The following is a 230686-nucleotide window of genomic DNA, read 5'->3' on the forward strand; positions in this document are numbered from 1 at the left end:
ATGGATAATTTCTGGCAGGCCTGTTCCGCGCAGTTGGAACTGGAGCTGACACCGCAACAATTCAGTGCGTGGATCAAACCGCTTATCCCTCTCGATTACGAAGAGGGCAAGCTGCGCATTGCTGCGCCCAATCGCTTCAAGCTCGATTGGGTCAAGACCCAGTTCGCCAGCCGCATCACTGCCCTGGCCATTCAGTACTTCGAAGCGCCGACGGAAGTGCAGTTCGTGCTCGACCCGCGCCTGGCCCTGCCGAAGAAACCCGTCACCGCCAGCACCCCGGCCAGCGATCCGAATGGCGGCGCGCCCAGCGCGCGCGCTGCGGAGCCGCAGCCCAGCGTGCCGGAACTGAGCATCGGCGCGGCGCCGCGCCGCGAGCAGAGCCGCATCAACACCGACCTGACCTTCGACAGCTTCGTGACCGGTAAGGCCAACCAATTGGCGCGCGCCGCCGCCATCCAGGTGGCGAACAATCCGGGCGTGTCATATAACCCACTGTTCTTCTACGGCGGCGTCGGCCTCGGTAAAACCCACTTGATCCACGCCATCGGCAATCAGGTGATGGCCGACAATCCGGGTGCAAAAAATTCGCTACATCCACGCAGAACAGTACGTTCGCGACGTAGTGACCGCTTACCAGCGCAAGGGTTTCGACGACTTCAAGCACTACTATCACTCGCTCGACATGCTGCTGATCGATGATATCCAGTTCTTTGGCGGCAAAAGCCGCACGCAGGAAGAATTTTTCTATGCGTTCGAGGCATTGATTGCCGCGAAGAAACAGATCATCATCACCTCGGATACCTATCCGAAGGAAATCACGGGCATGGACGACCGCCTGATATCGCGTTTCGACTCGGGCCTGACGGTGGCCATCGAACCGCCGGAGCTGGAAATGCGCGTGGCAATTTTGCTGAAAAAAGCCAAGCAGGAAGGCGTGACCTTCTCCGACGACGTGGCTTTCTTTGTCGCCAAGCATTTGCGCTCGAACGTGCGCGAGCTCGAAGGCGCGCTGCGCAAGATCCTCGCGTACTCGCGTTTCCATGGCAAAGACATCACCATCGATATCGTCAAGGAAGCCCTGAAGGACTTGCTGTCGGTGCAGAACCGCCAGATTTCCGTGGAAAACATCCAGAAAACCGTGGCCGACTTCTTCAATATCAAGGTTGCCGACATGTATTCGAAGCGCCGCCCCGCGAATATCGCCCGGCCGCGCCAGATCGCCATGTACCTGGCCAAGGAATTGACACAGAAGAGCCTGCCGGAGATCGGCGAGCTGTTCGGCGGCCGCGACCACACCACGGTGCTGCATGCCGTGCGCAAGATCGCGCTGGACCGCACCAAGAACCCGGAATGCAACCATGAATTGCATGTGCTGGAGCAAACACTAAAAGGCTAAGGCCGCTTGGGCAAGACTGGCTCAAAACGTGCTTTACCCTTATCATCTGGGAGGGCGCCGCAGCCGGTCTGTCGGGGCTCCCCATGGCAACAATTGTTAAATTAATACGTTAAACGTCGTACTGTTCAACCTATACATTGAGGATAAATATGCAATTGGTCAAAACCACCCGAGATACCCTTCTCCGGCCACTGCAGATCGTGAGCGGTATTGTCGAGCGTCGGCACACTATGCCGATTCTGGCCAATATCCTCATCCGCAAAGACGGTGAAAATGTCTCCTTCCTGTCGACCGACACCGAAGTGCAGATCACCACGCACGCGGAAATCGGTTCCGGCGCGGACGTCACCGGCACCACCGTGGCCGCGCGCAAGCTGCTGGACATCCTGCGCGCCCTGCCCGAATCGGGCGACGTCACGATGACCCTGCTGAACAAGCGGCTGACCGTGCAAACGGGCAAGTCGCGTTTCGCCCTGCAAACCCTGGCGGCGGAAGAGTTTCCGACCGTGCAACAGGCGGAAAGCTACAACGCGTCCGTCACCCTGCCGCAAAAAACGCTGAAACACCTGTTCAACATGGTGCATTTCTCGATGGCGCAGCAAGACATCCGCTACTACCTGAACGGCTTGCTGCTGGTTCTGGATGGCAATAATGCCATCGCCGTGGCCACCGACGGCCACCGCCTGGCGTTTTGCCAGGTGGCCACCGAGCAGACCTTCGCGCGCCAGGAAGTCATCATTCCGCGCAAGACCATCATCGAACTGCAGCGTCTGCTGGAAGAGAACGATGAGCCGGTGCAACTGGACATCGCCGCCAACCAGGTGAAACTGACCTTTGCCGACATCGAGCTGATCTCGAAGCTGGTGGAAGGCAAGTTCCCCGACTACACGCGCGTGATTCCAAAAGGCTACAAAAACGACTTCACCATCGGCCGCGATGAACTGCTGCGCTCGCTGCAACGTGCCGCCATCATGACCAGCGACAAGTTCAAGGGCGTGCGCTGCATCATCACCCCGGGCAGCATGAAGATCAGCTCGACCAATGCGGACCAGGAAGAAGCCGTCGAAGAGCTGGAAATCGACTACGGCGGCGACTCCGTCGACATCGGCTTCAACGTGACGTATCTGCTGGACGTGCTGAACAACCTGAAATGCGAATACGTCAACATCGCGCTCGGTGATTCGAACTCGTCCGCCCTGATCTCCATCCCGGACAATGCCGACTTCAAGTATGTCGTCATGCCGATGCGGATTTAAAGACCACAGCAGTGATGTAGGTCGGATTAGCGCAGCGTAATCCGACATGCTGAATCGCCGTCTGTCGGGTTACGCCGTTCCGGCTAACCCGACCTACGGTCATCAGCCAGCAGCCCCGAATCAATCAGCAATCGTTATTTGAGAAAGCAGTCCATGTCCGAGAATCCACAAGACACCCCGATCCAGGCCAAAACGGAAGAATACGGCGCCTCCTCCATCCAGATCCTGGAAGGCCTGGAAGCCGTACGCAAACGCCCGGGCATGTACATTGGCGACACCTCGGACGGCACCGGCTTGCACCATCTGGTATTCGAAGTGCTGGACAACTCGATCGATGAATCGCTGGCCGGCCACTGCACGGACATCAACGTCACCATCCACAGCGACAATTCGATCTCGATCACCGACAATGGCCGCGGCGTGCCGACCGGCCTGAAAATGGACGACAAGCACGATCCGAAGCGTTCGGCGGCGGAAATCGTCATGACCGAGCTGCACGCGGGCGGCAAGTTCGACCAGAACTCCTATAAAGTATCGGGCGGTTTGCACGGCGTGGGCGTATCTTGCGTCAATGGCCTGTCGAAATTGCTGAAACTGACCATCCGCCGCGATGGCAAAGTGCATCACATGGAATTCGTGCGCGGCGTGCCGCAAGACCGCCAGATCGTCATGGTGGGCGACATCGCCACCTCGCCGATCAAGGTCATCGGCGAGACGGACAAGCGCGGCACCGACGTGCATTTCTGGGCCGACGAAGAAATTTTCACGCATGTAGAATTCCACTACGAAATCCTGGCCAAGCGCATCCGCGAACTGTCTTTCCTGAACAATGGCGTCAAGATCAAATTGTCCGACCAGCGCACTGGCAAGGAAGAAATCTTCGCCTTCGAAGGCGGCACGCGCGGCTTCGTCGAGTACATCAACAAGGCCAAATCGGTCTTGCACCCGACCATTTTCCAGGCCACGGGCGAGCGCCTGTCGGACCAGGGAACGAACATCTCGGTCGACGTGTCGATGCAGTGGAACGATGCCTACAATGAACAAGTACTGTGCTTCACGAATAACATCCCGCAACGCGATGGCGGCACCCACCTGACGGGTCTGCGCGCAGCGATGACGCGCGTCATCAACAAATACATCGATGAACACGAGTTCGCCAAGAAGGCGAAAGTGGAAATCAGCGGCGACGACATGCGCGAAGGCTTGACCTGCGTCTTGTCGGTAAAAGTGCCGGAACCGAAATTCTCGTCGCAGACGAAAGACAAGCTGGTGTCGTCGGAAGTGCGCGGCCCGGTGGAAGAGATCGTCGCCAAGACCTTGGCAGATTACCTGCAAGAAAAACCGAACGACGCCAAGATCATTTGCGGCAAGATCGTCGAAGCGGCGCGCGCCCGTGAAGCGGCCCGCAAGGCCCGCGACTTGACGCGCCGCAAAGGCATCATGGACGGCCTGGGCCTGTCGGCCAAGCTGGCCGACTGCCAGGAAAAAGATCCCGCCTTGTGCGAACTGTACATCGTCGAGGGTGACTCGGCAGGTGGCTCGGCAAAACAAGGGCGCGACCGCAAGTTCCAGGCGATTTTGCCGCTGCGCGGTAAAGTCTTGAACGTGGAAAAAGCCCGTTTCGAAAAAATGCTGTCGTCGGAGCAGATCACCACCCTGATCGCCACGCTCGGCACCTCGATCGGACCGGACGAATTCAACGTCGAGAAACTGCGCTACCACCGCATCATCATCATGACCGATGCGGACGTCGACGGCGCCCACATCCGTACCCTGCTGCTGACCCTGTTCTACCGTCAGATGCCGCAACTGGTCGAGCGCGGCCACATCTACATCGCGCAACCGCCGCTGTACAAAGTCAAAGCCGGCCGCGACGAGCGCTATCTGAAAGATGACGCCGAAGAAGCGAGCTACATGATGACGGTGGCGCTGAACACGGCCGTGCTGGTGCCGCGCACCGGCGCGGAAGGCATTTCCGGCGAAACATTGACGGAACTGGTGCGCAAGTTCAACCTGTCGAACACCATCATGACGCGCCTGACGCGCGTCATCGACCGCGCCGCCCTGACGGCCATCATGACGGGCGTGCAGCTGGACCTGTCGACCCTGGACCTGGCGGAAACCTCCGCCCTGGCTCTGCAGACGGCCATCAACGACAGCGCCGTAAAAGTGCACGTGCGTTCCGACGACCTGTCGGAAAAACACATGCTGCGCATCGAGCGCATGCACCACGGCAACATCAAAGTCAGCGCCATCGACGCCGACTTCGTGCAAGGCCCGGACTACGCCGTGCTGAGCAGCGGCGCCGCCACCTTCGAAGGCCTGATCGGCGAAGGCGCGTTCGTGCGCCGCGGCGAAGGCGAGCGCATCAAGGAAATCGCCGTCGTCGACTTCCACCAGGCCATGCAATGGCTGCGCGACGAAGCCGAACGCACCGTCTCGAAACAGCGCTACAAAGGTCTGGGCGAAATGAACCCGGATCAACTGTGGGAAACGACGATGGACCCAACCGTGCGCCGCTTGTTGAAGGTACAGATCGAAGACGCCATTGCGGCGGACCAGATATTCACGACGCTGATGGGCGATGACGTGGAACCGCGCAGGGCGTTTATTGAGAATAATGCGCTGCGGGCGGGGAATATTGACGTGTAAGTACGCCATCGGACACCAATTTGCAACGGCCTCATCTGAGGCCGTTTTCGTTTGTAAACCGATAGGAGAATCAGGAACATACTCAAAATCCCCACATGCCACATCAAAAAATATCACTCAGATCTAATACCGTTTCTGAAGTCATTGGTAAAATTAAATATAGTTGTTAATTTTAAAATTTTAATATATTGTAAGCAATAGCAACTGCAGTTCAGTCATCATAAGGTTCCACCGTAAGTTAATGGCCAACGGCTCTTCAGGCCCAATGCATCATTCCAAGAAAGAGTGACATGAAGCAATATATGAATTTGGGTAGAGATTCCGGTGTGGCGGCATACGAAACGGGCGCAGGATCGATAACTGTGCAGTTTAAAACCGGGAAAACTTATCTATATACCAATAATAGTGCTGGCGCCGTCCATGTCACTACTATGCAGAAATTGGCAGAAAATGGCCGAGGACTCAACAGCTTCATCAGCCGTAACGTTCGATCAGGGTATGAGCGTAGCTGGTAGCAATACTTCTAAATTCGCTTTTTCGGCGTATTTTTTTGCATTTTTGATAATTTCTTAAGATGCAAAGTGGCTTTTTTGAACATATGTCATTTAAGCCACTTGCTTTACTTCGCTTCAAATCCTTGTGGGTACCCACGGCAGCACTGGTTTAACATACAGTATAATGTTAACCGCAGATTTCCTTGCATCATAGCTATCGTTGTACATAGCTATGAGCTGACAAGAAAATCCTAACGCCGCGCGCATATCCCAGAGAAGAGAAAACATGATTCCCATTAGTGATGAGCTTACCCTGCTGGAGCAGGTACTTGAAAGCTATGACCTAAAATACATCGCTGAACACCTAAATCAGGTATCCCCGGGCAGGTGGACACGTGAATTATTGAAGCGGTGGGTTGGTGCGAAAGAAGAACTTCGACTAAGTGAGGCAGAGTTCAATCATCTGCAAACACTCATTCCTGAAGCTCCGCATCGTAAAAATCACGACTTCGACTTCATCGACCTCTTCGCTGGAATCGGTGGCATCCGCAAAGGCTTTGAAGAAGCGGGAGGTCGATGTGTTTTTACCAGCGAATGGAATCCTTACGCCGTTCGAACCTACAAAGCCAACCATTACAGTGACCCTCTAAATCATAAGTTCAACTCGGATATCCGTGAAGTGACGTTGAGCGCTAAACCAGATGTCACAGAGGCTGAAGCGTATCGATTTATCGAGGCTAACGTACCTGATCACGACGTACTACTGGCTGGCTTTCCATGTCAGCCATTCTCGATTGCTGGTGTATCCAAGAAAAATTCGCTAGGCCGCAAACATGGCTTCGAATGTGACACGCAAGGCACCCTCTTCTTCGATGTGGCGAGGATAATTGCAGCAAAGCGACCAGTCGCATTTGTACTTGAAAACGTAAAAAATCTGAAGAGCCATGACAAGGGCAATACCTTCCGTGTAATTATGAAGGCACTTGACGAACTCGGCTATTGGGTTGCGGACGCTGATAGCAGCAGCAATGAGGACTATAAAATCATCGATGGCAGACACTTCGTTCCCCAACATCGCGAACGGATTGTGCTCGTAGGCTTCCGCAAAGACCTCAATGTACATGAGGGTTTTAGCCTCAAGGACGTAGCAAACCTGTATCCAAAAGTTAAGCCTACCTTGGGCGATATCCTTGAGAAGGAAGTTCAACCGAACTACATACTAACGCCAAAGCTGTGGCAGTATTTGTTCAACTACTCCATCAAGCACAAGGCCAAAGGTAATGGCTTCGGTTACGGACTTGTAAAGGCCCACGAAGTCACGCGTACATTGTCTGCTCGCTACTACAAAGATGGCTCTGAGATTCTTATTGATCGCGGCTTTGATCCTAAACTTGATCTCGAACACAAAAAGAATCTTGAGAATCGTCCTCGCCGTCTAACACCTCGTGAGTGTGCTCGCCTCATGGGGTACGATGCTCCTGGAGAGTATGGTTTTCGCATTCCCGTATCTGACACTCAAGCCTATAAACAGTTCGGCAATTCCGTTGTCGTTCCTGTATTTGCGGCGGTTGCAAAACTAATGAAAGATCGAATCATTAGTGCAAAGATATTGGCAGCACAACAACCTCGTGATCGCAACAGGTTCGTAGCGTAAGCATGACTGACGTTCACAGCCTGGAGAGTCGCAGTAAGAACATGCGGGCGATCCGGGCGAAGAACACTAGCCCAGAGCTCACTCTTCGCAAAATACTCTTCGCCCGCGGCTTGCGTTTTCGCCTTCACGTGAATGCACTTCCGGGCAAACCAGATATCGTTCTACCCAAATACCGTGTAGCCATATTTGTCCATGGCTGCTTTTGGCATGGGCACAACTGTTATCTATTCAAACTTCCGAGAACCAGGCGAGAGTTCTGGGAAGCCAAAATCTCAAAAAATAAACAACGTGACATCCGCGATAACGAGGCTCTAGTGCGAGCGGGCTGGAGTGTGCTAAGTGTATGGGAGTGTGCCCTGAAAGGCAGACTTAAATGGGATACAAACGAACTAGCTGATCGCATAACGACATGGATTTACGCCAACTCTGGCAGAGAGAGCAAGACTGAAATAAAGCACCAATAGCAAGGATACGATACTTCCCGGCAACAATACACGACCCGGCATTGACCAGTAAACTCCTAGTAAAAAATACGTAACACATTGAATATTAAGAGAAATATTTTCCTTCAGATGCAATTCGTAATATTTTCAACAAAATAAATCTTCCTATCATCATTTCCTTGTGGTATCTTTTGATCTTACACAGGAGAAACGATGAACATCCAGCTACCACCTTCAGCATCAGAATTCGAACATAACCCCAGTTCGATGCATGAACTAAGTGCCCTACTAGGCAACATTGGTGCGGATGTCGCCTTTCTGAAAGTTTTGCCGAAAAATGCAAATGATAAGAATCAGATCTACATAGCTTCCGACTTCGGGGTGATTTTTGACTTGTTCGATGTAACGCTGTCTGAACGCGGTGAAAGCACCAGCGAAACAAAAGATCGTTCGGCCCCCGGCAAACGAATTCCTGAGGCAGTCTTCAACGATTTTGCATGGCTGCGACGCGACCGTACAGAAGTCAAGGCCCGCCGTGTAAAGGCTATCATTTACACACAGTATCCTGAAGCAAGGTTATCCGGACTGCAAACGATAGACGGATCGATGCCGCCGTCGCTCTCTGTCAACTTCACAAAACTGAATCCAGATGCCAAACGACTTTTGGTACTAGCAAGACTTGCTCGCGGTAAGTGTGTGGGTCTTGTATGCGTCGACATGAGCCCTGGCTTTGAAGCAGAAATCAAAGAGCTACCTGGATTTGAACGTGCTCCAGCGTGCAAGCGCCTGACAATTGAACAGAATCGCAGCGCTGAACTTGAAGCACGCCTTGCTTCAGTTGTAGGGAAACAACTCCGTGGCTGCCGACTTGATGCCTTTGGACAAACGCTACCGTTCTCTGGAACTCAGGTCTGCGGTTATACCCTAGAGCACGCACTCGGCATTGTTCCAAATTCAAACAAAGATGGCGACTTATTCGGTATCGAGCTCAAAACTCATACGAAACCGAAAGTCACACTATTTACCCCAGAGCCAGACGGAGGAGTTTATGCTAAAGACTTCACTACGTTCATGAAAACGTATGGATATCTTGATGCCGACGGCGACTACCGAGTAACCGGCTTGCACCGCGCAAATGAAGTGTGCTCAAAATCAGGCCTCACTTTGCAGGTGCGCGAATGTCGCCAAGATTCTGACGGTGCGGTTTGCGCATATCCCTATAATCCCAAAACGCCGCTTACACCAAAACTCGACAGCATTGATGTCGCGCTAGTCGGCCCAAAAGGCGAAGTTGCTGCCTCTTGGAGCCTAGAGAGGTTGATGAACTGCTGGGGTGCAAAGCATAACGAGGTTGTATATTTAACTGCATCAAAAAACACAAATCCAAATGTAAATGAACATGCTCAAGGATATGAGCACCTCGTCACATTTGGCGAAAAAGTTATGTGGTGCAGAGACACTACTGCGGAAAAGTTACTCAATGCGATCAATAGCGGAGTTATCTATCTTGATCCCGCACCTAAACTACATGCAACTGACCCTGCAAAGAACAAACGCCGTGCGCAATGGCGTGTCAACGATATCACCAAGGCAGCGCATGCGTTGTATCAACACGTTGAGTTCCGACAGATCATAACGACGGAAAATATGATCCAATTCAGAACACAACCTGATATGCAAAAAACAGCTCCTACACAAAGCATACTATTCCCTGATGTAGAAGTAGAGATGGAAGAAGTAAACGTAAAAATCTAACCTATGTGATAGAGGAAAATGATGAAACTCGGCTGTTTGATTGCATCGAATGATTGGGAAGCGCCATTTTTCAAGGTGCTTGCGAAGAATGATACTGGTGAAGGGAAGGGCCATCAGGCAGGAGTTCTGATACCAAAATCTCTCCGCCAATATTTTCCTCAGCTAAGCGGGGTGACCTCGTCCAGACAACCAACCATCGATCAGAGAGTCAATGCAGAACTATACATTGGAGAACAGTTCCTAAGCATTGTGGATACACGATATCAATATCAGTCATGGAGTGACACGCGATCACACGAGGCCCGTCTGACAGATCAACTTGGACCGATACATCGTATTGCTCAAAGAGGTGATGTTCTCGTTATGCAGCGCAGTACTCTCACCGAAAATCTCTTCAGACTAACACTGGTGAAGAAGTCGGGCCAATATTTTGAGTTAGTACGACCAGCAATTGGCCGCCGCCGCTGGGGGCCCCTTTAAATAACTAGTCGCCGCGATATCAACTTTACTGATTCGTGGCGGTTCTTAAGGTGAAAAATGAAATAATGAAATCCTTATTTTATGTTGACGCTATCAAGCCGCCTTCGGCAGCAGCACTTCCCCAAAGGTTTACAACACTTGTTCCAACTTGCCGCCCAACATCGCGTCAAGACGCCGACGATGCTGGCGGTGATATCCTGATTGGTCTTACAGCACCAGGTGGTTTGCAGCATGGCTTCGGTATAGCTGTACTGATCGAGCAATAAGCGCCCTTCCTTCACACTGTGGCGGCAGCAGGACAGTGCCCACCGTTTTCCTCGCCCCATCTCCCCACTGCCGCCAAGAAACCAGTACACTAGTTCCTGAGCGCAACTATTTTCTGCGCGCGCCATGCCGCCTGCCGTTCCGGGAGGCGTCCCTGCCGCAAGGCGTGTTGTCTGCCTGGACAAATGCAATGTTCACTTCGCGCAGCCTGTCTCCTGCCTTTTATTACCTGTTCTTTTCAGGAGAACGGGAGCAGCAGCAGCGCTTTTTCAAGGAACTGCATTTCATTTCGATAGCCATCCTGACGTTTGGCCTGGCTTGCTGGCTGGTCACGTTCAGCCTGACCTTGCCGCGCGCCTCGCTCGATCATGCGCAGGCGGCGCTGGGCGTGACGGGCATGGTGCTCGGGCTGGTGTTGACCAAGTATGCGAAGTCCTTGCAGGCCATCATCGTCAGCGGCACCATCAGCGTGCTGTTCATCGCTTTCAGTTTTCGCGTGCTGATGCTGGGCACGGACGATCCCGCTTTCTGGGTGTTGCCGCTGGGCGTGATGATCACCCTGACGACGGCGCCCATCTTCAGCGGCATCGCGTATTACCTGGGCGTGTCGCTGTGCGTGTGGGCCATTCTGGGGCTGGGACAGTTTCCCGTGCATGCGGGCCAGGCAGACCAGCATTGGCCCGTGCTGGCCGTCACCATCAGCGTGATCATCGGCCTGGCGCTGAATATCTATTTTCTTGTCTTGCGCATCCATAACTACCGCGCCCAGCGCGACCTGGCGACGATGGCTTACAAGGATGGCTTGACCGGGCTTAACAACCGCCGCATGTTTACGCAAGGCGCCCGCGCCCTGCAGCGCACGGCGCGCACGCCCGCGTATTTCCTGATGATCGACATCGACGACTTCAAGCAAATCAACGACGTGTACGGCCATGACGTGGGTGACGAGGTGCTGAAAAAGATCGCCGACGTGATATCTGAACTGTCGGGCGAGCACCTGTGCGGCCGGCTGGGCGGCGAGGAGTTTGCCGTGATTTACCTGGGCGAAAAGAACGCGGCCTGCGCCTTTGCCGCGCAACTGGTCGACAGCGTCGAGGCGGCCTTTGTGCCGGAACGCAAGGTGTCCGTCAGCATCGGCATGGCGGAACTGATCAAGGAAGCGGACTTGTCGCACAGCTACAGGCGCGCCGATGAGTCCTTGTACCAGGCCAAGAAAAGCGGCAAGAACCGCTACGTGCTCAACGCCGCCTAGGCATTGCCGCCGGGTTTGGCATCTAGCAGCGCCAGCAAAGCTTGCGGCGCCATCTTCCACGGGTCGCGCTGCTCGGGGTCCACCTCGTCCCAGCTGTCCAGGGCGCCGATCTTGAGGATGGAAATGGTGATCTTGGCCATGGCAATGGGGACAGTGATTCAATAGCCAAGCTTGGCAGAAAGGGATTTATTCCTGAAATGCTAAGATCGCGGCCCGCGCATGCCGGCAACCGGTCCGGCATGGCGTCTCGACAAGGATGGCCATTGAACACCCCAGGAAAAACCACTCTGCGCATGCTGTCGCTGTGCGCCGCCCTGTGCCTGCCGCTTTCCAGCATGGCACAAGGCATTTCTGCCGAAGATGCCGCCTTCGTGGCTGCCACCGTGCCCATGCCGTCGCCGCCGCTGCGCCTGAGTGCGCACCCGGAGATCCGCGCCGACGTCTTCAAGCTGCTCGGCTATGCGCGCGGCAGCTATACACAAGGCAACACCCTGATCGCGCGCCAAGTGCTCGACAGCATGCATTCACTCGATGACATCACGCGCACCATGCTGCCCGACGGACGTTCGGTGCTGGCCTCCATCGATGCCGGCACGCACGGTGCATGGCGCGCCGCCATGCTGTTCGATCCGCAGCGCAAGCTGTTGGCACTGGGCCTCGTCAACGGCCATTGCCAGGCCACTGGCGACGCCGCCCCCGCCTGCCTGCCGTCCACGCACGCCGTGCTGACCCTGTTCCTGCCGCCAGGCGCGGAGGACGAGACGGCCGCGCCGCTGCTGGTCTGGGCGCGACAAGTGCCGGCCATGCTGGCACAGGCTGCGCCGGCACAGCGGCAAAGCATTGCAGCAGTGGAATACATCACCACCCGCCCCGGCCAGCCCGGCTGGGAGCCGCGCGACGTGCCGCCCGACTTTCCCGCCAGCTTGCTGCACCTGCTGCTGCCGAATGCGGAGTTGAACAGCAGCTCCAGCGGCGGCAAGATCGTCACACCGGCGGGCCTGGCCGGTTTGCCCATGCGCACGCCCACGGAAGCGGCCGAGGCGGGCGACGAGTCCATGCCCGATGCCGACATCACCTTGCGCAGCTATGCCGATTTCCACTGGGTGCTCAACACCTACGCGAAACTGGCCAAGGGCGCGCAAGTGAAGGGCCATGACGACAAGGTGGTGTTCACCGGTAGCGATGCCAGCGGCCGCTACACGGTGACCTTGCGCGAACCCAACAAGGACGATGGCGTCTTCATCACCGTGGCCAGCTGGCGGGAAAAATAAGCGCAAGAGCAGGGAAAGCATTGCCATTACGCACAGGAGCATGGCATTTTGGCATTTTGCGGTATGATTTCCGGCCGTGCGGCGCGGCCCTGTCCCTGCCTTGCCCACCCTGCCCTTCAAGCCAGTCACGCTTGCGTCGCCTCCTGCCCTAAGGAATTCATATGTTCGGTTTTAACTTGCGCGTTGCCAAGATGGTGTGGACGGCGTTCCTCATCGCCTTCCTGCTATTTCTCACCTACAAGGTTTCGTCGACCCTGATCGTCGTGGTCTTTGCGATTTTCTTCAGCTACCTCGTGTATCCACTGATCGGCCTGCTGGAACGTCATGGCCCGAAACGCTTGCCGCGCACGGCTGCCATCGGCATCGTCTTTCTCGTGGTGATCTTGCTGGTGGCGATACTGGGCTCCATCTTTGGCGCGCGCATCGAGGAAGAGGCGATCAAGCTCAGCGATCAGTTGCCGACCTTGCTCAAGGGGAATAATTTTGCCGAGCGCATCCCGTTGCCAGAATTCATGGAACCGTTGCGCGCGCGCCTGCTGTCGTTCATGCAGTCGCAGCTGAGCAGCGGCACAGGACAAGCCATGCCGCTGGCGAAAGAACTGGGCTTGACCGTCATGCATGCGGCCAGCAACCTGATCTATCTGGTGCTGGTGCCCGTGCTGAGCTTTTTGCTGATCAAGGAAGGGCCGGACATGCGCGACGGCTTGCTGTCCCTGCTGAACCGCCCGAACAAGAAGCTCTGGGGCGCCATCATCGATGACCTCGACATCTTGCTGTCGCGCTATGTGCGCGCCCTGCTGCTGTTGTCGATCGCCACGTTTGTGTCCTACAGCATCGCCTTTTCCCTGATGGGCGTGCCATACAGCCTGCTGCTGGCCGGCGCGGCCGCCTTGCTGGAATTCATCCCGTTTGCCGGCCCGCTGGCAGCCGCCGTGATCGCCGTGGTCGTGGCCGGTTTCAGCGGCTTTGAGCACGTATTCTGGCTGATCGGCTTTATCGCCGCCTACCGTTTGTTCCAGGATTACGTGGTCAATCCGTACTTGATGAGCGAAGGCGTGGAAGTGAGCCCGCTGATGGTGATCGTCGGTCTGCTGGCCGGCGACCAGTTGGGGGGAGTGGTGGGCATCTTTCTGTCCGTGCCCGTGATGGCGGCCATCAAGATCGTCTTCGTGCGCGCGCGGGCGGCATTGCAGGCGCGCCATGATGCGCTGGAGAAAGCGGAACAGGCAGCGGAAGAAGCGCGCGCCCAGGCCCTTGCCGAGGCGGCGCACTTGCAGGAACAGGGCAGCAAGGCCACCCTGCCGGCGCAGTAACTTAGAACTCTTCCCACTCGCCGCTGTTGTCGGCGGCCGGCTTGGCTGGACGCGGTTTTGCAGCCGCAACAGGTGCTGCCGTAGCGCGGGCCGGCGCCAGGCGCAGTGCCGGGCGTTTCAAGGCCGTGCTGGCGGAGGCCGTGGCAGGCTTGCGCAAGGCGGGCTTGGCGGCCGGGCCGCTATGGTTGGCATCGAGTTTGAAGATGCTGACCATCTCGGCCAGTGCCGCCGCCTGCTCCTGCATGGATTCCGAGGCGGCTGCCGCTTCTTCCACCAGCGCCGCATTCTGTTGCGTCACGGTATCCATTTCCGCCACGGCTTGATTGATCTGGCCGATGCCCAGTTCCTGTTCGCGGCCGGCGGCGCTGATTTCGCCCATGATGTCCGTCACGCGGCGGATGCTGGCCACGATCTCGTCCATCGTCGTGCCCGTCTGGCTGACCAGTTCGCTGCCGGCGCCCACGTTCTGCACCGACGCTTCGATCAGCATCTTGATGTCCTTGGCGGCGCTGGCCGAGCGGTGCGCCAGGTTGCGCACTTCCGTGGCGACGACGGCAAAGCCGCGGCCTTGCTCGCCGGCACGCGCCGCTTCCACAGCCGCGTTCAGGGCCAAAATATTCGTCTGGAAGGCGATGCCATCGATCACGCCGATGATGTCGGCAATCTTTTTCGACGATTCGCTGATGGTGCCCATGGTATCGACCACTTGCGCCACCAGTGCGCCACCTTTCACCGCCACGTCCGAGGCCGACACGGCCAGCTGGTTGGCCTGGCGCGCATTGTCGGAATTCTGCTTGACGGTCGAGGTCAGCTCTTCCAGCGAGGACGCCGTTTCTTCCAGGCTCGACGCTTGCTGCTCCGTGCGGCTGGACAAGTCCAGATTGCCCGAGGCGATTTCATTGCTGGCCGTGGCGATGGCGCCGCTGCCGTCGCGCACGCCGCGCACGGTGGTCGACAGGCGTTCCTGCATTTTCAGCAAGCCCGTCAGCAAGGCGCCCATTTCGTCGTTGCGCGTGATGACGATGTCGTTGGCCAGGTTGCCGTCGGAAATGGCACCGAAATGGCGCAGGGCCTGGTCCAGCGGGTTAAAGATGGCGCGCAGCAGCAAAAAGCTGGAAATAATGGTCAGCAAGGCGCCGACGATCATGCCGCCGATGGCCATGGCCACCTGGCTGCGGAAGCTGGACTGGCTGGCCGCATACATCGCGGCGGCCGATGTGGCCTGGTATTGCGTCAATGTTTCGGCGGCCTGGTCCAGGGTACGGTACAGCGGCGTCAGCCCCGACATCATCAAACCGTCCGCTTGTGCAACGTTGCCTTCACGCAAAGCCTTGCTCATGACCAGCAAGCCGTTGCTCATGTAGTCGCTGCGCTTCTTGTCCATGTCGTCGGACAGGCGCTTTTCGTCCGTGCTTTGCGGCAAGGCCAGGTACACCTTCCAGGACTTGTTGGACGCTTCCATGAATTGTTCCGCACGGGCCAGGGTATCCTTGGCGTCGGCCGCATCGGGATGCACCATCACGCGGTCCATCGTGAACCGCGCGCGGCCCAGCAGAATCTGCGATTCGCCAATCGCTTGCGTCGATGCCAGCTGATTGCTGTAGACCTCGTTGAGGCTGTTGTTGGCCGATTTCAGGCTGATGATACTCATGACGCCCAGCAAGGCGATCAGCAGGCCCAGCACACTCATGGTGGCGATCAGGCGCATTTTTATTGTTATATTCGACAGCATGCAGTTTCCTTGGTAGGGGCGCAACCATGCCTGCGTTCACCAAACGGGATAGCAGCAAGCGCCAGATGGGCGGGTCACGTGAATTGTTCAGGACAGGTCGATACGGCGTGTGCGGCGGCAGGGGGGAAGGCGGCCCGCGCATATCGTCAGGAGTGAAAGACAGATCAACAGGGTTGAGGTTTTCTGTATTTTTATTTCCTGACTGCAAGATACAGGGAAAGATTACTAGTAGCAACATCCAGCATGGATTTTCACGCTTTGTAACAAGCGGATGATGTTTTTTGCGCAGAACTGGCATTCCGCAATCGTGCGCGCTCGCGCCGGAATGCCATTTATGTTAGCCAATTAGTTAATACATGGTTTCTTCGATGAGCTGGCCATCGTCGCGGAAGTACTGGAAGCGGCCCGTTTTCTTGCCCATGGTATAGGCGCCGATCTGCTTCGGTTTTCCGTTCTGGAAATTTTCGATGTTGACGCCATGCAGCACGCCCTTGTGCCAGTTGCGGTGAAATTGCGGCACTTCGCCATCGGGATAAAACAGGGTTTCCGCCCCGTCGCGCTTGCCGCCGGCAAAGCTGCCCTGGTAACGCCGCTTGCCGTCCGGATAAAAACTCTCCATCGGGCCCTCAAGCTCGCCCAGGCGATAATGTTCGGCCAGTTCCAGCTGGCCGCTGGCCGCGTATTGCTCCAGCTTGCCGTCAGGCTTGCCGTCAACCATCGTCAACACTTGCCAGCCGCCATCGGGCGCCGCTTTCTTCCACGGCCCCTGTTTCACATCATTGACGTAGTTGCCGCCACCGCCAGGCTCCACCCACTGGCCCTGCTTCTTGCCATTGACATAGTTGCCCTGCCAGTGCACCACGCCTTCGACGCGGCGCTCACTGGGTCCATCCAGCCTGTCCTTGAGGTAGGTATCGAAGCCCTGGTAGTTACCCTTGCCCTCGTCGCGCCATTCCTCGACGCCCGGACTCACTTCCCAGCGGCCCGTGCGCTGGCCACGCTGCATCATGCCCGTCGTCGTTTCTTCGCCGCTTACATACGTCCATGCTCCTTCAGCCTTGTCGTCGACAAAGGCGCCAAATGAGCGGATGGTGAGCGGCTCTTCATAGTGCCACTGCCCCGTGCGCTTGCCCTGCGCATACAGGCCGCGGGCAAACACGCTGCCCACGCAGCAATTCACGTCGTATTCGATAAATAGCCCATCCTGGCTGGCGGCAAAGCGCTGCGGCTGCGTTTCCCAGGTGATCCACTTGACGTGATAACTGGGCGCGCGGCCCCCTTCCCAGCCCTTGCCCAGCAGATAGGTCACCGTGAGGAAATGGCCATCCTTTTCCCCGAAGGTTTTTTTATAGGCAAACGCGGGCGCATCGGCCGGCTTGCCGGGCAACAAGTCACCATCGATATTGAAATAGCCGACCAGGGTACCGTGGCCATGCTCGATGGCGTCGAACTCGGCCACGCCCGTCGGTGCATACGCTATGCTGTAGTCGATCAGCTGCAAGCGGGCCAGCGCGGCGCGCACCCGCGCCTCGTCCATGGTTTTCGCGCCGCGCACGATGGCGTCCAGGGTCGGCTGCAAGGTGGCGACCTTGAACATCCTGCCGCCGCTGCGCTCGTAGCGGTAGGCATGCAAGCCGTACTGACCGCCGTTGCGGCTGAGCACGAACGTCGTTTCGCCCTCGCTGTCGAGGTCAAGCTGGAACACGGCCGCGATGCTGGCCTGGCCGTACTTGTCCAGGTTCATGCGTTTTTCACTGCTCCCGTTGCACTGGCAGTAGTAGCCGTTGACTTCGCCATTTTCCCGCAGGAAGGCCAGCACCACGCCGCCATCGCGGCGCTCGACGGCATTGGCGTAGGCCATGGACTGGCCTTCATAAAAACGCGCCGCCGCCTGTGCTGGCGCCAGCTTACCCAGCGCCAGCAGCGCCGCCATCGTGCTCATCCAGAATATTTGCCGCATGCCAACTCCACTGCCGAAAAACCGCCATTATGCATGGCCGTTCAGGCAAGACCGCTCACGCCAGGACGCCGGCCAAACAGCGGCCGCTGCACCGTCTGCGCCAGCAGCACGCCCAGCAGCGAGATGCCGCCGCCGACCAGGTGGTACACATGCATGCTTTCGTGCAACCAGACGATGGCCAGCAGGGCCGTCAGCAGGGGCAGCAGGTTGACGTAGATGCTGCAGCGGTTCGGTCCCAGCAGTTTGACGCCTTCGATCCACAGGTAGGACAGTACGATGGACGAACCGATGCCCGCGTAGCCGATCAGCGGCAAGGTGGTGCCGTCCAGCCTGGCACTGCCGGGCGGCAGCAGCAGGAAAAACGGCAGCATGCACGCCAGCGCCGCCAAGGCCTGGCAATAAATAGCTTGCCAGGCGGGAATGGACAGACGCCAGCGGCGCAGCAGCACGCCGTACAGGGCAAAGCTCAGGCACGCGAGCAGCATCAGCGCGTCGCCCGCATGCACACCTTGATGCAGCAGCGCCAGCACGTCGCCACGCCCGACCAGGTACAGCAAGCCGCCAAACGACAGCACGCCGCCGGCCGCCATGCCGACCGTCAGGCGCTCGCCCAGCAGCAGCACGCTGAGCAGGGCCGTCATCAGGGGCGCCAGTGCCGTGACGATGGCCATATTCGTTGCCGTGGTGCTTTCCGCGGCGCGGTAGGACAAACTCTGGAACAGCGCCATCGACATCAGGCCGCACAGGGCCAGCTGCCACCACTGGCGGCGGATAGCGGCGCGGTTGCGCCACAAGGGACGGGCGATGAATGGCGTCATCACCAGCAAGACCAGCACCAGACGGTAAAAGGTGATGGCCGTTGGGGCGATGCTGGACGCGGCCAGCTTCGAGACGACGACGTTGCCGGCCCACAGCAACATGGCCAGGAACGGATACAGATAAGCGCGCACAGGCATGCGTAACTCCATAAATCATTGCGGGGAACCATCATGCCGCAGGCACATTGTGCTTTCTCGCGCTAAGATGTCCATACCTGTCGCAAAACTGACCTTATTTGATGGATTGTTCCTCCCACGCCTTTCAGGAATTGCTGCCCGTCACGGCGCGCGCCATGGCGCTGGCCGTCGACTATGCGCACGGCCACGTGATTTCCGCGCACCGCCACACGCATGCGCAGTTGCTGTACGCCATCGAGGGCGTGATGACCATTGAAGCGCAGGGCGGGCGCTGGGTGGTGCCGCCCACGCGCGGCGTGTGGCTGCAGCCCGGCATCGCGCACCGGGTGCGCATGAGCGGCGCGGTGAAAATGCGCACGGTGTTCGTCAACTGTGCCAATTCTCCATTGCTGCCTAGCCACAGCTGCGTGCTCGACATCAGTCCCCTGCTGCGGCAATTGATCGTGGCGGCCGTCGACATCGCGCCCGATTTCACGGAAGGCAGCCGCGACTGGCATCTGCTGCAGCTGCTGTTGCACGAGCTCGACAGCCTGCCCGTGCTGCCCCTGTATCTGCCATTACCTACCGATGCGCGCCTGCGCGGCATTTGCGCGCGGCTGATGGAACAGCCGGGCGAACAGCAGACGGTGGCGCACTGGGCGCAGGAGCTGGCGATCACCGAGCGCAGCCTGCACCGATTGTTCCAGAAACAGACGGGCATGCGCTTTGGCCAGTGGCGCCAGCAGGCGCGGCTGCTGCGGGCGCTGGAACAATTGGCGCATGGCAGCAAGGTCATCGACGTGGCCATGGACAACGGCTACACGAGCCAAAGCGCGTTCACGGCCATGTTCAAAAAGCATTTCGGCACCACGCCGACCGCGTTTTACCAGGCTAAAGTCATCGCCGCATAAAAAAAATGCTGCTATGCATCAATAATCATGGGCGATAGCCGCCGCTCTTGTTATCATCGCAAGCCTTATCGCACCGCGCCCATCCTGGCAGCGGTGTTGACCTCATTCATACCACCATGACACAGAATTTCTTCCAGACATTTATCCTGCTCTTGCTCGTCACCGATCCGTTCGGCAACGTTTCCCTGTTCGTCAATGCCCTGAAACGGGTGCCCGTCGAGCGGCGCTGGAAAGTCGTCGTGCGCGAGTGCCTGATCGCCTTCGGCATCTTGCTGTTGTTTATGTTCTTCGGCCGTCATTTCCTGAACGCCTTGCAATTGTCGGAAGTGGCCTTGCGCATCGGCGGCGGCGTAATTTTGTTCCTGATCGCCATGCGCATGGTGTTTCCACAGCCAAACGCGGGTAATAGCGACCACGAGATGGGCGGCGAGCCGTTCATCGTGCCGCTGGCCATCCCCGCGCTGGCCGGCCCGTCGGCGCTGGCCACCGTGCTGCTGTTTTCCTCGCATGAAATGAACGAAGTCATCGCCCACGTGGCGGGGCTGACGGCCGTGGCCGTCGTCTGGCTGGCCGTCTTCCTGTGCGCCGAACGCTTGCAGCGGGCCTTGGGTCCAAGGGTCATGACGGCGTTCGAGCGCCTGATGGGCTTGATCCTGACGGCGATGGCCATAGAAATGTTGCTGGCCGGCATACGCGCGTTCCTGAAATCCGTTTAATATTGTCATTCATCCACTGAGGGAGTCCAGCATGAGCCGTTGCGCCCACATTTGCCTGATGGCCGATTACAACCAGTGGATGAATGCCAAGGTCTACGCAGCGGCGGCCAGCCTGCCGCAGGAAGAACTACAGCGCGAGCGGGGCGCCTTTTTCGGCTCCCTGCTGGCCACCCTGAACCACGTGATGGTGGGCGACACGCTGTGGATACAGCGCTATGCGAAACACCCGGCCGGCTTCCCCCTGCTCGACCCCATCCGCGCCATCACGCCGCCCGCCTCGCTCACGCACCCGCTGTTCGCGGCCGAGGATTTTGCCGCCATGCACGCGCACCGGCAATGGCTGGATGAGCTCATCGTAGCCTGGGCCGCCTCCATCCGCGAAGAAGACCTGGACCACCTGCTCGATTACCGCAACAGCAAGGGGCCGAACCGGCGCGAGTTTTTCAGCCTGCTCATGCATTTCTTTAACCACCAGACCCACCACCGGGGCCAGGCCAGCACCCTGCTGTCGCAAGCGGGCGTGGACATCGGCGACACGGATTTACTGTTTCGCATCCCCAACCATATCGAAGACTGACGACGGGCGGTACAGCCACGCCTTGAGCAAGATCAAGGCCAGCGCCAGACCGCCCAGCAGCGCGCCGCAAGCCAAGGCCCCCGGCATGCCGTGAGACTCAATGGCCATGCCGCCCGCCAATGCACCGACCGTCACGCCCAGGTTGATGGCGGCGATATACACGCCGATGGCGAACGCGGGCGCCTCGCGCGCTTCGCTGCTGAGCCACACTTGCGTGACGATCAGCCCGCTCGTATGCGCCGCGCCCCAGAACAGCAACAGCACCGCCAGCGCCGCCCAGCCGATACCGCTGCCCGCATAGCGGTACAGCAGCCAGTACGCCAGTCCCAGCAGCACGGGTTGCAGCAGGACCGTGCGCAGCACCTGCGTGCCCAGCTGGCGCCCCGCGAACAGATTGCCGGCCACGCCACCGACACCAAACACCACCAGCGCCAGCCCCGTCTGTCGCGCCGACAAGCCCGCTTCCTGCTGCAGGTACGCGGCCGCATACGCATACACGGCAAACATGGCGGCAAACACCAGCACGGCGGCGGCAATGGTCAGCCACAGGGCCGGTTTGCGCAGCACGGCCAGCTGGCGGCCATACGCCAGCGGCGCCTCGCGCGGCGTGTCCGGCAAGAACAGGTATAAGCCCAGCGCCGCCAGGGCATTGACGAGGGCGCAGGCAAGGAACGATGCCTCATAGCCATACTGCGCGGCGATCCACGTCGTGAGCGGAATGCCCAGCACCATGCCCATGCTGGTGCCCGTAAATGCATGTGCGCCGGCCCGCGCCGATTGCTGCGGCGGGTACAGGGCGGCGGCCGCCACCATGGCCAGCGAGAAATACACGGGGTGGAACAGGGCCGGCACCATGCGCAGCGCCAGCAGCAGCCCGAAGCGCGGCGCATATGCCGACACCACACTGGCCAGCGCGAATACCAGCAGGGACGCGATCAGCACGGGTTTGCGGCGCCAGCGCGTGGCCAGCAGCACGAGAAAGGGACCGCCCACGGCAATCACCACGGCGAACAGGCTCACCAATGAACCCGCCTGCGCGGCCGTCACGCCGTAGCGCTGCATGATCATCGGCAAGATGCCGACCACGCCAAACTCGATGCAGTACACGCCGAACAGGCCCAGCGCAAGGAAGACGATCGGGTGCGGGCGGGTCATGGCATTTCCTTTGCACCATACACAGCCTGGCACAGTTCCGCCACGAATGGCCCCGCCATGCCTTCCAATGCCGTATTCGTGAACGCCACCACGGACAATTCCTGCGCAGGATCGACAAACCACGCATGGCCATACGTGCCCCCCATGCGCCATGTACCCGCCGACTCCGGCGTGGCTGCCAGTTGCGGATCGCTCAAGACCGTAAAACCTAGGCCGAAGCCTCGACCGGGCCAGAACGGCAAGCCGAAGCCGTCCGTCTGGTTTTCTCCCATCTGGCGCGCCAGCGCCGGCGGCAGCAGCGGCGCGCCGCCCAGGCGCAAGGTTTCCAGCAAGCACATGAAGTCAGGCGCCGAGCCGACCATGCCGGCGCCGCCGGACGGGTAGGCGTGCGCATCGCGGGCGCGCGCCGCAGATAAGGCAAACCCTGCCATGCCATCGAGAAACGGCAGATGGTCTTCGCCCTCGTCGAGCAAGCGGCGCGGCCGGGATTCTCCCGCTGCGCGGTCCGCATACGCGACGGCCAGGCGCGCCGGGTCGCTCGCCACGAAACCCGTGTCGCGCATGGCCAGTGGCACCGTCACCAGATATTCCACGGCATGCGCCAGCGGCATGCCGGCCGCCTGTTCGATGACGGCGCCCAGCACATCGGTGGCGATCGAATACGCCCAGCGCTCGCCCGGTGCATACGCGAGCGGCACGGTGGCCAGGCGGCGCAGGTTGTCCTCCAGGGAAATGCGGGACGCATCCATGCCGTCCGACACCCCTGCCCGCGCATACGCGCCGCCCGGCGGTTGGAAAAAGCCATAGTCGAGGCCGGCCGTGTGCGTGAGCAAATGCCGCACGGTCATCGCCGCCACGGCACCGTCCGGCTGACGCGGCGAAAAATACGGCAGCCAGCGCGTCACCAGGTCGTCCAGGCCCAGCCGGCCTTGCCCCACCAGCGCCAGCGCGGCCGTCGAGATGATGGGTTTGCTGACGGATGCCAGGCGAAAGACGGCGTCCTCAACCATGGGCGTGCCCGCCTCGCGGTCCAGGTAGCCGGCCGCGCGGCGGTAAATGTCCTGGCCACGCTGGCGCACCAGCACGACGGCGCCCACCAGGCGCTGCTGGCGCAAAACACAGTCCAGCAAGGGATCGATGCGGGCGGACAGGGCCGCAGGAGAGAAGTTGTACATCATGGCTCAGCCTTTCAAATGATCAGGCTGCCAAGGTAAGCCAGGCGCGATCAAAGAAAAACAGGCTATAGTTTCTGTCTGTGCGGACATTGACATCCGCAATCAAAGAGGAACCACATGGATAACCTGGCGGGATTCACGGCCTTCGTGCAGGCGGCCGAAACGCGCAGTTTCGTGGCGGCAGGCCGCGTGCTCGGCATTTCCGCCTCGGCCGTGGGCAAGAGCATCGCGCGGCTGGAAGAGCGCCTCGGCGTGCGCCTGTTTCAGCGCAGCACGCGCAGCATCGCGCTCACCAGCGAGGGTACGGTGTTTCTCGAACGCTGCCGGCGCATCCTGGGCGAGATCGAAGCGGCCGAGCTGGAGTTATCCAATGGCAAGAGCGCACCGCAAGGCCGGCTGCGCGTCAGCCTGCCGCAGGTGGGCAGCTTGCTCAATCCCGTGCTGGCCGCGTTCGCGCGCGCCTATCCGCTGGTGGAGCTCGACCTCGATTTCAGCGACCGCCGGGTCGACGTGATCGAGGAAGGCTACGACGCCGTCGTGCGCGCGGGCGAAAGCGCCGACAGCCGTTTGATGAGCCGCCAGCTGGGCCAGTTCCAGCTGCAACTGGTGGCCGCGCCCGCCTATCTGGCGCAACATGGCACGCCGCGGCTTCCCGCCGACCTGGCGCAGCACACATGTTTGCTGTACAAATTTCCCAGCAGCGGCAAGGTCGAGGCCTGGCCCTTGCCCGAATGGCCTGCCCTGCACGCGGCCGGCTTGCCGGCCCTGCTCCACTGCAACAATGTCGACACCCTGCTGCACTTTGCCGAAAGCGGCCTGGGCATCGCCGCCCTGCCCGACTTCGCCGTGCGCGCCGCGCTCGCCGCAGGCCGCTTGCAGCCGGTGCTGGACGCGCACCGCCAGCACGATGGCGCCTTCCGCATCCTGTGGCCCAGCAGCCGCCACCTGACGCCGAAACTGCGCGCCTTCATCGATTTCCTCGCCACCCACGTGTTTCCGAAAAACTGAGTCCGCATCCAGCGCCGCGCTCGTTGTTTCCACACGACAACTTAGTTAAGTTGCTACCAGTTTTTCAGCTTTTCGCGGACTTGATACAAGTTTTTGTATTGCAGTGCAGAATTTTGAGGAACAATTACAGACTGGCCGTGGCTACGTATAAACCCGTAGCCGTGGCCTGTCGCCGTTTTCCCTCACTTCCGCAACACGAAAGCAATCATGTCACTCACACAATTCAAAATCGGCACCCGGCTCGGGATCGGGTTTGCTGTCGTCCTCGGCCTGCTGGTAGCCGTCTTGCTCGTCGGCCTGTATTCCATGGGGCAACTGAGCGCGCGCACGCACGACATCGTGGCCGACAAGAACGTCAAGATGGCGGCCGCCAACACCATGAGCGACAACGTGCGCAACATTACCCTGGCGATCACGAGCATTGTGGTGGCGCCGACGGAAGCGCTGGTGCAGGCGGAACTGGCGAAAATTGGCGAAGCGCGCAAGAAATACGGCGCCGCCAAGGAAACCTTGCAAAAGAAAATCTCGACGGACAAGGAAACGGCGCTGATGGCCGAACTCGATGCCGCCCTGAAATCGGGCGCGCCGCTGAACAACAAGGTCATCGAGCTGCGCAATGCGGGGCAGACGGAAGAGGCGATCGCCTTTTTGACGCAGCAAGCGGCACCGAGCCTGAAGATCGTGCTGGGCGCGCTTGACAGCCTGGTCGCGTATGAAGCGCAGCAGGCGGCGCAGGCGGCAACGGACGCCGAAACGCTGAGCGCCAGCGCGCGCGCCTCCATGATTGCCCTGGGCAGCGTGGCCGTGCTGCTGGGTGCTTTTGTTGCGTGGGTCATCACGCGCTCGATCACCCAGCCCATCAATGCAGCCGTCAGCGTGGCCGAAACCGTGGCTTCGGGCGACTTGTCGTCGCACATCGTCGTCAATTCCAGCGATGAAACGGGCCGCCTGCTGGGCGCCCTGAAAGCCATGAACACCAGCCTCTTGGGCGTGGTGGCGCAAGTGCGCCACGGCACGGATGCGATCTCCACGGCATCGAGCGAAATTGCCGCTGGCAACCTCGACCTGTCGTCCCGCACGGAAGAGCAAGCCAGTTCGCTGGAAGAAACGGCATCGGCCATGGAAGAGCTGACCTCGACCGTGAAGCAGAACGCGGACAACGCGCGCCAGGCCAACCAGCTGGCGAAAAGCGCGTCCGAAGTGGCCGTGCGCGGCGGCAGCATCGTCTCGCAAGTGGTCGACACCATGGGCACCATCAACGCCTCGTCGCGCAAGATCGTCGACATCATCGGCGTCATCGACGGCATCGCCTTCCAGACGAATATCCTGGCCTTGAACGCGGCCGTGGAAGCGGCGCGCGCCGGTGAGCAGGGACGCGGCTTTGCCGTCGTGGCCAGCGAGGTGCGCAATCTGGCCCAACGCTCGGCTGGCGCAGCGAAGGAAATCAAGGAATTGATCGCCGCCTCGGTCGCCAACGTGGACACGGGTTCGCGCCTCGTCAATGAAGCGGGCCAGACCATGGGTGACATCGTCGACAGCATCGTGCGCGTGACCGACATCATGGGCGAAATCACCTCCGCCACGCACGAGCAAACCATCGGCATCGAGCAGATCAACATGGCCATCGCCCAGATGGATGAAGTGACGCAGCAAAACGCGGCCCTGGTGGAGGAAGCGGCGGCCGCATCGCAAAGCATGCAGGAACAGGCGGGTGAACTGGCGCACGTGGTGGGTTTCTTTAAAACCGGCAACCATGTCGCCAGCGCAGCCAAGCTGACGCCAGTGCGCGCAGCACCGGCAGCAGCGGCAGCGCCCGCCATCGCACGCCCCGCGGCCAAGCCCGCACCCGCGCGCAAGGCCGTCGCGGCCGCGCCCGCACGCCGCAGCAATGCGAGCGCCGAGAGCGAATGGGAAGAGTTTTAAGGAATAGCAACACCCTCCCCGCAAGAAAGCCAGGCAAGAAGTTGCTGCCTGGCTTTTTTTCGTCCGCAATCGCCACTTTTTTTGCGGCAAAGCCCGCGCAATAGGCGAAAGTGCAAAACGTGCACCGCGCATACGCTTTACAATCCTCGCTCGCTTTACAAAATATTGGTCATCATGAATCAGGCAGAACAGCAGCGCCTCCTGGCTATCCTGGAGTATTGGCACAAGATCGAATTCTTTATCCCGTTTGACCTGAATCAAATCACGGACGTTGAAGACCAGTCCACCGTGCGTCTCCTGCACCGCGAACAGCTGGCGCAATTGCCGCTGCAGTTCGCCACGCAATGGCAAGTGCCATCCGACCGCGAGATCGACGGCTACTCATTGTTCCTTGGCGTGTTCGACAAGGCCGAAGTCAACAAGGCTTGTCCGTCGGCCAACGGCCCGGAAAACATGGCCGAAACAGAAAAAACAGAACTGCTGGGACGCTCGTGCTTTGCCCGCCTGAACCTCAATGCGCTGGGCGAGCCGCAGTTCGACCCCGTGTCCGTGTCAACCTTGCCGTGGGCCCTTGGCCGCGCCCGTACGCCGGACTGGTCGGGCCTGAGCCTGGACGCCTTCAGCGATAGCCAGCTGGCGCTGCAAGACAGCCTGCGCAACTTCGCGGCCAGCCGCACGCCACAGCAGGTGACGGACGAAGCCGGCAATGTCTCGTCGCCCCTGTCCGGCATGGAAATCGCGGCCCTGGCCGACCTGCTGCGCGACTGGGCCGGCTTCCACCCGGCCGCCGGCCAACCGCTGGCCGTGCTGCAAGTGCGCACGCGCAAGAAACGTACCGCCGTGACGGATGCCGATACGCTTGAGTCCAGCCAGAACCGTACGCTGGATTTTGGCGACGCGGTGGAACCAAGCGTCGACATTCTCAACAGTTTTTACCTCGATGACCTGGAACAGATCATCCGCGCCTTGCGTGGCGGCAAGCTGCCCGCGACGGTCGCCGCCTATCTGACGCCGCTGGCGCAGGATGAGCGCATCGACCTGTACAGCCCGGCCGGACGCCAGGCGCTGGCCGCCATGCTCAATCCGGCGAACATGAACCGGGGACACTGGCTGGAAGACGCCAGCTACGCCATGAGCCTGATGCAGCAGTTCGCCATCCATGGCGCGCGCACGGGCTTGAGCGAGCGCGGCATCTTTTCCGTCAACGGTCCGCCGGGCACGGGCAAGACGACCTTGCTGCGCGAATTGTTCGCCGACAACATCGTGCGCCGCGCCAGCGTGCTGTCCTGCCTGGACCGCGCAGGCGACGCCTTCATCGGCAAGGTGGCCGTGGCCTTCGAAGGCGTGCGCGACCCGATCACCATCGCCCGCTTGCGCCCGGAACTGACGGGCTTTGAAATGGTCGTCGCCTCGTCGAACAATGCGGCGGTGGAAAACATTTCCGGCGACCTGCCAAAACCGAAACAGCTGGGCAAGGAATGGGCGCGCACGCGCTATTTTGAAAGCGTGGCGCGCCGGATCGTGGCCGACGGCAATGGCGCCAACCGCGCCCTGGGCGAGCAGGAAGCGCCATGGGGCTTGATGTCCTGTGCGCTGGGCAATAGCGCCAACCGCCGCCGCTTCGTCAGCAATTTTTATGACGACGACTGGGACAAGACCACGGCGCGCAAGACGCCGAACGCGCAAAATATCCGCCAGTGGCTGGCCAGCTACCAGGGCGTCAGCTTCGCCCAGGCGGCGCGCGAATTCCGCGAGACGGAACACGTGGTGGAAAAGGCGCTGGCCGAGCACGCCCAGTACGCGGCCCTGTGGCAAGCCGTGGGTACCTGCACGGAAGCCGACTTCATCGAGGCCAGCCAGCAAGCGCTGATCGCCGCTGAGCAAGAGATGGATGCGGCGAATGGCGCCCTGACCGACGCGCTGGCGCAGCAGGACACCCTGCTCGCCAGCAAGAAGGAATTGCTCGAAGAGGAACGCCTGGTGGCGCTGACGCAGCCCGGTTTCTTTGCCCGCTTGTTCCGCACGGCACCGGCGCGCGCCTACAAGGAAGCGGTCGTCGCCAATGCCGAAGCGCAACGCCAGGCTGCGCGCGACGTGTCCGCCATCAAACTGCTGCTCAAGGGCGAGCTGGAGCCGCGCTGCGAGCGCGCCCGCAATACCCTGCACATCGCCCTGCGCACGGCGCAATCGCGCCAGCGCGAATGGGATGACAGCACGGAACTGCTGCGCCGCGCGCGCATGCGCTTTCCCACCATCATCGCGCCAGCGACCCTGGACGAGCTGGACGGCGACGCCCTGCAAATTGGCGGCCTGTGGCATGAACCAGCCCTGGCGCGCCTGCGCTCGCGCCTGTTCGCCAAGGCCCTGGCCCTGCATGAAGCGTGGCTGGCGGAAGTGGCAAAGAAAGGCGGCCCCGGCTTTGGCGGCAACTTGCTGGCCGTGTCGAAATTACTGAAAAACAAGCGCGCCTATGACCAGTCGCACATCGCCATGGTCTGGCACAGCCTGTTCATGGTGGTGCCCGTCGTGTCGACCACGTTTGCCTCGTTCGCGCGCCAGTTCCAGGGCATGGGTCCCGAATCGCTGGGCTGGCTGTTCATCGATGAGGCTGGCCAGGCACCGCCACAGGCCGCGCTGGGCAGCCTGTGGCGCGCCAAACGCGCCGTCGTCGTGGGCGATCCGCTGCAGATCGAACCCGTATTCACGGTGCCGGGCCGCCTCGTGCAAACCTTGTCCGCCCTGTCGCCGCACACGCAGGATGGCAGTTACGCGCCAACCTCCGTTTCCGTGCAGACACTGGCCGACAAGGCCAACCGCTATGGCGCGCAGGTCGGCGCCGGCAGCGCGCAGCCGCTGTGGATCGGCAGCCCCTTGCGCGTGCATCGCCGCTGCGTGGAACCGATGTTCTCGCTGGCCAACAGCATCGCCTACGAAGACAAGATGGTCTATGGGCTGGCTGAGCGCACGCCGCCGGCCGGCGCGCGGGGTCTCACGCGTGGCCCCAGCCGCTGGATCGACGCCGCCGGCCCCGTCAGCTACAAGCAGGTCGTGCCCGTGCAGCTTGATTTCGTGCTGGAAGTACTGCTGAAACTGTATCGCCGCGACGGCAAGCTGCCCGACATGTATGTGATTACGCCGTTCAAGGCCGTGCGCAACGAATTGCGTTCGCGCATCGTCGACATGGACTGGGACCGCCGCCTCGGCTACGGCAAGGCGCCGACGGCGCGCGAATTGCGCCAGTGGAGCAGCCAGATGGTGGGCACCGTGCATACCTTCCAGGGCAAGGAGCAAAGCGTGGTGATGCTGGTGCTCGGCGCCGACGACAGCACGGTGGGCGCCGCGCAATGGGCTGCCGCCACACCGAACCTGCTCAACGTGGCCCTGACGCGCGCGCAGCACTATGTGTACGTCGTCGGCAACCCCTTGCTGTGGGGACAGTTGCCGCACTTTGCGCCAGCGTGCGCGCAGTTGCCGCATACGGGGATGCATGAGTTTTTGGTGGAGATGGGTTGACGGCCCCATGACCATGCTTTACGGCGTAGGTCGGATTAGGTGGGGCCGCCGAGGTCCGCAGGACCGTAATCCGACAATATGGTTGGCGCGTGATGTCGGATTACGCGCTTGCGCGCTAATCCGACCTACGGTCCTCGAGCGGAAACACTAAAGTGAACGTCGTGGCGGCCGCATCCGACGCCACGCTCGCGCTGCCGCCATGCAACTGCATGATGGCCGTGACGATGGCCAGGCCCAGGCCGGTAGAGGCGGCCGAATCGCTACGGGCCGGGTCGGCGCGATAGAAACGCTCGAACAGGTGCGGCAAGTGGCGCGCGGGGATGGCGGGGCCGAGGTTACTCACGCTCAGTTCCACGCCCTCGTTCGTCGCGTGCGAACGCAGCAAAATCGTGCTGCCTGGCGCCGCGTGGCGAATGGCGTTCGACAGCAAATTGCCCAGCGCGCGGCGCAGCAGTTGCGGCTCGGCCGTCACATTGCCGCTGCCGTGGCAAGCCAGCGCCAGCTCGCGCTCCTCGGCCAGGCCTTCAAAGAAATCGGCCAGACGCAAAAACTCGTCCTGTACAGGCAAGACTTGCTTGACGAGCACCATTTCATCCTGCTGCGCGCGCGCCAGAAACAGCATGCTGTCGATCATGCGCGACAGCCGTTCCAGCTCCTCCACATTCGATGACACCAGCTGTTCATACTCGTGCGCGCTGCGCGGGCGGGCCAGCATCACCTGGCTTTGGCCCAGCAGATTGGTGACGGGCGTGCGGAATTCATGCGCCAGATCGGCGGAAAACTGCGACAGCCGTGCATAGCCTTCCTGCAGCCGCGCCAGCATGGCATTCAAGGCCTGGATCAGCGGCAGCAGTTCCGTGGGCGCACCGCGTGCATCGAGCTGCTGCTCCAGCTTGCCCGGCCGCACGAGGGCCGCATGGGCCGCGATATTGCGCAGCGGCCGCAATCCCCGCAGCAGCATCAAGCTCGCCAGCAGTGCCGCCACCAGCGCACTGACGGCCACCGAGACGACGATCTGCCAGCGGTAAGCGGCAAACATGGCCGTGCGGTCGCCGTAGACCCGGGAGATGGAGATGTCGGCCATCTGCGCCGGCTCGCCGATACGCGCGCTGGCAGCAACGACCCTGGCCGGATAACCGTCGCGGCTGGTCCAGCTGACGATGGCGCCGTCGGTGACGGGCACATCGACGGCGACAGGAACAGCATGCGCCACCGTCTCGCCGTTCGGATTGACATCGATCAAACGCGTGCCATCGGCGCGCACGATGCGCACCAGGGAGTTCTCTTGCCCGCTCATGGTGTCGCGAAAATACTGGGGCCGCTCGCGGATGATGTCGAGGGTGCCTGCATTACCGAGCAATTGCTGAATCTGCCGCAGTTTTCCCAGCAACAAAATGTCGTCGCGGCGCTCGATTTCCGCCACAAACGAGCGGTACAAATGCATGCCAAGCCCGGCCGACACGAGCGCCACGATCAGCACGAAGACGAGCGTGACGCGCAGGGTCAGCGAGCGGCGAAGTTGCGCCAGTTTCATGCGGGCGCGCCGCTGTCAGCCACCGTGGGCGCGCGCAATTCGCAGACATAGCCCATGCCCCGCAAGGTGTGGATCAGCTTGGGTTCGAACGGGTCGTCGAGCTTGCTGCGCAGGCGGCGGATGGCCGCGTCGATGACGTTGGTGTCGCTCTCGAAATTGATGTCCCACACTTGCGAAGCGATGATGGAGCGCGACAAGACTTCGCCCTGGCGGCGCGCCAGCAGATGCAGCAAGCCGAATTCCTTCGCCGTCAGGGTGATGCGCTGGCCTTGGCGGCTGACCTTGCGTTTCATCACGTCGATTTCCATGTCGCCGATGCGGATGACGTCGTCTTCGCGCGGCGGCCCGCGCCGCAGCAAAGTGCGGATGCGCGCCACCAGTTCCGCAAACGCGAACGGTTTCACCAGATAGTCATCGGCGCCCAGCTCCAGCCCCTTGACCCGGTCCTGCACTTCGTCGCGCGCCGTGAGGAAAATCACGGGCACGTCCGCGCCGCCTTCCTGCAGCCGCAGCGCGCGCAAGACTTGCCAGCCGTCCATGATGGGCAGCATGACGTCGAGCACGATGAGATCGGGGGACTCCGTACTTGCCATGTGCAAGCCGTCACGGCCATTGCGCGCCAGGCTCACCGTAAAGCCGGACTCGGCCAGGCCGCGCAGCAGATAGTCGCCCGTCTTCGGTTCGTCTTCGATTACCAGGATGCGCATGGCCACTTTCTAAAGAGAATATAAAACCATTTTACGCCGCGCACAGACGGCCGCGGATGATAAAAATGTCATGCGGCGATCATCTTCTCGTAGGGTAACACTGGCCATACTGGCGTCACTTTACTCAACGGACAGCCACATGAAAACCCTGTTACTCGGCAGTACCCTGCTGTGCCTGCTGGCCGGTCCAGCCCACGCCCAGCTGCGCAAGGTCGATGACCTTTCTCTGACGGCGGCCAACAAGCTGGCCAACGCGGCCATGGCCGCTTGCCAGGCACAAGGACGGCATATCGTCGTTACCGTGCTGGACCGTGGCGGCAATATTGTCGCTGTGCAGCGCGCCGATGGCGTCGGACCGCACAACACGGATGCCAGCCGGCGCAAGGCCTACACGGCCCTGTCGACGAAAAACGATACCCAGGCGCTGGCCGTGGCCGCGCGCGACAACCCCGACATGGCCAATTTGACGACACTGCCGGAACTGTTGCTGCTGGGCGGCGGCCTGCCCTTGCGAACCAAGGGCGAAGTAGTGGGCGCCATCGGCGTGGCCGGTGGCGGCGGCGCCCTGCAAGACCGTGCCTGCGCCCATGCCGCCCTGGCCGCCATTCCTGAACTCGATTCCCCCACCCTTTGAAAGACGCAACGATGACCTATTTGAAAAAAATCACTGCCGCCCTGGCCTTCGCCAGCCTGTCCGGCATGGCCCTGGCCGCCGCCAATCCCTTGAGCGTGCACATTCTCGACTTGCAGAGCGGACAGCCGACGGCGGGCGTGACGGTGACCCTGGAGCAAAAGCAGGGCGACGGCTGGCAACAACTGGGCAGCGCCGTGACGAATGCGCAGGGGCGCATTGCGGCCATGTATCCGGTGGATGCGCCCATGCAGGCGGGCGACTACCGTATCGTGTTCAAGACAGGCGAGCACTATGCGCGCCTGAAGCAGGAAACTTTTTTCCCGGAAATTCCCGTGCAATTCCACGTGGAAAAGACCGAGCAGCACTATCACATTCCTTTGCTGCTCAGCCCTTTCGGTTTTTCCACGTACCGGGGAAATTAAGCTTAGCCGAGCGTCTTCGCCGTCTGCCCGAACAGCACGCTTTTCGCGTCGCCGCTGACGGTCGGCTGCACATTGATTTCCGCCGCCCGCGCATATGCGCGCACGGTGGCGGGACGGGCGGCGATGGCCGCGAACCAGCGCGCCAGGTGCGGGAAATCTTCCAGTTTCTGGCGCTGGCGCTCGTGCGGCACGATCCACGGGTAGATCGCCATGTCCGCGATGGAATAGCTGTCGCCGGCCACGAATGCGCGGTCCGCCAGGCGCTTGTTCAGCACGCCATATAGCCGGTTCGTTTCGTTGACGTAGCGCGTGATCGCATAGTCGATCGGTTCGGGCGCGTATTGCACGAAATGGTGGTTTTGCCCTGCCATGGGGCCGAGGCCGCCCATTTGCCAGAACAGCCATTGCATGACTTCGGCACGTCCCCGCACATCGTCCGGCAGAAATTGTCCGCTTTTCTCGGCCAGGTATTGCAAAATCGCGCCCGACTCGAACAGGGACAGCGGCGCGCCGCCATCTTCCGGCGCCTGGTCGACGATGGCGGGGATGCGGTTGTTGGGCGCGATGGCAAGAAACTCGGGCTTGAATTGCTCGCCCTTGCCGATATGCACGGGAATGAGCTTGTAGGGGATGCCCGCTTCTTCCAGGAACATCGTCACTTTGTGCCCGTTGGGCGTGGTCCAGTAATACAGGTCGATCATCGTGGTCTTTCCAGGTAGATAAGTGGGGCAGGCGCACTTGGCATAACTATTGTCGCGCCGCAACTGATATGCATGGATATAATGCCACGTAAGCGGAAAACAAGACGGCGCAAGCACCCACTAGCGCCGTCACGCAGGCATCCCGACATTCCCGAGCACCAACCAAGAAAGCCGACCATGCGCAAACTCCTGATCGTCACGCTGTCCGTCCTGCTGTCAGGCTGTGTCCAGGACTTCGCCATCTACATGTTCGATGGGCAAGACCATTCCCTGACCGTGCGCCGTCAGCAACGTTATTTTTGGCAAGATACCGTGGAAGTGCAGCTGATGGCGACCAATTTGCCGCAATGCCAGCGCCTGCATACCCTGTCGACGGATGCACCGGCCGACATCACCGTCGAGCTGTTTGCGGCTGGCGATGGCTTGTGGAATATCCGCATGGGCAAGCAGCTGTGGCAGGCTGAAACGAATACCTGCAATGAACTGACGGAAATGGAAAACGACCCGAAAGCCGACCTGGGCCAGCCGGTCGGGCAATACGTGGTCGTCGATGACAAGCTGGAATTCGAACCGGCGCCGCCAGCGGCAGCGCCAGCCCAGTAAAACCTTAGCGCGCCGCCAGGCTGCGCAGCGGCTTTTTCGCCACGGCGCGCGGTGCGCCAGCCGAAGTGGCCGCCAGGCGCGGCGATGTTCCCGGCTCCTGCGCCGACAGTTTGAAGCGCGCCACCAGTTGCGCCAGCACGGCCGCCTGGTCCTGCATGCTCGACGCCGCCGCCGCCGCCTCTTCCACCAGTGCCGCATTTTGCTGCGTCACGCTATCCATTTCCGTGATTGCCTGGTTGACGTGGCCGATGCCCGTGCTTTGCTCGTGCGAGGCGGCCGTGATGTCGGCCATGATGTCGGTCACGCGCGAGACGGAAGCGACCACCTGATCCATGGTCGTGCCCGCCTGTGCGACCAAGGTGCTGCCAGCCGCGATGCTGTCGACGGAAGCGCCGATCAGCTCCTTGATTTCCTTCGCCGCACCCGCCGAGCGCTGCGCCAGATTGCGCACCTCGCTGGCCACGACGGCAAAGCCGCGGCCCTGTTCGCCTGCGCGCGCCGCTTCCACGGCCGCGTTCAAGGCCAGGATATTCGTCTGGAAGGCGATGCCATCGATGACGCCGATGATGTCGACGATCTTGCGCGACGAGGCGTTGATGGTGTCCATGGTGCCGATCACTTGCGCCACCACGGCGCCGCCCTGACGGGCTACGGCGGAAGCGGACTGCGCCAGTTCATTCGCCTGCACGGCATTGCCCGCATTTTGCGTCACGGTCGAGGTCAATTCCTCCATCGAGGCGGCCGTTTCTTCCAGCGAACTGGCTTGCATTTCCGTGCGCGCCGACAAGTCCATATTGCCGCTGGCAATCTCGCTCGATGCCGTGGCAATCGTCTCGGCGCTGTGGCGGATTTCGCTGATCGCATCGACCAGGTTGGTTTGCATGGTTTTCATCGCGTACAGCACGCTGTGGCGGTCATTCGCATGCGTGCGCACGACGCCGCTCAAATCGTTATTCGCGATCTTTTCCGCCACATCGGCCGCATACTCGGGATCGCCGCCCAGCGCATGGCGCAAGCTGCGGTTGATCACCACGACGACGCCCGCCAGCAGGCCGCACACCAGCACCAGCACGCCCAGCGAGGTCAGCAGCGACTGGCGGAAGGCCGCGTCGATATCGTCCATATACACACCGACGACGATGGTCCAGCTCCATGGCTTGTAGGCCACCACGCGGCTCATCTTCGGTTCAGGGGTCTTCTGGCCGGGACGGGGGAAATAATAGTGGACGAAGCCCTTGCCCGCATCGCTCTTGCCGACGGCCACGATATCGCGGTACAGATAGGTGCCGTTGGCATCTTTAAAGTCCGACATGTTCTTGCCATCCGTTTGCGGCGCGGCGGGATTCATCACGACGACGGCGTCGAGGTTGATGATGGACAAATAACCGGTCTCGCCGAAACGCATGCTCTTGATGACGGCCGTGGCCTGCTTCTGCGCTTCTTCCTTCGTCAGGGCGCCGCTGGCGGCCAGGTCGCCGAACATCTTGACGGCGCCCAGGCCCAGGTCGGCGGCATTGCTCAGGTCGGCGCTGCGCTCTTCGATGCGGATCTTGCGCACTTCCAGAGCGTTATAGACAAAAATAACGGTGATGCACAACAGGCTGCAAATCAGGGGAATCCATAACTTCTGCTGGAACGTCAATTTCTTCATGCTGTGTCTCCAACTCTCTATTGTGCGGCGAAGGGGTGTGGCCCGCTTCCTGCCCGGCTGGCCAGGAATGCGGCGGCGACGGTGCTCTGGCGGCACCGTTCAGACGACTCCAGCATACGCTCGAACGACCGATATTTACAATGCCGGGAAGCAATGATTTTTGCCCGGTGTTGTTAATGCGTTGCGACAATTGATGAGAATTGATGCTGCATTGCAGTAAAAAAGCCTGCAGATAGGGGCGGCAAGGCAGGCGGGGGGGACGTGCCTGTGTCAAAATGCACGCCATATACTTGATGAATCACGAAAGCACAGCATGACCAAGAATGAAGCCATGAAACGCATCAACGACCGCCTGGGCAAACCCACCCTGACGGACAAGAACACGCATTTTGCCAGCGTCGCCAGCTATGGCACGGACGAAGGCTGGTGGCTGAAGATCCCCTTCCTGACCTTCAAGCAGGAATTGCATTTCATTCTCAACAATGAGAAAACAAAAAGCTTCCAGCACCTGAAAATCGGCGCCAACCAGATCCTCAGCCCCGGCATGAAGTTCCGCAGCACGGGCGGCGCGGCCGACGCCTTCATGTCGGCCTCGGCACCGAAACGCCTGGTCGACTTGCTCGACGGCGGCAGCAAGTACAACTTTACAAAACACTTCGTCAACGATTATCGCTACTGATGCGCGGCCGTGCCGCCGTCGGCTGGCGGCAGCCACGCCTTGATCAGGTGTTGCGCGATGTCGAGCGCGTCGTCGCGGCTGGTGCCGAAATGCAGGGGATAACCCCAGAACTTGCCGAACATCACGGCAAAAGCCTTGCCAGCCAGGCGCTTGGCGGCGCTCGGTTCAACCAGCACCATGCCCTGGATATACGCGCGGATGGCCGCCTTGTTCCGCTTCATCCAGAGTGACGCCCGCTTGCGCTCTTCCTGCGGGTGTTCATGCCCGTCCTCGTCAAAACCTTCCTCGCTGAGAATGACAAACGCCTGGCGGCGCGCCAGCAGCGCGTCAAACTGGGCAAACAGAATATCGGGCTGGACAGGCGCTGCCTCGCGGCGCATCCAGACGAGGGGAAAAGTGGATAGATCAAGCTGCATGATGATGACTCCTTCAAGGGGTTGCCGTTCCTCCTTACCTTCATCAGAACACTGGCGGCGGCGGTTGCCGTTGAAGCGGGGCTGCGGATCAGCACACGATACCGATGGCGCGGCCGGACGTCATTGCATAAAATAGCCACAATATTATTCAATCCAGCCAAAGCGTCCCCATGCCCCATCTATTGCAGCCCAGCATGCTCACCACCGAGCTGGGCCTGGACGCCACCGCGTCACTCATGGATTTCGACATCGATGGCGTGTTGCGTCCGCTGCTGGCCGTGGGCCTGGCCAGCGTGCCCGAGGAGGCGGAGCAGGCGCCGCACCAGCACCGCAAGGGGCAGTTGCTGTATGCCACGCGCGGCGTGATGCATTGCAAGGTGGAAAGCGGTGTGTGGATCGTGCCGCCCCAGTGCGCCGTGTGGATACCGGGCGGCCTGATGCATTCGGCGCAGGGCGTGGGCGAAGCGGAGTGCTATTGCCTGTTTGTCGAGCCAGCCATGGCGCCGGCCTTGCCCGCCGTTTGCTGCACCGTGGCCGTTTCGCCGTTGCTGCGCGAACTGATCGCCAAGGCGGCCGGCTTTCCCACCCTGGCCGCGCTGCAGGGCGCGCAGGAACGCCTGGTGCTTACCCTGCTCGATGAATTGGCGGCCGCGCCCGTGGAAGACTTGCATTTGCCGATGCCGCGCGATGCGCGTTTGCGCCGCCTGGCCGCGCTGCTGCTGGCGCAGCCCGCCGATAAAAGCACCCTGGCCGAATGGGCCAGCCGCATCGGCATGAGCGAGCGCAGCATGACCCGCCAGTCACTGGAGGAAATGGGCATGAGCGTGGGCCGCTGGCGCCGGCAATTGCACGTCATCCTGGCCTTGCAACGGCTGGCGCAAGGGCGCAGCGTGAAAGCGGTGGCGCTGGAACTCGGTTATGAAAACACCAGTGGTTTTGTCACCATGTTCCGCAAGGCCGTGGGCAAGCCGCCGGCGCGCTATCTGGCGGAGCGGGAGTCCGGAAGAATATAAAAAAAGGCGGCATATGCCGCCTTCGTCCCGCATCGTCGCCGAAGATCAGACTTCGCGCGCCAGTGCCAGAAATTCCGTGCGCAGCGCCAGGTTCGGCTGCATCTCGCCCAGCATGGCCGAGGTGATGGTTTCTTCGCCCGGCGTGCGGATGCCGCGGCTTTCCATGCACAGGTGGCGGCAGCGTACGACCACGCCCACCGATTTCGGTTCCAGCACTTCCATCAGGGCATTGGCGATCTGCATCGTCATGCGTTCCTGCACTTGCAGACGCTTGGAGAAGCAATCGACGAGGCGCGTCAGTTTCGACAGGCCGACGATCTTGCCGTTGGGCACATAGCCGATGGTGGCCTTGCCGAAGAACGGCGCCAGATGGTGTTCGCAATGGCTGTAGACGGGGATGCCGCGCACGACGATCAGCTCGTTGTACTGTTCCGCGCCATCTTCGAAGGCTTTCAGCAAGTCCACCGGGTCCTGGCCATAGCCGGACGTCCAGTGCTTCCACGCCTTGGCCACGCGCGCCGGCGTTTCCAGCAAGCCAGGACGCTGCGGGTCTTCGCCAAAGCTGCTGATCAGCCGGCGCCAGTCGTTTTCGGAGAATTCTTCTTGAGACATGCTACACCACCCTAAAATTTTCAATTGCCGCCAGTATATAGAAAATGCGGCAAGCTGCCCGAGCAGCTCCTGCTTTACGGCACTGCCGGCGGCCGGTGCGCGCCCACCAGCAGCGCGGAAATCGACACGCTCGAACTCGCTTCCGGCCACACATCGCCAGGGCCGAACCAGCGCGCCTCGGCGATCTCGTTTTCATCGAGACGAATCTCGCCATCGAGGTAATCGGCCGTAAACGCGATCATCAGCGAATGGGGAAACGGCCAGGACTGGCTCATGAAGTACTGCAAGTTATGCACGCGCAAACCCACCTCTTCCATCACTTCGCGGTGCACGGCTTCCTCGATCGATTCGCCCGCTTCCAGGAAACCGGCGAGCGGGCTGAAACGCTGCGACGGCGAGTGCTTGTGCATGGCCAGCAGCACCTGGTCGCCCTTGCGGATGAGCACCATCATGGCGGGCGAAATGCGCGGATACGCGAGCATGCCGCAGGCGGCGCAGGTGAAGCAGCGTTCGCCGCGCGTGCGCTGCATGGGCGTGGCGCACACGCCGCAATGGCGGTGCGTGCGCGCCCACTCGGCCAGCTGCACGGCGCGGCTGGCCAGGCCCAGGAACGCGTCGTCGACGGCATTGAACAACGAACGCATGCCGTGCCAGGCCAGGCCGGCGCCCGGCGGCAACTCTTCGTCGGTCCAGACCGTCTGGCAATAGCGGCCCTGCCACAGGCCCACAGGCTGTGTGCGGCTCAGGTCGATATCGAGCGCGGCCGCCTCGGCGGCGGTGGGCAGGGTCAATTCGGGCGTGCGCAGCAATAAACGTCCGCGGTGAAAGACAAACGTCAGCGTCTGCTCGGCGGACGGGGCCGGTTCGGGCGCATCGATCAGGGGGACAAAGGCATCGGGAGTCTGCAGCATGCTTGGCGGAATTTGTAAAGGTTGCTCATCATACTCCCGCTGGCGGAGCCTTGCGCGCATAGCAGCGGCCGGGACGCAAAGCAAGCATTCATGCACCATGACAGTGTTTTTTTTGCGGCACACCCAATCCGTTGCGTAAACGATACTGATAACGATTCTCATTTACGAAATAACGCCCATTTATTACAATACGGCCTTCCGTCTCCATCGCCAGCCACTTGCCCGCGTGCCCAAGCACAGCGGCGCAGAGCCAGCCAGGAACCACTACCCTGACCTTATCGAGAGAGCAAGATGGCAATCAAGAGCCGCAAACACGCCCCAACCCGTTTCAACCAGCACATCGGCGCCGCCCTGGCCGTGATGCTGCTGCCCGTCGCCGCCCAGGCGGCCGACCCGGCCGGTCAAAGTGCCCCGGCATCGCAGCAAATGCTGAACGAAGTCAAGGTCGTGGGTTCCAAGGAAAACGACTTCAAGGCCGAAAAAGCCTCGTCGCCGAAATACACGGAAGAGCTGGTCAATACGCCGCAAACCATCGTCGTGATCAAGAAGGAATTGATCGAGCAGCAAGGCGCGCTGACCCTGACGGAAGCGCTGCGCAACACGCCAGGCGTCGGTACCTTCTTCCTCGGTGAAAACGGCAACACGAACACGGGCGACGCCGTCTACATGCGCGGTTTCGATTCGTCCGGCAGCATCTATGTCGATGGCGTGCGCGACGTGGGCTCCATCTCGCGCGACGTCTTCAACATCGAACAGATCGACGTATTGAAGGGCCCGGCGGGCACCGACAGCGGCCGCGGTTCGCCGACCGGCTCGATCAATCTGGTCAGCAAGACGGCCACCATGGAAAACAAATTCAATTCGCTGCTGACGGCGGGCAGCGGCAAGCAGAAACGCGCCACGGCCGACTGGAACCGCGTCCTCGACAGCGATACCGGCACGGCTTTGCGCCTGAACCTGATGACGCAGGACAGCGGCAACGCGGCGCGCGATGAAGTCAAGAACAAGCGCTGGGCCTTCGCGCCCACCGTCACCTTCGGCATCGGCAAGCCAACGCGCATCACGGCCAGCTACCTGCACGTGGATCAAAACAACGTGCCCGACGGCGGCGTGCCGACCATCGGCTTGCCAGGCTACTCGACGCCGGACGTCGCCACGAAGGATAAGCCGATCATCCGCAGCTACCTGAACAGCGCCGCCAGGGTCGATCCGAAGAATTTCTACGGTTCCACCTCGGACTACGACAAGATCAAGGCCGACATGGGCACCTTGCGCATCGACCATGATTTCTCGTCCAACATCCAGCTCCAGAACACCACGCGCTACGGCAAGACCCAGCAGGACTATCTGCTGACGGCCTTCATGGGCAGCGCCGGCAACCTGAATACGGAGACGAACGGGGTGATGCGAGACCCTTCGACCTGGACCCTGGCGCGCTCGCTGCGCACCGTGAAGGACCAGGAAAACACGATCCTGACCAACCAGACCGTGGTCAGCGCACAATTCGACACGGGCGTGCTGAAGCACTCCCTGGTGGCCGGCGCCGAGTTCACCAGCGAAAAACAGACCAACTACAGCTATGTGCCCGCCAGCCTGGGCACCTTGCCGGATGCCAATCTGTACAATCCGAATCCGCGCGACACCGTCACCGGCCACAATCCCGTGCGCAGCGGCGCCTTCACGGAAGGCGAAGTCAACACGCAAAGCCTGTATGTGTTCGACACCATCAAGTTCGGCGACAAGTGGATCTTCAACGGCGGCGTGCGCTTCGACCATTTCAACACCACGTATGACGCCGTCGCCCTGCAAACGGCCGTGGGCAAGGACCAGGTACAAAAACTGCCGGTCGGCACGCCGATTCCTACCCATTTGACCCTGAGCGACACCCTGGCCAACGGCAAGATCTCGGCCATGTACAAGCCGACGCCGGACAGCAGCGTGTACGCCTTGCTGGCCACGTCGAAAGCGCCGCCAGGCACCAATTTTGCCCTGAGCACCGCCGCCAACAGCGCGCAAAACCTGAACTATGACCCGCAGGAAACCATCACCAAGGAAATCGGCACCAAGTGGGACTTCCTGAAGCAAAAACTGTCGCTGTCGGCCGCCGTCTACCAGACCACCGTCAAGAATGAAGTGGAACAAGATCCGGTGATCTCGACCATTTATTACCAGACCGGCAAGAAGCGCGTGCAAGGCCTGGAACTGGGCGTGGTGGGCGAGATCATGCCGAACTGGCTGGTCAGCGCCGGCTATACGCGTATGAATACCAAGGTCGAGTCGAACAAGGTCTTCACGGCCAGCGGCGACAAGAACCTCACCTACACGCCAAAGCAGGCGTTCACCAGCTGGACTTCGTACACCCTGCCATTCGGCCTGAAGATCGGCGGCGGCGCGCGTTACGTGGGTGAAATGCTGCGCGGCACCGATGGCGCCGTCGGCACGCCGGCCCGCGTGGATGCCTACTGGGTCTTCGACGCCATGGCAACCTATACCGTCAACAAGAACCTCGACTTGCAGCTGAATGCCTACAACCTGGCCGACAAGACCTATGTGGCGGCCATCAACAAATCCGGCTACCGCTACACCCCAAGCCAGCCGCGTTCGTTCAGCCTGACGGCGAATATCAAGTTCTGAAATCAATAGCATAGAAACTGCGCCACATCGGGCCCCTCTTCGGAGGGGCTTTTTTATTGTCCTGATAATCTTGCCTTGTTGGGCCTACCGCCACCCCGCCGCGACTAGCGTATGAAAAGTCATACAGCGATGCGCTTGCGCGTCCAATATTTCGCGCAAGCGTGCAAAGTTGCAACATCCTAGCAACAAAAAATCGACCTTAAATCAACAACTTAAGAAGTTATGTAGCAAATTCCAATTTCAGGCATATCCTTTGCTATGTACAGGTTTTGCTGCAAATAATCGCTGGCACGCAAGGGCTTGTTTTTGAGAAATATTGACTCCAAGCTTGAGTTGCTCGCTATCAATAATCCGCTCACAGCGGCGTTTCACCGGAGGAGTCAAAATGAAAAAGAAACGGCCATTAACCCTGTACATCCTGATTGCCATGATCCTCGGCATTGCCGTGGGCTATGGATGCAACACCGCCTTCCCTGATGCCAAGCTCAGCGCTCAAATCGCTGGCAATATTTCCATCGTCACCGACGTCTTCCTGCGCCTGATCAAGATGATCATTGCGCTGCTGGTGTTCTCCACCCTGACGGTCGGCATCGCCCACATGGGCGACGGCAAGACGGCTGGCCGCATCGGCCTGAAAGCCATGTGCTGGTTCGTCGTCGCCTCGCTCGTTTCGCTGGCGCTGGGCATGGTGCTGTCGAATCTGATGCAACTGGGCACCAATCTGGGCTTGCCATTGCCGGACGTCCACGCGTCGACGAATCTGAAAACGGCCGCCTTCACCTTGAAAGATTTCTTCACACACCTGGTGCCGAAGTCGCCGATCGAGGCCATGGCCAACAATGAAATCCTGCAAGTGCTGGTGTTCTCGATCTTCTTCGGCGGCGCACTGGCCGGCCTGGGCGAATCGGGCAAGACCCTGACGGCCGTCGTCGACCAGCTGGCACAAGTCATGCTGCGCATCACCGGCACCATCATGAACCTGGCCCCGCTGGCCGTGTTCGCCGCGATGGCTTCCGTCATCACCACCCACGGCCTGGGCGTGCTGGTCACGTTTGCCAAGTTCATGGGCGGCTTCTACGTGGGCCTGCTGTGCCTGTGGGCCCTGCTGATCGGCGCCGGCTTCGTCGTCATCGGCCCGCGCATCTTCAAACTCGTCGGCCTGATCCGCGAACCATTCCTGCTGGCATTCTCGACGGCCAGCTCGGAAGCGGCGTATCCAAAACTGCTGACGGCGCTCGATCAGTTCGGCGTGGACCGCAAGATTTCCAGCTTCGTGTTGCCAATGGGCTACTCCTTCAACCTCGATGGTTCGATGATGTACTGCACCTTCGCCGTGCTGTTCATCGCGCAAGCCTACGGCATCGACCTGTCGATCGGCACGCAGATCACCATGCTGCTGCTGCTGATGCTGACCTCGAAAGGCATGGCCGGCGTGCCGCGCGCCTCGCTGGTGGTGATTGCCGCTACCCTGAACCAGTTCAATATTCCGGAAGCGGGCTTGCTTCTGCTGATGGGCGTCGACCAATTCCTCGACATGGGCCGTTCGGCCACCAACGCGGTCGGCAATGCCGTCGCCACGGCCGTCGTCGCCAAGTGGGAAGGTGGCCTGGCCACCGAGGAAGAAGCCGCGGCGGCCAACGCGGCCAGCCAGAACACGGAAAGCCATTGGGGCGAAGCGGATCACGCTAGCAAAGCCTGATAGCGCCATGGCCCGCCACAAGCGGGCCATTTATTTGTTGTCGATGTTGAGTAACAAGCAGTCAGGTAGTGCGATCAGTAGTCATTCCAACTTATTAGAGAGATTTTCATGAAAAAAGTCCTGTTTACCCTGCTGACCCTCGGCGCAGCCTCCACTGGCGCCATGGCCCAATCGAGCGTGACCATGTATGGCGTGGCTGACGCCGGCCTGGTGTTCGACAAGGATGCGGCTGGAGACCGCCTGAACCGCGTCGCCTCCGGCGTCGCCTCGGGCTCGCGCATCGGCTTCAAAGGCAAGGAAGACCTCGGTGCTGGCCTGGCCGCCATTTTCGTGCTGGAAAGCGGTTTCAATATCGATACCGGCACCTCGGGCCAGGGCGGCCGGCTGTTCGGCCGCCAGGCGTACGTGGGCCTGACCGGCAGCGCCGGCGCCGTCACGCTGGGCCGCCAATATACGCCGTACTACCTGGCCCTGCGCGACGTGGCCGATCCGTTTGTCATCGGCCTGGCCGGCACGGCGTCGAATATTATGGCGACGAATTACCGCATCGACAACATGGTGCAATACAGCACGCCGACCTGGAGCAAGCTGTCGGCCGACCTGGCGTATGGCTTTGGCGAAGTGGCCGGCGACAATGCGAAAAACCGCAGCATGGGCGGCGCCGTGCATTACATCGACGGTCCGCTGAACGTGACCCTGACGCACCACCGCCAGGAAAATGCGCTGGCGACCCAGCAAACGCGCAACACCCTGCTGGCCACGCGCTACGACTTTGGCGTGCTGCAAGGTAACTTCGGCTACGCCGACAACCGCGCCCTCGACGACAGCAAGAGCAATGACATCCTCGTCGGCTTCAGCGCCCCGTTCGGCGCCACCAAGCTGGTCGCGTCGTACATCCGCCACAACGACAAGAGCAATGCCAACCGTGACGCCCAGCAGTGGGCCATCGGCGCCTTCTATGCGCTGTCCAAGCGCAGCGACCTGTACACAGGTTACGGCCACATCAGCAACAAGAACGGCGCTACCTACAAGGTTGGCAATGCCACCGACGATGGCACCGGCAACAGCGGCTTTAACCTGGGCATGCGCCATACGTTCTAAGGACTTTGAACTGTCCGTGACATAAAAGCGTGAGCCGCCGGATGCATGTCCGGCGGCTTTTTCTTTTTACGCAATATTTAAATGCGATACTGTGGGTTCTTGCAAGTTGGCAGCTGATTTTATGAATAGCAGTAGTAAACCCTCCCTTTCCTGGCGCCAGCGCCTGTCGCAACGTTCGGGCCGCGAAACGCTGGCCTGGGGCGTGGTGCTGGCCGCCTGTCTGGCCACCGTCTGGCTCGTGTATTTCTGGACGGAGCGCATCGCCATCGGCAAGCTGCAGGCCAGCGGCGCGCAACGCCTCGAGGTGTATGTCAGCAGCCTGGAAAATGCGCTGGAAAAATACGACTTCCTGCCCAAGACCCTGGAGCTGAACCGCGACGTGATCCGTTTGCTGCAGCACCCGGAAGACCCGGTGCTGGTCGATACGGTCAACCATTACCTCGAGCAGATGAATGCCCAGGCGAAATCCTCGACCATTTTCATCAGCAACCTCGACGGCAACACGCGGGCCGCCAGCAACTGGCAGCAGCCCGACAGCTTTATTGGCGACAATATCTCGTTCCGCCCCTACGCCCAGGACGCGCTGCGCGGCACGCCGGGCCGCTTCTATGGCGTGGGCACGACACGGCTCGAACCCGGTTACTTCTTTGCCCACGGTATCTACCAGAATGGCCACATGCTGGGCCTGGCAACGGTGAAGGTGAACCTGGAAACCCTGGAAAAACGCTGGGTGCAGGGCGCCGACAAAGTCATGCTGGCCGACGAGCACGGCGTGATTTTTCTCAGCTCCATGGCGGACTGGAAATACAAGACCCTGGCGCCGCTGTCGCCGGCGATCGTCGAGGAACTCAACCGCACGCGCCAGTACTATTCGAAGCAGCTGGCCGCCATCCCCTTCGTTTCCGACCGCCAGCTGGGCAATGGCGCCCGCGTGATCAGCGTGCGCGAGCAGGAACATGCCGACGCGCCACCGAAGATCAGTTCCAGCGTCATGACGCAGATCAAGCTGAAATCGCCGCAAGGCTGGACTTTCATTTATTTGTCCGACCTGGCGCAGGCCAAGGCCAGCGCGCGCGCGGCGGCCGCCTTCTCTTGCGTGCTGCTGGGCTTTTTCATGCTGCTGTTCTTTTACCTGCGCCAGCGCCGCGCGGCCGTGGCGCAAAAATTGCGCGCCCGCGAAGACTTGCAACACGCCTACGACAACCTGGAAGCCATGGTCGAGGAACGCACCTCGGAACTCAATGCCATGACGCAAAGCCTGAGCCAGGAAATCGAGGTGCGCAGCAAGGCCGAGCAGAAACTCCACATCACGCAAAACGAACTGTTTCAAGCCGGCAAGATGGCCGTGCTGGGACAAATGTCGGCCAGCATCACGCATGAGCTGAACCAGCCGCTGACGGCGCTGCGCACCATGTCCGACAATGCCGTCATCCTGCTGGAACGGGGCCGGCTCGACGACGCGCGGCGCAACCTGGCGAAGATCTCGCAAATTGCGGCCAGGATGGGGACCATTACGGGTCAATTGAAGATTTTTGCGCGCAAATCGACGACCAGCCTGACCTCCGTCTCGATCCCCACGGCGATCAGCAATGCGCTGTTCCTCGTCGAGCGCCGGCTGCAGGTGGAAAGTGTGCGTTTTACTTTGCAACTGCCGCCCGAAGACATCTTCGCCATGTGCGAAAGCAACCGCCTCGAGCAGGTGCTGGTGAACCTGTACGCGAACGCGCTCGACGCCATGAACGGCAGCGACGTGCGCAGCCTGCGTGTGGCCGTCGAATGCACGCCCGAGCACGTGCTGATCCACGTGGCCGACACGGGGCCGGGCCTGTCGACGGAGGTGTATGAACACCTGTTCGAACCGTTCTTCACGACCAAGCCGCAGGGTCTGGGCCTGGGCCTGGGACTGGCCATTTCCGAACAGATCACGCGCCAGTTCGGCGGCGTGCTGCGCGCCGAGAACGCCCCTGGCGGCGGCGCCATCTTCACCATCGAACTACAGATTGCAACGCAGGAGGAAAAACATGTTTGACGGCTTGAAGGTCTTGCTGGTCGAGGACGACCCCACCGTACGCGAAGGCAGCGAGCAGGCACTGCAGCTGGCCGGCCTGGACGTGCTGGCGTTTCACTCGGCCGAGCTGGCCTATAAACTGCTGACGCCGGATTTTCCCGGCATCGTCGTCAGCGACGTGCGCCTGCCCGGCATGAGCGGCCTGGAATTGCTGCAAGCGGTCAAGACGCTCGATGCCAACCTGCCCGTGATCCTCGTCACGGGCCACGGCGACATCACGATGGCCGTGCACGCCATGCGCACGGGCGCCTATGACTTCATCGAAAAGCCGTATTCTTCCGAGCAACTGGTCGACGTCATCCTGCGCGCGCTGGAAACGCGGCGCCTGACCCTGGAAGTGCACAGCCTGCGCCGCCAGCTCGAAGACGGCGGCGGCATCGAATCGCGCCTGCTGGGCAATTCCGTGGCGATGCGCGACATACGGCGTTTGATACTCGACGTTGCCGACGAACCGGCCGACGTGCTGATCTACGGCGACACGGGCACGGGCAAGGAAATGGTGGCGCGCTGCCTGCACGACTTCAGCCACCGCCGCAAGCACAACTTCGTCGCCGTCAACTGCGGCGCGATTCCCGAAAGCATATTCGAAAGCGAAGTCTTCGGCCACGAACCGGGGGCGTTTACGGGCGCTGCCAAGCGGCAGGTGGGCAAGATCGAGCACGCGGATCAGGGCACTTTTTTCCTCGACGAAATCGAATCGCTGCCCCTGTCCTTGCAAGTCAAATTGCTGCGCGTGCTGCAGGAACGCTATATCGAGCGCCTGGGCTCGAACGTGCCCACGCCCGTCGACGTGCGCGTCATCGCGGCGGCCAAGCTGGACCTGGAAGACTTGTCGCAGCAACAGAAATTCCGCAGCGACCTGTACTACCGCCTGAACCTGATCGTGCTGCATTTGCCGCCGCTGCGCGAACGGCGCGAGGATATTCCCATTCTGTTCGAACACTTCGTGCTGGCCGCCGCCGCCCGCTACAACCGTGCCGCGCCCGTGGTCTCCAGCGCGCAGATGCGCAACCTGATGGCCCATTCCTGGCCCGGCAATGTGCGCGAATTGCGCAACATCGCCGACCGCTTCGTGCTGGGCATCGCCGGCGGCGCCTCGAGCCTGCTGGCGGCCGGACTGGCCAGCCCCCTGTCGCTGGCGGAACAGGTCAATGGCTTCGAACGCGCGCTGATCGAGCAGGAACTGCGTGCATATTCCGGCAACGTCAGCGAAGTGAGCGCGGTGCTCGGTTTGCCGAAACAGACCTTGTATCACAAGATGCAGAAGTACAACCTGGTGGCCGAAGAGTTCCGCTAATCAACCAACCCGGCCCGTGCGCAAGGGCGTGACCCAGTCGGGCCGCCCGTTCGCCAGCGCCAGCCGGGCCGCTTTTTCCCAGTCATATTCCACGGCGTGCAGCTGCGCCGTCCAGGCGCCATCGCTTCCCTGTTCGGCGATGGCATAGCGCGCATGCGGCGTGCCGTTTTCCATCAGGTGCGGATAACCATGGTCGTCGTCGTAGGCCTGCAAGCCCACGCTGCCCGGATTGACGATCAACCGCCCATCGGCCAGACGCACCTGGCGCGGCATGTGCGTGTGGCCGCACAGGATCAGCGCGGCGTCCGTCTCGCCGGCCCGTTCGGCCACCTCTTGCGGCGTGGCGGCACGGCTGCCTTGCGGCGTGACGCTGTCGAGAAAATACACGAGGTCGCTGCTGGGCGTGCCATGCACGAGCAGCACGTCATGCCGCAGGCGCAAGGTGGCGGGCAGCGCCGCGATCCAGGCTAGTTGCTCCGGCAGCAGTTGCGCGCGCGCATAGGCATCCGAGACGCCCATGCGGGCCGGGTCGCCCAGCAGTTGGCGCTCGTGGTTGCCGCGGATGGTGGGCAGGCCGAGCGCCATCAGGCGCGTTGCCGTGGCGCGCGGTTGCAGATGGCCCGAGACGATATCGCCGAGGTTGACGGTCAGGTCCACGCCACGCCGGGCGATGTCGGCCAGCACGGCGTCCAGCGCGTCCAGGTTGCCGTGGATATCGGATATGGCGGCGATTCTCATGCGGTGTCTCCTCCTCTTGCGCACCATTTTGCCCGCGTTCCCCATCGCAGGCAATGTCGGCATGTACCAGCCGTTACACGCGGTAGGACAAATCCGACGGTAATTTGCGCCGTGCGGCTACGTGATTGAAATGTAACAGTTGCTACCATTTCCTCATCGCACTGTTGCCCAGCGAGGGCCGCCCAAGCGTCGCGACAGTTTTCACTTTATCTTGAGGAGTTACCCATGTCTGCCATGTCCGTGTCCACCCGCCTGTCCCCACCACGCCCGCACCACCTCGCCTTGCGCGGCGCCATGATGCTGGGTGTGCTGGGTATTGCCACGGCGGCCGCCACGGCGCGGGCCGAGCCATCGCCGGCACTGGACCGTGTCAGTCTGTCGGTGGGGGCGTTTTCCGCCGATCCGCGCATCAATATCGGCGCCGACACGCAGTTTGGCCGCATCGATGCGCCCGAATCGAATCCCAAACATACGACCATTCCGCGCATCAAGGCCGAATTGCTGATCGGCGACCGCCACGGCCTGGCGTTCGACTACTACCGCTATGACAAATCCTATACCCCCACGCTCAGCGGCCAGACCACCATCAATGGCCAGCCCGTGACGGGCACGGCCAGCGCAGATGCCGATCTGAAACTGGACCTGGCCAAGATGTCGTACCGTTGGTGGCTGGGCAGCGGCAACGACACTTTCGGCATCGGCCTGGGCGCGGCCTATTACAATGCAAACCTGAACGGCACGGCTACCGGCATCGTCAATGGCGAGACGGCCACGGCGCGCGATTCCATCGGCGAGCACGCGTTCGCGCCACTGCTGGAAGTGGGCTGGCGCCATGCCTTCACGCCGGACTTGCGCATGTATGCGGAAGCATCGGGCATCAAGAAAAATGGCGGGCGCATCAACGGCCACATCTACGGCGGCAATATCGGCGTGGAATGGTTTCCGTTCAAAAATATCGGTTTCGTGGCCGATTACGGCATCTCGAAAATCAAGCTGCACCGCGACAGCGAACGCGATGCGGACTTGAACGTGCGCCTGACGGGACCTTCTGCGTATGTGAAAGTGCGCTTCTAAACGCGCTCAGGCCGCCGGTTTCAGCAAGGTCAGCTGGAACTGCGGCAAGGCCGGATCGTCGTACGCCTCGACACTGGCAAACGGCAGGCGCGCAAACGCCTGCCGCCAGAACGCGCAGGCAGCGGCATCGTCGCGAAACGTCGCCACCAGCCACGTCTGCGCGCTACCGAGCAGCACACGCCGCAGCACTTCCAGCGCCACGCCCCTGCGCCGGTATTTCTTCAGGATGAAAAAGTCGCTGAATTCCTGCACCGGCAACCCACCCGCCATGCCAGGCTCCGTCAGGAAAAAACCGGCCAGCTCGCCATCGACCTCGATCCAGCTGGCCGTGTGGCCGGTGGCATGCAGATACGACGCCAGCCCCGCATCGCACACGTCGTAGCGGCCATCGGCCAGCACGCTTTCTGCGCTCCAGGCGGAATTGTCATAACAGTACAGTTGAAACAGCTGCGCCAATGCCGCCTCTTCGCCCGATGCAATGGCGCGCAAAGTCATGTTTACTGGCATTGCAGGCATATCCCCATCCTTTCCGCACCATGGCGTCACTGAAGCGGGCGAGTGTAGCACTGCGTCACTCATCCCCGCCCTCCGGCATTTCATGCCTGCCTTTCCTCACTTGGTCGCAAAAAAATTAATTTTCTCCCAATTGGCTATATATTATTGTTTTTAAGTAACATCCGCCATCGCGGCTGCAAAACAAGGGCGATCCCCTTCCACAGACCGGCAGACATGCATCTGCCGGCTTTCATACCCAAGCTCTGGAGAGTGCTGCACATGCTATCGATCAAACAGCTGAACAAAACGTATGCCAATGGCGTCAAGGCCATCAACAATGTCAGCCTGGAGATTCCCAACGGGATGTTCGGCCTGCTGGGGCCAAATGGCGCGGGCAAGTCCTCGCTGATGCGCACCATTGCGACATTGCAAGATCCCGATAGCGGCAGCATCCATTTCGATGGCGTCGATGTACTCACTGACAAGGCCGGCCTGCGCCGCCAGCTCGGCTATCTGCCGCAGGATTTCGGCGTGTATCCGAAAGTCAGCGCGGAAAACCTGCTCAACCACTTTGCCGTGCTCAAAGGCTTGACGGAGAAGGGGCCGCGCAAGGAAGCCGTGGAAGCGTTGTTGCAGCAAACCAATCTGTGGGAAGCGCGCAAGCGCAACCTGGGCACGTACTCGGGCGGCATGCGCCAGCGCTTCGGCATCGCCCAGGCGCTGCTGGGTGCGCCGCGCCTGGTGATCGTCGATGAACCGACGGCGGGCCTGGACCCGGACGAGCGCAACCGTTTCCTGAATCTGCTGGCGAAGATCGGCGAGCAGGTGGTGGTCATCCTGTCGACCCACATCGTCGACGACGTGACGGACCTGTGCCCGCGCATGGCCATGATCGTCAAGGGTCAAGTACTGGTGCAGGGCGAGCCGCAGGCGGCCATCGATACGCTGCTGGGCAAGGTGTGGCGCCGCAGCGTCACGACGGAGGAGCTGGCGCAATATCAGCAAAGCCTGAATGTGCTGTCGACACGCCTGGTGGGCGGCAAGCCGCAAATCAATGTGTATGCCGACAGCCAGCCCGACAGCGGCTTCGCGCAGATCGCCCCGGACCTGGAAGACGTGTACTTCCTGCACGTGCGCAACGCTGCCCGCGACGGCGCCGCCGCGCCAGCCGCAGCCCCAGCCGCCGTTCTGGCCTGAGGAGCGCGTCATGTGGAAGGAATTTTTCAAGTTTGACCTCGGCTATCAGCTGAAACAGCCGCTGCTGTGGGTATTTGCCGCCATCATGGCCTTGCTGGCCTTTGGCGCCAGCAGCAGCGATTCGATCCAGATCGGCGGTGCCATCGGCAACATCAACCGCAATGCACCCACCGTGGTGGCGCAGATGCTGGGCATTTTCAGCCTGCTGTCGATGTTCCTCGTCACCGTCTTCATCGCCGGCGCCGTGCTGCGCGATAGCGAAGTGGGCATGGCCGACATGCTGTTCGCCACACCCATGCGCAAGTGGGACTACCTGTTCGGCCGTTTCGCCGCCGGCTTTGTCGCCTGCCTGGTGATCTTCGCCGCCATCGCCCTGGCCACCATGCTCGGCCCCCTCATGCCCTGGGTCGATGCACAGCGCGTGGGCGCGTTTTCGCTGCACACGTATGTGTGGAGCTTTGCCGTCATCGTCATTCCGAACCTGCTCTTCATCGGCGCCCTGCTGATGCTGCTGGCCGCCACCACGCGCTCGATGATGCTCGTCTACGTGGGCGTGCTGGGCTTTTTCGTGCTGTGGGCCATGGCCGGCGTCTTTACGCGCGACATCAACAATGAATGGATTGCCGTCCTGCTCGACCCGTTCGGCTTGCGCGCCTTTGGCCGCATGACGCGCTACTTCACGTCCGCCGAATCGAATGCCAGCCTGCCGCCCCTGTCCGGCTTCCTGCTGGCCAACCGCCTGCTGTGGATCGGCATCACGGCCGTGCTGTTCCTCGCCACGGTGGCGCTGTTCAAGCCGCAGCGCACGGGTACGGGCAAGCGTTTGTTCGGCAAGCACAAGGTGCAGACGGCCACCCCCGCCATCTCGGCGCCGCTGCACCTGCCGCGCACGCTGCCCCGCTTCACCGCGGCGACAGCCTGGCGCCAGTGGTGGCAAATCCTGCGCTTCGACGCGGCCGGCGTCTTCAAGAGCGTGCCCTTCCTCGTCATGCTGCTGTTCGCCGTGATCAACCTGATCGCCGGCGCGAATGTCGGCAAGAACATGTACGGTACGGCCGTGTATCCGATGACGCATTTGATGCTGCAAAATATCAGCAACAGCTTCAGCTTCATGCTGATCATCATCGTCACCTTTTATGCGGGTGAACTGATCTTCAAGGAACGTCACGTCAGGATCGCCGACGTCAGCGACGCCATGCCCGTGCCCAACTGGGTCCCCCTGCTGGCCAAGTGCACGGCGCTGATCGGCGTCATCGCCGGCTACCTGCTGGCGGGCATCATCACCGCCATCGGTTTCCAGCTGGTCAAGGGCGGCGCGCCCGTGGAACTGGGCCTGTACCTGAAAGGCACCCTGCTGGGCGCCCTCTTCTTCGTGCTGATGGGCTTGTGCGCCCTCACCCTGCAAGTGCTGTCGAATAACAAGTTCATCGGCTACCTGCTGGTGATCCTGCTGATGGTGGCGCAAGCCGTGCTGGGCATGCTGCACTTCGAGCACAACCTGTACAACTTCGCCGCCACGCCGGCCATCAAGTATTCGGACATGAATGGCTATGGCCACTTCCTGACCGGCTGGGCCTGGTTTGCGCTGTACTGGAGCCTGTTTACCGTGGCGCTGGTCATGCTGGCGCGGGCCTTCTGGGTGCGCGGCCTGTCCGCCGACTGGCGCGCGCGCGTGCGTCTGGCGCGCCAGCGTCTGCACGGCCGCGCCGGCGCCGCGCTGGCCGTGGTGCTGCTGTGCTGGGCCGGCACGGGCGGCTGGATCTTCTACAACACGAATGTGCTGAACCAGTACGAATCGTCCGACGTCAGCATGGACAAGCAGGCCCGCTATGAGAAATTGTACAAGCAGTACAAGGACTTGCCGCAGCCGAAGATCACCGACATCCAGGCCAACGTGGATATCTATCCGGAACAGCGCAAAGTCTTGATCAAGGGCCACTACGTGCTGCAAAACAAGACGCAGCAAGCGCTCGACACCTTGCGCATCCAGCGCAACCCAGACCTGGAAACGCACTGGTTGAACTTGCCTGAGCACAAGGTGACGTTGAACGACGAGGAACTCGGCTTCAGCATCCTCAAGCTGGCGCAGCCGCTGGCGCCCGGCGCCACCCTGCCGCTCGACTTCACGGTGGCCGTCACGCATGAAGGCTTTACCAACAGCGGCACGCCGGACCAGGTCAACCTGAACGGCAGCTTCTTCAACAACCAGGCGTATTTTCCGCACTTCGGCTATGCCAAGGAAATGGAGTTGACGGACCGCAACGAGCGCCGCAAGCGGGGCCTGGGCGAGCCGCAGCGCATGGCCAAGCTGGAAGACAAGTCAGCGTATGGCGACACGGTGCTGGGTGGCGATGCCGACTGGATCCATTTCGACACGACGGTGTCCACCAGCGGCGAGCAGATCGCCCTGGCGCCCGGCTACCTGCAAGGCAGCTGGGAAAAGGATGGCCGCCGCTATTACCGCTACAAGATGGACCAGCCGATGCTGCCATTCTTCGCCTACCTGTCGGCGCGCTGGGACGTGAAGAAGGGCGACTGGCACGGCGTGCCGATCGAGGTCTATTTCGACAAGAAACACGGCTACAACACGGACCGCATGATCACGTCCGTGCAAAAGTCGCTCGACTATTTCAGCACCGAGTTCACGCCCTACCAGCACAAGCAGGTGCGTATTCTGGAATTCCCGGGCTACCAGAGCTTTGCGCAGTCGTTCGCCAATACGATCCCGTATTCGGAAGGCATCGGCTTCATCGCCGACCTGCGCGACAAGGAGGACATCGACTATGTGTTCTACGTCACGGCGCATGAAATGGCGCACCAGTGGTGGGGCCATCAGGTGATCGGCGCCAACGTGCAGGGCGCCACCATGCTGATGGAGTCCCTGGCGCAATACTCGGCCCTGATGGTGATGGAAAAGGAATACGGCCGCGACAAGATGCGCCGCTTCCTGCGCTATGAACTGGACCGCTACCTGAGCGGACGCGGCGGCGAAGCCATCGAGGAATTGCCGCTGGCGCGCGTGGAGGGACAGCAATACATCCACTACAACAAGGGCAGCCTGGTGTTCTACCGCCTGCGCGATGAAATCGGCGAGCAAGCGCTGAACCGTGCCCTGAAACGCTATCTGCAGGACAAGGGTTACCAGCAGGCGCCGTTCACCACGTCGTCGGAATTGCTGGCCTACATCCGCGCCGAAACGCCGCAGGACAAGCAGGCCCTGATCACCGACCTGTTCGAGAAGATCGTCTTCTACGATAACCGCGTGACCCAAGCGAAAGCCGTGCAGCGCAAGGATGGCCAGTGGGACGTCACCCTGCAACTGCACCTGGCCAAGCTGGAGTCGGACGGCAAGGGCAAGGAAAGCCCGCGCGCCTACGACGAACCGGTAGAGATCGCCATCTTCGCGCGCGCGCCGGGCGGCAAGGAGAAGGATGAAAAGGTCCTGTTCACGGACAAGCGCATGCTGTCGGGCAGCGACCCCGTGATCACCATCACGGTGAAGGAAAAACCGTTTGAGGTGGGTGTCGATCCGTACAACAAGATGATCGACCGGGTGGCGCGCGATAACCGCAAGGAAGTCAGTTTCAATTAGGCTTGCGTCAACGCAATTGATGCAACACAAACCGGCCGCGCCTTCGACCAGTGCGCGGCCGGTTTTTGTGCCTGGCGTAAGATGGCAAGCATCGCCAGCAACCGCGCTGGTGTCCACTTCAAGGGGAAAACCGCATGCCACATCGCCCACTGCCCATCCGCGCCAGCCTGCTGCTGGCGGCACTCGTCTTTGCCACGCCCGCCTGGAGCGCCGATCCCATCCACAAGGAAAACGTGACATTGACGGCGAACCAGGCCACGCATACGGTCAAGGGCAAGATCAAGGGCTATGCCACGGCCGAATATACGGTGTCAGGCAAGGCGGGACAGACTCTCAGCGTCAAGCTGAAAACCAATCAGCCATCGAACTACTTCAACATCCGCCAGCCAGGCCAGGATGAAGCCCTGTTCATCGGCTCGACCAGCGGCAACACTTACCAGGCGGCACTGCCGGCCGATGGCGAGTACACGGTGCAGGTGTATTTGATGCGCAATGCGGCGCGCCGGAATGCGGTGGCGAATTACAGCCTGGAAATGAGCATCAAAGAAGCCGCGGCGCATTGATCCACGTCACGCCGGCTTGCTGCCCGCCGCGTATTTGCTGGCGGCGAGCGCCAGGCAGGCGGCCAGCAAGAGGATGGCGGCCAGGACAAATGCCGCACCGCTGTCGTGACTGGCAGGATCGACGGCGACCAGCATGGCGAACAGGGCCGGTGTCGCCAGTCCCGCCAGGCTGCCGGCACTCTTGACGGCGCCCTGCAGCCAGCCCTGCTGCCGCGCCGACACGGCACTGGTCAGCAGACCCTGCAGCGCCGGGTTGGCCATTTCTCCCACGCCAAGCAAAAAAATGGCCAGATACGCCCCCGCCGACTGGCGCGACAGGGCAAGACACAAGAAGCCGGCACAGCAGCCGGCATAGGCCAGCATGGCCGTACGCCGCGGGCCGTATCGCGCCATCAGAAACGGGGCGCATTTCAGCTGCGCCACGCCGCCCCAGCCTGCCAGCACGGCAAGCATCAAGCCGACCTGGGTGGAGTCCCAGCCATAGCGCTGCTGCGTGTAAAACACGAACGCCACGGCAATCGACCAGTGCGCGCTGGCCACCAGCAGATACGCCAGGGTCAGGAAACGCAGTTCGGGACGCCTGGCCAGCTCGAACAAGGCGCCGAATGGATTGCTCATGCGCCAGCTGACGGGAACGCGCTTGTCCGGCGGCAAAGATTCAGGCAAGACCAGTACGCCGTACACGAGATTGCCGAGCGACAGCCAGCCGGCAAGGTAGAAGGGCAGGCGCACATCGATATTGCCCAGCCAACCGCCCAGGGCCGGCCCGGCCACCAGTCCCATGCTGTAGGCCGCGCCCATCGAGGCAAACGCGCGGGTGCGCGCGGCGCCCTCGGAACAGTCGGCAATAAACGCATAGGCGATGCCAAAGCTGGAGGCGGTGATGCCGCACAAGATACGCCCCAGCACCAATTGGGCCAGCGTTTCCGTATCGGCCAGACAGAAAAAATACACGGCCACGCCCAGGTTCGACAGCAGTAGCAACGGGCGCCGGCCAAAACGGTCCGACAGCGCCCCCAGCAGTGGCAAGGCAAACATTTGCGACAGCGAAAACAGCATCCCCAGGTAACCGAGCCATAACACGGGCTGGGCGGGACTGTCCCTCAATTGCAGCAGCAGACGCGGCAAGACGGGGGCCACCAGTCCCGCGCACAGGACGTCGATCAGGACGGTCATGAAGACCAGCGGAAAACCGAATAGCTGTACCGGCCGCCCCTGCACCGTGCGCATCAACACGGTGCCAGCCGCCTCAGGCGGCAAGCGCTGGCGTGTCACTCTTCCATTCCGCCGGCGCATGCAGGGCAAACCCGTCGAGCAAGGGGCCGCCATACGGCTGCAGGGCGCGCGCGACCAGGTCGCCAAACGCCTGCTTGCCGGCCGGCGGGTCGAGCAGGAGCGCGCGCATGGCGGCATGCAGGTCGTCCGCGATCACCGGGCTGTAGGCCCTGAGCCGGCGCGCCAGATGCTTGCCGACGCCGCTCCACGCGCCCCCGGCCCGCAGCACGAAATTGGCCAGCACGTCATACAGCTTGGTGGCGATCGCCAGTGTTTCCTCGGCAACCGTGCTGTCGACCAGGTCTTCCAGCAAGGTCGTGATTTCATAGCGCCGGCTGGCCAGGGCATCGCCCGTCAGCGCCGGCGGGCCTTCGTCATACATGGCTTGCGCCAGCCGGTACAGGGCGGCGGATGTGTTCGTCTGCGGCAAGAGATTCCTGCCTTCGATCACCATCATCGCCATCGGTATGCGGCCGCCGGGACGATCCATCTTGCGGCAAAAGTAATCGAAGGAGCGCAGGTCATGGCCATACAATTCCACCGTCTGCTGGCCCAGCTTGAGCGTCTCGCGCCAGGCATGCGGCACGTTCTCGAACAACACGAGCAGATCGATATCCGAGGTGGCCGTTCCCTGGCCGCGCGCGATGGAGCCGCCGATGATCGCCGCTACGGCATGCGGATAGGCGGGCAGGATGTGTTGTTCCACCAACTGGCGGGCTGCGTCGAAATTCATTCCATCATCCCCTGCAGGTCAGGTAACTCCACCGCTTGCGAACGGTCACGCTGGCGTTCAATTTCCGTGGCGCTGAAACCGACATACTGGCGCGCGGCGGCATTGAAAAACCGTCCGCCAACCACGCTCACCTTGGACGATTCTTCCAGCGTGCGCAGGCGCTGCACGGCCTGCGCGCCCAGCAGCGTGTGAAAACTGGCCAGGCCATTCTTCACGTGGTTGACCTCGTCGATATAAATGCATTCATGCAACATGGAAATATCAGCGCGGCCGATGGCACGGTACAGCTCTGCGTAGTACAGGTCGGCGCCCAGCGAAAAGCCTTCGCCGATGACTTGCTCGAGGCCGATGCAATCGGCCGCATTCTGCGCCGCGCGGCAGCTTTTCCAGATGCCCAGGGACACCGGCGTTTCGCCGATGCCGCCCCCTTCGTTCGCCAATGCGCCCAGCAGCAGCTGCGCGTGCCGGAATTCTTCCACGCACTGCAAGGTCAGCGATTCGGCCACGTCGCCCGGCAACTCCGGGAATCGCAGCACCAGCATGGCGCACACTTCACCGGCGCACACTTCCACATTAAAAATTTGCTGGTGCAATTTTCTGCGCGGATAATCGCGGTCCAGCTCATAGCGCACGTAGTCGACGATTTCCAGCTGCTCGGGGCGCCCGGGCAACTCCGGACAATCCCACTGCGCCGGCAGCACCTGGCCTTCGAGGCGCTGGCAGCCGCTGTGCATGGCAGGCAGGAGCCACAGGACTTTCTGTGCCGCCAGTTCGCTCTTGGCCCACAAGCCAAGCGAGGCGAGCGCCTGCATGCTGTGCCGGAGGGTGGCGAAATGCGCGTCGATGTGCACGCCCGCGTCCGCGCCATGCGGATTGGCGGCTGCCGCGCCCAGGGCAAAACTCTGGCAGCAATCCTGTACCGCCGACAGTGCCTGCTGCGCCGCATGCAAGGTCATGGACCACGCGATCTTGCCAGCCACCTCGCGCTCCGTGATCAGCGCGTGCGCCGAGGCGTTCCGGATGGCCGTGAGGGCGTGTGCGGCGGCGGCCAGGTGTGCCGTGTGTTCTGTGATGACGGACATAGCATTCCCAACGGTAGATAATCGAGTATCAATAACGGCCGAACAACCGTGGCGCGCGGCGATGCGAAGCTTGCCCTGGGCAAGGCGCGCCAGCGGTTGTCCGGCAGCCTAGGCGGTGGTGCGCAACATCCTGAGGAAGCGTTCCCGCAGCGCCCAGTTCACGGGCTCGAGCGTCTCATAGCCCAGCACCTCATCCACAGGGAACACCGTCTCCCCGGCGGAGCCTTCCTTTGCCGCCCAGCGCAACATTTTTTCGGGCAGGCCGGGAAACGCCGACGCCATCCAGTACGCCATCGAATAGTACGCGTTGCGTCCCTCCGCATAGCCAGGATAACGGTCTGCGTAATTCGAAAACGAATACTTGGGGAAGCAGCCGTCGATAATTTTCTTGGGCGTCATCCACAGCGGATAGACGAGGGTGACATCGCCGATCGGGCGGGCCGGCAGCGGTAATAAACGCCGTTCGGTTGCCATGATGGCGAACATCTCGCCCAGCAAATCTTCGAAATTGAGGCCGGTGGCGATAAATTTCGCGTCCAGCGATTTGGCCACGCTCGTCAGTACGCGCCGGATGATCAGGGTGCCGAGGAATTCGAAGTCATCGTCGGGAAATTCCCGGGCAAACCGGTCGGTGATGCCCAGGCCGCCAGCGCTGGCGCCGAGTATCGCCTTCGATTCTTCTTCCGATACCACGGTCAGCGGCAGATTGTAGGCCTGCGCCAGTTCGCGCGCGCGCGGCACGCCGGAATTCCACTCGCCCGGTCCTTCGATGATGACCGGATGGATGTCAATCGGGAACTCGTCAAATTGCGACAAGGCATACAGCAAGGCATTGCTGTCGCCCCCGCCACTCACGCCGACCACCAGCTTGTCGCCAGGCGACAGGGTGTCGCGCAGCGTTTGTGCCACGGCATCGCGCACGGCCAGCTTGCACTCGTTCGACGAGAGGCGTTTCAGGATATTCGGGCCGCCCTTTGCCGCGCCGTTGGCGTAGATATATTCAGCCACGGCTTCTTCATTGTTGGCCGGCGGCGACACCTGCAAGGTGTTGTTGGTATGTAGGAAAGGATCAATATTTCTTTGAAAAAATGCATAGACTTGCCGGTCCGGCGGGATCGCGCTGCCAGTTTCACTCAAGCAAGGAAAAAGGCTATAGGCGCCGGAGGGATCGCGCAGGTAGGTGGCCACCGCCGTCCAGGGCACATGATTGCGCGCCAGGGCATCGAGCACGCGCTCATCCTCGCCGATGTCAAAACTGGATGTTCCATGGGTCGTTACTACAATTAATTCTCGATTCATTGAGCCTCCCTCGGAGAAAGCCCAAGGTGGGCTAGGGGCTAGCACCACCTTGGGCACAGTCAGTGATTACATCGACGACAGCACGGTGCTCGGGCCGACGATGCACTCGAGGTTATTGCGCGAGCATTTCGGCGCGGCGCCGTGCATGCGGCTGTTTTCCAGCGCGGCAATATCCAGTGCGGCCACGGCGACATTGCTGGCAGCAGCGATGTCGCGGCTGGCGCGTTTCAGGGAATAGCCAGAGGTGTTGAAAGACCCGGTACCATGAACCACTTGGGTGTTACTAATCATAAGTTTCTCCTTGAGTGATGGACCTGCGCTCGGAACCGCAAAAAAAGCACGCTTCCGGCCACCGGCAAACGGTGGCGTAGATTATTTTATAAGCTTTCATCTACGACATTCTCTCGTTTTGTCACGACTGGACAGTAAAGCGGCAAGTCACGGTTTTTTGTTACCCCTGGAATATATTGTGCGCAGGACGCGCCCGCCTGCTGGCGTGGCAACCCATCCTGTCCGCCGCAAAAAAAAGCCCCGCACATCAAGGATGTGCAGGGCTTTGCTTAGTGATCGGGGTAATCCGATCAGAACGGTTATGCCTACTAACAAGTATTGGCATAAAAAGTTGTGTCAATGAACGAAGCCAACCTAACGAGCCAGTCTGTCAGGATCAATGTTTTCCAATTGAACTTGTATGGCAGATGAGACCCTGTCCCATTGTGCTTCCGAGACCACATAGGGCTGCTTAAGCGGGAACAGCGAATTTATTATTGCTTGCACAAGTCCCTGCTCGGTCGGGCGCCGGACGATGGTTCCGAACGACACTTCCTGCCACTGAGGCTCAGAGGGTTTCTCCGATGGGCAGAATGTGAACACGCGCAATTGCGTGGCGTCAGTGGCACGTAGCGGCCCAGCAAGCAAACCAGAGGTAATTTCTTCCATCATGTTCATGATAGCGGTCTTCGAATGTGCGGTCTGCTTGACGACCAACACCTCCCGGCCATTGATAAAACCAGTCGCATACTCACAGAAACAAGCTGCACGATTTTGGTTGATGTATTCCCATTTCAGCATGTGACGAAATCCTTGATATCGCGGCTACCGGCCGCTGCGGTCCACATAATGTGTGGATACAATTTTCAGAACTTGATTATTCAACTGACTATCGGCCGGAGGTAGCAATGTAAGGAAAACGTGACGCTTGCGTTTGAACATCCACCGGCCGGCGCGGTTTGTCATCGCTCTTCCTGCGTAGACCCATGCGCCCGATGTGGATGACATTGGACCTTCCTGCGTCTTTCTTCATTTCTTCAAGGTCTACGACTCGATACTGGACTGCCGACGCCAATCGGCTTAGCTCCGGCTGGCGCAGACGAAGTGAGTCGTGTTGGCCACTCGCCCCTTCCTTCGGTATCTATCAAGGTATAGAAACCTGCGTTGATAGCGTGGTAAAAACGAAGAGTGACCGAAGGGGGCCGGGAGACTGAACGAGTAGAACGTCTTGAAATTCCCGAGGCGTAATTGCGCTATGCCGATGCGCGCGGGCGCCAGGGGTAATACCTGAGAAGATGGGGGATAGGGATAATAAAATATGAAGAGCATGAACACCCCTTGGCGAGTTGCCAAAGAGCGCTCCGGGACAGCGGTGCCAGTGCGCGATTCGCGACCGAATAGTCGCCAGCCTCAATCAGCTGTAAAATTTTGAGGGACTAAGTTGTACAGTCTATTCTCTCTAAGCCCGCAATTACGGAACTTGCTGCGGAAGGGAACCACCCCTCATCCCGTTTTAATTCTAGCATAGCTTCGTCGTGTATCAATTGTCGTTTTTCAATGTCCCATATCGGTGACTTCATCATCCCCAAGCGCCTGCACAACTTGGACTGCAGGTCGTTAGCTTGACGAATCCTCCATCAAGCGGCCCTAAAAGCAACCCATGTTACATAAGGCACAAACATGGGGTATCAAACCCACAAAGTCTTTCAACTAGTAGTTCAGTTAAATAGGTAGCAAGCCACAAAATATTGTGTGGGTAAAGAAAAAGCCCGCTCTCACTAAGAGAAACGGGCCTGCATCAACAAAACTGCGATTTAGTACGAATTAGAACGGGATATCGTCGTCCATGTCCGAGAAGTTCGGTGCTGGCTTCGGTGCCGGGCGTGGCGCCGGCGCCGGGGCTGGACGCGGGGCTGGCGCCTGGCGCGGGGCCGGGGCTTCGTAGCCGCCGCCACCGCCGTAGCTGTCATCGCCACCGCCGGCGTCGCCGCCCATGCCGGAACGGCCGCCCAGCATTTGCATCTGTTCCGCGATGATGTCGGTTGCGTACTTCTCGACGCCGTCCTTGTCCGTGTATTTACGGGTTTGCAGACGGCCTTCGACGTAGACGGACGAACCTTTTTTCAGGTATTGGCCGACGATTTCCGCCAGGCGGCCGAAGAACGAGATACGGTGCCACTCTGTCAATTCTTTTTGTTCGCCCGTGTTGCGGTCCTTCGATTTGTACGAAGTGGCCACGGCGATGTTGGCGATCGCGTCGCCGCTAGGCATGTAGCGGATTTCCGGGTCACGGCCCAGATTGCCGACGATGATGACTTTGTTGACTGATGCCATGAATAACTCCTGATGAACTGCAGCGGGAGCCGGTGTCCCGCGCGTTAGTTTAGTGTACTAAACGAGGATTATAAGCGACCACGCGGCGCAAAGCATCCGCTTTCTGGCGGACGCCCTCTCCTGCGCGACAGCACGTTTTTTTCACGGCAGGTGAAAACAAGAAACTTGAATACTGGTATTATATACAGTGTTTAAACGTCTGCACGCATCTGTATCAAACTTTGTCGGGGCACGTTCGCCTGGCGGCGCAATCCGCCCGTGACTGCCTCAGGCATGCAGAGCAAAACCCGGCTATAGTTACAGGTTGACCCGTTGTGGCTCCTCATCCGCACCCAGGCACAATGCGCCGGCCGCACCACTCACTGAAAGCAAGGCAATCACATGGAACAGATCCGCATTCGCGGCGCTCGCACGCATAACCTCAAGAATATCAATCTCGATTTGCCGCGCAATAAGCTGATCGTGATTACCGGCTTGTCCGGCTCCGGCAAGTCCTCACTGGCCTTCGACACCCTGTACGCGGAAGGCCAGCGCCGCTACGTCGAATCGCTGTCGGCGTATGCGCGCCAGTTCCTGCAGTTGATGGAAAAGCCCGACGTCGACCTGATCGAAGGCTTATCGCCCGCCATCTCCATCGAACAGAAGGCAACGTCCCACAACCCGCGCTCGACGGTCGGCACCGTGACGGAAATCCACGATTATCTGCGCCTGCTGTATGCGCGCGTGGGCACGCCGTACTGCCCCGACCATCCGGAAAACGCGCTGGCGGCCCAGTCCGTGTCGCAAATGGTCGACGCCGTGCTGGCCATGCCGGAAGACACCAAGCTGATGATCCTGGCGCCCGTCGTCGCCAACCGCAAGGGCGAACACGTCGATCTGTTCGAGCAGATGCAGGCGCAGGGCTTCGTGCGCTTTCGCGTGCAGAGCGGCACGCATGCGGCCAAAATCTATGAAGTCGATGACCTCCCGAAATTAAAGAAGACGGAAAAACACACGATCGACGTCGTCATCGACCGGGTCAAGGTGAACCAGGAGATCAAACAGCGCCTGGCGGAAAGTTTTGAGACGGCCCTGCGCCTGGCCGACGGCCGCGCCATTGCCTACGAGATGGATACGGCCCAGGAGCACGTGTATTCGAATAAATTCGCCTGCAATGTGTGTGGCTATTCCCTGCAGGAACTGGAACCGCGTCTGTTCTCGTTCAACAACCCCATGGGCGCCTGCCCTGAATGCGACGGCCTGGGACACATTGAATTCTTTGACCCGAAACGCATCGTCGCGTTCCCGAACCTGTCGCTCGCTTCCGGTGCCGTCAAGGGCTGGGATCGCCGCAACCAGTTTTACTTCCAGATGCTGTCGAACCTGGCCGCCTTTTACGAGTTCGACCTGGACATGCCGTTCGAGCAGCTGGACCTCAATTCTCAACAAGCCGTGCTGTACGGTTCCGGCAAGCAAGTAATTCCGTTCAGCTATGTGAACGAACGGGGCCGCACCGTCATCAAGGAACACACGTTCGAAGGCGTGGTCAACAATCTGCAGCGCCGCTACCGCGAGACGGATTCGATGGCCGTCAAGGAAGAGCTGGCCAAGTTCATCAATGAAAAATGCTGTCCCTCATGCGACGGCGCGCGCCTGCGCGTGGAAGCGCGCTTCGTCAAGGTCGGCACGGGCAAGCAGCAACGGGCCATCTATGAAGTGGCCGAAAAACCGCTGCGCGAGACCTTGGAATTCTTTGAAAAGCTGAAACTGACGGGCGCCAAGAAAGAAATCGCGGACCGTGTCGTCAAGGAAATCATTTCGCGCCTGAAATTCCTCAACAATGTGGGCCTCGACTACCTGTCGCTGGACCGCAGCGCCGACACGCTTTCCGGCGGCGAAGCACAGCGCATCCGCCTGGCATCGCAGATCGGCTCCGGTTTGACGGGCGTCATGTATGTGCTCGATGAACCGTCGATCGGCTTGCACCAGCGCGATAATGACCGCCTGATCGAAACCTTGAAACACTTGCGCGACATCGGCAACAGCGTGCTGGTGGTCGAGCATGACGAAGACGCCATCCGCACGGCCGACTACATCGTCGACATGGGCATTGGCGCGGGCGTGCACGGCGGCGAAATCATCGCCGAAGGCACGCTGCCCGAGATCTTGAAGAACAAGAAATCGCTGACGGCGCAGTACCTGAACGGCAAGCTGAAAATCGCCGTGCCGGCCAAGCGCCACGCCAGCAATCCGGAAAAGCAGCTGGTCATCACTGGCGCGACGGGCAACAACCTGAAAAAGGTGTCGCTGAGTTTGCCGGTGGGCTTGATGACGTGCGTGACGGGCGTGTCCGGCTCGGGCAAATCGTCGCTCGTCAACGATACGTTATATCCGGCCCTGTCGCGCCATCTGTACGGTTCGCAGACGGAGCCGGCGCCGCACGACTCGATCAGCGGCCTGGAACACTTCGACAAAGTCATCTCCGTCGACCAGGCGCCGATCGGCCGCACGCCGCGCTCGAACCCGGCCACTTATACGGGCTTGTTTACGCCGATCCGCGACCTGTTCTCCACCGTGCCGACGGCCAAGGAACGCGGTTACAGCGCGGGCCGCTTCTCGTTCAACGTCAAGGGTGGACGCTGCGAAGCGTGCCAGGGCGATGGCGTGATCAAGGTCGAGATGCACTTCTTGCCCGACGTCTACGTGCCGTGCGACGTGTGCCACGGCAAGCGCTACAACCGCGAAACCCTGGAAGTGCAGTACAAGGGCAAGAACATCACGGAAGTGCTGGGCATGACGGTGGAAGAGGCGCATGAATTCTTCAAGCCCGTGCCCCTGATCGCGCGCAAGCTGCAAACCCTGCTCGACGTGGGCCTCGGCTACATCAAGCTGGGCCAGAGCGCCACCACCCTCTCGGGCGGCGAGGCGCAGCGCGTGAAACTGTCGCTGGAACTATCCAAGCGCGACACGGGCCGCACCCTGTACATCCTCGATGAACCGACGACCGGCTTGCACTTCCACGACATCGATTTGCTGTTAAAAGTCATCCACCGCCTGCGCGACCAGGGCAACACCCTCGTCATCATCGAGCACAACCTCGACGTCATCAAGACGGCCGACTGGATCGTCGACCTGGGTCCTGAAGGGGGCGCAGGCGGCGGGCAGATCATCGCCTCGGGCACACCGGAAGACGTGGCGCTGAACCCGGCCAGCGTGACGGGCAAGTATCTGGGACCGCTGCTCAAGCAATAAGAGTGGCAGCACAATAAAAAACGGCGCGGATTGCTCATGCAATCCGCGCCGTTTCTCTTTTTGATAGCACCCCAGTCATTGCCGGCGTGTCATTTATCGCACGCCAGTCTTTGCCAGCGTGTTTCTCCCCCACTACAACTCTCAACACCTGACAAGCTACTGCGCTGGTCAGGTGCCGCTTTACGCTAACTTAGTTATGCACTCAGCCGCTTTTCCAGCGCAGCCTTGTGATCTGCCAATTCCTGCGGCAGATGATACGCGAGTTTTTCAAACAACTCCGTATGCAATTTCAACTCTTCCACCCACGCGGCCTTGTCGATCGAGGTGATGGTGTCGAACTGTTGCTGCGTGAATGGCAAGCCATCCCAGTTCAGGTCGCCATACTGCGGCGTCGTGCCGAACAGGTTTTCCACGCCGCCCGCCTTGCCTTCGATACGCTCGAGCATCCACTTGAGCACGCGCATATTGTCGCCGAAGCCAGGCCAGACGAATTTGCCAGCCTCGTCCGTACGGAACCAGTTGACGCAGTAGATCTTCGGCAGGGCGGCCGGGTTGACCTTGCCCACCTTGACGCCCATGTCCAGCCAGTGCTGGAAGTAATCGCTCATGTTATAGCCGATAAATGGCAACATGGCAAATGGATCGCGGCGCACGACGCCCATCTGGCCCACGGCCGCGGCCGTCGTTTCCGAGCCCATGGTGGCGGCCATGTAGACGCCTTCGACCCAGTTGCGCGCTTCGGTGACCAGCGGCACGGTGGTCGAGCGGCGGCCGCCGAAGATGAAGGCCGAGATCGGCACGCCGGCCGGATCGTCCCAGGCAGCATCGATCACCGGGTTTTGCGTTGCCGCCACCGTGAAGCGCGCGTTCGGGTGCGCCGCCTTGGTGCCGGACGCCGGCGTCCAGTCCTTGCCCTGCCAGTCGATCAGGTGGCTAGGCGCTTCTTTCGTCAAACCTTCCCACCACACGTCGCCGTCGTCCGTCAGCGCCACGTTGGTGAAGATCGTGTTGTCGCGCATCGAGGCCATGCAGTTGTAATTGGTTTTTTCGTTGGTGCCCGGCGCCACGCCAAAATAACCGGCTTCCGGGTTGATGGCGTACAAACGGCCATCGGCACCTGGCTTGATCCAGGCGATATCGTCGCCGATGGTGGTCACTTTCCAGCCGTTAAAACTTGCCGGCGGGATCAGCATGGCGAAGTTGGTCTTGCCGCAAGCCGACGGGAACGCCGCCGCCACATAATGCTTCTTGCCTTCCGGCGATTCCACGCCGAGGATCAGCATGTGTTCGGCCAGCCAGCCCGGATTGTTGTCCGATGCTTGCGCTTCCTGGTAGCCCATGTTCGAGGCGATGCGCAGGGCGAAACATTTCTTGCCCAGCAAGGCGTTGCCGCCGTAGCCGGAACCGAAGGACCAGATTTCGCGCGTTTCAGGGAAATGCACGATGTACTTGGTGCTGTTGCACGGCCATTTCACGTCGGCCTGGCCAGCGGCCAGCGGTGCGCCCACGCTGTGCACGCACGGCACGAACTCGCCATCCGTGCCCAGCACGTCGTACACGGCACGGCCCATGCGGGTCATGATCTTCATGTTGACGGCGACATACGGCGAATCGGACAGTTCCACGCCGATGTGCGCGATCGGCGAGCCCAGCGGGCCCATCGAGAATGGCACGACGTACATGGTGCGGCCACGCATGCAGCCGTCGAACAGGCCGTTCAAGGTGTGGCGCATTTCGCCAGGTTCGGTCCAGTTGTTCGTCGGGCCAGCCGCTTCTTTCGTTGCCGAGCAGATATACGTGCGGTCTTCGACGCGGGCCACGTCGCTCGGATCGGAGCAGGCCAGGTAGGAATTCGGGCGCTTTTCGGCATTCAGTTTTTTCATGGTGCCGCTGGCAACCATTTCAGCGCACAGGCGCTCGTACTCTTCTTGCGAGCCATCGCACCAGTAAATACGCTCTGGCTTGGTCAGCGCGGCAATGTCGGCCACCCAGTTGATCAGTTTCTGTTGTTTAATATAAGCTGGGACGTTGAGTGCGGCGACGCCACCCATGACGGGCTGATTCATATTACCTCCAATACCAATAAAAGAAATTCTGGTCGTTCCGGCAAGACAGGCAGCATCGTTGAGAAGTGGCTGCGGCTCACTGCGGGCGGTGTGTTCACGCGGGCAGGGCTCTGGTGTCGTGTACCTGGATCATGCACCCAGGCTGCAGGAACAGTTTGCGCTATAACTATAATTAGGAAGCTTCAAAAGTGCCGGCGATTGTACACCCGCGTAACAGCTATTCTCGCAAAAATGTAGGAGAATAGCCTGACTAATGTAGTAGGCTATTCAGCATTTTCCGTATCCTGTTATTTCCCTACCAAATCCTCACTAAAATCGGCCATCCACCATGAAAATTGCCATACTTGATGATTACCAGGATGCCGTGCGCGGCCTCGATTGCTTCCAGTTGCTCGATGGCCACGAGGTCAAAGTGTTCAGCAATACGGCGCGGGGCCTGGGCCAGCTGGCGATCCGCCTGGCGCCGTTCGACGCCCTGGTGCTGATCCGCGAACGCAGCAGTTTCAACCGCGCCTTGCTGTCGAAGTTACCGAACCTGAAACTTATTTCGCAAACGGGCAAGGTCAGTGGACACATCGACGTGCCGGCCGCCACCGAGCTGGGCATCGCCATCGCGGAAGGCATCGGCTCGCCCACGGCGCCGGCCGAACTGACGTGGGCGCTGATCATGGCGGCGCAGCGCAAGATCGTGCCCTACGCGCAACATTTACAGGAAGGGCTGTGGCAGACGTCGTCGCTGGAGCCAACGCGCAACACGCTCGGCACGGTATTGAAGGGGCGCACTCTGGCGATCTGGGGCTACGGCAAGATCGGTCAATTGATCGCCGGCTATGGCCGCGCTTTCGGCATGACCATCCTCGTGTGGGGCAGCGAAGCGAGCCGAGCGGCGGCCGTGGCGGCCGGCGATACGGCGGCAACATCGCGCGAGGCCTTCTTTGAACAGGCAGACGTATTGACCTTGCACCTGCGCCTGTCCGACGCCACGCGCGGGCTGGTAACAAGCGAGGACCTGGCGCGCATGAAGCCCACTTCCCTGTTCGTCAACACGAGCCGCGCCGAGCTGGTCGCCGATGGCGCGCTGGAAGCGGCGTTGCCGCAGGGGCGCCCGGGCGCCGCCGCGCTGGACGTGTTTACGGACGAGCCGCTGCCACCAGGCTCGCCATTGCTGCTGCTGCCGAACGTGCTGGCCACGCCACACCTGGGCTACGTCGAGCGTGACAGCTATGAGCTGTATTTCCGCTACGCCTTGCAAAACATCGTTGATTTTACGCAGGATCAATGCACGCGCCTGCTCAATCCCGAAGCATTGCAGCATGCGCGGCAAGCCCCTCAGGAACGCTGAAACCCCTTAAGCAAGTCCGGCTCGCCCGTGATGCGGATGGCTGGCGCGGGCAGCACGTGGCGGCCACGCCACAGGCCGGCCCAGCCGGGCGGCCAGGCGATGTCCGGCCCACGGTACGGCGCCACGCCGGCGCGCACGGCGACGACCGGCACGGGCGGCACGTCGGGCAAGGGTTCGCCTGGCGTGCGCTGCATGTCCAGGCTGTACATGTAATTGGGTAATAAAGCGTCGCAGACACGGCCAAACCACGCGCTATGGTCGTCGTCGCGTCCCAGCGCCTGCGCCAGGCCTTGCGGGTCGAAACGGGCCAGGGCGTCGATCAGCTCGCCAGTGGTGGCGCCGGGCGTATCGCCCCAGCCCATCACGGGGTTGACGTTGTAATCGGCGCCCGAACCGTACCAGCCTTCGCGCCAGGGCCGCTGCATCCAGTCGCGCGGCCCCGTAAACAAATGCCAGCGCCAGTGCAGGCCCGACGGTTTCGGCCACGAATACAGATACAGTTTTTGATAACCGGCCTGGTGCAGCTCGCGCACCATGGCCATCAGGCGCGCGTGCGGCATGCGGTCCGGTGGCGCGCGCCTAAACAGGATCGCTTCGCCATCGGCAAATTGCACGTCGTCGGTCGACAGGTTCAGATCCAGGGTGCGCGCTTCGCTGCCGAAACGGGCGGCGATCCAGCCCGTCAGCAAATTGACGGACGTGATCACCCCGTAACCGCGGTGGCGGTGAAAAATGACGGTGCCGGGAGCGAGCGCTTTCATACGGAGTCGGGGTGGCAGGCAAACAAAGAAACCAGTGTACTCACAGATGGCCAAATTTTCCAGATGCGATCCGCAACGGCCCGACGCGGCCCGCCATTCACGCAAGGCACACAATCCACGCTATCATGCGCGTCATTCTCCACTGACATCGTGACCACATCATGACTTTGCGCATACTCGCCACTGGCGGCACTTTCGACAAACACTACAACGAATTGAACGGTACCCTGGGCTTTTCCGACAGTCATTTGCCGGCAGCGATTGCCCGCGCGCGCATGACGGCGCCCGTGGCGCTGGAGCAATTGCCCCTGCTCGATTCACTCGACATGCAAGATGCGGACCGTCAGCGCGTGCTGGCCTCGTGCCGCGCGGCGCAGGAGAAAGCCATCGTCATCATCCACGGCACCGACACCATGCGCGAAACGGCGCAAGTGCTGGGCGCGGCGAACCTGCAGCAAACGGTGATATTGACGGGCGCCATGATTCCCTACGAAATCGACAATTCCGACGCCCTGTTCAACCTCGGCTTTGCCTGCGGCGTGGCGCAAACCTTGCCAGCCGGCGTGTACGTGGCCATGAATGGCCAGATCTTCGCCTGGGACAATGTGCAAAAGAACCGCGCCGCCGGCGTATTCCAGCCTTTGTAAGCCGATGCCGGACAGGACGCGGCAGTCAGACCGGCACACGGTCTGACTGAGACGCTGTCACAATTGGACCAGCCCGTTTTCAACGGGCTTTTTTACGTTTTTCTGCCTTTCAAAAATTCTGCAATGTGACAGATTTCGTCGAATTATTGCAGGTAAAACATCGAATTGCCAATACAATAATTTTATGTTGTAAAAAAACGCCATTCATCATTTTTAAAAACACCGATATTATTAAATATAAAACTGCAATTTAACAATTAACTTAAATATTCTTCTGTATCCGTAATTTATTGCCAAATCCGACACGGTTGATATGCATTTTTTCTTGCTGAGACGACATAATGTTCGCCTCGACAAGTCAAAAGTGCATTTATAACAATATTGCGCTAAGTAGTCTTCCACCTCCCACCGACGTGGTTCCGCCTACCGTACACGAGCACCGCTGGTCATCTATCCGATGGCTTATACGTGCTCGTGTACTGCTTGTCGTTATTAAAACTACTACGGAGTAATTGTTACAATGGCATTTAAAGAAAAAATTGGCGTACGCAGCGTACGCCTGGCCCTGACCGTTCTGGCAGGTAGCGTCTTGTTCTCTGGCCAATCCATGGCGGACGAAGCAATTCAAAAAGTTGAAATTACCGGTTCGAGCATCAAGCGTATCGCTGTCGAAGGCGCCTTGCCTGTGCAGCGTCTGTCGCAAGAAGCAATCGCCAAATCGGGCGCCACTTCGGTAGCCGACCTGATCCAGGCTCTGCCAGCCATGCAAGGCTTCACCATCGGCGCAGTTGCTGCCGGTTCTGATTCGGGCGGCAATACCAGTGCATCGCTGCACGGTATCGGCGAGTCCTACACCCTGGTGCTGTTGAACGGCCGCCGCATCGCGCCACAAGGTTCCGGCACCACGGTCAACCTGAACGCCATCCCGATGAGCGCCGTTGAGCGCGTCGAAATCCTGACCGACGGCGCTTCGGCCCTGTACGGCTCGGACGCCATTGCCGGTGTACTGAACTTCATTCTGAAGAAAAACCAGCAAGGCGCCACCCTGGAAGCCACTTACAGCGCTCCGGAAGCCAAGGGCGGTAACGCCTGGAACACCAGCGTCACCTACGGTTTCGGCGACCTGGAAGAAGACCGCTTCAACGTGCTGTTGTCGTACCGCCACGACGAGCAGTCGAAACTGATCGCGACCGACCGCAAATTCGCCGATACCTCGTTCCTGAAATTCAACCGCGGCGGCAAGAACTATATCTGGGACCGCACCAGCCCCTCGGCTTCGGCAGCAGGTGCCACTGTTGCCTACAATGATAATACTTCGACCTCGTTCACCCCATATCTGAAGCAAAACAACGGAAATTGCCCTGACAATTCCTACGTCACGCCCAAAAATCGCAACAGTTGCGGCTTCGACACGGGTTCCACCGTGGAAATCGTGCCGCAATCGAAACGCGACAGCCTGTTCTCCAAAGCAACCTACAAGCTCAATGACAGCCTGAACGCGTTCGCCGAACTGGCCTACTCGCGCTACGACCTGACGGCCCGTATCGCCGCCAACCCGATCCCCATCTCGATCGCGCAAACGGTAAAAAACCCTGTCACCAACGTTGACGAGCTGGTGTTCAACAATCCAGCTGCCTACGCGAAATACGTGCAACCTTACCTGTCGCCAGCGCAACAGGGAAACATCAAATCGGTCACGGCCAACTACCGCAGCAGCGACTTCGGTTTGCGTGCAAGCCAGACCGTTACCCAAACCAAGCACATGGTGGTTGGCGTGGAAGGCGAACTGGGTGCATGGAACTTCGAAAGCGGCCTGACCTGGTCGCAAAACTCGATCGACGAGCGTTACACAGGCGGCTACGCGACAAATCAGGGCTTCAATGACATCCTGGCCAATCCGGATTTCGATGCGTTCGCGTTGAACAAAAAGCCATCCGTGCAAGCGCAAGTCGCCGGCGCGCAGTTCGTCGGCTCCGTGCGTACCGCATCGACCACCATGCGCGGCATCGACACGCACGGTTCGCGTGAATTGTTCTCCTTGCCAGGCGGCAAGGCCAGCCTCGGTATCGGCGGCGACTACCGCACCTACCGCTATGAGCAGTCGCCAGGCGCCACCAGTGACGACATCTACAGCTTCAACACCAAGGCTACCTACGACATGAGCCGCGACACCTACGGCGCGTTTGTCGAGTTGCTGGCACCGTTGACCAAGTCGTTCGAAATGACCGTTGGCGGCCGTTACGATGCTGTCAAGGCGATCGATGACAAGCGGAACAGCAAAACTGTCGGTAAAAAAGACAGCGCCAATACCTACAAGGTATCGGCACGCTGGCAGCCGGTACAAACCGTGCTGATCCGCGGCTCCTACGGCACGGGCTTCAAGGCGCCAAGCATGCTGGACATCGCTCAGCCACTGGTCAACGCCGGCTTTACTGCCAAGGCATTTGACTGCCCACACCCGGGTAACGCACTGTGCCGCGGCGAACCAATTCAATACAACGCCGTATCGGAAGGCAATCCAGAACTGCAATCGGAAAAGTCGAAACAGTTCACCCTGGGTTTCCGTGTCGAACCTAGCTCGGCCTTCTCGTTCGGCGCCGACCTGTGGGATGTGAAACTGCGCAATGCCGTCTCGGAAATCACCGAAGAGCAGGCATTTGCCGATCCGGACAAGTACGCTGCAAGCTTCTCGACCTACAAGGAGCCTACGACCGGCAACGTCTACTACGCGTTCAAGAAGCGCTCGGTCAACATCGGCAAGAAGGAATACCGTGGTATCGACTGGGATCTGTCGGCCAACCACAAGTTCTCCTTCGGCAAGCTGACCGCCCAATTGAGCGGTACGCACATGTTGCACGCCAACTACACCAAAGCAGGCAGTGACAGCGTCTACACCAGCAACATGGACTTCTTCGGCGATACCAACGAAGTCACGTTCCGCAACCTGATGAAGCTGACGACGACCCTGGATACGGGCCGCCTGAGCAACACGGTAACGGTCAACTACCGTAACGGTTACACCGATGCGGCAGCAACCGTGTACAACGAGGACACCAAAGCCAAAGTAGAGGACTTCCGCCTGCAAGTACCGTCGTACACGACGTTCGACTGGCAAGCACGTTTCGCCTTTGACAAGCAAACCACGATCCGCGCAGGCATCAAAAACCTGTTCGACCGTGCACCGCCGCTGTCGCTGCGCGCTTCGTCGGGCCACCAGGTTGGTTTCGACCCACGCTACGCCGATCCGATGCTGCGTTCGTTCTACATCACCGGCAACTACAAGTTCTAATTTGACGTTGTGAATTAGCTTGTCCGAAAAGCGCCTTGCACCTCACCGTGCAAGGCGCTTTTTTTATGCACCCGCATATTGCATAGGCGAAAAAAAAGGAGCCGCAGCTCCTTTTCCGTACCGGCATGACTACACTTATGCAGTCGCTTCGCCACCGAGGGCTTCGACCACGTCGGCCATCAGCTTGGCGAGCTCGCCCGTCATCAGCATCACGTCGCCGTCGAAACGCTCTTCGTCGTTCTTCGTGCTCGATTCCGTTTCCTTGATCACGTCCAGCGGCTTGACGCTCTTGATAGCCAGGGACTCCGTCAGCACGAACGAGATCTTGTCGTTCCACGTCATGGCCAGGCGCGTGCACTGCTTGCCGGCCGCGATGTGGCGGCGCACGTCGTCCGCTTCCAGCGTGTGGCGCACGTAGCGCACGGTGGCCTTGCTTTCGCCCGTGGCGCGCAATTCCGTGTCCATGTCGACCGTGAAGCCGGCCGGCGCATCGTCCGCTTGCAGCCATTCCGTCATCACCGCCACGGGCGAGCGCTGCACGCGCAGGCTTTCCAGCGGCAGTTTGTCGACGGCTTTGAGCAGCAGCTTGATGACTTCATCGGCCTTTGCCGGGCTGGCGGCATCGACCACCAGCCAGCCATTGACGGGATCGATCCACGTCCAGACGTTGCTGCGGATGCTGAAGGCGCGCGGCAGCAGCTCGTCGGCCACGCGTTCCTTCAATTCCTTCATGGCCTTTTTACCAGGCGCAAACCCTTGCGCTTCTTCCATCTCGGCAGCGCGGGCCTTGGCCACCTGGTTGATGACGGTCGCTGGCAAGAGTTTCTTTTCCGTGCCCAGCAGGATCAGCATCTGCTTGTTGACCACATGGACCAGGCCGCCGTTCGGGCGTGGCGTATCCCAGCCCTGGCGCATCAGATCCATGCTGGTCGCCGGCGTAAATTTGTTCGAGGACAAGGCCTCTTCCAGTTGTTCTGGCGTATAGGCCCATGGTGCGGGCAGGCGGTAAATCTGAAGATTCTTGAACCACATAGTTTTTGTCTTCCGTTTGTTTCAGTAGTGCCAGGGGAACGCCATTCTACACTTTCGACACGGGAATGCCGTCAAAAGCGCGGACTGGCGCGGTGTTGTTGATGCGTGGGGAATGCCGCTACAGGGCGGGAAACAGCTCCGCCTGGGCTGGGGCCTGCCGCGTCACGATGGCCGGATCGGACAAGGTCGAAATGCGCACGCCCAGCAGGCGGATTTTCTTTTCAAATGGCACGCGCCGCAAGCAATCGCGGCTGGCGCGCAGGATGGCGGCGGCGTCCGCCGTGGCGCTGGGCAAGGTGATGTCGCGCGTGACGGTGCTGAAGTCCTCGAAGCGCAGCTTGATGCCCACCGTGCGCCCCGCCAGCGACTGTTTGTCGAGGTCGCCCGCCACGCGCGTGCACAGGCTTTCCAGCTTTTCCGACAGGGTGGCGCGGTCGCGCACCACCTGCAAGTCGCGCTCGAACGTCGTTTCGCGGCTGACGGACTTGGTTTCCCGGCTCGTCTGCACGGGCCGCTCATCGATGCCCAGCGCCGCCTGGCGCAGCCAGCCCGTGTACAGGTCGCCAAACTGCGTGCGCAGCATGGCCATGTCGGCCTGCGCAAGCTCGCCGATGGTGACAATGCCCAGCGCTTCCAGCTTGGCCGTCGCCTTGGGGCCGATGCCGTTGATTTTTTTCGCCGGCAAGGGCCACACGCGCGTGGCGATATCTTCGGGCGACAAAATGGTCAGCCCGTCGGGTTTTTCCAGGTCGGAACAGATTTTGGCCAGCAATTTGTTCGGCGCCAGGCCGATCGAGCACGACAGACCCGTCGCCTCGGACACGGCCGCCTTCAGGCGCGCCGCCATGGCCGGCGCCTGCTCGCCGTATTCGGTCAGGTCGACATAGATTTCATCGATGCCCACGTTCTGGATGATGGGGCACAACTGGGCCACGGCCTGCTTGAAGCGGGCCGAATAGTCGCGGTAAGCCTCGAAATCGGCCGGCAGCAGGATGCTGTCGGGCGCCAGCTTGGCCGCCTTCATGATGCCCATGGCGGAAAACACGCCAAACGCGCGCGCCGCATAGGTCGAGGTGGTGACGACGCCGCGCCCCACATAGTCGCGCATGCGCGCAAACTGCCGCGTGCCATCTTCCTGCAGCACGGGCTGCTGCAGGCGCCCGCCGCCGATGACGACGGCTTCGCCGCGCAGTTCCGGATATTTCAACAGTTCCACGGAGGCGAAAAAGGCGTCCATGTCCAGGTGGGCTATCCAGCGGCGGGATTCAGGCAATGTAGGGGCAGATGCGGTCAAGGACACCTCGCGGCGGGATGCTGTCGGATACTGTAATTATATACAGTATCGCTGCAAATGCCAGTGGACGCAAGCGCCAGGACGGTATTGATTGAAATCATGATTGGCTTTTCTATTTAGCAAGAATAGAATCGCTGCACAACAACGAAACCTAGGGAGTTGCCTTGTCCACAGTACCTCACGTCTTACGCCGACTGGCCGTCTGCTCATCCATCGTGCCGGCCCTGCTGCTGTCCACCTTGGCGCCATCCGCGCTGGCCGACACCACCACCATAGCCGCCAGCGCACCTGTCGCCGCCAAAACGGCCTGGCAGGAAACGCGCCACGGCACGGTCGTCACGGATGACTACCGCTGGCTGCAAAAGAAAACCGATCCTGCCGTCATCGACTACCTGAATGCGGAAAACGCCTACACGGCCGCCGTCACGGCGCCGATCCAGCCGCTGGCCGACAAGGTGACTGCGGAAATCAAGGGCCGCATGCAGGAAGTGGACTTGTCCGTGCCCGCGCGCCAGGGCAATTTCTACTATTACACGCGCGTGGAAGCGGGCAAGCAATACCCGATCCATTGCCGCCGCCCCGTCGGCGCCAGCGGCGCCTACGATGCGCAGGCGGCTGAAGAAATCCTGCTGGACCAGAATCAATTGGCCGAAGGCCACAAATTCTTTGCCGTGCGCGCCTTCAGCGTCAGCCCGAACGAACAGTTGCTGGCCTACACCACCGACACGACGGGTTTCCGCCAGTACGAGCTGCATGTCAAGGATCTGAAAACGGGCAAATTGCTGGGCGACAGCATGCCGCGCGTGACATCGCTGGCGTGGGCGGCCGACAACGCCACCCTGATACTGACGCAGGAAGACGCCACCACCAAGCGCGCGGACCGATTGTTCCGCCTGCCGCTGGGCGGCACCTTGCAGCAGGTCTACCACGAGCCGGTGGAACAGTTCGCCATCGGCGTGAGCCGCACGCGCGACCATCGCTACTTTGTGCTCACCGCGCGCAGCACGGATACCAGCGAAGTGCTGTTGCTGCCAACTAGCACGCCGCAAGGCAGTTTCCAGAGCGTGCTGAAACGCGAAAAAGGCCACCGCTACGGCATCGAGCACCGCGACGGCCAGTTGTATATTCTGACCAACAAGGAGGCGAAGAATTTCCGTGTCGTCAGCGCGCCGGTGGCTGCCCCGCAGCCGAAGAACTGGAAGAGCGTCGTGCCGCACAACAAGGATGCCGTGATCCAGTCCATCGACGTCTTCCAGGGCTACCTGGTGGTGATGGAAAAGGCGCGCGCCCTGAACCGCGCCCGCATCCTTGATTTTGCGCAAAAGAATTGGAAAACGGTGCAGTTCGACGACCCCGTCTACCTGGCCACGGCGGCCGGCACGCCCGAGTTTTCCGCCACACAATTTCGCATGTCTTACCAGTCTCCCGTCACGCCGCCCACCGTCATCGACGTCAGCATGCAAGATGGTAAGCGCACGGTGCTCAAGCAGCAGGAAATCGTCGGCGGCTTTGACGGCAGCCGCTACACGACGCAGCGCCTGTGGGTCAAGGCGCGCGATGGCGTGCAAGTGCCGCTGTGGATCGTCTACAAGAAGGGCGTGAAACTCGACGGTTCCGCGCCGCTGCTGCTGTACTCGTATGGCTCGTATGGCATCTCGACGGAAGCCAGTTTTTCCATCAGCCGCATCAGCCTGCTGGAGCGGGGCGTCATCTATGCGCAGGCGCATATCCGCGGCGGCACGGACATGGGCGAAGCGTGGCATGAAGACGGCATGCTGATGAAGAAGAAAAACACCTTCAATGACTTCATCGACAGCGCCGACTATCTGGTGCGCGAAAAATGGACCAGCCCGAACCGCCTCATCATCCAGGGTGGCAGCGCGGGCGGCTTGCTGATGGGCGCCGTCGTCAACATGCGCCCCGACCTGTTCCACGCCGTGCACGCGGCCGTGCCGTTCGTCGACGTGATGAACACCATGATGGACGCCAGCCTGCCGCTGACCACGGGAGAATATCTGGAATGGGGCGACCCGAACCAGAAGGCCGCCTACGACTACATGCTCAGCTACTCGCCTTACGACAACATTGCGCGCAAGAATTATCCCGCCATGCTGGTGACGACGGGCCTGAACGACAGCCAGGTCATGTACTGGGAGCCGGCAAAATACGTGGCCAAGCTGCGCGCGTATAAAACGGACGGCAATCCCCTGCTGTTGAAAACGAATATGGGTGCAGGCCACGGCGGTGCCTCGGGCCGCTATAACGCCATCGCCGAGAACGCATTCAATATGGCGTGGATGCTGTCGCAGTGGAATATCACGGAATAATGTGAAAAAAGCGCTTGCAGAAGGATTTTAGCCGTCCTATAATAGCGCCTCTTCCAGACGTGGTGACAAACGTCGGGATGGTTTTCTGAGACAAGCAACGGGTGCTTAGCTCAGTTGGTAGAGCGGCGCCCTTACAAGGCGTAGGTCGGGAGTTCGAGCCTCTCAGCACCCACCAAATCAGAAAACTGTCCAGTGCTTCATGGATCAGCAACACAGATCATACGAGCTTGGAGTGGTAGTTCAGTTGGTTAGAATACCGGCCTGTCACGTCGGGGGTCGCGGGTTCGAGTCCCGTCCGCTCCGCCAATAAAAGAAAAGCCCTTTGGTTCTCTGAACCGAAGGGCTTTTCCCATTTCAGAAGCCAAAAACACGCCAATCCCCCCTCGCCCGAACATTTTTGCGTTTTTCAGCAAAAAAATGCTTTTATCCCATAAGAATAGTTGCACAACGGGGAAAGCGCCCCCTATAATAGTGCCTCTTCCAGACGTGGTGACAAACGTCGGGATAGTTTTCTGGGTATGCGGGTGCTTAGCTCAGTTGGTAGAGCGGCGCCCTTACAAGGCGTAGGTCGGGAGTTCGAGCCTCTCAGCACCCACCACCAATACAGAAAATTATCCAGTGCTTCATGGATCAGCAATACAGATCATACGAGCTTGGAGTGGTAGTTCAGTTGGTTAGAATACCGGCCTGTCACGTCGGGGGTCGCGGGTTCGAGTCCCGTCCGCTCCGCCAATAAAAGAAAAGCCCTTTGGTTCTCTGAACCGAAGGGCTTTTCCCATTGTGGGGCCGCAAATGCTCTAGAATCAGCGCTACCCTGACTCCACTCCTGCCTGATGCGCCTGCCCCGCAGCTTTTCCCCCTATCTTGCCCTGCGCTTGCGCCTGGCCCATCATGCTTTGCTGCAATTCGCCGCCAGCCTGACGAGTTCCATGGAGATCTTCTTTTTCCTGGCCGCTCCCGTCTTGCTGGGCCTGCTCAGCGTCATCGCCCTGCCCGGTTTTCTCGCCATGACCTTACCCTGGCCCGCCGCCCTGGGCCTGCTGGGTGCGCAAGTGCTGCTGACGTGCATGCCCACCTGGCTGCTGCGCAAGCGATTGTTGCCGGCCAATACCGCCGCCTGGCTGCGCCAGCTGCCCTTGCCGCCGCACCTGCGCTGGCAAGCCGATATCGCCGTGGCCAGCCTGCTGATGCTGCCGCTGGGCTTGGCCTATGCCGTCTCGACCAGCATCTGGCTGGCGCAGTCGCCACCCTGGTTGCGTCCGGTCGTCGCGCCCGGCATTGCCGCCACCATCGCCGTCTGGCTGCTGACCTGGCTGTTGACGACGCTGATCGTGGCGCAGCGCCTGCGCGCGCCGCGTCCCGCCCAAGCGGCGCGCCCGTCAACGATGACGGCATACGTGCCGCAAAGGCTCCGCTGGCGCACTATGTTCCTGTGGCGACAGCTATTCTGGCTGCCGTTCTGGCGCAACGAAAATGTGACCGGCCTGCAGCAAAGCGTGCTGCTGGCCACGGCTGGCGCCAGCATGCTGGCCTGGCTGCTGCGCACACCGCTCGTGCCCGCGCCGCTGCTTGGCTTGCTGGCCAGCGCCAGCCTGGTCATCGTGACGGACCGCGGCGACAAGGCCGTGCGCGAGCAGATCGCCGTGCTGCGTCCCGTGCTCAACGCCTGGCCCCTGGCCAGCGGCAACCTCATCCGCCTGGCCTGCGCGGCCAGCCTGCTGCCGGCGTTGACCGTGCTGCTGGGCGCCGGCGTCTTGCTGTACATCATCGATCCGGCAACCTTGCAGCAGCGCGTGACCAGCGTCTACGCCATCACGGCCTGCGCGGCCCTGCTGGCCATCGTCGGCCTGCCCCGCCTGACGGCACGCGGACGCGTCGCCCTCGTCGTTTTCTCCATCCTTGCCTTGAGCGCCATCGGAAGCGAATTATGGAATTGAATGCCACCTCTCCCGTGCTGCACATCGAGCACCTCGATTTTCACTTCCCCACGCACAGCGTGTTCCAGGGATTCAATCTGCAATGCGGTCCCGGCATCAGCTGGCTGCGCGGCGCGAACGGGGCCGGCAAGACGACCTTGCTGAAGCTGGCGGGCGGCGCCCTGCTGCCCGCGCGCGGCACCATCCGCCTGGACGCTATCGACAGTGGCTGCATGCCGCTGGCCTACCGCGCGCAAGCCTTCTATTGCGGCGGCGACCTACCCGCCCTGCCCTGGCTGCAAGTGCACGAGTTTCTCGACCTGCACCTGGCCCTGTATCCGGGCTGCGACCAGTCTCTGCTGAACGACGAGTTGAGCGCGTTTGCCCTGACGTCCACCCTGCAGCAAAGCATCAACGCCCTGTCCCTGGGCCAGCACAAAAAGCTGCAACTGGCGCTGGCACTGGCCTTGCCCGTGCGCCTGCTGCTGATCGATGAACCGTTCAACGGCCTCGATGCATCCGCCATGGCGTACCTGCGCCAGTGCCTGTCCGACCCGTCCCGCCTGGCGCGCCAGTGCATCGTGCTGACCAGCCATCTGGCGCCGGACGTGCCGCTGGCGGCGACGGTGGAAATATAGACAGGAAATACAGCTTTGCAGATCGGCCAAGGACAGCTTACGATGCCGTGTTGCAAAAACCGGTGATCCCGGTGCAACCACCATAAAACGGCGCGGTTATTCACCGCGTCCAGTCTATTCTTGGAGATCAGCATGTTGAACACCCACCGCCGCGCCCTGGCCATCCTGTGCGCCACCCTTGCCACCTCGGCCATCGCGGCCGGCCCCACGGGCACGGCCGCCGACTATGGCAGCAGCGCCCCGCACGCCGCCGCCCAGCGCGGCATCGAGCTGCAGCCCGACACGCGCCACATCAACGTTACGCGCGGCGAAACCGTCACCATCGCGCGCGCCGGCCAGCGTTTTACGTGGCACGTGCAAACTTTTAACAACAAGACCGTCTTCGCCCTGAGCGACATCGCGCCGAAGGACATGCCCGTCGATGGCATCCAGGTGTATGTGGCCGCCAATCCCCTGTACGCGGGCAGCTAAGTTTCTTCTACGTATAAAAAAACCGGAACCACCTCGCGGCCGTTCCGGTTTTTTTTCGGCGTAAAGATTTACGCCGTCAATGCTTCTTTCGCTGCCGACGTATCGACCACTTCCTCGTCATCCGAGCGGATCAGGTGGTCAAAGGCGGACAGGGCTGCCTTGGCACCTTCGCCCGTGGCGATGATGATCTGCTTGTACGGCACCGTGGTGACGTCGCCGGCCGCAAACACGCCGGGGATCGAGGTCTGGCCGCGGGCATCGACTTCGATTTCGCCGTGGCGCGACAGCGCTACCGTGCCTTTGAGCCATTCCGTGTTCGGCACCAGGCCGATTTGCACGAAGACGCCTTCCAGCTCGACCTTTTTCGATTCGCCGCTGACCCGGTCCGTGTAGGAGAGGCCATTGACGATCTTGCCGTCGCCGTGGATTTCGGTCGTTTGCGCCGACGTAATCACGGTCACGTTAGGCAAGCTGTGCAGCTTACGTTGCAGCACCGCATCGGCGCGCAGTTCCGCACCGAATTCGATCAGGGTCACGTGTTTCACGAGACCGGCCAGGTCGATCGCCGCTTCCACGCCCGAGTTGCCGCCGCCGATCACGGCCACGCGCTTGCCCTTGAACAAAGGGCCATCGCAGTGCGGGCAGTAGGCGACACCGTGGTTGCGGTATTCCTTCTCGCCCGGCACGTTGATTTCGCGCCAGCGGGCGCCGGTGGCCAGGATGACGGTCTTGGCTTTCAAGATGGCGCCATTTGCCGTTTCAATCTGCACCAACTTGCCCGGCGTCAATTTCGCGGCGCGCTGGGTGTTCATGATGTCGACTTCGTATTCCTTGACGTGCTGTTCCAGCGCCATGGCGAACTTCGGACCATCGGTTTCCTTGACCGAAATAAAGTTTTCGATGGCGAGGGTGTCGAGCACCTGGCCGCCGAAACGCTCGGCCAGCACGCCCGTCTTGATGCCTTTGCGGGCCGCGTAGATGGCCGCTGCCGCGCCGGCTGGGCCGCCGCCGACGATCAGCACGTCAAACACGTCTTTCTTGTTCAACGCTTCCGCTTGGCGTGCGCCGGCGTTGGTGTCGAGCTTGGCGAGGATTTCCTCGACATTCGTGCGTCCCTGGCCAAAGTGCTGGCCATTGAGGAACATCATCGGCACGGCCATGATTTGCCGCTCTTCCACTTCTTTCGGGAACACGCCGCCATCGATGGTGGTGACCTTGATGCGCGGATTGATGACCGACATGGCGTTCAGGGCCTGCACCACTTCCGGGCAGTTATGGCAAGAGAGCGAAATAAACGTTTCAAACTCGTAGTCGCCGTCGAGGTTGCGGATCTGCTCGATCACGGCCTCGTCGAACTTGATGGTGTGGCCGCCCACTTGCAGCAGCGCCAGCACCAGGGAGGTAAATTCGTGGCCCAGCGGCACACCGGCGAAACGCACGCCGATGTCGGAGCCGGTACGGTTGATGCTGAACGACGGGGCCCGTACGCCAGCGTCAAGGCGCTCGACCAGCGTGATCTTGTCGCTCAACAGGACTATCTCCTGGAGCAACTCCTTCATCTCGCGGGCTTTTGCGCTGTCATCGAGAGAAGCGACCAGCTCAAGCGGATACACCACTTTTTCCAGGTAGGATTTCAGTTGGGTTTTGAGGGTTGCGTCTAACATGATTTTTTCTTCCTTTACAAATATTTAGGCGAATGCCGGGCCGGACGCCCGGTCCGGCATCGCGGTAACTACTTGTTTGCTACGTCGTGCATCGAGACTTAGATCTTGCCGACCAGGTCCAGCGATGGGGTCAGGGTTGCTGCGCCTTCCGTCCATTTGGCTGGGCACACTTCGCCTGGGTGAGCGGCAACGTATTGAGCTGCCTTCACTTTGCGCAACAGTTCCGATGCGTCACGGCCGATACCGTTGTCATGCACTTCCAGCACTTTGATGAAGCCGTCTGGATTGATGACGAAGGTACCGCGCAGTGCCATGCCTTCTTCTTCGATCATGACTTCGAAATTGCGCGACAGGGTACCGGTTGGGTCGCCGATCAGTGCGTATTGCACTTTCTTGATCGCGTCCGAGGTGTCGTGCCATGCTTTGTGCGCGAAGTGCGAATCGGTCGAGATGCCGTAGACATCGACGCCCAGCTTCTGGAATTCAGCGTGGTGATCGGCCAGATCTTCCAGTTCGGTTGGGCAAACGAAGGTGAAGTCGGCTGGGTAGAAGACGAATACCGACCACTTGCCTTTCAGCGACGCTTCCGTCAAGTCGACGAATTTGCCATTGTGGTATGCGGTTGCCTTGAATGGTTTAACTTGGGTATTGATCAGCGACATTTCATTTCCTCTCGTGTGGTGAATCAGTAAGACTCTAGTGTAAGGGGTTTTAACCCATATGCAAAATTGATTGTCACAATAGTTTCAATTGGTTTTAGCTATCACGACATCATGGGAACTCCATGATAGGCAGTTCCCACGCGATTGGATAGCGGTGACAGTGGATACCCCTGCCGCCGCCAGGTGTTTAGTTCTTCAGTTCGTCCGGTACTTTGCCGCCGTTTTCCGCCAGCTTGATCATCACCTGGCGATGCAACCAGATATTCATGCTGGCCGAATCGTTGGTGTCACCCGTGAAATGCAGCTCTTGCGCCAGTTCCTTGCGCGACGCCAGGCTGCTGTCGAGTTGAAGCAGTTTCATCAGGTCGACGATGGACGTGCGCCAATTGAGTTTTTCCGCGTTCTTGCTGGCCAGGTCGACCAGCACCACTTCCACGTCCACCACGGGCGCGGCAGCCGCTGGCGCGGCAGGTGCGGCCGCCGGTGCTGCGGCAGCTGCGGTCGTGGCGGCGGCCGGCGTGGCGGCCGGTGCGGCGTCGGATGAATGGTGGAAGATTTTATTGTAGATATTGCTGAAAATGCCCATGAGGTCACCTCGAGTTGAGTGAATGGAAGAAATATTGCCTGCGCACCCCGTTAGCTACCGGTGACAGCAAAGCCGGGCGCAGGCGCCAGCCCGTCGAGTATAAGCCCGTTCAAGCCGGGAGCCCCGTCCCGCAGGCCTGGATGAAATCTGGTGGCGGGCGATGCCTGTTTCAAGGGTGCAAGGGCCGCTGCGCGTGCAGCAGCGCATCGAACGCTTCGATGGACAGCGGCGGCGCAAACAGCTCGCCTTGCGCAAAATCGCAGCCGATTTCCAGCAGCAGCGCGCGCTGTGCTTGCGTCTCCACCCCTTCGGCGATGACTTGCAAACCCAGTTTATGCGCCATGGTGACGATGGCTTCGCACAGCACCAGCTCGCTACTACCGTCCGCCAGCTTGCGTACCAGCATGCCATCGAGCTTCAGGTAATCGATGCCGCACTGCTGCAGCTGCGTCAGCGAGGCATGGCCGCTGCCAAAATCGTCCAAGGCGATCTGCAAGCCCGCTTCGCGCAGGTGCTGCAGGCGTGGCGCCATGCTATTGCCGTTGGGTAAAAGTACATCTTCGCGCATGTCCAGCACAATGGCCGAGGCCGGCACATCGAGCGCCATCAGCTGGCGCAGCCAGGTGCCGGGCGCCTCCACTTCGCGCTGCAATTCCAGCGGCGACTGGTTCAGGCACAGTTGCAGCCCCGGCAAGCCGATGGCCTGGCCTTGCGCGCGCCAGCGCAGCAGTTGCGCAGCCGCCGTGTGCAGCACCCAGTCGCCGATCTCCACGATCAGGCCGCTGCTTTCGGCCAGCGCCAGGAAATCCGGCGGGCATACCACGCCCCGCTGCGGATGCTGCCAGCGCAGCAGGGCTTCCGCCTTGGCAAGTTTACCGCTGTGCAGCTCGACGATGGGCTGGTAATACAGCTGCATCTGCTGCTCGCGCAAGGCCGTGCGCAAGTCCGCCCCCAGGCGCATGCGGTTGACGGCCGCCACCTGCATGGCGGGCGTAAAGTAGCTGTAGCGGTTGCGCCCCGCCCCTTTCGACACATACATGGCCTGGTCCGCCTGCTTGAGCAAGTCCTCGATATTGCCCGCGTCGTCCGGATACAGGGTGATGCCGATCGAGGCCGAGACGAACGCCTGCTCCTGCCCCAGCAGGAACGGCGCCAGCAAGCCGTCGAGTATCTGCCGCGCGATGCGGTCGACTTGCTGCAGATCATCAAGGTCGGACAGGATCACCGTGAATTCATCGCCGCCCAGGCGCGCCACCGTGTCCGTCTCGCGCACGCCCACGCGGATGCGCCGCGCCGCCTCGATCAGCAGGATATCGCCCTGGTGGTGGCCGAGCGTATCGTTGACTTCCTTGAAATGGTCGAGGTCGATGAACAGGATGGCCACGCGGCTCGCATCGCGCCGGCCCTGGGCCAAGGCCTGGCGCAAGCGTTCGTGGAACATGCGCCGGTTCGGCAATTGCGTCAGGGTATCGAAATTGGCTTGCTGCCAGATCAGCGCTTCCGTTTGCCGCTTGTCCGTCACGTCTTCCAGCATGCACAGGTGGTGCGGTTCGCCATGGCGCGCCGTGGCGATGGCCGTCACCGACGCGTCGACCCACACCACGCCGCCATCGGGCCGCACGATGCGCTTGGCGTGGCGAAAGCCGTGCAAGCTGCGCGCCAGCAACTGCGCCACCTGCTCCAGTTCGCCAGCCACATCATCGGGATGGCTGATCTCCATCCAGCTCGTTTGTTTCATGTGTTCCAGGCTGCGCCCGCTGATGGCCAGGTAGCGTGGATTGATGTCGAGAAACTGTCCGCTCACGGTATCGATCAGGGCGATGCCCATGGGCGCTTCCTCGAACATGGTGCGAAAGCGCAATTCCCCCTGGCGGATGGTTTCCTCGGTACGGCGGCGCTCGCGGGCCAGGTTGTTGAAGTGAAAGGCGGCCGATACGGCCAGCAGGCTGCCCGCCAGGCCCAGCGACAGATACAGCCAGCCCAGGTCGGCGCCCGGCACGGGGCGGTACAGAAAACCCTTGTAGGCGCGGCTGTCCGTGGCATGGCGCGGCAGCACCCCCATGCTGGCATAGGTGTCGGCGATGTGCTGCCAGCGCTGGGGATTCATGTAGCCGAGCTCCACCAGCACGGGCTGCAGCAGCAATTCCATCTGCTGCGCCTCGTACAGCAGGTGCGCACGGTCGTGGCGCTGGCTGTATTTGGCGTGGATCAGTTGCGCCATTTCCTCGCGGTGCGCCATCGCGTATTGCCAGCCGCGCAGGCTGGCCGCGCGGAACGCTTTCACGCGCTCGGGATGGCGGCGCAGTTCCTGCTCGCTGGTAAACAGGTTGTCGCCGTAGAAATCGATGCCGGCCGTGCGCGGCGTAAATTGGTAGTAGGGAAAGCCCGCCCGGTCCAGGTAGTCCGGTTCATTGGTGGAGTACGCGGCAATCGCATCGACCTTGCCATTGATAAAATCCTCGATCCGGTAGCTGGGCGGCAAGTGGCGCATCTGCTGCGGCGCGACGCCCATTTTCGCCAGGAACAGCGACACTTCATCGGAGGCAAGGGCCACGTCGCTGGCCGCACCGATCATCACGGGCGCCCCCACCAGTTTGCGCACGTCGGGCGCGCCGCCCTGCTGGCGCATCAGCAGCACGCTGGGCGAATGCTGGAACACGACGGCCAGCACCACCACGGGCTTGCCCGCCAGGCGGCTGAGCAACAAGGTGCTGTTGCCCACGCCATACTCGGCCCGCCCCGCCAGCACGGCTGCCTCGGCGAGTTGTCCGCCACCGCCTTCGACCAGTTTGACCTCCAGCCCCGCCTCGCGGTAATAGCCTTGCTCGATGGCTGCGTAATAGCCGGCGAACTGGAACTGGTGCGTGAAATTGAGGTGCAGGGAGACGGGTTCCAGCGCCCGCGCGGGCGTGACCAGGCACAGCAGCAGGAAGAAACAGCAGCGGAAAGCGTCGGGGGCTTTCATCGGCATGGCGCAACACCACAGGAAGCTGCCAAGCTGGCAGGGGTAAGGCTATTGTAGCCGCCCCTTTTGCCAATGGATAACTATTTCAGTGAGGACAATAGCGATGATGTTTTTGGCAAACAATGTCGCCATTGTTTGCGCTAGAACACGACGCCGGCCACCAGAATGATGTTGGCATACGGACTGCACTCGCCCGTGCGCACGATGGCGCGCGCGCCCTTGCTCAATTGCTTGAACTCCTCGTGCGTCACCTGGCGCGCATCGGGCAAGGCCAGGGCCGCCACCTGCGCCGCCATGGCCGGATTATGCTGCGGCAACTCGCTGGCGAGCAAATGGTATTCCACCTGCATTTCGCTCAATACCGTGTTGACGGTATCGATGAAGCCGGGGATGCCGCGCGTCAGGGCCAGGTCGATCAGGGGCACGCCCGGCTGCGAGGGCAAGCCCGCGTCGCCGATGACGAGCATGTCGCCATGGCCCAGCGACGCGATTAGTTGCGACAGTGCGATATTAAGCAGCGGTGATTTTTTCATGGGTTCAGAACAGCTCGTGCAAGTGGGGAATCGAGGTTTGCGCGCCGGGCTTGGTGACGCTCCAGGCGGCCGCGCGCTGACCTTGGCCGATCGCTTCCGCCTCGTCCATGCCGGATGCCAGGCCCGCCACAAAGCCGCCAATGAAGGTGTCGCCGGCGGCCGTCGTGTCGACGGCTTGCACCACCTCGGCCGGGAAGGTGTAATCGCCGCCATACAGGGCCGCGTGCACGCCCTTGGAACCCAAGGTGATGATGACGTTGTCGCTGCCCAGCTTTTGCAGCGCGGCGGCCAGCGCCTTGGCGTCCGCGCCTTCCGGGCTGACGCCGGCCAGCATGGCCGCTTCGATTTCATTCGGAATCAGGTAGTCGACCAGTTCCAGCACGCCTGCCGGCAAGCCGGCCGCCGGAGCGGGATTGAGCACCACGGTCTTGCCCAGCGAACGGGCCAGTTTGATCGCATGCACGACGGTGGCCATCGGCGTTTCCAGCTGCAGCACGACGATGTCGGCCTGTTCGATCAGCTCTTTTGCCGCGTCAATGTGCGCGGGGCTGAGCAGATCGTTGGCGCCGCCGGCGATGACGATGCTGTTCTGGCCATTGTCATCGACCAGGATGGAAGCGATGCCCGAGGCCACGCCCGGCAAGGTGGTGATGTGGCTGTCGATGATGCCGTCGCCCACCAGCGCCGCGCGCAAGGTCGCGCCAAACGCATCGTCGCCCACGCAGCCGACCATGGCCACTTGCTGGGCGCCCGCCACCTTGCCGCTCAAGCGCGCGCAAGCCACGGCCTGGTTGGCGCCCTTGCCGCCAGGAATCGTACGGAAAGCGCCGCCCGTCAGGGTTTCGCCGGGGAGGGGCATGCGCGGCACGCGCAAGACCAGGTCCATATTGATGCTGCCGATAACCACGATCATGATGTCATTCCCATCAGTTCAGTTGCAGGTAAAGAAGTAGGTACAGAAGCAGGCACTGCGGCGACACTGGAGCCGCGCACGTGCAGCTCGGGTGCGATGCTGCGCTGCTGGCGCGGCAAGGCGGGGTCGGCGATGCGCGCCAGCAGGCAGGCGGCCGTGATGTGGCCCAGCTCGCGCGTATTTTGCGCCACGCTGGTCAAGGCCGGATGCACGAAGCTGGCCAGGTCGATATCGTCGAAGCCGACAACGGCCAGTTCACCGGGCACGGCAATGCCGCGCTCGGCGGCGGCGCGCAGGGCGCCAAAGGCCATCAAGTCATTGCAGCAGAACAAGGCGTCCGGGCGCTGGCCTGGCGGCAGCGCCAGCAAGTCCAGCGCGGCCGCATAGCCGCCCGCGCTCGTAAAATCGCTATGCACGCACAGGGTATCGGCCAGGGCCAGACCCGCCTCCGCCATGGCGCTGCGCACGCCAGCGATGCGGTCATTGGAAATGCTCACTTCGCGCGGGCCGGCGATGCAGGCGAGGCGCCGGCGTCCCAGCCCCAGCAGATGGCGCGCGGCCAGCGCACCACCGGCGCGGTTGTCGACGGCCACGGCATCGATGGACAGGTCGCTGGGCGCGCGGTCGAGCAGTACGGCCGGTACCTTCATCTTGCGCAGCAATTCGCCATCGCTGTCGGCCAGCGCGGACAAAATCAGGCCGTCGCAGCGCTTGGTCAAGAGCACATTTAAATAGTCGCGCTGCTTGACGGGGTCGTCATCGGAATTGCACAAAATGACGCTGTAACCGGCCGCGTAGCAACTGTCTTCGATGCCGCGCGCCACTTCCGAAAAATACGGATTCGTATTATTCGGAATGATCAGGCCAATGGTGCCCGTGCTGCGGCTGCGCAAGGAACGCGCCAGCGCGCTGGGCACGTAATGCAGTGCCTCCGCCGCCGCCAGCACGGCGCGGCGCGCCTCGTCGCTGACGGGGCGGGTATTGTTGAGGACGTGCGACACGGTGGTAAACGACACCCCCGCCGCCTGCGCCACTTGTTTGATGGTTGCCATGGGCCAGTATTATGAACGTTCACCGCGGCGGCGGTAGGTATCGAGCACCACGGCCGCGACGATCACCAGGCCCGTGACGATGCGTTTCACGGGTTCGGACACGCCCACTTGCGCCAGGCCCGCTTCCAGCACGGAAATGATCAATACGCCAATAAACGTGCTGATGACGGAACCGCGTCCGCCCATCAGGCTCGTGCCGCCGATCACGACGGCGGCGATCACTTGCAATTCCATGCCCACGCCGCCGTTCGGGTCGGCCGCTTCCAAGCGCGAGACCTGGAACAGCGCGCCCACGCCGGCGAGAAAACCCATCAAGGCAAACACCAGCACTTTCGATGGTTTTGTATTGATGCCGGACAAACGCACGGCTTCTTCATTCGTGCCGATGCCGATCCAGTGGCGTCCCAGCACCGTGCGCGTGAGCACCAGGTGGCCGATGACGACGATGGCGATCGAGGCGATGAAGGCGGGCGACAGGCCGAAGGCGATCGGCGAGCTGATGCCGTCAACGGCGCTGCCGATGTATTCCGTGCGCGAGTTCGTCACCTGATACGCCATGCCGCGCGCCATTTCCAGCACGCCCAGGGAGACGATGAACGAGGGAATGCGCCAGCCGACGGAAATGAGGCCCGTCGTGGCACCGCACAGGGCGGCAACGAACATGCCCAGCAGGGCCGCGCTCCACACGGGCCAGCCCCAGTGCACGACGGCCAGCGACAGCACGGACGCGGCCAGCGCCATCACGGAACCGACCGATAAATCGATGCCGCCGATGATCAGGACAAAGGTCATGCCAACGGCCATCACGACGAGGGTCGGGATGTTGTTCGACAGGGTGCTGAGGGTGGCGAGCGTGAAAAAGTTTTCGCTGGCAAACGAGAACAGCACGCACATGGCGACCAGGGCGCCGATCAGGCCCGCATAGTTTTTCAGGTCGGCCAGGCTGCGCTGCAGATACGATGGGGAAGAGGTAGTGGTCATGGGAATCTTTCCGGCGGATCAGGCCGCAGCTGGAGTGGAAGTGGGGGTCAAATAGCCGGAGAAGGCGGCCGACAGCAGCGCGTCCTGGCTCCAGGCGCCGCGCTCGAAGGTGTCGACGATGCTGCCCGCGCTCATGACGGCGATGCGGTCGCAGATCAGCATCAGTTCGCGCAAGTCGCTCGATACGATGACGAGGCCCTTGCCCTGGCGCGCCTGTTCGGCCAGCACCTGATAAATATCAAACTTGGCGCCGATATCGATGCCGCGCGTAGGCTCGTCAAACAGCATCACGGGGCAGTCGCGGTACAGCCAGCGGGCGATCACCACTTTTTGCTGGTTACCGCCGGACAATTCAGCCACCGTTTGCGCGCTGTTGCGCGAACGGATGCCCAGGCGTTGAATATAATCGTCGGCCACCGACGCTTCGGACGCGTCGTTGAGCCAGCCCGCGCCACTGACCGTGTCGAGCGCAGCCAGGGTCGTGTTGACGGCGATGGACTGGCGCAACAACAAGCCTTGTCCCTTGCGGTCTTCCGTGATCATGGCGATGCCGGCCTTTACCGCTGCCTGCGGCGAGGTCAGAGCGGCCGGCGTTTCGCTGTCGCCAAGGAACACGTCACCGGCATCGGCACGGTCGGCGCCGAAGATCAGGCGCAGCAATTCCGTGCGGCCAGAGCCGATCAGGCCGGCGATGCCGAGGATTTCGCCGGCGCGCAAGTCAAACGAAGTCGAGTTGACGACCTTGCCGCGCGCCAATCCCCGCACGCGCAGCAATGGCGCGCCGATGGTGCGACCGCTCAGGTCCACCGCGTCGTCGGCCGAACGGCCCACCATCAGGCTGACCAGGTCGGCGGCGGAATGGCCCGCGATATCGTCATCGCAGACGAGCTGGCCATCGCGCAGCACGGCGATGCGGTCGGCCACGCGCTTGAGTTCTTCCAGGCGGTGGGAAATATAGATGATGCACACGCCTTCGGCTTTCAGGCGCTCGATTTGCAGGAACAGCAATTCCACTTCGCGGTGCGTCAGCATGGCCGTCGGCTCATCTAACACCAACAGGCGGCAGGCGCCGATCAAATTGCGCGCGATCTCGATCATTTGCTGGTGGCCGATGCCCAGTTCGCCCACGAGGGTCCACGGGTCGAGACCGCCCAGGCCCACTTTTTCCATCTGTTCGCGCGCATCGCGTTCGAGGCGCGTACGGTCGATGAAGCCGAAGCGCTGCGGCAGGTTTTTCAGGTACAGGTTTTCCGCGATCGACAGGGTGGGAATCAAATTGAGTTCCTGCATCACCATGCGGATACCCAGCGCCTCGGCGGCGCCGCGCGAGGCGGGCTGGTAGGGCTTGCCGTCGAGCAGCATCGTGCCCGTGGTGGCTTGCTCCAGGCCGCAGATGATCTTCGACAAGGTACTCTTGCCCGCGCCGTTCTCGCCCGTCAGCGCCAGCACCTGGCCAGGGGCGAAGCGCAGGCCCACGCCGCCCAGCACGGGGCCGACATAGGATTTGCCGATGTTATCCAGGGTCAATAGAGGGGTGGCGGCTGATGGCGCCGGGGGGATGTCGATGGGCATGATAAAACTCCGCGGGAAAAGACGGCGGGGCCGGCGCCAGCAAGGTTGCGATGGCGCTGGCCCCGGCGGGATCAAACGATCAGGACTTGGCGCCCTTGGCGACCAGTTCGACCTTGGTTTCGATGACGCCACCCAGATCGGCCTGTTTCTTCTTCTGCGCCAGCGCTTTCAGCACGGTCTCGATGCCGAACACGGCTTGCTGCGAACCGAACTGGTCGGCGGTAGCCAGCACGCGGCCATCGGCCAGCATCGGCTTGATGGCGTTGATGTTGTCGTAGCCGACGACGAGCACTTTGCCCGTCTTGCCGGCCGCCTTGATGGCGGAAATGGCGCCGATGGCCATGTTGTCGTTACCGCACAGCAAAGCCTTGATGTTCGGATTGGCGTTCAGCATGGCGGCCGCGACCGTGTTGGCAGGAGCGATTTCCCACTGGCCCGACTGCACGCTGACGACCTTGGCGCCGGCCGCGTTCATGGCGTCCTGGAAGCCCAGGGTGCGCTGCTGCGCGTTGTAGGTGGTCGAGACGCCTTCGATGATGCCGACAGGATCGCCCTTCTTGATCTGCTTGGCCAGGAAGTCGCCGACGACCTTGGCGCCCTTGCGGTTGTCCGGGCCGACGAACGGTACGGAAATACCCTTCTCTTTCAGGGCGCCTTCGTCGAGCTTGTTGTCGATATTGACGACGATGATGCCCGCGTCGATGGCTTTCTTCAGTACCGGCACCAGCGCTTTCGAGTCAGCCGGGGCGATCACCAGCGCGTTGACGCGCGAGACGATCATTTGCTCGACCAGCTTGATCTGGCTCGACGTATCCGTTTCATCCTTGATGCCGTTCGACAGCAAGTCGTACTTGGCGGCATTGGCCTTCTGATGCGCCTTGGCGCCATTTTCCATGGTCAGGAAAAATTCATTGGCGAGCGACTTCATCACCAATGCGACCTTCGGTTTGGCAGGTGTCTGCGCCATCGCCGGCACGGCGGGCAAGGCACACACGAGGACAGCGGCGGCAATCATTTTCAGGCGAATACGGGATGTCATGAGCGTCTCCAGAGTTGTTGGTCAAGCACGTGTACTGCATGCTTTTTAGGAAATTCGTTGCGCGCAAACGTTTGCGCGAAGCGAATAGTGCCTCAATGCCCTATTACAGTGCAAGCAAAACTGTATGTGCGGTGCAGCAAAAAGGCAGCGTCCAGAGGGAAACATCCAGGCTGATGCGATCAGCCTGGCGAGGGGAAATGCGTGGATTCAGGACTTTGTTGCGGGACGGGCGCTGGCCCATTGCACGGCCAGCACGCTGGCCAGCACCAGCAGCAAGCCCAGCATCGACCAGCCCGTCATGGCCTGGCCCAGCAAGGCCCAGCCCAGCACGACGGCCATCAGGGGACTGAGCAGTCCCAACGAAGAGACGGCCACGGGCGACAGCCTGGCGATGCCGCGGAACCACAAGGCGTACGCCAGCAGGGCGCCGGCCAGGCACAGGTAGGCGTAGGCCAGCACTTGCTGCAGGGATAATGCAGGCAAGGGCGCGTCAGCCAGCCAGGCGACGGGCGCCAGCATCAGGCCGCCGAGCAGCAATTGCCAGCCCGTCAGCGCCAGCACGGGCAAGTCCGGCTTCCAGCGCCGCGTCAGATAGGTGCCGGCCGCCATGCAGGCCGTGCCACCCAGCGCGGCGGCGATGCCGACCGGTTCCCACACGGTGCGCGGCGACAGCAACAAAACACCCATGCCAGCCACGCCCAGCACGCTGGCCCCCAAGGCCAGGCGGGCCGGACGGCGCCCTTCCACGCCCCAGGCCAAGCCCATCACCAGCAGCGGCTGGATGGCGCCCACCACGGCCGCCAGGCCGCCCGGCAAGCGGTAGGCGGCGACGAACAGCAGCGCCTGGAATACGCCGATATTCAACGCGGACAGGATCAGCACGCGCATCCAGTCACGCCGCGCGGGCAGGCGCCGCATGACCAGCAGCAACAGCAAGCCGGCCGGCAGCACGCGGATCAGGGCCGCCGTGAAGGGCCGGTCGGGCGGCAGCAGTTCGGACGTGACGATATACGTGGAACCCCAGATCAGGGGCGCCAGCGCCGTGAGCAGAATATCGCCCCAGGCGGGGCGGACGGAAGAAGAAGCCATACAACTATCTCGACACTAAGATAAAAACTCAGTGTGGACGCGAACTATCTTGATGTCAAGATAAATGGGCGTGCGCGCCGCTGCCTGCGGACGTAAAAAAGCCCGGCATGGCCGGGCTCGGGGAGCAGATCAGGCGGCAAGCTGCACCGCCTGACAGATTTAATCGCGCACGCGCCGCAGGGTCGTTACCCGCACGCCGCCCATGCTGATCTGCGCCGTGCTGCCATCGTCGCTGACGATAATATCCATGGCCGCTTCGCCCGCGCCTTCCGGCGCGATCGTCACGGTATTGCCCTTGGTGGTGAAGGTGGCCTTGGTCGAGGTGCCGTTATTGATCACGCTGTCACTGGTAAATTCCAGGACGTTGCCCATCGCCGCCTGCCATTTCCCCACCGCCGGGTGGCCGCCAAAGCTGAACACGCTTTTCAGCTTGTCCAGCATGCCCGCACCCTGCGCGGCTGGCGCTTTGCCTATCACACCGGTCATGGCCGCCTGGCTCATCTGTGTTTCGTCGATGACTTGCCATTGCTTGTCGACCAGCGCCATCGGCAGTCGCACTTGCAGGTCACCGTCCGGCAAGCGCTGCAGGATCAGTGCGCGATCCGCAGACTTGGCGAACCACGCCGCCTCATCGGTCAGCGTCAGGGTGGCCTTGGCCATCGCCACTTGCTGTGCGCCCAGGTCGCGCACCTGATCGTAGCCGCTGACCTTGGCCACTTTCACGCCCTTGGCCACGCACAGCTTGTCGCCGCGCAAGGCCGCCTTGCCCGGCGCGGCCAGCGCGTAGACAAATTGCGATTGCGCAACCCAGCCTCCGCTGCCTTGTTCGACGGGGGCGTTGTACAACCCGCTGCGCACGAGGATATCCAGCCATTGCCGAGTGGAACTGTCGTACGACGCCACGCGGATCTCTTCCTTCTGGTACGGCAAGTTGGTGAGGCACAGCAGCTTGTCGCGCACCGCCTCGTCAGCGGCCAGGTGGGCATCGATGGCGCGGCTGAAACTGCTGGCCGAGGCCGCCTCTGGCTTCAGCAGCCACGCCAGGGCGCCGCCAGCCACGACGACCACCGCCAGCACGCTGCCGGCGATCACCACGTGGCGCCGCTTCACGCCGGACAGCGCCGGCGTCGCGGCTGGTGCGGATGCCGGTACAGGAGCGGACGCGGGCGCCGGTGCGGCGTTGACGGCCTTGCCGCATTCATCGCAGAAGCGCGCGCCGGGGGCATGGGCGGTGCCGCATTTGGTGCAGAAGTGAGCCATGGTGTGCCTTACTTGAGTTTATGCGCGCATTCACCGCAGAACACGTCATCGGACGCGACCGGCGCCTTGCAGCTCGGGCATTGCAGGCTGTCGGCCGGCGCAGCGGCCGAAGCAGCGGGAGCGGCTGGCGTGGCCGGTGCCGCAGCTTGCTCGGCCAGGGCGCGCGCACGGTCACGCGCTTCCTCGGCTTTTTTCTTGACCGTGGCCAGGCCGTCGTTCAGGCTCGCTTCCGAGGCGCTGAAATCGACATTGCGCGTGGCGTTCAGGTAAATGATGCACACGCCCTTGGTGAAGATCAGGCCAGGTACCACGGCCGCGGCCGCCAGCAGCAAGCCGCCGCCCAGGCCCGCTGCGATGATGTAGCCGGAACCGCCATTCAAACCCGAAGCCAGGGTGTACATATTCATCTGGCCGCCCAGGCCCAGGATGCCTGCGGACATGCCGCTGGTCAGCGATACGCCGGTACCGACCACGCCAAAGATCAGCAGCGCCACAAACGTCGTGATCAGGAACAGCAGCACTTCCAGCAGAATCACGGACACCAGCTTGGTGCGCACGATCAGGTTCAGGCGGGCAATGATCTGGAATATGGTGGCGCCCGACCAGGCGGCAGGGCCGGCCAGCGGCAGCATCACGTAGAACAGCGCAAACACCAGCACGCCCAGCACGATGGCCGACAGCGGGAAGACGACCGTGTACAGCACGGGGCCGAGCACGGGAATCTTGCAGACAAACAAGATGATGGCGATGGTGATCATGGCCGCCAGCACGATTAAAAATTCAAGGAAGACGACCGCGATCAGGCGGTGGCTCGTGTACAGCGAAACGAGCATGGCATCAACCAGGCTCATGCCAGGCTGGCCTTGCGCATCGCGCATCAGCATGATGCCGACGGCGTTGGAGCCGTAAAACATCACGAGGAAAGCCATCAGGCCACCGACAAAGACCAGCAGCGGACTGCTCATGCCGCCGGCAAGCATCGTCAGCACGCCACCGACGAGCACGGCGCTGATGAAGGTCAGGGCCAGCAGCGCAATCGCGCGAAAGTTCCTGATGGCGTCGGTCGCTTCGATCAGCGAGCCCACGGCGGAGGAAAAGGGAAGAGGTTGATGTGTTTGTGTGGAAATGGTCATGTCTGGCCTGGAAGGGGTGAATCGGGAGGGGACGGCCTGCCTGGCCGTCCCATGGTCATGCTGTGTCAGTAGGCGAGCGCCAGTTGCAACTCGTTCGCGGGCGCCTGGCGCTGGACGATCTGCAGCTTGACGTCCTGGCCGCCGACGCGCTTGCTATTCAGGTACAGCGCCGTGCGTACCGGGTAAATGCCCTGCGGCACGCCTTCAGGCATGGGAATCGAGAAGCCGCCCTTGTAGGCGCCGCTGCCGTTATTGCTGCTGACCACCTTGCGCACGGTTTTGATCAGGTCGCCATTTGGCTTGTACAGGCTCAATTCCTCTTCCACCAGCGGGTTCGGATCGCGCGTGCCGGCCGCCACTTCGATGTACGAATTGGTCTGCGCCTTCTGGCCCGGACGCACGGAGGACGGCGTAAAGCCCGTCTCGTATTTCACCAGGGTCGACTGCTCGGGCAGCTTGCCCTTGTTGGCCACCTTGTAGTCCGTCTGCACCTGCTGCGCCGTCTTGACTTGCTGGCTTTGATAATTCAGGGCCACGCAGGCGAGCGCGCCCAGGCTGGCGCCCAGGGCCGCGCCGCGCACGGTGTTGTTGCCGCCACCCAGCAAGCCGCCCACGACGGCGCCGATGCCGGCCAGCATGGCCGTATTGCATTCGCCACTGGCCGCTTCCGTGCCTGCGGTGGTGGTATTGCCTGTGGCGCCAGGGCCGCCCGGCGCGGCGCAGCCGGCCAGCATCGACGACACGACCAGCATCGCCACCAGGGGCTTGGCCATTTGTTTCAAGTTTTTCACGTTATTCTCCGAAAGAATCAAAATAGGAATGGGCGGAAAGCTGCGGCTTACTCGATCTGAATTTGCGACAGCGCCTTGTCCTGCGCTTCCTTCGCCTTGCGCTTGATGTCCTGCGCAGGGCGGTTGCCCTTGTCCATGCGCAACACGGCATTCGCATTGGCAATGGCACAGTCGTATTTGCGCTGGCTCATGCAGTGGCTCGCTTCCGACAGGCTGTCCGTGATCACGCTTTCCAGGCCCGTCGTCTGTTTGACAGGCGCCGGTGGCGGGGTCACCTTGACGGGCTTGGCCGGTTTTTCCACGACAGGGGCTGGGGCCGCTGCTGGAGCCGGCTCGGGTGCCGGAGCAGGCGCTGCCGCTGGCTCAGGCTCAGGCTCGGCAGCAGGTGTCGCGGCAAGGTCGCCCGCCGAGCCGCCATCGAGCGCAGCGTCATCGATGGCCAGCGGCTGCTCGGCGGCCGGCGCAGGGTCTTCCTGCACTGCCAAGGTTGGCTCCGGTTCAGGCACGGCGACAGGCGGCTTGCCTGACAAGAAATAGTAAGCGCCCGCACCGCCCAGCAGCACCACCGCTGCGACGGCCGCGGCGATCAGTTTCATGCGCTTGCCAGCCGGTGGGCTGTCAGCCGGCGTGTCGGGAACGCTGTCTGTCACTGCTGCGGGAGCGGCTTCTGGTTCCCGTGCAGGGGTGGGCGCAGGGACAGGATCGGCACGGCGCTTTTCCAGCACGGGCGGTGGCGCAGGTGGCGCGACCGGTTCCGCCACCGGTACCGGGGCAGGCTCAGGCAAGGACACGGGTTCAATGACAGGTTCAATGACGGGCGCAATCTCCGGCGCGATGACCGGCTCTGGCAATGGCGGCGGCACCGCTGCCGCCACCGGCGCCACGGCAAAGCTGAACGCGCACTTGGGGCAGAACCGGGCGTCCGGCTTGCAGTCATGGCCGCACTGGCCACAGGATTTTCCCGGCACCGGCGCGGCAACGGTCGTGGCAACGGCAAACGTCGTGCCGCAGGAAGAACAGAATTTGGCGCCCGGCTTATTCTCGGCCTGGCAGGAAAGGCATTTCAATTGGCATCTCTTTTCATCTAAACGCTGGGAGCCGCGTACGCTGGCGATTGCCAGAATGGCAGTATTGTTGGCGTACGGCTAAATGTTCAACGAGTATATTTTCAAATACCAAGTTGCCACAAGGGAAAATTGCCTTTTGCTCTATTCAATTTTTAAATATTAGTAAAAATCCTGCCAGCATGGCGTGCTGCGCCCCAAGTTGGTGCGCAGATGGCAAAAAACCCGGCAACGCTGTAGGCGTTGCCGGGTTCTCAGTCGATGCCGGGGACAGTGACGCTGGCTTACTTGCGTCCGCCCCGTGCCGGTGCGGCATGCGCGCCCTTGGCTGGCGGCTTGCCGCCACGGCCCATCGGCACGGCGGCCGGCTTGGCCTTCGTTTTGATGGTCGACAGGATCGATGGACGCACTTTCGATTCGACGGCTGTCGCCTTCGGCGCGGCGGCCGTGCCGCCCAGGGCGATGCGGTTCTTGCCCGGCGTGACCTTGAACTTGTCCGGCGTGCCGGCGCCATGCGTCTGGCGGCTGCGTTCGCCTGCGGCCAGGCCGCCCGATTCGGACGAGGTCCAGGCGGGTATCAAGTGCTTGTCGCCATTGCCGATCAAGTCGCCACGGCCCATGTTGACCAGCGCTTCGCGCAGGATCGGCCAGTTGGCCGGATCTTGGTAGCGCAGGAAGGCTTTATGCGTGCGGCGGATCTTGCCGCTGCGCGCCGTTTCCACCACTTCCGAATCCGCCGTGACCTTGCGCAAGGGATTCTTGCGCGTGTGATACATGGTCGTCGCCATGGCCATCGGCGTGGGCATGAAAGTTTGCACCTGGTCCAGCTTGAAATTGTTTTTCTTCAACCACAGGGCCAGGTTCAGCATGTCCACATCCGTCGTGCCCGGATGGGCGGCGATGAAATACGGGATCAGATACTGCTTCTTGCCCGCTTCCAGCGAGAAACGGTCGAACATTTCCTTGAACTCGTCATACGCGCCGATGCCGGGCTTCATCATCTTCGACAAAGTCCCCTCTTCCGTGTGCTCGGGCGCAATTTTCAAGAGGCCGCCGACGTGGTGCGTCACCAGTTCCTTGACGTATTCGGGCGAACGTACGGCCAGGTCGTAGCGCAGACCTGAGCTGATCAGCACTTTCTTGATGCCGGGAATGGCGCGCGCCTTGCGGTACAACGAGATGAGCTTGCTGTGGTCCGTGCCCAGGTTCACGCAGATGGACGGGTACACGCAGGACAGGCGGCGGCACGACACTTCGATCTCTTTTTCCTTGCAGGCGAGGCGGTACATATTCGCCGTCGGGCCACCCATATCGGAAATGGTGCCCGTAAAACCTTTGGTTTTATCGCGGATATGCTCGATCTCGCGCAAGATCGACGGTTCCGAGCGGCTCTGGATGATGCGGCCTTCGTGTTCCGTGATCGAGCAGAAAGTGCAGCCGCCGAAGCAGCCGCGCATGATGTTGACGGAAAAGCGGATCATTTCCCAGGCGGGAATATGCGCCTTGCCATAGCTCGGGTGCGGCGCGCGCGCGTAATTCATGTCGTACACGCCATCCATCTCGTCCATGGCCAGCGGCAGCGGCGGCGGATTCAGCCACACGTCGCGTTCGCCGTGCGCCTGCACCATGGCGCGCGCATTGCCGGGATTCGATTCCAGGTGGAACACGCGCGAGGCGTGCGCATACATGACGGGGTCATCCTTGACGACGTCGTAGGCGGGCAGGCGCACGACCGTCTTGTCGTGCTTTTCCTTGGCCATGGCCAGACGCTCTTCGCGGCTCATGATGCGGATCGGCTTGATGACTTCGGCCGATTTCGACGCATTTTCCGTGGCGCAGGCGGTCTTGTCTTCCTGCACCATCTCGTACGGGCTGTAGTGCGGATCGACCTTGCCGGGCACGTCGACGCGGGTGGAATTGTGCACGCCCCAGTCGTCGCCAGGCAACCAGCCGGACGGCACCATGAAGGCCGTGCCGCGCAAGTCGCGGATATCCTTGATGTGTTCGCCGGCGGCCAGGCGATGCGTCAGGTCGACCAGCGCCCGCTCGGCATTGCCGAAGATCAGCAAATCGGCCTTGGAATCGGGCAAGACGGAACGGCGGACCTTGTCCGACCAGTAATCGTAATGGGCGATGCGGCGCAACGATGCTTCGATGCTGCCGATGACGATGGGCACGTCGGGATATGCTTCGCGCGCGCGCTGGGCGTACACGGTGACGGCGCGGTCCGGGCGTTTATTCGGTTCCGCGTTCGCCGTGTAAGCGTCGTCGGAGCGGATCTTGCGGTCGGCCGTGTACTGGTTGACCATGGAATCCATGTTGCCGGCGGTAATGCCGTAGTACAGGCGCGGCTTGCCGAGGATGCGGAACGCGTCGGCCGACAGCCAGTCCGGCTGGCTGATGATGCCGACGCGGTAACCTTGCGCTTCGAGCAGGCGACCAACGAGGGCCATGCCGAAACTCGGATGGTCGATGTAGGCGTCGCCCGTGACGAGGATGACGTCGCACTGATCCCAGCCCAGCGCGTCCATCTCGGCACGCGACATCGGCAGGAAAGGCGCCACGGCAGCGCGGGCAGACCGCTTGGGAACGGTCGCAAATAAATTGGTAGGGGAGCTCATAGGGTACGGATTGTACCGGAATTGGCCATTTCCAACCTGACGGCCTGCTTTTTACTGTTGGATTTCAGTACAAAAAACGTTTATTTTTCAATCACTTGAGGAAAAAATGCCCTTGGGGTCAGACCCTTCCGGGGTCTGACCCCAGCTTTTCCCTGGGTTACATCAGATCCCCATATTAGCTAAAATCTCACCCAATTCCCGCAACGCCGGCTCCAGTTTCGGATGCTTGACGGCAAACTTGGCCGACAATTCCTGGCTGCGCTCGGCCAGGCCATAGGTGATCGACTCTTCTTCCTGCTCCTGCGCGGCGCGCTTTTCCAGCAGTTGCTGAATATCGCCATTGAGCTTTTGCAGCAAACCATGCGTTTCTTCATCCACAGGATCGCCAGATGCGATGGTCGATTGCAGCTGTTGCAACGATTCCTTGAGTTTGCTATCCATGTTTTTTCCTGTCAGTCGGTAAATTGCGTGTCCAGGAACAATTGTTCCACCTTGCTTCTGGCCCACGGGGTCTTGCGCAAAAACTTCAGGCTCGACTTGATGCTGGGATCGCTGATGAAGCAATTGATATCGATGTGCTTGGCCAGGCCATCCCAGCCGTAATGGGCTTGCAGGCGCGTCACGATACCTTCCAGGGTAATGCCATTCAAATCTTGCTGACTCATAAACTCTTTCTTTCGACTGCCTTCTTGTTTACATCTTACTCAATTCTACGCCGCCGACACAGAAAGCTTGCGTGCGCCAGGTCAACGCAACGCAAGCTTCTGATGAGAACGTCTTACTTGGCGTTCAAGCCGCGGCGTTCCAGCAATGGTTCCACGGTGGCATCGCGGCCGCGGAAGTCGCGGAACAGTTGCAGCGCATCGACGCTGCCGCCGCGCGACAGCAGTTTATTACGGAACCAGTCGCCATTCTTGCGCGTCAGGCCGCCGTTTTCCTTGAACCAGTTGACCGATTCCGCGTCCAGCTTTTCCGACCACAGGTAAGCGTAGTACGCCGCCGAATAGCCGCCCGAGAAGCTGTGCGAGAAATAACTGGTGCGGTAGCGCGGCGGCACGGGCGCGTAATCGACGCCCGCGTCTTTCAACGAGGCCGCTTCAAAGGCCAGCACGTCCGTCGGGATCTGGCTCGGCGCCAACTGGTGCCAGCGCTGGTCCAGCAGGGCCGCCGACAGGTATTCCGTCGTCATGAACCCCTGGTTGAATTTCTTCGCCGCCGTCACCTTGTCGAGCAATTCCTGCGGCATGGCCGCGCCGCTCTGGTAGTGCTTGGCGTAGTTTTGCAGCACTTCCGGCCAGACGGCCCACATTTCATTGACTTGCGATGGATACTCGACGAAGTCGCTCGGCACGCTGGTGCCGGCAAAGCGCGGATATTTCACGTTCGAGAACATGCCGTGCAGCGCATGGCCGAATTCGTGGAACATGGTCGTCACTTCATCGAACGTCAATAGCGTCGGCTGGCCGACGGGCGGCTTTGGAATATTCAACTGGTTGGCCACCACCGGATGCGTGCCCATCAAAGACGATTGCGACACGTATTCATTCATCCACGCGCCGCCATGCTTGTTGCCGCGCGCATAGAAGTCGGCGATGAACAGGGCCAGCGGCTTGCCGTTGGCGTCCGTCACGTCGTAGACGCGCACGTCCGGGTTGTACACCGGCAAGTCCTTACGCTCCTTGAAGCTGATGCCATACAGTTTATTCGCGGCAAAGAACACGCCGTTGTTCAGCACGCTGTTCAATTCCAGATACGGTTTCAGTTCGTTTTCATCGAAATTGAAACGTTGCTTGCGCAGCTTGTCCGTGTAGATGGCCCAGTCGGCCGCTGCCACCTGGAAACCGCCTTTTTCCGCATCGACCACTTGCTGCAGGTCGGCCGCTTCGCGGCGCGCGTTGGCGACGGCTGGTTTCGCCAGTTCCGACAGCAAGGTGTTGACGGCCGTCGTGGTCTTGGCCGTCTGGTCTTCCAGGGAATACGCGGCGTAGTTGGCGTAACCGAGCAGGGTGGCCCGTTCGGCGCGCAGTTTGGCCAGTTTCAGCACGATGGCGCGGTTGTCGAACTCGCCGCCCTGGCTGCCGCGGTTCAGTGACGCATCCATCAGGCGCTGGCGCGTCTTGCGATCCGTCAATACGGCCAATGGCGGCTGGCCGCTGGTGTTCACCAGGGCGATGACGAACTTGCCCGTCAAGCCGCGTTCCTTGGCGGCGGCGGCGGCCGTGTCGATATCGCTGTCCGTCATGCCGGCCAACTCAAGACGCGTGTCGACGACGATGCTCTTGGCATTCGTTTCCTTCAGCACGTTTTGCGCGAAGGCCGTTTCCAGGCCCGCCTGCTCGGCGTTGTAGGCTTTCAATTTTTCCTTGTCCGCATCGGACAGCTTGGCGCCGGCGCGCACGAAGTCCGTGTGGTAGCGCTCCAGCAGGCGCAGGGATTCGGCATCGAGGCCCAGCTTGTCGCGCTTGGCGTACAGGGTGTCGATGCGGATAAACAGTTTTGGATTGAGGGTAATCGCATCGCCATGCGCGGCCAGTTTCGGCGACACGTCCACTTCCACCGCCTCCAGCACGGCATTGGTATTGGTCGAGGTCATGTTGCTGAAGATGCTATTCACGCGGTGCAGCAACTGCCCCGTGCGCTCAAGGGCCACGATGGTGTTCTCGAACGTGGGCGCCTGGCGGTTGCTGGCAATCGCGTTGACTTCGGCCAACTGGCGTTTCATGCCTTCGGCAAACGCGGGCGCATAGTGTTCATCCTTGATCAGGCCGAACTGCGGCATCTGGAATGGCAGCGGGCTCACTTTGAGCAGGGGGTTCTGGGCGCTGACGGCAGCGGCAGGCGCGGATTTTGCGGTGGCGGCAGCCATGGCGGATGGGGCGGCGTGGGCCAGCATGACGCTGGCGGCGATGACGAGCAGTTGTGGACGGATCATGACATCTTTCAGGAAGCGCGGGAAGAACCGCGATCGCGTCGCGGGCCAGTGGCAGATCATAGCAGTCTGTCACACAGGCGTCATCCAACATGGGTGATCCTGTGGTGCATCACGCCAACTGCGCGGTTTACCACGGTCTACAATCAACATCGCCAAATAAAAAAGGCTGCCAATCGCTTGGCAGCCTTTTTCATGCACCCGGCTTTGACGCCGGAATCAGACGATTTACTTGCCGTTCAGGCCACGGCGTTGCAGCAGCGGCTCGATCTTCGCATCGCGGCCGCGGAAGTTGCGGTAGATGTCGAGCGCATCGGCGCTGCCGCCGCGCGACAGCAGTTTAGTGCGGAACCAGTCGCCGTTCTTGCGCGTCAGGCCGCCGTTTTCCTTGAACCACTCGACCGTGTCCGCGTCGAGCTTTTCCGACCACAGATAGGCGTAGTAGCCGGCCGAGTAACCGCCCGCGAACGCGTGCGAGAAGTACGTGGTGCGGTAGCGCGGTGGCGCCGGGGCGAAATCGACGCCGGCATCCGTCAAGGCGGCTTTTTCAAACGCCAGCACGTCGGTCGGGATCTGCGCCGGGGTCAGCTGGTGCCAGCGCTGGTCCAGCAGAGCCGACGCCAGGTATTCCGTGGTTTTATAGCCCTGGTTGAAATTGTCAGCCGCCGTCACTTTCGCCAGCAGTTCGGCCGGGATGGCTGCGCCCGTTTGATAGTGCTTGGCGTAGTTTTGCAGCACTTCCGGCCACAGCGCCCACATTTCATTGACTTGCGACGGGTATTCGACGAAGTCGCGCGGCACGCTGGTGCCGGCGAAGCGTGGATATTTCACGTTCGAAAACATGCCGTGCAGCGCATGGCCAAATTCGTGGAACATGGTGTTGACTTCGTCAAACGTCATCAGGGTCGGCTGGCCCGCTTCCGGCTTTGGAATGTTGAGGTTATTCGCAATCACCGGCTTGCGGTTCAGCAAGGTCGACTGGCCCACGTAGGCATTCGCCCAGGCGCCGCCGCGCTTGTTGCTGCGCGCGTAAGGGTCAAGCGTAAAGATGGCCAGTTGGGTGCCGTCTTCATTGAAAACGTCGTACACCAGCATGTCGGACGTGTAGACGGGCAAGTCGGTGCGCTGCTTGAACGTGAGACCGTACAACTTGCCGGCAGCAAAGAACACGCCCTTGGTCAATACGCTGTGCATTTCAAAGTACGGTTTGAGTTGCGTCTCGTCGAAGTTGTAGCGTTCGGCGCGCACTTTGTCGCTATAGAAGGCCCAGTCGGCGGGGCCCACCTTGAAGCCGCCTTTGCCCGCATCGATGACCTTCTGGATATCGTCCGCTTCACGGCGCGCATTGACGACGGCCGGCTTCGCCAATTCGCCCAGCAGGGCGTTCACGGCGGTGGTGTCGTGCGCCGTCTGGTCTTCCAGCGAATAGGCCGCGTAGTTCGGGTAGCCCATCAGCGCGGCGCGTTCGGCGCGCAGTTTCGCCAGCTCCAGCACTTCCTGGGTATTGTCGAACTCGCCGCCACGGCTGCCGCGCGCTTGCGAAGCGGCCATGATGCGTTCGCGCACGGCGCGGTTGGTCAGCAGCGACAGCGGCGCCTGGCCCGTCGTGTTGACGAGGGCGATCACATATTTGCCATCGAGGCCGCGCTTCTTGGCCAGGCCGGCGGCCACTTCGATGGCGGCAGGCGACAGGCCATCCAGTTCTTCGCGCGTGTCGACAACGACGGCCGACGCGTTCAATTCCTTCAGCACGTTCTGTGCGAACTTGGTCGACAGGGCGGCCAGCTGGCCGTTGTAGGCGCGCAGCTTTTCCTTGTCCGCTGCCGACAGCTTGGCGCCGGCGCGCACGAAGTCCGTGTGGTAACGTTCCAGCAGACGTTTCGATTCGGCATCGAGGCCCAGCTTGTCGCGCTTGGCATACAGGCTGTCGATGCGCTTGAAGAGTTTGTCGTTGAGCATGATCGCGTCGCTGTGGGCCGCCATTTTCGGCGCCAGTTCGCGTTCCAGGCCCTGGATCGTCTCATTCGTATTCGAGCCGGACATCACGGAAAACACGGTGCGCACGCGGCTCAGCAGCTGGCCCGAGCGTTCCATGGCGACGATGGTGTTGTCGAAGGTCGCTGGCTGCTTGTTGTTCGCAATCGCATTGATTTCCGCCAGGTTGGCGGCCATGCCTGCCGTAAAGGCGGGCGCGTAGTCCGCGTCCTGCACCTTGTCGAACGGTGGATAGTTAAAAGGCAGGCTGCTGGCCTGCGCAAACGGGTTCGAAGCAGGCAGCGCTGCGGCCGCGGTGGCGGCAAAAGCGGCGGCGGCTGGCGCCAGCATCAGGCTGGCGGCGATGACGAGCATTGTTGGACGGGTCATGTCTACTTTCAAGGAACGCAAGAGAGCCGCGATTGTGTCGCGGGCCAGCCTGAAATAATAACAGCCTGACATACTTGCGTCACCCGCAACGACTGACCTTAGCGGGTGACCGGGTAATGAATGGTTTTCATGCGTCCGACACCCCAATGCCGATTCAATAATGCGGCGGACGTTCGTTGACCAGTCCGCCATTCGCCTGCTGCGCCCCGTCGCGCACGTGTTCGCCCAGCTTGTGCAGCATCGCTTCGAGCTGGTCGATGCGCTTGCCCTGCTGGTACACCATCTGGTTCAGCGATTCGACCAGGTCTTCCTGCTGCGCCAGCTTGATTTCGATATCGACGAAACGTACTTCCATCTGTTCTGCATTGTCCATGGTGCTCACGGTGACTCCTGACTGAAAGCGGCATTCTACCGCCGTCACGGCGTGAGCCAGCACAAACCTCATCCATTCCCCATCGGCCAGGCGGCGATTTCTGCCTATTCTTCCCTTATGGCTGAATCAAACCGCTTGACGAATGAGAACAAACGATTACAATGGACGTATCCACTTTGCCTGACCTGATCGACACGCGCAAGACGGCTGAATACCGGCGCTGGGAAGACTCGCTGCACGACGTGGCGGCGGCCGCCATCGATGCGCGCATCAAGCATTTGCAGCACGGTAAAAAGGGCGACTGGCGGCCAGTGGGCGAAGGCGTGTGCGAGCTGCGCTTTTTACAGACGGGGCCCGGCTGGCGCGTGTATTTTCACGAAACGAATCTGGGCACCCTGATCTTGCTGCTGCTCGGTGGCGACAAATCGAGCCAGCAACGCGATATCAAGCACGCGCAAGCAATTCTGAAAACATTGAAGGCCCAACAAGCGGCCATCCGGAAGCAAAAAGCAGCGGCAAGCCCATCGACAGGAGCACGAAAAAAATGAACGACCATACTGACGCTGACGGCTTTGACCTCGACGATCTGGAAGCATTAGGCCTGAGCAAATTTGATCCAACGCAACATCTGACCAGCAAGGCCACCGTGGCCGCCTACATGAGCGAAATCGTTGCCACCGGCAACGCCGAACTGTTCCAGTCGGCCATGAACGACGTGGTGCGCGCCTACGGCATGGGCAAGGTGGCGGCCCGGGCCGACATCACGCGTGAAGGCGCCTATAAAGCCTTGCGCGAAGGCAGCAAACCGCGCTTCGAAACCATTTTGAAGATGCTCGATGCGCTGGGCATGCAGCTGGCCATCGTGCCGAAAACCACGCCCGACGGCGCCGTGGAAGCGTGAACGCCGCTTAGCCCTTCGGCGCGGCCAGCAAGGCTTTCATGCGCGCCAGACGCTCTTTCGGCGAAATGACTTCCGCCTCCGTCGGCACGGCGTCGCCCACGTCGAGTTCCATTTCCTTGATGAAGCGCGACGGGTCGCAATGGACTTGCTCACCGGCCCGCTTGCGCTTCTTGCACCAGGTGATGTGCAAGGTGCGCTGGGCCCGCGTAATACCCACGTACATCAGCCGGCGCTCTTCCTGGATGCGTGCGGCGATGGTTTCGGCCGGCGCATCAGGATCGCCCTTGTGCGGCAAGATGCCCTCTTCCACGCCGACCAGAAACACGTGCGGAAACTCCAGGCCTTTCGACGCGTGCAGGGTCGACATGCGCACGGCATCCTGCTCTTCGTCCTTGCCCTCGAGCATGGTCATCAGGGCCACCATCTGCGTCAGTTCCAGCACGTTCTTTTCTTCGCCGTCGCGGTCCTTGCCGCCCCGGCCCCGCTCCTTGAGCCAGTTGACGAATTCCAGCACGTTCTGCCACTTGCTTTGCGCTTGGCGTTCTTCGAAAGCATCGTACAGATACGATTCGTAGTGGATTTCCTTCATCATGTCGTCCAGCACTTCGGCCGCGTTGTCGCCGCTGCCGGCCGCACCGGGACGGCTGGCGCGCGATTCGAGGTCGTTGATGAAGTTGCAGAAGTCGCGCAGCGGCCCCAGCTGGCGGTCCGTCAGCTTGGCCTCGATGCCGCCTTTGAACACGGCCTGGAACAGCGAGCACTGCCACTGCCCCGAAAACGCGCCCAGCACCTCCAAAGTCGACTGCCCCACGCCACGGCGCGGCGTCGTCACGGCGCGAATGAAGGCCGGGTCGTCGTCTTCATTGGCCAGCAGGCGCAGGTAGCTGATGATGTCCTTGATCTCGGCCTTGTCGAAGAAACTCTGGCCGCCCGAAATCGTGTACGGGATGCGTTCCTTGCGCAGACACTGCTCGATGATGCGCGCCTGGTGATTACCCCGGTACAGAATCGCGTAATCGGAAAATTTGTTCTTGCGTTCAAAATGGTCGGCCGAAATCATGATGGCGACCTGTTCCGCCTCCTGCTCGTCCGTCTGCATGCCCAGCACCTTAATCGGCTCGCCCAGGCCATGTTCCGACCACAGCGACTTTTCAAACAGCTTCGGGTTGTTGCCGATGACGGCATTGGCCGCGTTGAGCACGCGCATGGTGGAGCGGTAATTCTGCTCCAGCTTGATGACGCGCAGATCGGGGAAATCCGTTTCCAGGGTCTTCAGGTTTTCCACGGTGGCGCCGCGCCACGCATAGATTGCCTGATCGTCGTCGCCCACGGCCGTAAACATCGGCTTCTTGCCAATGCCCGTCACCATCAATTTCACCAGTTCGTACTGGCACGTATTCGTATCTTGGTATTCATCGACGAGCAGGTAGCGCAAACGGCGCTGCCACTTGTCGCGCACGGGGCCGTTGTTGCGGAACAATTCCACGGGCAAGCGGATCAGATCGTCGAAATCGACGGCCTGGTAGGCGGACAGCGTTGCCACATAGCTGCGATAGATGCGCGCCGCGTTGGCCTCATCTTCATCCTTGGCTTGCGCCAGGGCCATATCCGGGTCGATCAAGCCATTTTTCCACAGGGACATGGCGTTCTGGATGCCACGAATGACCTGTTTATCGGTGGTAATGGCGAGATCTTGCACGAGGGAAAAACAGTCATCGCTGTCCATGATGGAAAAGCGGTCTTTCAAGCCCACGCCATTGGCTTCCTGGCGCAGGATTTTCACGCCCAGCGAATGGAAGGTCGACACCGTCAACTGCTTGGCCTGGCGTGGCTGTTTCAACAGCTTGGCGATGCGTTCCTGCATTTCCAGCGCCGCCTTGTTGGTGAAGGTCAGCGCGGCGATGGTGCGCGGGTCGTAGCCTCGGTCTTCGATCAAATGGGCGATCTTTTGCGTGATCACGCGCGTCTTGCCCGAACCGGCGCCCGCCAGCACCAGGCAAGGGCCGTCGAGGTAGGTAACCGCTTCGCTTTGGGGCGCATTCAGACCGAACTGTGGTGCTTTGGACATCAGGGTATTTCCGCAGGGAACAGCAGCCCATTGTAACAGCGTCGCGTGGGCTATTTGCATGGCGGACCATGCCTGAAAAACAGGCAATGGCATTGATATATCGCCATATGCCGCCATCTTGACCGATGCAATGCGTGCGGCACGGCCACGCCTGGAGTACCATTCCGCCTATATCGCCCGTGCGCGCCCCCTTACCGAATGGCAGTCCCATGAAATTTGAACATCTGATTGAAATCAACGATCCTTTGAACCCGCTGATCGACACCTTGAGCCTGGAGCAAGTCTGGCGCGGCCTCGTCTTGCGCGCCGAGTCGCCCAAGCTGTTCGTGCCGCACCTCGATGAATGCCAGATCAGCGAGCGCAGCGATGCCGGTTTCGCGCGCAGCCTGCGCTATGGCGAGCTGGTCATCAACGACAGGGTGGTGCTGGTGCCGCAACTGCAGGTGCGCTACGAAGTGCCGGCGCAAAAGGACATCAGCGCCTCGTCATTGATCATGACCATCGAAATGCCCGATGAAGCGAGCATGTGGGTACGCTTCCAGTACGACGACGGCCACGACGCGGCCACCGATGCGGCCAACGCCCTGTACGACGACTTCCGCCGTTCCGCCTACAAGGAATCCGACATCGATACCGTGCGCATCATGCGCGAACTGGCAGTCGAAGGACGGCTGGATGCGGGTCTGTTGAACTAAATTACGCTCGCGCGCTGCGGCCCCATAGCTGATCAGGGCGAAACTGCAGTCCCGCCTGCTCCGCACTGAGCACTTCGCGGATGGCATGCAAGTCCACGCGCGTGTCGCGCCGCAGCGGCACGTCCAGGCGCGCGCCACGCGGACCGATCAGCGACTGCACGTGCGGCGTGGTGGCATTCAAGCCCTTGCGCGTGACGACACCGATTTCCCCATTCAGCAATTTGACGAAGGTGCCGACCGGATAGATGCCCAGCTCGCGCACCAGCAGCGACGCCAGCGGCGCATCGAGGGTGGCCTTGTCGGCCATCAGCATTTCGCGCAGGGCCACGTTGGGCAGCAAGGGCTGGCGGTAGCTGCGCTTCGAGACGCGCGCGCAATAGCGGTCGGCCAGCATGATCAGGCGGGCGCCGATGCCGATCGCCTCGCCTTGCGTGCCCAGCGGATAACCGCTGCCATCGATATTTTCATGGTGCTGCAACACGGCCTGCAGCCAGACGGCGTCCGTCACGCCCGCCGCGCGCAGCAGGTCGACACCGGCTTGCGGATGGGCGCGCAAATAGGCCCGTTCCTGCGCGTCCAGCGGCCCCGCCTTGTGCTGAAAATCCGCATGGCGTTCCAGCATGCCCACATTCATGCTCAGCGCGGCCAGCACCACGCTGCGGATCACGCCATCATCGAGCTTCAGGGCGCGCGCCAGCAAGGCCGTGATGACGGCCGTGTCGACGCTGTGGCGCACGGCAAAGTCGCCCGCGCCCTGGTTGTGCAGGATGCAGGCCAGCGCCACGTCGGCATCCAGCGCAACGGCCTCTTCCACCAGCTGCGCCAGCGGCGCGAGGGACAGGTGGCTGTCCGCCTTCCCGGCGGCAATGGCCGGCAAGACGAGGGCCAGGCCGGCCGTGACAAGGTTCAGCATGCGCAGCGCCGACGGCGCTTCCGTGGCCGTGCGCGGCACGTCGGCGCTGGTATCGGCGATGACGCCGCGCGCCAGCAGCAATGCGATCTGGTTCTCGCTGCTGATGACATGGCCCAGCCTGGCCAGCAAGCTGCCCGTTTCGCCATGCACGTCCCAGGGCAAAGCCACGCCGAGGGCCAGTTCTCCCGCATAAATGCGCCGAATTTTCACATCGTCTCCGTGTCATCGCCTGCCGCTACCCTTTTTACCATTACGGCATGGGCGGCATATACCAATTGAAATGTTTTTTGCTTTTAATCAATATTTCAATGTGGCAGCGATGATCGCGCAATCATGTGCGCTTGTCTACAAAATTATGTAAATCATAAAGTTGCCTTCAAGGTCCCGGTGTGCAATCAGCGCAGCCGGGCGCGTGTTCCGGGTCTTTTTCCAGGTGCAGCGCCAGTTCGCGCAAGGCCGTGCGCACGCCTTCCTCGATGACGGGATGGTAGAACGGCATGTCAAGCATGGCCGGCACCGTCAGCTGCGCCTGGCATGCCCAGGCCAGCAAATGGCCCAGGTGTTCCGCCCTTGGGCCGATCAGCTCGGCGCCGAGAAAACGCTTGCTGCCAAATTCCGCATACACGCGCAGCAAGCCCTGGTTTTGCAGCATCACGCGGCTGCGGCCCTGGTTGCCGAACGACACGGCACCGACGGCGAAGCGGCCCGCGTGGCTCACGCACAATTGCTGGTACGTGGCGCCCACGGTGGCGATCTGCGGTTCCGTGAAGGCGATCGTCAACGGCGTGCGGCGCAAGCCAGGTTTGACGTCAGGAAAACGCGCCGCGTTCTCCCCGGCGATGCGGCCCTCGTCGGCCGCCTCGGGCAGCAGCGGCAGTTCGTTGTCGGCATCGCCGGCGATGAAGATGGCGCTTTTGCCGCACTGCATGGTGTGCGGGTCATGCCGGGGAATGCCGTGGCGGTCGAGCTCGATTTGCGCCGTTTCCAGGCCGATCTTGTCCACGTTTGGCGCGCGGCCGATGGCGGCCAGCACATACTCGAACTGCTCGGTTTTTTCCACGCCGGCGCCATCGCTGCTGGTCAGCAGGATACCGTTGCCGTCAGGCGTTTTTTCCATGTGCGCGACCTTGGTCATGAAACGGATATCGAGTTCGCGCGCCAGCACGGCATCGGCCTCGCGCAGCACCAGCGGGTCCGTCAGCTGGGCGACTTTATTGCCGCGCGCAAACAGGGTCACGCGCACGCCCAGCCGCGCCAGCGCCTGGCCCAGTTCCAGGCCGATGACGCCGCTGCCGACCACGGCCACCGAGCTGGGCAAATCCGTCCATTCGAACACGGCGTCGCTGGTGATGACACGCTCACCGGCCGCTTGCCACTCGGGCGGCACGATGGGCGTGGAACCGGTGGCGATCACCACACTGGCCGCTTCCACCAGCGTGTGCTCATCCACCTGCAATGTGCCGGGGGAAATAAAACGCGCATGGCCGCGCAGTTTTTCGTCGTCGGGGATGGCGTTGACGCCGTCGAGCACGAAGCCGACAAAACGGTCGCGCTCACTGCGCACCCTGGCCATCACTTGCCGGCCATCGATGCGCACGGGGCCCGGATGCACGCCAAAACCGGGCGCGGCAGCCACGGCATGGGCCGCCTCGGCCGCCGCGATCAAGAGTTTGCTGGGCATGCAGCCCACCCTGGCGCAGGTCGTGCCGTACGGTCCGCTTTCGATCATCAGCACGCGCTTGCCCTGCATGCGCGCCGCCTTGTGCGCCGTCATGCCGGCCGTGCCGCTGCCGATCACGGCCACATCCACTTGTAGTGTTTTCATCGTGCTATCCATCCCACCGAGGTTGCTCACAGCGTTCGATACTACCCGTTTGCCGAAAATAAGGTTTTACTTTGCAGCAATATATGCATTAGTATAACTAATCATTTTCAAAATTTATAAGCTGAGCTAATGGGATCACTCGATTATCGCGCGCTGGCCGTGCTGGACGCCGTTGCCAGCCATGGCAGTTTCGACAAGGCCGCCCTGGCGCTGGGCATCACCCAGTCGGCCGTCTCGCAGCGCATCAAGGCGCTGGAAGACGCCAGCGGGCGATTGCTGATCATCCGTGGCCAGCCAGCCGTGCCGACGGGCCTGGGCCAGCGCCTGATCGTGCATCATCGCAACGTCAAGCTGATGGAAGCGTCGCTCGACATCGACCTGGGCAACAGCGTCAGCATGCCGGAAATCGCCATCGCCATCGATGCCGACAGCCTGGCCACGTGGTTCCCCGACACCTTGTCCGCCCTGCTGGCGCCGCCGCGCTGCCAGCTCGATGTGCGCCTGGCCGACAGCGACAGCGCCTTGCAGATGGTGCGCGACGGCTCCGTGTTTGGCTGCGTGGCAGCCGAGTCCGGCACAGCGATCGACGCGGCGGCCGCCACCAGCGTCACGCCGCTGGGCACCTTGCGCTATGTGTGCGTAGCAACACCCATGTTTGCCGGCCACTGGTTCGGCGATGGTTTTATTGCCGAGGCGGTGCAACTGGCGCCGGCCGTCGTGGGCCAGCACGGCTTGCTGGCGCGTTTCCTCGCTGAACAATTAAACATGCGCGAACCGTTTCCGCACCATACTTTACCGGTGGAAGCGGCGCGCCGCGGCTGCGTCCAGGATGGCCTGGCCTATGGCCTGATGCCGCAGCGCCTGGCCGCGCAGGCGCTGGCAACAGACCGTCTCGTGGATCTGATGCCGGGCAGCACCCTGGATGTGCCGCTGAGCTGGCATGCGTGGACCCTGGACACGCCGTTTACCAAGCTGCTGTCCGAGCAGATCGTCAAGTCGGCGCGCGACTACCTGATTTGATTTAAATATCCAGCGGGTCGACTTCCAGCGACCATTTCACGCGCGACTTCATGGCGCGCAGTTCCGCCAGCCATTCTTTTAAAAACGCCTGCAGGGCCGGCCGCGAGGGCGATTCCAGCAGCAGCTGGGCGCGGTCCACGTTGTAGACGCGCGTCATGCTCATGGGAATTGGGTCATTGATGGTCACCTGCGGGTGTGCCATGCATTCCTTGGCTGCCTGCAGGAACTCGATAGCGGTCGCCAACTCGGGCGCCTCGGCGCGCAGCAGGGCCTGGAACAGGTAGGGCGGCAGCGCCGCCTGCGCCCGCTCTTCCAGCAAGGTCGTGGCGAAATGGTCGTAATCGTGGTTGACGACGGCGTCGTACAGCGGATGGCGCGCATAGCGCGTCTGGATCAGCACCTCGGAAACGCTGCCGCCTTCCGTCTGCGCGGCGCGCCCGGCGCGGCCCGCCACCTGCATCAGTTGGGCGAACAACCGTTCGCTGGCCCGGTAATCCTGCGAAAACAGGGCCGTATCCGGGTTCAATATGCCGACCAGGGTCAGCTTTTTGAAATCGTGGCCCTTGGCCACCATCTGCGTGCCGATCAGAATATCGACTTCGCCGCGGTGCACGGTGTCGAACGCTTCCTGCGCGCTGCCCTTCTTGCGCGTGGAATCGGCGTCGATGCGCAAAATGCGCGCCTCGGGAAACAATTGCTGCAAGCCCTCTTCCACCCGCTGCGTGCCGCGTCCCAGCGGCTGCAGGTCGACGTTGCCGCAGGTGGGGCAATGGCGGGGAATGCGCAATTCCAGGCTGCAATGGTGGCAGCGCAAGCGGTGTTCGGGCTTGTGCAGCACCATGAACGAGGTGCAGCGCGTGCAATTGCTGATCCAGCCGCACGATTCGCAGCAGATGACGGGCGAATAACCGCGCCGGTTCAGAAACAGCAGCGACTGCTCCCCGCGCTCCATGCGCAGTTTTAATGCGGCTATCAGATGCGAAGTCAGGCCGTCTTTCGGCTTGTCGCGCTCCATGTCGAGGATCTTGACGCGTGGCAACACCGCATTTTTCACCGCCCGCTCGCGCAATTCCAGCTTGCGGTAGCGCCCCGTCTGCGCGTGGTGCCAGCTTTCCAGCGAGGGCGTGGCCGAACCGAGCACGATGGGAATTTGCAATTGCCAGGCGCGCCACACGGCCAGGTCGCGCGCGGAATAACGCAAGCCTTCCTGCTGCTTGTAGGATGGGTCGTGTTCCTCGTCGATGACGATCAGTTTGAGTTTCGGCAACGATGCCAGGATGGCCAGCCGCGTGCCGAGCACGATGCGCGCCTGGCCCTGGTGGGCGGCCAGCCAGTGCAGCATGCGCTCGCCTTCGGACAGGCTGCTGTGCAGGGTGGCCAGCATGACGCCGGGAAAGCGCGCGCGGATATTGCCTTCCAGCTGCGGCGTCAAATTGATTTCCGGCACCAGAATCAGGATTTGCGCATCATCCTCGCGCGCCAGCACCTGGGCGCAAGCTTGCAGATACACTTCCGTCTTGCCGCTGCCCGTCACGCCGTACAGCAGGGTCGGCTTGAACCCCTGTGCGCCGCCGATGGCGTCCGCCGCTTCCTGCTGCGCCGGGTTGAGCGCCGGCATGTTCAACGGCGTGCCGTCATGCGCGTCGGCCAGCTTGCCCAGCTTCTTGATGGCGCGGTCGAGCGCCACAGTGGTCAGCACGCGCAAGTTCTTCGGCAGACCCGGCAGCGCCACTTCACCGAGCGGGCGCTGGTAATAATCGGCGGCAAAGGCGGCCAGCGCCAGCCACTGTTCCGACAGGGGCGCCAGCTGGCTGCGCACGGCCAGCACATCCTTCAGTTTCGCGGCGGGCACGTCGGTGCTGCTTGAGATGCCGACGATCAGTCCCATCACTTCGCGCCGGCCGAACGGCACCAGCGCCAGCTGCCCCACTTGCGGCAGCGGCGCGGCGACGTCCGCGCCGGCATCCGCCACCGCCGCGTTCCAGCGGTAGTCGAACAGAGCGTTCAAGGGCGTGTCGAGCGCGATTTTCAGGATGCACGACGTCAAAATGCACTGCGACATGGAAGGTGGGCCTATCTGAATAAAAAAGCGCGCCGCAGGATCGATGGCGCGCGGGATGTCCGGCATCAAGCCAGCGGGCCATGATACTTGTTTCACCCATCAAACGCCTAACGCCAGGCGCGACAGCATGTCATCGTGCCTGAAGAAAATTCTGTGGATAACTTTGTGGACAAAGCAAAATTAACTTTCAGAAAAATGTGGATAGAAAATTTCGATCGCCGTCAAGAGCGGCACGCAAGAAAAATTAAGCATTTAAAATCAATGGCTTAAAAATTGATGCCCGGGAGGCTATAAATCCGGGGGGCATTTCCGCCGCTGTGCATAACTGAACCATTTGTAATGTATTTATACAGAAATCAGCAGCGTTTTTCGACGCCCGAGCGGGAAAAACAGCGGCAGCATGCGGCAAAGTTGACAATTGCCGGGCAAGCGTTCGTTTTTTGCTGCCGGGCGGCGAAACATTGTTCAATTATCATGCACTGCAACATGCACTTCAGGTGAAACCTGAACATCGACGCTAAGTATCGGTTAACAAAATACTTTTCAATTTTATCCACAGAATCTGTTGATAACTTTGTGGACAATGAAGGAATAAGGCAGGCGAACGAAAGAATAACCTTATCAATAGCAACAAAGTCCGCCGGACAATGCATTTTTTATGTCTTAATAATCAAGCACTTGCAGAGCGCCCCCGGGCATGGCTTTGACGCTGCCTCTTATTTCCGCAGCAAAAAAAATTGTGCATAAGTCGGTATTTCTTGCTAGGGCGAAGCAAAGAAAAAGGCAGGCTTCCGCTGGAAAGCCTGCCTTTTCCGTCCCTGCGCCAGGGGAAAACGGATACTTACTGGCCGCTGCGCATGGCGCGGCTCATGCTGTGCACGGCTTCCACCATGGCCTCCACGGATTCGGGCGGCGTGAACTGGGAAATGCCATGGCCCAGGTTGAATACATGGCCCGTGCCAGCCGATGGCGCGCCAAAGGCGTTGAGCACTTTCGCCACTTCGGCGCGGATCTGATCCGGGCTGGCGAACAGGATGGCCGGGTCGAGGTTGCCCTGCAAGCCCACTTTATGGCCGACCAGCTGGCGCGCGCGCGTCAGGTTGACGGTCCAGTCCAGGCCCACGGCATCGGCGCCGATGTCGGCGATCTGCTCGATCCACTGGCCGCCGCCCTTGGTAAACACGATGGCGGGAATCTTGACGCCATCCTTGTCGCGTTTCAATTGCGCCACCACTTGCTGCATGTAGGCCAGCGAGAATTCCTGGTAGGCGCCATCGGCCAGCGCACCACCCCACGAGTCGAAAATCATCACGGCTTGCGCGCCGGCATCGATTTGCGCATTCAGGTACTGCGCCACAGAGGTGGCGTTAATCGCCAGAATGTGGTGCATCAGGTCCGGGCGGTTGTACAGCATCTTCTTGATGGTATGGAACTCTTTCGAGCCGCCGCCTTCCACCATGTAGCACGCCAGGGTCCACGGGCTGCCGGAAAAACCGATCAGCGGCACGCGGCCATTGAGTTCCGTGCGGATTTGCGTGACGGCCTTGAAAACATAGTCGAGCGACTCCAGGTCCGGCACCTGCAATGCCTTCACGTCCTGCTCCGTGCGCAGCGGACGCTCGAACTTCGGCCCTTCGCCATCGGCGAAATACAGGCCCAGGCCCATGGCGTCCGGCACCGTCAGGATGTCGGAAAACAGGATGGCCGCGTCGAGCGGGAAACGCTCCAGAGGCTGCAAGGTCACTTCGGTCGCGTAATCGGGATTCTTTGCCAGGCCCAGGAAGGAGCCGGCCCGCTCGCGCGTGGCGCGGTATTCGGGCAGGTAGCGGCCCGCCTGGCGCATCAGCCAGACAGGCGTGTGCTCGGTCGGCTGGCGCAGCAGGGCGCGCAGGAAAGTATCATTCTGGAGCGGAGCAAATTGTGGCATGGAAGGCAATCAATAGCTTGAAGAAGCGGTATTATCGCATCCAATCGCCGCCAAATCATTGATTCCGGTGCCGCTTTGCAGCATTTGCCACGCACACCGATGACTTTCGTTGTGCCAGCCCTTCCATTATGATGATGCACGCCGCCGCGCGCCCTGACCCTGCCTGGCGGCCCTTGATCCCCTCACTACACGGAGCCCGCATGACCTCGACCGCATCCAGCACCCCTTATGGCATCTGGCCATCGCCGATCAGCGCGGCCATCGTCGCCGCCGGCGCCTCGCCGCTGACGCAGCTGGCCCTGGGCGGTGCGGATGGGGCCGATGTGTTCTGGCTGGCCGGACGCGCCAGCGAGGCGGGCCGCAACACCTTGCTGCGCCAGCGCGGCGCGCGTGTCGATGAACTGACGCCGGCGCCCTTCAATGTGCGCACCCGCGTGCATGAATACGGCGGCGGCGCATATGCCGTGGCCGGCGATAGCGTGTATTTCTCGCATTTCGCCGACAACTGCCTGTACCGCGTGGCTGGCGACGCCGTGCCCGAAGCGTTCACCACGGGCGGCAACACGCGCCATGCGGATTTCGTTGTTGACGCGGCCCGTTCCCGCCTGATCGCCGTGCGCGAGCAGCATCCGGAAGCAGGCCATGCGCAGCCGGAAAACTGCCTGGCCGCCGTCGGCTTCGACGGACGCGAAACGGTGCTGGCACGCGGCCACGATTTCTATGCGGCGCCGCGCCTGTCGCCGGACGGCAGCCAGTTGGCCTGGATCAGCTGGGATCACCCGCGCCTGCCGTGGCAAGGCACGGAACTGTGGCTGGCCAACGTGCATGCGGACGGCAGCCTCGGTTCGCCGCGCCTGATCGCCGGCGGCGCGCGCGAGTCGATTTGCCAGCCGGAATGGTCGCCGAACGGCTTGCTGCATTTCGTCTCCGACAGCAGCGGCTGGTGGAATCTGTACCGCCTGCATGGCGCCGACATCGAAGCCCTGTGCCCGATGGAAGCGGAATTTGCCACGCCGCACTGGACCTTTGGCGGCAGCATGTACGGCTTCCTTTCCGACGACGAGATCGTCTGCACGTATATCCAGGCCGGCATCAGCTACCTGGCGCAGCTGAACGTGGCGGCGGCCAAACTCGAGCCGATTCCCCACCCTTACCAGGAAATCCGCGAACTGCGCGTGGGCCCCGGCTTCGTCGCACTGCTGGGCGGCAGCCCCACCATTGCACTGGAACTGGCGCGCATCGATTTGGCTAATCATGAGCTGGAAGTGCTGGCGCAGTCGATCACGGCGCTGCCCGCGCTCGCTTATCTGTCCGTGCCGCGCAGCTTGAGTTTTCCTAGCAGCAATGGCCGCACGGCGTACGCCTTCTTTTATGCCCCCACCAATGGCGAGGTGCAGGCGCCGACAGGAACCTTGCCGCCCGTCATCGTCATCAGCCATGGCGGCCCCACCAGCATGGCCAGCAATACATTAAAGCTGGCGACGCAGTACTGGACCAGCCGCGGTATCGGCGTGCTTGACGTCAACTATGGCGGCAGCAGCGGTTTCGGCCGCGAATACCGCGACGCGCTGCGCGGGCAATGGGGCATCGTCGACGTGGAAGACTGCATCGCCGGCGCGCGCTATCTGGCCGCCAACGGTCTGGCCGACCCCGAGCGCCTGATCATCCGCGGCGGCAGCGCGGGCGGCCTGACGACCCTGTGCGCGCTGACCTTCCACGACGTCTTCAAGGCGGGCGCCAGTTACTATGGCGTGTCCGACCTGAAGGGCCTGGACAACGATTCGCACAAGTTCGAATCGCGCTACACGGACTACCTGATCGCTTCGCAGCCGCAAGCCGAGGCGCTGTACCTTGAGCGCTCGCCCATCCACCACACGGATAAACTGTCGCGCCCGATGATCTTCTTCCAGGGCCTCGACGACAAGGTCGTGCCGCCACAGCAGTCGCAGCTGATGGTCGACGCCTTGCAGGCGCGCGGCGTACCCGTCGCGTATGTCCCGCTCGAAGGCGAGGGCCACGGCTTCCGCAAGGCGGAAAACATCGTGCGCACCCTGGACGCGGAACTGTATTTCTACCAGCGCGTGTTCGGCCTGCCCGTAGCGGCCGGCGAGCCTCCCGTGCATATCGCCAATTTGCCCGCATGACCGAGCAGCACGCAGAGCAGCACCTGCTGGACGAGTTCGCCGCACTGGAGCAGCACGAACGGATGATCCTGGCCTTGCTGGCGATCACGGGCGAACCGGTGGGCAAGCATGCCGTGTATGAACACTTGCAGCGCGCCAATGTCGTCGAGCCGGACGGCACGCCGTTTTCCCTGCTGGTGGTGACCAACATGCTGCAGCGGCTGACGCGTCTGGCGCTGGCCAGCGAGGTGGTGGGACGGGGTTTTGCCTGCGAAGCGAGGCTGCGCTGGCCTGCCATGCGCGCCGCCATCGAGCACCTGGTGTTTCGCGACCTGTGCCAGGCCATCGAGCTGATCAATCCCGTGCGCCGCAACTGGGATGGCTATGTGGAATTGCGCAGCTACCGGCAAGGCGTGGCGCGCCTGCGCATCGCCCTCTTGCGCAATGACGAGGTGCGCCACGTGGCCGCCATCCTGGCTGCCTGCATGGCGTGCTATGAAGCGCAGCAGCTGCATCCGCTGATCGAGATTTTCGGCCGCCCGTTCGAACCGGAAATGTTGTCTTTCGTCATGCCGCAACTGCAGGATGACATCCTGGCCGTACTACTGGGCAATGCGCCGCGCGAGCCGGCCACGGCGCACGCCATCCGCACGTACGCGCGCGCCCACCATGCGCGCCAGGCGGCCGCCGGCGACCATATCGGCGCTGCCTTGCCGCTGGCCCTGGCCGAAGACGCCCTGCTATGCGGCGAACTCGACGCGGCCGCCCGCTACCTGGCGGGCCAGCAGGGGCCGCAGGCGCTGTTTGTCGACAGCAGCATCGCTCTGTTGCGCGGCGAACATGCACACGCCGTGGCGGGCTTCGAGACAGCCTTGAAAGGACTGCGCAAGGAAGCAGGCAAGCGCAAGCTGTGCTTTACGGGCATCGGCGGCCACCTGTACGTGCTGGCCTTGCTGCGCGGTAACGACGCCAAGCTGCTGAAAAGCGCGGAAACCTATCTCGATATTGCCCTGCACGCGCAGCCGAACCACGACAGCATCGTCTACCAGCAACTCAATACCTTGCGCCTGGTGCGCGCCGGCGTGCAACTGGCGGAAAGCATTCCCACGCGCAGCTGGGAAACGGCACTGCAGGCGCAACTGTTCCAGGGCTTGCTGTACTACTGGCTGGCGCTACCGCAATTGAGCGAACGCAAGGACCAGCTGCGGTCGCTGGTGCAGCAAGCGGACGCGGCCGGCTACGACCTGATCGCCGCGCAAGCGGCCGGCTTGCTGGGCTTGATGGGCGAGCCGCAGCAAGAGCGCTATGCCACAGCCAAGCGGGCGCAACATGGCTTGACGGACATGGCGCCGTGGTTCGAGCGCCAGGAAGCGTGGCAGCGCCAGCTGAGCGCGCTGATCAACCTGCAGCAGAACGCGCCCGCCGAAGCGCTGGGCGGCGTCTCGCGCCTCGTGTGGCTGGTGGCGTTCGACCCGCGCTTTGGCCTCACGGCCGTGGAAGTGCGCGAGCAGAAACGCGATGCACGGGGCGGCTGGAGCAAGGGCCGCGCCATGGGCTTGAAACGCCTGGCCGAAGAGGCGGGTGACATCGATTTCCTCACGCCGCAAGACGCCCGCGCGGCGGGCAGCATCGCGCCGTTCAAACAATACTATTCGTCGGCGCCGCGCTATGAAATCGAACTGGACAAGGCCGCCGTCTTGCTGGTGGGCCACCCGCTCGTCTTCTGGCTCGATCACCCCGACACGAGAGTGGAACTGATCGCCGGCGCGCCCGAGCTCCTGATCAAGTCGCACGAGGGACAGCTGTGGCTGGGCATGCAGCCGCCATTGCCCGACAACGGCAGCAATGTCGTGGTGCAGCGCGAGACGCCGACGCGCTTGCGCGTGGTGCACATCCTCGACGAGCACCGGCGCATCGGCGCCATCGTGGGCCTGGGCCTGTCCGTGCCCCTGCATGCGGAAAAACAGGTGATGCAGGCGATCGGCGCCATCTCGTCCATGGTCACGGTGCAATCCGATATCGGCGGCGGCGCCGGCGCCGCGGAAGCAATCACGGCCGACCACCGCCTGCACGTGCATTTGCTGCCCTACCAGCAAGGCCTGAAAATGCAGATTTTAGTACGCCCGCTGCTCGACAACGGCGCCTATTACGCGCCGGGCAGCGGCGCCGAAAGCGTGTTTGCCGATGTGGCGGGCCGGGCCGTGCAGGCGCGGCGCGACCTGAACGCGGAACGCGAGGCGCAGCGCCAGCTCATCGGGCGCTGCCTGGTGCTGGAAGAGGCGCAAGAAGAGCATGGCGAATGGCTGCTGGGCCAGCCTGCGCTGGGCCTGCAACTGCTGGTCGAGCTGCAGGCGCTCGATCCCGCCGGCATGGTATTGGCGTGGCCCGAAGGCGAAACCATGCGCGTGTCGAAACGCATCGACAGCGGCCAGATGCGCTTGAACATCAAGAGCGAAAAAGACTGGTTTGCCGCCAGCGGCGAAGTGCAGATCGACGAAGACAAGGTGATGGATTTGCGCGCCCTGCTCGACTTGATGCAGAACAATAAAAGCCGCTTCGTGGCGCTGGGCGACAACCAGTTCCTCGCGCTCAGCGACGAATTGCACCGCCGCCTGTCCGAGCTGGCCGCGTATGGCGAGACACATGCCGATGGCGTGCACATCCACCCGCTGGCCGCCTTCGCGCTGGAAGAGCTGGCCAACGATGCGGGCGGCGTGAAGGCCGACAAATTGTGGCGCGAACACTTGCTGCGCCTGCGCGCCCTCGACGACTATCAACCGCAACTGCCTAGCACCTTGCAGGCGGACTTGCGCGACTACCAACTGGCCGGCTACGAATGGCTGGCGCGCCTGGCGCACTGGGGCGTGGGCGCCTGCCTGGCCGACGACATGGGTCTCGGCAAGACTTTGCAGGCGCTGGCGCTGATCCTGGCGCGCGCGCCGAACGGCCCGACCCTGGTGGTCGCCCCCACGTCCGTCTGCATGAACTGGATCAGCGAAGCGCAGCGTTTTGCGCCCACCTTGAACATCAAGCTGTTCGGCAGCGGCGACCGCGCCGACATGCTCGATACCTTGCAACCGTTCGACGTGGTGGTGGCCAGCTACGGCTTGCTACAGCAGGAAGCCACCCTGTTTGCCGGCGTGCGCTGGCATACGATCGTGCTTGACGAAGCGCAAGCCATCAAGAATGGCGCCACCAAGCGCTCGCAAGCCGTGATGGCCCTGCAAGGGGACTTCCGCATGGTGGCCAGCGGCACGCCGCTGGAAAATCATTTGGGCGAATTGTGGAATCTGTTCCGTTTTATTAACCCGGGCTTGCTGGGCACCCTCGACCAGTTTAATTTGCGCTTTGCCGGTCCCATCGAGAAGGATCAGGACAAGCGGGCGGCGGCCGGCGCGCGCTTGCGCTTGCGCCGCCTGATCGCACCCTTCATCCTGCGCCGGACCAAGACGCAAGTGCTGTCGGAGCTGCCATCGCGCACGGAAATCGTGCTGGAAGTGGAATTGTCGCCGCAGGAAACGGCACTGTACGAATCCTTGCGTCGCGAAGCGCTGGAAAAGCTGGCCATGGTGGAAGGGCCGGCATCCAAGAAGGCCATCCAGATCCTGGCCGAGATCATGAAGCTGCGACGCGCCTGCTGCAATCCGCAACTGGTGGCGCCGGAGCTGGGCCTGGCCAGCAGCAAGCTGGCGGCGTTCGCGCAACTGCTGTCGGGCTTGCTGGAAAACCGCCACAAGGTGCTTGTCTTCAGCCAGTTCGTCGACCATTTGACCCTCATTCGCCAGCACCTGGAGCAGCATGGCGTCAGTTACCAGTATCTCGACGGCAGCACGCCCATGCAGGAGCGCAAGCGCCGGGTCGACGCCTTCCAGGCGGGCGAAGGCGATGTCTTCCTGATCAGCCTGAAGGCGGGCGGCATGGGCATCAATCTGACGGCCGCCGATTACGTGATCCACATGGACCCGTGGTGGAACCCGGCCGTGGAAGACCAGGCCTCGGACCGCGCCCACCGCATGGGGCAATTGCGCCCCGTCACCATTTACCGGCTGGTGGCCAAGCACACGATCGAGGAAGGCATCGTCGAATTGCATCAGCACAAGCGCGACCTGGCCGACAGCTTATTGGAAGGCAGCGACGCGGCCGCGCGCATGTCGGCCCATGACATGCTAGGCATGCTGCAAGAGGGCTTGAAAAAATGAACGGCGAAGCCGCGTTCCATGCGATGATCGTTTTTCCGTTTTTCTTTCCTGCCCCATGACCGACTATATCGCCACCAGCGCCGGCCAGCGCGCCACTTTTTTGTGCGGCAAATCCTGGACCGCCTACGTCAGCACCTTCCTGATCGCCGTGCTGCTGTTTTTTGCCGCCCTGCCGCTGGCCTTCAAGTACAACGCGCGCGCCGCCTTCGTCGTGCTGATCGGCTCGGCCCTGATCGTCGGCTACCGCCTGCTGACGATCCGCAGCTACCAGCTGTACCTCGATGAGGCGGGCGTGTGGCTGGCCTCCGGTATCTTGCCGTGGAAAAAGAAACTCACGGGCGTGAAATGGCGCGACATGGATGAAGCCGTCTATGAAACGAACTTCTGGAGCTGGCTGTTCCAGTCCTACACGGTGCGCGTCAGCCAGCGCTACACGCAGGAAACGGAAATCCACGCCACCGGCATGGCGCGCGGCAAGGATGCCGTGGCGGCCATCAATGCGCGCCACCAGGAACTGCTGCACGGCAGCGCCATCGTCGTCTAGCGCCGCGCGCTCCCGGCGCAAAAAACTGCGCAGCGGCGGAAATTAATGCTAATCTTTGGGCCGCCCAGGCAAGCAAGGCCAACCTTTCAATAGTTGTTTGTTACTTATATTATCAGTTTATTATTTTCTGATGAGGACAAACGACAAAATATTCAAGAGATAAACTATGCTGATAAAAAATAAAGTTGCGCTCGCCGCATTGATGATGGCGTTTACCCTGACACCGGCCAGCGCCGCCAAGAAGCCGCAGAAAAACGGCAAGGCCAGCAGCAGCAAGAAGAAAACCGTCGGCAAGAAAGCGGCCGTCGTCACGGCGGCCACGGCAGCCACGGTCGCGGCCGTCGCCAGCGAGAACAGCAGCGACCGTTCCATGAATAACCTGAGCGGCCAGTTCCTCACGGCCCTGTGGCGCCTGGATCCGGAAAGCGCGATTTCCGTCGGCAAGTACGATGGCGCCGCCAACCTGAGCATTCCCGACGCGGCCAGCCGCCAGAAGCAACTGGCCTTCATCGAAGAATGGCTGGGCAAGTTCGGCAAGCTGAATGCCGGCAAAATGTCGGACAAGCAACGTACCGACCTGGCCTTGCTGACGAATAAACTGCAATCGGACCGCTGGTACCTGACCACCTTCCGCGAATTCGAATGGAATCCCGCCCAGTACAACGTGGCCGGTTCCATCGACTTCATCCTGAACACGGAATACGCGGCCCAGCCGCAGCGCCTGCGCACCTTGCTCAAGCGCATCGCCACCGTGCCGCAATACTATGCGGCCGCGCGCGCCAGCATCGTCAACCCCACGCGCGAACACACACAGCTGGCCATCGCCCAAAGCGCCGGCGTGCTCAGCGTGCTTGACGACCTGAACAAGACGGCGCAGGGCTCCATCCTGACGCCAACGGAAAAACAGCTGTACAACGCGCGCATCGCCGCGGCCCGCACGGCCGTGCAAGGCTACGCGGCCTGGCTGACGGAACAAGATGCGGCACTGGCGCAGAACGGCAACGCGCGCTCCTTCCGCATCGGCAAGGAGCTGTACGAACAGAAATTTACCTACGATATCCAGGCCAGCGTGAGCGCCGAGCAGATGTACCAGAAAGCCCTGGCCGCGCGCGAAAAGCTGCTCGAGCACATGGATAGCCTGTCCGACGAGCTGTGGGTGAAAACCATGGGCGCCACGGCCAAGCCAGCGGACCGCACGGCGAAGATCGGCATGGTGATCGACAAGCTGTCCAGCAACCACGTGGCAGCCGCCGATTTCGTGCCGGAAATCCGCCGCCAGATTCCCGAACTGCAGGCATGGGTCACCAGCCACAACCTGCTGACGATGGACCCGAAAAAGCCCCTGGTCGTGCGTGAAACTCCGGCCTACCAGCGCGGCGTGGCCGGCGCCAGCATCGAGGCGCCCGGCCCGTATCGCCCGCAGGACCGCACTTATTACAACGTGACGCCGCTCGATGGCGAAACGCCGGAACAGGCGGAAAGCAGCTTGCGCGAATACAACCACTGGATCTTGCAGATCCTGAACATTCACGAAGCCATTCCCGGCCACTACACGCAGCTCGTGTACGCCAACAAGTCGCCGTCCTTGGTCAAGTCCATCTTCGGCAATGGCGCCATGATCGAAGGCTGGGCCGTGTATGGCGAGCGCATGATGCTCGAATCTGGCTATGGCAACAACGCGCCGGAAATGTGGCTGATGTACTCGAAGTGGAACTTGCGCAGCGTCACCAACACCATCCTCGACTACAGCGTGCACGTGCTGGGCATGACGGAAGCGCAAGCGCTCGACCTGCTGACGCGCCAGGCCTTCCAGACCCAGCGTGAAGCCAAGGAAAAATGGCGCCGTGTGCAGCTGAGCTCGGTGCAACTGACCAGCTATTTCAGCGGCTACAGCGAAATCATGGACTTGCGCGAACAGCGCAAGCAGGCGCTGGGCAACAAGTTCGTGCTGAAGGATTTCCACGAGCAATTCCTCAGCTACGGCAGCGCGCCCGTGAAAGTCATCAAGGAACTGATGAATTAAGCGGTACGCCTTCATACCTTGCAAAGGGCGCCGCGGCGCCCTTTTTGCATGCGTTTGCGCTGCCGCAAACCACCGGCATGCCGCTCCATTAAGCTGACGGGAAGGCAAGCGCCACCGTACTCCTCACTGGCAATTGCCGATTTTCCTGCTAGGCTGGATATCAGGAGCGTCCATGCATATGCCCATCCAGTTCGACACCCTCGATTACGCCAAACGCCTCGCCTCGGCCGGCGTACCCACGCAGCAGGCGGAAGCCCATGCCACGGCCTTGGGCGAAGTACTGGGTTCGGCCGTGGTCGTGCATGGCGAACTGGCGGCCCTGGAGCGCAATCTGCTGGGGGAAATCAAGCTGGTGGCGCAAAAGGTCGATACCAGAGTGGATGCACTGGAACTGAAATTCGATACCAGAATAGATGCACTGGAGCAAAAATTCGACGCCCGCCTGGAACGTCTGGACTTGCGCCATGGCGCGGACATGAAGCACGTCTATTGGATGATGAGCACCCTGATCCTGCTGAACCTGGGCATCCTCAGCAAACTGATGCTGCAGTAAGCACTCACCAAGTGACTGCCCAAAGAAAAAGCCGCTGCTCACGAAAGAGGCCAGCGGCTTTTGCTTGCGCGTATTGCAAATCGTCTAGGACGCTTCTTCCGGTGCCTGGGTTGCCTTGACGAAGATGGGCGCCACCAGCAAGCCCAGCTCGAACAGCAGGCACATCGGGATGGCCAGCGAGAACTGGCTGACCACGTCCGGCGGCGTGACGATGGCGGCAATCACGAAGGCGCCCACGATGATGTAGGGACGCACTTCCTTGAGTTTCGCGATGGAAACCAGTCCCATGCGCACGAGGATCACCACCACCACGGGCACTTCGAAGGTGGCGCCAAAGGCCAGGCACATCGACATGACGAAATCGAGGTAGTTTTCAATATCGGGCGTTACCGCGATCGACGAGGGCGAAAAGTCGCTGATGAAGTGGAAGACGCGGCCAAACACAAAGAAATAGCAGAAGGCCACGCCGGCCATGAACAACAGGGAAGACGAGATGACCAGCGGCGCGATCAGGCGTTTTTCATGCGTGTACAGGCCGGGGGCGATAAACGCCCACATCTGGTACAGCACCCAGGGCAAGGCGACGATGAAGGCGATCACCAGGGTCACTTTCATCGGCACCAGGAAGGGCGAGATAACGCCGGTGGCGATCATTTTCGAGCCGGCCGGCAGCGAGGCGATCATCGGCGCGGCAATAAAATCATAGATATGCGAAGGGCCGGGCCAGTAAAACAGCACGGCGCAGACGACGGCGATACCGATCGAGGCCTTGACCAGGCGGTTGCGCAGCTCGACCAGATGCGAGATAAAAGTTTCTTCCACCGGGGATTTGCTACTCATGAGTAAAAGGAGGAGGAACTGGCGCGCGGACGGAAGCGCGCCACGCGGGCGGCCGCCGACTGCACGTGCAGCTTGCCGCCGTGGCGCTGCTTGTACCAGCCAGGGATGGCGGAATTGCGCACCAGCTTCTTGCGGCGGAATTCGCGCGCCTTGCGGGCCAGGTCTTCATTGGTGGCGCGCAGCATGGCTTCATGGGCATCGTGATGCACATCATACGAGCTCGAATCGCCGCGCCAGGCGTTTTCCACCTCGGCCAGGTTGCCGGAGATCGAGTTTTCCACGCCATGCATGGATTTCTCCACGCTTTGCTTGACGGAATGGGCCGCATCCTGCACTTCCTTCTGCAGGTTTTTCAGCTCTTCCATTTCAATTTCGCGCGAGACTTCGGATTTCACCTGGTTCAGGTAGCGTTGCGCGCGGCCATACAGAGTACCGGCCATGCGCGCCACTTTCGGCAACTTTTCAGGGCCGATGACTATCAACGCAACCACGCCGATGATGGCGATTTTAGAGAGACCGAGATCGATCATAAGCGGACAAGGGCTGTTACCGGACGAGGCAAGCGCCCCGCCACGCTATCAGAACTTGCTTTTCTCTTTCGTCTCGACGTCGATGGTGCTTTTGTCGGCCACTTGCGATGGCGCAGCAGGAGGGGGATTAGCTGCCGGGGCGTCATCTTCGCCCTTGACGCCATCCTTGAAGCCTTTGACGGCCTTGCCGATATCACCGCCGATATTGCCCAGTTTCTTGGTGCCGAAGACCAGCATGACGATGACCAGAACGATTACCCAGTGCCAAATACTCAATGAACCCATCACATTCTCCTTGCGGGACGGTGCCCGAATAGCGTCAACCAATGCCGGTAGTATACACGTGAACCCGGCGCGCAGCGAAATCAGTGTTGACCGCGCCAGGGACGGGGACCGCCGTACACATGCATGTGCAAGTGATACACCTCTTGCCCGCCGTTCGGGCCGCTGTTGAGCATGGTCTTGAAGCCGCCGGCAGGCGTGCCATCGGCGTCATACGTGACGGCGCAGCCAAACTCGGCAGCGAGTTTCGGCGCCAGGCGCAGCAGCTTGCCCAGCATGTCCGTATGGCTGTCGTCGCAGTCGGACAGGCTGGCCACGTGGCGTTTCGGGATCAGCAGCAGGTGCACGGGGGCGGCCGGGTTGATATCCTTGAAGGCCAGCAAGTCCTCGTCCTCATACACGATGGACGCAGGAATTTGTTTTGCAGCAATCTTGCAGAAAATACAGTTATCCACGCACGCTCCAGTAGGTCAGTGTTTGTCTGTTTCGCCGGCGTCGCGCAATTCATCCTTGCGTGCCGCCTTTTCTTCCAGGCCGGACAAGCCTTCGCGGCGCGCCAGCTCGTCGAGCACCTGCTGCGGCGTCAGGTCGAACTGCGCCAGCATCACCAAGCTGTGAAACCACAGGTCGGCGCATTCGTACAGGACCTTCGACGGGTCGTTGTCGCGGCGCGCATCCTTGGCGGCCATCACGGTTTCCGTCGCCTCTTCGCCGATTTTTTTCAAAATCGCATCGTCGCCCTTGGCAAACAGGCGCGCGACATACGAGGTGGCGGGGTCGCCACCGTTGGCCAGCTTGCGCGATTCGATCACGGCGGCCAGGCGCTTCAGGGTTTCACTCATTTGCTCTTGCTTTCCGCGTAAATCGTCTCAGGATCTTTCAGGACGGGGTCGGTGACTTGCCATTCGCCCGTTTTTTCATCGCCTTCAAATTTCTGGAAGAAGCACGAGTGGCGGCCCGTATGGCAGGCGATGCCGCCCGCCTGCTCGATTTTCAGCAAGACCACGTCTTCGTCGCAATCGAGGCGGATTTCCAGCACCTTTTGCGTGTGGCCCGATTCTTCGCCCTTGTGCCACAGTTTCTTGCGCGAACGGCTCCAGTACACGGCTTCGCCCAGCTCCACCGTGCGCGCCAGCGCGTCGCGGTTCATCCAGGCAAACATCAGCACGTCATTGCTGCCCGCTTCCTGCGCGATCACGGGCACGAGGCCGTGCTCGTCCCATTTGACCTTTTTCAGCCACTTGGCATTGCTTGCTACGATGGTTCCGTTTTGCATGTTCTTCTATCCTGCTGATATTGACTGCTGCTATTTACGCCAGGCGCATGGGAATGCCCTGCTGCGCCATGAACCGCTTGGCTTCCTGCACCGTGTGCTGGCCATAGTGGAAGATGCTGGCGGCCAGCACGGCGTCCGCGCGGCCCACCTTGATGCCGTCGACCAGGTCTTGCAAGCCGCCCACGCCGCCCGAGGCGATCACGGGAATGCTGACGGCGTCGGACACGCCGCGCGTCAGGCCCAGGTCGAAGCCGACCTTGGTGCCGTCGCGGTCCATGCTGGTGAGCAAGATCTCGCCGGCGCCCAGGCTTTCCATTTTACGCGCCCATGCGAACGCGTCCAGGCCCGTGGCGGTGCGTCCGCCATGGGTAAACACTTCCCACTTGCCGGGCGACACTTGTTTGGCGTCGATGGCGACGACGATGCATTGCGAGCCGTGCTTTTGCGACGCCTCAAACACCAGTTGGGGATTCGTCACGGCCGAGGTGTTGATGCTGACCTTGTCGGCGCCCGCGTTGAGCAGCCGGCGCACGTCTTCCACCACGCGCACGCCGCCACCCACGGTCAGCGGAATGAACACTTGCGACGCCACGGCTTCGATGATGTCGAAGATCAGGCCGCGGTTGTCGCTGGACGCGGTAATGTCGAGGAAAGTGATTTCGTCGGCGCCCTGCTCGTCATAGCGGCGGGCGATTTCCACCGGGTCGCCGGCATCGCGCAATTCCGTGAAATTGACGCCTTTGACGACGCGGCCATTGGTCACGTCGAGGCAGGGGATGATACGTTTTGCAAGCATGATGGTATCCAGATTGTCGCCAGGCCGGGCGTGCGCAGGCACGCTCCCGGCCGGGCTGGCTTAAACGGCGGCGTCGGTCAGTGCGTCGGCGCGTTCTTGCGCCTGCGCCAGGTCGATCGTGCCTTCATAGATGGAACGGCCGCAGATCACGCCTTCGATGCCTTCGGCCTGGACCGCGCACAGCGCTTCCACGTCGCCGATATTGTGCAGGCCGCCCGAGGCGATGACGGGGATCTTGACGGCTTGCGCCAGCTTGACGGTGGCGTCGATATTGATGCCGCCCATCATGCCGTCGCGGCCGATGTCCGTGTAAATGATCGATTCGACGCCGTAGGCTTCGAATTTTTTCGCCAGGTCGATCACTTCGTGGCCCGACATCTTGCTCCAGCCATCCGTTGCCACTTTACCATCCTTGGCATCGAGGCCGACGATGATGTGGCCGGGGAAGGCGCTGCAGGCATCGTGCAGGAAGCCGGGGCTTTTCACGGCCGCCGTGCCGATGATGATGTAGGTAATGCCGGCGTCGAGGTAGCGCTCGATGGTGTCGAGGTCGCGGATGCCGCCGCCCAGCTGCACGGGGATTTCCTCGATGTCGTTTTCCACGGCGAAATCCTGCACGGCTTTCAGGATGGCCTTGACGGCGCCTTCATTCTTCGGCTTGCCGGCAAAGGCGCCGTTCAGGTCGACCAGGTGCAGCCGGCGCGCGCCTTGCATCAGCCAATGGCGGGCCATGTCGGCCGGGTCTTCGGAAAATACGGTGGCAAGTTCCATATCGCCTTGTTTCAGGCGTACGCAGTGACCGTCTTTGAGGTCGATGGCGGGAATGAGCAGCATGGTCAGTGTGATTTAAAAGTGAGTGAAAGGCGGACAAAAAGCCGGAGAGCTAACGTTAAGGTTGCCAGTGAACGAAGTTCTTGTACAGCTGCAAGCCAGCGGCAGCGCTTTTTTCAGGGTGAAACTGTGTCGCGAAAATATTATCACGGGCGACGGCGCAGGCGAACGGCGCGCCATAGACAGTCTCGCCCACCGTGTGCGCCGCCTCTTGAGGTTGAGCAAAATAACTGTGCACAAAGTAAAAATACGCGTTGTCGGCGATGCCATCCCACATGACATGGGACGCCGTTTGCCGCACTTGGTTCCAGCCCATTTGCGGCACCTTGAAGCGCGAGCCGTCTTCCTGCACCTGGCCGTCGAGCTGGAAACGCACGACTTTGCCTGGCAGCAAGCCCAGACCGGCCGCATTGCCTTCTTCGCTGCCGTCGAACAGCATTTGCTCGCCGATGCACACGCCCAGCACGGGCTTGCTGTCGGCGGCGCGCAGCAGCGCTTCAAGCACGCCCGATTCGCGCAGGCTGCGCATGCAGTCGGGCATGGCGCCCTGGCCCGGCAAGACGATGCGGTCGGCGCTGTCGATGTCTTCCACAGTGCCGGAAATGCGCACGTCGGCTTCCGGCGCCACGGCGCGCAAGGCCTGCGCCACCGAGCGCAAATTGCCCATGCCGTAATCCACCACCACAATTTTATTCATGTTTGATCCCGGAATCTACAATATAGCGAGAGCGGCGCTTACAGGCTGCCCTTGGTCGATGGAATGATGCCGGCCGCGCGCTCGTCGAGCTCGGCAGCCATGCGCAGCGCGCGGCCAAAGGCCTTGAACACGGTTTCGCATTGATGGTGGGCATTCGTGCCGCGCAGGTTGTCGATATGCAAGGTCACGCCCGCATGGTTGACGAAGCCGCGGAAAAATTCCAGGGTCAGGTCGACGTCGAAGCCGGCGATCATGGCGCGCGTAAACGGGATATGGTATTCGATGCCCGGGCGACCCGAGAAATCGAGCACCACGCGCGACAGCGCCTCGTCCAGCGGCACATACGCGTGGCCGTAGCGGCGGATGCCCTTCTTGTCGCCGATGGCCTTGGCCACGGCCATGCCCAGCGTGATGCCCACGTCTTCCACCGTATGGTGGTTGTCGATATGCACGTCGCCCGTCGCTTCGATATCGAGGTCGATCAAGCCGTGGCGGGCGATCTGGTCCAGCATATGGTCGAGGAAGGGCACGCCGGTATTGAGCTTTTGCTGGCCCGTGCCGTCCAGGTTGAGGGCGACGCGAACTTGCGTCTCATTGGTGTTGCGCGTGATTTCTGCGGTGCGGTTCATGGGAGGCTCTGGCGGTAGGCTAAACGAGGGATGCCTTGAAGGCATCGTAAAAAAGGGAATTTTCTTCCGGGGTGCTGACGCTGATGCGCAGGCAATTGGCCAACGCAGCATGCATTTTACTCATATTTTTAATTAAAACCCTGCGGGCAAGCAGTTTTGCGCAAACATCGTCGGAATCCGCCACACGAATCAGAAGAAAATTTGCCTTCGAGGGGAATACCGTCACGCCCGGCAACTCTGCCAGACGCAGCGCCAATGCATCGCGCGCGCTGTTGAGCAAGTCCGCCTGGGCATTCAACACGTCGATGTGATCGAGCGCGAATTCGGCCGCCGCCTGCGTCAATACATTCACATTGTATGGCGGGCGCACTTTTTCAAATTGCGCCAGCAGGGCCGGCTCGGCCGACATGTAGCCGAGGCGGATGCCGGCCAGGCCCAGTTTCGACACGGTGCGCATCACCACCAGGTTTTCAAATTCAGGCAAGCGGCCCATGAAACTGTGCTGCGCGAACGGCTCGTACGCTTCGTCGACGACGGCGATGCCCGTGTCGCCAAGCGCGGCGAGGATGCGCTCGATGTCGGCAGTGGCAAACAGGTTGCCCGTCGGGTTGTTTGGATACGCGAGAAACACCAGCGCCGGGCGATGCTGTTCAATCGCCGCCAGCATGGCCGGCATGTCCAGGCTGAAGTCGGCCTGCAAAGGCACGCCGACGAAATCCATGCCGGCAAACTGCGCCGAGCGTGCATACATGACGAAGGCGGGCACGGGCGCCAGCAACACGGCGCGCTTGCCCGGCTCCTGGTGGGCGCACGCCATGGCCAGGATGGAAATGAGTTCATCGGAGCCATTGCCCAGCATGACGTCATAGCCGGCGGGCACGCCCAGCTTGGCGCAGATGGCCGCCTGCAGGCTGGCGTAAGACGGCGGATAGCGGTTCAGCGCCACGCCGGCCAGGCGCGCGCCCAGCTCCTCGCGCAGATGCTGCGGCAGCGGATACGGGTTTTCCATCGCATCGAGTTTGATGTAACCGCTGGCATCGGCGACCTGGTAGCTTTTGACGGCCCGCACATCGGCGCGCACGGTGTTGCTGATTAACTGATCGAGGAAAGACATGCTGCAAACACTCCTGATGAAATTAAATGACGACGTCTTCCGGCACGCTAGCGCTGCGCGCCTTGCGGGCCGGCGTTTTTTTCACGGCGGGCGGCTTTTTGGCAGCCGCCGGCTTTTTCGCTGCCGCCCTGACGGGCTTGGGCGCGGCCAATGTGGCCGGTTCGGCCAGCTCCTGCGTCAATGCCGCCAGCCGTTGTTCGATGATGGCGCAGTAGTCGGGATTCAGTTCAAAGCCGACGAAATCGCGCCCGCAGCGCTTCGCTGCCAGGGCCGTGGTGCCGCTGCCCATGAACAGGTCGAGCACCACGCCGCCGGGCGGGCACGACGCCTTCACCATGCGCTCGATGATTTCAAGCGGCTTTTGCGTCGGGTGGTCGGCCCGTTCCGGGTGTTCCTTGTGCAGGCGCGACACGCTCCACAAGTCTTTCGGGTTGTAGCCCACTTCCAGCCATTTCGCGCCGATGAAGATCGAGCGCGAACGGGCTTTCTTGGTGGCCGCGTCGTAGGCGATGCGCACCGCATCAAGGTCGAAGTAGTAATCCTTGCGCTTGACGAAAAAGCCGATGGTGTCGTGCACCGATGAAAAGCTGCGCACGCTGCCGCCCATGGACGGCACGCGGCGGTCCCAGATGATTTCATTCATCATGGCCATGCGCTGTTTCAGCATGACGAAGATCTCCGGCGAATAGCGCCAGGTCAAAAAAATATACAGGCTGCCGTTGGCCTTCAGCTTGGGCAGCGCCGCATCGATCCACTCTTCCGTCCAGCGCAGGTAGTCGGCCACGGACTGCTGGTCCGAGGCATTGCCGTAATCCTTGCCCAGGTTGTACGGCGGATCCGTCAGGATCAGGTCCACCGAGCCATCGGGAATGCGCGCCAGTCCCGCCAGCGCATCTTCGCAATAGACCCGGTTGACCCAGTCCGGCTGCTCCGCCAACTTCGTCATGGCTGCGGCTTCAGGCGCAGTTCGGCGCTGCGCGCGTGCGCTTGCAAGCCTTCGCCATACGCCAGCGTGGCGGCGACACGGCCCAGGGTTTGCGCGCCCGCTTCGCTGACGTGAATGATGGACGAGCGCTTCTGGAAATCGTACACGCCCAGCGGCGACGAGAAACGCGCCGTGCGCGAGGTCGGCAGCACGTGATTGGGACCGCAGCAATAGTCGCCCAGCGATTCGGACGAGAAGCGGCCGAGGAACATGGCGCCCGCGTGGCGGATCCGCTCGGCCCACTGCTGCGGGTTGTCCGCCGAGATTTCCAGGTGTTCCGCGGCGATGCTGTTGGCGATCTCGCACGCTTCTTCCATGCTGCGCACCTTGATCAGGGCGCCGCGGTCGGCCAGCGAGGTGCTGATGGTGGCCTGGCGCGGCATCGTCGGCAGCAGCTTGGCGATGCTCTCTTCGACTTGCGCGATGTAATCGGCGTCAGGGCACAGCAGAATCGCCTGCGCCAGTTCGTCGTGCTCGGCCTGCGAAAACAGGTCCATCGCCACCCAGTCAGGGTCCGTGGTGCCGTCGCACAGCACCAGAATTTCCGATGGCCCGGCGATCATGTCGATGCCGACGATGCCGAACACGCGGCGCTTGGCGGCGGCCACATAGGCATTGCCGGGACCGACGATTTTATCCACGGCGGCGATCGTCTGCGTGCCATACGCCAGGGCGCCGACAGCTTGCGCGCCGCCGATGGTGATCACGCGCGTCACGCCGGCGATTGCGGCGGCGGCCAGCACCATCTGGTTTTTCACGCCGTCCGGCGTCGGCACCACCATGATAATCTCGCCCACGCCCGCCACGTGCGCGGGAATGGCGTTCATCAGCACGGACGATGGATACGCTGCCTTGCCGCCCGGGACGTAGATGCCGACCCGGTCCAGCGGCGTAATTTTTTGCCCCAGCACCGTGCCATCGGGCTCGGTGTAGCTAAAACCGCGCAATTCCTCGCGCTGGCGTTCGTGGAAGGCGCGGATGCGCTGCGCGGCGATCTGCAGCGCCTCGCGCTGGGCCGACGGCAAGCCGTTCAGGGCCGCCTGCAATTCGGCTTGCGAAATATCGAAGGCCGCCATTTCCGCCGCGCCGCCATGCGGGATGCGGTCGAAACGGTTGGTGTATTCCAGTACGGCGGCGTCGCCGCGCGTTTTCACATCGGCCAGGATTTTTGCGACCGACGTTTCAATCGCCGCATCGGTGCCCGCCTCGAACGCCAGCAAGGTGTCGAGCGATTGTTGGAAACCATCCTGGCTTGAATCGAGCTTGCGTATCTGTATCGGCATAATCGGCTTTCTGCTACTGAATAAGTCTAGGCTTGCGAATTAGTTTGCGAAGCACGTTCAAACGCCTCGATGATCGGCTGCAAGCGCTCGCGCTTGAGTTTTAACGCCGCCTGGTTGACCACCAGGCGCGACGAAATTTCCATGATGTGCTCGACCTCGACGAGGTTGTTCGCACGCAAGGTGCTGCCCGTGCTGACCAGGTCGACGATGGCGTCGGACAGGCCGACCAAAGGCGCCAGCTCCATCGAGCCATACAGCTTGATCAGGTCGACGTGCACGCCTTTGGCGGCGAAATGCTCGCGCGCCGTGTGCACGAACTTGGTCGCCACGCGCAAGCGCGCGCCCTGATGCACGGCCTTTTCGTAGTCAAAACCGGCCTGCACCGCCACCGACATGCGGCAGGAAGCGATATTCAGGTCGATCGGCTGGTACAGGCCTTCGCCGCCGTGTTCGAGCAAGACATCCTTGCCCGCCACACCGAAGTCGGCCGCGCCGTACTGCACGTAGGTCGGCACGTCGCTGGCGCGCACGATGATGACGCGCACGTTCGGATCGTTGGTGGCCAAAATCAGCTTGCGCGAGGTCTCCGGGTTTTCCAGCACCTTGATGCCGGCCGCTTCCAGCAGCGGCATGGTGTCCTCAAAAATGCGGCCTTTCGAGAGCGCCAGAATCAGCTGGGAGCTGTCACCGTTATTCGATCCGTTCATGCTCGTTCCTTGTTATTTGATGCGTACGATGTTGGCGCCCACGGCCGACAATTTCACTTCCATGCGGTCGTAGCCGCGGTCGAGGTGATAGATGCGGTCGATCAGGGTTTCGCCATCGGCGGCCAGGGCCGCGATCACCAGCGACGCCGAAGCGCGCAGGTCGGTCGCCATCACGGGCGCGCCGCGCAGCTGCTTGACGCCGGCGATGATGGCCGTGTTGCCCTCGATGGTGATGTCGGCGCCCAGGCGGTTCATTTCCTGCACGTGCATGAAGCGGTTCTCGAAAATCGTCTCGGTGACGCGGCTGGCGCCATTCGCGATGGTGTTCACGGCCATGAACTGCGCCTGCATGTCGGTCGGGAAGCCCGGGTATTCCGTCGTACGGAAGCTGACGGGGTTCGGACGGGCCGACATCTCGGCGCGGATCCAGTCGGCGCCGAAGGTCATCGTCAGGCCCATGGCGCGCAGCTTGTCGAGCGCCGCGTCGAGGATATCGGTGCGCACGTTGCGCAAGGTGATATCGCCGCCGGTGGCCGCCACGGCGCACAGGAAGGTGCCCGTTTCGATACGGTCGGCGATCACCGCGTGCGAAGCGCCGTGCAAGGCATCCACGCCCTGGATCACCAGGCGGCTGGTGCCGATGCCGTCGATCTTCGCGCCCATGGCCACCAGCAGGTGCGCCAGGTCGGTTACTTCCGGTTCGCAGGCGGCGTTTTCCAGGATGGTCTCGCCTTCGGCCAGGGTCGCGGCCATCAGCAGATTCTCGGTGCCGGTGACGGTGATCATGTCGGTGACGATGCGCGCGCCTTTGAGCTTGGCGCACTTGGCGTAGATGTAGCCCGCTTCGATGCGGATCTCGGCGCCCAGCGCTTCCAGGCCCTTGATGTGCTGGTCGACGGGACGCGAACCGATGGCGCAGCCGCCCGGCAAGGACACCTTGGCTTCGCCGAAGCGCGCCAGCAGGGGGCCGAGCACGAGGATCGAGGCGCGCATGGTTTTCACCAGCTCATACGGCGCTTCCAGGGTATCGATGGCGCTGCCGTTGAGGAGCACGCGGTCGCCGTCCTGCTGCACTTTCAGGCCCGTCTGGCCCAGCAGTTTCAGCATGGTGGCCACGTCGTGCAGGTGCGGCACGTTCGTCAGGTCCAGGTCGCCCGCGGTCAGCAGGCCCGCGCACAGGATGGGCAGGGCGGCGTTCTTCGCGCCGGAGATGGCGATGTCGCCGTTCAGGCGGTTGCCGCCGTTGATGAGGAGCTTGTCCATGTGCTTATCCTTGGAATTCTTCAGGTGTCAGGGTTTTCATCGACAGCGCGTGGATTTCTTCGCGCATGCGGTCGCCCAGCGCCGCGTAGACGATCTGGTGACGCTGGATCAAACGCTTGCCGGCAAACGCGGGCGAGACGATCACGGCCTGGAAGTGCTGGCCATCGCCCTCCACTTCGAGGTGCGTGCATTCGAGGCCGGCCGACAGATAGCCGTGGATCAGTTCTGGAGTGGTGGTCACGATAAGTCCTTGATATTGAATAATGTAGTGATGTGATGTGCCGCAATCAACGGCGCAATTAATAAGGTAATTAATGACGCAAACGATAGCCGCTCTTCAGCAGGCGGATCGACGCCAGCGCCAGAATCACGAGGAAGCCGGCGACGATGGACAAACTAAGCCACGGGCTGACGTCGGACACGCCGAAGAAGCCGTAGCGGAAGCCATCGATCATGTAAAAGAAGGGGTTCAGATGCGATACCGTCTGCCAGAAGGCGGGCAGCGAATGGATCGAATAGAACACGCCCGACAAAAAGGTGGCCGGCATGATCAGGAAGTTCTGGAAGGCGGCCAGCTGGTCGAATTTTTCGGCCCAGATGCCGGCGATCAGGCCCATGGTGCCCAGCATGGCGGCGCCGAGGAAGGCGAAGACGACGATCCACAGCGGCGCGACAAACGACAGGTCGGCGAACCAGCACGTGATGGCGAACACGCCAAAGCCCACGGCCAGGCCGCGCGCGACGGAAGCAAGTACGTACGCCGAGAAAATTTCCCAGTGCGACAAGGGCGTGAGCAGCACGAACACCAGGTTACCCGTGATCTTGGACTGGATCAGCGAGGACGAGGAATTGGCGAACGCGTTTTGCAGCACGCTCATCATCACCAGGCCGGGAATCAGAAAGGCCGTGTAGCTGACGCCGGGGCTCGGCTCCACGCGGCCGTCGAGCACATGGCCGAACACCAGCAGGTACAGCATCGACGTGAGCACGGGCGCGGCCACGGTTTGCGTCGCCACTTTCCAGAAGCGCAGCGTCTCTTTGTAGACGAGGGTGCGAAATCCTGTCGAAATCATACGGTACCTTTATCCATGATCTGCAAGAAGATATCTTCCAGGTCGGCTTGTTGCAATTGCATTTCGTCGATTTCGGCGCCCGCTTCACGCAGGCGGGCGAGGATTTTTTCGACTTCGCTGTATTCGTTGACGCGCAGGCTGAATTTGTTCGGCGCCTGCTGTTCTTCCGGGTGCAGCACCAGGTGCCGCAGGTCGGCCGGCAGGCTGCCGTTTTTGAGATGCACCTGCAGCTGCGAGCCGGCGATGCGGCGGATCAGGGCCGACATGGTGTCGAGCGCCACCACCTTGCCGGTTTTCAGCATGGCCACGCGCTGGCACATGGCTTGCGCCTCTTCCAGGTAGTGGGTGGTTAGCACGACCGTGTGGCCGCCTTCGCGGTTCAGGCGCGAGATGAACTTCCACAGGGTCTGGCGCAGTTCCACGTCGACGCCGGCCGTCGGCTCATCGAGCACGATGACGGGCGGCTTGTGCACCAGCGCCTGCGCCACGAGCACGCGGCGCTTCATGCCGCCGGACAGCGCGCGCATATTCGTGTCGGCCTTGCCTGTGAGGTCGAGGTTTTCCATGACCTCGTCGATCCACTTGTCGTTGTTCGGCAAGCCAAAGTAACCGGATTGCAGGCGCAGGGTTTCGCGCACGGTGAAAAACGGATCGAACACCAGCTCCTGCGGCACCACGCCCAGGTTGCGGCGCGCGTTGCGGAAGTCCGTGACGACATCGTGGCCATGGATCTTGACGGTGCCCGCGTCGGGGCGTATCAGGCCGGCGATGATGGAAATGAGGGTGGTCTTGCCGGCGCCATTCGGGCCAAGCAGGCCAAAGAATTCGCCTTCCTCGATGGCCAGCGACACGCCGCCCAGCGCCTTGAGCGATTTATAGCTCTTTTCTACATTCGTGATTTGAATTGCGGTCATGTGCTTGTTTCAAGTGTAATGCGTCTGGTGTGATGCGCCAGTTGCCGGAGACATCCAGGCCGGCAGGCCGGTGCAGGACGCCGCCTTCAGGCGAGGACGGCGCAACAGTCAATTATAGTTGGAAAATTCGTGGAACACTTGGAGATCAATCCGGCGGCGCTGCTGGCCTGCCGGCTTGAAAGCTACTGCTGATGCGGGGAGTGGGACAGGATCAATGATGATGCAGGTCGGACGGGCTGCGTTCGGCGTGGCCGCCGGCGCTGGCGCAGTCGTCGGCGCTCAGGGTGCTCAGGGTGCTCGAGACGAGCGAGCACACGCCATACAGCTTGGTGAGGTTTTTCAGGTTGTTCGGCAGGTTTTTCAGCTCCAGCACGGCGCCGGCATCCTGCGCGGCGCGTTGCCACGTCAGCATGACGGAGACGGCTGCCGAATCGACGGCCTTGACGTTGCGCAAGTCAAACTTCGTCTGGCCCGAGCGGATGGCGTCCAGACCCTGCTCCAATGCCGAAGTGGCATTGTGCACGGTCAGGGAAGTCAGGGACTGCAAGGTGTCGAGAGAGTCGGGCATGGCGTCGGGCTGCGCTGGTCTGGAACTGGGTCAGGAGCTATATGATAGCCGATTATTTGGCTTTGGCAGCGGGACGGCTGGCCAGGGCCTTGTTTTTTGCCGACAAAGTCTTGATCAGGCCATCGATGCCGCCCTTGCTGATCTCGCTGGCAAAGCTGCTTTTGTACGTTTCCACCAGCCACGCGCCCAGCACGTTGATGTCATAGATCTTCCAGCCGGCCGGGGTTTTCGCCACGCGGTAGTTCAAGGGCACGGGTTCGCCGCGCGCCACGTTCACCTGCGAGCGCACTTCCACTTCCGTATCGCTAGGATCGGCGCGCAGCGGCTTGAATTCCACGGTTTCGTTCTTGATCTGCGACAGGGCGCCCGAGTACGTGTAGATCAGCAGGGTGCGAAATTCCGCGGCCAGCTGCTTTTGCTGGTCGGGCGTGGCATCGCGCCAGTGGCGGCCGGCGGCCAGGGCCGTCATGCGCTGGAAATCCACGTACGGCAAGATCTTGCTTTCCACCAATTCGGTGACGCGCTTGATATCGCCAGCCTGGATGGCCTTGTCGGACTTGGCCGTGTCGATCACGTCCTGGCTGATGCGCTTGACCAACACGTCCGGCGCTTCCACGGCGGGGGCGGCCTGGGCGGCGGTGGCAAAGGCGATGGTGGCCATCGCCAGCAGTTGTTTCATCAATTTCATGGTTCTACCTTTCATGGTGTTGCTATGCACCGGCTGGCGTTGATCGCAGCCGTGGTGTTCTTGAATCCAGTTTACTCCTGCGGCCTGGCTTCGGAGGCAACGGTATTGCTACCAGATGTTACGAGGTCCGCTGGCGCCACCGCCGCGGCGGCCGTGGCTGCAGGCGCGTCATTGGCAGGCTGCGGTTTTGGCTCGTACTCGGGCTCGTAGTCGCTGCTGTCGTTTTTTGGCACTTTGCGGTCGCGGCGGTCCGTATCGCCATCGAACACCTTGCTTTCGCGCGCCTGCAGGAAGCCGTCGCGGATGAATTCATAACGGTCCAGCGCGGCCGCTTCCATCAAATTGGTCGCGTCGAGCAGCGCGGCGCGCTTGTCGACCACGCGCGTCACCGTGCCGATATTGCGCACATAGGCCGGATCCTTGTAGCGCCATGGGTCGCCCGCGATATCGAGCGGCAGGGCCGCCGTGTCGCGCACGGTCGATGGGCCCAGCAGCGGCAGCATCACGTACGGACCAGACTGCACGCCATACCAGCCCAGGGTCTGGCCAAAGTCTTCGTTATGCTTGGGAATGCCGGCCTGCGACGCGATGTCGATCAGGCCGAAGATGCCGAAGGTCGAGTTCATGCTGACGCGCACGACGTCTTGCAAGCCCGCCTCACCCTTGCCTTGCAGCAAGTTATTCATGGCGCTCCACACATCGGACAAGTTGCCGAAGAAGTTGCCCACGCCCGTTTGCACGAACGAGGGCGTCACCTTCTTGTAGGCCGTGGCGACCGGCTTCAGGGCCACCTGGTCAACGGTGTCGTTGAACTTGAACATGGCGCGGTTGTACCCTTCCAGCGGGTCGCGCGGATTGGTGCCGGTGGCGCAAGCGCTTACGCTGGCGGCGATGGCCAGGGCCAGGCCGATACGCGCCAGGCTGCCTTGGGATTGTTTGGTCGACTCGCTCATTTGCTGTCCTTTCCTTCCGCTGCCTTGCTGTAGATGAACTGATTGATCAGGTCTTCCAGCACTGTGGCCGATTGAGTACGGGCGATCTTGTCGCCCTCTGCCAGGTTCGCCAGATCGCCGCCTGCTTCCAGGCCGATATATTGCTCACCCAGCAAACCGGCCGTCAAAATCTTGGCCGAGCTGTCTTTCGGAAATTTGTAGCCATCTTCAATGTCGAGTTTCACCAGCGCCTGGTAAGTCTTGTCGTCAAAGACGATTTCCGAGACCCTGCCCACCACCACGCCAGCACCCTTGACGGGCGCCTGCGGCTTGAGGCCGCCAATATTGTCGAACTTGGCACTAATGGTATACGTCTTGCTGAAAGACAGCGAGCTCATATTGCCGGCCTTGAGCGCCAGAAACATCAATGCCGCCACACCGAGCAAGACGAACAAGCCGACCCAGACATCCAAAGATTTACGTTGCATAAACAATCCTAAATAATTTTTACTTGCCGCCACCTGCGCAGAACACTGCCCAGGCCGATAATTTTGTCGCCTATCGGCAATTACTTGCTAAACATCAAAGCCGTCATCATGAAATCGAGCCACCACACCATCAACGACGAAATGACCACCGTGCGCGTGGTGGCGCCGGAGACGTCTTCCGGCGTCGGCTGTGCCTGATACCCCTGGAACAGCGCGATGAAGGTCACCGCGATGCCGAACACCAGGCTCTTGATGGTGCCATTGCCCACTTCTTTCCAGACATCCACGCCGCCTTGCATCTGCGACCAGAACGAGCCTTCATCGACGCCGATCAGCACCACGCCGACCAGGTAGCTGCCGACGATGCCGACGGCCGTGAAGATGGCGCCCAGGATCGGCATGGCGATCACGCCGGCCCAAAAACGGGGCGCCAGCACGCGCTGGATCGGATTGACGGCCATCATTTCCATGGCCGACAACTGCTCGCCCGCCTTCATCAGGCCGATTTCCGCCGTCAGCGAGGTGCCGGCACGGCCGGCGAACAGCAGCGCCGTCACGACGGGGCCCAGTTCGCGCGTCAGGGACAGCGCCACCAGCAAGCCCAGCGACTGCTCGGCGCCGTACGTGGTCAAGGTGTAATAGCCTTGCAAACCCAGCACCATGCCGACGAACAGGCCGGAAACGGCGGTAATCACCAGCGAGCGGTTACCGATAAAAAACAGTTGCTCAATCACCAGGCGCGGACGGCGCCACAGGCCGCCCGACGAGGCGATGATGATAAAAAACGAGCGCACGGCAAAGCCGAGGTCTTGTACCGAACGACGCAACCACGCTCCGATCGCCGCCAGGAAACGCGCGATCATCGGCCGGCCCCCGTCTGCAGACCCAGGTCGTCGGCCAGCGACTTGCCCGGATAGTGGAAGGGAACGGGGCCATCGGCCTCGGCATTGACGAACTGCTTGACGTAGGGATGCGTCGACACGGCCATCTCGGCCGGCGTGCCGTGCGCCACGATCTTGCCCGATGACAGAAAATAGACGTAATCAGCGATGGCGAAACACTCCTTCACATCGTGCGATACCAGGATAGACGTGGAGCCCAGCGCATCGTTCAAATTGCGGATCAAATTGGCCGTCACGCCCATGGAAATCGGGTCCAGGCCGGCGAACGGCTCGTCGTACATGATCAGTTCGGGGTCGAGCGCGATGGCGCGCGCCAGCGCGACGCGGCGGCCCATGCCGCCCGAGATCTCGGCCGGCTTCAATTGCGCCGCATTGCGCAGTCCCACGGCGTGCAGCTTCATCAACACCAGGGTGCGGATCAGCTCTTCATTCAAGTCCGTGTGTTCGCGCAGAGGGAACGCCACGTTCTCGAACGCCGTCAAGTCCGTAAACAGGGCGCCGTGCTGGAACAGCATGCCCATCTTGCGGCGCAGCTGGTATAGCTCGTCGGTTCCCAAGGTATGCACGATCTGGCCGTCCACATTCACGGAACCGGAACTGGGGCGCAACTGCCCGCCGATCAGGCGCAGTACGGTCGTCTTGCCACTGCCGGAGCCACCCATGACGGCCACAACTTTTCCACGTGGGAAATCCATTTGAAGGCCCGATAAAATCGAACGTTCTCCATAGGCAAAGTGTAAATCACGGATCTCAACAAGATTTGGCACGACGAAGCTCACTATTTTAATGGCGTATTGTAGTGCAGAAACGCCAACCTCTGCTGAGACACCCCTTGGGACAGGCCCGTAAAGGGGAAGAATACAACACTAATGAATCGAAAGTCAGATATTGTAGTGGAAATTCGGCCGCCACATCGCGTCCCTGTCCGATGACATTCGCAGCTGTTGACTTGACAAGTAAAAATAACAAAGGCCACGTCGCGATCCGCGCCGTGGCCCTGGCAAAAAACGAACAATTGCTCGTTTTTTTTAACGTGGCAGCAAGGATGCGCCCATCAGGAACTCATCGACGGCGCGCGCGCATTGACGCCCTTCGCGGATGGCCCAGACCACCAGCGACTGGCCACGGCGCATGTCGCCGGCCGCAAAGACTTTCGGCACCGAGGTCTGGTAGCAGCCGGCGCCATCCGTTGTCGCCTTGACATTGCCGCGCGCATCCGTATCGACGCCGAACGCTTCCAGCACTTGTTGCACTGGTGAAACAAAACCCATGGCCAGGAAGACCAGGTCCGCCTTCATCTCGAATTCCGAGTTCGGCACTTCGCTCATCTTGCCGTCTTTCCACTCGACTCTGCAGGCGATCAGCTTTTCCACCTTGCCGCCCTTGCCTTCGAAACGCTTGGTGGCCACGGCCCAGTCGCGCTCGCAGCCTTCCTCGTGCGAGGACGAGGTGCGCAGCTTGGTCGGCCAGTATGGCCAGACGAGCGGCTTGTTTTCCTGTTCCGGCGGCTGCGGCATCAGTTCGAACTGGGCCACCGAGGCGGCGCCATGGCGGTTCGAGGTGCCGACGCAGTCGGAACCCGTGTCACCGCCGCCGATCACCACCACGTGCTTGCCCGTGGCCTTGATCTGGTCCTTGAGCTTGTCGCCCGCGTTGACCTTGTTTTGCAGCGGCAGGAAATCCATGGCGAAGTGCACGCCCTTCAGCTCGCGACCCGGCACGGGCAAGTCGCGCGGCTGCTCGGCGCCGCCGGCCATGATGACGGCGTCGAATTCCTTTTCCAGGTCTTCCGGGAAAATGGTTTCCTTGGCCCAGTTATTCACGTGGGCCGGGAAATCCTTGCCCACCAGCACGCTAGTGCGGAACACGACGCCTTCGGCTTCCATCTGTTTCACGCGCAGGTCGATGTGCGACTTTTCCATCTTGAAGTCGGGGATGCCGTAACGCAGCAAACCACCGACCCGGTCGCTCTTTTCAAACACGGTGACGGCATGGCCGGCGCGCGCCAGCTGCTGCGCCGCCGCCAGGCCGGCAGGACCGGAACCGACGATGGCCACTTTCTTGCCGGTGCTGAATCCCGCCGGCTGCGGCGTGACCCAGCCGTGTTCCCAGCCCATGTCGATGATTTTATGTTCGATCGACTTGATGCCAACCGGATCTTCGTGGATGCCCAGGGTGCAGGCCGATTCACATGGCGCCGGGCAGATGCGGCCCGTAAATTCCGGGAAGTTATTGGTCGAATGCAAAATGTCGAGCGCTTCGCGGTAGGCGCCGCGGTACACCAGGTCATTCCAGTCAGGAATGATGTTATTCACGGGGCAACCCGTGGTGCAGAAGGGAATGCCGCAATCCATGCAGCGCGCGCCCTGCACCGTCGCTTGCGCGTCCGACAGGTGCAGCACGAATTCCTTGTAGTTCTTCAGGCGCGCGGCAGGCTCCAGATAGTGTTCGTCCTGGCGCTTGAATTCCATGAAGCCGGTAATTTTACCCACGATAGTTCCTTTGTATTTTTAGCTGGCGGGAGCGGCGCGGCCGCTCCCTTCACATTCATCTCGGCTGGCTCAGGCGGCGACGGCTTGCACTTCCATGGCGGCGTCAGCTGCCATCTCGATCAGCGCGCGCTTGTATTCGTTCGGGAAGACTTTCACGAACTTGCCGCGCGCCGCGGCCCAGTCATCCAGCAGGACACGGGCGCGCGTGCTGCCCGTGTGCTTGAAGTGACGCTCGATCAGGCGCTTGAGGATGACCTCGTCGGCTTCCGGCACGCCGTCGCGGTGCTGGGTATGCCAGGCGTCGCGGTCGAGATGCTGTTCCGCTGCGGACACGACCTTGTCCAGGCTGACCATGGCCGTGTTGCACTTGCTGGCAAAGTCGCCGGCCGGGTCATATACATAGGCGATGCCGCCCGACATGCCGGCCGCGAAGTTGCGTCCCGTGTTGCCCAGCACCACCACCGTGCCGCCCGTCATGTATTCGCAGCCATGGTCGCCCAGGCCCTCGACCACCGTGGTGGCGCCCGAGTTGCGCACGGCAAAGCGTTCACCGGCCACGCCATTGAAGAACGCTTCGCCGGCGATGGCGCCGTACAGCACCGTATTGCCGATGATGATGTTGTCCACGGCCCAGCCGCGGAACTCGGTATTGGGCCGCACGATGATGCGCCCACCCGACAAGCCCTTGCCCACGTAATCGTTGCCTTCACCCACCAGGTCGATCGTGATGCCGTGCGCCAGGAAGGCGCAGGCCGACTGGCCCGCCGTGCCTTGCAATTGAATGTGGATGGTGTCGTCCGGCAAGCCGGCGTGACCGTATTTCTTCGCCACTTCGCCGGACAGCATGGTGCCCACCGTGCGGTTCAGGTTGCGCACGGGCGAGATGAAGGAGACGCGCTCGCCCTTTTCCAGCGCCGCGCGCGCTTGCGCGATCAGCTTGTGATCGAGCGCCTTTTCCAGCGCATGGTCCTGGAATTCCACGTGGCGGCAGGCTTGGCCATCCGGGGTTTCCGGCTTGTAGAAGATGGCCGAGAAGTCCAGGCCTTGCGCCTTCCAGTGCGAAATCGCCTTCGATTTGTCCAGCAAGTCCACACGGCCGATCAGTTCATCATACGTGCGGATGCCCAGCTGTGCCATCAATTGACGGGCTTCTTCGGCAACGAAGAAGAAGTAATTGACGACATACTCGGGTTTGCCCGAGAACTTGGCGCGCAGCACCGGATCTTGCGTGGCCACGCCCACCGGGCACGTGTTCAAATGGCATTTGCGCATCATGATGCAGCCTTCGACCACCAGCGGCGCCGTGGCGAAACCGATCTCGTCGGCGCCCAGCAGGGCGGCGATGACCACGTCGCGGCCCGTCTTCATCTGGCCGTCGGCCTGCACGCGGATACGGCTGCGCAAGCCGTTCAAGACCAAGGTTTGTTGCGTTTCGGCCAGACCCAGCTCCCACGGCGTGCCCGCATGCTTCACGGACGACAATGGCGAGGCGCCCGTGCCGCCGTCATGGCCGGCAACGACCACGTGGTCGGCTTTCGCCTTGGTCACGCCGGCGGCCACCGTGCCGATACCCACTTCCGACACCAGTTTGACGGAAATCGAGGCGCGCGGATTGGCGTTCTTCAAGTCATGGATCAGCTGCGCCAGATCTTCGATGGAATAGATATCGTGGTGCGGCGGCGGCGAAATCAGGCCCACGCCCGGCACGGAAAAGCGCAGGCTGGCGATGTATTCCGACACTTTATGGCCAGGTAACTGGCCGCCTTCGCCCGGTTTGGCGCCCTGCGCCATCTTGATCTGGATCTGGTCGGCCGAGTTCAGGTAGGCGGCCGTGACGCCGAAACGTCCCGACGCCACCTGCTTGATGCGCGAACGCATGGAATCGCCTTCCTGCAGCGGAATATCGACGACGATCTGCTCGGCGCCCACGATGGACGCCATGGTGTCGCCCTGGCGGATCGGGATGCCCTTCAATTCCTGCGTGTAGCGGTTCGGATCTTCGCCGCCCTCGCCCGTGTTCGACTTGCCGCCGATGCGGTTCATGGCCACCGCAAGCGTCGCGTGCGCTTCCGTGCTGATCGAGCCGAGCGACATGGCGCCGGTAGCAAAACGCTTGACGATTTCCTTGGCCGGTTCCACTTCATCGAGCGGGATGGCCTTGGTCGGGTCGAGCTTGAACTCGAACAGGCCGCGCAGGGTCAGGTGGCGACGGCTCTGGTCGTTGATGATTTGCGCATATTCTTTGTAACTGGAGAAATTGTTGCTGCGCGTGGAATGCTGCAGCTTGGCAATCGCGTCCGGCGTCCACATATGGTCTTCGCCGCGCACGCGGAATGCATATTCGCCGCCCGCGTCGAGCTTGTCGGACAGCACGGGATCGTTGCCGAAAGCCAGCGCGTGCAGGCGCAGCGCTTCTTCCGCCACTTCAAACACGCCGATGCCTTCCACGTTCGAGGCCGTGCCCTTGAAGTATTTGTCGACCAGCGACTTGTTCAGGCCGATGGCTTCGAAGATTTGCGCGCCGCAGTACGACATGTAGGTCGAAATGCCCATCTTCGACATGACCTTCATCAAGCCTTTACCCACTGCCTTGGTGTAGTTGTAGATGGCTTTGTCACCCGACAAGTCGCCCGGCAAGCCGTGCGCCATCTCGGCCAGGGTTTCCATGGCCAGGTACGGGTGGACGGCTTCCGCGCCGTAGCCGGCCAGCAAGGCGAAGTGGTGCGTTTCGCGGGCGGAGCCCGTTTCCACGACGAGGCCGGTGGAGGCGCGCAAGCCCTTGCTCACCAAGTGCTGGTGCACGGTCGAGGTGGCCAGCAGCGCAGGGATCGCCACCTGGTCCGCGCAAATGGCGCGGTCCGAGACGATCAGGATGTTGTGGCCGGATTTCACGGCATCGACGGCTTCCGCGCACAGCGAAGCCAGGCAGGCTTCCACGCCTTCCTTGCCCCAGGCCAGCGGGTAGCAGATGTCCAGTTCGTAGGACTTGAACTTGCCGCCCGTGTGGGCGCTGATGTTGCGCAAACGGGCCATGTCGTCAAAGCCCAGCACGGGCTGCGCCACTTCCAGGCGCATCGGCGGGTTGACGTTGTTCGTATCGAGCAAGTTCGGTTTCGGGCCGATGAAGGACACGAGCGACATCACCATCGCTTCGCGGATCGGGTCGATCGGCGGATTCGTCACTTGCGCGAACAACTGCTTGAAGTAGTTATACAGCGGTTTCAACTTGTTCGACATGACGGCCAGCGGCGAGTCATTGCCCATCGAACCTGTCGCCTCTTCGCCGGCCACGGCCATTGGCGCCATGAGGAATTTCAAGTCTTCCTGGGTATAACCGAACGCTTGCTGGCGGTCCAGCAACGATGGCTGCTCTTTTTCGCCTTGCGCGCGGTCCAGCTTGGCTTGACCTTCGGCCATCTTGATCTCGTCGAGCTTGATGCGCACCGAGTTGATCCACGCTTTATACGGCTTGGCGTTGGCGTAGGTGTTTTTCAGTTCCTGGTCGTCGATGATGCGGCCCGCTTCCAGGTCGATCAGGAACATTTTGCCAGGCTGCAAACGCCATTTCTGGATGATTTTCGACTCAGGGATCGGCAGCACGCCCGATTCCGACGCCATCACCACCAGGTCGTCGTCCGTGACGATGTAGCGCGCGGGACGCAAGCCGTTGCGGTCCAGGGTGCCGCCGATGTGGCGGCCATCCGTAAACGCCATGGCGGCAGGGCCATCCCACGGTTCCATCATGGCGGCGTGGTATTCATAGAAGGCGCGGCGGTTGTCATCCATCGTCGTGTGGTTTTCCCACGCTTCCGGAATCATCATCATCATCGCCTGGGCGATCGGATAGCCGGCCATCAGCAGCAGTTCCAGCGCATTGTCGAAGCACGCCGTGTCGGACTGGCCTTCATAGATCAGGGGGAAGAGTTTTTGCAGGTCGTCGCCCAGCACGGCCGACTTCATGACGCCTTCGCGCGCGCGCATCCAGTTGAAGTTGCCTTTGACGGTGTTGATCTCGCCATTGTGCGCGATCAGGCGGTACGGGTGGGCCAGCGGCCACTCCGGGAAAGTATTCGTCGAGAAACGCTGGTGCACGAGGGCCAGGGCCGAGATGCAGCGCGCATCCTGCAAGTCCTTGTAGTACACGCCGACCTGGTCGGCCAGCAGCAAGCCTTTGTAGACGATGGTGCGCGCCGACATCGACGGCACGAAGAATTCCTTGCCGTGCAGCAGTTTCAAGGCCTGGATGGCGTGGCCCGACGATTTGCGGATCACATACAGTTTGCGCTCAAGCGCGTCGGTGACCATGATGTCCGGACCGCGGCCGATGAAGATCTGGCGGATGACGGGCTCTTTGGCGCGCACGGTGGGCGACATCGGCATGTCCGTATCGATGGGCACGTTGCGCCAGCCCAGCACGACTTGTCCCTCGATGCGCACGGCGCGTTCGATTTCCTGTTCGCAAGCGATGCGCGATGCGTGTTCCTTCGGCAGGAAGACCATGCCCACGCCGTATTCGCCAGGCGGCGGCAATTCCACGCCCTGCTTGGCCATTTCTTCGCGGTAGTACTGGTCAGGAATCTGGATTAGGATGCCAGCGCCATCGCCCATCAGCGCATCGGCGCCCACGGCGCCCCGGTGATCGAGGTTTTTCAGAATCAGCAAACCCTGTTCGACGATCGAATGGGTCTTGTTGCCCTTGATATGGGCGACGAAACCGACGCCGCAGGCATCGTGTTCATTGGCTGGGTCGTACAGGCCTTGCGCTTTCATGGGCTTCTCCGCTGCATATGACTATCGAAAAACTAGAGTAGTGCAACGCAACAAAAAACTCAACCAGAACAATTAGGGTCGGAGTCGAATTAAATTCGATTCCGTCGCTCTAAAAATTTAATAGGGACATAGTCGCAGCAATTTCAATAAAAGATAAGAAAGGAACCATTTTTTGTTTTAAATGCGAATGCTTTTCAATTATCGTCTGATTCGGCCACGACTTTGCGGGGACGGCCGCGCTTGGCAGGCAGCACTTGCCGCTGCATTTTCTGCTCCAGCGCCTGCTTGAAAGCGTCCGAACCGAGCGGCCAGCCCTTCAGTACAGCCTGCTCCACGACCTTCACCTGGCTGCTGCCCAGGCCTTGCTCGAACAGGCGCAGGTACGCCGCCTCGCGGTCGAACGGCGTGTTGCCCAGCGCCCAGTACAGCGCGTGGTCGGTGATGACGGGATCGGGTCGCACGCCCGCATGGTGGGCATAGCTGGACCAAGCATGGTCGAGCGCCTGAGCCGCCAGGCCCGTTTGCACGGGCACGCATTCCAGGTAGCGGCAGCAAGTGAGGAAGAAATTGTCGGGGTCGATGATGGACGTTTTGTAGCGTCCCTGCCACAAGGCGCCTTCGCGACCGTATTTCTGGTTGAAATACGGCACGTAATAGCGCCCCAGCCACTGCATCAGCTGGCCCAGGCCCGTCGCATCGCTGGGCGTAGCCAGTAAATGTAGCTGATCAGGCAATAAAACATAGGCGTGAATGGCCACCTTGAACATTTTTGCGCCCGTTTTCAGCCAGGACAAAAACTGCGCGTAGTCGGCGGCGTCCTGGAACACGTTCTGGCGGTTGCTGCCGCGCTGGATCACGTAATGGGGCAGTGCTGGAATGATGAGGCGGGGCAAACGGGCCATGGCAAGCGTCAGTAAAATAGGCTAAGGCCTTGATTTTACACAGTATGCGCGAGTGACGCGACTCTGACCCTGTTTTATTTAAAATGCTGAAAAAAGCGGTTGACTCTGTCCCTTTTATCGCGCCGGCCACTTGCGGACGGCGCAATAGGGACTATCAGGACAGGTTGAAACTGGCCGACAGGCTGTAGCCCTCGCCATACGCGCTGCGCAGCGGCAAATCCTGGCCCAGGCCCGTCTTGGCTTTCTTGCGCAGGCGGTACACGAGCATGTCGACCCGCCGGCCCGCATCGGGATCTTCGCCGCCCATGCCGGCCACGATGACGTCGCGCGGCACGGGGCGGGTGTTGATGGTGAGCAGGTGCAGGAAGTTAAATTCCTTCTCCGTCAGGGCGATCACGGCGCCCATCAGCTCAAGTTGGCGAGCGCTTACTTTCAAGGTCCACTTGCCTGGCTCGGGTACGGGATCTTGCGGACCGACGCGGCGGTCGAGCGCCTCGATGTGGGCAGCCAGTTCGGGGAATTTGATCGGCTTGGTCAGATAGTGGTCGGCACCGAGGCGCAAGCCGAGGATGCGGCTGTCGAAAGCGACACGCCCCGTCAGCACCAGCACGCCGATTTGCGGATACAGCTGGCGCATGCGGGGGATGACGTTGAAACCATCTTCATCAGGCAAGCCCAGGTCCAGTACGACCACGCCGACATTGCCATGACTCAACGCGGTCCACATGCCGCCAGCGGAGCTGGTGATATGGACTTCGTGTTCGAGCTCTACGAGGAACTCCGCCATGTCTTCGGCGTAGTCGAGATTGTCTTCGACGATCAGTATTTTCGTCATTGCAACGCCATTCTTCCGTTAGTGAGCACACCGAGGGCAAAATCATGCCATGCACTTCTACACCATCATGGACGGCACAATAGGTTTACGTCAAGGAATTATCACGGTTGCCTTCAGCGGAAGCAAGGCTTTTCCTTGTCTAGACAGGAAGCGGCAGCCAAATCCGGAAAAGCGCCCCTCCTTCGGGCAGATTATGCCCCTGCAAACTCCCGCCATGCACCTCCACCACGGCGCGCGCCATGTACAGGCCCAGGCCCGCACCGGGATGCGTGGCATCGATTCCACGGAAACTTTTTTCAAACAACTGCGCCAGTTCTTCTTCCCGCAAGCCGGGCCCCGCATCGCGCACGCACAGCGCCACGCCGCCCTCGGGCACCAGCCTGGCCGACAAGGCGATGGCGCTGCCCGGCGGGCTGAACTTGACGGCGTTGTCGAGCAGAATTTTCAGGCACAGGGCCATGCCGGGCACGTCGCAGCGCAGCCTGGCCGGCAAGTCTTCGTCGAGTTCCAGCTGCACCGTGTGGCTGGCCGGCACGGTGGCGACCGCCTGCTGCAGCAAGGCCAGCGGCGCGATGCCGTCGGCGGCCCGCTCGCGGCCGATGGCCGCCATGCGTTCAGGTGACAGGTAGTCGTCGATCATGGACAACAAACGGTCGACGGCCGTCTGGATTTTCACATAGCGCTTGCGCGTGGCCTCGTCCGCTTGCGTGGAAGTCGAGACGAGGCGCTGGATGGCGCCGTCGATGGTGGCCAGCGGCGTGCGAAATTCATGCGACAGCATCGAGGCGAAGCGCTTTTGCTCCTTTTCCCGTTCCGCTTCCTGCGCCTGGGCCGCGCTGACGTCGCGCACCGTGCCCGCCAAGGTCACGCCCCGCCCGGCCGCCGCGGGCACGATGGTCGAGCTGATTTCCAGCGCCAGCAGGCGGCCGTCGGCGTGCGGCAATTCCACTTCGCGCAGCAAGGTCAAGCGGCTGCTATCGCCATCACGCCAGCGCTGCAGCCGGGCCGGCACGTCTTGCGCCAGGCGCGCCGCGTGGCTCTGCAAGGCGGCCAGGTCATGGCCCGTCAGGCGCTGTGCGGCGGGGCTGATGTAGAGCAATTCGAGGCTGGTGGCGTCGAGCAGGAAGGCCGCGTCGCGGCCGTGCTCGGCCAGCAGGCGGAACTGCGTCTCGCCCGCCCGCGCGCGCAGCAGGGCGCGGCGCAGCTGGACGAAACGCAGCGCCATGAGAATGACGCCGGCAAGCAGCAGAAGGAGAAAGGGCAGCATGCGGTATACCTGGCAGGAAAGAAGCGCCAAGTATAAGCGTGCGGCGGCGTTAATCTTCCAGCGGGGCGAAAATCTGCTGCAAGTCTTCCTGCGTGAGGGCCATCTTTTGCGACTCGCCTTCGGCCAGGATCGATTGCGCCAGTTCCGATTTCTTTTGCTGCAGCAGCTGGATTTTTTCTTCCAGCGTGCCCTTGGCAATCAATTTGTAGACGAACACGGGCTTGTCCTGGCCGATGCGCCAGGCGCGGTCCGTGGCCTGGTTTTCCGCCGCCGGATTCCACCACGGGTCGTAGTGGATGACCGTGTCGGCCGCCGTCAGGTTCAGGCCCACGCCGCCCGCTTTCAGGCTGATCAGGAAAATCGGCACGGCGCCCTGCTGGAAGGCCGCCACTTGCGCGCCCCGGTCTTTCGTTTCGCCCGTCAGCAAGGCGTAGGGAATGTCGCGCGACTCGAGTTCTTCCTCGATCAATTCCAGCATGCTGGTAAATTGCGAGAAGACGAGGATTTTGCGCCCTTCGTCGAGCAAGTCTTCCACCATCTGCATCAGGTCGAGCAGCTTGGCCGAACCGGCCGACTGCTTCTTCGCCGGCAAGGATTTCACCAGGCGGGGGTCGCAACACACTTGCCGCAGTTTCAGCAACGCTTCAAGGATGACGATCTGGCTGCGCGCCACGCCCTTCTTGTCGATTTCTTCGCGTACTTTTTGATCCATCGCAAGACGCACGGTTTCATACAGGTCGCGCTGCGGCCCCGTCAATTCCACCTTGCGCACCATTTCCGTCTTCGGCGGCAGCTCTTTGGCCACATTGTCTTTCGTGCGGCGCAGCAGGAAGGGCTTGATGCGGCGATTCAGCAGCATGCGGCGCAGCGGATCGTCCTGGCGCTCGATCGGATGGCGGAACTGAGTGTTGAAGGTCTTCTCGTCGCCCAGCAAGCCCGGCAGCAGGAAGTGGAATTGCGACCAGAGCTCGCCCAGGTGGTTTTCCAGCGGCGTGCCGGACAAACACAGGCGGTGGCGCGCGCGCAGCAGGCCCGCGCTTTGCGCCGCCTTGCTGCGCGTATTCTTGATGTAATGCGATTCGTCGAGGATAACCAGGTGGAAATCGTGCTCGCGCAAGGTTTCTTCATCGCGCGGCAACAGGGCGTAGGTGGTTAGCACCAGGTCGCATTGGTCGATCTGGTCGAATTGCTGGGCGCGGTCCTTGCCTTGCAACAGCAACACCTTCAGGCTGGGCGCAAATTTTGCCGCCTCGTCCTGCCAGTTGCCCATCAAACTTGTTGGTGCAATCACCAGGGCCGGATGCGTCAAACGGCCCGCTTCCTTTTCCACCAGGATATGCGCCAGCGTTTGCACGGTTTTACCAAGGCCCATGTCATCGGCCAGGATGCCCGCCAGGTCATGGTCGCGCAGGAATTGCATCCACGCCAGGCCGTCGGCCTGGTAATCGCGCAAGGTGGCCTGCAAGCCGGCTGGGGCCGCCACTTTTTGCACGGAGCCGAACTGGCTCAGCTTGCGGCCCATGGCGCGCAACTGCTCGCCGCCCGTCCACTGCAGCTCCAGGCCGCGCGCCAGCTCTTCCAGGCGCGCCGCGTCCAGGGTCGACATGCGCACCGCATGTTTGATCTTGTCGCTGAAATACAGTTCCCCCAGCGTGTTCAGGATGGGGCGCACACGGCCCCACGGCAGGGCCACGCGCGTGCCGTCCGGCAAGGTCGCCAGCATCTGGTCATCGTCGGCATGCGCGTCGATGACTTTCGGGTTGAAATCGTTGGGCGCGTTGCGGATCAGCTGCACCAGCACGGGCAGCAGCGGCACTCTTTCGTGATTGACGACGATGCCCAGTTCCAGCTCGAACCAGGCGTTGCCGCTGTCCGGGTCCTGGTCGTCGATGTCCGCGTACCAGTCGCCCACGTCGCTCACGTCGTAGCGGTACTTGGCCGTTTTTTCCACGATCCAGCCCTGCTCCAGCAAGGCGTCGATGCCGGATTCGGCAAAACGCAGCCATTCCGCCTGGGACGGCAGTTGCAAGGCGCCCTTCAAGCCGCTCAAGGGAGCCGAACCCGGCTTCTTGAACTGCAGCTCGGCCAGGGTGGCCAGCGCGCGCGCTTCGTCGACCGTGTTTCTCTGGATGATTTCCGTCACCTCGCCCACTTGCCGCACCACGCGCTGCGACGGGTCGAACGCGACGCGCTCGCCATCGTAGTCGTAGGACAGCACGGCGAAGTCGCTCCAGCGCTGCGCGCTGCCATCGGCCAGCATGGCGCTATCGAGCAGCAAGACCGGTTGCGCCGGCACGTCCTTGCGCAAGCGCTGCGGCAACGGCTGCGGCAGCGGCATCAAATGCTGCAACCCCTGCGCCAGCAGCAGTTGCGACACGCGCACCTTGTCGTTCGCATTGAGCGGCGGCGCCTGCGCCACCAGCGCCTGCAAATCGGCCAGGGAAATATCGGAGCCGCCCTGGTTCAGTTCCAGCACGCCGCACGACAGATTGTCGATGTACCACGGCGGATCGGTGGGCAGCATGTAGTCGATCTGGTCGGCGCCATGGTGCTTCGCGCCTTCCGGCGGGTCCACTTGCCAGCCCAGGCGCATGGTCTTGCCTTCGTCGCGCCAGAACAGGCGGGCGGGACGCACGGGACCTTCCTTCAACGGGTACACGAGGCCATTGCCGACGTCGGCCCAGGAATTGGCCCACAACAGTTTATCTTGCTCGGCCAGCATTTTCAGCAGGGCCGCGCCCACCTTGCCCTTCGGCTCCGTGGCGCTGCCCGTCTGCGAATTCTGTCCGCTGCGCATGGCCACGAAGAAACGCACGAGGTCTTCGTCGGCCGGTGTCAGGAATGTGGGGGGCGCCGACAGCAGCGAAAAGATTTCGCTGATGGGGGACGCCGCCGCCACGTCGCCATTCGGGCGCAGCCGCGCCTTGTACAGGCACAGGGCCACATGGCGGCCACCGCTGGTGGGCGCCAGCACGTAGATCAATCGATGCGCGTTGAGTTTGGGGTCCGGCTCGGCAATCGTCAGCACGGCTTTCGGATGGGCGGCAGCCTCCACCCGCTGCAGCCAGGTGGCGACGGCATACGGCAAAGGCGCTCCCGGCGCGCTGGCCGGGGCAACTGGGGTTTCACTGGTTTCGTCGCGGGTAAAATCCATGGGGCGCATATTTGTGTAAAGGTCGTATCCAAATCGGCAACAGGCAATATTATCCGCCATACGGCCGTTGCTGGCTTGATTCACACACGCTCTTTGAGCAGTTTTAATGCGCGATGCCTAAAAAATAAGTATTTAATGCGACACTTGGGACCCGCAGACGGCAAAAATGGCCCGTCATGGGCCTTTTTTCACCGCCATTGGCCCGCTTATCAGGCAGGCACAGTTTCTTCTTCCGCCACGCTGGCGGCTTCGACTACCGGTGCGGTGCTCGTATCGGCTGGCGTAAAGTTGCGCAAAAACAAGAAGAACTGGCCCATCATCTGCGTCCACAGTTGCAGATTGATATTCAGGTACTCGCGGCTGACGCCACCGGCGACCAGCACATCCATTTCCAGCACGACGAAATCGCCATGCTGGGCCACGCGGGCAAAACGCTTGCTGCGGTGCCATTCGGCCAGCAAGCCGGCCGGCAAGTCGCCGCCCTGCACGCGCAGCGGGCAGCTCAGGGTCAGATCCGCGTACTGGCCAGGCGCTGCTTCATTGCCCCACAGCACTTGGAAGCCGATGCCATGGCTGGCGCTGTGCAGACGCACGACGCCGTCGTGTTCGATGCTGGTCACGGCGCAGCCGGCCGCCTTGATGGCGTCGGCCGTTTGTTCCGCGTTCAGGGTGCTCAGCAAATTGTTGGTATTTTCCATCGTCATTCCATTCATTTCAAAAAAAATTATTGGGGGGCCGGCGTGGACGCGGCCGGTGTTTCTGTTTGACGCGCATTAAAGCGGCCCTGGTACAGCTGATCGCCGTACTGCTGCGCGATTTGCTCGAGTTTTACCCGGCTTTGCGCGGCGAACGGCTGGCGCGCCTTCATCACGTCCAGCACGTCGAGCCCTTCATACGCTTGCAGAATGTCCTGCCCGGCCGCATACAGCTGGGCATTCTTGCTTTCGCAGCGCGCCAGGGCGCCCCGCTGGGACGTCACTTCGCCGTCGAGGCGCGCACGCTCCGCTTCCAGCTGCTTGCCCGTGGCGGCCAGCCGTTCGCTGGCCTGGCGGTACTGCGCCAGGCTGGCCGTTGCCTCTTGCGCGGCGGCGGCGCCGCGCTGTTGCTCGGCTGCCAGTTTTTCCCGCTGCGCGCGCTCCTGCGCCAGCTGCGACTGGCTGCGCGCCAGCTCCTTTTTCAAGCCGTCGCTGGCGGGCGCGGCGGCAGCGGGCGCCGCCTTGGCGACAGGTACGCCCTTGGCTTTGAGCAATTCCAGCTCGCCGCGCGTCTGCTGCAGTTGCGCCGTCACGTTGCGCAACTCGGCCCGCAAGCGCTCTTCCATGCTTTGCCCCTTCTGCGCCTGGGCCATGCCGGCGGCCAGCAAGCTCAGCAGCAGCAAAGGCAGGCGCATTTTCTTGGATATCAACATCGTGGCTCCTTAGAAACGCGCGTTCAATTCGATTTGCAAGGTGTCGATCGACAGCGCCGAACCGAACACTTCGCGGCTCGACGTCCAGCGGCCGTTCAGCCACGTGTTCTTGTCGAGCGCATACGCGCCGCCCAGGTAGTAGCCGCGCGCATTCGTGCCGCCCAGGTGGAAGGTGGAATCGTTGTAGGCGTCAGGCAAGGCGTCCGGTTCGATGCGCTTGTAGCCCAGTAAAACGTTCCAGTCGCCGCGCGCGGCCGGGCTGGCCTTGCCCAGGGTTGCCTGCAGCATGTAGGCATTGCCGCCGCTCTTGAAATCGGCTTGCGAGACGCCGCCCGTGCCGCCGAAGTTGTTCATGATGCCGCCCTTGGCGCGCGCCCACATGGCGTTCTTGTCATACGCCATGTTGCGCACATAATCGCCTTCGATGCGCAAGTCCGTGCCGCCCGCCACCTTGCTATCCCAGCGCGCATTCAGGTTGGCCAGGCGGAATTTCGAGGCCAGGCCCACGAATTGCGGCTGCGGCGTATTGGCCGGGTCCAGCGGGTTCAGGGCGATATTGCGCAATAACATCAAGCTATTGCCTTTTTGCATGCTCGATGGACGCGACCAGTCCGTGTTGCAGCCATCGGCGCCCGCGTACAGCGCGCACGGCTGCGAATACTCGCCGCTGATGTTGCGGAAGTTGTAGTAGGCCAAGGCGCCGCGCAATTGATGGTCGCTATTGATTTTCCACGAGGCGCCCACTTGCGCACCGAGCAGCCACTTGTTTTCGCTGGACATTTTTGCCTGGCTGCGGCTAGGCGCATTGTCGGACGAATACTCGAGCGGAATCAGGCCCAGGGTACCGAAGACGGTAACGTCCTTGCTGTCGCCGAGCGGTTGCTGCACCTTGGCGGCGATGCCGTCGAAATTGAGTTCGCTGGAGAACAGTTCGTCGCCAGACACGAACGGGTTATCGAAGCGGCCCGCCGTCAGTTTCAGCCAAGAAGCGGGCTGGTACGACAGCCAGGCCTGGTCCAGCCAGATGTTTTTCTTGCCCAGGCCGCCACCGAGGGTTTGCGTGGTGGACACGGGGCTGTCGTCATTGCCGCTGGCCAGGCGAATGCCTGCTTGCGTGGTGTCGGAAATGTCGGCCAGGATGCCCAGGCGGGCGCGCGCGCGCAGCAAATGCTTGCGGTCTTCGCGCGTGTTGAGCAACGCCGGCAGGGCCAGGTTGGTGTTCGAATTGACATCGTAGCCGCTGCCGCTGTTGAGCGAGCGCCAGTCGATCTCGATATTGCTGTTGGCCATGTCGTAGTAGCGCGATTCGTAGCGCGCGCGCACGTCGCCTTCCAGGCGGATGCGCTTGGTCCAGGCTGGCGTTTCATTCGGCGCCGCCCAGCCGCCCGCTTTTGCTTCGGCCATGACCTGGCCCTTGATCTCGTCGCGGATCTGCTCGCGCACGGTTTGCGAAATATACGGCACGCGCACGTCGCCCGGCTGTACCTGCGCCAGGGCGGCCGGCGCGGCGGCCGGACGGGCTTGCGCTGCGGCCAGCGCTTCGCTCTGCGCCTGCGCCAGCAGCGCCTCGCCGGCATCCTTGTTCAGGGCGCCGCTCTGGATCAGGCCGCGGATCAGTTTGACCATGGTGATGTCGGCAGGTGCCGTCTGCGCTTGTACCGCGCCTGCCGCCACGCTCAGGGCCAGGGCAGCGAGCGCCAGCGGAAGGCGGCGCAGGTGCTGTGAGGGAGAAAATAAGGAATTCATCGCTTCTTTCGGTAAATGAGGAATTGGTTCATGCGCTTACGGGCGCCGACCTTTAATGGAAACGCGGGCCGGGAAACGCAGGGACGCCGGTGGCCGCTCATCGGCGCGGAAATCGCGCACCATGGCCAGCACTTGCTCATCCGTCTGCGCATTGCCCGTGCCTTGCACAAGGTGGACCTTCAACGTCCGGCCTTCCGCATCGAGCCACAGGTCGACGCGGATGTCGGCAAACGCCAGCTGGCGCGTGCGCGGGTCGCGGGCAAAGGCCAGTTGCAGCGCGTTGGCGACATAGCGGCCATACGATCCCGCGCCGAGGCCGCCGCCACCGCCGCCGCCCGTCATGCCGCCTCCGCGTCCGGCCTGGATGCCGAAGGCGTCGCTGCCAGCCTGCGCCGCGCCGTCGATGGTGACGGGGTCGCCCTTGTCCGGCGACGGGCTTTCCGGCGCGTCATCCATGGGTTTGTCGGCCGGCGTCGGTTCCGGCTCCGACACTTCCGGCACCACCTTGTCCGGCGTCGGCTCCGGCAGTTTTTCCGGTTCCGGCGGCGGTGGCGGCGGAGGGGGCAGCATCAGCATGGGCGGGGCCGCCACTTCGCGCTTGGTGGCGGCCGTGTCGGACAGCAAATACCAGACCAGCGCGGCCAGCGCGCCGGCCAGCAGCACGCCGCCGGCCACGCCGCCCCAGCGGCGCCACCACTGCGCCGCGCCCGACGCTTCCGGGGCGGCCATCTTCATCATGTCGTCACGCTTCACCTTGCGCTCCTCATGCCGGCTTGCCGGTCACCAGACCCACCTGGTTCAGGTCTATGCGGCGCAGCAAGTCCAGCACTTCGACCACTTTCGCGTATTGCACGGCAGCATCGCCACGCACGATCACGGGGAAGTCGGGCGTCAGCGCCTTTTCCGTGCGCAAGCGCTCTTCCAGCTCGGGCAAGGTGACGGGATAGGCGTCGAGGAAGACCTGGCCCGCGTTGTCGATGGTGATGGCCTTGGTCTTCGGTTTTTCCAGCGCCATGGCCGAACTGGCCTTGGGCAGGTCGACCTTGATGCCGGGAATGCTGGCGTTGCTGGTCAGAATAAAAATCACCAGCACCACCAGCAGCACGTCGACGAAGGGCGTGATGTTGATGCCGCCGCTACGCTTGCGGGGGGTAAACTTGGCGGAGGTGGCCATGGTTATGCGCCCCTCACGCCTGTTGCAGCACGGGACGCATCTGGCGTCCGTCGCCCTGCTCTTCAGCCAAGCGCGTGGCGAATTCGTCGACGAAGACGGCCATATCGGCGACGATGGCGTCTGAACGCGAGGACAGCCAGTTGTAGCCGAACAGCGCGGGAATCGCCACGCCCAGGCCGGCAGCCGTACACAGCAATGCTGCCGCCATGCCCGGCGCCACCGAGTTGATGTCCACGGCGCCGGCCATGGCCGCCACGACGAACACCAGCATGATGCCGATCACGGTGCCGAACAGGCCGACGTACGGCGCGCCTTCGATGGTGGTCGACAGCCAGATCATGCGTTTCGACATGCGCTCGCTTTCGCGCACCATCACGCCATCCATGGCGGCGCGGATGGCGCCGATGGTCGCGTTCGAGACGGCATTCAAGTCGTAGCCGCGGTCGTGGCGGCGGCGCATCTCGTCGATGGCCACGTCATACAGGCGCCACAGCGAGGAATCCGTCTTCACGGAAGCGCTCAGCTTGCCGTTGCGCGCCAGGTGGTCCAGCGGCGCGCCGGCCGCTTCGTGGAACGACTGCATGAATTGCGCATTGGCGCGCGAGATGGCGCCATAGCTGCGGCCTTTGCCGATCATGATGATCCACGACAAGACCATCATCAGGCCCAGCACGCCGACGACAATCCAGGCGTCGAGCGGCATGGCGGCGATGATGAAGCCGAAATGGCTTTTGCCCGCCTGCTGTTCATCGGCGCCAAACACGGCCAGGCGCGATTCGGAACCTTGCGAGACGGCATCGGCCAGCAGCAGGGCGTCGGCGCGGGCCGTGCGCGACAGGCGCAGCTCGTCAATGGCGCCCGTGAAGTTGTTCAGCGTGGAAGTACCGGCAGCGACCGGCGGCGCATCGGCGCCCACCGAAGCGGCTGTGCTGAAGGCTGGCAGCGCGGTGGCCAGCGAGACGGCTGGACGGCCGCCCACGTACAGGGCCACGTTGTTCTTGTCGGCCTTGACAGCCAGGTGCGACCATTGCGCGGCCTGGATCGGTTGGCCGGGCTTGCTGCGCTGGCCATTCACCTGCACGAAAGGCACACCCTGGTCGACACCGATCAGCAATTCACTGGCGCCATCGCGGCGCGCATACAGCACTTGCTGGGGGCCCAGGTTGTCGGGACGCACCCAGGCGGAAAAGGTGAACGGCGCGCCGGCGGCCAGCGCCAGCGAAGGCGAGGCAGGCAGCATCAGCGGTGCGGTACCCAGGCGGGCGCCGGCGCCGATGACGGAACCGTCGAGCGCCGGCACGGCCGTCTGGGCGTGGTTGCCGTAGGCAGTGCTGTCGCGCGAAGGCACGCCAGGCTCGGTGAAGTGGTACACGAGGCTGTAATCGGGGTCGAACGTGCGCTGGCCATTGCCGGAAGCGGGCGCCTTCGGATTACCGTAGTACATCCACAGCTGCTGCGGCGTGCCCGCCGTCAGGGCCGGCACATCGACCCAGATCAGGGCGATGCCCAAGAGCGGGTTGAACTGTTCGATCTGGTGGTTCAGCACCGTTTTATCGTCGCCCGCCACGAAGCGCAGGTCGGCGCCGTTGTCGCTGACGCCTTCGAAGTTGAAGTTACCCGAATGCAAACGCAGCAGCACGGGAATGCGGCCGGGATCGCCGCCCACGGCGCCCGCCTTCGGACCCGCGTCGACGGTGACGGGTTTGCGGTAAGCCCAGTCGGGCTGCCACCAGGCATGCGCCAGGCCGGGAACGAGCGTGCCCAGGATCGTGAGCAAAAAAAGAAAACGTTGCATGACAGTGATTCTCCGAAGAAAAGTCTAAAAAAGTGCAGTGCTGGTGAGCTGGCCCGTCAGTAGCTGGCCGACAGGTTGAAATTGATGCGGCGCACGTGTTTGTGCGTGCGCGGGCCATCGCGCAGCGGGTAAGCAAAATCGATGCGGCCATTCAGGTAGCGCAGGAACTGGAAGCTGCTGCCCACGCCCACCGAGGCCAGGCCGAACAGGTCTTTCTGTTCCACCATCGGATCGCGCAGGCGCAGGCGCGCGCCATCGGCAAAGGCAAACAAACGCCAGTTTTCCAGGCGGCTGAAATACGTCAGCTGGGGCGTGCGCCATTCGACCGTGCCCGATACGCCGTAGTCGCCCGTCGCTTCGGCCGACAGGTAGCCGCGCACGGAATTGGCGCCGCCGGCGGCCATCTGTTCGCCCGACACGAGCGCCGCATCGGCCAGCTGGCCCGACATGCGCCCATGCAGCTGTGCGCCGCTGCCCAGGGTAGTGGTGGCGTTGGCGTCGCCCTTCAGGACGAGGAAGCTGGGTGTAGCCTTGTAGCGCTTGTTATCGTAGGCTGCGCTGTTGCTGCCATAGCCGAACGCGGCGCGCGTACCGGCCACCAGCGACAGGCCCAGGCCATACGTCGCCGCGTCCGTCTGCGCAAAACCGTTGTAGGCCACGCTGAGCGGCACATATTTCAAGGGGATGCTCGAGCCGGCGCCATTCAGCTGCAGCGCTTCCTGGTTATCCTTGAAATCGATGCCGGCGCTAAAGCTGTGCCACCAGATGCCGCTGTTGGGCACCGTGTAGTTGACTTTCATGCCCAGCGCGTGGCCCTTGCCCAGCACGCTGGTGCCGCCCGTGCTGGCCACGTTGCTGTTCGACTGGTAGCCCGTCGCTTCCAGACTCCAGCCCTGCGTGCCGATGGGCGCCACGTACGAGGCGGACCACACCTTGGTCTGGTTCAGGTCGCCCGGCGTGCCGAAAAAGCTGATGGTGGCGCTATGCCCCATCTGCCACAGATTGTCGTGGCCGACCGAGACGCTGCTGCGCAGTTTCTTGGTATCGGCGCTGTAATCATTGTTCAAGCCGACACTGGCGCGCCACGGGCTGCTGTCCTCGACTTTCAAGTCCACGTCCATGGTACCGGGCAGGCTGCCCTGCTTGACCAAGGGCATCACCTGGCGCTTGGGACCGCGGTTCAGGGCCGTCAGTTCCACCTGCGCCTGGGTAAAGTCGGGCACTTTGCCCTCCGTCAGGGCCGGCACTTGCTGGCGCACGTCGAGCGGCGAGTTGTATTGCGCACCGACCACGCGCAAGCGTCCCACCTTCGTTTCGCTCACCTGCAGCACCACCACGCCCTGCTCCACCTGCTGCTCCGGCAAGTCCACGTAGACGGACTGGTAGCCGCGGGCTTGATATGCCGCAACGAGGGCGTCGCGCGCCCCTTCCACGTCCTTCAGGGTGCGGCCCGGTCCCAGGAAGGGCGTGACCGCCTCTTCGATGGCGCGCGCATCGAGCACGGTATTGCCGCGCACCAGGTATTCCTCGATCGTCACCTGCCGTTCCGGCGCGGCCACGGGAGCGGCTGCCGGCACCGCGTCCTGCGCGCGCGCCATGCCGGGCAGCGCCAGCATGGCCAGGCACAGCATCGTCAAGGCGGTCGCGGGTGCCGCGGGTGCTGCCCCCTTGCCCTGTTTTTTCATCTCACGCATCTTCCATTCACCTTAAAATCAAACGGTTGCCCTGTGTTGCGGCGCTGGGCCGGCGTTTTTTTGTTGCTAATGCTGATCTACTGATGCCTAGACAGCCGCCGCGCGCGGCGACTGCCGAATGTCATCAAATGTTCATAAAACTCACGGTTGCAGGCCGCGCCGCTCGTTCGGCGTGAGCGCCTGCAGCTGCGGCGCCGTCAACGGCCCCGCGCCCAGCACCTGCACCACGCCGGCCGGCTGATAGCTGGACGCCTGCGGTTCGCCGCCCTGGTGCTTGCCAACACCGCCCTCGTCCGCCTGCTCGTTGCCAAAGCCCAGCACCTTCACCGTGAACAGCGACGGTTGCGCCTGGCGCGTGGCGGCCCGTTCGCGCTGCAGCACGTCCTGCGCCGCCGTCACGGCTTGCGTGGCGGCCGCGCTGGCGTTGCTCAATGCGCCCACGTTCACGGTGGCGACCACGGGCAGGCCCGCCGACTTGCCCTGCACCTGGACGTTTTCCGCATTGATCACCTGCAAGGCCGCCAGGTTGACGTTGCCCGAGACGCGGATGCCCGCCTCGCCCGCGTCGATGCTGCCCAGCGGGGCGATCAGGTCGATGTCGCCGGGCGGCACCTCCGGGATCGGGTTCAGGGTGGCGATGCCGGCGCCCGTGGCCGGCGTGCTCGGCGACAGGCTGACCAGGCCGATGCTGTCGTACGCGCGGCGCTGCGGCGTGTAGACAACGGTGGACTTGGTGCCGCGGCCCGCGTTGATGTCGCCCGTGGCCGACCAGGCCAGGATGTTGCCGCCGAAGGTAGTAAAGATGCGGCTCTGGCCCAGCAGGATGCTGTCTTTCGCATACATCTGGATCTCGCCCTGTCCCTGCGTCAGCACGCCCGAGCCTTCGCCCGGCGCATAGCCGCCATCGACGCCGATCAGCGCGCGCCCGCCCGGCACCGTGATGCCGATGTCGCCGCCGGCATCCGTGTGAATGCCCGCGTCGTTGACGGTCACGTAAGGCACGTTGTAGTCGGGACGGCCCGCCTCGACCCATTCCTGCGGACTCAGGTAGCGCACGCCCGCGACGGGACGCTTGGTGTACACGCCGCCGTATCCGTTGACCGTGTACAGCGCGCTGCTGAACATCGTCAGGTCGCCCTGGTACTCGATCTTCTGGCCCGCCTTGTCCTGCGATGGGAACAGGGTGGCGATCGCTTCCCGGCCGCGCAGATAGCTGCCGCGGCGCATGCCGTCCGGATCGTTGTACTCGCGCCCGGCCGCCTTCAGTTCGGCAAAGTAGACATTGCTCAGGTAAACCTGCTGCTGCTCCTTCGGCAAGGCGGCAAAGAAGCTGCGCGCATCGGTGGCCGGGTCGTAGCGGATGCCCAGGCCGCTGTCGCCGCCAAAGCGCGTCGTCAGCCAGTTCACCAGGTGCAGCTGGCTGACCTGCGCGTATTCGCGCGCCAAGTCGCGCCGCACGGCGCCCCTCTGCTGGCCGACCTTTTCCAGTTCCGCCTGCTTCGTGCCGAGGAAGGCGGACGCGCCCGCCTCGTCGCCACTGTAGGCGAACTGGCCGCGCAGCCAGTCGGCCAGGGTCAGCTTGCCGCCGTAGACATACACGGCGCTGCCGGCCTGGTCGGCCAGCGGCTTGGCCGGATCGGCCAGCTTGGACGGGTCCAGGTAGCGCGCCGCGAAGGCCGCATAGTCGGGACCGTTGCGGCCCACGCCGGCGGCCACGCTGATGCCGGCGCCATTGCCGCGTTCGCCGATACCGCTGCCGATGATCGAACCGAGGCTGCGCAATTCCGCCTTGTCGGCCATGTACAGGTCGCGCCCGGCGCTCACGTTCAGCTGGCCCGGCCCCGCCACATAGAAAGTGCTGTAGCGGATATCGCGGCCGGCACTGACGACGGAAACGTCATCGGCATGGCGGTGCACGAAGAGGTTGCCGCGCGCCGACGAGCTGGCGAAGACGACCGGCTTTTCCGGCAGCTCGGGACTGTTGGCAAAGGGCTGGCCGGTCCATCCCGCCGCGCCAGCCGGCACGCCTTCGACACTGCCGAGCGGCGTGCCGGAATTGACGATGTCGCGCCCGGCGCGCACGGCCACGGCGCCACCGCCTTCGTACCATACGCCCAGCGGGCCCGTTTCGCCCTTCAGTGTTCCCCGGTACACGATGCCGCCCGTGCGCAAGCCCACGATGTCGCCGCTGTTGGCATAGAAGTGCGCGGGCACCTGGCCCGCCGGCACATAATCGGAGACCGTCGGCGGGGTCATGCTGAACAGCGGATAAGTCTGCTCCGCACCGCTGGCGCCGTTGCTGGTCGCCCCCAGCAATTTCAGCGCTGAAGGCGCCAGCGCCTCCTGGCTGACGTTATGCAGCGGCAAGTGGCCGAACCACACCGGGCCCAGGGCGCCGACGAAACCGGGATTGAACGGGCTCGGCAAGAGTCGCGGATCGGCGCCCGATTGCGTGATCGGATAGCCGGCCGCATGGATGGAGTCGGCGGCCAGCATTTCCAGCTGGCCCGCGCCCGTCCTGACAAACTGCGGCGCCACCGGTGACGGCGCCAGGATCACGCCGTTTTGCGGCATGTCGACCTTGCCGCCATCACCCAGCCGGCCCAGGCTGGCATTGCCGTAGTACAAACTGCCGCTGGCGGCCACGGCGCGCAGCACGGACGGCATGACGAAACGCCCGTCCGACGGCGCGTAGTTGTCGCCGACCGTCGCATTGATCCAGGACGAGGTGGGCGTCAGGTTGCCGCCCGCGCTGAACAGGTCGATGGCCGTGGCCGGCGTCCACAGCGAGAACCAGCTCCAGCCTTCGCCGGTGCGCTCCACGCCCTGGTAGCTGAACGGCGAACCATAGCCCAGTTGCTTCACGCGGCCCGCATCGGCCACGCCGCCCAGCACCACATCGCCGCGCGCATCGATGCGCACGCCGCTGTCGCCCGGCACCAGGATAGGCCCGCCGCTGGCGATCGCCGTACCCGCCGTGTAGGTTTCATACGGCCGCGATTCCTTCGGATCGGCGCGGTCGAAGCGCAATTCGATGCCGCCCACGGCGCCCGCTTCCAGGCGCAGCGCGCCGCGCAGGTTGGTAAGCGTGCTGTTCAGGCCAGGCAGCTGGCGTTCGAAACGCGTGTTCGGGTTCGGCCGGTCGCTATTGCTGTCGAAGCTGCGCACCTCGGCCACAGGGTTCAGCCCGCCGCCGATGCGGATATCGAGATCGCCGCCGCCCGTCAGCAGCAGCTTGCCGTCCGGCGTCACCCTGCCCGTGCTGCCCACGGCCACGTTCAGGCCCTGGCTGCGCGGCGCGAACTCGCCGCCCGCATCGGCGCGCGAGGCCAGCATGCCGGCGTCGCCGCCCGCCTGCAGCAGCAGATTGCCGCCACCGAGGGTGCCGATGCCCGTAAAGCCCGACAGGAAAGGCATGCCCGAATACAGGTCCGCCCCTTCGGTGCCCGGAACATAGGTGCCGAAGTTGATCCACCATGCCGTCGGCACGCCGCCGCCCGTGCTGCCGCTGCCCTGGCGCCACAGCCAGGTGCCGATATCGCTGGTGTCCTGCTGTGGACGCAGCCAGCCGATCGCGTCTTCGCGCCGGCTGACGGAGGCGGCCAGCGTGTCACCCTTGACGTCGCCCTGGGCGCGCAGCAGCAGGTTGCCGCCATGCTCGGGATACCAGGCGCGGTACAGGCTCTGGCTGCCGCCGTCGACGAACGGGATGAAAGCATCGCCGTCCGTCCCCAGCAACTGGCCCTTGACGGTCCGCGCGCGCGGCAGATTGAACAGGTCCTTGCCGCCCACCAGCGGCGATGCCGACTGCGTGCCCGCCGTGTAGACGCCATACAGCGAACGCATGTCGAAGTCGCCCGCGGCGAGCAAATCGAGGTCGCCCGTGCCCGTGCGCAGCACGCTGAACAGGGGCTGGCGCGCCGGCTCCACGCTGATCACCTCAACGGGCGGCGTGCCCTCCGCCACCTTGATCACAAAGTGCGCAAAGTACTCCAGCATGATTTCCTCGCCGCCAAAGTCTTCGACATTGACGTCGCCCGGTCCGTAGCCCTCGGCGATAGCCGCATCGCTGTAGATATATTTGGCCGGCAAACCCGTGCCCGGCTTGATGGAAGTCACCTTGCCCATGCCGTAATGCGCATCGGCCAGCATCAGATGCGCGTCCTTCGCATGCGGCTTCAGCGCGCGCGTGTCGGCCGCCGCCGTATCGGCGCCGCCCACCAGGCGCAGCGACCACGCGTGCGAACCCTGGGCCAGCATGGGCGCCAGCGCCAGGTTGCGGCCCTGGCTGCCGCTGCCATCCGCGCTGCGCAGCGACACCATGGTGACGTCGCCCGGCAGCCTGACCACGGTGCCGGCGGGCAGCACGCTGCCCTTGTCCAGCGCCAGCGCCGAGGCCAGCACCACGCCATTGACGGCATTCGTGGCATCGGCCACATCCCACGGCCTGCCTTCGGGGAAAGGCAGGGCCACGTTCGCCGGCCACAGCATGGCCGCCACCCTGGCCGCGCCAGGCAGGCGCAGGCCGGCATCGAGCTGCATCCCGCTCGACAAGGTCAGCGCCTTTGGCAAGACCGTGCCGGCCGCGTACAGCACGCTGCCGTCGGCATTGCGCACGGCGCCGCCCAGCACGCTGCCGGCCGGCAGATTCAACTCCGCCGTCAAGGTGGCGCGCGCCGCCAGCAAGGTACCGCTGCGCAACTCCATGGCTTTCATCGGCACGGCGAAATTGACGCTCGTGCCCGATTTGAAATACGTGTCCTCCGCCAGAGTCACCAGGCCCGCTTGCGGCACGACAACCTCGCCGCCCCACGGCAGCCGGCCTTTCACCAGCTGCCAGCCCTTGTCATCGACCGTGACTGGCAGGGCGCTGGTATCGAAACCATCGGTGATGCTGCCAAAGACGCTGAGCTTGCCGCCAGCGCGCAGCACCAGCGCACCGGCCTCGCCCGAGCCGTACACGCCGCTCAGGCGCGCCAGCGGATTGACGCCGTCGTAGCGGTGGCCGGACAGGTCGATGTCGCCATCGATATGCAGGTCGCCGCCCGGCGTGGCGCTGACGATCTCGACGCCAGGGCGCAGGTGAAAAGCGTTGGCGTCGCCGCGCAAGCCGCGCAGCTTGTTGTCCATCAAGTTGCCGTTGGCCAGCGCGTGGGCCATGAAGGCCTGGCTGTCCGCGTGTTTCTCGTCCAGGTAAGCCTGGTTGATGCTCTGGTAGCTGCGGCCGTCCGCATCCTTGCCCGTGCCAGCCGGGGCATCCTTGTATTGCCAGAAGGCATTGACGTTGACCGTGCGCGCGCCGGCGATGTTCAGCGCGCCGGCCGCGTCGATGTCGATGTCGTCGCCCGTGGCGCCGCCCAGGCGGCGCGCGTTCAGGTCGATGCTGCCGTAGTTGCCGCCCTTGTCTCCGCTGCGCAGGTCAAAACGCGCGCCGCTTTCCAGGGTCAGGCGGCCGCCAGGCGCGGCCAGTTCGATCACGGCGCGGTTCGGCGCCTCGATCACCTGGCCATAGCTGTCCGTGCGCAGCATCGTGCCGTGCGCATCGAGCACGGCGCCGGACTGGATGGTGACGCCGTCGCGGCCGGCCAGACGGATGCTGCCCACCTGCTCGCCGCTGGCGTCGATGCGGCCGCTCACCGTCAAGCTGCCGCCGTCGACGGAGACGCTCACTTCGCGTGCCTTGAGCTCGTCGCCGATGGTCAGATTGCCCTGCTTGAGCTGGAAGCTGCGGCTGCCGAACACCTTGCCCGTGTTCAGGCGCTGGTTCAGGCCGGCGAAGTCGCCGATCTGTTGGGCGCGCACCTCCACGCCGCCCGCCGCGTAGGCTACCTGGGTGCCGCCCGCGTCATAATGGCCGCTGGCGCCGCCCAGCAGGCTGCCGCGCAAGTCGGCCGTGCCTGCCGCGTCGCCCGTGGCGACGACGCTGAGCTTGCCGGCGCGGTTGTTCACGGCCGACACGTCGATCACGGAAGCGGCCGCCTGGCGCACGTCGCCTGCGCGGCTGTCGAGGATCACGTCGCCGCCCCAACTGTACTTGCTCGTGTCATAGAAATCGATCTTGCGGCCCGCCAGGTCCAGCTTGGCCTTGTCGCCCAGCAGCACATCGCGCTCGGCCGACAGGGTCAGCTTTCCGCTTGGCAGAACCACCGAGGTATCGACGCTGACGCTGTTGCCGCTGAGCGCCACTTCCGCGCCCAGGGCGCCGGCCAGCGCCGCATTCGTCGGCGTGGTGGCGGCGGGGGTAGCGCCGGCCGGCGCGCTCACCTTGAGGTCGCCGCCCGCCGTGATGCGGTTGACGGAACCGGCCGCTCCCGTCAACAGCGGCGTGTTGATCAGCAAATCGCCGCCGCTGTAACGGTAGCCATTGGTGGCCGTATCCCACGCGCTTTGCGACTGGTAGACGGACAGGCTGCCCTTGTTGTTGGCCGTCAGCTGTTCGCTGGCATTGAGCGCCACCTGGCCGAAGCCCAGCATCAAACGGTCGAGGTGATGGATGGTGTCGGGACGGCTGTCCGGCGTGAAGCCGAACTCGATGCGCCTGGCGTCGACCTGCAAACGGCCGCTGCCCGTGCCGGGGCCATTGGCGACCACGGCACCCGGTGCATTCGTCGCGCCCTGCCACACGAGGGTGTCCGTGTGGATGCGCGCCAGCGCGTCCGTGCCGCCATAGCCGTAGATGGCCGGCGTATTGAGCACCAGGCGCGACAGCGAGGACTTGCCCGTGGCCGCGTCGATGGTCGACAGCTGCGACGAGTCATAGAAGTTGAAGGAATTGCGCGCCGTCAAACCCAGGCTTTCCAGCGCCGGTGCGCCCGTGCTGGTGTCGCCGCGCAGCAGGCGGTCGAGCACGCCCTGGTTCAGCGCCAGGCCGTCGGGCAAGGCGCCGCGGGCGCTGGCGTCCGCCAGGGACGCCTCGCTGCCGACATTGATCGCCCCCATGCCCAGCACCAGGTTGCGCGTGCCGTAGCGCACGTTGTCGCGCAGGGTAAACGCGCGCTCCGTCACGGCCGCGATGGTGCCCTCGGAATACAGCGAGGTGCTGCCGCCGCAGGCGCCGCCAACTTTCGTGCAGGCGCCGATATCGATGATGCCGGGGCCATACGATTCGGACGACGGCGCCGCAGCCGGCAGCATGTCCAGCCAGCCGTTCGAGACGGCCAGCACGCTGCCCATGGGCTCGTACACATAGCCATCGCGCGAATCCCAGGCGGCCTTGCCGCGGCCCAGCGTATTGATGCCGGAACCCTGCTCCAGGATGATGCCGCCGTCTTTTCTCGCCGTCACCAGAAACACTTCGGCCGCCTTCAGCACGGCGCCGTCGCGCAGCACGATGCCGCCCGCCGATTCGTTGATGGCGGCGATATTGGCGCGCTGGTTGCTGCCCGTGCCAAATTCGCTGTAGTTCACGCGCGGCAAGCCGCCGATGCCCACGCGCTGGGCGCCGAAGGCGTTGATCTGCGACGCATGCACGGACACGCCATCGAAATCGGCCAGCGGCGCCGTGCCGTCGGCCAGCACTTCGTAGCGCGTCGACGCATGGTTGCCCGTGCCCAGCAACAGGGAGCCGCCGAAGCCGCCCTCGGCCGGCGCATACAGGGCGCTGCCATCCATCATCAACGGCGTGTGGTTGTCCTTGACGCTGTGCACGGATGGGGCGGTCAGCTGCACCCGCACGCCCTTGGCGTCGCGCTCGAGCGCGGCGCGCGGCACGCCGTCGCGCGTGGCTTGCGCCACGGCAAAGGCGGCATAGCCCGTTTCATTGTATTGGGAATAGCTGCGCAGCACGTCGGCCGGCGTCAGGATGGCTTGCTGCGCCACCACGTCGCGGATCGCCGTGCCTGCCACGCCCGTCTGCGCCGCCGTGGCAAACGAACCGTTGCGCATGGCGATCGTGCCGCCCGTCTCGACGGCGCCGGCCAGGCCATTCAATTCCACGCGGAAAGCACCGGGCAGCAGGGCGAAATTCGATGGCAGCAGGGTATAGGTGCCGGCCGCCAGGCCGGGCACGCCCGCGCCGATGGTGATCTGGCGTCCCGCGGCGGGCTTGCCCGCGCCCTGCTCGGCCGTCAAAGGCGCCACGTCAGGCTGCACGCCGGGAATGATGGCGTACACGGGGTTGGTATTCAGGCCAGGCAAGGTAAAGCCGCCGTTCGGCTTCATCTGCACCAGCGGATTGAGGCGCGCGTCGGTGGACCCGCCGCGTCCGGCCAGGAAGGCCGCGCCCGTCAAGGTGCCGCCGCCCGACATGTCGAGCACGGCGCCTTGTTGCACGTCGATGGCAGCGCCCGTCAAGGCGATCTCGGGGCCGTTGCCCACGCCCTTGAACACGACATCGTTACCGTCATACAGGTAGCTCAAGCCATCGAGCGTGCCGCCGTACGGCATCGTCAAGCCTTTCGCACTGACGGACGTCAGGCTGCCAGGCAACAGATTGACGCGGCCCGTATTGGCTTCAAAGCCTTCGGCGCCCAGGTTGATCTGGCCCAGCGGCGCGCGCAGCACGCCATGCTGGTTGATGGTGGGCGCAACCAGGCTCAGGGTTCCGAACACGGAGAACGGCTGGTTTGGCGTGGCGCCGTCGCCGCTGCGCCCGATATTGAGCGTGCGCAGCGGATCGAGCGTGACGCGGAGGTTGCCGTATTCGTCGATGCCGCTCTGCTGGCCCACCGTGACCATGCCGCTGTCGCCCGTGGCCGGGTAGATTTGCGCGGCCACCAGGGTGGCGTTGCCGGGCTGGTACAGGGCGGCGCTGTTCGACAGGCGCATGTCGCCGCGGCTGTTCAGGGTCAGCTGCTCGAAGGCATCGCGCTCGACCACCAGGTCGGCGCCGCTGCTCTGCGCAATGGTGCCGCGCGTACCCATGTTGACCTCGCCCGCGATATCGAGCATGCCCGCATCGATCTGCAGCAGGGAATCCTCGGCCACCAGCGGCACGCCCAGGATGCCGCGTCCCTTGCCCAGGTTCTTCGAACCTTTCACGGCATTGGGCACGATGTAATCGTCCTTCTGCGCACGCACGGCCGTACCCAGGCGCACATACGGCGCCGCCAGGTGCACCTGGCTGGCAAGGCTGCCCGCCTTGTCCTGGCCATCGGCATCCGGCTGCGGCGGCTGCTGCGCCAGCCCCAGCGAGGTGGCGCTCAGGCGCAGGCTCTGGCCCAGCGACAGCTTGACGTCGCCGTCAAAACTGAGCATGCCGTTCACATGCAGGGCCAGGTTGTCGAAACCGCCCGCCTGCACGCGGTCGGCGCCCAGGCGCGCGCTGCCGTAGCGCAGCGCCGCATCCTGCTGGCCGGCGCGCAAGTCCTCGGGCAAGGCGCTGTCGCCCTGCACCTGCGCCAGCTGCATTTCGCGCGGCACGCGCACCGCGTTGTCCACGTTGTCGCCCTGCAAGTTGTAGCGGTTGACCTTGCCATAATTGGGCGTGTCCAGCGCCAGCGCCAGGGTACCGCCGGCCGCACCGGCGCCACCGGCCACGGCGCGCAGAGTGCCGTCGGCAAAGATGCCGTTATACGAACTGAGCGAAATCAAACCGCCGTTGCCGGCCACGTTGACGGCGCCCTGGTTCGGCAAGTCCAGCGTGGCTTGCGCGCCGCTGGCGTCGAGCAGCGCACCTGGGCGCACGACGACAAAGGCATCGGCCGCGTCGACGGTGGCCGCATCAGCCTTGTAGCGGGCGCCGATTTCGATGCTGCCGCCCTTGTCGGCACGGCCATAGCGGTCGCCGCGCATGTCGGTGGCGACCGTGGCGCGGCCGGCGACGTCGAGCACGGCCCTGTCGCCGATCCAGATCGACGTGGCTTGTCCCTTGCCGTTCGGTACATCCACATCATTGCCCGTGCCAAACGTGCCGGGCAGGACGGCGATCTTGCCGCCCCGGGCTTCGAGCCGGCCATCGATGGTGATCTGCGCATTGCCCGTCAGGCTGATCTGGCGGCCCGGATCGACCGTGACGACGGCGCCTTGCGCCACCGCCAGATCCCCTTTCACGTGCGGGCTGCCGGCCGTCAGCGACAGGTCGGCGCCGGCGCGCTGCGTCAGACGGGCCTTGCGCGCATCTTCCTGGTATAGGTCCGGCGTCCACACTTCCAGCGCGGCAGCCGGATCCGTGCCACTCGCCACCGTGTGGCCCGTGGCGGGATTGAAGCGCAGCACGGGCATCTTCACATCGACATGCGCATCCTTGACGACCACGACGCCATCGCGGCCCGTGACGGCGTAGTCGGCAAAACCGCTCTGGAACAGGCTGGCGCCCAGCGCCAGCATAGGCTGGACGGTCACGTCGCGCCCCAGCACCGTGCCGGCCGGCAGCAGCATGCCGCGCGGCGCGCGCAAGTCGTCGGCGGCGACGCTGCCGGCCGCATACTGCGTCATCACCGGCTGGATCGGCAAGCCGTTTGGAAAGACCGCCGCCGAGACCACGAAGCCGGCAGGCAGGCTATTGATGGCAGTCAGCACGCTGCCGGCGGGCGCAATGGAACCCTGGTAGACAGACGCGCCGCTGGCGGTGGTGACATAGGCGCCCGGCGGCACCAGCAGGTCGGCTCCCAGCACCAGCGGTTTCTGCGCCGACACGTCCACCGTCACGGGTTTGCTCAAGGCCTGTCCCGGCTTGATCAGGCTGGTACTCAGTGCAAAATCGAAGGGGATCTTCTCGCCCTTGGCGATCAGGAATTCATCGGCCAGGCGCAGGCCGATGGGGGCGCTGCTGCCACCTGGCAACACGTCGCCACCCTGCAGCTTGCCGCCGATGCTGACGGCCGCGCCGCTGTCAATCACCAGGCGTCCGCCGCCTTTCACGCCATGGCCGCGCAACTCGCCGTCGAGCTTGAGCATGGCGCCCGTCGGCGCTTTCTCCGTCGGCAGATCGACCGCCAGGGTGATGTCGCCGCCGCGTCCGCCCTGCAAGCTGCCATTGCTCATCAAGGCCGCGCCCGACGAGACGTCGATGACGCTGCCGCCGGTCAGCTCAACGCCGCCCGAGCTTTTCAAGGTGACCTTGCCGCCATTCACATACGGCAAGCCGGCGACCGCGCCCGGATCGAGTTCCAGGTTGCTCCACAGGCCGCGCGCATCGAGACGCACGCCGGGCGCCACGCGCACGCCGGCCGTTCCCGTGGGACGGTTGTCCGGCACCAGCTTGCCTTCGGCCCATACCGCGCCCGCATTCGCCAGGTAGCGCGAGATGATGTCACCGGCGGCGATGCTGCCGCCGCGCGCGCTGACGTTCGCCTTGATGGCCACGTCGGTGGCGTGCAGGGCGACGTCGCCGCCATCGGCCACGCGCACGTCCGCGTTGACGTCGAGCTTGTCGTAGGCGTAGATATTCAGGGCGCCCAGTTCCAGGCCATTGAGCCAGTCCGCATCGAGCTGCAAGGTCTTGCTGCGCGCGGCCGGCAAGGTTTCACTGAGCAGCTGGCCATCGGCGACGGGCGCCACCTTGCCGATCTCGACTTTTTCCAGCACGGCTTGCGGGCTGTCGCGCAGCTGGCCCGCCTTCGTATCGAAGACGGGCGTCATTTTGCCGACGATCAATTGACCGGCGCGCGCGGCCGACGTCTGCGCCTGCTTGTAGCTATCCATGCCGTCATCGCGCTTGCGCTGCTGGCGCTCGCCCTGGAACACGGACGTGTCGATATCGCCTTCCAGCACGGCCGCGCCCGTGGACACGATCAGGCGGCCCGCGTCGCGGCCCACCGTGTAGCCGTTTTCCAGGCGTTCGCGCGGGCCGATCAAGGCATTCGCGTACGTCTCCGTCGTGTTCGCGCCCCAGCGCGCATGCGTGCTTTCATAGCCGCGGTACAAGCCCGTGTACAGATTGTCGCCGGGTGCAGTGCTGAGCTTGTACATCGCGCCATCGGCGCCCTTCAGCCACGTCTGCTTGACCATGCCCGTCTGCACGTCCAGCGAGCCGCCGGCGATGTTGATGCGCGAACCGGCCTGCGTCACCACTTCGCCGCCGCCAAAGCCGACGGTGCCGCCCTGGGCCGCCCATTCGCCGATGCCGTGGCCGCTGGTATTGAGGTAGCCGCTCACTTCCAGCAGGCCGCCGGCCGTGTACCAGCGGTCCGTGGCGTAGCCATTGGTGCCGGCCGGCACCAGCACCAGGTCGCGGCGGTCGACCCACACGTCGCTGTTGTTCAGGTATTTCGCGTCGCGGCTGCCCGGCGCGTCGCGCTGTTCGTTACCCTGCACATTGATCAGCACATTGTTACTGCTCATGTCGACCTTCACGCCGACGGCGCCGGAGACGTCGATGGCGGCGTCGCGCGCCACGTGACTGCGGCGGGCCGCGTCGACCAGCACCTGGCCACCCGTGGCCAGGGTCAGCGAATCGCCTTCGAATTCCACGTTGCCGGCCGAAACGATGCGCACCAGCGACTGGTCGCGCCGGTCCAGCGGCGTGTCCGTGCCCTTGCCCGTATCTTTCAGCAAGGTATCGCGCTGCACGTCGAGCGCCGTGGCGCCGTTGTCGTCGATAAAAATGGCGCTGACGCTGCCGCGTCCCATGGTGACCTTGGCGTCCTCGCCCGCCGCCGACAGGTGGATGGCGCCGCGTCCGTTGACGGAGGTACTCGACAGCAGCATGCCGTCCTGGCGCAGCGTGTTGCCGCTCAGCGTGATGTCGCCGCCGGCCGACTGGATCAAGCCGCGGTTGACGACGGCGCCGGCGCCGCTGCCGGCAGTGCGCAGCATCTCGACTTCATTGCCGCGCGTGCTCGAATACTGGTTCTTGTCCGTGCCCTGGCCCTGGCGCACGACGATGGCGTCGCCGGCGGCCAGGGTGGTCTGGCCATTCGGCGTGGTAATGGCGCCCGCATTGTCGACGTTGCGGCCGGCCAGCAGCACATAGCCGCCGCCTTCCGTCACCGTTTGCGGCTTGCGCGTGTCGATGCGCGCGCCGGCGGCGACGACGACGTCGGCCTCGGCCTTGCCATGCGTAAAGGTATTCTGGCCCAGCAATAAATCATTCGCGAAGGTCGGCACGGCGCCCGCGCCCTGCGCCTTGCCGTACAGGCCGCTCTTGAACTGGCTGTCGCTCATGCCCATGGCGGCCGCCGCCAGGTTGCGCGTATCGACCTGGCTGCTGCCCGTAAACACGATGCCGTTGCGGTTGACGATCATCACCGTGCCGTCGGCCTTGATCTGGCCCTGGATCTGGCTGGGGCGCGCCAGCGGATCGTTGACCCGGTTCAAGACGGACCAGTTCGATTTCTGGTCGAACTGCAAGGTGGTGTTCTTGCCGACGTTAAAACTTTCCCAGTTCAAAATCGCCTTGTCGTCCGTCTGCACCACCTTCACGACGGTCTTGCCGTCGGCCTGGGTTTGCACAGGGCCCTGGGCGTTGAGCCAGCCCGCCGTCAGGCTGTTAGTGTCGACCTGCAAGCCGCCCTTGACCAGGCCCTCGGGCGCACCGCCGGCGGCCAGCGCCGCCTGGCGCGCGGCCGCCTGCACCGCCTGTTCGGCGGCGATGCCGCGCGCGGCCAGCAACAGGTTGTTCAGCGATTGCTGCAGCTTGCCTTCGGCCTTTTGCTGCTGCAGCAAAGGATTGTTCAGCGATGTGGCCGGCTGGCCATTCGGCAAGCGTCCCGTGGCGGCGGCCACGCCCTGCTGCGCACCCTTGCCGGCGAACCAGGCGCCGCTGAACGGCTGCTGCGCCTGCGCGCCGCCCGTCTGCAGCAGCATGGCGATGGCCAGCGCCAGCGGTTTCAAGCGCACCGGGCGCCCGTTGTGGCTGCCCGCCATGGCGGAGGAGGATGCGTGTTTCGTGACCGACTTGCTTCGCTGCATGGCGACATTCCCTTTTCATGTTCCGTTGCTGACCGATATCGCGAGGCGGCGCGCGGCACGCACGGTGGCGGGCGGCAGGCACTGATTCGCGGCTTCCAGCAGCATTGACAGGGAACAAGGTCCGGGACTGCAAAAGGTCATGAAAATGTCATAATTGGGTGAGCACCTCGGGGCGCCAAGGCGGAGCGCCAAGGCGGGGCTCAGCCGAACAGCACGATGCCGCCCGGCAGCCGCGTCACGCGCGCGCCATACGCGTCCTGGATCAGGGCGATCACGTCGTCGAGGCGGTCGAGCGAAAAGCTCGCTTGCACGCGCGTCAGTTTCAAGGCCTCGCCATTGAGGATCAGCTTGCCGGGACGGTAGCGGTTCACCTCGTCCACCACCTCGGCCAGGGTGCTTTGTTTAAAAACCAGCAGCCGGTGGCGCCACGCGCTGACGTCGCTTTTTGCCACGGCGCGGGCGATGCCGAAATGCTCGGGCCGATAACGCAATTGCTGGCCCGCCGCCAGTTCCGCGTCGTTGCCGGCCTGCGCCACGCGCAAGCGGCCCGCCAGGCACGTCACGCACACTTCCTGGCCGAACAGGCGGATATTGAAGCGCGCGCTGCCGGCCGACACGGTGCCGTCGCCCGCCTGCACGCGCACCCGCGCCGCGCCGCGCAAGCCAGCCTGGAATTCCGCTTCGCCCGCCAGCAGCACCAGCGCCGCGGCGCCATCCTGCAGCGGCGCCGCATCGAGGCGCGTCTGCGTATTCATCTGCACCAGCACGCCGCCGTCGAGCGCCACTTCACGCTGCTCGCCCGTGCCGGTGGCATAGTCGGCGGCAAGACCGGCCACGGCCGGCCACAGATCCGTGGGCGGGCGCAGCACCAGTAAACCCAGCGAGGCGGCTACGGCGCCGCCGAGCCAGGCGCGCCGCGCCACGTTGACAGGCGCCTGGGCCCGCTTGACGGCGCGCGCGGCCGGCGCCATGGCGCCCCACACGGCGCGCGCCTCGGCAAACGCGTTGGCATGCTTGCGGCTGCGCGCGCACCAGTGGCGAAACACTTGCGCGTCGCGCTCGCTGACCTGGCCCGAGGCCAGGCGCACGACCCACGCCTGCGCTTCCTTCTGGATGACACCCATATCGTCTTCCGCTTGTTCAGTCATGATGTTTAGACGTTTTTCCCGCGCCGGGACCGAAGCGCTGGATGAAATCGCGTCCCATGCGTTCGCAGCAATGTTCGAGGCCGGCGCGCAATTCCTTCTCGACGGTGCGGGCGGAAATGCCGAAACGCTCGGCGATGTCGCGGTGCGGCAACTGGTCGACGCGGGCGGCGATGACGATGGCGCGCCGGCGTTTCGGCAATTCCTGCAAGGCCCGTTCCAATTCTTCCAGTTCGGCGCGCGCGCTGAAGGTGCGGGCCGGGTCGGCCAGCTCATCGGCCATCTCGTACAGATCGTCGATGTCGGGCAAACTAAGCAGGCGCGCATTGTCGCGGCGTTGATCTTCCGCAATGTTGATGGCGATGCGCATCAGGTAGGCGGACGGGTAGCTGATCGCCTCGGGCGCGTTCATCCGTTCCACCCGCAAATACGTTTCATGCAGCGCGTCATTGGCCAGGTCTTCCGAGCCGAGGCGGCGCTGCAGGTGGCGGCGAAACTGTCCGTAGCGTTCCAGGAACAGCTTGCGCAAGGTGGTTTTGAGCAGTTCCGGCATGCTCAGGACGCCCCGGCCACGAGGTGGGGCGCGCAATCGGCATCGGGATCGGGCCGCGGCGTCAGTAAAATCGTCAGCGGCTGCGGCAAGCCCGCCGGCGGCGCGCCATCGATCAGCAGGCTGCGCAGGCGCTGCAGCACGGCGCGGTCGCGCTGTTCCACGCCACTCGGTTCCAGCACATGCACGGCGCGCACCTTGCCCCGCTCGTCAAGCCACAGCTGGAAGGCCAGCCGGTAGCGGCCAAAGGCGTCCGGATGCAGGCGGCACAGGGCGCGCGTGAGCGAACGCTGCAGGATGGCCGCATAGCCTTGCAATGCTGCGCTGGCGGGGGTCACTTCGGCCGGCACAGGTGCTGCTGCCACGGGCGCGTCGGCCAGCGCCAGCAAGGTAAACGCATTGCTGCCGCTGAAGCGCGCGCCCAGCTGCGTGCCAGCCAGCAGGCGCTGCAGCGCTTCGGCCGGCGTGTAGTCGCCGCGCACGGGCGCGGCCACTTTGCCGGCCGCCAGCTGGCTGCTGACGAGCACGGAATACCCGGTCACTTCGCCAAACGCCACCAGGGCCGCATCGAGCGGCTGGGCGGGCAAGTCGAAGCGTAGGAGGGCGTGCGCGCCGGCATCAGCACCGTCCGCGCCCGCAGCCGGCCGCACGAATGTCATCAAGGTCATCAATGTCATCAGCAAGCAGGCGGACAGGGCATTGCCCCTTGCGGCGCGGCGGTGGCTTAGTGTCATTTTCCAGGGGAAGCAACGAAAAATCCTGCTCATGAAGTGTCTTGACTGCAATGTTGTCTGCAGAATGGCAAGATGGTAGCTTCATAAAATGACAACTGCATGACATGGCGCCAGCCCGCATCCCCGCCTGTGTCATCGCCGCGACACATGGCCTTGCTATGCTGAACGCTTCATCCACCGCTCCGGGAGCCGTCATGGCACGCCTGTTCTCACTGTTGCTGCTGGCCTGCGCCGCCCTGCCCGTACAGGCGGACGAACACACCGTCGTCGTGAAGGCCGCCGCGCCGCAGAAGGCTTGCGTGGAAGTGGAAGTCCATGGCCAGCGCGCGCCGTCGATGTCTTGCCTGAGTGAAAAATTATTGCCAAACAGCAACACCTTGAACCGGCCGCCGCCCCCCCTGTCCGGTGCGGAAGCCGTCATGCAGCGCCCGTCGAACCAGCTGGGCCTGTACAACCGCGCCGCCCTCGAACACCGCATGGGCAATGCCTTTGGTAAATCCGTTACGCCGCAGAGGCCGCCAGCTCCCGCGCCCGCCAGCCCGCTGCTGCCGGCCCGCTGACCTTGTTGTCAACGCACAGTCCATTTGCGCTGTCAAGATTGCGCAATCGCGCCGATTGCGTATCATTCCAGGCTTGATCGCTCTGGAAACAACCATGCTGCCCACTATCGAACAACGTCTTGCCCTTGAACTTGCCGCCAAACCGGTGCAGGTTGCCGCCGCCATCGAACTGCTCGACGAAGGCGCCACCGTGCCCTTCATCGCCCGTTACCGCAAGGAAGCGACCGGCGGCCTCGACGATATCCAGCTGCGCCTGCTCGAAGAGCGCTTGCGCTACCTGCGCGAGCTGGAAGAGCGGCGCGCCGCCATCGTGGCCTCGATCACGGAACAGAACAAAATGACGCCCGAGCTGCTCGACGCCGTCATGCACGCGGAAGACAAGACGCGCCTCGAAGATTTGTACTTGCCGTACAAACAGAAGCGCCGCACGAAGGCGCAGATCGCCATCGAAGCGGGCCTGATGCCGCTGGCCGACGGCTTGCTGGACAATCCGGAACTGACGCCGGAAATGGAAGCGGGCAAGTTCCTGCGCGACGCGTTTACGAGTGCCGACGGCAACAATCCGGGCGTGGCGGACACCAAGGCGGCCCTCGACGGCGCGCGCCAGATTCTGATGGAGCGTTTCGCCGAAGACGCGACCCTGCTGCAAACCTTGCGCGAATACGTGCAGGAACATGGCATCGTCGAATCGAAAGTGGTGGAAGGCAAGCAGGACGAAGGCGAAAAATTCGCCGATTATTTCGATTACTCGGAAACCATTTCCACAGTCCCCTCGCACCGCGCGCTGGCGCTGCTGCGCGGCCGCCGCGAAGGCATCCTTGACGTCACCCTGCGCCTGGACACGGAAGCGGAAAAACCGAAATGGGATGCGCCGCACAACCCGTGCGAAGGCCGCATCGCCGCCCGCTTCGGCATCAAGCAACAAGGCCGCCCGGCCGACAAATGGCTGGCCGACACGGCACGCTGGACCTGGCGCGTGAAAAGCTTCATGCACCTGGAAACGGAACTGATGGGCGCGCTGCGCGAACGCTCGGAACTCGACGCCATCAACGTCTTCGCCACCAATTTGAAAGCGCTGCTGCTGGCAGCGCCGGCTGGCCAGCGCGCCACCATGGGCCTCGATCCTGGCTTGCGCACGGGCGTCAAGGTCGCTGTCGTTGATGCCACCGGTAAAGTCGTCGACACGGCCGTGATCTACCCGCACCAGCCGAAGAACGACTGGGATGGCTCGCTGCATACGCTGGGCCGCCTGGCCGCCAAGCACAATGTGTCGCTCATCTCCATCGGCAACGGCACCGCCTCGCGCGAAACCGATAAACTGGCGCAGGACCTGATCAAGCAGCATCCGGAAGCGAAGATGACGAAGATCGTCGTCTCGGAAGCGGGCGCGTCGGTGTATTCGGCGTCCGAATTCGCGTCGAAAGAATTGCCGGACATGGATGTGTCCCTGCGCGGCGCCGTCTCGATCGCCCGCCGCCTGCAAGACCCGCTGGCCGAACTGGTGAAAATTGACCCGAAATCGATCGGCGTGGGCCAGTACCAGCACGACGTGAGCCAAAGCCAGCTGGCCCGCTCGCTCGATGCGGTAGTGGAAGATTGCGTGAACGCCGTCGGCGTGGACGTCAATACGGCGTCGGCGCCGCTGCTGGCGCGCGTGTCCGGCCTGTCGGCCAGCGTGGCGCAAAGCATCGTCACCTACCGCGACATGAAGGGCGCGTTCACCTCGCGCGCGGCCCTGAAAGCCGTGCCGCGCCTGGGCGACAAGACGTATGAACAGGCCGCCGGCTTCCTGCGCGTGATGGGCGGCGAAAACCCGCTGGACGCCTCGGCAGTCCACCCGGAATCGTACCCGCTGGTGGAAAAGATCCTCGCTGACATCAAGAAAGATATCAAGGCTGTCATCGGCGAAACGGCCTTGCTGAAAACCCTCAGCCCGGCAAAATATGCGGATGAAACGTTTGGCGTGCCGACCATTTCCGACATTTTGAAGGAACTGGAAAAGCCGGGCCGCGATCCCCGTCCGGAATTCACCACCGCTACCTTCAAGGAAGGCGTGGAAGAGATCCGCGACTTGCGCCCGGACATGATTTTAGAGGGCGTGGTCACCAACGTGGCCGCCTTTGGCGCCTTCGTCGATATCGGCGTGCACCAGGATGGCCTTGTGCACATCTCGGCCCTGTCGAACACGTTTGTCAAAGATCCGCACACGGTGGTCAAGGCTGGCCAGGTCGTGCGTGTCAAAGTGCTGGAAGTCGACGAGAAGCGCAAGCGCATCGCCCTGACCATGCGTTTGACGGACAGCGCGCCGCAGGCGGGCAGCAAGCCCGAGCAAAAGGGCGACCGCAACGACCGCCGCAGCATGGCGCAGCACCAGTCGCAGTCGCGCAACGCGCCCGAGCCGGCCGGCAGCATGGCCGCCGCGTTCGCCAAGCTGCGCGGCTAAGTCCATGGCCGCCAGGCATGATCTGATCATCCTGACGGTGGACGCCGCCAGCGTGGAGGCGCAGCTGCTGCTCGACGCATTGTCGGAGGCGTTGCTGCGCATCAATGGCGACAGCGGCCGTTCTTCCTTCGATGTCGAGGCGGCAACGCCGCGCGGCGGCTTTTATCTGGCCCGTGATGCGGCTGGAGAACTGCTGGGCTGCGCCGCCCTGCGGCCGCTGGGCGAGGCGGACAGCGCCATCGGAGAACTCAAGCGCATGTATGCGCGCCCTCGCGCCGGCGGCGTGGGCGCGGCCCTGCTGGCCCATGTAGAGGCGCAGGCGCGCCAGCATGGCTACCAGGCCTTGCACCTGTCCACCCGCGTGATAAATACCCGCGCCGTGGCGTTTTATGCCAAACACGGCTATGCACCCGTCATTGCTTGGGGCAAATACGTGGGCGCGGCACAATCGGTGTGCCTGGGCAAGACCTTATAAGCGTCAACGTGGCTGACTTGCCCGATTTATGACTTGAGCGCATACCCGTGCCGGCGTTTTCTTATAAAATGACGGCATCTATTTATTTACCCATCAGAGGCAGCTATGAGCGACGTACAAACCTGGATCAAAGAAACCGTGACGAGCACGCCAGTCGTGCTGTTCATGAAGGGCACGGCCCAATTCCCGCAGTGCGGCTTTTCCGGCCGCGCCATCCAGATCCTGAAAGCGTGCGGCGTGGAAAACATCGCTACCGTCAACGTGCTGGATGACCCGGAAGTGCGCCAGGGCATCAAGGATTACTCGAACTGGCCTACCATTCCGCAGCTGTATGTCAAAGGCGAGTTCATCGGTGGTTCCGATATCATGAATGAAATGTTTGAATCGGGCGAACTGAAGTCCCTGCTGGATGCCTGATAGCCAAACGCAGCGGCCGCGCCGTATCGTCGTGGCCATCACGGGCGCCACGGGCGCCGTGTATGGCTTGCGGCTGCTGCAATTACTCGGCGCCATCCCCGGCGTCGAGACGCATCTGGTCTTGTCGGATGCGGCCGTACTGACCCTGCACCAGGAAACGGGCGTGGGGCGCAAGGACATCGAAGCGCAGGCGCACGTGGTGCACAAGCTGCGCGACATCGGCGCCTCTATCGCCAGCGGCTCGTTTCAATCGGATGGCATGGTCGTCGCACCGTGCTCGATGAAGACCCTGGCGGCCGTGGCGCATGGCCTGTCGGATAATTTGATCACGCGGGCAGCCGACGTGGTGCTCAAAGAGCGCCGCCGCCTGATTTTGATGGTGCGCGAAACGCCGTTCAACCTGGCGCACCTGCGCAATATGACAGCCGTGACCGAAATGGGCGGCATCATCTTCCCGCCCTTACCGAGCTTCTACCACCACCCGCAAAGCATCGCGGAAATGGTCGACCATACGGTGGCGCGCGTCATCGACCTGCTCGGCATCGAGCACAGCCTGGCGCCGCGGTGGAATGGTCTTAAAGCGTCAGAAACCTGACATCACCAACGCAATCAACTTATAAGCGGGGAAACCCCTACCAAGTCACGATGCCTGACAAAAGCGTAGCGAGCGGCAGTGATTTGTGGCCAAGAAGCGCAACCGTGCTCTAGCACGGTGAGCATCGCCGGCCGCAAAGCGCGACGCGCAGTAGCTTTGGTCAGGCATCCCTCATCTCTTGTCGAATTGGTGAGCACTTGCCTGCTTCAAATCCCTGGCTTCTTCAACCATCCTGCGGTGGGCGATCCGTTTGCGCATCACTTCCGCATGTTGCGCGGCAGTCATGGGGGGCACGGTCATCAAGTCCTTCAGCTGCGCGGTATTGCTGTAGTTACTTTTCATAAGACGGCTCAAATGCTCGGCTCCGTAGTGGATGAACTGGCTGCTTCTGATGTGATTATGCGCTGGTATTGGCCGCTGCGCCGCTGCGTGCGGGATTATTGTCAAATAATTCCGCTGCAGCGCAACATGCGAGGTCTTATTGTGCGGCAAAATCATGTCTCCAGTATGACCTTGCGCAAATAAAAGGACAGGGGGAGCACCGTCAGCGAAAAGCGGACGGCGCCGGCCGGGGAGGGCCTGAATGCTTACTTTTGGTAGTTGACTCTTACCAGCATGCGAATAAATTCTCGCGCGATTTGACGATGATGTTCATCCAATCTTTGCAAATCGGCAATTAATTTCACATCGGCGGACTCAAAACGCGACAAAGCGCTGCCCGCTTCACCATTCGGCGTGGCGCTTTCCGGGCCGCCAAAACGCAACCATTCCGCCGGAACGCCCAACCATTGGGCAATCATGCGCAATTTCTCTTGCGTCGGAATTGCTTCACCTACTAACCATTTCCTAGCTGCATGCACGGTAATCGGGCGCCCGTCGAAACGGATATTGAATTCCCGGGCCAGTCTGGTCGGGCTGTCTGGAGAATAATGGGCGTTTTTGAGAGCCAACTGAAGTCGCTGGCTGAAGCTTTCGCGTTCGTTAGAAGAATTCATAGGTGTACTATTTCATGTTGTAACATGAAAGTCAGTTTCTTGAATGACCATACAGATTGTTACATTTGAAAAGAGTATCAATTAACAATTAACACTCCGGCCGAGCTTTTCAAGTCAAAAAGTGGGCCGAATTTTCTCTTGCGATTCTGCGTGGCTTCGGGTCAAATTCGCGGCTAGCCTTGATTTTCGCACTGCAGCACGATTCAAAGCCTCGGTTTGGCATTACAACGTACGGTATCGGATAATGCCCTCCTCTACCGATGCGCGCAATGCCCATGTCATACAATTTCTTATAGACAAAGTTTTCAGAAGGGCCATTTTGTTTCCAACATGGAAACGATACAAACAGCGTGCTCATAGTGAAACGTTGTTTTTTGATCGTGCCGGCTGGAAAGAATCTGCGCCTGAAAATTTTACTGCCATCGCAGCGAAAAGAATGTCGCTGTTATGCCAGGAAAGCTCTTTTTGGTGTCATCTTGGCCACCAACTCTCGATCTTAAGCGCGTTTGCGCAAGAAGAATCAATTTATTTTCAGTAACTGTTGCCTTATTCGCCAAATTCCCCTGTCCAGCCCCTCTTTTTTCTTTGTTGCAGCACGGGCAGGGCACGCTACAATAGTATTGACGTTGACGTAAACGGCACTTTGCCATCCATTGCCTCGCAGCACCCATCCAGTGACCGACCACCCATGCAACCGATACCACCCGCACCCATGACGACCTATACCATTACCGAACTGGCGCGGGAATTCGACATCACGGCGCGCGCCATCCGCTTCTATGAAGACCAGGGCTTGCTCAGTCCGAAACGCGAAGGCGCCGGCGGGCGCAGCCGCGTCTACACGCCGCGCGACCGCACCCGCCTGAAGCTGACCCTGCGCGGCAAGCGCCTGGGCCTGGCGCTGTCGGAAATCAAGAGCCTGGTCGACATGTACGAATCGCCGAAGGACACGCGCGCGCAGATGGACCGCTTCCTGGGCGTGCTGGCGCAGCACCGGCAGACCTTGGAACAGCAGCGCATCGATATCGAAATGGCGCTGGCGGAAATCAGCGCACATGAAGACGCTTGCGCGCGCATGCTGGCGGACTCGAACCTTGATAAGGCGCAAACAAACTAAAGGCGCGAGCAGCAGACCGCTGCCGCGCATCGGTTGACGTTTACGTAAACGTCACAACTGAGTATCATAGCTTCACTGACCCGGCATCCATGACCGCCACACTTATAACGACGACGAGGACGACATGCTCCATCTCCCAGGCTTGACCTTTGACCACGGCGACGACATCGCCTCCCTGCGTGAAGCGATCCAACAATTCGCCGCCGCCGAAATCGCGCCGCGCGCGGCCGACATCGACCGCACGGACCAGTTCCCCATGGACCTGTGGCGCAAAATGGGCGACATGGGCTTGCTCGGCATCACCGTCAGCGAAGAGTACGGCGGCGCCGGCATGGGTTACCTGGCGCACATCATCGCCATGGAAGAGATCTCGCGCGCCTCGGCTTCCGTCGGCCTGTCCTACGGCGCCCACTCGAACCTGTGCGTGAACCAGATCAAGCGCAACGGCACGGCCGAGCAAAAAGCCAAGTACCTGCCGAAACTGATCACAGGCGAGCACATCGGCGCCCTGGCCATGTCGGAGCCGAACGCGGGCTCGGACGTCGTCAGCATGAAGCTGCGCGCCGACTTCAAGGGCGACCGCTGGGTCTTGAACGGCACCAAGATGTGGATCACCAACGGCCCCGACGCGGACGTGCTGGTGGTGTACGCGAAAAACGACCTGGAAGCGGGTCCGCGCGGCATGACGGCGTTCCTGATCGAAAAGAATTTCAAGGGCTTTTCCATCGCGCAAAAGCTCGACAAGCTGGGCATGCGCGGTTCGCACACGGGCGAACTGGTGTTCCAGGATTGCGAAGTGCCGGCCGAAAACGTGCTGGGCGGCCTGGGCAAGGGCGTCAACGTGCTGATGTCGGGCCTCGATTTCGAGCGCACCGTGCTGTCCGGCGGCCCGCTGGGCATCATGCAGGCCTGCATGGACCTGGTCGTGCCTTACGTGCATGACCGCAAGCAATTCGGCCAGCCCATCGGCGAATTCCAATTGATGCAAGGTAAGCTGGCCGATATGTATTCGACCATGATGGCGTGCAAGGCCTATGTCTACGCCGTGGGTCAGGCCTGCGACCGCGCCACCACGCCGGAAGCCGTGCGCCAGTTGCGCAAGGATGCGGCCGGCGCCATTCTGTATAGTGCAGAGAAAGCGACCTGGATGGCGGGCGAAGCGATCCAGGCCCTGGGCGGCAACGGCTACATCAACGAGTATCCGGCCGGCCGTCTGTGGCGCGATGCCAAGCTGTATGAAATCGGCGCCGGGACCAGCGAAATCCGCCGCATGCTGATAGGCCGCGAACTGTTTGCGGAAACCAAGTAAGCACGGGCGCGCGACGATCGACTGGGTGATGAGCCATTCATGCGAGCACAACTATGACTCACATTGCCTTCCCCAAATTGCTCTCTTCCCAGATTGCATTCGATATCGCGCGCACCATCCGCGACGGCTTCGACAAGCATTACCGTTTGTTCCGCGAAACCAGCCGGCAAGCCAAGCAGTATTTCGAGCAAGGCGCCTGGGCCGCGGCGCAGACGGCGGCCCGCGAACGCATCGACTTTTATGACAAGCGCGTGCAGGAATGCGTGCAGATGCTCGAAGATGAGTACGAAGAGTCGGAGTTGAGCGATGAAGTGTGGCGCGAACTGAAGTTGCATTACATCGGCATGCTGACGGAGCACAAGCAGCCGGAACTGGCGGAAACCTTCTTCAATTCCGTCTGCTGCAACATCCTGCACCGCACATATTTCAATAACGACTATATTTTCGTGCGTCCCGTCGTTTCCACGGAATACATCGAAACGCAAGATCCGGCCCCCACCTACCGCGTGTATTACCCGGGCAAGGATGGCTTGCGCCACACCTTGACGCGCATGGTGAGCAACTTCCAGCTGAACTGCGCCTTTGCCAACCTCGAGCGTGACGTGGCACAAGTGGAAGCGCGGCTGCAACAGCTGTTCGGCGGCGACCGGCTCGAACCGAACCACCAGATCCAGGTCCTGACCAGCTTGTTTTTCCGCAACAAGGGCGCCTATCTGGTCGGCAAGGGCATCAACGGCAACCGCGAATATCCGTTCGTCGTGCCGATCCTGCACAACCGGCACGGCAAGCTGGTGCTCGACACGGTGCTGTTCGAGCAGCAGCAGATCGCCGTGCTGTTTTCATTTACGCGCGCCTATTTTCTGGTGGATATGGAAGTGCCGTCGGCCTATGTGCAATTTCTGCGCAGCTTGCTGCCGCGCAAACCGCGCAGCGAAATCTATACGATCCTGGGCTTGCAGAAGCAGGGCAAGACCTTGTTTTACCGCGACTACCTGCAGCATTTAAAACACTCGTCGGACCACTTTGAAAGCGCGCCCGGCATCCGTGGCCTCGTGATGCTGGTGTTTGCCCTGCCCTCGTTTCCGTATGTCTTCAAGGTCATCAAGGATTTTTTCCCGCCGCCCAAGGAAACCACGCGCGCACAAGTCCAGCAAAAGTATTTACTGGTGAAACACCACGACCGGGTAGGCCGCATGGCCGACACGCTCGAGTATTCCAACGTGGCCTTTCCCCGCGCCCGTTTTGCCGAGGAATTGCTGGCGGAGCTGAAACAGTTCGCGCCCTCGCTGATCGAAGAAGACCACGAGCAGATCATCATCCGCCACCTGTACATCGAGCGGCGCATGGTGCCGCTGAACATGTGGCTGAGCAATGCCGAGAAGGAAGGCCGCGCTGACCTGGTCGAACACGCCATCATCGAGTACGGCAACGCCATCAAGGAACTGGTGGCGGCCAATATTTTCCCCGGCGACATGCTGTATAAAAACTTTGGCGTGACCCGTCATCAGCGCGTCGTTTTTTACGATTACGATGAAATCGAGTACATCACCGATTGCCAGTTCCGCGTCATCCCCGAGGCGCGCACGGAGGAGGAAGAAATGTCGGCCGAACCGTGGTATCCCATCGGCAAGCACGATGTGTTTCCCGAACAATTCGGCACCTTCCTGCTGGGCAATCCCCGCATCCGCAAGTATTTCATGCAGCACCATGCCGACCTGCTGACGGCGCAATATTGGCAGGCGCGCAAGCAGCGCATCGAAGACGGCCATATCGAGGACGTCTTCCCGTATCCGCAGCACCTGCGTTTTTGTATGCAGTCACCATCCCCACCTTTAACCGGAGATCCAACATGAATGATCCAGTCGTAATCGTCGGTGCCGCACGCACCCCCATGGGCGCCTTCCAGGGCGACTTCGCCAACGTCACCGCCAGCGACCTGGGCGCCGTGGCCATCCGCGCCGCCGTCGAACGGGCCGGCGTGGCGCCGGATGCCGTGGAACACGTATATTTCGGCAATTGCCTGATGGCTGGCCAAGGCCAGGCGCCCGCGCGCCAGGCCTTGCGCAAGGCGGGCTTGCCCGATTCCACGGGCGCCGTGACCCTGTCGAAAATGTGCGGCTCGGCCATGCAGACGACCATGTTCGCGCATGACACCTTGCTCGCCGGCAGCGCCGACGTGGTGGTGGCGGGCGGCATGGAATCGATGACCAACGCCCCCTACCTGGTGCCGAAGGCGCGCGGCGGCTACCGCATCGGCCACGGCATGATCTATGACCACATGATGATGGATGGCCTGGAAGACGCCTACAGCCGCGATGAAAAGGGCAATGCCCGCTCGATGGGCACGTTTGCCGAAGAGTGCGCCAGCCAGTACGCCTTCACGCGCGAAGCGCAGGATGCGTTTGCCATCGAATCCGTGAAACGCGCGCAAGCGGCCACCAAGGATGGCAGTTTTGAGTGGGAAATCGCGCCCGTCACCGTTTCCGGCCGCGGCGGCGACACCATCGTCAGCATCGATGAAGGCCCGCAAAAGGCCCGCCTGGAAAAAATCCCGACCTTGAAGGCGGCGTTCAAGAAGGATGGCACCATCACGGCCGCCTCCTCCTCGTCGATCAACGATGGCGCGGCAGCCCTGGTGCTGATGCGCGAATCGACGGCGAAAAAGCTCGGCTGCACCGTCATCGCGAAAATCCACGGCCACGCCACGCATGCGCAGGCGCCAAACGAATTCACCACGGCCCCCATCGGCGCGGTGAAAAAGCTGTACGCCAAGACGGGCTGGAGCAGCAGCAATGTGGACTTGTTCGAGATCAATGAAGCGTTCGCGGCCGTGCCGATGGCCGCCATGCACGACCTCGACATTCCGCACAGCAAGATCAACATCCACGGCGGCGCGTGCGCGCTGGGCCACCCGATCGGCGCCTCGGGCGCGCGCATCATCGTCACCCTGCTGGGCGCCTTGAAAAAAACCGGCGGCAAGCGCGGCGTGGCGGCCCTGTGCATCGGCGGCGGCGAAGCGACGGCGATGGCGATCGAACTGGTATAAGCTCTTCCTGAGCACGGGCGCGCACCGCGGTTTACGGTGTGCGCTTTCATTTTATTTTCAGGGGGAATAAATATGCCTACCGCATTGATCATCGGCGCCTCGCGCGGCATCGGCCACGAAATCGTCCGTCAATACCGCCACGATGGCTGGCGAGTGATTGCCACGGCGCGCACGCAAGACGCTTGCGACGCCCTCGCGCAACTGGGCGCGGAAGCGCACCGGCTCGACGTGACGGATGTGGAAGGCTGTGCCGGCCTGGGCTGGAAACTCGACGATGAAAAACTCGACGTGGCCATCCTCAACGCGGGCGTGTATGGCCCCCGCCACGACGGTATCCCCACGCAAGCAGATTTCGATGCCGTCATGCACACGAACGTGCTGGCGGCCATGCGGCTGCTGCCGCTTCTGGCGCCGCTGGTCGGCAATGCCAAAGGGAAACTTGCCGTGCTGTCCTCGCACATGGGCTCCCTGAGCGAGCGGGGCAACCCCAGCGGTTCGCTATACCGCGCCAGCAAGGCAGCCTTGAATTCCGTGCTGATCGACACGTCCCTCGTGCATGGCCCGCAAGGCGTCAGCTGCGTCGCCTTCCATCCGGGCTGGGTACGCACGGACATGGGCGGCGCCGGCGCCGATATTTCACCCGAGCAAAGCGCTGCCGGCATCCGCGCCACCCTGGCCAGTCTGCCGGCCACGGACAAGGCCGTGTTCCGCAATTACGATGGCAAGCCCATCGCCTGGTAATTCCTGCCTCCACCATAAAAACAAACGAGACGACGTCCCATGATACTCAATGAAGAACAATCGATGATCCAGGAAGCGCTGCGCAGTTTTTCGCGCGAGCGCCTGGCGCCCAACGCGGCCCGCTGGGACAAGGAACATCATTTCCCGAAAGAAGAATTGCAGGAACTGGCCGCGCTGGGCGCCTTTGGCGTGGCAGTGCCCGAAGCGCTCGGTGGCGCCGGCCTCGACTACGTATCGCTGGCCCTGGTGCTGGAAGAAATCGCCGCCGGTGATGGCGGCACCTCGACCATCATTTCCGTCAACAATTGCCCTGTGTGCAGCATCGCCATGATGTACGCCAACGAGGCGCAAAAGGAACAATGGCTGCGTCCACTGGCGCAAGGCGCCATGCTCGGTGCGTTTTGCCTGACGGAACCGCACACGGGCAGCGACGCCTCGGCCCTGCGCACGACGGCCACGCTCGACGGCAATGAATACGTGCTCAACGGCACGAAGCAGTTCATTACCAGCGGAAAATATGCGGACGTGGCCATCGTCATGGCCGTCACCGACAAGGCAGCCGGCAAGCGCGGCATCAGCGCCTTCTGGGTGCCGACGAACACGCCAGGCTACATCGTGGCGGGACTGGAACAGAAGATGGGCCAGCATTCGTCGGACACGGCGCAAATCCTGTTCGACAATTGCCGCATCCCGGCGGAAAATTTAATCGGCGAAGAAGGACAAGGCTACAAGATCGCCCTGTCCGGCCTGGAAGGCGGACGCATCGGCATCGCCTCGCAAGCCGTGGGCATGGCGCGCGCCGCGTATGAAGCGGCCCTGCAGTACGCACGCGAGCGCGAAAGTTTCGGCAAACCCATCTATGAACATCAGGCCGTGCAATTCCGCCTGGCCGACATGGCCACGCAGATCGAAGCGGCGCGCCAGTTGATCCGCCACGCGGCATCGATGAAGGATGCGGGTTTGCCCTGCCTGAAGGAAGCGGCCATGGCCAAGCTGTTTGCGTCGGAAATGGCGGAAAAAGTGTGCTCCGACGCCATCCAGGTGCATGGCGGCTACGGCTATGTGTCCGACTTCCCCGTCGAGCGCATCTACCGCGACGTGCGCGTGTGCCAGATTTATGAGGGGACCAGCGATATTCAGAAGATTTTGATTGCAAGGGCGTTATAAACCCCAGGCAAAGGCTGGGGTCAGACCCCCACATGCGTTAGCGCGGAGCTTTGCGTTAGCGGTGTTGTGGGTCTGACCCCATACGCCAACTATGGACGAAAAAAAAGCCCGCTAGCGCGGGCTTCGTTCCAATGTATTACCAATGCTTTAATCGTGTCATGGACGCCAGTGCTATCTGCAAAGTGCCTCCTGATTTTCGGACTCCCATGCTATCTGCATGGTGACTCCAAGTGTAAAATCGACCATCGTATCCGGAATTACAAAATCCATTTCTTCGCACTGTCACGCCATCGACATTACACCTGTCGGTCGCCGCGCTGAAACTGGATGGTGAGATGATTTGCTGCCAAATCTCAATCACTGAACGGAGTATAGCACAGCATTTTGTGCGGTGCAATAAATATTTAAAATCAAGTCCTTAGCGCCAGCGGCTTGTCCTCTTGCCCGCCACGGGCCACTCTTTCGTATTCGGAAATCACTTGCGCGCCCAGCAGCAGCAGGGTGGCGCCGATTTCCAGGCTGAACATGACGACGATGGCCGTCGTCATCGAGCCATACACAACATTGACCTGCGACAAGGTGGAAAAATACCAGACCAGCACGTGACGGGCGATTTCCCACAGCAGGGCCGCCGTCACGCCGCCGATCAGCGCATGCGTGATCGATAATCTTCCCACCGGCATGACCAGGTAGATCGAACTGAGCACGAGAATTTCGCCCGCCAGCCCCAGCAAATACAGCAGCACGCCGGACACGCCTTCCAGGCCCCAGTCATGGCGCAGGAAGCGCACGCTTTCCTCGCCCATCACCTGCAGGCTGCCCGCCACCAGGGTGATCAGCAAGATGCCCACGCCCAGGCACAGGATATAGCAGTACGGCAAGATAGCGGAAATAAGGAAATGGCGGCGGCGGATGGCCACGCGGTGGATAAAGATCACGCTCATGGCGTTTTCCAGCACGGTAAACGCCAGCGAGCTGAAAAACAGCATGGTCAGCAGTAGCAGCCAGCCGATCACGCCCCGGTTGTTAAGGAAGTGCGCGACCTCGGCCACGATGGCTTTCGATTGCCCCGGCACCAGCCATTCCAGGTAATGGCCTATGGTTTGCAGCAATTCGTCCTGCGCGATCACGTGCGACAGGGCCACCACCACCAGCATCAGCAGGGGCACGATGGACAGCAGCGAGTAATACGCGACGGCGCCCGCCAGCAGCAACCCCTGGTTGGCGCGAAAGCCCTTCAGCACCTGCAGCACGAAGGCCAGCGGATGGCTGAGGATGTAGGTACTGGCGTGGCGGTTGATCATGTCGGGTGCGGTGAAAAGGCGACGCGGCCTCGTGCCACGCCTGCAATCACACTAGCATACTGACAATCACCCCGCTGCACCGTACGCTAGCAGACGCCTGGCTCCAATAAGGTCAAGGTTTGCCGGTCCGCGTCCAGGGTGGCGAGGATGCCCATCGGTAGCGTGAACTGGTGGCGGATGTGGCCAAACGAATAGCCGCTGACGGCCGGCACCCGCAAAGGCTGCAAATGCTGGTCCAGGGTGTCGTTCAGGGTCAGCGCCGTGTCGCCGTCAGCCGCCTCGCAATGCTCGAAGATGCCCAGCATCAGGGCCGCTGCCTTGTTGAACCCCACGGACAGGTCGAGCTGGCACAACATTCTGTCGATGCGGTACGGCACTTCGTTGATTTCTTCGAGGAACAAAATATGCTCGCGGAAATCGGCCGCATACGGCGTGCCGGCCAGCGCGCTGACCAGGCACAGGTTGCCGCCCGTCAAGCGTCCCGTCGCCTGGCCGCCGTGCACGGTGCGGATGGCGAAGTTCGGCTGCGTCTGCGCGCGGCGGTGGTTGTCCTGCGCCATCGGGATCGTGTACTGCTCTTGCGGCGTCATCAGCACGTTTTGCAGCTGCGTCACCGTGTACTCGGAAAACGTGGACGAGGCCACGGGACCGTGAAAGGTCACCAGACCCGTCTGGCGGGCGATGGCCAGGTGTAAGGCCGTGATGTCGGAATAGCCGATCAGCACTTTCGGGTTGGCGCGGATCAAGGCGTAATCGAGCAGCGCCAGCAGCGAAATGCAGCCGGAGCCGCCGCGAATGGCCCACACCGCCTTGACGTCCGGATCGCGGAACGCGGCGTGCAGATCGTCCAGGCGCTGCTGCACCGTGCCCGCATAGTTGCCGTGCACGGCCCGAATATTCGCGCCCAGGCTGGAGCGCAGTCCCAGCGATGCGATATTGCGCTGGGCCTTGGCAATGGACTCCTCATCCGTAAAGCCGCCCGGTGCGATGATGGCGACCAGGTCGCCGTCGCGCAGGCGCGCCGGCTTGATCAATGCGTGTGGCTGTTGCATGCGTTTGCCCTTCCCTTGCGCGGCCGCCGCCCACGCCGGTGTGCCTGCCGCCCCGAAGCTGGCGGCCAGCAAGCCGCCGAAGCGGCGCCGGCTGAGATTGGTCTGACTGGACATGCGGCCCTTTCCTGGAATAAAAAACGGCGACGCCAGGCGCCGCCGCACGAGGTTAGCATGCCAGCGGGATCACCGCCGGCATGGCCGCCTTACATGAACTTGTACTTCAGCTGGAAGGTGAAGGCGCGGCCACGCGCGTCGGCCACGCGCGGATCCCAGCCGGCGCCCACCACTTCATCCACGTTGTGCGCGGTGAACGGTGGATCGCGGTCGAACAGGTTCTGGATGCCCAGGGTCAAGGTGGTATTCTTGAAGCCCGTGTACGTGCCCGACAAGCTATACGTGGTGTAGCTGGACACATCGGACTTGAAGCCCGGCGGCGGCGTGCCCTTGCCGTCATTCGGTACCTGGTCCTTGTAGCCGGAAGCAAAACTCTGGATCAGCAAGCCGCTCCAGTCGCCGCGCGAGACACCGAAGCTGGCGTTGTGTTTCCAGCGCAAGTACAAATCACGCGTGTAGAAATTGCCGACCAGCTCCTTGTATTCTTGCCCCTTGTATTCGGCAAACTTGAAGCTGTCCATATACGTGCCGTCCAGGGTGGCCGTCCATTTCACGTCCTTGACCTTGCCTTCGCCGCGCAAGCTGACGTCCAGGCCGCGCACGCGGCTGCCGCCCGCATTGAACCAGCCCGCCTGTACGTAATCGATGGTGCCATCGGCCTTGCGGAAAATATACTGGTTCAGCGCCTGGTAATTGGCCAGCACGACTTGCGGCGTGCGTTTCAGGAGCTGGTCCTGGGTATTGATGGCCCAGTAATCGAACGAGGCGGAATACCCCTTCACCGGTTCGATGACGATGCCGACGCTGCCCTGCTTCGACGTCTCCGGCTTCAGGTTCAGGTTGCCACCCGTCGTGTAGCTGAGACGATCGATGCTGCAATATTCCTTCACGCCAGGATTTTTGGCGCAGCCTTCCTGATCTTTCACGCCATTCGGCAATTCCTGCGTCAATACACCTGAATACAGCTGGTCGAAACTCGGTGCCAGGAATCCCTTGCTGGCCGAGGCGCGGAACAGGATGAAGTCGGCCGGCTGGTAACGCAAGGCAATCTTCGGATTCGTGGTGGCGCCCACCTGGCTGTAATCATCACGGCGCACGGCCAGCTGCATTTCCAGGTCTTTCATGACGGGTACCAGCAACTCGGCATACACGGCCTTGACGTTGCGGCTGACATCCTTCAATGCGGCATTTCCTGGCGCCAACAGAATCAGGTTGGCATCGACATCCTGTCCGAAACTGTAGCCTTCACGGCGCAAATCAAAACCGGCGGCCATCGCCACGGCGCCAGCCGGCAGCTGGAACAGCTCACCGGAAACGGCGCCATCGATCTGGGTCAGGGTCGTCTTGCCATGCTGGAAGGCGCCACGGAACTTGGTCGACTCGATCAATTGCCTGGCCGCTTCCGTCTGGCTCTGGCCCGCGCCCACCCACGGATTGATGATGCCGGTCCCCAGGGCCGCGTACAGCTTGTCCGTGTAGGAATAGCCATCCGTCAGCTTGGTCTTGGTGGTGCTTTGCGCGTAGGAAATACCGGTCTTGTAATCCCACTTGCCGAAGCTGCCTTCAAAACCCAGCAGTACGCGGGCATTGTCGGTCGTGTTTTCCTGCGTGCGGTTGCCCACGTCATTGGCGCGCCATTTGTAGGCAATTGGCTTGGTATTGTCGAACGTGGGAATATAGGCCGACAAATCCTGGTAATACGCGCCACCCACCGGATACACGGCCTTGTTGGCAATGCTGGTCTGCACCTGCATCGGCGTCAAAATCGCCGTGGCCTTGGTGCGCGAACCGAGCGCTTCGACAAACATGCGGTGGTCGGGCGCCAGCTTGAACGTGCCGCGCGACAGGAAATTGGCCCGTTCAACAGGGAATTGCAGCACATAGTCGGCACCATAGTCGTAGGCGCAGGAATACTTGGTGCGCAACGGCGACGTCACGTCTTTCCACAGTGCCGTCTGGTATTGCGACATGCCGGCGACGCTGTCGCACTTGCCCTGGAAGCTCAGGGGATTGGCTTGCAGGTATTGATTCGGGTCGCCAGGCAACTGGAACGCGGTGCCCAATGCCGTGCCGGCCCCCGCCATCTGGTTGGCAAACGGCGTGCCCGTGGTGTCCGGCGACAGGCCACGGCCCGGCTGGTAGCCATTGACGAAGGAGCGGTCGCTGCCGTTCAGGCGCTGCGCCTTGTCGACGGTCAGGCTGGCCATGAGGTTGTAGCCGTCCTCTTCCAGCGAGCCCGTGCCGGCCAGGATGGAAGCGCGGCGCGTGGCGCCGCCGCCCGCTTGCGTGTCGTTGGTGGAAACGGAGGCTTCCACGCCGCTGTAATTGGTTTTCAGAATGAAATTGATCACGCCGCCGATGGCATCCGTGCCGTAGATGGCCGAAGCGCCATCCTTGAGGATTTCCACGCGCGAAATGGCACCGAGCGGAATGGAGTTCAAGTCGACGGCACGGCCACTGGCGCCATGCGTGGCCACGCGGCGGCCGTTCAGCAGCACCAAGGTCGCGCCCGGTCCCAGGCCGCGCAGCGAGGCGAACGAGGCGCCGCCAGCCAGGCGGTCCGCATCGGCGCCAAACACATTATTGCCCGAAGTCATGTTCTCGGCACCCGTGCCATTCGCCGACAGGGTACGCACCAGTTGCTCGGCCGTCGTGATGCCCTGCTTTTCCATCTGCTCAAAGCTGATGACTTGCACCGGCAGCGCGCCTTCCTTGGCCACACGTTTGATGCTGCTGCCCGTGACTTCGACCCGTTGCATTGCTGGTGCCGCTTCCTGTGCCATCACCGGCCCCACCACCCCCATCAATGCCACCAATTGCGCTAGCTTCTTCAATTTCACGGGTCTCTCCTTTATTTGGGCAATCGAAACTTGAGTTCTCAAGTCAGGCTGTTAGATATGTCGCAACGTCTGTCTCGCAGTACATTTTTTTATGACATTTGCGCATGACTTTATTTGTTTTCATTTTCAGAGTAGCGCGATGCATCCGGGACCAGCCAATGAAAAATGCTTTCCTAACCATAACTTTTTGGAATGAATGCCCTTTTCAGTGACATGGTCACTTGCCTGCGGGGCGACCCTTGCGCATATCGACGTCCAGATAGCGCCAGGACGTGAATTCCACAGGGTGGCGCCTGTAGTTTTTTAGCCACGGTTGCTGCAGGTCGGCAGAGATGGGATGCGTCAGCAGCACCCACGGCGTGTAGGCGTGGATCAGCTGAAACAGGTCGAAGTACAGACTGCGGCGGCGCGGCGTATCGGATAGCAGGCGCGCCTCCTCATAGCGTTTATTGTAATCGGGCAAGTTGAAGCGGGCATAGTTGGCGCGGCCAACGTTGCCGCCATACAACAATTGCATAAAGTTATCGCCATCAGGGAAGTCGGCGATCCAGTTGGTCTCGAACATCTGCACCTTGCCCAGGCGCGACGCCTTGATGATTTCCGTCTTCTTGTCGCTTTTAAATTCCACGCGCAGGCCGATGGCGTTCAGGTTGCGACGCCACAGTTCGTCGCGCAAGCGTCCTACCGTGCTCGGCTCCGTGTGCATGGTCAAAATCAAGGGCGTGCCATCGGGCTGCGTGCGGAAACCATCTTGACCCGCCTTGTAGCCGAAGCGCTCCAGCAAGGCGCGCGCCAGCACGGGATCGTAGCCGACGGGGCTGCGGTAAGCCTTGTCGTAACCGAGCACATTCGGCGGCAGCGGCGATTGCGCCGGCAAGGCCAGGCCCTTTTTCAGCAGCGCGATGTCTTCGCGGCTGTTGTAGCTGAGGGCAATGGCGCGCCGCAGGGCCAGCTTGTCCTTGCCCGTGCCGCCCAGCACGGGATCGTCCATGTTCATCCACATGTAATACGTCTGCAGCACGGGAAAGCGCGTCAGCTGCATGCCCTTGGCGGCCAGCGCCGGTTTCAGGGCGCCGTTTTCCAGCACCATGTCCGTCATCGATTCGGGCACTTGTTCCAGGTAATCGAATTCGCCTTTCAGGAAACCCAGCATGCGCGATTGATATTCCTCAACGATGCGCACCTCGATGCGCTCGACCAGGGGCAGACGCTGGCCTTCCAGGGCGGTGGCGATGGCGCGCGCGTCCGGAGGCAAGGCGGCCAGCGCCTTGGTTTCCGTATGGAACACGGTGGGACGGAAAGTCGGATTGGCTTGCAGCACGATCTTGTCGCTGCGCTTCCATTCCTTGACCAGGAATGGCCCCGTGCCCACGGGGTGGTTGCCGATCTGCCCTGCCGCCGGGTACGCTTCGGCCACTTCGCGCGCCACCACCGCTGTCGCCGGCATGGCCAGGTAAAACAGGAAGTTCGGATCGACGCCGTTCAAGCGGATGCGCAGGGTGTATTTGTCCAGCGCCTGCAGGCCGGCGATCGGCGTGTCGTAGCTGAATTTGGCTTTCAGGACCGCATCGCCCACCAGCTTGTCTTCCAGCAAGAACAACCACGGCGACTTCAGGCTGGGGTCATACAGCCGCGTCAGGCTGTAGACATAATCCTGCGCCGTCACTTCGCGCGGCTGACCCTTGAAAGCGGGATCGGGCGTAAAGAAAATACCTGGCTGCAAGTGAAAGATATACGTGCGACCGCCGTCTTCCACGGTGGGCATGCCGCGCGCCGTATTGCCCTGCAGTTGCACCGGCCGCGCCAGGTAGTCGTAGCGCAAGAGCGGATCAAAAATGTTTTCCATCAAATTCAGGCTGGCCAGGTCGGACGCCACGGCCGGGTCCAGGCCCGTCTCGCTGGTGCTCAAAAACAAGTGCAAGGTCTTGTTCGCGCGGGCATCGGCGGCGGCGTGGGCCGCTACAGTGAACAGCGTCAGCAGGGCCAGGCCGGCGGCGCAGGCGGTTTTGCGTAAAAACATCATCAATGATCCAGTGCAGACAAGGGTAAGGAACAGCGGTAAGCGACAGGCATGCCCCACACTACGCGGGCAAGCGACGGGGCGCCAATGAAAACAGGCTGCCAGCTTATAACTTTTTGGCATGCGATTGCTGCATTCTTTCATCAACTCGTATCGGGCTGCCCCTATACTTTGTTTGCAGACATTTTTCACTCCCGACACACAGAACTGATCGCATATGGCACTTAATTACATCTGGTCCGGCTTTTTCCTCGTTGGCTTTCTGGCCGCAGTGCTGCAGTGGCTGTTTCTCGGCGATACCGATATCTTCAAGCGCATCATCGACGGCACCTTCGAGACGGCGCGCATGGGCGTGATGGATATCGCCCTGCCGCTGGCCGGCGTGATGACCTTATGGCTCGGCATCATGAACATCGGCGAAAAGGCGGGCATCGTCGGCTGGCTGGCCAAAGTGATCGCCCCCTTCTTTTCGCGCATCTTTCCGGAAATTCCGAAAGACCACCCGGCCACGGGCCACATGGTGATGAATTTCTCGGCCAACCTGCTGGGCCTGGACAATGCGGCCACGCCGTTCGGCTTGAAGGCCATGGAAAGCCTGCAAACCTTGAATCCGAACAAGGAAGAGGCGACGAATGCGCAAATCATGTTTTTGGTGCTGCACACCTCGGGCCTGACCCTGATTCCGCTGGCCATCATGGCGCAGCGCTCCATCCTCGGCGCGGCCGATCCGTCCGACATCTTTATCCCCTGCATGATCGCCACCTATGTGGCCACCGTGGTCGGCATCATCACGGTGTCCATCAAGCAACGCATCAACTTGCTCAACCGTGTCGTGCTGGGCTGGATGGGCGGCATGACGAGCGCCATCGTCGCCATGATCTGGTATTTCACGCAATACCTGACGAAACAGGAAATCGAGCTGGTTTCCAAGGTGGTCAGCAACCTGGTGTTGATCAGCGTCATCGCCATTTTCATCATCGGCGCGCTGCGCAAGAAAGTGAATGTGTACGACGCCTTCATCGAGGGCGCGAAAGGCGGCATCCAGACCTCGATTACCGTGATTCCCTACCTGGTCGGCATGCTGGTGGCCATCAGCGTGATCCGCAACGCGGGCGTGTTCAATTTCCTGATGAGCGGCATGAACTGGTTCTTTGCCAACCTGGGCATCAATACGGACTTCGTGCCCGCCCTGCCGACGGCCATGATGAAGCCGCTCAGCGGCTCCGGCTCGAAAGCCATGATGATCGATGCCATGAATACCTACGGCGTCGACTCCTTCGTCGGCCGCCTGGCCTGCGTCTTCCAGGGCTCGGCCGACACCACCTTCTATATCGTGGCCCTGTACTTCGGTTCCGTCGGCATCCGCAAGACGCGCTATGCGATCACGGCCGGCCTGATCGCCGATCTGGCTGGCGTAATCACGGCCGTCTTCGTCGCCTACGTCTTTTTCCACTAAGGAGCACCATGTTACGTCCTGTTCTGATGGCTGCGCTGTTGGCCGGTCTTGGCCTGTCGACTGCCCACGCGCAATTGCCCGAATCCGTCAGCCTGCTGCTGCGCAGCGCGAATATCCCCGAAGACGCCATGGGCGCCATCGTCTTGCGCGGCAACACCACCGTGCTGTCGCATGGCGCCGAGCGCAGCATGCAACCGGCCTCCACCATGAAGCTGGTGACGGCGGCCGTGGGCCTGGAGCAATTGGGTCCCATCTTTCGCGGCCGCACGGAGTTGCGCACCAGCGCCGACGTCATCAATGGCGTGCTGAAGGGCGACTTGATCCTGCGCGGCGGCGCCGACACGGATTTCAATGCGGACGTGCTGGCACACATGCTGCAGACCCTGCGCAACCAGGGCATCGTGAAAATCAAGGGCGATTTGATCCTCGACCGCCAACTGTTCCAGCCGGCCCGGCCCGATATCGGCGCAGCGCCGTTCGATGAGTCGGCCGAATTCCGCTACAACGTCATCCCCGATGCCTTGTTACTGAACACCAATCTGCTCGATATCAATATGACTTCGACGGAGCGGCAATTGAGCATCCTGATGCAGCCGCCGCTGGAGAACGTCAGCATCACGAGCGACATGAAGCTCATCAAGGGCAGTTGCGCCAGATGGGAAGACGGCTGGCGTCCGCCCGAATACCGGCGCGATGCGAGCGGCAAGCTGCAGGTCATCCTGCACGGCACCTTCCCGCAAAATTGCAGCAAGGCCACCAGCATCAATGTGCTCGACCGCAATGATTATGCGGACCGCTTGTTCCGTACCACCTGGAAACGCCTGGGCGGCACGATCACGGGCACGGTGCGCGAAGCGCCGGCAACAGGCTTGCCGCCGACGGCCGAACCGGTCGGCACGCGCATGCTGGCCGACCACGTGGCGCGCGCCTTGCCGGAAGTCTTGCGCGATATTAACAAGACATCCGACAACACCCTGGCCCGTACCCTGTTCCTGAGCCTGGGTAGCTTGCAAAGCGATGGCTGGCTGGGCAGCCGCCCCGTGGCCATGGCGGCGCCGGAAGACACGGCCACGCGCGCGCGGCTAGTCATCCAGGAATGGTTCCAGCGACACCATATCGACACCCAGGGCATGCTGGTCGACAACGGTTCCGGCTTGTCGCGCACAGGGCGCATTGCGCCTGCGCAGCTGGCAGGCGTCTTGCAGGCAATGCAGCAAAGTCCGTGGGCGCCCGAGTTCCAGTCCAGCCTGCCCATCGTGGCGCTGGACGGCACCATGCGCAAGCGCCTGCTGAACACTCCGGCCGCCGCGCGCGCGCGCATCAAGACGGGAACCTTGAAGAATGTGGTCGCCATCGCCGGCTACGTGCCAGACGCCAACAACCAGCTATGTGTGGTGGTCGCCATGATCAATAGCGACCTGGTGGGTAATGGCAACGGCCGCGCGGCCGTCGATGCGCTGATCGAGTGGGTGGCCAAAAGTGGCGCAACGCCGGTGGTGGCTGGCCAATAAAACAGGTGCAGTGGCCTAGCGTGGTGCGCTGGCAAAGGCCAGGCGCAGCACATACGCGGCGACGGCGCTGATCAGCAAGACCGTCACCAGCGACGCTTCCACGCCGAAGGCGCCGCCCGTCAGCATGGTATTGCCCAGCAGTTCGCCACGCAGCAGCCCATCCGTGGCCGCATGGCCCGACACCGTCGAGGAGAATACTTGGCTGACACAATAATTCCAGCCGACGTGCGTACCGATGCACACCCACAGGCGGCGGGTCTGTATGTACAGGGCCGCCTGCAGCACGCCATACGCGACAAGCGCGATGATTGCCAGCAGCGAAAAGCCGGCATTGGGCAAATGGGCCAGGGCGAACACCAGGGATGAAATCACGATGGCGGCCTTGCTGCCCAGCGCACGTGCAGTCACGCCAAAGAGCACGCCGCGAAACATCATCTCCTCGGCCATGCCGACCAGCACCAGTTCAGCCAGCGGCAGCAGCAACAAGACGCTCAGGGCATTGACGCCGCCAAGCTGATACACGCCCAGCGCAGCGAGCACAACAAAGGTGAGAACGACCAGGCCTGCGCCGAGCAGCAATCCACGTCCCAGTTCACGCGCCATGCCCGGCATTGCCAATTCATCCGGCTGGCGTTTTTCGATGTGGCGAACATAAAAACGGTAGCCGCACCACACCAGCAGCGCCGCCAGCAATTGCGGCCACAGGATGCGGTAAGGCTTTTCCACCACATGGGAGGCGATGCCCATCACCAGCGGTACCGCGGCAAAAGTGAGGACCATGCCCAGCACAATCTGCACCAGGGGATAGGCCATCAGGCGAGCCAGGGGGGATTTTTTGCTTGCCATGCTCAGGGTGTTGTCCATCATCGCTTTCCTCGTGGGTTGTCAGGGAGTGGCTGCTACTTTCTTGCTTGCATCGCGGATGCGCTCGCCGAATGAACGCTGTTCCAGAATCGTGATGGCTTGCGCCAGGCATGTGGATAAAGGAAATGCCAGTTCCGCGTCCAGGCTGTCGGCAGCACGCTTGGTCGCCTGCCAGCACATCTGCAGATGGGGCAGCAGCGCCTCGCCCTGGCTGCTCAGGCGTACCACACGCTGTCGGCCATCTTCGCCACCGGCAGCCACCAGCAGCAAGCCTTCCTTTTTCATCAGTGCCACCGTTTGCGTGGCGGCTGGCTGCGTGATGCCTGCCAGCTCGGCCAGCTGGCCGATGGTCGCGCTTTGCCGTTGCGCCAGCACCCGCATCACGGGCGTGTAGCGCGGCCGGTAATCGAGGCCCGCGTCCGCGTAAGCTTGCTGGACGGCGCCGTCCAGCAGTTCAATCAGGTGGCGTAGTTGTGTTCCGAGTCCTTGTTTCATGTAGCGATAGTAACAGTATTTATATAAGCACTTATATAAATAATGAAAGCTGTTGCATTTTATGCACAATAGACATGATGGATGCCTGAAACAGGAGGGAGTGGCAGGAATTGCCAGACGAAAAAAAACCCCACCATTGCTGGCGGGGTTTTTCTCTACTGCGAATAACAAGCCTGACGATAACCTACTTTCACACTGGTTGCAGCACTATCATCGGCGCAAAGTTGTTTCACGGTCCTGTTCGGGATGGGAAGGGGTGGGACCAACTTGCTATGGTCATCAGGCATAACTTGTACTGGCGTTTGTCTCCAATTGGACGACAAAGCCTGAATCTGGAAGAAGCAAAGATTGGGGTAATGACTGGTAGTATCAACACACACGCAACGTTGTACCGTCTTATCCTCTGTACCTGCTAAGGTTATAGGGACAAGCCGTACGGGCAATTAGTACTGGTTAGCTTAATGCATTACTGCACTTCCACACCCAGCCTATCAACGTCCTGGTCTCGAACGACCCTTCAAAGAGCTCAAGGCTCTGGGAAATCTCATCTCAAGGCAAGTTTCCCGCTTAGATGCTTTCAGCGGTTATCTCTTCCGAACTTAGCTACCCGGCAATGCCACTGGCGTGACAACCGGTACACCAGAGGTTCGTCCACTCCGGTCCTCTCGTACTAGGAGCAGCCCCCTTCAAATTTCCAACGCCCACGGCAGATAGGGACCAAACTGTCTCACGACGTTTTAAACCCAGCTCACGTACCACTTTAAATGGCGAACAGCCATACCCTTGGGACCGGCTACAGCCCCAGGATGTGATGAGCCGACATCGAGGTGCCAAACTCCCCCGTCGATATGAACTCTTGGGAGGAATCAGCCTGTTATCCCCAGAGTACCTTTTATCCGTTGAGCGATGGCCCTTCCATACAGAACCACCGGATCACTATGTCCTACTTTCGTACCTGCTCGACTTGTCAGTCTCGCAGTTAAGCACGCTTATGCCATTGCACTATCAACACGATGTCCGACCGTATCTAGCGTACCTTCGAACTCCTCCGTTACACTTTAGGAGGAGACCGCCCCAGTCAAACTGCCTACCATGCACTGTCCCCGATCCGGATAACGGACCAAGGTTAGAACCTCAAACAAACCAGGGTGGTATTTCAAGGTTGGCTCCACGAGAACTAGCGTCCCCGCTTCAAAGCCTCCCACCTATCCTACACAGATTGGTTCAAAGTCCAATGCAAAGCTACAGTAAAGGTTCATGGGGTCTTTCCGTCTAGCCGCGGGTAGATTGCATCATCACAAACATTTCAACTTCGCTGAGTCTCGGGAGGAGACAGTGTGGCCATCGTTACGCCATTCGTGCAGGTCGGAACTTACCCGACAAGGAATTTCGCTACCTTAGGACCGTTATAGTTACGGCCGCCGTTTACTGGGACTTCAATCAAGAGCTTGCACCCCATCATTTAATCTTCCAGCACCGGGCAGGCGTCACACCCTATACGTCCACTTTCGTGTTTGCAGAGTGCTGTGTTTTTATTAAACAGTCGCAGCCACCAGTTTATTGCAACCCTTTCACCCTCATGGAGTAAACCATTCAAGCTACCGGGGCGTACCTTTTCCCGAAGTTACGGTACCAATTTGCCGAGTTCCTTCTCCCGAGTTCTCTCAAGCGCCTTAGAATACTCATCTCGCCCACCTGTGTCGGTTTGCGGTACGGTCTCGTATGACTGAAGCTTAGAGGCTTTTCTTGGAACCACTTCCGATTGCTTCGTGAATAAATTCACTCGTCTCAACCCCTTGAATTCCGCACCCGGATTTGCCTAAGTGCCTTCTATGAGCCAAAAACCAACTATTCCAACAGTTGGACAACCTTCCGCGATCCGTCCCCCCATCGCATCATACGACGGTGCAGGAATATTAACCTGCTTCCCATCAGCTACGCATCTCTGCCTCGCCTTAGGGGCCGACTCACCCTGCTCCGATGAACGTTGAACAGGAAACCTTGGGCTTACGGCGTGGAGGCTTTTCACCCCCATTATCGCTACTCATGTCAGCATTCGCACTTCTGATACCTCCAGCATCCTTTACAAGACACCTTCGCAGGCTTACAGAACGCTCTCCTACCATATATATCTGTGATAAATCACAGAACAATATCCGCAGCTTCGGTGACTGGCTTAGCCCCGTTACATCTTCCGCGCAGGACGACTCGATCAGTGAGCTATTACGCTTTCTTTAAATGATGGCTGCTTCTAAGCCAACATCCTGACTGTTTTAGCCTTCCCACTTCGTTTTCCACTTAGCCAATCTTTGGGACCTTAGCTGGCGGTCTGGGTTGTTTCCCTCTTGACGCCGGACGTTAGCACCCGACGTCTGTCTCCCAAGCTCGCACTCATCGGTATTCGGAGTTTGCAATGGTTTGGTAAGTCGCAATGACCCCCTAGCCATAACAGTGCTCTACCCCCGATGGTGATACTTGAGGCACTACCTAAATAGTTTTCGGAGAGAACCAGCTATTTCCAAGTTTGTTTAGCCTTTCACCCCTACCCACAGCTCATCCCCTAATTTTTCAACATTAGTGGGTTCGGACCTCCAGGGCGTGTTACCGCACCTTCATCCTGGCCATGAGTAGATCACTTGGTTTCGGGTCTACACCCAGCGACTGATCGCCCTATTCGGACTCGATTTCTCTACGGCTTCCCTATGCGGTTAACCTTGCCACTGAATGTAAGTCGCTGACCCATTATACAAAAGGTACGCAGTCACGGAACAAGTCCGCTCCTACTGTTTGTATGCACACGGTTTCAGGATCTATTTCACTCCCCTTCCGGGGTTCTTTTCGCCTTTCCCTCACGGTACTGGTTCACTATCGGTCGATTACGAGTATTTAGCCTTGGAGGATGGTCCCCCCATATTCAGACAGGATGTCACGTGTCCCGCCCTACTTGTCGTACGCTTAGTACCACCGGTCCGATTTCACATACGGGGCTATCACCCACTATGGCTCCTATTTCCAGAGGATTCTGTTATCGGTCCGACTATCACGTACAGGCTCTTCCCATTTCGCTCGCCGCTACTTTGGGAATCTCGGTTGATTTCTTTTCCTGCAGCTACTTAGATGTTTCAGTTCGCCGCGTTCGCCTTGCATACCTATGTATTCAGTATGCAATACCCTAAAAGGGTGGGTTGCCCCATTCGGAAATCTGCGGATCAAAGTGTGTTTGCTCACTCCCCGCAGCTTATCGCAAGCTACTACGTCCTTCATCGCCTGTAATCGCCAAGGCATCCACCATGTGCACTTATTCGCTTGTCCCTATAACGTTAGCCTCTGCTCACCGAGGTGACCAAAGAGCGCTACAGGGATAAGAAAGTACAACGTTGTTGCTTGTTTGTTGATACATACAATCATTACCCATCGATTTGCTTTTTACGGCAAACCGATCAATAAATAATCTTTACTTCTTCCAGATTGTTAAAGAACATACAGCACTTGGTCTCGAAAAGACCAAACCTAAATCCCGGCGCACTATCTGCACTGATTTACGTTTGAACTTTTGGTGGAGGATGACGGGATCGAACCGACGACCCCCTGCTTGCAAAGCAGGTGCTCTCCCAGCTGAGCTAATCCCCCTATGGGTATTTCCAGACTACAGAAACTGGTAGGGCTGGTTGGACTCGAACCAACGACCCCCGCGTTATCAACACGGTGCTCTAACCAGCTGAGCTACAGCCCCAAATGCTGTTCTTTATATTAACAGCCGATAAGTGTGAACATTTGATGCGTGAATCATTTACATGATTCGTGCAAACTCTAGAAAGGAGGTGATCCAGCCGCACCTTCCGATACGGCTACCTTGTTACGACTTCACCCCAGTCACGAATCCTACCGTGGTAAGCGCCCTCCTTACGGTTAAGCTACCTACTTCTGGTAAAACCCGCTCCCATGGTGTGACGGGCGGTGTGTACAAGACCCGGGAACGTATTCACCGCGACATGCTGATCCGCGATTACTAGCGATTCCAACTTCATGCAGTCGAGTTGCAGACTACAATCCGGACTACGATACACTTTCTGCGATTAGCTCCCCCTCGCGGGTTGGCGGCGCTCTGTATGTACCATTGTATGACGTGTGAAGCCCTACCCATAAGGGCCATGAGGACTTGACGTCATCCCCACCTTCCTCCGGTTTGTCACCGGCAGTCTCATTAGAGTGCCCTTTCGTAGCAACTAATGACAAGGGTTGCGCTCGTTGCGGGACTTAACCCAACATCTCACGACACGAGCTGACGACAGCCATGCAGCACCTGTGTACTGGTTCTCTTTCGAGCACTCCTCAATCTCTCGAGGATTCCAGCCATGTCAAGGGTAGGTAAGGTTTTTCGCGTTGCATCGAATTAATCCACATCATCCACCGCTTGTGCGGGTCCCCGTCAATTCCTTTGAGTTTTAATCTTGCGACCGTACTCCCCAGGCGGTCTACTTCACGCGTTAGCTGCGTTACCAAGTCAATTAAGACCCGACAACTAGTAGACATCGTTTAGGGCGTGGACTACCAGGGTATCTAATCCTGTTTGCTCCCCACGCTTTCGTGCATGAGCGTCAATCTTGACCCAGGGGGCTGCCTTCGCCATCGGTGTTCCTCCACATATCTACGCATTTCACTGCTACACGTGGAATTCTACCCCCCTCTGCCAGATTCTAGCCTTGCAGTCTCCAATGCAATTCCCAGGTTGAGCCCGGGGATTTCACATCAGACTTACAAAACCGCCTGCGCACGCTTTACGCCCAGTAATTCCGATTAACGCTTGCACCCTACGTATTACCGCGGCTGCTGGCACGTAGTTAGCCGGTGCTTATTCTTCAGGTACCGTCATTAGCAAGAGATATTAGCTCTCACCGTTTCTTCCCTGACAAAAGAGCTTTACAACCCGAAGGCCTTCTTCACTCACGCGGCATTGCTGGATCAGGCTTTCGCCCATTGTCCAAAATTCCCCACTGCTGCCTCCCGTAGGAGTCTGGACCGTGTCTCAGTTCCAGTGTGGCTGGTCGTCCTCTCAGACCAGCTACTGATCGATGCCTTGGTAGGCTTTTACCCTACCAACTAGCTAATCAGATATCGGCCGCTCCACGAGCATGAGGTCTTGCGATCCCCCACTTTCATCCTTAGATCGTATGCGGTATTAGCGTAACTTTCGCTACGTTATCCCCCACTCTAGGGTACGTTCCGATATATTACTCACCCGTTCGCCACTCGCCACCAGAGCAAGCTCCGTGCTGCCGTTCGACTTGCATGTGTAAGGCATGCCGCCAGCGTTCAATCTGAGCCAGGATCAAACTCTTCAGTTTAATCTCTGTTACTTTGCCCTTTTACAGGCACCATCATTGCTGATGGGTCGCTCACTCAAAAAACTGACAGGCTACTTCCGAAGAAGTATCCTATTTCATTATTTCTTGTGAACATTTGATATTTTAAGTTTTACGCCAATCCGAAGATTGACGCTGCACTTACATCAAATGCCCACACTTATCGACTGTTAATTGTTAAAGAACTGTATTCGGTACTGCTTTCGCGCTATCGACAAAGCGTTGTGTTTGCCAGCTGCGAAGAAGGAAGAGTATGAAGCATTTCGCTACATCCGTCAACTCCTTCTTTTCCTGCCTTACTCGGCATTTGCATGCATCGTTCAGCGAGGGGGCGAATTATAGCCCTACGCCGCGATAGCAGCAAGTCTTTAATCCAAGATTTGTTAGTCAAGGTTTTGTATCGCTGTCCTGACCCAGCGAAAACCCAGTCTTTCCTGCTCCATGCGGAGGCACTCGCCCAAAGCATGTTCGTGCAGTATTTTAAACAGGGCCAGTTCCTCATGCGTCAAGCGGGTCAGATGACCACTGTGGCGTTTATGCGGCTCTTCACTCCCCCACAACAAGCGGTGCGCTTCCAGGGTCGCGATGTCCATCAGCATGGAGCGTGCTTGCGGCAAGTATGCGCGCAAGCGATCCAGTATAGCAAAACCGTGCGTATCGATATCGCCCCAGTAAATTACTTCCTTGTAAGCCAACCAGGGCACATCGCCTAGGCGTTCGACACTATAACCGCCGCCGAAAATCACCATGCTGTCTTCAACCTCCGGAAATGCCAGGCCATTGATTTCATTCTCGGTAATAAAGACGCGTTTTACATTGACATGCAAGGCAGCGAACTGCGCTACCGGTACGCTCAGGTCAGACAAACCAGCGATATAATGACGCGGATCGAGCAGGCGAAAACGTATCAATACCGGTTTGCTCAATAATCCATAACGCGTTTCAAATTGGCGCGCCCCGACGGCCTGCGCGTCGATCGCCTCGGGCAGCATTAGCTGATCCAGTAATTCCGCCAGCAAGGCCTTGCGCGTTTCGATGAATTTTCCATCCACCCCAGCGATGTCGAGTTCGCGCAAGTAAAGCTGCGGACGTGGATGCGCCACAAACCATTGCAAAATCAGCACGATGCGCTCCCATGCGGGCGCGTGCTCGAGCAACTGCATCGGATGGCGCACGATCCAGCCAGCCAAAGCAGGAAAAACCTGCAGCGTCAGCAATTGCTCGAAACGCCGCTTCTCCGCCATTTTTCCGATCAGCCGCAAGGCGTCGCCCTCTTCCTCCACGATCAAGCCAGCCGGCATGCGATTGCGCCCCAACTGGCGATGATTGATATCACGCCATTCGATGGTGTAGCCGTAGCCCTTGTGACTCTTGCTGCCTTCGTCAAGTTGGCGTATCCAGCGCCGCACTTCATCGAATTGCTCGCCCAGGTGCGCCGAGGCTGGCTGGCGCAGATTGAGGTGCAAAGGAAACAGCGCGCTCTGATTGACATGCGCAGCCAGCAGGCGACCGCTGTCCCACAGGCGCAGTAACTGTGTACGAATGTCGGCCGGCGTGGTCCAGTTGCTGCTCATGGCACTCATGCGCCGCGAGTCTGGCGCTCGGCCTGGTACTGCTCGATGCTCAGGCAGCGCAACATCGATTGCCGGCCCTCTTCGCTATGCACGAAGCCAAGGCCGGCAACATAGGGTTCGATGATATGGATTTTTTGCAACGGCGTGACGATCAGCAATTGCAGATTCATGCGCTTGAACAGTTCCAGCCCATAGCGCGCGGACTCATCCGAGCCGCGGCCGAACGCCTCATCGATCACGACAAAACGGAAGGATCGCGAACGCACGACGCCCCACTCCAGGCCGAATTGGTATGCCAGACTGGCGGCCAACACGGTATAGGCCAGCTTTTCCTTCTGACCGCCGGACTTGCCACCTGCATCAGTGTAATGTTCATGCTCGCGGTCATCTTCACGCCAGCGCTCGGAGGCCGAAAACACAAACCAGTTGCGCACGTCGGTCACCTTGCGCGTCCAGCGCTTGTCCACCTCGGCGCTCCCGCTGCGGCCACGGAAGCGCTCGATAATCGTTTTGACCTGCATAAATTTGGCTTCCGTATATTCTTCATCGCTCGATCCCGTCAGCGCGCCTTCCGTGCAGGCACGCAAGTCGGCCTGGAAATCGCGCAGGTCAGCGTCCAGGTTGGGCTCGGCCTCCAGCGCGATATAGCGGTTGGGGTTGTAATCGATATCGTGCAGCGAGCGGTTGATGATATCGATACGTTCGCGTATGGTTTCACGTTCGCGCTTGAGCTGTGATTGAAAGCCAGCAATTTCGCGTATCGTGTTTTCATTGAGCAATTCCTTGAAGCGCTGCGCAAAGCGTGGCAAGTCATCGGCCTGCAGTGCCGCCAGCATCTTGCCAAACTCGCCGGCGGCATTGATGCTGACATCGACTTCACGCGTATCGAGCGGCCACGCCGTGACGTAATCACTCATGGCGTTGATGATACGATCGCGCAAACCGGCGATTTTCTTGCCGTCGGCATCGATACGCGCCTGCAAGAAAGTGCGCATGTCTTTTTCACGGTTGTCGCACGACTCCACCGTCAGTTTGTGTTCGCCTAGCGCTTCCCCCTGTAGCCGCTGCAGCAAGGGAAAATACAGCTCACGCGCGTGCGACGGCGTGGCGTCCAGCAACTGTGCGCAATCGCCCAAGTGACCGCTGGCCTGCTCCTGGCGTTCGCTGAGTCTGGCGTGCTCGGTGGTGTGGCGGCTAATGTCGTCATCCGTTTTGGCTTGCGCTTGCGTCAACGCCTCAAGCTGACCCTGCAGCTCTTGCAGCAGATCGGACGCCGCTTCCAGTGCCTCTTTTTCACGCAGTAATTGTTCGATCGCCAGCAGCAAGGGCTTCCAGTCCAGTTCGTCGAAATGCTGGAACACCGCCAGTTGCTGCCAGTGACCCAGGCGGTCCTGATGCGTTTTGACATCAATGCCCAGTGCACTGATACGAGCACGATGGGCGGTGATGCGCAATGACAAATCACGCGCTTGCTTTTCCAGCGCCGCGATCTTGGCCTGGTTGGTCCAGCCCAGCACATAACGGGTGCGGTCTTGCAACTGATGACGGTCATCCTTTTCATGGCGCTCGCCACCCGCCTTGATCTGGCCGTTGTGCGTGATGGCCAATTTTTCACGTTGGAATTGCTGCAGCGATTCACAGCATGCGTAGTCGAAACGCCGCGCCAGTTCACCGGCGATCCATGGATAAAACGCCGAATCCGGCTTGATGGACAACTTGCACACCAGGGAGTCCGGATGCAGCGGCCGTGCTTCCGGCACATTGACCGCGCGTACCCGAAAATACACCAGGCGCGCTCCAAGATGGCTGCGGTCCACCCATGCCGCCACCGCCGCATAATGGGCTTCCGGCACCAGCAGCGCCAGGCCGAAATTGTGCAGCAAACGTTCGGCCGCGCCCTCCCACGCGCCCGCATCGTCGCGTACCTGGATCAACTCGCCAACAAAGGGCAGCTCATCACCATCGAGATTAAGCGCGCCGCACAGCAAGTCACGCAGTTTCAGCATCTGGCCTGGAATATTCGAGCGGCGCTGGCGCAACGATGCGAGCTCCGCCGATAACTCGCCATGGCTGGCGCCCAGTTAGCGCACCATGACACCCGCCTCTGTCAGGGTGTTCTGGCACTCGTCGCGCTGCGCGACGCATTGCGCCTGGCCACTGTCGATAGCACGCAAATTGGCGCGAAAGCCTTCGTCATCGGCAGCACCAGGCAAGCCCAGCGCTTGCGCCAATTGCTCGTAGAGCGCTGCGCGCCGCGCACGCTCATCCTTCAGCGTTTGCCGGCGCGCGATCTCGGCGTCGATCTGCGCCAGGCGATTGCCGCCGTTGGCGGAAATGGCTTCCCGTATTTCATCGCGGCGCAGGCCTTGTTCGCCGCGCTGCTGTTGCAGCCGCTGCAGGCGCGCGGCGGTTTTTTCCAGTTCCAGCACCAGTTGCTTCAGGCGGCTTTCCAGCAACTCACTTTTCAAGGCAGCAAACCACGGCCGCAGCGCTTCGCGGCAGCCGCGCAACTGCTCATCCTGCTGCTGCAAGCTGGCATGGCGTGCGCAATCGGCAGTGAGCGGCAGCAATTGCTCGATCTGTTGCTTCGCCTTGAGTACAGCTTCGTGCGCGCGATGCAGATCATCGAAATGGGCAATCAGGGCGGCAATCCGCTCTTCGACGGGAAATGCTTCAAGCATGTGCTCACGCACGAAGTCGGTCAGGTTGCCGACCGATTTCATCGACACCGTTTGGTGAAACAACTCCATCGCCTGTTCATTGCCGATGCCGAAGCGGCGGCGGAAATCGGCACCATACGGTGGAAAACTGTCGTATAGGGTTATACCCTTGCTGGCGCGCAGGCGCTTGCGCAGCTGGGTGATATCGGTACCGAAGCCAGCGAACTGATCCACGATCGACAAGGCGCTGTCCGCCACAACATAAAAACGCTCGGGCTGGCCGCGCGCATCCTTGAGCCAGAAGACCTGCGCCAGGGTCACCGTCTGATCGTAGCCTTCGTTATAAAACACGCCAAGGATCACGGCATAGGTATTCTGGTCGCGCAAGGCCACCGCGCGCGCCGTACTGCCCGTGTCACCGCGTTCCGATTTGTAATGGCCAAGCACATAGGTACGCAGGCTGCGCTCATGCGCGTCGGCACCGGCGGCTTTGTTATAGGAAATCTTTTGAGCGGGAACCAGCAAGGTGGTTATCGCGTCGACCAACGTCGATTTGCCCGAACCGATGTCGCCGGTCAGCAGCAGATTGTCGCCGCCCGGATGCATTTTCCACACGCGCGCATGAAAGGTCCCCCAATTCAGGACTTCGAAGTGATGCAGCCGGAAGCCCGCACGTTCAAGTAGCGCCGGCTCCGCAAAATGTAATTGGGAACTTACGCCGTCCTCATGATCCCGCGCCGTCATTCCGCATCCTCCGACAGTCCCGCGCCATGACTGGCGTAATCGTTCAGGCGTTGTTCAAAATCGCTAAGCCATTGCGCGTCGACAAACGCCTTCAAAATGCGCCGCACTTCAAATTGCTGATCCTGTCCACGCAAACGATACAGGAAGCCCAGTTCGACCACTTTATTCAAATGCGTCTCCATGCGGTCAAGCAAACGCGCTTCATTGGCGGTATCGGGCAGGAAAAGGCGCAATTGTTCGGTGATCTGCTCACGGCTGACAATTAAACGCGTATCGCCAGCATGGCTATCGAACTCCGCCAGCTTTTTACGCAACAGCACCAGGATCAAACTGACCGGATAACTGAGCTGGCGCCGAGGCACCAGACGCGGTAGTGCAACTTCCCCTTCCGGTGTGGCACGCTGGCGCAGATAGGCATAGCCCTCGGCTTCGTCGAGTATCAATTCCAGGCCGATTTGCTGGTAATAATCGCGCACGCGCGCTTGCAACAGCAGCAGTGGCTGCCATAAGGCGACATCGTTTTCCCGGTACAACACGCCTTGCATCAAGGCGATCAGGATCTGGCTGTAATGAGTTTCACTGGATGAATTCATCATGCACTGAAAATAAGAAGAGGTACGGTGGCAAGCCGCGCACGACCCTGCGCATCGCTCCAGTGTATCGTTTCTTCTCGCGTATCGTCGATCACGCCTGGCAATTCCTGCGTCGCCAGGCTCAGATAAGTGGCCAGTTCCGCCAGGCCTTGCTCGAGCGGATATTCGGCGATCAGCGTGGCGAGCGACACTTGCTTGCGCTGCTGTAGTGCGCGCCGGATATTCGACGCCAGTTTCAGGCGGTCGACATGGACCTGCTCGAACAAGGCATCCGACGGCACCGGTTCGGCGGCTTCATCGAGCACGCCATGCAAAATGACGGGTTTGAAGGGCGGTGTAAACAAGATGCGATCCATCGGCGCCAGCACATTCGGTGCGGCGGCATTGATCTCGATAAAAGCGGCATGCTCGACCACCGCGCGCGCATCGAGCGCCTTTTTTTCTATGTCGCGTATCAGCTGCATGATGCGGCGGTTTTCCAGCCAGGCCTGATCGTCGAGATAGCGTCGCAACTGTTCCGACAAACGGGCCACCGTACGCTGCGTCACTTCGCCCGCCTCCAGCCAGTCATAATGAATACGCAGCAAGCGGCCATCGGGCGCCAGTTCGCGTACCGGATCGAGCGCCATGACCGCATTCAATAATGCCGTCAATTCATCCTGGCGCGATGGCGACATCAACAAATCCCAGAAGGCGCGAAAACTCTTGCCTTCATCGGAATCGGCAATCACATCGCGCTTGCCGAAAATTTCCTGCAGCAATTCGCCCTTGTTGCCTTCCCATGCGGCGATACGTTCACGCACCGAGCGATCCAAGCTGCGAAAATTATGTTCCACGGCACGAAAATCGGACAATAGCTCGCGTGCAGTGGACGACATTTGCAGGAAGCGCTCGCGTACCTGACCAGGCTCCATCATGTCGAGCCGTCCTTGGGCGATCTGTGCGATTTCTGCATCGATGGCTGCCTTGCGTTTCTGAAGCTCGGCGATACGGGTACGCGGATTCAATTCGGTTCCGTCGAGAATCTGTCGCAATAAATCGAACACTGTCATCAGGCGCGATTCGGTGCCGATGAATTGGCGCTGTTCCAGGCCAAGCAGCCATGCGATCGCCTGTTCAGTCGGTGAGGTCAAATCATAGTGCGGTTCATCCTGCCCGCTTGGATAATATTTGCGTAGCCAGCCTCGTTCATCGGAAGCCCAATCGTCCAGATACGCTGTCGCGCTTTTGGGAAACAACACCTCGCCAGCCAGTTCATGCAAATGATACAGATGATCATCCAGATGCGATGCCAGTTGCTGGCGTGCGATGGTACGGATATTAGGAGCAATAAAATGACGGTGCAGGAAACTGGCGATCATCGGTGCATGATCAGCGGCAAGCAAACGCCAGGCAGGATGGTTGCGGCGCTGGGCAGAAAGTTGTTGATAGTCCATCTGTACGCGTTTTGAGTCTATTGCGTACTGTAGCACCGATCAATATCACATCTCTTGATAAATCTCCAGACGAAAAAAAACCCGCCAATTGTTTGACGGGTTTTTCTCTTACTGCGAATAACAAGCCTGACGATAACCTACTTTCACACTGGTTGCAGCACTATCATCGGCGCAAAGTTGTTTCACGGTCCTGTTCGGGATGGGAAGGGGTGGGACCAACTTGCTATGGTCATCAGGCATAACTTGTACTGGCATTTGTCCTCAATGGAGCGACAAAGCCTGAATCTGGAAGAAGCAAAGATTGGGGTAATGACTGGTAGTATCAACACACACGCAACGTTGTACCGTCTTATCCTCTGTACCTGCTAAGGTTATAGGGACAAGCCGTACGGGCAATTAGTACTGGTTAGCTTAATGCATTACTGCACTTCCACACCCAGCCTATCAACGTCCTGGTCTCGAACGACCCTTCAAAGAGCTCAAGGCTCTGGGAAATCTCATCTCAAGGCAAGTTTCCCGCTTAGATGCTTTCAGCGGTTATCTCTTCCGAACTTAGCTACCCGGCAATGCCACTGGCGTGACAACCGGTACACCAGAGGTTCGTCCACTCCGGTCCTCTCGTACTAGGAGCAGCCCCCTTCAAATTTCCAACGCCCACGGCAGATAGGGACCAAACTGTCTCACGACGTTTTAAACCCAGCTCACGTACCACTTTAAATGGCGAACAGCCATACCCTTGGGACCGGCTACAGCCCCAGGATGTGATGAGCCGACATCGAGGTGCCAAACTCCCCCGTCGATATGAACTCTTGGGAGGAATCAGCCTGTTATCCCCAGAGTACCTTTTATCCGTTGAGCGATGGCCCTTCCATACAGAACCACCGGATCACTATGTCCTACTTTCGTACCTGCTCGACTTGTCAGTCTCGCAGTTAAGCACGCTTATGCCATTGCACTATCAACACGATGTCCGACCGTATCTAGCGTACCTTCGAACTCCTCCGTTACACTTTAGGAGGAGACCGCCCCAGTCAAACTGCCTACCATGCACTGTCCCCGATCCGGATAACGGACCAAGGTTAGAACCTCAAACAAACCAGGGTGGTATTTCAAGGTTGGCTCCACGAGAACTAGCGTCCCCGCTTCAAAGCCTCCCACCTATCCTACACAGATTGGTTCAAAGTCCAATGCAAAGCTACAGTAAAGGTTCATGGGGTCTTTCCGTCTAGCCGCGGGTAGATTGCATCATCACAAACATTTCAACTTCGCTGAGTCTCGGGAGGAGACAGTGTGGCCATCGTTACGCCATTCGTGCAGGTCGGAACTTACCCGACAAGGAATTTCGCTACCTTAGGACCGTTATAGTTACGGCCGCCGTTTACTGGGACTTCAATCAAGAGCTTGCACCCCATCATTTAATCTTCCAGCACCGGGCAGGCGTCACACCCTATACGTCCACTTTCGTGTTTGCAGAGTGCTGTGTTTTTATTAAACAGTCGCAGCCACCAGTTTATTGCAACCCTTTCACCCTCATGGAGTAAACCATTCAAGCTACCGGGGCGTACCTTTTCCCGAAGTTACGGTACCAATTTGCCGAGTTCCTTCTCCCGAGTTCTCTCAAGCGCCTTAGAATACTCATCTCGCCCACCTGTGTCGGTTTGCGGTACGGTCTCGTATGACTGAAGCTTAGAGGCTTTTCTTGGAACCACTTCCGATTGCTTCGTGAATAAATTCACTCGTCTCAACCCCTTGAATTCCGCACCCGGATTTGCCTAAGTGCCTTCTATGAGCCAAAAACCAACTATTCCAACAGTTGGACAACCTTCCGCGATCCGTCCCCCCATCGCATCATACGACGGTGCAGGAATATTAACCTGCTTCCCATCAGCTACGCATCTCTGCCTCGCCTTAGGGGCCGACTCACCCTGCTCCGATGAACGTTGAACAGGAAACCTTGGGCTTACGGCGTGGAGGCTTTTCACCCCCATTATCGCTACTCATGTCAGCATTCGCACTTCTGATACCTCCAGCATCCTTTACAAGACACCTTCGCAGGCTTACAGAACGCTCTCCTACCATATATATCTGTGATAAATCACAGAACAATATCCGCAGCTTCGGTGACTGGCTTAGCCCCGTTACATCTTCCGCGCAGGACGACTCGATCAGTGAGCTATTACGCTTTCTTTAAATGATGGCTGCTTCTAAGCCAACATCCTGACTGTTTTAGCCTTCCCACTTCGTTTTCCACTTAGCCAATCTTTGGGACCTTAGCTGGCGGTCTGGGTTGTTTCCCTCTTGACGCCGGACGTTAGCACCCGACGTCTGTCTCCCAAGCTCGCACTCATCGGTATTCGGAGTTTGCAATGGTTTGGTAAGTCGCAATGACCCCCTAGCCATAACAGTGCTCTACCCCCGATGGTGATACTTGAGGCACTACCTAAATAGTTTTCGGAGAGAACCAGCTATTTCCAAGTTTGTTTAGCCTTTCACCCCTACCCACAGCTCATCCCCTAATTTTTCAACATTAGTGGGTTCGGACCTCCAGGGCGTGTTACCGCACCTTCATCCTGGCCATGAGTAGATCACTTGGTTTCGGGTCTACACCCAGCGACTGATCGCCCTATTCGGACTCGATTTCTCTACGGCTTCCCTATGCGGTTAACCTTGCCACTGAATGTAAGTCGCTGACCCATTATACAAAAGGTACGCAGTCACGGAACAAGTCCGCTCCTACTGTTTGTATGCACACGGTTTCAGGATCTATTTCACTCCCCTTCCGGGGTTCTTTTCGCCTTTCCCTCACGGTACTGGTTCACTATCGGTCGATTACGAGTATTTAGCCTTGGAGGATGGTCCCCCCATATTCAGACAGGATGTCACGTGTCCCGCCCTACTTGTCGTACGCTTAGTACCACCGGTCCGATTTCACATACGGGGCTATCACCCACTATGGCTCCTATTTCCAGAGGATTCTGTTATCGGTCCGACTATCACGTACAGGCTCTTCCCATTTCGCTCGCCGCTACTTTGGGAATCTCGGTTGATTTCTTTTCCTGCAGCTACTTAGATGTTTCAGTTCGCCGCGTTCGCCTTGCATACCTATGTATTCAGTATGCAATACCCTAAAAGGGTGGGTTGCCCCATTCGGAAATCTGCGGATCAAAGTGTGTTTGCTCACTCCCCGCAGCTTATCGCAAGCTACTACGTCCTTCATCGCCTGTAATCGCCAAGGCATCCACCATGTGCACTTATTCGCTTGTCCCTATAACGTTAGCCTCTGCTCACCGAGGTGACCAAAGAGCGCTACAGGGATAAGAAAGTACAACGTTGTTGCTTGTTTGTTGATACATACAATCATTACCCATCGATTTGCTTTTTACGGCAAACCGATCAATAAATAATCTTTACTTCTTCCAGATTGTTAAAGAACATACAGCACTTGGTCTCGAAAAGACCAAACCTAAATCCCGGCGCACTATCTGCACTGATTTACGTTTGAACTTTTGGTGGAGGATGACGGGATCGAACCGACGACCCCCTGCTTGCAAAGCAGGTGCTCTCCCAGCTGAGCTAATCCCCCTATGGGTATTTCCAGACTACAGAAACTGGTAGGGCTGGTTGGACTCGAACCAACGACCCCCGCGTTATCAACACGGTGCTCTAACCAGCTGAGCTACAGCCCCAAATGCTGTTCTTTATATTAACAGCCGATAAGTGTGAACATTTGATGCGTGAATCATTTACATGATTCGTGCAAACTCTAGAAAGGAGGTGATCCAGCCGCACCTTCCGATACGGCTACCTTGTTACGACTTCACCCCAGTCACGAATCCTACCGTGGTAAGCGCCCTCCTTACGGTTAAGCTACCTACTTCTGGTAAAACCCGCTCCCATGGTGTGACGGGCGGTGTGTACAAGACCCGGGAACGTATTCACCGCGACATGCTGATCCGCGATTACTAGCGATTCCAACTTCATGCAGTCGAGTTGCAGACTACAATCCGGACTACGATACACTTTCTGCGATTAGCTCCCCCTCGCGGGTTGGCGGCGCTCTGTATGTACCATTGTATGACGTGTGAAGCCCTACCCATAAGGGCCATGAGGACTTGACGTCATCCCCACCTTCCTCCGGTTTGTCACCGGCAGTCTCATTAGAGTGCCCTTTCGTAGCAACTAATGACAAGGGTTGCGCTCGTTGCGGGACTTAACCCAACATCTCACGACACGAGCTGACGACAGCCATGCAGCACCTGTGTACTGGTTCTCTTTCGAGCACTCCCCAATCTCTCGGGGATTCCAGCCATGTCAAGGGTAGGTAAGGTTTTTCGCGTTGCATCGAATTAATCCACATCATCCACCGCTTGTGCGGGTCCCCGTCAATTCCTTTGAGTTTTAATCTTGCGACCGTACTCCCCAGGCGGTCTACTTCACGCGTTAGCTGCGTTACCAAGTCAATTAAGACCCGACAACTAGTAGACATCGTTTAGGGCGTGGACTACCAGGGTATCTAATCCTGTTTGCTCCCCACGCTTTCGTGCATGAGCGTCAATCTTGACCCAGGGGGCTGCCTTCGCCATCGGTGTTCCTCCACATATCTACGCATTTCACTGCTACACGTGGAATTCTACCCCCCTCTGCCAGATTCTAGCCTTGCAGTCTCCAATGCAATTCCCAGGTTGAGCCCGGGGATTTCACATCAGACTTACAAAACCGCCTGCGCACGCTTTACGCCCAGTAATTCCGATTAACGCTTGCACCCTACGTATTACCGCGGCTGCTGGCACGTAGTTAGCCGGTGCTTATTCTTCAGGTACCGTCATTAGCAAGAGATATTAGCTCTCACCGTTTCTTCCCTGACAAAAGAGCTTTACAACCCGAAGGCCTTCTTCACTCACGCGGCATTGCTGGATCAGGCTTTCGCCCATTGTCCAAAATTCCCCACTGCTGCCTCCCGTAGGAGTCTGGACCGTGTCTCAGTTCCAGTGTGGCTGGTCGTCCTCTCAGACCAGCTACTGATCGATGCCTTGGTAGGCTTTTACCCTACCAACTAGCTAATCAGATATCGGCCGCTCCACGAGCATGAGGTCTTGCGATCCCCCACTTTCATCCTTAGATCGTATGCGGTATTAGCGTAACTTTCGCTACGTTATCCCCCACTCCAGGGTACGTTCCGATATATTACTCACCCGTTCGCCACTCGCCACCAGAGCAAGCTCCGTGCTGCCGTTCGACTTGCATGTGTAAGGCATGCCGCCAGCGTTCAATCTGAGCCAGGATCAAACTCTTCAGTTTAATCTCTGTTACTTTGCCATTTTATTGGCACCGTCTTGCGACGGGTCGCTCACTCAAAAAACTGACAGGCTACTTCCGAAGAAGTATCCTATTTCATTATTTCTTGTGAACATTTGATATTTTAAGTTAGACGTCAATCCGAAGATTGACGCTGCACTTGCATCAAATGCCCACACTTATCGACTGTTAATTGTTAAAGAACTGTATTCGGTGCTGCTTATTTACCACTCTCGCGCTATCGACAAAGCGTTGTGTTTGTCAGCTACGAAGAAGGAAGAGTATGAAGCATTTCGCTACATCCGTCAACTCCTTCTTTTCCTGCTCATCGCCGTTTCCGGTGATCCTCAACTGCCGCATTTGACTGCGTCTCATTGGGGAGGCGAACTATAGCAAAGCGCCCCCGTAGTAGCAAGGCTTTTCCGGGGTATTTGCGGCCAACTGCTACAATTTCGCCCCCTCAGCGCAAATTCGCGTCCCACCATAGAAGATTCACCATGAAACAACAAGCTCAAGGATCAGGCCTGACCCTGAAACGGGCTGGCTTTACCACTGGCTTCGGCGTCCTCGCCGCCACCCTCGGTTCCGCAGTCGGCCTCGGCAACATCTGGAAGTTCCCCTACCTGACAGGCGCCAATGGCGGCGCCGGTTTCCTGCTCATCTATCTGCTCGCCACCTTATTAGTGGGATTGCCCGTGATGATCGCGGAAATCACCCTGGGACGCCGGGCCAAGGTCAATCCCATCTCCACCATGGAACAGCTGGCACCGAAGGGCAAGCCCTGGTGGCTGGTTGGCGTCATTGGCATGGTCGCCGCCTTCCTGATCGTCGCGTTCTATTCGGAAGTGGTGGGCTGGGTGTTTGCGTATATCGCCAAGGCCATCGATGGCTCCATCCTCAGCAGCGACAAGCTGGTGACGGAAGCGGCTTTCGCCTCACTGATCAGCAATCCTTTGCAATCGCTGTTGTGGCAATGGGGCGTACTGCTGTTTATCGGCGGCATATTGATGCTGGGCGTAACCAAGGGCATCGAAGCGATCGCCAAGAAACTCATGCCGCTGCTGTTCCTGCTGTTGCTGCTGCTCTGCGCGGTCAGCCTGTCGCTCGATAAAGCGGCCGAAGGCCTGGCGTTTCTGTTCCGTCCTGATTTTTCCAAGCTGACGGCTTCCGTCGTGCTGACGGCCATGGGCCTGGCCTTCTTTAAATTGTCCGTAGGCATGGGTACGATGATGACCTACGGCAGCTATTTCCGCGATGACCAAGATATCCCCGTCACGACTTTACGCGTAATGGCGGCCGACCTAGGCGTCTCCATGCTGGCCGGCATCGCCATCTTCCCCGCCGTGTTCACGTTTGGCTTCGCCCCCAGCGCGGGACCGTCGCTGGTGTTCATCACGATTCCCGCCGTGTTCTCGCAAATTCCCATGGGACAAGCATTGATGGTGGTGTTCTTCATTCTGGCAGCAGTCGCCGCCACGGGCGCGATGCTGTCGCTGATGGAAGTGCCCGTGGTGATTTTCCATGAACGCTTTGGCTGGACGCGCACCAGGGCCACCATCGTGACCATGCTGCTGCTGGCCGTGCTCGGTTCCGTATGCGCGCTGAGTAATAGCACCCTGGCGGACTTCAAGCTGTTTAATTTGAATATGTTTGATCTGTTCGACTTTGTATCATCGAATATCTTCCTGCCGGTAGGCGGCATCGCGATTGCCTTGTTTACCGGCTGGGCCTGGGGCAAGGACCATTTCATCGATGCGATCAGCAATCATGGCCAGTTGCAGAACAGAAAATTGGCCCATGTGCTGCTGTTCCTGCTGCGCTTTGTCTCTCCTGTCCTGATCCTGATCGTGATGCTGAAGGGCCTGAAAGTCTTCTAATTAAAGAACCCGGGTGTAGGTCTGGCGCACCAGCACCCGGTCGCCGCAATCGAAATGCCACCATTCGCTGTTGATGCCGAAGAAGCCCGCCTGGAACATGGCGTCGCGCAACAATCGGCGATGGTCCACTTGCCCCTGCGTAATTTCTCCCCTTTCCAGCATCACCAGCTCCAGCGCCGGGTGCGAGCGCTCACTCAGGTCATCAAAGCCCGTGCCCATGTCGAGTTCCTGCCCATCGGGCCCAACGATGGTGATGTCGAGCGCCATGCCGAACGAATGGATCGAGCCGCGCGACGGCTCGGCGATATAGCCGAGCAACTCCGTTCCCTGCAGCGCATCCCACAGTTGCTGCTGCACCCGTTGCGGACGCAGGGCGTCGAGTACCAATAAATGATGATCGGGTCGCCGCTCGGCCAGCCAGGCCACGGCCTGTTCCAGAGCGGCGGCCGCATCGCGGTGCAGCCAGGCGCAATCGATGGGGCTGTATAAGTCGCGGCCGACAAAATTGTCGGGCGTGGCATAGCGCAAGTCGACGGCGATGCCGGCGATGCTGCTCAGGTGGCGAAATTGCGGATCATTACTCACCGCTTCCAATTGCAAACTTGCAACAGACATCAGACGCCTCTTTCCAGGCAATTGCGCGCCGCCACGCCGATGCTGTCGGCCAGGCGCCGCGCGCCATGCGACAGCGGCGAGTGGCTCGCCGTCAATAAATACAGTTGGATCGGGATCGTGGGCGCCCAAGGACGGCGCTGCAGCCGCTCGGGCGAGCCTGACGCGGCCGTAAACGGGTCGACGACGGCCATGCCGGCGCCCGCTTCCACCAGGGAACGGGCGATTTGATAGGTTTGCACCACGGTGGAAAACACAGGGTGGATATCCTGCGCTTCGCAGGCGGCCACCACCAGTTCACCCAGCGGATCGTTGTCGGCATGGCCGATCAGCTCGCCATTCAGGCCATGCGCCGTCAGCGGGGTGCCGCAATCGGCCTCGCGCCACGTGCCGGCCGGCGCAATCACCGTCATGACGCCCTGCGCGATCGGCTCGGCCACGATGCCCGGATGGCGCGGGTCTTGCAGCGACACGGCCAGGTCCGCTTCACCGAGGCGCAGGGTATTGACGATCTCGCCCGTGTGATGGGTGGCCAGTTGGCAACGCGTGTGAGGGAAGTCGCGCCGCCACTGCGTCATGGCGAAGGGCAAGACGCTGATGGCAATCGTCGGCGTGGAGACCAGGCGGATGGTTTCCACCGCATGGCCCTTCAGGCTGGCCGCCAGACGGCGGATGCCCAATAAATCGCGGTTGAGCTTTTCCGTCTCGACAAACAAACGGTGCGCCTCGGGCTTCGGGTACAGCTTGCCCCGTACGCGCTCGAACAGCGGCATGCCCAGTTGCAATTCGCAATGCTGCAAGACCTTGGTTACGGCCGGTTGCGAGATATGCAGCACCTGGGCGGCGCCGCTGATGGTGCCAACTTGCATGATGGCGTGAAACACTTCGATATGACGCAGCCGCATGAGCTATTCCTTTACCTTGCCGTGGCCGCCTGGGCCGTCAACGTTCAGCATATAAGAAAAAGTCATGGGCTGGAACGGCCATGCTACTTTGCAACAACAGCTGGGGCCGCTGGGACTGGCGTCGTCAGCACTTCCAGCAGGGCCGCCGTTTCGCCATCGGGCGTGCCATCGAACAAAGTGTTGCGGTATTTCATCTGGAAGGCGATCAGCACATTGCGCGTCGCTTCATCGAACACGCCCGTGTTCGGCGTCGCATAACCGTGCTGGGCCAGCTTTTTCTGGAACCAGACGGCATCCGGCACTTGCTGCTCAAACATGATTCGCTGCGCGGCAACGCGGTTCGCGTCCGGCCAGACGATCAGGCCCGCATCGGCCAGCTGACGCCATGGGAACAGCGGACCCGGATCCTGCTTGCGCTGCGGCGCGATCTCGTTATGACCAAGGATATTTTCCGGCGCGATGTTGTAGCGGGCCTGGATATCTTTCAGCAGCGGAATCAGCTCATCGATCTGCGCCTGCGGGAACGGGTACCAGAGACGGCCTTCCGGCGTGTCCTTGTAACCGGGATTGACGATCTCGATGCCGATCGAGCTGACATTCAACTGTGTATAAGTCTTCCAGTTACTCACACCCGCGTGGTTGGCCTGGCGCGATTCGTCGACCAGCACGTAAAACTTCGGCTTGTCCGTGTCCGTCAGCAAATAATGGCTGCTGACCACTTGTTCCGTCAGGATCTTGATCGAGCGGGGCAGGTCGCTGACCGTGTAATGGATGACGATGAATTTCACGCGCGGGCTCTGGCCGCGCGCGTTCAAGCTGTGGTCGAGGTGCGGCGCGGGCGTGGTACAGGCGGAGAGCAGGGCCACCAGCAGGGCGAGGGCGATTTTTTTCATGAAGGATCCGTGTTCGGGTTAATAAAATGTTCAGTGTTGACCTGTTTCTTGACGGCCGTCTTGACGGCGATCCTGGCCGCCGCCTCATGTGGACGGGCAACTTTCTGTTCCATCGTCAACGATACAGGCAAAGCGGCGCGCATGGCTGACGCAATGGCCGGGTGCAATTGCGCCGCGCGGCCCGCCAACACCACGGGACGCGGGCCATGGCGCGATACCAGTGCCAAGGCCAGGCGCGCCAGTTCCTGTCCCGCGCGCTGCAAGATGTCCAGCGCCAGCGGGTCGGCATCGGCACTGGCGGCCACGGCCAGCGCCAGCCGGCCGATGGCGCCCCGGTCCTGGCCATACATGAAGGCGCGCGACAATGACCAGTCGCTGCCGCCCAGTTGCGCAAACACGGCTTCGGCCATGGGCGCCTCTTGCCAGCTGCCGGGCGCCTCGTCTTCGCGGCGCCAGATATGGCGCAAGGCTTCGCGCGCGATCCAGTAACCGCCGCCGCCATCGTCAAGTAACACGCCGCGCCCGCCTGCGCGGTGAAACACGCCATCCGCATCGATCCAGGCGGCAATCGAGCCCGTGCCAGCGTAGACCAGATAACCTTCGCCGGGTTCAAAACTGTCGCGATAGGCGATGTCGATATCATTGCAGATCGTCACGTCAACGGCGTCCAGCGCCAGCAAGTCTGCCAGCATGTGCGCCAGCGCCACATCGTCGCCGCCAAAGCCCGTCAAGCCCGCCACCACGGCGCGCGGCTGGCCGATAGCCAGCACAGCCTGAGACAATTTCGCAAACGTGGCGTGCACGGCTGCGCGGCCCGCATCGCTGCTCATTTGCAAGGCAGACAAGCCTTGCACGGCCCCGTCCGCCACGATGGCACCATCCGCGCCGGCCAAAGCCCAGCGCGTTTGCGTGCCACCCGCGTCGATGCCCAGCCCGAGCACGGCAGTGTCAATATTGGTTGCAGGGAAGGAAATCATGGCATGAGTGTAAAGCCAAGCGGAGCTTGCAGGCATGAAAGCTTGCGCATGTTTCATGCCTGCAGGTTATGGATTGCCGGTAACCGGCAAAATTACTTGGCGGCGACCGTAAATGGTGCGCGCACGGTAACGCGGGGGCTTTCATTGCCGAGGCGGTCCACGGCGCTGACCACCACCGCATTGACTTTACCGGTGGCATCGTCGACCAGGGTCAACTCGCCTTGCACGCCCGTGACCACGGTAAAACGCCAGTCTTCGTCATAGCGGGCCCAGACGGCGTATTGCGCCACGGCTTTGCCGCCGCCCGCCGTCAATTTGATGTTGAGGCTGCTGGAATCGCGGCGCAAGGCCAGC

Annotated in this window: 171 protein-coding genes, 8 tRNA genes, 6 rRNA genes and 3 pseudogenes (1 of these 188 cut by a window edge); 67 read left to right on the forward strand and 121 right to left on the reverse strand. The window is 61.3% G+C overall.

Going from position 1 to position 230686, the window contains the following annotated elements; all coding sequences use genetic code 11:
- From dnaA to P9875_RS00045, 9 genes and pseudogenes are all read left to right on the forward strand, one after another.
- A pseudogene (gene dnaA / locus P9875_RS00005) lies at window positions 1-1396 on the forward strand (chromosomal replication initiator protein DnaA).
- A 149-nt stretch (window positions 1397-1545) separates the two neighbouring features.
- Window positions 1546-2652 carry a DNA polymerase III subunit beta gene (dnaN, locus tag P9875_RS00010; protein ID WP_278317269.1) on the forward strand — a complete coding sequence of 369 codons (1107 nt, stop codon included), beginning with the start codon at window positions 1546-1548 and terminating at the stop codon, window positions 2650-2652.
- A 153-nt stretch (window positions 2653-2805) separates the two neighbouring features.
- Complete coding sequence (gyrB, locus tag P9875_RS00015) at window positions 2806-5304, forward strand: DNA topoisomerase (ATP-hydrolyzing) subunit B (protein ID WP_035822927.1); 2499 nt, start codon at window positions 2806-2808, stop codon at window positions 5302-5304.
- 780 nt (window positions 5305-6084) lie between these two features.
- The gene (gene dcm / locus P9875_RS00020; protein ID WP_278317270.1) at window positions 6085-7452 is read left to right on the forward strand and encodes a DNA (cytosine-5-)-methyltransferase; all 1368 of its coding nucleotides are present in this window, start codon (window positions 6085-6087) and stop codon (window positions 7450-7452) included.
- Window positions 7453-7493: 41 nt separating this feature from the next.
- Window positions 7494-7916, forward strand: a complete 423-nt coding sequence (locus tag P9875_RS00025) for a very short patch repair endonuclease (RefSeq protein ID WP_423221870.1) — start codon at window positions 7494-7496, stop codon at window positions 7914-7916.
- A 192-nt stretch (window positions 7917-8108) separates the two neighbouring features.
- Complete coding sequence (locus P9875_RS00030; RefSeq protein WP_278317272.1) at window positions 8109-9650, forward strand: MvaI/BcnI family restriction endonuclease; 1542 nt, start codon at window positions 8109-8111, stop codon at window positions 9648-9650.
- Window positions 9651-9668: 18 nt separating this feature from the next.
- Window positions 9669-10130, forward strand: coding sequence for an EcoRII N-terminal effector-binding domain-containing protein (locus P9875_RS00035; protein ID WP_278317273.1), 462 nt, complete (start codon window positions 9669-9671; stop codon window positions 10128-10130).
- A gap of 65 nt (window positions 10131-10195) precedes the next feature.
- Window positions 10196-10396: a hypothetical protein gene (locus tag P9875_RS00040; RefSeq protein ID WP_158300267.1), complete on the forward strand. Its 201-nt coding sequence runs from the start codon at window positions 10196-10198 to the stop codon at window positions 10394-10396.
- A gap of 188 nt (window positions 10397-10584) precedes the next feature.
- Window positions 10585-11646 carry a GGDEF domain-containing protein gene (locus tag P9875_RS00045; protein ID WP_278317274.1) on the forward strand — a complete coding sequence of 354 codons (1062 nt, stop codon included), beginning with the start codon at window positions 10585-10587 and terminating at the stop codon, window positions 11644-11646.
- Here P9875_RS00045 and P9875_RS00050 read toward each other — a convergent pair.
- Entirely contained in the window at window positions 11643-11786 is a 144-nt protein-coding gene (locus tag P9875_RS00050) for a hypothetical protein (protein WP_161784189.1), read from the reverse strand. The genes P9875_RS00045 and P9875_RS00050 overlap by 4 nt on opposite strands.
- 123 nt (window positions 11787-11909) lie before the next feature.
- Here P9875_RS00050 and P9875_RS00055 point away from each other — a divergent pair, with 123 nt between their 5' ends.
- Both P9875_RS00055 and P9875_RS00060 read left to right on the forward strand, forming a co-directional pair.
- A complete protein-coding gene (locus P9875_RS00055) occupies window positions 11910-12917 on the forward strand; it encodes a hypothetical protein (RefSeq protein ID WP_278317275.1) in 1008 nt (335 codons plus the stop codon).
- Between the two features lie 161 nt (window positions 12918-13078).
- Entirely contained in the window at window positions 13079-14230 is a 1152-nt protein-coding gene (locus P9875_RS00060; RefSeq protein ID WP_278317276.1) for an AI-2E family transporter, read from the forward strand.
- Between the two features lies 1 nt (window position 14231).
- Here the strand turns inward: P9875_RS00060 and P9875_RS00065 are convergent, their stop codons facing one another.
- The 3 genes from P9875_RS00065 to P9875_RS00075 all read right to left on the reverse strand — a co-directional run bounded on the left by P9875_RS00065 (window position 14232) and on the right by P9875_RS00075 (window position 18878).
- Complete coding sequence (locus tag P9875_RS00065; protein WP_278317277.1) at window positions 14232-15962, reverse strand: methyl-accepting chemotaxis protein; 1731 nt, start codon at window positions 15960-15962, stop codon at window positions 14232-14234.
- 349 nt (window positions 15963-16311) lie between these two features.
- Complete coding sequence (locus P9875_RS00070) at window positions 16312-17922, reverse strand: toxin-antitoxin system YwqK family antitoxin (RefSeq protein WP_278317278.1); 1611 nt, start codon at window positions 17920-17922, stop codon at window positions 16312-16314.
- Between the two features lie 41 nt (window positions 17923-17963).
- The gene (locus P9875_RS00075) at window positions 17964-18878 is read right to left on the reverse strand and encodes a DMT family transporter (RefSeq protein WP_278317279.1); all 915 of its coding nucleotides are present in this window, start codon (window positions 18876-18878) and stop codon (window positions 17964-17966) included.
- A gap of 101 nt (window positions 18879-18979) precedes the next feature.
- Between P9875_RS00075 and P9875_RS00080 the strand changes: the two genes are divergently transcribed.
- The 3 genes from P9875_RS00080 to P9875_RS00090 all read left to right on the forward strand — a co-directional run bounded on the left by P9875_RS00080 (window position 18980) and on the right by P9875_RS00090 (window position 21061).
- Complete coding sequence (locus tag P9875_RS00080; RefSeq protein ID WP_278317280.1) at window positions 18980-19768, forward strand: AraC family transcriptional regulator; 789 nt, start codon at window positions 18980-18982, stop codon at window positions 19766-19768.
- A 116-nt stretch (window positions 19769-19884) separates the two neighbouring features.
- Complete coding sequence (locus P9875_RS00085; RefSeq protein WP_099403785.1) at window positions 19885-20484, forward strand: MarC family protein; 600 nt, start codon at window positions 19885-19887, stop codon at window positions 20482-20484.
- Window positions 20485-20515: 31 nt separating this feature from the next.
- Complete coding sequence (locus tag P9875_RS00090; protein ID WP_278317281.1) at window positions 20516-21061, forward strand: DinB family protein; 546 nt, start codon at window positions 20516-20518, stop codon at window positions 21059-21061.
- Here the strand turns inward: P9875_RS00090 and P9875_RS00095 are convergent.
- Together P9875_RS00095 and P9875_RS00100 are read right to left on the reverse strand one after the other, a co-directional pair.
- Entirely contained in the window at window positions 21026-22216 is a 1191-nt protein-coding gene (locus tag P9875_RS00095; RefSeq protein WP_278317282.1) for an MFS transporter, read from the reverse strand. The genes P9875_RS00090 and P9875_RS00095 overlap by 36 nt on opposite strands.
- A complete protein-coding gene (locus P9875_RS00100) occupies window positions 22213-23394 on the reverse strand; it encodes a serine hydrolase domain-containing protein (protein WP_278317283.1) in 1182 nt (393 codons plus the stop codon). Before P9875_RS00100 ends, P9875_RS00095 begins: the two co-directional genes overlap by 4 nt.
- A gap of 114 nt (window positions 23395-23508) precedes the next feature.
- On the opposite strand from P9875_RS00100, the gene P9875_RS00105 reads away from it, so the two are divergent.
- The 3 genes from P9875_RS00105 (at window position 23509) to P9875_RS00115 (ending at window position 29835) form a co-directional block, all read left to right on the forward strand.
- Window positions 23509-24399: a LysR family transcriptional regulator gene (locus P9875_RS00105; RefSeq protein ID WP_278317284.1), complete on the forward strand. Its 891-nt coding sequence runs from the start codon at window positions 23509-23511 to the stop codon at window positions 24397-24399.
- Between the two features lie 207 nt (window positions 24400-24606).
- Window positions 24607-26322 carry a methyl-accepting chemotaxis protein gene (locus tag P9875_RS00110; protein ID WP_278317285.1) on the forward strand — a complete coding sequence of 572 codons (1716 nt, stop codon included), beginning with the start codon at window positions 24607-24609 and terminating at the stop codon, window positions 26320-26322.
- Between the two features lie 174 nt (window positions 26323-26496).
- Window positions 26497-29835, forward strand: coding sequence for a DEAD/DEAH box helicase (locus tag P9875_RS00115; protein ID WP_278317286.1), 3339 nt, complete (start codon window positions 26497-26499; stop codon window positions 29833-29835).
- A 115-nt stretch (window positions 29836-29950) separates the two neighbouring features.
- Here the strand turns inward: P9875_RS00115 and P9875_RS00120 are convergent, their stop codons facing one another.
- Complete coding sequence (locus P9875_RS00120) at window positions 29951-31369, reverse strand: heavy metal sensor histidine kinase (protein ID WP_278317287.1); 1419 nt, start codon at window positions 31367-31369, stop codon at window positions 29951-29953.
- Window positions 31366-32076, reverse strand: coding sequence for a heavy metal response regulator transcription factor (locus P9875_RS00125; RefSeq protein ID WP_225243933.1), 711 nt, complete (start codon window positions 32074-32076; stop codon window positions 31366-31368). Before P9875_RS00125 ends, P9875_RS00120 begins: the two co-directional genes overlap by 4 nt.
- Window positions 32077-32215: 139 nt before the next feature.
- On the opposite strand from P9875_RS00125, the gene P9875_RS00130 reads away from it, so the two are divergent.
- Window positions 32216-32710, forward strand: coding sequence for a GlcG/HbpS family heme-binding protein (locus tag P9875_RS00130; protein WP_035822969.1), 495 nt, complete (start codon window positions 32216-32218; stop codon window positions 32708-32710).
- Window positions 32711-32721: 11 nt separating this feature from the next.
- On the forward strand, window positions 32722-33132 hold the full coding sequence (uraH, locus tag P9875_RS00135) for a hydroxyisourate hydrolase (protein ID WP_035822971.1): 411 nt from the start codon (window positions 32722-32724) through the stop codon (window positions 33130-33132).
- A 2-nt stretch (window positions 33133-33134) separates the two neighbouring features.
- On the opposite strand, the gene P9875_RS00140 is transcribed toward uraH, so the two are convergent.
- Window positions 33135-33833 (reverse strand): glutathione binding-like protein, encoded by a 699-nt coding sequence (locus P9875_RS00140; protein ID WP_035822974.1) that lies wholly within the window; start codon window positions 33831-33833, stop codon window positions 33135-33137.
- A gap of 177 nt (window positions 33834-34010) precedes the next feature.
- Between P9875_RS00140 and P9875_RS00145 the strand changes: the two genes are divergently transcribed.
- A complete protein-coding gene (locus P9875_RS00145) occupies window positions 34011-34436 on the forward strand; it encodes a hypothetical protein (protein ID WP_176389429.1) in 426 nt (141 codons plus the stop codon).
- Between the two features lie 4 nt (window positions 34437-34440).
- Here P9875_RS00145 and P9875_RS00150 read toward each other — a convergent pair whose 3' ends face one another.
- Entirely contained in the window at window positions 34441-36087 is a 1647-nt protein-coding gene (locus P9875_RS00150) for a methyl-accepting chemotaxis protein (protein ID WP_035822977.1), read from the reverse strand.
- Between the two features lie 313 nt (window positions 36088-36400).
- Here P9875_RS00150 and P9875_RS00155 point away from each other — a divergent pair, with 313 nt between their 5' ends.
- Window positions 36401-36766 carry a hypothetical protein gene (locus P9875_RS00155; protein ID WP_034781254.1) on the forward strand — a complete coding sequence of 122 codons (366 nt, stop codon included), beginning with the start codon at window positions 36401-36403 and terminating at the stop codon, window positions 36764-36766.
- On the opposite strand, the gene P9875_RS00160 is transcribed toward P9875_RS00155, so the two are convergent.
- Window positions 36760-37182: a hypothetical protein gene (locus tag P9875_RS00160; RefSeq protein WP_278317288.1), complete on the reverse strand. Its 423-nt coding sequence runs from the start codon at window positions 37180-37182 to the stop codon at window positions 36760-36762. The genes P9875_RS00155 and P9875_RS00160 overlap by 7 nt on opposite strands.
- Window positions 37183-37376: 194 nt before the next feature.
- On the opposite strand from P9875_RS00160, the gene P9875_RS00165 reads away from it, so the two are divergent.
- On the forward strand, window positions 37377-38195 hold the full coding sequence (locus tag P9875_RS00165; protein ID WP_423221871.1) for an AraC family transcriptional regulator: 819 nt from the start codon (window positions 37377-37379) through the stop codon (window positions 38193-38195).
- 45 nt (window positions 38196-38240) lie between these two features.
- On the opposite strand, the gene folE is transcribed toward P9875_RS00165, so the two are convergent.
- Window positions 38241-38807, reverse strand: a complete 567-nt coding sequence (gene folE, locus P9875_RS00170; protein WP_035822985.1) for a GTP cyclohydrolase I FolE — start codon at window positions 38805-38807, stop codon at window positions 38241-38243.
- Window positions 38808-38881: 74 nt separating this feature from the next.
- The gene (gene nudC / locus P9875_RS00175) at window positions 38882-39718 is read right to left on the reverse strand and encodes an NAD(+) diphosphatase (protein WP_278317290.1); all 837 of its coding nucleotides are present in this window, start codon (window positions 39716-39718) and stop codon (window positions 38882-38884) included.
- Window positions 39719-40009: 291 nt separating this feature from the next.
- Between nudC and P9875_RS00180 the strand changes: the two genes are divergently transcribed.
- The 5 genes from P9875_RS00180 (at window position 40010) to P9875_RS00200 (ending at window position 48517) form a co-directional block, all read left to right on the forward strand.
- Window positions 40010-42352 (forward strand): catecholate siderophore receptor Fiu, encoded by a 2343-nt coding sequence (locus P9875_RS00180; protein WP_278317291.1) that lies wholly within the window; start codon window positions 40010-40012, stop codon window positions 42350-42352.
- 385 nt (window positions 42353-42737) lie between these two features.
- Window positions 42738-44051: a dicarboxylate/amino acid:cation symporter gene (locus tag P9875_RS00185; RefSeq protein ID WP_035822991.1), complete on the forward strand. Its 1314-nt coding sequence runs from the start codon at window positions 42738-42740 to the stop codon at window positions 44049-44051.
- 108 nt (window positions 44052-44159) lie between these two features.
- Window positions 44160-45152, forward strand: a complete 993-nt coding sequence (locus tag P9875_RS00190; protein ID WP_051959190.1) for a porin — start codon at window positions 44160-44162, stop codon at window positions 45150-45152.
- A gap of 121 nt (window positions 45153-45273) precedes the next feature.
- Window positions 45274-47181 carry a sensor histidine kinase gene (locus P9875_RS00195; RefSeq protein ID WP_035822993.1) on the forward strand — a complete coding sequence of 636 codons (1908 nt, stop codon included), beginning with the start codon at window positions 45274-45276 and terminating at the stop codon, window positions 47179-47181.
- Window positions 47174-48517, forward strand: a complete 1344-nt coding sequence (locus P9875_RS00200) for a sigma-54-dependent transcriptional regulator (RefSeq protein ID WP_035822995.1) — start codon at window positions 47174-47176, stop codon at window positions 48515-48517. Before P9875_RS00195 ends, P9875_RS00200 begins: the two co-directional genes overlap by 8 nt.
- Here the strand turns inward: P9875_RS00200 and P9875_RS00205 are convergent, their stop codons facing one another.
- A complete protein-coding gene (locus tag P9875_RS00205) occupies window positions 48518-49255 on the reverse strand; it encodes a metallophosphoesterase family protein (protein ID WP_278317292.1) in 738 nt (245 codons plus the stop codon).
- Window positions 49256-49480: 225 nt separating this feature from the next.
- On the opposite strand from P9875_RS00205, the gene P9875_RS00210 reads away from it, so the two are divergent.
- Window positions 49481-50329 carry a MipA/OmpV family protein gene (locus P9875_RS00210; protein WP_051959192.1) on the forward strand — a complete coding sequence of 283 codons (849 nt, stop codon included), beginning with the start codon at window positions 49481-49483 and terminating at the stop codon, window positions 50327-50329.
- Between the two features lie 6 nt (window positions 50330-50335).
- Here the strand turns inward: P9875_RS00210 and P9875_RS00215 are convergent, their stop codons facing one another.
- Entirely contained in the window at window positions 50336-50845 is a 510-nt protein-coding gene (locus tag P9875_RS00215; RefSeq protein WP_152598799.1) for a GNAT family N-acetyltransferase, read from the reverse strand.
- Between the two features lie 258 nt (window positions 50846-51103).
- On the opposite strand from P9875_RS00215, the gene P9875_RS00220 reads away from it, so the two are divergent.
- The 3 genes from P9875_RS00220 (at window position 51104) to P9875_RS00230 (ending at window position 56176) form a co-directional block, all read left to right on the forward strand.
- A complete protein-coding gene (locus P9875_RS00220) occupies window positions 51104-52021 on the forward strand; it encodes an ABC transporter ATP-binding protein (RefSeq protein WP_278317293.1) in 918 nt (305 codons plus the stop codon).
- 10 nt (window positions 52022-52031) lie between these two features.
- On the forward strand, window positions 52032-55613 hold the full coding sequence (locus P9875_RS00225) for an ABC transporter permease/M1 family aminopeptidase (protein WP_278317294.1): 3582 nt from the start codon (window positions 52032-52034) through the stop codon (window positions 55611-55613).
- A 134-nt stretch (window positions 55614-55747) separates the two neighbouring features.
- Complete coding sequence (locus P9875_RS00230) at window positions 55748-56176, forward strand: hypothetical protein (protein ID WP_099403768.1); 429 nt, start codon at window positions 55748-55750, stop codon at window positions 56174-56176.
- Between the two features lie 6 nt (window positions 56177-56182).
- On the opposite strand, the gene P9875_RS00235 is transcribed toward P9875_RS00230, so the two are convergent.
- The 7 genes from P9875_RS00235 to ssb all read right to left on the reverse strand — a co-directional run bounded on the left by P9875_RS00235 (window position 56183) and on the right by ssb (window position 63169).
- A complete protein-coding gene (locus tag P9875_RS00235) occupies window positions 56183-57451 on the reverse strand; it encodes an MFS transporter (RefSeq protein WP_158300263.1) in 1269 nt (422 codons plus the stop codon).
- Entirely contained in the window at window positions 57426-58184 is a 759-nt protein-coding gene (locus P9875_RS00240; RefSeq protein WP_278317295.1) for a nucleotidyltransferase family protein, read from the reverse strand. Before P9875_RS00240 ends, P9875_RS00235 begins: the two co-directional genes overlap by 26 nt.
- Window positions 58181-59266, reverse strand: coding sequence for a DUF455 family protein (locus P9875_RS00245; protein WP_278317296.1), 1086 nt, complete (start codon window positions 59264-59266; stop codon window positions 58181-58183). Before P9875_RS00245 ends, P9875_RS00240 begins: the two co-directional genes overlap by 4 nt.
- A gap of 108 nt (window positions 59267-59374) precedes the next feature.
- Window positions 59375-60565, reverse strand: a complete 1191-nt coding sequence (locus P9875_RS00250; RefSeq protein WP_176389416.1) for a hypothetical protein — start codon at window positions 60563-60565, stop codon at window positions 59375-59377.
- A 66-nt stretch (window positions 60566-60631) separates the two neighbouring features.
- Window positions 60632-60856: a hypothetical protein gene (locus P9875_RS00255; RefSeq protein WP_035823006.1), complete on the reverse strand. Its 225-nt coding sequence runs from the start codon at window positions 60854-60856 to the stop codon at window positions 60632-60634.
- Between the two features lie 354 nt (window positions 60857-61210).
- A complete protein-coding gene (locus P9875_RS00260) occupies window positions 61211-61636 on the reverse strand; it encodes a hypothetical protein (protein WP_035823010.1) in 426 nt (141 codons plus the stop codon).
- Window positions 61637-62659: 1023 nt separating this feature from the next.
- On the reverse strand, window positions 62660-63169 hold the full coding sequence (gene ssb / locus P9875_RS00265) for a single-stranded DNA-binding protein (protein WP_034781209.1): 510 nt from the start codon (window positions 63167-63169) through the stop codon (window positions 62660-62662).
- Window positions 63170-63550: 381 nt separating this feature from the next.
- Between ssb and uvrA the strand changes: the two genes are divergently transcribed.
- Complete coding sequence (gene uvrA / locus P9875_RS00270; RefSeq protein WP_035823012.1) at window positions 63551-66400, forward strand: excinuclease ABC subunit UvrA; 2850 nt, start codon at window positions 63551-63553, stop codon at window positions 66398-66400.
- Between the two features lie 194 nt (window positions 66401-66594).
- On the opposite strand, the gene P9875_RS00275 is transcribed toward uvrA, so the two are convergent.
- Window positions 66595-68466 (reverse strand): phosphoenolpyruvate carboxykinase (GTP), encoded by a 1872-nt coding sequence (locus P9875_RS00275; RefSeq protein WP_035823014.1) that lies wholly within the window; start codon window positions 68464-68466, stop codon window positions 66595-66597.
- A gap of 328 nt (window positions 68467-68794) precedes the next feature.
- Between P9875_RS00275 and P9875_RS00280 the strand changes: the two genes are divergently transcribed.
- Window positions 68795-69808, forward strand: coding sequence for a D-2-hydroxyacid dehydrogenase family protein (locus P9875_RS00280; RefSeq protein ID WP_278317297.1), 1014 nt, complete (start codon window positions 68795-68797; stop codon window positions 69806-69808).
- Here P9875_RS00280 and P9875_RS00285 read toward each other — a convergent pair.
- Entirely contained in the window at window positions 69796-70569 is a 774-nt protein-coding gene (locus tag P9875_RS00285; protein ID WP_278317298.1) for an L-asparaginase, read from the reverse strand. The two genes, P9875_RS00280 and P9875_RS00285, sit on opposite strands and share 13 nt — an antisense overlap.
- Window positions 70570-70730: 161 nt before the next feature.
- Between P9875_RS00285 and P9875_RS00290 the strand changes: the two genes are divergently transcribed.
- Together P9875_RS00290 and P9875_RS00295 are read left to right on the forward strand one after the other, a co-directional pair.
- The gene (locus P9875_RS00290) at window positions 70731-71216 is read left to right on the forward strand and encodes an asparaginase domain-containing protein (protein WP_034781194.1); all 486 of its coding nucleotides are present in this window, start codon (window positions 70731-70733) and stop codon (window positions 71214-71216) included.
- 607 nt (window positions 71217-71823) lie between these two features.
- Window positions 71824-74505: a TonB-dependent receptor gene (locus P9875_RS00295; RefSeq protein WP_278317299.1), complete on the forward strand. Its 2682-nt coding sequence runs from the start codon at window positions 71824-71826 to the stop codon at window positions 74503-74505.
- A gap of 135 nt (window positions 74506-74640) precedes the next feature.
- Here the strand turns inward: P9875_RS00295 and P9875_RS00300 are convergent, their stop codons facing one another.
- Window positions 74641-75537 (reverse strand): recombination-associated protein RdgC, encoded by an 897-nt coding sequence (locus P9875_RS00300; protein ID WP_035823026.1) that lies wholly within the window; start codon window positions 75535-75537, stop codon window positions 74641-74643.
- Window positions 75538-75655: 118 nt separating this feature from the next.
- The gene (gene dinB / locus P9875_RS00305; protein WP_051959201.1) at window positions 75656-76774 is read right to left on the reverse strand and encodes a DNA polymerase IV; all 1119 of its coding nucleotides are present in this window, start codon (window positions 76772-76774) and stop codon (window positions 75656-75658) included.
- Between the two features lie 221 nt (window positions 76775-76995).
- Between dinB and P9875_RS00310 the strand changes: the two genes are divergently transcribed.
- The 8 genes from P9875_RS00310 to P9875_RS00345 all read left to right on the forward strand — a co-directional run bounded on the left by P9875_RS00310 (window position 76996) and on the right by P9875_RS00345 (window position 82183).
- Window positions 76996-79158: a S9 family peptidase gene (locus P9875_RS00310; RefSeq protein WP_278317300.1), complete on the forward strand. Its 2163-nt coding sequence runs from the start codon at window positions 76996-76998 to the stop codon at window positions 79156-79158.
- 99 nt (window positions 79159-79257) lie between these two features.
- Window positions 79258-79333: transfer RNA gene (locus P9875_RS00315), tRNA-Val, on the forward strand.
- A 54-nt stretch (window positions 79334-79387) separates the two neighbouring features.
- A tRNA-Asp gene (locus P9875_RS00320) sits at window positions 79388-79464 on the forward strand.
- Window positions 79465-79680: 216 nt separating this feature from the next.
- Window positions 79681-79756, forward strand: a tRNA-Val gene (locus P9875_RS00325).
- Between the two features lie 57 nt (window positions 79757-79813).
- Window positions 79814-79890, forward strand: a tRNA-Asp gene (locus P9875_RS00330).
- 101 nt (window positions 79891-79991) lie between these two features.
- On the forward strand, window positions 79992-81095 hold the full coding sequence (locus P9875_RS00335) for a hypothetical protein (RefSeq protein WP_278317301.1): 1104 nt from the start codon (window positions 79992-79994) through the stop codon (window positions 81093-81095).
- On the forward strand, window positions 81086-81712 hold the full coding sequence (locus P9875_RS00340; protein WP_278317302.1) for an ABC transporter ATP-binding protein: 627 nt from the start codon (window positions 81086-81088) through the stop codon (window positions 81710-81712). Before P9875_RS00335 ends, P9875_RS00340 begins: the two co-directional genes overlap by 10 nt.
- Window positions 81713-81844: 132 nt before the next feature.
- Entirely contained in the window at window positions 81845-82183 is a 339-nt protein-coding gene (locus tag P9875_RS00345) for a CzcE family metal-binding protein (RefSeq protein ID WP_278317303.1), read from the forward strand.
- 68 nt (window positions 82184-82251) lie between these two features.
- Here the strand turns inward: P9875_RS00345 and ahpF are convergent, their stop codons facing one another.
- From ahpF to P9875_RS00455, 22 genes and pseudogenes are all read right to left on the reverse strand, one after another.
- The gene (gene ahpF / locus P9875_RS00350; RefSeq protein ID WP_278317304.1) at window positions 82252-83847 is read right to left on the reverse strand and encodes an alkyl hydroperoxide reductase subunit F; all 1596 of its coding nucleotides are present in this window, start codon (window positions 83845-83847) and stop codon (window positions 82252-82254) included.
- A 98-nt stretch (window positions 83848-83945) separates the two neighbouring features.
- Complete coding sequence (gene ahpC / locus P9875_RS00355; RefSeq protein WP_034753905.1) at window positions 83946-84509, reverse strand: alkyl hydroperoxide reductase subunit C; 564 nt, start codon at window positions 84507-84509, stop codon at window positions 83946-83948.
- Window positions 84510-84696: 187 nt separating this feature from the next.
- Window positions 84697-85095 (reverse strand): DUF3597 domain-containing protein, encoded by a 399-nt coding sequence (locus tag P9875_RS00360; protein ID WP_035823037.1) that lies wholly within the window; start codon window positions 85093-85095, stop codon window positions 84697-84699.
- 169 nt (window positions 85096-85264) lie between these two features.
- Window positions 85265-88066: an EAL domain-containing protein gene (locus P9875_RS00365; protein WP_278317305.1), complete on the reverse strand. Its 2802-nt coding sequence runs from the start codon at window positions 88064-88066 to the stop codon at window positions 85265-85267.
- Between the two features lie 134 nt (window positions 88067-88200).
- Window positions 88201-88593: a D-ribose pyranase gene (gene rbsD / locus P9875_RS00370; RefSeq protein ID WP_035823039.1), complete on the reverse strand. Its 393-nt coding sequence runs from the start codon at window positions 88591-88593 to the stop codon at window positions 88201-88203.
- A gap of 4 nt (window positions 88594-88597) precedes the next feature.
- Window positions 88598-89506 carry a ribokinase gene (gene rbsK, locus P9875_RS00375; protein ID WP_099403754.1) on the reverse strand — a complete coding sequence of 303 codons (909 nt, stop codon included), beginning with the start codon at window positions 89504-89506 and terminating at the stop codon, window positions 88598-88600.
- Complete coding sequence (locus tag P9875_RS00380) at window positions 89503-90558, reverse strand: LacI family DNA-binding transcriptional regulator (RefSeq protein WP_099403753.1); 1056 nt, start codon at window positions 90556-90558, stop codon at window positions 89503-89505. The genes rbsK and P9875_RS00380 overlap by 4 nt, the downstream gene beginning before the upstream one ends.
- A 9-nt stretch (window positions 90559-90567) precedes the next feature.
- The gene (locus tag P9875_RS00385) at window positions 90568-91539 is read right to left on the reverse strand and encodes an ABC transporter permease (protein WP_035823046.1); all 972 of its coding nucleotides are present in this window, start codon (window positions 91537-91539) and stop codon (window positions 90568-90570) included.
- Between the two features lie 18 nt (window positions 91540-91557).
- Window positions 91558-93111 (reverse strand): sugar ABC transporter ATP-binding protein, encoded by a 1554-nt coding sequence (locus tag P9875_RS00390; RefSeq protein ID WP_278317306.1) that lies wholly within the window; start codon window positions 93109-93111, stop codon window positions 91558-91560.
- A 79-nt stretch (window positions 93112-93190) separates the two neighbouring features.
- Window positions 93191-94150, reverse strand: a complete 960-nt coding sequence (locus tag P9875_RS00395) for a sugar ABC transporter substrate-binding protein (RefSeq protein WP_176388832.1) — start codon at window positions 94148-94150, stop codon at window positions 93191-93193.
- Window positions 94151-94357: 207 nt separating this feature from the next.
- On the reverse strand, window positions 94358-95239 hold the full coding sequence (locus P9875_RS00400) for an EamA family transporter (RefSeq protein ID WP_278317307.1): 882 nt from the start codon (window positions 95237-95239) through the stop codon (window positions 94358-94360).
- A gap of 159 nt (window positions 95240-95398) precedes the next feature.
- A complete protein-coding gene (locus P9875_RS00405; RefSeq protein WP_278317308.1) occupies window positions 95399-96499 on the reverse strand; it encodes a zinc ribbon domain-containing protein in 1101 nt (366 codons plus the stop codon).
- Window positions 96500-96507: 8 nt separating this feature from the next.
- Window positions 96508-97632, reverse strand: coding sequence for a zinc ribbon domain-containing protein (locus P9875_RS00410; RefSeq protein ID WP_225243862.1), 1125 nt, complete (start codon window positions 97630-97632; stop codon window positions 96508-96510).
- A gap of 65 nt (window positions 97633-97697) precedes the next feature.
- Entirely contained in the window at window positions 97698-98423 is a 726-nt protein-coding gene (locus tag P9875_RS00415) for a hypothetical protein (RefSeq protein ID WP_152598803.1), read from the reverse strand.
- A gap of 47 nt (window positions 98424-98470) precedes the next feature.
- Window positions 98471-99019: a hypothetical protein gene (locus P9875_RS00420; RefSeq protein WP_278317309.1), complete on the reverse strand. Its 549-nt coding sequence runs from the start codon at window positions 99017-99019 to the stop codon at window positions 98471-98473.
- 363 nt (window positions 99020-99382) lie between these two features.
- Window positions 99383-99490 (reverse strand): annotated as a pseudogene (locus P9875_RS28715) (zinc-ribbon domain-containing protein); the annotation flags it as partial.
- A 281-nt stretch (window positions 99491-99771) separates the two neighbouring features.
- Window positions 99772-102033 (reverse strand): YgiQ family radical SAM protein, encoded by a 2262-nt coding sequence (locus P9875_RS00430; protein WP_278318887.1) that lies wholly within the window; start codon window positions 102031-102033, stop codon window positions 99772-99774.
- Between the two features lie 237 nt (window positions 102034-102270).
- A complete protein-coding gene (locus tag P9875_RS00435) occupies window positions 102271-102549 on the reverse strand; it encodes a DUF4404 family protein (RefSeq protein ID WP_035823070.1) in 279 nt (92 codons plus the stop codon).
- A gap of 11 nt (window positions 102550-102560) precedes the next feature.
- Window positions 102561-102773 (reverse strand): VF530 family DNA-binding protein, encoded by a 213-nt coding sequence (locus P9875_RS00440; RefSeq protein ID WP_034753881.1) that lies wholly within the window; start codon window positions 102771-102773, stop codon window positions 102561-102563.
- 113 nt (window positions 102774-102886) lie between these two features.
- Window positions 102887-105040: a M3 family metallopeptidase gene (locus P9875_RS00445; protein WP_278317311.1), complete on the reverse strand. Its 2154-nt coding sequence runs from the start codon at window positions 105038-105040 to the stop codon at window positions 102887-102889.
- Between the two features lie 225 nt (window positions 105041-105265).
- Entirely contained in the window at window positions 105266-107401 is a 2136-nt protein-coding gene (locus P9875_RS00450; RefSeq protein ID WP_278317312.1) for a M3 family metallopeptidase, read from the reverse strand.
- 154 nt (window positions 107402-107555) lie between these two features.
- Window positions 107556-107774, reverse strand: a complete 219-nt coding sequence (locus P9875_RS00455) for a SlyX family protein (protein WP_034753936.1) — start codon at window positions 107772-107774, stop codon at window positions 107556-107558.
- Between the two features lie 161 nt (window positions 107775-107935).
- On the opposite strand from P9875_RS00455, the gene P9875_RS00460 reads away from it, so the two are divergent.
- Together P9875_RS00460 and P9875_RS00465 are read left to right on the forward strand one after the other, a co-directional pair.
- Window positions 107936-108322, forward strand: coding sequence for a type II toxin-antitoxin system RelE/ParE family toxin (locus P9875_RS00460; RefSeq protein WP_255206200.1), 387 nt, complete (start codon window positions 107936-107938; stop codon window positions 108320-108322).
- On the forward strand, window positions 108319-108675 hold the full coding sequence (locus tag P9875_RS00465; RefSeq protein ID WP_099403745.1) for an addiction module antidote protein: 357 nt from the start codon (window positions 108319-108321) through the stop codon (window positions 108673-108675). Before P9875_RS00460 ends, P9875_RS00465 begins: the two co-directional genes overlap by 4 nt.
- Window positions 108676-108682: 7 nt before the next feature.
- Here the strand turns inward: P9875_RS00465 and P9875_RS00470 are convergent, their stop codons facing one another.
- The gene (locus tag P9875_RS00470; RefSeq protein WP_051991465.1) at window positions 108683-110743 is read right to left on the reverse strand and encodes a UvrD-helicase domain-containing protein; all 2061 of its coding nucleotides are present in this window, start codon (window positions 110741-110743) and stop codon (window positions 108683-108685) included.
- 209 nt (window positions 110744-110952) lie between these two features.
- On the opposite strand from P9875_RS00470, the gene P9875_RS00475 reads away from it, so the two are divergent.
- Window positions 110953-111438 carry an SRPBCC family protein gene (locus tag P9875_RS00475; protein ID WP_278317313.1) on the forward strand — a complete coding sequence of 162 codons (486 nt, stop codon included), beginning with the start codon at window positions 110953-110955 and terminating at the stop codon, window positions 111436-111438.
- Window position 111439: 1 nt separating this feature from the next.
- Here P9875_RS00475 and P9875_RS00480 read toward each other — a convergent pair whose 3' ends face one another.
- Both P9875_RS00480 and P9875_RS00485 read right to left on the reverse strand, forming a co-directional pair.
- A complete protein-coding gene (locus P9875_RS00480) occupies window positions 111440-112561 on the reverse strand; it encodes an HD-GYP domain-containing protein (RefSeq protein ID WP_278317314.1) in 1122 nt (373 codons plus the stop codon).
- 166 nt (window positions 112562-112727) lie between these two features.
- Window positions 112728-114176 carry a dihydrolipoyl dehydrogenase gene (locus P9875_RS00485; protein ID WP_278317315.1) on the reverse strand — a complete coding sequence of 483 codons (1449 nt, stop codon included), beginning with the start codon at window positions 114174-114176 and terminating at the stop codon, window positions 112728-112730.
- A gap of 129 nt (window positions 114177-114305) precedes the next feature.
- Between P9875_RS00485 and P9875_RS00490 the strand changes: the two genes are divergently transcribed.
- Window positions 114306-115196: an ArgP/LysG family DNA-binding transcriptional regulator gene (locus P9875_RS00490; protein ID WP_278317316.1), complete on the forward strand. Its 891-nt coding sequence runs from the start codon at window positions 114306-114308 to the stop codon at window positions 115194-115196.
- A gap of 1 nt (window position 115197) precedes the next feature.
- On the opposite strand, the gene P9875_RS00495 is transcribed toward P9875_RS00490, so the two are convergent.
- Together P9875_RS00495 and hemE are read right to left on the reverse strand one after the other, a co-directional pair.
- Window positions 115198-117258, reverse strand: coding sequence for a primosomal protein N' (locus P9875_RS00495; RefSeq protein ID WP_278317317.1), 2061 nt, complete (start codon window positions 117256-117258; stop codon window positions 115198-115200).
- An 841-nt stretch (window positions 117259-118099) separates the two neighbouring features.
- Window positions 118100-119185, reverse strand: a complete 1086-nt coding sequence (gene hemE / locus P9875_RS00500) for a uroporphyrinogen decarboxylase (RefSeq protein ID WP_035823084.1) — start codon at window positions 119183-119185, stop codon at window positions 118100-118102.
- A 200-nt stretch (window positions 119186-119385) separates the two neighbouring features.
- Here hemE and P9875_RS00505 point away from each other — a divergent pair, with 200 nt between their 5' ends.
- From P9875_RS00505 to P9875_RS00525, 5 genes are all read left to right on the forward strand, one after another.
- Entirely contained in the window at window positions 119386-121329 is a 1944-nt protein-coding gene (locus tag P9875_RS00505; RefSeq protein ID WP_278317318.1) for a prolyl oligopeptidase family serine peptidase, read from the forward strand.
- A complete protein-coding gene (locus P9875_RS00510) occupies window positions 121326-125507 on the forward strand; it encodes a DEAD/DEAH box helicase (RefSeq protein WP_099403739.1) in 4182 nt (1393 codons plus the stop codon). Before P9875_RS00505 ends, P9875_RS00510 begins: the two co-directional genes overlap by 4 nt.
- Before the next feature lie 55 nt (window positions 125508-125562).
- The gene (locus P9875_RS00515) at window positions 125563-126051 is read left to right on the forward strand and encodes a hypothetical protein (protein WP_099403738.1); all 489 of its coding nucleotides are present in this window, start codon (window positions 125563-125565) and stop codon (window positions 126049-126051) included.
- A 169-nt stretch (window positions 126052-126220) separates the two neighbouring features.
- On the forward strand, window positions 126221-128074 hold the full coding sequence (locus tag P9875_RS00520; protein ID WP_099403818.1) for a DUF885 domain-containing protein: 1854 nt from the start codon (window positions 126221-126223) through the stop codon (window positions 128072-128074).
- A gap of 172 nt (window positions 128075-128246) precedes the next feature.
- Entirely contained in the window at window positions 128247-128627 is a 381-nt protein-coding gene (locus P9875_RS00525) for a hypothetical protein (RefSeq protein WP_070257795.1), read from the forward strand.
- An 84-nt stretch (window positions 128628-128711) separates the two neighbouring features.
- Here P9875_RS00525 and tatC read toward each other — a convergent pair whose 3' ends face one another.
- From tatC to P9875_RS00730, 41 genes are all read right to left on the reverse strand, one after another.
- Window positions 128712-129467 (reverse strand): twin-arginine translocase subunit TatC, encoded by a 756-nt coding sequence (tatC, locus tag P9875_RS00530; RefSeq protein ID WP_035823092.1) that lies wholly within the window; start codon window positions 129465-129467, stop codon window positions 128712-128714.
- Complete coding sequence (tatB, locus tag P9875_RS00535; RefSeq protein WP_099403737.1) at window positions 129464-129997, reverse strand: Sec-independent protein translocase protein TatB; 534 nt, start codon at window positions 129995-129997, stop codon at window positions 129464-129466. The genes tatC and tatB overlap by 4 nt, the downstream gene beginning before the upstream one ends.
- 48 nt (window positions 129998-130045) lie before the next feature.
- Complete coding sequence (gene tatA, locus P9875_RS00540) at window positions 130046-130282, reverse strand: Sec-independent protein translocase subunit TatA (protein WP_099403736.1); 237 nt, start codon at window positions 130280-130282, stop codon at window positions 130046-130048.
- An 80-nt stretch (window positions 130283-130362) separates the two neighbouring features.
- Window positions 130363-130734 carry a histidine triad nucleotide-binding protein gene (locus tag P9875_RS00545; RefSeq protein ID WP_035823096.1) on the reverse strand — a complete coding sequence of 124 codons (372 nt, stop codon included), beginning with the start codon at window positions 130732-130734 and terminating at the stop codon, window positions 130363-130365.
- Between the two features lie 15 nt (window positions 130735-130749).
- Complete coding sequence (locus tag P9875_RS00550; protein WP_034753849.1) at window positions 130750-131121, reverse strand: phosphoribosyl-ATP diphosphatase; 372 nt, start codon at window positions 131119-131121, stop codon at window positions 130750-130752.
- Window positions 131118-131555: a phosphoribosyl-AMP cyclohydrolase gene (gene hisI, locus P9875_RS00555; RefSeq protein ID WP_034753847.1), complete on the reverse strand. Its 438-nt coding sequence runs from the start codon at window positions 131553-131555 to the stop codon at window positions 131118-131120. The genes P9875_RS00550 and hisI overlap by 4 nt, the downstream gene beginning before the upstream one ends.
- 34 nt (window positions 131556-131589) lie before the next feature.
- The gene (hisF, locus tag P9875_RS00560) at window positions 131590-132351 is read right to left on the reverse strand and encodes an imidazole glycerol phosphate synthase subunit HisF (RefSeq protein ID WP_099403735.1); all 762 of its coding nucleotides are present in this window, start codon (window positions 132349-132351) and stop codon (window positions 131590-131592) included.
- Window positions 132352-132411: 60 nt separating this feature from the next.
- Window positions 132412-133185 carry a 1-(5-phosphoribosyl)-5-[(5-phosphoribosylamino)methylideneamino]imidazole-4-carboxamide isomerase gene (gene hisA, locus P9875_RS00565; RefSeq protein ID WP_035823099.1) on the reverse strand — a complete coding sequence of 258 codons (774 nt, stop codon included), beginning with the start codon at window positions 133183-133185 and terminating at the stop codon, window positions 132412-132414.
- A gap of 55 nt (window positions 133186-133240) precedes the next feature.
- Entirely contained in the window at window positions 133241-133879 is a 639-nt protein-coding gene (gene hisH, locus P9875_RS00570; RefSeq protein ID WP_080753288.1) for an imidazole glycerol phosphate synthase subunit HisH, read from the reverse strand.
- Window positions 133880-133917: 38 nt separating this feature from the next.
- Window positions 133918-134508 carry an imidazoleglycerol-phosphate dehydratase HisB gene (gene hisB, locus P9875_RS00575; protein ID WP_010402123.1) on the reverse strand — a complete coding sequence of 197 codons (591 nt, stop codon included), beginning with the start codon at window positions 134506-134508 and terminating at the stop codon, window positions 133918-133920.
- 19 nt (window positions 134509-134527) lie between these two features.
- Window positions 134528-135622: a histidinol-phosphate transaminase gene (gene hisC / locus P9875_RS00580; RefSeq protein ID WP_278317319.1), complete on the reverse strand. Its 1095-nt coding sequence runs from the start codon at window positions 135620-135622 to the stop codon at window positions 134528-134530.
- Window positions 135623-135644: 22 nt separating this feature from the next.
- Window positions 135645-136568, reverse strand: coding sequence for a DNA-methyltransferase (locus P9875_RS00585; RefSeq protein WP_278317320.1), 924 nt, complete (start codon window positions 136566-136568; stop codon window positions 135645-135647).
- A complete protein-coding gene (gene hisD, locus P9875_RS00590; protein WP_278317321.1) occupies window positions 136565-137890 on the reverse strand; it encodes a histidinol dehydrogenase in 1326 nt (441 codons plus the stop codon). The genes P9875_RS00585 and hisD overlap by 4 nt, the downstream gene beginning before the upstream one ends.
- Before the next feature lie 26 nt (window positions 137891-137916).
- A complete protein-coding gene (hisG, locus tag P9875_RS00595; RefSeq protein ID WP_099761528.1) occupies window positions 137917-138597 on the reverse strand; it encodes an ATP phosphoribosyltransferase in 681 nt (226 codons plus the stop codon).
- 12 nt (window positions 138598-138609) lie between these two features.
- Complete coding sequence (gene murA, locus P9875_RS00600; RefSeq protein WP_035823107.1) at window positions 138610-139860, reverse strand: UDP-N-acetylglucosamine 1-carboxyvinyltransferase; 1251 nt, start codon at window positions 139858-139860, stop codon at window positions 138610-138612.
- 4 nt (window positions 139861-139864) lie between these two features.
- Window positions 139865-140101 carry a BolA family protein gene (locus P9875_RS00605; RefSeq protein WP_034753824.1) on the reverse strand — a complete coding sequence of 79 codons (237 nt, stop codon included), beginning with the start codon at window positions 140099-140101 and terminating at the stop codon, window positions 139865-139867.
- 70 nt (window positions 140102-140171) lie between these two features.
- Entirely contained in the window at window positions 140172-140933 is a 762-nt protein-coding gene (locus P9875_RS00610; protein ID WP_034753822.1) for an ABC transporter permease, read from the reverse strand.
- Window positions 140930-141847 carry an ABC transporter ATP-binding protein gene (locus P9875_RS00615; RefSeq protein WP_035823109.1) on the reverse strand — a complete coding sequence of 306 codons (918 nt, stop codon included), beginning with the start codon at window positions 141845-141847 and terminating at the stop codon, window positions 140930-140932. Before P9875_RS00615 ends, P9875_RS00610 begins: the two co-directional genes overlap by 4 nt.
- A gap of 211 nt (window positions 141848-142058) precedes the next feature.
- A complete protein-coding gene (locus P9875_RS00620; RefSeq protein ID WP_225243873.1) occupies window positions 142059-142415 on the reverse strand; it encodes an STAS domain-containing protein in 357 nt (118 codons plus the stop codon).
- Window positions 142416-142467: 52 nt separating this feature from the next.
- The gene (locus P9875_RS00625; protein WP_278317322.1) at window positions 142468-143103 is read right to left on the reverse strand and encodes an MlaC/ttg2D family ABC transporter substrate-binding protein; all 636 of its coding nucleotides are present in this window, start codon (window positions 143101-143103) and stop codon (window positions 142468-142470) included.
- A gap of 71 nt (window positions 143104-143174) precedes the next feature.
- Complete coding sequence (locus P9875_RS00630; RefSeq protein WP_035823117.1) at window positions 143175-144056, reverse strand: MlaA family lipoprotein; 882 nt, start codon at window positions 144054-144056, stop codon at window positions 143175-143177.
- Window positions 144053-144523 carry an outer membrane lipid asymmetry maintenance protein MlaD gene (gene mlaD / locus P9875_RS00635; protein ID WP_034753810.1) on the reverse strand — a complete coding sequence of 157 codons (471 nt, stop codon included), beginning with the start codon at window positions 144521-144523 and terminating at the stop codon, window positions 144053-144055. Before mlaD ends, P9875_RS00630 begins: the two co-directional genes overlap by 4 nt.
- 80 nt (window positions 144524-144603) lie before the next feature.
- Window positions 144604-145386, reverse strand: a complete 783-nt coding sequence (gene mlaE, locus P9875_RS00640; RefSeq protein ID WP_035823119.1) for a lipid asymmetry maintenance ABC transporter permease subunit MlaE — start codon at window positions 145384-145386, stop codon at window positions 144604-144606.
- Window positions 145383-146192: an ABC transporter ATP-binding protein gene (locus P9875_RS00645; RefSeq protein ID WP_278317323.1), complete on the reverse strand. Its 810-nt coding sequence runs from the start codon at window positions 146190-146192 to the stop codon at window positions 145383-145385. The genes mlaE and P9875_RS00645 overlap by 4 nt, the downstream gene beginning before the upstream one ends.
- Window positions 146193-146453: 261 nt before the next feature.
- Window positions 146454-147917 carry a glutamate synthase subunit beta gene (locus P9875_RS00650; protein WP_278317324.1) on the reverse strand — a complete coding sequence of 488 codons (1464 nt, stop codon included), beginning with the start codon at window positions 147915-147917 and terminating at the stop codon, window positions 146454-146456.
- Window positions 147918-147986: 69 nt separating this feature from the next.
- Window positions 147987-152687, reverse strand: coding sequence for a glutamate synthase-related protein (locus tag P9875_RS00655; protein ID WP_278317325.1), 4701 nt, complete (start codon window positions 152685-152687; stop codon window positions 147987-147989).
- A gap of 194 nt (window positions 152688-152881) precedes the next feature.
- Window positions 152882-153589, reverse strand: a complete 708-nt coding sequence (locus P9875_RS00660; protein WP_278317326.1) for a transposase — start codon at window positions 153587-153589, stop codon at window positions 152882-152884.
- A gap of 154 nt (window positions 153590-153743) precedes the next feature.
- On the reverse strand, window positions 153744-154424 hold the full coding sequence (locus P9875_RS00665) for a response regulator transcription factor (protein WP_034753797.1): 681 nt from the start codon (window positions 154422-154424) through the stop codon (window positions 153744-153746).
- 139 nt (window positions 154425-154563) lie between these two features.
- Window positions 154564-155691, reverse strand: coding sequence for a PAS domain-containing sensor histidine kinase (locus P9875_RS00670; protein WP_278317327.1), 1128 nt, complete (start codon window positions 155689-155691; stop codon window positions 154564-154566).
- A gap of 49 nt (window positions 155692-155740) precedes the next feature.
- The gene (locus P9875_RS00675) at window positions 155741-158845 is read right to left on the reverse strand and encodes a DEAD/DEAH box helicase (protein ID WP_278317328.1); all 3105 of its coding nucleotides are present in this window, start codon (window positions 158843-158845) and stop codon (window positions 155741-155743) included.
- A 209-nt stretch (window positions 158846-159054) separates the two neighbouring features.
- On the reverse strand, window positions 159055-159543 hold the full coding sequence (locus P9875_RS00680; RefSeq protein WP_225243878.1) for a YbjN domain-containing protein: 489 nt from the start codon (window positions 159541-159543) through the stop codon (window positions 159055-159057).
- A 26-nt stretch (window positions 159544-159569) separates the two neighbouring features.
- Entirely contained in the window at window positions 159570-160253 is a 684-nt protein-coding gene (locus P9875_RS00685; RefSeq protein WP_278317329.1) for a hypothetical protein, read from the reverse strand.
- Between the two features lie 9 nt (window positions 160254-160262).
- On the reverse strand, window positions 160263-161999 hold the full coding sequence (locus tag P9875_RS00690; RefSeq protein ID WP_278317330.1) for a putative porin: 1737 nt from the start codon (window positions 161997-161999) through the stop codon (window positions 160263-160265).
- Between the two features lie 36 nt (window positions 162000-162035).
- A complete protein-coding gene (locus P9875_RS00695) occupies window positions 162036-162752 on the reverse strand; it encodes a hypothetical protein (RefSeq protein ID WP_235211767.1) in 717 nt (238 codons plus the stop codon).
- A gap of 10 nt (window positions 162753-162762) precedes the next feature.
- Window positions 162763-163173, reverse strand: coding sequence for an ExbD/TolR family protein (locus tag P9875_RS00700; RefSeq protein ID WP_034753784.1), 411 nt, complete (start codon window positions 163171-163173; stop codon window positions 162763-162765).
- Between the two features lie 13 nt (window positions 163174-163186).
- Window positions 163187-164968, reverse strand: a complete 1782-nt coding sequence (locus P9875_RS00705; RefSeq protein WP_225243882.1) for a DUF2341 domain-containing protein — start codon at window positions 164966-164968, stop codon at window positions 163187-163189.
- Between the two features lie 56 nt (window positions 164969-165024).
- Entirely contained in the window at window positions 165025-166662 is a 1638-nt protein-coding gene (locus P9875_RS00710) for a ShlB/FhaC/HecB family hemolysin secretion/activation protein (RefSeq protein WP_278317331.1), read from the reverse strand.
- 141 nt (window positions 166663-166803) lie between these two features.
- Window positions 166804-180453 (reverse strand): filamentous haemagglutinin family protein, encoded by a 13650-nt coding sequence (locus tag P9875_RS00715; protein WP_278317332.1) that lies wholly within the window; start codon window positions 180451-180453, stop codon window positions 166804-166806.
- A 200-nt stretch (window positions 180454-180653) separates the two neighbouring features.
- Window positions 180654-181601: a FecR family protein gene (locus P9875_RS00720; protein WP_035823143.1), complete on the reverse strand. Its 948-nt coding sequence runs from the start codon at window positions 181599-181601 to the stop codon at window positions 180654-180656.
- Window positions 181594-182151: an RNA polymerase sigma factor gene (locus P9875_RS00725; protein ID WP_035823145.1), complete on the reverse strand. Its 558-nt coding sequence runs from the start codon at window positions 182149-182151 to the stop codon at window positions 181594-181596. Before P9875_RS00725 ends, P9875_RS00720 begins: the two co-directional genes overlap by 8 nt.
- A 2-nt stretch (window positions 182152-182153) precedes the next feature.
- Window positions 182154-182816, reverse strand: coding sequence for a secretin and TonB N-terminal domain-containing protein (locus P9875_RS00730; protein WP_278317333.1), 663 nt, complete (start codon window positions 182814-182816; stop codon window positions 182154-182156).
- A 260-nt stretch (window positions 182817-183076) separates the two neighbouring features.
- Between P9875_RS00730 and P9875_RS00735 the strand changes: the two genes are divergently transcribed.
- The 5 genes from P9875_RS00735 to P9875_RS00755 all read left to right on the forward strand — a co-directional run bounded on the left by P9875_RS00735 (window position 183077) and on the right by P9875_RS00755 (window position 187372).
- A complete protein-coding gene (locus tag P9875_RS00735; protein ID WP_278317334.1) occupies window positions 183077-183442 on the forward strand; it encodes a hypothetical protein in 366 nt (121 codons plus the stop codon).
- A 94-nt stretch (window positions 183443-183536) separates the two neighbouring features.
- Window positions 183537-185885 carry a Tex family protein gene (locus P9875_RS00740; RefSeq protein ID WP_035823150.1) on the forward strand — a complete coding sequence of 783 codons (2349 nt, stop codon included), beginning with the start codon at window positions 183537-183539 and terminating at the stop codon, window positions 185883-185885.
- Window positions 185886-185889: 4 nt separating this feature from the next.
- Window positions 185890-186360 carry a GNAT family N-acetyltransferase gene (locus P9875_RS00745; RefSeq protein ID WP_278317335.1) on the forward strand — a complete coding sequence of 157 codons (471 nt, stop codon included), beginning with the start codon at window positions 185890-185892 and terminating at the stop codon, window positions 186358-186360.
- A gap of 105 nt (window positions 186361-186465) precedes the next feature.
- Window positions 186466-186777: a Grx4 family monothiol glutaredoxin gene (grxD, locus tag P9875_RS00750; protein WP_010402157.1), complete on the forward strand. Its 312-nt coding sequence runs from the start codon at window positions 186466-186468 to the stop codon at window positions 186775-186777.
- Window positions 186770-187372: a UbiX family flavin prenyltransferase gene (locus P9875_RS00755; protein ID WP_278317336.1), complete on the forward strand. Its 603-nt coding sequence runs from the start codon at window positions 186770-186772 to the stop codon at window positions 187370-187372. The genes grxD and P9875_RS00755 overlap by 8 nt, the downstream gene beginning before the upstream one ends.
- 171 nt (window positions 187373-187543) lie before the next feature.
- On the opposite strand, the gene P9875_RS00760 is transcribed toward P9875_RS00755, so the two are convergent.
- Both P9875_RS00760 and P9875_RS00765 read right to left on the reverse strand, forming a co-directional pair.
- Entirely contained in the window at window positions 187544-187870 is a 327-nt protein-coding gene (locus P9875_RS00760; protein ID WP_092801601.1) for a hypothetical protein, read from the reverse strand.
- 89 nt (window positions 187871-187959) lie between these two features.
- Window positions 187960-188367, reverse strand: a complete 408-nt coding sequence (locus tag P9875_RS00765; RefSeq protein ID WP_034753756.1) for a hypothetical protein — start codon at window positions 188365-188367, stop codon at window positions 187960-187962.
- Between the two features lie 244 nt (window positions 188368-188611).
- Between P9875_RS00765 and P9875_RS00770 the strand changes: the two genes are divergently transcribed.
- The 7 genes from P9875_RS00770 to P9875_RS00800 all read left to right on the forward strand — a co-directional run bounded on the left by P9875_RS00770 (window position 188612) and on the right by P9875_RS00800 (window position 195747).
- A complete protein-coding gene (locus P9875_RS00770) occupies window positions 188612-188905 on the forward strand; it encodes a hypothetical protein (protein WP_158301276.1) in 294 nt (97 codons plus the stop codon).
- A 174-nt stretch (window positions 188906-189079) separates the two neighbouring features.
- Window positions 189080-189484: a MerR family transcriptional regulator gene (locus tag P9875_RS00775; protein ID WP_099379188.1), complete on the forward strand. Its 405-nt coding sequence runs from the start codon at window positions 189080-189082 to the stop codon at window positions 189482-189484.
- Window positions 189485-189608: 124 nt separating this feature from the next.
- Entirely contained in the window at window positions 189609-190793 is a 1185-nt protein-coding gene (locus tag P9875_RS00780; RefSeq protein ID WP_086137446.1) for an isovaleryl-CoA dehydrogenase, read from the forward strand.
- Between the two features lie 53 nt (window positions 190794-190846).
- Window positions 190847-192646: a bifunctional isocitrate dehydrogenase kinase/phosphatase gene (gene aceK / locus P9875_RS00785; protein ID WP_278317337.1), complete on the forward strand. Its 1800-nt coding sequence runs from the start codon at window positions 190847-190849 to the stop codon at window positions 192644-192646.
- On the forward strand, window positions 192643-193839 hold the full coding sequence (locus P9875_RS00790; protein ID WP_278317338.1) for an acetyl-CoA C-acyltransferase: 1197 nt from the start codon (window positions 192643-192645) through the stop codon (window positions 193837-193839). The genes aceK and P9875_RS00790 overlap by 4 nt, the downstream gene beginning before the upstream one ends.
- A gap of 72 nt (window positions 193840-193911) precedes the next feature.
- On the forward strand, window positions 193912-194580 hold the full coding sequence (locus P9875_RS00795; protein WP_278317339.1) for an SDR family oxidoreductase: 669 nt from the start codon (window positions 193912-193914) through the stop codon (window positions 194578-194580).
- 39 nt (window positions 194581-194619) lie between these two features.
- Window positions 194620-195747 (forward strand): acyl-CoA dehydrogenase family protein, encoded by a 1128-nt coding sequence (locus tag P9875_RS00800; protein ID WP_278317340.1) that lies wholly within the window; start codon window positions 194620-194622, stop codon window positions 195745-195747.
- A gap of 410 nt (window positions 195748-196157) precedes the next feature.
- Here P9875_RS00800 and P9875_RS00805 read toward each other — a convergent pair whose 3' ends face one another.
- From P9875_RS00805 to P9875_RS00820, 4 genes are all read right to left on the reverse strand, one after another.
- Window positions 196158-197051 (reverse strand): YihY/virulence factor BrkB family protein, encoded by an 894-nt coding sequence (locus P9875_RS00805; protein WP_099403708.1) that lies wholly within the window; start codon window positions 197049-197051, stop codon window positions 196158-196160.
- Between the two features lie 86 nt (window positions 197052-197137).
- Entirely contained in the window at window positions 197138-198217 is a 1080-nt protein-coding gene (locus tag P9875_RS00810) for a S66 peptidase family protein (RefSeq protein ID WP_099403707.1), read from the reverse strand.
- Window positions 198218-198306: 89 nt separating this feature from the next.
- Window positions 198307-201057, reverse strand: coding sequence for a TonB-dependent receptor (locus tag P9875_RS00815; protein WP_278317341.1), 2751 nt, complete (start codon window positions 201055-201057; stop codon window positions 198307-198309).
- A gap of 217 nt (window positions 201058-201274) precedes the next feature.
- Window positions 201275-203080 carry an ABC transporter substrate-binding protein gene (locus P9875_RS00820; RefSeq protein WP_278317342.1) on the reverse strand — a complete coding sequence of 602 codons (1806 nt, stop codon included), beginning with the start codon at window positions 203078-203080 and terminating at the stop codon, window positions 201275-201277.
- 214 nt (window positions 203081-203294) lie between these two features.
- Between P9875_RS00820 and P9875_RS00825 the strand changes: the two genes are divergently transcribed.
- Both P9875_RS00825 and dacB read left to right on the forward strand, forming a co-directional pair.
- Entirely contained in the window at window positions 203295-204533 is a 1239-nt protein-coding gene (locus P9875_RS00825) for a nucleoside recognition domain-containing protein (RefSeq protein ID WP_035823177.1), read from the forward strand.
- Between the two features lie 8 nt (window positions 204534-204541).
- Window positions 204542-206044 (forward strand): D-alanyl-D-alanine carboxypeptidase/D-alanyl-D-alanine endopeptidase, encoded by a 1503-nt coding sequence (dacB, locus tag P9875_RS00830; RefSeq protein WP_099403706.1) that lies wholly within the window; start codon window positions 204542-204544, stop codon window positions 206042-206044.
- Between the two features lie 15 nt (window positions 206045-206059).
- Here dacB and P9875_RS00835 read toward each other — a convergent pair whose 3' ends face one another.
- The 16 genes and pseudogenes from P9875_RS00835 to P9875_RS00910 all read right to left on the reverse strand — a co-directional run bounded on the left by P9875_RS00835 (window position 206060) and on the right by P9875_RS00910 (window position 225071).
- On the reverse strand, window positions 206060-206911 hold the full coding sequence (locus P9875_RS00835) for a CPBP family intramembrane glutamic endopeptidase (protein WP_278317343.1): 852 nt from the start codon (window positions 206909-206911) through the stop codon (window positions 206060-206062).
- An 18-nt stretch (window positions 206912-206929) separates the two neighbouring features.
- Window positions 206930-207403 (reverse strand): MarR family winged helix-turn-helix transcriptional regulator, encoded by a 474-nt coding sequence (locus P9875_RS00840; protein ID WP_099403705.1) that lies wholly within the window; start codon window positions 207401-207403, stop codon window positions 206930-206932.
- A gap of 171 nt (window positions 207404-207574) precedes the next feature.
- A 5S ribosomal RNA gene (rrf, locus tag P9875_RS00845) occupies window positions 207575-207687 on the reverse strand.
- A 138-nt stretch (window positions 207688-207825) separates the two neighbouring features.
- Window positions 207826-210715, reverse strand: a 23S ribosomal RNA gene (locus tag P9875_RS00850).
- Between the two features lie 242 nt (window positions 210716-210957).
- Window positions 210958-211033 (reverse strand) — tRNA-Ala (locus tag P9875_RS00855).
- A 26-nt stretch (window positions 211034-211059) separates the two neighbouring features.
- Window positions 211060-211136 (reverse strand) — tRNA-Ile (locus tag P9875_RS00860).
- A gap of 81 nt (window positions 211137-211217) precedes the next feature.
- Window positions 211218-212748 (reverse strand): 16S ribosomal RNA (locus P9875_RS00865).
- The 16S, 23S and 5S rRNA genes sit together here with 2 tRNA genes alongside, the layout of an rRNA operon.
- 401 nt (window positions 212749-213149) lie before the next feature.
- A complete protein-coding gene (locus tag P9875_RS00870; RefSeq protein WP_278317344.1) occupies window positions 213150-214340 on the reverse strand; it encodes a Wadjet anti-phage system protein JetD domain-containing protein in 1191 nt (396 codons plus the stop codon).
- Window positions 214341-214345: 5 nt separating this feature from the next.
- Window positions 214346-217744: pseudogene (locus P9875_RS28720) on the reverse strand (ATP-binding protein).
- On the reverse strand, window positions 217741-218337 hold the full coding sequence (locus P9875_RS00880; RefSeq protein ID WP_278318779.1) for a DUF4194 domain-containing protein: 597 nt from the start codon (window positions 218335-218337) through the stop codon (window positions 217741-217743). Before P9875_RS00880 ends, P9875_RS28720 begins: the two are co-directional and overlap by 4 nt.
- Entirely contained in the window at window positions 218337-219773 is a 1437-nt protein-coding gene (locus tag P9875_RS00885; RefSeq protein WP_278317345.1) for a DUF3375 domain-containing protein, read from the reverse strand. The genes P9875_RS00880 and P9875_RS00885 overlap by 1 nt, the downstream gene beginning before the upstream one ends.
- 124 nt (window positions 219774-219897) lie before the next feature.
- Window positions 219898-220010, reverse strand: a 5S ribosomal RNA gene (rrf, locus tag P9875_RS00890).
- A 138-nt stretch (window positions 220011-220148) separates the two neighbouring features.
- Window positions 220149-223038: ribosomal RNA gene (locus P9875_RS00895) — 23S ribosomal RNA — on the reverse strand.
- 242 nt (window positions 223039-223280) lie between these two features.
- A tRNA-Ala gene (locus P9875_RS00900) sits at window positions 223281-223356 on the reverse strand.
- A gap of 26 nt (window positions 223357-223382) precedes the next feature.
- Window positions 223383-223459, reverse strand: a tRNA-Ile gene (locus P9875_RS00905).
- An 81-nt stretch (window positions 223460-223540) separates the two neighbouring features.
- Window positions 223541-225071, reverse strand: a 16S ribosomal RNA gene (locus tag P9875_RS00910).
- Window positions 225072-225565: 494 nt separating this feature from the next.
- On the opposite strand from P9875_RS00910, the gene P9875_RS00915 reads away from it, so the two are divergent.
- Window positions 225566-226945: a sodium-dependent transporter gene (locus P9875_RS00915; protein WP_099403928.1), complete on the forward strand. Its 1380-nt coding sequence runs from the start codon at window positions 225566-225568 to the stop codon at window positions 226943-226945.
- On the opposite strand, the gene P9875_RS00920 is transcribed toward P9875_RS00915, so the two are convergent.
- The 5 genes from P9875_RS00920 to P9875_RS00940 form a co-directional block, all read right to left on the reverse strand.
- Complete coding sequence (locus tag P9875_RS00920) at window positions 226946-227560, reverse strand: M15 family metallopeptidase (RefSeq protein ID WP_099403927.1); 615 nt, start codon at window positions 227558-227560, stop codon at window positions 226946-226948. It abuts the gene before it with no gap.
- Entirely contained in the window at window positions 227560-228462 is a 903-nt protein-coding gene (locus tag P9875_RS00925; protein WP_278317346.1) for a LysR family transcriptional regulator, read from the reverse strand. Before P9875_RS00925 ends, P9875_RS00920 begins: the two co-directional genes overlap by 1 nt.
- 83 nt (window positions 228463-228545) lie before the next feature.
- On the reverse strand, window positions 228546-229355 hold the full coding sequence (locus tag P9875_RS00930; RefSeq protein WP_278317347.1) for an N-acetylmuramoyl-L-alanine amidase: 810 nt from the start codon (window positions 229353-229355) through the stop codon (window positions 228546-228548).
- Window positions 229352-230332, reverse strand: coding sequence for an N-acetylglucosamine kinase (locus P9875_RS00935; protein ID WP_278317348.1), 981 nt, complete (start codon window positions 230330-230332; stop codon window positions 229352-229354). The genes P9875_RS00930 and P9875_RS00935 overlap by 4 nt, the downstream gene beginning before the upstream one ends.
- Window positions 230333-230424: 92 nt before the next feature.
- On the reverse strand, window positions 230425-230686 hold the end of the coding sequence (locus P9875_RS00940) for a glycoside hydrolase family 10 protein (protein ID WP_278317349.1). The gene runs 1400 nt beyond the window's last position; only the last 262 of its 1662 coding nucleotides appear in the window; the start codon falls outside the window, past its right edge — the gene reads right to left on this strand; it ends in the stop codon at window positions 230425-230427.

Source organism: Janthinobacterium rivuli (assembly GCF_029690045.1).
GTDB classification, from domain to species: Bacteria; Pseudomonadota; Gammaproteobacteria; order Burkholderiales; family Burkholderiaceae_D; genus Janthinobacterium; species Janthinobacterium rivuli.

What these genes read in the sequence shown, in the direction of transcription:
- dnaN (WP_278317269.1), top strand. Translation starts at nt 1,546, where the DNA reads ATGCAATTGGTCAAAACCACCCGAGATACCCTTCTCCGGCCACTGCAG.
- gyrB (WP_035822927.1), top strand. Translation starts at nt 2,806, where the DNA reads ATGTCCGAGAATCCACAAGACACCCCGATCCAGGCCAAAACGGAAGAA.
- dcm (WP_278317270.1), top strand. Translation starts at nt 6,085, where the DNA reads ATGATTCCCATTAGTGATGAGCTTACCCTGCTGGAGCAGGTACTTGAA.
- P9875_RS00025 (WP_423221870.1), top strand. Translation starts at nt 7,494, where the DNA reads ATGCGGGCGATCCGGGCGAAGAACACTAGCCCAGAGCTCACTCTTCGC.
- P9875_RS00030 (WP_278317272.1), top strand. Translation starts at nt 8,109, where the DNA reads ATGAACATCCAGCTACCACCTTCAGCATCAGAATTCGAACATAACCCC.
- P9875_RS00035 (WP_278317273.1), top strand. Translation starts at nt 9,669, where the DNA reads ATGATGAAACTCGGCTGTTTGATTGCATCGAATGATTGGGAAGCGCCA.
- P9875_RS00040 (WP_158300267.1), top strand. Translation starts at nt 10,196, where the DNA reads ATGAAATCCTTATTTTATGTTGACGCTATCAAGCCGCCTTCGGCAGCA.
- P9875_RS00045 (WP_278317274.1), top strand. Translation starts at nt 10,585, where the DNA reads ATGTTCACTTCGCGCAGCCTGTCTCCTGCCTTTTATTACCTGTTCTTT.
- P9875_RS00050 (WP_161784189.1), bottom strand. Translation starts at nt 11,786, where the DNA reads ATGGCCAAGATCACCATTTCCATCCTCAAGATCGGCGCCCTGGACAGC.
- P9875_RS00060 (WP_278317276.1), top strand. Translation starts at nt 13,079, where the DNA reads ATGTTCGGTTTTAACTTGCGCGTTGCCAAGATGGTGTGGACGGCGTTC.
- P9875_RS00065 (WP_278317277.1), bottom strand. Translation starts at nt 15,962, where the DNA reads ATGCTGTCGAATATAACAATAAAAATGCGCCTGATCGCCACCATGAGT.
- P9875_RS00070 (WP_278317278.1), bottom strand. Translation starts at nt 17,922, where the DNA reads ATGCGGCAAATATTCTGGATGAGCACGATGGCGGCGCTGCTGGCGCTG.
- P9875_RS00075 (WP_278317279.1), bottom strand. Translation starts at nt 18,878, where the DNA reads ATGCCTGTGCGCGCTTATCTGTATCCGTTCCTGGCCATGTTGCTGTGG.
- P9875_RS00080 (WP_278317280.1), top strand. Translation starts at nt 18,980, where the DNA reads ATGGATTGTTCCTCCCACGCCTTTCAGGAATTGCTGCCCGTCACGGCG.
- P9875_RS00085 (WP_099403785.1), top strand. Translation starts at nt 19,885, where the DNA reads ATGACACAGAATTTCTTCCAGACATTTATCCTGCTCTTGCTCGTCACC.
- P9875_RS00090 (WP_278317281.1), top strand. Translation starts at nt 20,516, where the DNA reads ATGAGCCGTTGCGCCCACATTTGCCTGATGGCCGATTACAACCAGTGG.
- P9875_RS00095 (WP_278317282.1), bottom strand. Translation starts at nt 22,216, where the DNA reads ATGACCCGCCCGCACCCGATCGTCTTCCTTGCGCTGGGCCTGTTCGGC.
- P9875_RS00100 (WP_278317283.1), bottom strand. Translation starts at nt 23,394, where the DNA reads ATGATGTACAACTTCTCTCCTGCGGCCCTGTCCGCCCGCATCGATCCC.
- P9875_RS00105 (WP_278317284.1), top strand. Translation starts at nt 23,509, where the DNA reads ATGGATAACCTGGCGGGATTCACGGCCTTCGTGCAGGCGGCCGAAACG.
- P9875_RS00110 (WP_278317285.1), top strand. Translation starts at nt 24,607, where the DNA reads ATGTCACTCACACAATTCAAAATCGGCACCCGGCTCGGGATCGGGTTT.
- P9875_RS00115 (WP_278317286.1), top strand. Translation starts at nt 26,497, where the DNA reads ATGAATCAGGCAGAACAGCAGCGCCTCCTGGCTATCCTGGAGTATTGG.
- P9875_RS00120 (WP_278317287.1), bottom strand. Translation starts at nt 31,369, where the DNA reads ATGAAACTGGCGCAACTTCGCCGCTCGCTGACCCTGCGCGTCACGCTC.
- P9875_RS00125 (WP_225243933.1), bottom strand. Translation starts at nt 32,076, where the DNA reads ATGCGCATCCTGGTAATCGAAGACGAACCGAAGACGGGCGACTATCTG.
- P9875_RS00130 (WP_035822969.1), top strand. Translation starts at nt 32,216, where the DNA reads ATGAAAACCCTGTTACTCGGCAGTACCCTGCTGTGCCTGCTGGCCGGT.
- uraH (WP_035822971.1), top strand. Translation starts at nt 32,722, where the DNA reads ATGACCTATTTGAAAAAAATCACTGCCGCCCTGGCCTTCGCCAGCCTG.
- P9875_RS00140 (WP_035822974.1), bottom strand. Translation starts at nt 33,833, where the DNA reads ATGATCGACCTGTATTACTGGACCACGCCCAACGGGCACAAAGTGACG.
- P9875_RS00145 (WP_176389429.1), top strand. Translation starts at nt 34,011, where the DNA reads ATGCGCAAACTCCTGATCGTCACGCTGTCCGTCCTGCTGTCAGGCTGT.
- P9875_RS00150 (WP_035822977.1), bottom strand. Translation starts at nt 36,087, where the DNA reads ATGAAGAAATTGACGTTCCAGCAGAAGTTATGGATTCCCCTGATTTGC.
- P9875_RS00155 (WP_034781254.1), top strand. Translation starts at nt 36,401, where the DNA reads ATGACCAAGAATGAAGCCATGAAACGCATCAACGACCGCCTGGGCAAA.
- P9875_RS00160 (WP_278317288.1), bottom strand. Translation starts at nt 37,182, where the DNA reads ATGCAGCTTGATCTATCCACTTTTCCCCTCGTCTGGATGCGCCGCGAG.
- P9875_RS00165 (WP_423221871.1), top strand. Translation starts at nt 37,377, where the DNA reads ATGCTCACCACCGAGCTGGGCCTGGACGCCACCGCGTCACTCATGGAT.
- folE (WP_035822985.1), bottom strand. Translation starts at nt 38,807, where the DNA reads ATGTCTCAAGAAGAATTCTCCGAAAACGACTGGCGCCGGCTGATCAGC.
- nudC (WP_278317290.1), bottom strand. Translation starts at nt 39,718, where the DNA reads ATGCTGCAGACTCCCGATGCCTTTGTCCCCCTGATCGATGCGCCCGAA.
- P9875_RS00180 (WP_278317291.1), top strand. Translation starts at nt 40,010, where the DNA reads ATGGCAATCAAGAGCCGCAAACACGCCCCAACCCGTTTCAACCAGCAC.
- P9875_RS00185 (WP_035822991.1), top strand. Translation starts at nt 42,738, where the DNA reads ATGAAAAAGAAACGGCCATTAACCCTGTACATCCTGATTGCCATGATC.
- P9875_RS00190 (WP_051959190.1), top strand. Translation starts at nt 44,160, where the DNA reads ATGAAAAAAGTCCTGTTTACCCTGCTGACCCTCGGCGCAGCCTCCACT.
- P9875_RS00195 (WP_035822993.1), top strand. Translation starts at nt 45,274, where the DNA reads ATGAATAGCAGTAGTAAACCCTCCCTTTCCTGGCGCCAGCGCCTGTCG.
- P9875_RS00200 (WP_035822995.1), top strand. Translation starts at nt 47,174, where the DNA reads ATGTTTGACGGCTTGAAGGTCTTGCTGGTCGAGGACGACCCCACCGTA.
- P9875_RS00205 (WP_278317292.1), bottom strand. Translation starts at nt 49,255, where the DNA reads ATGAGAATCGCCGCCATATCCGATATCCACGGCAACCTGGACGCGCTG.
- P9875_RS00210 (WP_051959192.1), top strand. Translation starts at nt 49,481, where the DNA reads ATGTCTGCCATGTCCGTGTCCACCCGCCTGTCCCCACCACGCCCGCAC.
- P9875_RS00215 (WP_152598799.1), bottom strand. Translation starts at nt 50,845, where the DNA reads ATGCCTGCAATGCCAGTAAACATGACTTTGCGCGCCATTGCATCGGGC.
- P9875_RS00220 (WP_278317293.1), top strand. Translation starts at nt 51,104, where the DNA reads ATGCTATCGATCAAACAGCTGAACAAAACGTATGCCAATGGCGTCAAG.
- P9875_RS00225 (WP_278317294.1), top strand. Translation starts at nt 52,032, where the DNA reads ATGTGGAAGGAATTTTTCAAGTTTGACCTCGGCTATCAGCTGAAACAG.
- P9875_RS00230 (WP_099403768.1), top strand. Translation starts at nt 55,748, where the DNA reads ATGCCACATCGCCCACTGCCCATCCGCGCCAGCCTGCTGCTGGCGGCA.
- P9875_RS00240 (WP_278317295.1), bottom strand. Translation starts at nt 58,184, where the DNA reads ATGAATTTCGACGCAGCCCGCCAGTTGGTGGAACAACACATCCTGCCC.
- P9875_RS00245 (WP_278317296.1), bottom strand. Translation starts at nt 59,266, where the DNA reads ATGTCCGTCATCACAGAACACACGGCACACCTGGCCGCCGCCGCACAC.
- P9875_RS00250 (WP_176389416.1), bottom strand. Translation starts at nt 60,565, where the DNA reads ATGAATCGAGAATTAATTGTAGTAACGACCCATGGAACATCCAGTTTT.
- P9875_RS00255 (WP_035823006.1), bottom strand. Translation starts at nt 60,856, where the DNA reads ATGATTAGTAACACCCAAGTGGTTCATGGTACCGGGTCTTTCAACACC.
- P9875_RS00260 (WP_035823010.1), bottom strand. Translation starts at nt 61,636, where the DNA reads ATGCTGAAATGGGAATACATCAACCAAAATCGTGCAGCTTGTTTCTGT.
- ssb (WP_034781209.1), bottom strand. Translation starts at nt 63,169, where the DNA reads ATGGCATCAGTCAACAAAGTCATCATCGTCGGCAATCTGGGCCGTGAC.
- uvrA (WP_035823012.1), top strand. Translation starts at nt 63,551, where the DNA reads ATGGAACAGATCCGCATTCGCGGCGCTCGCACGCATAACCTCAAGAAT.
- P9875_RS00275 (WP_035823014.1), bottom strand. Translation starts at nt 68,466, where the DNA reads ATGAATCAGCCCGTCATGGGTGGCGTCGCCGCACTCAACGTCCCAGCT.
- P9875_RS00280 (WP_278317297.1), top strand. Translation starts at nt 68,795, where the DNA reads ATGAAAATTGCCATACTTGATGATTACCAGGATGCCGTGCGCGGCCTC.
- P9875_RS00285 (WP_278317298.1), bottom strand. Translation starts at nt 70,569, where the DNA reads ATGAAAGCGCTCGCTCCCGGCACCGTCATTTTTCACCGCCACCGCGGT.
- P9875_RS00290 (WP_034781194.1), top strand. Translation starts at nt 70,731, where the DNA reads ATGACTTTGCGCATACTCGCCACTGGCGGCACTTTCGACAAACACTAC.
- P9875_RS00295 (WP_278317299.1), top strand. Translation starts at nt 71,824, where the DNA reads ATGGCGGACGAAGCAATTCAAAAAGTTGAAATTACCGGTTCGAGCATC.
- P9875_RS00300 (WP_035823026.1), bottom strand. Translation starts at nt 75,537, where the DNA reads ATGTGGTTCAAGAATCTTCAGATTTACCGCCTGCCCGCACCATGGGCC.
- dinB (WP_051959201.1), bottom strand. Translation starts at nt 76,774, where the DNA reads ATGGACGCCTTTTTCGCCTCCGTGGAACTGTTGAAATATCCGGAACTG.
- P9875_RS00335 (WP_278317301.1), top strand. Translation starts at nt 79,992, where the DNA reads ATGCGCCTGCCCCGCAGCTTTTCCCCCTATCTTGCCCTGCGCTTGCGC.
- P9875_RS00340 (WP_278317302.1), top strand. Translation starts at nt 81,086, where the DNA reads ATGGAATTGAATGCCACCTCTCCCGTGCTGCACATCGAGCACCTCGAT.
- P9875_RS00345 (WP_278317303.1), top strand. Translation starts at nt 81,845, where the DNA reads ATGTTGAACACCCACCGCCGCGCCCTGGCCATCCTGTGCGCCACCCTT.
- ahpF (WP_278317304.1), bottom strand. Translation starts at nt 83,847, where the DNA reads ATGTTAGACGCAACCCTCAAAACCCAACTGAAATCCTACCTGGAAAAA.
- ahpC (WP_034753905.1), bottom strand. Translation starts at nt 84,509, where the DNA reads ATGTCGCTGATCAATACCCAAGTTAAACCATTCAAGGCAACCGCATAC.
- P9875_RS00360 (WP_035823037.1), bottom strand. Translation starts at nt 85,095, where the DNA reads ATGGGCATTTTCAGCAATATCTACAATAAAATCTTCCACCATTCATCC.
- P9875_RS00365 (WP_278317305.1), bottom strand. Translation starts at nt 88,066, where the DNA reads ATGCCGATGAAAGCCCCCGACGCTTTCCGCTGCTGTTTCTTCCTGCTG.
- rbsD (WP_035823039.1), bottom strand. Translation starts at nt 88,593, where the DNA reads ATGAAAAAATCACCGCTGCTTAATATCGCACTGTCGCAACTAATCGCG.
- rbsK (WP_099403754.1), bottom strand. Translation starts at nt 89,506, where the DNA reads ATGATCGTGGTTATCGGCAGCATCAATATGGACCTGGTCTTGCGCGTG.
- P9875_RS00380 (WP_099403753.1), bottom strand. Translation starts at nt 90,558, where the DNA reads ATGGCAACCATCAAACAAGTGGCGCAGGCGGCGGGGGTGTCGTTTACC.
- P9875_RS00385 (WP_035823046.1), bottom strand. Translation starts at nt 91,539, where the DNA reads ATGACCACTACCTCTTCCCCATCGTATCTGCAGCGCAGCCTGGCCGAC.
- P9875_RS00390 (WP_278317306.1), bottom strand. Translation starts at nt 93,111, where the DNA reads ATGCCCATCGACATCCCCCCGGCGCCATCAGCCGCCACCCCTCTATTG.
- P9875_RS00395 (WP_176388832.1), bottom strand. Translation starts at nt 94,150, where the DNA reads ATGACATCCCGTATTCGCCTGAAAATGATTGCCGCCGCTGTCCTCGTG.
- P9875_RS00400 (WP_278317307.1), bottom strand. Translation starts at nt 95,239, where the DNA reads ATGGCTTCTTCTTCCGTCCGCCCCGCCTGGGGCGATATTCTGCTCACG.
- P9875_RS00405 (WP_278317308.1), bottom strand. Translation starts at nt 96,499, where the DNA reads ATGGCTCACTTCTGCACCAAATGCGGCACCGCCCATGCCCCCGGCGCG.
- P9875_RS00410 (WP_225243862.1), bottom strand. Translation starts at nt 97,632, where the DNA reads ATGACCATTTCCACACAAACACATCAACCTCTTCCCTTTTCCTCCGCC.
- P9875_RS00420 (WP_278317309.1), bottom strand. Translation starts at nt 99,019, where the DNA reads ATGAAACTGATCGCCGCGGCCGTCGCAGCGGTGGTGCTGCTGGGCGGT.
- P9875_RS00430 (WP_278318887.1), bottom strand. Translation starts at nt 102,033, where the DNA reads ATGTCGCGTGCCGAGATGGACGCGCTGGGCTGGGATCAGTGCGACGTC.
- P9875_RS00435 (WP_035823070.1), bottom strand. Translation starts at nt 102,549, where the DNA reads ATGGATAGCAAACTCAAGGAATCGTTGCAACAGCTGCAATCGACCATC.
- P9875_RS00440 (WP_034753881.1), bottom strand. Translation starts at nt 102,773, where the DNA reads ATGAGTCAGCAAGATTTGAATGGCATTACCCTGGAAGGTATCGTGACG.
- P9875_RS00445 (WP_278317311.1), bottom strand. Translation starts at nt 105,040, where the DNA reads ATGATCCGTCCACAACTGCTCGTCATCGCCGCCAGCGTCATGCTGGCC.
- P9875_RS00450 (WP_278317312.1), bottom strand. Translation starts at nt 107,401, where the DNA reads ATGACCCGTCCAACAATGCTCGTCATCGCCGCCAGCCTGATGCTGGCG.
- P9875_RS00455 (WP_034753936.1), bottom strand. Translation starts at nt 107,774, where the DNA reads ATGGACAATGCAGAACAGATGGAAGTACGTTTCGTCGATATCGAAATC.
- P9875_RS00460 (WP_255206200.1), top strand. Translation starts at nt 107,936, where the DNA reads ATGGACGTATCCACTTTGCCTGACCTGATCGACACGCGCAAGACGGCT.
- P9875_RS00465 (WP_099403745.1), top strand. Translation starts at nt 108,319, where the DNA reads ATGAACGACCATACTGACGCTGACGGCTTTGACCTCGACGATCTGGAA.
- P9875_RS00470 (WP_051991465.1), bottom strand. Translation starts at nt 110,743, where the DNA reads ATGTCCAAAGCACCACAGTTCGGTCTGAATGCGCCCCAAAGCGAAGCG.
- P9875_RS00475 (WP_278317313.1), top strand. Translation starts at nt 110,953, where the DNA reads ATGAAATTTGAACATCTGATTGAAATCAACGATCCTTTGAACCCGCTG.
- P9875_RS00485 (WP_278317315.1), bottom strand. Translation starts at nt 114,176, where the DNA reads ATGAAAACACTACAAGTGGATGTGGCCGTGATCGGCAGCGGCACGGCC.
- P9875_RS00490 (WP_278317316.1), top strand. Translation starts at nt 114,306, where the DNA reads ATGGGATCACTCGATTATCGCGCGCTGGCCGTGCTGGACGCCGTTGCC.
- P9875_RS00495 (WP_278317317.1), bottom strand. Translation starts at nt 117,258, where the DNA reads ATGTCGCAGTGCATTTTGACGTCGTGCATCCTGAAAATCGCGCTCGAC.
- hemE (WP_035823084.1), bottom strand. Translation starts at nt 119,185, where the DNA reads ATGCCACAATTTGCTCCGCTCCAGAATGATACTTTCCTGCGCGCCCTG.
- P9875_RS00505 (WP_278317318.1), top strand. Translation starts at nt 119,386, where the DNA reads ATGACCTCGACCGCATCCAGCACCCCTTATGGCATCTGGCCATCGCCG.
- P9875_RS00510 (WP_099403739.1), top strand. Translation starts at nt 121,326, where the DNA reads ATGACCGAGCAGCACGCAGAGCAGCACCTGCTGGACGAGTTCGCCGCA.
- P9875_RS00515 (WP_099403738.1), top strand. Translation starts at nt 125,563, where the DNA reads ATGACCGACTATATCGCCACCAGCGCCGGCCAGCGCGCCACTTTTTTG.
- P9875_RS00525 (WP_070257795.1), top strand. Translation starts at nt 128,247, where the DNA reads ATGCATATGCCCATCCAGTTCGACACCCTCGATTACGCCAAACGCCTC.
- tatC (WP_035823092.1), bottom strand. Translation starts at nt 129,467, where the DNA reads ATGAGTAGCAAATCCCCGGTGGAAGAAACTTTTATCTCGCATCTGGTC.
- tatB (WP_099403737.1), bottom strand. Translation starts at nt 129,997, where the DNA reads ATGATCGATCTCGGTCTCTCTAAAATCGCCATCATCGGCGTGGTTGCG.
- tatA (WP_099403736.1), bottom strand. Translation starts at nt 130,282, where the DNA reads ATGGGTTCATTGAGTATTTGGCACTGGGTAATCGTTCTGGTCATCGTC.
- P9875_RS00550 (WP_034753849.1), bottom strand. Translation starts at nt 131,121, where the DNA reads ATGAGTGAAACCCTGAAGCGCCTGGCCGCCGTGATCGAATCGCGCAAG.
- hisI (WP_034753847.1), bottom strand. Translation starts at nt 131,555, where the DNA reads ATGCAAAACGGAACCATCGTAGCAAGCAATGCCAAGTGGCTGAAAAAG.
- hisF (WP_099403735.1), bottom strand. Translation starts at nt 132,351, where the DNA reads ATGCTTGCAAAACGTATCATCCCCTGCCTCGACGTGACCAATGGCCGC.
- hisA (WP_035823099.1), bottom strand. Translation starts at nt 133,185, where the DNA reads ATGCTGCTCATTCCCGCCATCGACCTCAAAGACGGTCACTGCGTACGC.
- hisH (WP_080753288.1), bottom strand. Translation starts at nt 133,879, where the DNA reads ATGAATAAAATTGTGGTGGTGGATTACGGCATGGGCAATTTGCGCTCG.
- hisB (WP_010402123.1), bottom strand. Translation starts at nt 134,508, where the DNA reads ATGAACCGCACCGCAGAAATCACGCGCAACACCAATGAGACGCAAGTT.
- hisC (WP_278317319.1), bottom strand. Translation starts at nt 135,622, where the DNA reads ATGTCTTTCCTCGATCAGTTAATCAGCAACACCGTGCGCGCCGATGTG.
- P9875_RS00585 (WP_278317320.1), bottom strand. Translation starts at nt 136,568, where the DNA reads ATGACGAAGTTGGCGGAGCAGCCGGACTGGGTCAACCGGGTCTATTGC.
- hisD (WP_278317321.1), bottom strand. Translation starts at nt 137,890, where the DNA reads ATGCCGATACAGATACGCAAGCTCGATTCAAGCCAGGATGGTTTCCAA.
- hisG (WP_099761528.1), bottom strand. Translation starts at nt 138,597, where the DNA reads ATGAACGGATCGAATAACGGTGACAGCTCCCAGCTGATTCTGGCGCTC.
- murA (WP_035823107.1), bottom strand. Translation starts at nt 139,860, where the DNA reads ATGGACAAGCTCCTCATCAACGGCGGCAACCGCCTGAACGGCGACATC.
- P9875_RS00610 (WP_034753822.1), bottom strand. Translation starts at nt 140,933, where the DNA reads ATGATTTCGACAGGATTTCGCACCCTCGTCTACAAAGAGACGCTGCGC.
- P9875_RS00615 (WP_035823109.1), bottom strand. Translation starts at nt 141,847, where the DNA reads ATGACCGCAATTCAAATCACGAATGTAGAAAAGAGCTATAAATCGCTC.
- P9875_RS00620 (WP_225243873.1), bottom strand. Translation starts at nt 142,415, where the DNA reads ATGCCCGACTCTCTCGACACCTTGCAGTCCCTGACTTCCCTGACCGTG.
- P9875_RS00625 (WP_278317322.1), bottom strand. Translation starts at nt 143,103, where the DNA reads ATGAAATTGATGAAACAACTGCTGGCGATGGCCACCATCGCCTTTGCC.
- P9875_RS00630 (WP_035823117.1), bottom strand. Translation starts at nt 144,056, where the DNA reads ATGAGCGAGTCGACCAAACAATCCCAAGGCAGCCTGGCGCGTATCGGC.
- mlaD (WP_034753810.1), bottom strand. Translation starts at nt 144,523, where the DNA reads ATGCAACGTAAATCTTTGGATGTCTGGGTCGGCTTGTTCGTCTTGCTC.
- mlaE (WP_035823119.1), bottom strand. Translation starts at nt 145,386, where the DNA reads ATGATCGCGCGTTTCCTGGCGGCGATCGGAGCGTGGTTGCGTCGTTCG.
- P9875_RS00655 (WP_278317325.1), bottom strand. Translation starts at nt 152,687, where the DNA reads ATGAAAGCGCAAGGCCTGTACGACCCAGCCAATGAACACGATGCCTGC.
- P9875_RS00660 (WP_278317326.1), bottom strand. Translation starts at nt 153,589, where the DNA reads ATGGCCCGTTTGCCCCGCCTCATCATTCCAGCACTGCCCCATTACGTG.
- P9875_RS00665 (WP_034753797.1), bottom strand. Translation starts at nt 154,424, where the DNA reads ATGACGAAAATACTGATCGTCGAAGACAATCTCGACTACGCCGAAGAC.
- P9875_RS00670 (WP_278317327.1), bottom strand. Translation starts at nt 155,691, where the DNA reads ATGCTGCCCTTTCTCCTTCTGCTGCTTGCCGGCGTCATTCTCATGGCG.
- P9875_RS00675 (WP_278317328.1), bottom strand. Translation starts at nt 158,845, where the DNA reads ATGGATTTTACCCGCGACGAAACCAGTGAAACCCCAGTTGCCCCGGCC.
- P9875_RS00680 (WP_225243878.1), bottom strand. Translation starts at nt 159,543, where the DNA reads ATGGAAAATACCAACAATTTGCTGAGCACCCTGAACGCGGAACAAACG.
- P9875_RS00685 (WP_278317329.1), bottom strand. Translation starts at nt 160,253, where the DNA reads ATGTTGATATCCAAGAAAATGCGCCTGCCTTTGCTGCTGCTGAGCTTG.
- P9875_RS00690 (WP_278317330.1), bottom strand. Translation starts at nt 161,999, where the DNA reads ATGAATTCCTTATTTTCTCCCTCACAGCACCTGCGCCGCCTTCCGCTG.
- P9875_RS00700 (WP_034753784.1), bottom strand. Translation starts at nt 163,173, where the DNA reads ATGGCCACCTCCGCCAAGTTTACCCCCCGCAAGCGTAGCGGCGGCATC.
- P9875_RS00705 (WP_225243882.1), bottom strand. Translation starts at nt 164,968, where the DNA reads ATGCAACGTTTTCTTTTTTTGCTCACGATCCTGGGCACGCTCGTTCCC.
- P9875_RS00710 (WP_278317331.1), bottom strand. Translation starts at nt 166,662, where the DNA reads ATGCGTGAGATGAAAAAACAGGGCAAGGGGGCAGCACCCGCGGCACCC.
- P9875_RS00715 (WP_278317332.1), bottom strand. Translation starts at nt 180,453, where the DNA reads ATGCAGCGAAGCAAGTCGGTCACGAAACACGCATCCTCCTCCGCCATG.
- P9875_RS00720 (WP_035823143.1), bottom strand. Translation starts at nt 181,601, where the DNA reads ATGACTGAACAAGCGGAAGACGATATGGGTGTCATCCAGAAGGAAGCG.
- P9875_RS00725 (WP_035823145.1), bottom strand. Translation starts at nt 182,151, where the DNA reads ATGCCGGAACTGCTCAAAACCACCTTGCGCAAGCTGTTCCTGGAACGC.
- P9875_RS00730 (WP_278317333.1), bottom strand. Translation starts at nt 182,816, where the DNA reads ATGACCTTGATGACATTCGTGCGGCCGGCTGCGGGCGCGGACGGTGCT.
- P9875_RS00735 (WP_278317334.1), top strand. Translation starts at nt 183,077, where the DNA reads ATGGCACGCCTGTTCTCACTGTTGCTGCTGGCCTGCGCCGCCCTGCCC.
- P9875_RS00740 (WP_035823150.1), top strand. Translation starts at nt 183,537, where the DNA reads ATGCTGCCCACTATCGAACAACGTCTTGCCCTTGAACTTGCCGCCAAA.
- P9875_RS00745 (WP_278317335.1), top strand. Translation starts at nt 185,890, where the DNA reads ATGGCCGCCAGGCATGATCTGATCATCCTGACGGTGGACGCCGCCAGC.
- grxD (WP_010402157.1), top strand. Translation starts at nt 186,466, where the DNA reads ATGAGCGACGTACAAACCTGGATCAAAGAAACCGTGACGAGCACGCCA.
- P9875_RS00755 (WP_278317336.1), top strand. Translation starts at nt 186,770, where the DNA reads ATGCCTGATAGCCAAACGCAGCGGCCGCGCCGTATCGTCGTGGCCATC.
- P9875_RS00760 (WP_092801601.1), bottom strand. Translation starts at nt 187,870, where the DNA reads ATGATTTTGCCGCACAATAAGACCTCGCATGTTGCGCTGCAGCGGAAT.
- P9875_RS00765 (WP_034753756.1), bottom strand. Translation starts at nt 188,367, where the DNA reads ATGAATTCTTCTAACGAACGCGAAAGCTTCAGCCAGCGACTTCAGTTG.
- P9875_RS00770 (WP_158301276.1), top strand. Translation starts at nt 188,612, where the DNA reads ATGCCCTCCTCTACCGATGCGCGCAATGCCCATGTCATACAATTTCTT.
- P9875_RS00775 (WP_099379188.1), top strand. Translation starts at nt 189,080, where the DNA reads ATGACGACCTATACCATTACCGAACTGGCGCGGGAATTCGACATCACG.
- P9875_RS00780 (WP_086137446.1), top strand. Translation starts at nt 189,609, where the DNA reads ATGCTCCATCTCCCAGGCTTGACCTTTGACCACGGCGACGACATCGCC.
- aceK (WP_278317337.1), top strand. Translation starts at nt 190,847, where the DNA reads ATGACTCACATTGCCTTCCCCAAATTGCTCTCTTCCCAGATTGCATTC.
- P9875_RS00790 (WP_278317338.1), top strand. Translation starts at nt 192,643, where the DNA reads ATGAATGATCCAGTCGTAATCGTCGGTGCCGCACGCACCCCCATGGGC.
- P9875_RS00795 (WP_278317339.1), top strand. Translation starts at nt 193,912, where the DNA reads ATGCCTACCGCATTGATCATCGGCGCCTCGCGCGGCATCGGCCACGAA.
- P9875_RS00800 (WP_278317340.1), top strand. Translation starts at nt 194,620, where the DNA reads ATGATACTCAATGAAGAACAATCGATGATCCAGGAAGCGCTGCGCAGT.
- P9875_RS00805 (WP_099403708.1), bottom strand. Translation starts at nt 197,051, where the DNA reads ATGATCAACCGCCACGCCAGTACCTACATCCTCAGCCATCCGCTGGCC.
- P9875_RS00810 (WP_099403707.1), bottom strand. Translation starts at nt 198,217, where the DNA reads ATGTCCAGTCAGACCAATCTCAGCCGGCGCCGCTTCGGCGGCTTGCTG.
- P9875_RS00820 (WP_278317342.1), bottom strand. Translation starts at nt 203,080, where the DNA reads ATGATGTTTTTACGCAAAACCGCCTGCGCCGCCGGCCTGGCCCTGCTG.
- P9875_RS00825 (WP_035823177.1), top strand. Translation starts at nt 203,295, where the DNA reads ATGGCACTTAATTACATCTGGTCCGGCTTTTTCCTCGTTGGCTTTCTG.
- dacB (WP_099403706.1), top strand. Translation starts at nt 204,542, where the DNA reads ATGTTACGTCCTGTTCTGATGGCTGCGCTGTTGGCCGGTCTTGGCCTG.
- P9875_RS00835 (WP_278317343.1), bottom strand. Translation starts at nt 206,911, where the DNA reads ATGATGGACAACACCCTGAGCATGGCAAGCAAAAAATCCCCCCTGGCT.
- P9875_RS00840 (WP_099403705.1), bottom strand. Translation starts at nt 207,403, where the DNA reads ATGAAACAAGGACTCGGAACACAACTACGCCACCTGATTGAACTGCTG.
- P9875_RS00870 (WP_278317344.1), bottom strand. Translation starts at nt 214,340, where the DNA reads ATGAGCAGCAACTGGACCACGCCGGCCGACATTCGTACACAGTTACTG.
- P9875_RS00880 (WP_278318779.1), bottom strand. Translation starts at nt 218,337, where the DNA reads ATGAATTCATCCAGTGAAACTCATTACAGCCAGATCCTGATCGCCTTG.
- P9875_RS00885 (WP_278317345.1), bottom strand. Translation starts at nt 219,773, where the DNA reads ATGGACTATCAACAACTTTCTGCCCAGCGCCGCAACCATCCTGCCTGG.
- P9875_RS00915 (WP_099403928.1), top strand. Translation starts at nt 225,566, where the DNA reads ATGAAACAACAAGCTCAAGGATCAGGCCTGACCCTGAAACGGGCTGGC.
- P9875_RS00920 (WP_099403927.1), bottom strand. Translation starts at nt 227,560, where the DNA reads ATGTCTGTTGCAAGTTTGCAATTGGAAGCGGTGAGTAATGATCCGCAA.
- P9875_RS00925 (WP_278317346.1), bottom strand. Translation starts at nt 228,462, where the DNA reads ATGCGGCTGCGTCATATCGAAGTGTTTCACGCCATCATGCAAGTTGGC.
- P9875_RS00930 (WP_278317347.1), bottom strand. Translation starts at nt 229,355, where the DNA reads ATGAAAAAAATCGCCCTCGCCCTGCTGGTGGCCCTGCTCTCCGCCTGT.
- P9875_RS00935 (WP_278317348.1), bottom strand. Translation starts at nt 230,332, where the DNA reads ATGATTTCCTTCCCTGCAACCAATATTGACACTGCCGTGCTCGGGCTG.